This is a genomic window from Bacillus altaicus (assembly GCF_042136375.2).
Taxonomy (GTDB): Bacteria; Bacillota; Bacilli; order Bacillales; family Bacillaceae_G; genus Bacillus_A; species Bacillus_A cereus_U.
This window is the reverse complement of record NZ_CM143394.1, coordinates 4605125-4835810: the sequence shown is the minus strand read 5'-3', so window position 1 is coordinate 4835810 and position 230686 is coordinate 4605125. Positions and strand designations below refer to the sequence as shown.

The following is a 230686-nucleotide window of genomic DNA, read 5'->3' as shown; positions in this document are numbered from 1 at the left end:
ACAGGCGAATTGTTAAAAAATCAATTGATGATACGTTCGTATGTTGAAATAGCCACTGAATCATGGGACCAGATAATCCCCATAGGGTAGCTCCTGTAATAATCATCATAAGCCCGATGCGTCTACCATTGTTCATTATCATGCATCCCCTCTCTAGTATTTGATTATTAATGTGTTACATGATAAAAGGAATTATATAGAACTTTTGGTACTGTAAAAAGTATCAGTTATGTGTTTTTGGGAGGGGTCAGACGTTGTGTTAGAATTAACGCCTAATTTGAATACAAATAGTAAGACAGCATTGTATGTACAATTGTATGAGTATATAAAAAAAGAGATTAAAGATGGAACGATTCCGGCCTTTACGAAATTACCGGCTAAGAGGAAGCTGGCGACATATTTGCAAGTGAGTAAAAATACAGTTGAAGCTGCTTATGAGCAACTTCTTGCCGAAGGATATATTGAGTCGATTTCTAGAAAAGGTTATTTTGTATGTGAAATCGAACAAATGATTCATGTGGAAGGCAGCGAAGAGGTAATAGGAGAAGCGCCTTTTCAAGATAAGGAGTATAAATTTGATTTCACTCAAACGGGTGTGGATACTAATACTTTTCCGTTTCATGTATATCGAAAAATTACGAACGAGGTATGGCAATTTGAAAATAAAGATTTACTTCTTATTGGACATCCGCAAGGGGAGGTAAGTTTACGAGAAGCAATCGCGAGCTATTTGTATGAATCTAGAGGTGTACGATGCGTAGCTAGTCAAATTGTAATAGGAGCGGGTACGCAAATATTAGTAAAAATGTTATTTCAGTTGTTAAAGGGAAGTCGTTATGCGGTTGAGAACCCTGGGTACCATCGGAAAATGGTTGTTTTTGAGCAAGGGGAACAAAATGTACAAATGTTATCTTTAGATAGAGATGGAATTCGTATGTCACAGTTAGCTGATAGCCATGCAAATGTTGTATTTGTTACACCTTCGCATCAGTTTCCTTGCGGGATGATTATGCCAATTACGAGAAGAATGCAGCTTTTGCAATGGGCGAAAAAAGAAGAAGGAAGATATATTATTGAAGATGATTATGATAGTGAATTCCGCTATTCAGGAAAGCCAATTCCAGCGCTGCAAGGGTTAGATAGAGATGGGAAAGTAATTTATATGGGGACGCTGTCTAAAGCGCTATTGCCATCATTACGGATGAGTTATATGGTGTTACCAAAATCCCTTATTAAGCAGTATCAAGAGCAATATTTATTTTACACACAAAGCGTTTCAAGAATGGATCAAGAGATCATTAGGAAATTTTTAAATGACGGGCATTGGGAAAAGCATATTCATAAAATGCGTGTTGTGTACCGGAAGAAGAGGGATCGTCTTGTTGCGGTAATAGAAAAATATTTTTCTAATCGCATTGAAGTAATAGGGGAAGATTCTGGCTTACATATTTTATTAAAAGTGCATAATGGGATGGAAGAGAAAGAATTAATGGAAGCTGCAGCTGAACGGAGTATTAAAGTGTATCCTGTTTCGATGTATTATAGGGAAGGGACTTCTCTCAAAAGTACAGTATTGCTTGGATTTGCGACTTTATTAGAGGAAGAAATTGAAGAGGCCATTCAATTATTATATAAAGCATGGTTTACAAGAAAGTAAAAAACATCCTCATAAATGGAGGATGTTTTTTTATTATTTTCCTTCATCTAGGAAAAGAACCATATGCTCTTCATCCCAATATTGTCCGTTATATTTTAATGAGCGTTCTTGCACACCAAATGTTTTAAATCCTAATGACTCATAAAGTTTTTTTGCACCATCGTTTCCGACAACAACATCAAGCATAACTTGCTCTACTTCTAAAGATTTAGCAAGCTCAAGACATTCTTTAATAAGTGCTTTTCCCGCTCCAAGTCCGCGTGCTTTTGGAGACACGTATACTGAACCAATTTTCGCTTTATGTTCTTGTTTTACATATGATTTCGTTTCCAGTGTTGCAACTCCGATTAATTCCCCATCTTTAAATGCACCTAGTGTATAGTTCTCATCTTGTGCTAATTTTTGGGCTTTATATTCAATAGCACATTCTTTATTAATAATATCTTCATAAGAAGAGCTGAAAGCTTCCGGATTTTGTTTTAATCCTTCTACTCGAAGTTCTAAGTAAATTTCTGCTTCGTCTTTTGTTAATACATGGATATCCAATTGTATCACCCTCCAAATCTTTGACAGTTATACCTATATTTTATATTGAAATAAGAATAATTTCAAAACCTTAGCTTATATGAGCTGGTTTTATAAATAAAATAGCACCAGTAGTGTTGACTACTACTGGTGATTTCACGCATATATTATTCAAATGGTAATTCAATTATAAATTCTGTTCCGACTTCTACTTCGCTTTTAACTTCGATAGAACCATTATGAAGTTCTACAATTTCCTTTGCAACAGCTAGTCCGATACCTTTTCCTCCTGTAGCTCGTGTTCTAGATTTATCGACACGGTAAAAGCGATCGAAAATGTGTGGGATATCTTCTTTTGGAATACCTTCACCTTCATCTTTTATACTTATTGTAAAAGTATTCGCATTGGTTAGTACACGTATTGTTATAGAAGTGTTTTCTGGCGAATGTTGATAAGCATTATGCAATAAATTTAACATCACTTGTTCCATACGCCTTTCATCTATACGAACTTTTAAATCATTTTTACAGTACACATGAATTTCTATTTGTTTGTTGGTTAATGTTGTTTTTGTTTTTTCAACCATGCGTTCTAAAAATGGCCTAAGGAGCATTTTTTGTTTTTTAATAACGAATTGATGTTGCTCTAATTGTACGAGCATAAATAAATCTTGTACGAGATCAGTTACACTATCGGTTTCATCCTCGATGATTTGTAAATACTCTTCACGTTCTTCCTTCGTTAAAGAATCTCTCTTTGCCACTTTCGCATAACCTTTCATATAAGTTAGTGGCGTTAGTAACTCGTGCGCTACACTGGCAAGAAATTCATTTCGCTCTTTTTTCATATACGTCAGTTCGCTAGACAGTTCCTCAATGGTTGTGGCTAAACTTCCAAGTTCATCATTTCGTTTAATCCCTAATTGAATTGGTTTGTTTAATTTTGACATTTTTTCTGTTGCTCTCTTCATCTTTATAAGAGGATCTGTAATAACTCGAGAAAAAACAAAGACAGAAATAGTTGTTAAAATAAGTGTTAAAATACTCACGATAATGAATTGATCCATGAGTCTAAGTAGCATATTTTCTAAGAAGGATGTTTTTAAGAACATGTGTAACTTTCCTTGAAAGTCTTTTGTGTCAATTGGTGTTACTGTTGAGATAAATTTTGATTTTTTCCAATTCTTTTCTACTATTAATCCACCCCTTTTAACGGGGGCGATTTTACAATGAAGTTGTTTTTGCATATCTTGTGTTACTGTTTCTGAGGTCGAAGTGATTTTTCCATTACTGTCAGTTATAACAATGGCTATATCAGAATTAGTAAGTGCTTCTGTTTCCATTAAATCTTCAGCGGCATCTTCAATAGAGAAGCCAGAAGAGGCAGGGCGGTTGAGATGTTCAGCATGTTTTTTTTGCTCAGCGTATTTGCCGTATTTGCTCCATTTTGCACGCCGTTCAATCGTATCACGATAGCGGTTGCCCTTCTCTAAAAGGGCAACGGTTTCCTCTTCAACACGCATTTTTGAAAGACTTTTATAAAAAGATACGAAAGCGATTGCCTCAATACATAAAGCTAATATTAAAAAATATGTCCCAACTTTAAGGGAAAGTCTGCTCATTTTCTCACCATACCTTATTTCATATAAAGTGAAGGCTAATAATCAGTGGGGAGTTCCATCCCCCACTGATTATTAGCCTTCACCAATCGGGCGTTTACGGGCAGTTGATCTCCCATCTAACTTCTTCGCACCCACTGAATTTTGAGATTGGAGTCTTACTGCCCGTTAATGCGGGATAAAGTGAAACTTTAATCAGTGGGGTTTTATCCATCCCCACTGACCGAAGTAATTATTCATTTTTCCATTTATATCCGACTTTATAGACAGTTTCTAAGTAGTCTTCAACTGGAAATCCTTTTTTGCGTAACTTATCCCGTATATTACGAATATGTGAATCGATAGTTCTGTATTCGATGTCTGTTTGATAGCCCCAAATCTTTTCGATTAAATCGTCTCGGCTGTAGGCACGGTTTGTATTTTGTAAAAATAGTCCGAGTAACGAAAATTCAATAGGAGTTAGTGAGATTTTTTCATTATAAACTGTAACAGTATGTTTCGTTTTATCCCACTCAATACCATTGAAGCTAACAAAGCTATCTTTCTTTGTACGACGTAATATAGCTTCGATTCGCGCGACTAATACATGTTCATCGAATGGTTTTGTAATATAGTCATCTGCTCCCATGGTCAGGCCTTTGACCATATCATAATTTTGGTTGCGAGCTGTTAGCATAATAATTGGAACGTTGGAAATTTGACGGATTTGATAGCAAGTATCCCACCCATCCATATTCGGCATCATAACATCTAATAAAATAATATCGAAGTCCTTTTGTTCGATTACTTCTAGCGCTTCAAGGCCAGAAGTAGCTTTCATACAAAAATAGCCACGAGGGCTTAAGAACAGATCTAATAACCGTAACATACGTTCTTCATCGTCTACTAATAAAATTTTCACCATAATCTTGTGCACCCCAAACTATTCATTCTACTTGTATAGTTTACATGAAAATAATAAAAAACTCTTTTTATGTGATTGAATGGATGGCTGATTTTTTCAATCAGGGCAATTGACATAAAAAATGCACTAGTTTTGCACAACTATTTTTTATAATAGAAAACGTAGCGACACAAATACCCTATGTTGCGACATAACGTCATGTCATTTTATTTATAAAATGACAATTCCATTCTATTGTGTATGTGAGATAGAGAGGGTTTTCGTATTCACCTCGCATCGGATAAGAAAAATTTCCTATCTCACACTTTTTTTAATATAAAGGGGATTGTACACATGAGTAAAAAAGTAGAATTTTCACAAAAAGAAAAGCAAGATCGTAATGCGATTGTAATGTGTGTTGCAGTATCTATGCTTATTATGATAAGTTGTGTAAATAAATTTTTCGGGATTTTATAATAGAAAAAAAGCGTATTGCTTCTTAAGAAGCAATACGCTTTTTTAATGTGTTCTATATAATAAACCAAGGTAGAATTGCCAGTCCAGAAGTTACAATTGCTGTAGCAAATATTAAAAAGATAGCTTGTTTGTTTTGTTTCATGTTACATTCTCCTCTACATATCAATTGCATGCTATACGTTCATGAAATAATCAGCGGGAGATGGATCATCCTCGCTGAGTAAAGTTTCACTTTACCCCGCTATTTGCGGGCAGTAAGACTCCCATCTCAAAAATCAGAGGGTGCGAAGAAGCTAGATCAACTGCCCATAAAAGCCCGATTGGTGAGGGCTAATAATCGGTGGGGGATGGAGCTCCCCACTGATTAAAGTTTCACTTTATATTTTTAGTATAACGAATGGAAAGGATTGGAACGATCGATAAAGGTGACATGAAGATTACATTGTTGTAATGAAAAAAGCATCTTAATTAATAAGAAGATGCTTTTGAAAAATTATATTAAAATGTTAATTATTTAAGAATAAAACCATATGCTCTTCGTCCCAATATTGGCCATTATGTTTTAAGGACCGTTCTTGCACACCGTAAGTTTGGAAGCCGAGGGACTCATATAATTTTTTTGCAGCAGTGTTATCAGCAACAACATCAAGCATAAGTTGTTCTACATGTAATTTATCGGCATTTTCAATAATCGCTTTAATTAAAGCTCGTCCTGCACCGAGGCCACGCGCTTTTGGAGAAACAAAAACTGAGCCGATTTTTGCCTTATGCTCTTGCTTAATAAATGGCTTTGTTTCTAGAGTAGCAATACCGATTAAATCATTATCTTTGAAGACACCTAGAGTATACTTATCCGGATTGCTTAATCGCTTTGCCATAGCAGCGACAGGGTTTTCCTGTTTAAGAACATCTTCATAAGAAGAGCTAAAAGCCTCAGGGTTTTTCATTAAACCTTCCATACACACTTTCAAATAAATTTCTGCGTCCTCTGTTGTTAATAAGCGAATTTCCATAGTTGTAACCTCCTAGATTGATTCAAATTTAATTCATTAACTTTGTAAGATTAAGTTTAGTTAAATGTATTCTGTGACTATTCTTTCTTAATTTGTAAAAGAATGAAAAGATTATGCTACTATGTTTTCATTTTATTTATGTAATGAAATTATATATTAACTTTATTAACTATTCAAGTGATATATATATTACATTTTTATAACTAAAATAACTCCTCAATTGAGGAGTTATTTTTTAATTGTTCGATTGATAACCATCGATTCGTTCTGGATGTGTATAAATATTGCAAGATCCATTTCGAATAAACCCTACTACGGTAATACCTAAATCATGGGCGAGTTGCAGAGCTAGTTTAGTTGGAGCAGATTTAGATAGAACAATTTCGCAACCTATTTTTGAAACCTTTAACAAAATTTCAGATGAGATGCGTCCGCTAAACGCAATGATTTTCCCTTGAACAGAGATATTGTTTCGTAAACAATGACCGTATATTTTATCTAGCGCATTATGTCTTCCGATATCCATTCTTGATAAAAGAATGTTATTTCGATCACATAGAGCGGTATTATGCACACCACCCGTTTGGCGAAATGTAGTTGAAGATTGTTGTAAGGAAGTCATTAGGTGAAAACATTCTTCCGGAGTAATAGTTATATGTATATCATGTAACTTTTTTGCTTTTGCTGCATCGTTGACGAAAACAAAACCTTGTCTACTTTTTCCGCAACAAGAAGTTACGTACCGTTTATTATATAAAGTTTGATAGAGCGGATTAATTTTTGATGATTTTACATGGACAATTCCGTTTTCTTTTTGGATCCATAATTCTTCAATATCTTTATAAGAAGAAATAATTCCTTCAGAAATTAAAAAACCGATTACCATATCTTCAATGTAATTAGGAGTGCATACAACTGTTACGTATTCTTCGCTATTTAATTTAATTGTAATAGGAGATTCCGTAACAACCTCATCGGTTTGTTTTGAAAATGTACCAGATTGATAGCGTACAATTGTATATGTTTCTTGAATAGGCCCCATATTAAATTCCCCTTTATATGTATTTCTCTCCATATTTATCATAAAACATCGCAAAACCAAAAGCATCTACTAACAAGAAGATGGCAGATTATTTTGGTTATTATTGTATATGTACGATATAATAGATTTGTAGAATAGCGACATTTTCAAGCTTTCGTAGTTATACCTTATAACATCTAGAATCGACTTCCAAAGGAAAGTATTTCAACAGGGCGCTTCAAAATATGTACAGCAACGCAGTTTTGAAAACGGATTCACAATTGTGTTGTACAGTTAGTTGTAAGGAGAGGGGAAACTATGACAGAACAGACAGTCCGTGTAACCGTTGATGGTAAAGAATTTTTCGCATCAGGTGAAAAGACGATACTCCAATTATTTAACGAAAGTAATTTAGAACATCCTCAAATTTGTCATGTACCAGAGGTAGATCCTATTCAAACTTGTGATACATGTATTGTAGAAGTAGATGGAAAGTTAATGCGTGCTTGTTCAACAAAGTTAGAAGAGGGCATGCATATTGAAAGACAATCACAGCGTGCTAAAGAGGCACAGACCGAGGCAATGGATCGAATATTAGAGAATCATTTATTGTACTGTACGGTATGTGATAACAATAATGGTAACTGTAAAGTCCATAATACAGTACATATGATGGAAATTGAGGAACAGAAATATCCATATGAACCGAAAGTAAGCGCGTGTGAAGTAGATACGTCTCATCCTTTTTATCGTTATGATCCGAATCAATGTATTGCTTGTGGACAATGTGTAGAAGTATGTCAAAATTTACAAGTGAATGAAACTTTATCGATTGATTGGAGTTTAGACCGCCCGCGTGTTATTTGGGACAATGGTGTGAATATAAATGACTCGTCTTGTGTTAGCTGTGGGCAATGTGTAACAGTTTGTCCTTGTAATGCATTAATGGAAAAAACGATGCTAGGAGAAGCTGGATTTATGACTGGTTTAAAATCAGATGTGCTAAATCCAATGATTGATTTTGTAAAAGATGTAGAGCCTGGATATAGCAGTATTTTAGCAGTTTCAGAAGTAGAGTCCGCGATGCGTAAGACGAAAATTAATAAGACAAAAACAGTTTGTACATTTTGTGGTGTAGGTTGTTCATTTGAAGTATGGACGAAAGATCGTCAAATTTTAAAAGTGCAACCTATTTCAGATGCACCGGTTAATGGTATTTCCACATGTGTAAAAGGCAAATTTGGATGGGACTTTGTGAACAGTGAAGAGCGTATTACAAAGCCGTTAATTCGCCAAGGGGATATGTTTGTTGAGGCTTCATGGGAAGAGGCTCTTGAAGTTGTTGCATCTAATATGCAACATATTAAATCAGAATATGGTAGCGATGCGTTTGGGTTTATTTCTTCTTCGAAAGTAACAAATGAAGAAAACTATCTTATGCAAAAACTAGCTCGTCAAATATATGGAACAAATAATATAGATAACTGTTCCCGTTATTGCCAATCTCCAGCAACAGACGGTTTATTTAAAACTGTCGGTATGGGCGGAGATGCTGGAACAGTGAAAGATATTGCTGAGGCAGGTCTTGTTATTATTGTTGGTGCAAATCCAACAGAAGGACATCCTGTACTTGCAACTAGAGTGAAACGTGCTCATAAATTACATGAACAAAAACTAATTGTCGCAGACCTTCGTAAACATGAAATGGCGGAGCGTGCTGATATATTTGTTCACCCGAGTCAAGGGACGGATTATGTATGGCTTGCTGGGATAACGAAATACATTATCGATCAAGATTGGCACGATAAAAAGTTCATAGCTGAAAATGTAAAGAATTTTGATGAATATAGCAAAATGCTAGAGAAATATACGCTTGATTATACTGAGGGAATTACAGGGATTTCTAAAGCTCAGTTAAAAGAAATGGCTCGTATGTTATATGAAGCAGATGGTACTTGTGTACTTTGGGGAATGGGTGTAACTCAAAATACAGGAGGAAGTACAACGTCGGCAGCAATTTCAAATTTACTTCTCGTTACAGGTAACTACCGTCGTCCTGGTGCCGGTGCGTATCCGTTACGCGGGCATAATAACGTACAAGGTGCTTGTGATATGGCGACATTACCGAACTGGCTTCCGGGTTACCAAGCGGTTTCAGATGATGTGCATCGTGCGAAATTTGAAAAAGCATACGGTACTACCATTCCGAAAGAACCGGGATTAAATAATATCGCAATGTTACTTGCGGCCGAAGAAGGAAAACTGCGTGGTATGTATGTTATGGGAGAAGAAATGGCTTTAGTAGATTCAAATGCCAACCATGTACAACATATTTTAGCGAATTTAGACTTCCTTGTTGTTCAAGATATGTTCTTATCGAAAACAGCTCGTTTTGCCGATGTTATTTTACCGGCAGCACCAAGCTTAGAAAAAGAAGGAACATTTACAAATACAGAGCGCCGTATTCAAAGATTGTATGAAGTATTGAAGCCACTTGGTGATTCTAAACCAGATTGGTGGATTTTACAAAAAGTAGCTCGTGCACTGGGCGGAGACTGGAATTATGGAAGTCCAAGTGAAATTATGGATGAAATTGCATCGCTTGCCCCGTTATACTCACAAGCAACGTATGACCGTTTAGAAGGCTGGAATAGTTTATGTTGGGGTAGCCATGATGGTAGTGATACACCGTTATTATATGTAGATGGATTTAACTTCCCAGACAAATTAGCACGATTATCACTAGATGAATGGGTTCCGCCAGTTGTAGCACCAGATGAGTATGATTTACTATTAAATAATGGCCGTATGCTAGAGCATTTCCATGAAGGAAATATGACAAATAAGTCGGCTGGAATTTTATCTAAAGTGTCTGAAGTATTTGTTGAAATTTCACCTGAACTTGCTAAAGAACGAAATGTGAAAGATGGTGGTCTTGTAGAGTTAGCATCACCATTTGGAAAGATTAAAGTACAAGCGCTTGTTACAGATCGTGTAACTGGAAATGAGTTATATTTGCCGATGCATGCGACAGTAAATGAAGAGGCAATCAATATTTTAACAGGAACAGCAACAGACATTTATACGTGTACACCAGCTTATAAACAAACAATGGTGAAACTGCGCGTATTACGTGAAAAAGGAAATCGTCCGTTACCATCTTCAAACCCGAGAGATAAAAAACGTCATCCACAAAATGGTGTTGAAATCGAGCAAAAGTGGCAAAGAAAACAATACGTATCACTTGTGGACCAGAATTAGGGGGCGGAGATAATGGCAAAAGAGATTACTTTAATTAAAAAGAAGATTGTAACAGAAGAAGAAAAAAAACAGCAAGTAACAGATGAGTTGTTAAATGATCTAGCTGAAAATAGAGAAGCAGTAGAAGAGACGATGCAGCTATTAGCGCAGTTGCAAAAAGCTGGAATTTTAGATGCAGCAATTAGTTTACTTGCTGCAAAAGAAGATGTTTCCAAAATAGCTGTTGAACAATTGAATCGTGAACCAGTAAAAAACGCATTAAACAATATGATGGGGGCAGGAGAGGCATTGTCTTCAGTGGACCCAGAAATAACGAAACAAATAACATCTAGTTTAGTCACTGGATTACAATTTGCAACGGATGAGCTGAAAAACGGAAAGAAAACAAAAGTGATGGATTTCTTTAAGGTATTAAAAGATCCAGATATCAACAGGGCGATTACATTCGGTTTTAGTTTCTTAAAAGCATTTGGACAAGGACTAGAGAAAAAATAGAGTGAGTGAAAAAAGTGATGGGATTAGCCATCACTTTTTTCATTATATGTATAAGAGTGTTCATGTTAAGCGGAATATATTATTATTAAAAAGATGGATTGGAACTGGAAATGTGGAATCCATCTCAAATATAGTTTTAGAATGTGGAGGAATATATGCAACACCGTAAAAGACTATCTATACCAGGAGTAATGAGACATTCCTTTCAAACAGTACAATTTGCTTTTTGGAATGTGTTAACATTTCAGCTCGTCTATAAATTGTTAGCTGCAATTGTGTTTATCCCCCTCTTAGGTATTGTTTTCAATAAGTTATTGTACTTTGCTGGTTATGCAAATGCGACAAATGATGAATTAGTAGCATTTGTGAAAACACCATATGGGATTTTGGCGATTGTAATTTTATCGATACTAGCATTGTTTCTTATTTTTACAGAATTTGCAGTGCTTATTATTATTTCGTATTTCGCTCATAAAAGGCAAAAGGTGAGATTACGTCCGATTTTGTATAAAACAGTAACGTATTTACCTTCTCTTTTTACATATTGCTTACCAGGATTTGTGTTGTATGCAGTTGTGCTATTACCGCTATTAAGTATGGGATACAAATCTGCATTAATTCCTGAAATTCAAATTCCTAATTTTATTACAGGTGAACTATTTAAGACGACAATGGGTCAGGTTGGTTATTATGCTTTCTTTGCTGTAGTTGCTTATTTAAATCTTCGCTGGATTTTTGTTTTACCTATTATTGTTTTAGAAGAAAAACCATTCCGCATAGCAGCACGTAAAAGTGCGAACTTAGTAAAAGAAAGCTTTTTTAAAGTGTTGTTCTTTTTAGTAGGAGTTTTCATCTCTGTAGGAATGGTCTTTCTTTTGTTTATAGGAGTGTATTTACTCTGTTTATGGGGAGTATACGAATTTACGAATCCAGAAGGGACATTTGCGCTGTTAGCGGAGTCAACGATTTCGGTCTTCTTAACGAGTACATTGTATTTATTTAGCTTCATTATGACGCCGTTTTATATTATGGCGTTAACAAGATTATACTTACAGAAAGTTTCGGTTGAAGATGTTTTATTAGAAGAGGGATTAGATTATTCAAAAACAAAAGCAGATAAATGTTTCTTTAAAAAACACCGATGGAAATTTATTGGTGTATATATCGTGGGGATTATTACTGCTGGAATGGTCGTTGCCTTCATTGTGACCTTTATTTCAAACACATATAAAGAACCAATTATTATGGCGCACCGTGGATATATATCAAAAGGTGTAGAGAATACGAAAGAAGCAGTGCAAGGTGCCATTGATGCAAAAGCAGACTATGCTGAAATAGATGTCTTGCAAACGAAAGATGGCGAACTAGCGGTCATACATGATTTGAAGTTGAAACGTCTTGCGAATGCGAATGTGCATGTATCAGATTTGACGATGGATGAGCTAAGGGAGCTTACTCTTAGTCAAGATGGATTCTCGGGACAAATAAGTACACTTGATGAGATCATTAAGCTTGCAAAAGGCAAAATAAAACTTAATATAGAAGTGAAACTTCACGGTAATGAGAAGGATTTCGTAAAGAAAGTACTAAAAATAATTAAACAGAACGATTTTGAGAAACAATGTGTAATTCAAACGTTACATTACCCGCTTATTAAAGAGTTTAAGCGTGCAAATCCGGATATAAAAGTAGGGTATGTATTGTTTGCAAGCAGGGCTAATTTAAAGAATGTACAGGCGGATTTCTATGTAGCAGAAGAATATATGTTAAATAAACGCCTAGTAAAAGAAGCGCGAAAGCTAAATAAACCAATTTACGTATGGACAGTAAATGATATGGAAAGTTTAAAGGCATATTATAAGTTAAACGTGGATGGTATCATTACCGATTACCCTGAAGACGCACGTGAAACAATTAAGATGTTAAAAGAGCAAGAAGATCGTGAAAGTGATATGTTTGATAAAATTACTGAAACGACAGAAGATTTATTTTCAAAGTTATTTATGATCTATCCAGCTGCTGGCTAAATGCTAGTAGCTGTTTTTTTATGAAAAGAATATATTTCTAAAGTATTGTACAAAGTAATAAGTGTATATGTATACGTCAGTGCTTAGTTTTTTGTATTGTTACATTATTGTCGAATAATAAATAATCACTATGTATTTTGAATGGATATAATGGAAATAGAGTGATAGATGATGAAATAGTACGAAGAACCCAACAGAATCAATGTTTAGTATATTTACACTATTCTAAATATATAAACTTTAAAAAAATAGTATGTTAGCGTTTTCATAACTTTTAAGTTATGCTAGAATAAGGACATAAGTTATTAATTATTTAAAAAAGAAAAAAGAATTCCTTTTTTCTGTTAATTATAAGGGGGCATTTCATTATGCGTATTGGGGTACCAGCAGAAATTAAAAACAACGAAAACCGTGTGGCAATGACACCAGCAGGTGTTGTACATTTAATTCGTAACAATCACGAAGTATTCATTCAAAAGGATGCAGGTGTAGGATCTGGTTTCACAGATGCTCAGTATGTTGAAGCGGGAGCAAAAATTGTTGATACAGCTGAAGAAGCTTGGAACATGGAAATGGTTATGAAAGTTAAGGAGCCAGTTGAAAGCGAATACAAACACTTCAGTGAAGGTTTAATCTTATTCACATACTTACACTTAGCTCCAGAGCCAGAATTAACAAAAGCGTTAATTGAAAAGAAAGTTGTTGCTATCGCATATGAAACAGTACAATTAGAAAACCGTTCATTACCATTACTTGCACCTATGAGTGAAGTAGCTGGTCGTATGGCTGCACAAATCGGTGCACAATTCCTTGAGAAAAACAAAGGCGGTAAAGGTATCTTACTTGCAGGTGTTCCAGGAGTTAAACGTGGTAAAGTAACAATTATCGGTGGTGGACAAGCTGGTACAAATGCTGCTAAAATTGCAGTTGGACTAGGTGCGGATGTAACAATCATCGACTTAAGTGCAGAACGTCTTCGTCAATTAGATGACATTTTCGGAAACCAAGTAAAAACTTTAATGTCTAACCCGTACAACATTGCAGAAGCTGTAAAAGAATCTGATCTTGTAATCGGTGCAGTATTAATCCCAGGTGCAAAAGCGCCAAAACTTGTAACAGAAGAAATGATTAAATCAATGGAACAAGGTTCTGTTGTTGTAGATATCGCGATTGACCAAGGTGGTATTTTCGAAACAACTGACCGTATTACAACTCATGATAACCCAACTTATGAAAAACACGGCGTTGTGCATTATGCAGTTGCAAACATGCCAGGTGCGGTTCCACGTACATCAACTCTTGCATTAACAAACGTAACAGTACCATATGCAGTACAAATTGCTAACAAAGGCTACAAAGAAGCTTGCCTAGGCAACACTGCATTATTAAAAGGTATTAATACATTAGAAGGCTATGTAACATTCGAAGCAGTTGCAGAAGCTCACGGTGTAGAGTACAAAGGTGCAAAAGAATTATTAGAAGCAGAAACAGTATCTTGCTAATAGCAGCATTATACAAAAAAAATCGAACAATATATAATACAACATGATAAGAGCTAAGAGATAATACCTCTTAGCTCTTCTTAGTAAAAGGGGGCATTCATCGTGGCCAACCTATTCAAAAAGAAATCCGTTACGCAATTGTTAGGGGAAAGTAAAAGTAAAACTTTGACGAAAACGCTAGGGGCATTTGACCTAACAATGCTAGGGATTGGTGCGATAATTGGTACAGGAGTTCTAGTATTAACCGGATTAGTAGCAGCAAGAGATGCTGGTCCAGCAGTTATTTTTTCATTCATGATTGCAGCAATTGTTTGTGGATTTGCAGCTTTATGTTATGCAGAGGTTGCATCTGCACTTCCTGTTTCAGGTAGTGTGTACACATATTCATATGCAACAATTGGTGAGTTTGTTGCCCATTTAATGGGATGGACATTGCTATCCGTATATGTCGTAACGACTGCCGCAGTAGCTGGCGGATGGACAGGTTATTTCAATAATTTAGTGAGTGGATTGGGACTTGAAATTCCAAAAGCGTTGTTAACGATTCCATCGCAAGGTGGTATGGTGAACTTACCCGCAGTTATCGTTACGTTGGTGATAACTTGGTTATTATCACGAGGTACGAAAGAAAGTAAGCGTGTGAATAACATAATGGTATTAATTAAAATTGGTATTGTTGTTTTATTCATTGCAGTTGGTGTATTCTACGTGAAACCAGAAAACTGGATACCATTTGCACCGTACGGCTTAAGTGGAGTCTTTGCCGGAGGAGCAGCAGTATTCTTCGCTTTCTTAGGATTTGATGCATTAGCAACTTCTGCTGAAGAAGTAAAAAATCCGCAACGTGATCTACCGATTGGTATTATTGCTTCATTAGTCATTTGTACAATCATTTATGTTGTAGTTTGTCTCGTTATGACAGGTATGGTTTCTTACAAGGAATTAGATGTACCTGAAGCGATGGCCTATGTACTAGAAGTTGTAGGACAAGATAAAGTGGCTGGTGTAATTGCTATTGGAGCTGTAATTGGTATTATGGCTGTAATTTTCGCATACATCTATGCTACGACACGTGTATTCTTCGCGATGAGCCGTGACGGTTTATTGCCAAAATCTTTTGCGAAAATTAACAAGAAGACAGAAGCACCAACATTTTCAGTTTGGTTAACAGGAATTGGTAGTGCTGTAATTGCTGGATTTATCGATTTAAAAGAATTGTCAAATTTAGCGAATATTGGAGCGTTATTAACATTCGCGATGGTTGGTGTAACTGTCATCATTCTTCGTAAAACGCATCCGAAATTACAACGCGGATTTATGGTACCACTTGTACCAATCTTACCGATTATTTCAGTTGCATGCTGTCTATTCTTAATGGTAAATCTACCGTTAAAAACATGGATATACTTCGGTGTTTGGTTGGCAATTGGAGTAGTTGTATACTTTGTATATTCGAAAAAGCACAGTCATCTAAAAGAAGATGGAAGTTCGCAAGATAGTTTAGAAAAAGCTAATTAAAGGGATATAAGATAGTAAGCCTTGTGCGTCTAGGGAGCGCGCAAGGCTTTTTCTTTTGGGGAAATAAAGGGGGGCAATGTTATTTTGTCGAACTTTGATGTCGGAATATGAAAAAGGGGTGGAAAGATGGAGACGAAAGTTGTCGTTGGAGCAGAGGGATATAATAATAACCCAGGTTGGTTACATACAAATGAAGAACAATTAAATTTATTAAAAAGAGAAACGTGGATTAATAAATTTCAGACTAATTCTTTATCAGTAATTTTGGCTGAGCACGTATGGGAGCATTTATCGTATGAAGAAGGTATAGAAGCAGCTAAAATATGCTATGAGTTTTTACAAGATGATGGTTATATTCGGTGTGCAGTGCCGGATGCATGTTTCCCCAATGAAGAATATCAGCGTGGTGTGCAAGTGGGAGGACCTGGCCCGTTAGATCATCCGGCTGCAAGTCATAAAATTGTACATAACTATAAAACGATTGTATCTATGTTTGAAGCAGCGGGTTTTCAAGTAAAGTTGCTAGAGTATTGCGATGAAAATGGAGAATTTCATTATAATGATTGGAATGAGCAAGGAGGTTTTATTTATCGCTCGAAGCGCTTTGACCATAGAAATGAAGATGGTAAATTAGGATTTGCTTCATTAATTGTGGATGCAGTGAAAATTAATAAATAAGAAGGGATGCACGATAGCTTTCGTGCATCCTTTTTGTATGAAGAGCATGATAGATGCTGAGAATATTTATATGTTTATTTTGAAGTGTGAACGAAATGTTCAAAAAAATGTATGGAAATTCATTGACACATATGAATGGACGCTCATATAATAAAGGTATAAGACATATGAATAATTGTTCATATGTTCAAATGAAGAGGTGAGCTGTGATGGCTGAAAATAAAGTAGAAACGCAACAGGAAGCATGTTCTCAAACGGTAATTCACGAGGAAATCGTGGATCAAGTAAAACAAACAATTCCGACTGATGAAAGTTTAAGTAAAGTAGCAGAATTATTTAAAGTATTAGGTGACCGTACACGTACGAGAATATTGCATGCATTATTTGAAGCTGAAATGTGTGTTTGTGATTTAGCTTATTTATTAGGAATGACGCAATCTTCAATCTCACATCAGCTTCGTGTATTAAAGCAAGCAAAGCTTGTAAAGAACCGTAAAGAAGGAAAGGTAGTTTATTATTCATTAGCTGATCAACACGTAATTCATATCTTCGAGCAAGCATTTGAACACGTAAATGAGGAAGAATAAAAAAGCGAGGAGGGAGAACGATGGCAGAAGCATTAGTGAAAAAGAAACTTATGCTAGAAGGTTTAGATTGTGCAAATTGTGCAATGAAAATTGAAAAAGGTGTTGGGAATATAGAAGGAGTAACGTCTTGTTCCGTAAACTTTGCAACAAAAACGATGCTTTTAGAAACACCGCAAAATAAAGAAAATCAAGTTGTTACGGAAGCGAAGCAACTTGTTACAAAATTAGAGCCGCATATTAAAGTGCAAGAAGAACAAAAAACAAAATCAATAAAAGAAGTATTTGTATTAGAAGGCTTAGATTGTGCAAATTGTGCAATGAAGATTGAAAATAAGGTAAAAGAAATGCCAACCGTTTCAGAAGCGACTGTTGATTTCGTATCAAAGAAATTACGAGTAGAAGTTGCGAATAAAAGAGAACTTGAATCGACTGTGCAAAATATAAAAAATATTGTTCAAAAGTTAGAGCCGGATGTAAAAGTTGTTCGTGAAGAGGAAAAGGGACACGACCACGGCCATGATCATGGTGATGGAAATGTGAAAAAGATGATAGGACGATTAGTAGTCGGTGGAATTTTGACAGGAATTGCTGCATTAGCCGGATTACCGCAAATGATAACAATTCCATTATTCGTCCTTGCGTATTTATTAATAGGTGGAGATATCGTTTGGAGAGCGGTAAGAAACATAACTCGCGGCCAAGTATTCGATGAAAACTTTTTAATGGCAATTGCAACTTTAGGAGCTTTCGCGATTCAACAATATCCAGAAGCGGTAGCAGTTATGCTATTTTATCAAGTGGGGGAACTGTTCCAAAGTATTGCAGTAAATCGTTCTCGAAAATCAATTACGTCATTAATGGATATTCGTCCTGACTATGCGAATGTGAAAGTTGGAAACGAAACGAAACAAGTATCACCAGAAGATGTGCAAATTGGTGAGTATATTATCGTAAAACCAGGTGAAAAAGTACCGTTAGACGGGAAAGTAATTGAGGGAACATCAATGATGGATACTTCAGCGTTAACAGGTGAGTCTGTACCGCGAGAAGTAGAAGTTGGTAATGACGTATTAAGTGGTTTTGTAAACCAAAATGGTGTATTAACTGTTGAAGTTACAAAAGAGTTCGGTGAATCGACTGTATCGAAAATTTTAGACTTAGTACAAAATGCAAGTAGCAAAAAAGCGCCAACAGAAAACTTTATTACGAAGTTTGCACGTTATTATACTCCTGTTGTAGTTATAACAGCAGCAATAATGGCATTTATTCCACCACTTATTTTAGAGGGTGCTACATTCTCCGATTGGATTTATAGAGCTTTAGTGTTCTTAGTAATCTCTTGTCCATGTGCGCTCGTTGTATCGATTCCTCTTGGATTCTTTGGCGGTATTGGTGGGGCATCTAAAAGTGGTATTTTAGTAAAAGGAAGTAACTATTTAGAAGCATTGAATGATGTGAAATATATCGTTTTTGATAAAACAGGAACATTAACAAAAGGTGTCTTTAAAGTTACGAAGATGGAGCCTAGTGAAGGTATTACAGCAGAAGAGCTATTAGAATATGCAGCGTTTGCAGAAGTATATTCAAATCATCCGATTGCACAATCTATTCGAAATGCATATGGAAAATCAATCGATGAAAATACTATTGAAGACTATAGTGAAATTTCTGGTCATGGTACGGTTGTAAAAGTACAAGGAAAAGAAATTTTCGCAGGTAATGCTAAATTAATGAGAAAAGAAAACATTACATTTAAGCAACCAAATACAGTAGGTACACTAGTTCATGTTGCTGTAGATGGTAAATATGCAGGTTATATTGTTATCTCTGATGAGGTAAAAGAGGATTCAAAACAAGCAATTCAAAAGTTAAAAGAACTGGGTATTAAGAAAACAGTCATGTTAACTGGTGATGCAAAATCAGTTGGTGAAGCTGTTGGTAAAGAATTAGGTTTAGATGAAGTTCATGCCGAATTATTACCACACCAAAAAGTAGAAGAAATCGAAAAAATTGATGCAGCAAAACGCGGTAAAGAAAAGATTGCATTTGTCGGTGATGGTATTAATGATACGCCAGTACTAGCAAGGGCGGACGTTGGTATTGCGATGGGCGGTTTAGGGTCAGATGCAGCAATTGAAGCTGCTGACATCGTTATTATGACTGATGAGCCTTCAAAAATTGTGACAGCAGTAAAAATTGCAAAACGTACACGTAGCATCGTATGGCAAAATATTATATTTGCATTAGGGGTAAAAGGGTTAGTGTTATTACTCGGCGCCTTTGGTATTGCAACAATGTGGGAAGCAGTCTTCTCAGATGTTGGTGTGACGCTACTTGCAGTTTTAAATGCAATGCGTGTACTGAGAGTGAAAGATTTATAAAAATAAGAGAGGGCGCGATTACGCCCTCTCTTATTTTTATTATTTTACTGTGTTATTGAGGATGACTGTTGGTAACGTAATATTGAAAAAAACAGAGAAGGAGAAACTTCTCTGTTTATTTTTGTATATTTTTCGCAACCTTTTCTCGAACAGTTTGAATATAATTCATTTTATGATCCCAACATTCTTGGCTTAAATCGACAGGGTACTCTTCAGGGTTTAAAGTTCGCATATACTCTTCCCAAAATAGTGAGAGGCTGCGTTCGTTATATTTTTGGATATCTAATATATTGGGTAATTCATACGTTCTTTTACCGTTAACGAAAATATCTTGATGCAGTTCGCGTGCTTCAAAGTTTGTTACGAATTTACTTATATATGTGTGAACAGGATGGAACATTTTTAAACGTTCTTCTTTTCCAGGTTCTTCTGACTCTAACGCAATATAATCGCCTTCTGTATGATCGTTAACACGGTTAATAATACGATAAATTCGTTTAAGTCCTGGAGTGGTAATTTTTTCAGGGTTAGATGAAATTTTAATTGTATCATTTAATTTTCCGTCAGTATCTTCAATAGCGACTAGTTTGTAAACAGCCCCTAATGCTGGTTGCTCAAAGGCTGTAATCAGCTTTGTGCCAACACCCCATACATCAATCTTTGCCCCTTGAGATTTCAAATGCATAATCGTATATTCATCTAAATCGCTAGAAGCGATAATTTTTGTGTTTGTAAATCCAGCTTCATCAAGTTGTTTTCTTGCTTCCTTTGATAAATATGCCATATCACCACTATCCAGGCGAATGCCATAAAAATTGATACGATCCCCGAATTCTTTTGCGACACGAATCGCATTTGGAACACCAGATTTCAAAGTGTCGTATGTATCGACGAGAAATACGCATTTTTTATGTGTTTCAGCATATTTTTTAAACGCAACATATTCATCACGATATGCTTGAACGAAAGAGTGGGCATGTGTGCCGGCTACAGGGATGCCAAAGCGTTTCCCTGCCCGAACGTTACTTGTAGAAGAGAAACCGCCAATGAAAGCAGCTCGTGTTCCCCAAAGGGCAGCATCAAACTCATGAGCACGTCTTGTACCAAACTCTAAAAGTTCATCATTATTTGCAGCGTGCTTCATACGTGCAGCTTTTGTAGCAATTAATGTTTGGTAATTTACAATATTTAAGAGGGCGGTTTCAATTATTTGTGCCTCGCCAAGTGGTGCATCGACACGTAATAAAGGCTCATTATTAAAAACAACTTCGCCTTCTTGCATACTACGAATTATTCCAGTGAACTTCATATTTTGTAAATAATGAAGGAAGTCTTCTTCAAATTGCAGCTCGGCTAAATAAGCGAGATCACTTTCGGTAAAGCTGAAATTTTCTATGTACTCTACAATTTTTTCAAGCCCAGCAAAAACAGCATAGCCGTTTTCAAACGGAAGCTTTCGAAAGTATAGATCAAAAACAGAACGGCGAGTATGAATACCATCTTTCCAATATGTATAAGCCATGTTGATTTGATATAAATCTGTATGTAAGGCGTAACTATCGTCTTTATAATGATTCATTGCGAAAACACCTCCGTAATTTGGTTATAGTATACCAATTTTTCCCCTTTCGTAGCAAAGAAGTAATAGGGGATTGAAGTCAAGAGAGAAAAAAATGAAATAATGCATATTTTTTAGAAAATTTACATTTATCAATTTATATTTCTTTAGATTTTATGTATTATTAGAGTAATGGGGGTAATGAGAATGGAGGAGGACAATGCAACAAACATTAGAAAAAATAGGCAAGCAAGTCTTTTATAAACGGCTACAGCAAAAAATGACACAAGAAGAATTATGTCAGGGCATTTGTTCTGTCTCATACTTAAGTAAGATCGAAAATGGAAAGATTGAAGCATCAGAAGAAATTCTACAATTGCTCTGCACAAGACTAGAAATTGCTGTGACGGATTTGAGAGATGTAGAAGAAGATGTGAAGGTGAAGTTGGACGAGTGGTTGAATGCATTAATCCGTTTGGACAAGGCACAGGTTGAACGTATATATAATGAATTACAAGAAGATATGCAACATGTTTTAGATTTTGAAATTATAAATTATTATAAACTACTTAATATACGTTATTTAATGATAAAAAGGGACTTGCTGACGATTGCAGAAGAGTTGGAGAAACTTAAGAAGGCATATAAGAAATTCTCACCTTTTCAGAAGTTGTTGTATACGTATAGTAAAGGATTATTATGCTGTTTACAATATAAGTGGAAAAAGGGATTAAGTTATTTGTTAGAGACAGAAATCATGGCAAAAGAGCTAGGATATCATGAGACAGGAATTTATTATAATATCGCTCTTACTTATAGTCATTTGGAAATCCAACATCTTACGTTGCATTTTGCAAATATTGCACTAGAGGCATTTAGAAATGAGTATAAATTTAGGAACGTGATAAACTGTCAAATTCTTATTGCATTAAGTTATGCGGAACAAGGGCAATATGAAGAAGCTTTAGAAATGTATGAGAGTATACTGAGGGAATCAGGGGCTTTTGCAGATAAAGACGTTCTAATGGCTATTACTTTAAGTAATATTGGGAATATATACTATAAAAAGAAAACATATAATCAAGCGAAAGATTATTATTTAGAGAGTTTACAACTTCAAAAACAAATAGATTTAAATTATATAGACACATTATATGAAATGGCATTAGCGTGTATTAAATTAGAGCAGTTTGAAGAAGCAAGAGAATGGATTGAGAAAGGTATTGGCGCTGCTAAACGTGAAGAGAGATTTAATACAAAATTGTATTTACTGCTTATGCTTCGAAATAAGTATTTTGAAGAGGCGCGAGAGTATAAACAATTTCTAGAATTAGAAGCTATTCCGTTTTATAAATCAGCAGGTAATAAAATAGAACTGAAGAAAGTATATGTGGAGCTTGCGGAATATTTTTCGAAGTTACTAAACTTTGAGCAAAGTAATCACTATTATAAGCTAGTTATTGAAATGTTAGAAAAGCATAAGGAGGATGAAAAATGAAAAAAGCATTAGCTGGAATTTTAGCAGTTGTAGTAGTACTTACAATTGTCGGCGGAGTACAGTATACGAGTAAGCCGGATACTTATGGATTAGATGCTAGTGTATCACAAACTGTAAATGTATGATAATGAAAAACCCCTTTCCAAACGGAAAGGGGTTTCTCATTATTTGTTCCCTAAAATTCTACAAAACTTGAGAAAAAAATTATTTGAATTTTTAGTATATTAATAGTGGAAACATAATGCTAATATGAAATTACTCTTTTTCAAAAATTTTTTATTAGGGGGAAGGTTATATGAAAAGGAAGAGTTTAGCGTTAGTGTTAGCGACAGGAATGGCAGTTACTACATTTGGAGGGACAGGCTCTGCATTTGCGGATTCTAAAAATGTGCTCTCTACAAAGAAGTACAATGAGACGGTACAGTCACCTGAGTTTATTTCTGGTGATCTAACTGGAGCGACTGGTAAGAAAGCGGAATCTGTTGTGTTTGATTACTTAAACGCGGCAAAAGGTGATTATAAGTTAGGAGAAAAGAGTGCCCAAGATTCTTTCAAAGTGAAACAAGTGAAAAAAGATGCTGTAACTGATTCAACAGTAGTACGTATGCAACAAGTTTACGAGGGAGTACCTGTATGGGGGTCTACTCAAGTAGCTCACGTAAGTAAAGATGGTTCTTTAAAAGTACTGTCTGGAACAGTTGCGCCTGATTTAGACAAGAAGGAAAAGTTGAAAAACAAAAATAAGATTGAAGGCGCAAAAGCAATTGAAATCGCGCAACAAGATTTAGGGGTAACACCTAAATATGAGGTGGATCCAAAAGCGGATTTATATGTATATCAAAATGGTGAAGAAACAACATATGCATATGTTGTGAATTTAAACTTCTTAGAGCCAAATCCAGGAAACTATTACTATTTCATTGAAGCGGAAAGCGGTAAAGTGTTAAATAAATATAATAAACTTGATCATGTAACGAATGATGATAAGTCACCAGTTAAGCAAGATGCTCCTAAACAGGAAGCGAAAGCGGTTGTAAAGCCTGTAACAGGAACGAATAAAGTGGGAACTGGTAAAGGTGTATTAGGAGATACGAAATCGCTTAATACAACGTTATCTGGATCATCTTACTACTTACAGGATAATACGCGCGGAGCAACGATTTTCACATATGATGCGAAAAATCGTTCGACGTTACCAGGAACATTATGGGCAGATGCAGATAATGTTTTCAATGCAGCATATGATGCAGCGGCAGTTGATGCTCATTACTATGCAGGCAGAACATATGATTACTATAAAGCTACATTTAACCGAAATTCTATTAATGATGCGGGAGCACCATTAAAATCAACAGTTCATTATGGAAGTAAATATAATAATGCGTTCTGGAACGGCTCACAAATGGTCTACGGAGATGGTGATGGTGTAACATTTACTTCGTTATCTGGTGGCATTGATGTAATTGGCCATGAATTAACACATGCTGTTACGGAAAACAGTTCAGATTTAATTTATCAAAATGAATCAGGAGCGTTAAATGAAGCAGTTTCTGATATTTTTGGTACGTTAGTAGAGTATTATGATAACCGTAACCCAGATTGGGAGATTGGTGAAGATATTTATACACCTGGTAAAGCGGGAGATGCACTTCGTTCTATGAGTGATCCTGCAAAGTATGGTGACCCAGACCATTATTCTAAGCGTTACACTGGTTCAAGTGATAACGGTGGAGTTCATACAAACAGCGGAATTATTAACAAACAAGCTTATTTATTAGCAAATGGCGGTACGCATTCTGGTGTAACTGTAAATGGTATCGGCAAAGATAAATTAGGTGCAATTTACTACCGTGCAAATACACAGTATTTCACGCAATCTACTACATTTAGCCAAGCGCGTGCTGGCTTAGTGCAAGCAGCAGCTGATTTATATGGTGCTAGCTCTGCAGAAGTAGCAGCAGTTAAGCAATCATTTAGTGCTGTTGGTGTAAACTAAGATATTTCTATTCGTAAGAGATATATATTAATAGAATATACTTCAAAAAATAAAGAAGGAGCCTATGCTCCTTCTTTATTTTTTTCTCCATTTTTTCCACAAATAAAATAATCCAACACAACCTGCGATTGTAATAATCCATTTCGCTTCATTTGTTCCGTTAATGACATGATATGCAGAATATACTTCAATCAATAAGGCTGGTACTTTCCCTATTGTACTGGCAATACTGAAAGAGAGTAATGACATTTTGCCGAGAGCTGCAAATAAAGTAACGATACTGGACGGAATGAAAGGAATAAAACGAAAAGATAGGACGAGTAGAAATGCCTCTCTGCCTTCTACGTAAAGAAGACGTTCTACCTTTGGATACTTATTTACTTTATCGTGAGTGAACTTTTGAAGGCCTATGCGATAAATATAAAACGAGATAATAGCCCCTAATGCCTCACCTGAGATCGAAATGATTGTGCCATTTGTTACACCGAAGAGCTGTATATTAATGGCGGTCAAAAAAATACTAGGGATAAAACCTAAAAGACTGATGATGATGTTGATTAAGATACTAAGTGGAATTGCGATTGAATAATAGTCTGTTAAGAAGTTTTGAATTGTTTCAGCCATTTTATAAAATCCTTTATCTTTTTTTGCATTACACCATATTTCCATTGTATAGGCAAGTGCAAATTTACATAATGTAGAAAACAGTTGATAGAAAGGGATTTGTATACCTTATATAGGTATCGGGTATATAAAAGTAGGGGTATATTTATTCTATTTAAAAAACACTCCATAAATCCTATATTTAAAGGGTTTATGGAGTGTTATGATTGGTGTTTTCATCCGGGAAATAATAATAAAAACAGGGGGGTATATTTTAAGGTAGGTGGAAAACAGTGATTTGATGAAAAAGATTGGAAAATATAGCAAAATGAAGGGGGATTTTAAAATTGTATGCATTTTTCCTTTGTGAAATTGACTTTTAGTGGAGTTACGATAATAATCATGGAAGAGGTGATACGATGAAACGACTAAGTAGTCTTTTCCTAAGTAGTTTATTAGCACTAATGCTGATTTTAAGTGGATGTGCAGGAAAAGAACAAAAAACAGAAAAAACAAAAGAGGATCATTCTACATCAGTAGAAAAAATTAGTGATAATATTTTAGATGAAATGGAAGGGCCACCTAAAAATGGTCATACGATTGAAAGGCATGTAGGCAAATCAGAAGAGGATTTGAAGAATCGTTTGAAGACAGATAAAGTTTCAGCGGCAAGTACATACTATGATAAGGAAACAGCGACAAAGGCTGTGAAAGATAGTTTAAAACAACATGATAAAGAAATTCAGGATTGGTTGAAAAACTCTAAAGAGGCTCGCCTTGTATTGAATACAACTCATTCATTCCCAGTTGGAAAAACAGTAATAAAGAAAAATATGAATGTAAAAGACAAACTAGTAAAGACTGTTACTGTTTTAGCGAGAGATAAATCAGGAGATCTAGGATTTAAGATTATTACTTCTTATCCATCAGATAAATAAAGGGGGAGTATATATGTATCCAACATTACAATACTTTCTTAAATCGTACTGTACGTTAAGTATTCATGAGGATGAAATAGTAAGTGTGATGGAAGAGTTTATAGAGCAAGAAGACGAAGAAATTGTTTTGAAATTACGCGATGAATTAGTAAATATGAAGAAAAAGAACGCGTGGGAAGAAGCGTGCGTATTAGCTGCGAAGCAAGGGAATCGTATGTGGTCTTTAGAAGAAACGAAAGACCATCTTGAAACTTTTTTACTATTATTGCAAAAGAAAAAGGCGTGAGTAGATCACGCCTTTTTCTTTACGCTTTTTGAAATTTGTCCGTTTGATATTATCTCATTGTTTTGGGGCACTTTTATATACGCTTTTTGAAATTTGTCCATTTGATATTACTTCACCGTTTTGTGTTACTTTTTTATACGTAACCGCTGTTATTTTATCACCAGTATTACTAATTACTTGAGAAGAAACTTCAACATTTTTACCAGTATTTGTACCGAAAATACGTGTAGTAATACTGCCACCATTTGAAAATGCTTGAATGTAAATATGCTTACCTGTATTGTTTTTAAATTTTAAATCCGGACCATAATCTGCCACTGCTGCATCTTGCCCAAGTGGTAAATAATTTACAGGCAGAGAATGATTGCTTCGAGAAACAATTCCTAAATCTGCCCTTAAAGCTGCGCTATATAAAGTACTACTTACTTGGCAAACACCTCCGCCTGCACTTTGTATAACTTTACCTTGTGAATATACTGCTGCGGATTTATAGCCATTTGCAGCATCAGTTACGCCAACACGGCCATTAAAACTAAACGTTTCATCAGGTGCTACAATAACTCCACTTAAAGTATTAGCTGACTTATTTACGTTATAGGACTGATTTCCATTACGGCCAGCCATTGGGGTAGAGTATTCAGCAATCACTTCTTTAATCCCCATTTGTTGTATATCTTCTGTAGAACGTTCAGGTTTTATTGGTGTAACTGGTAATGCGACATCGGATGTGCCAGAAGTAATAGCCTGATTTGTTAAAGGGGTTAATTGTCCTTTATCAATTTTTTCCCCATTTTGACTTTGGCTAATATTCACTGTAGAGCCTTCAACACTTAATTCGGCGTTGACAGGATTTTTTAATGTTTCATTATATTTATCCTTTATAAAGGTTTCATAAGTTGTTGTATTTAATTGTGGTGTTAATTTATAGTCACGTTTTACTTCACCTTTTTCAGCTTGCTTACGCATGTTGTAACGATTCATTACGTTTCCTTCTTGTTCTTTAAAGATATTGTCGACAATATCCTTCTCTTTATAATCTACTCCTAAATCTTTCCATGTGTAATTTTGTTTATCATTTTGGAATACGTAGTTAAGAGATTTTTGATTTAATTCATTCACCTTTTGATTAACAATGGCTTGAATATCTGCTTTATTTTTTCCATCAAGAGAAATACCTTCAAATGTAGTGTTTGGTAGTGCAGTTGTATTTAGTTGATTATTTAATTTGGATACATATTGATATCCACCAACACCACCAACACAAAGTAATATGCCACCAGCAATAGCGGAACCAATCAGTATTTTGCTTAGCTTCATTTATTTCCCCCCAGAAAAATTTGTATAAATATATGTATTACATTTTTTGTATAAAAATGATGAAAATAACATTATGTACGTACTAGTATACTATTATTTTCACTACGCGTGTAATGTTTTTATAAAAAATGTTACACCGTTGTAATAATTGTCTCTTTTTGTCACAATATGCATGAGAAATATGTTGAAAATTATAATAAAAAGGCTGCTTAGAAAAATCTAGCAGCCTTTTTATTATAATTTTTTATGCTCATTTTTATTCGTAACACCGAGATGTTCTTGAAGTGTTGTCGATATATCATTAACACTTTTTTCGTTTGGAACGTAATAATAAATACCACCTATATATTTATCAGTACCTTCCACTTGCAATTTATCCATTTTTAAATTTGAACCCATTGAATTTTTTGCAATAGTCATCATATCATCAAAAGTTAAATTTGTTTTTAAGTCTGTATCGACAGCATCTAATAGGCTTCCGATTTTATTAATGGAATTGAGAGATAGTGCTTTTTCAGCAATAGCTTCTAAAACAAGTTGTTGTCGTTGACCGCGCATATAATCACTGTCAATATGGCGAGTTCTAGCTAGTGCAAGTGCTTCTTCTCCATTTAAATGTTGACGCCCTTTTTTTAGGTGAATTGCATCTGCTTCGTCGCTACTGTTTTGTTCTGTGAACTCAACTGGAACGTCGACAGTTATACCACCTAGAGAATCAACGATCTTGATAAAGGATTTGAAATTAAATTTTACGTAGTAATCAACTGGGACATCTAAAAATTTTTCTACTGTATCAATTGTGCTGTCTACACCACCGAATACGTGTGCATGTGTAATTTTATCATATTTATCACGTGATTTAATGTAGACGCGTGAATCACGTGGAATGCTGACTAGTTTAACAGATTTATCATTTTTATTAATTGTTGCAAGTAGTAATGCATCTGTACGAGTCGCTTTTCCGTAACCTTTTTCCCTAATATCACTTTCATCAACACCCATGATCAGGACAGAAATATTATCAGTCATAGGTTTAACAGCTTTTTCACGTTTGCTGGATTTATCTCCTCGGCCGAGTTCAGAATAGGCGTTGCTTAAGACGGATTTTGCTTTACTGTATATATGGAAGGAATAGCCTCCTGCTCCCATTGCTACAATAAGTAAGGGAATAAGAAGGAACCAAAGTAGGCGCTTTTTCTTTGAACGTCCTTTTTTGGCTCGAGTTTCGTTGTTAATGTCGGATTTCATCATTTTTTCTCCTTTAAAACAATCAAAGTGTATACATCTAAAAGTGTATTAAAACACATAAAAAATATTTTACGCTAAATAAAAGGTATTGTACATGTATAAAAAATAGATGTCTTGATTATTTATCCCGCATTAACGGGCAGTAAAACTCCCACCTCAAAGTCCAGCGAATGCAAGGAAGTTAGGTGGGAGATAACTGCCCGATTGGTTCAACTAATAATCAGTGGGGGATAGCCCCCTCTGATTAAAGTTTCACTTTATAAGACATCTATTCGTTAGTGTATACAAAAGACAGGGATAAGAAAATGATAAAATTTTACCTAATTAAAGCATAATACTTACAATAATCGCAGATAAAATACTAACAAGAGTAGCTCCGTATAGTAATTTTAGGCCGAAGCGGGCAACAACATTTCCTTGTTCTTCGTTTAACCCTTTTACCGCACCGGAAATAATTCCAATGGAAGAAAAGTTGGCAAAAGAAACGAGGAAGACAGAAATAATACCAACTGTACGGATAGAGAGAGTGTTGGAAATTTTACTAAGATCCATCATTGCTACAAATTCATTTGTTACAAGCTTTGTTGCCATAATGCTACCAGCTGTGACAATTTCAGAACTTGGTACGCCGATCAGAAATGCAATAGGAGCGAATACATAGCCTATTAGTTGTTGGAAAGTAATGCCGAATATAATGAGGAATAGGTCATTAATGCAACTCATTAATGCGACGAATCCAATGAGCATAGCACCGACGACAATTGCTACGCGAAAACCATCAAGAATGTATTCTCCAAGCATTTCAAAGAAACTTTGTTTTTCCCCTTTGATTTCCAAAATGTCTTCATCATCGTTAACGTCGTAAGGATTAATAATGAGTACGATAATAAAACCACTAAATAAATTGAGAACGAGTGCGGTTACTACATATTTTGGTTCAATCATCGTCATATAGGCACCGACAATGGACATAGATACTGTTGACATAGCAGAGGCGCAAAGTGTATATAGTCTATGTTTTGGAATTTGGGCTAATTGTTTTTTTACCGTAATAAAAACTTCTGATTGGCCGACAATAGCGGAAGCAATGGCGTTGTAAGATTCTAATTTCCCAAGACCGTTTATTTTACTGAGAAAGAAACCAATCCAATGAATGAAGAATGGTAGTATTTTGAAATGTTGTAATATACCAATTAAGACGGAGATAAAGACAATCGGTAATAATACGTTAAGGAAAAATGGCATTTCCCCTTTATTTGCAAGACCGCCAAATACAAAGTTTATACCACTGGCAGCATATTCAAGTAGCCTCGTAAACAGGTTGGAAATTATCGTAATAAGTATGAGGCCAACTTCTGTATTTAATAATAAATAGGTTAAAATTAACTGTATAATAAGCATGATGAAAATTGGTTTGAATTTAATATGTTTTTTATTGTTACTAGCAATGTAGGCAAGGAAAAAAACAACGATAAGTCCAACGAAAAAAGTGATAAATTTCATAATAAGCCCCCTAAAAAGAGATATTCTGATATATATATGTTTTTCATTTAAAGTGAGAATATACATGTTTGGTAAAGAGAGGAATAGAGGAATCATGAATATATGTAGAATACATCACGTTGCAATTATTTGTTCAAATTATGAAGTGTCAAAGGATTTTTATACACGAATATTAGGTTTCAAAGTGAAGAATGAAGTATATAGAAAGGAACGAAATTCGTATAAGTTAGATTTATGTGTAGGAGGAGAGTATCAAATTGAATTATTTTCATTTCCAAGTCCGCCTGACCGCGCAAGCTTTCCAGAGGCTACTGGCCTTAGACATTTAGCTTTTGCGGTTACTGATATAGAAGATGCTGTTAAACATTTAAACCGATGCGATGTTGAGACGGAATTGATACGTGTTGACGAGATAACGGGAAAAAAATTCGTCTTTTTCCAAGATCCTGACGGTTTGCCATTAGAATTGTATGAGGGCTGAAAATTGGTGAATTTTATATAGGGTTGCTTTCAAGTAAATGAAGAAACTAAAGTGAAACTTCTTTATTTAAAGGAGGTGTAACTTTAGCTAAGAAAAGCTAAAGGACATATGTGGATATTTTAAAATTATTGATGGTAGCAGTTCTTATTGCGCTAACAGGTTTCTTTGTAGCTGTAGAGTTTGCAATTATAAAGGTACGTAGCAGTCGTATCGATCAACTCGTTAGTGAAAAAAGACGAGGCGCATTGGCAGCTAAAAAAGTAACTTCAAATTTAGATGAGTATTTATCGGCATGTCAGTTAGGAATTACGATTACTGCTTTAGGGCTCGGGTGGTTAGGAGAACCGACGATTAAACATTTACTCGAACCGCTGTTTTTAAAATTGGATTTATCTCCTGCAATTGCAAGTACAGTTTCATTTATTATTGCATTTGCAGTTATTACGTTTTTACATGTTGTAATTGGTGAACTTGCTCCAAAGACTTTTGCAATCCAAAAAGCAGAGCAAGTTAGCTTATTATTATCAAAGCCCATTATTTATTTTTACCGAGTTATGTATCCATTTATTTGGGCTTTAAATGGCTCTGCACGATTTGTGACAGGCTTATTTGGTTTACATCCGGCTTCTGAACATGAAGTTGCGCATTCTGAGGAGGAACTAAGATTAATCTTGTCTGAGAGTTATGAGAGTGGCGAGATTAATCAAACTGAATTTAAATATGTAAATAACATCTTTGAATTTGATAACAGGGTAGCAAAGGAAATTATGGTACCTCGTACTGAAGTTGTTGGCTTATATGAAGATGAGCCGTTTGAGACACATATTAAAGTAATCGCACAAGAAAAATATACGAGATATCCAGTATTTGGTGAAGATAAAGATGAAATTATTGGGATGGTTAATGTAAAGGACCTATTTATTCGTTATATGGATGGTAATCGAGATGAAGAGTGTTCGATTACACCATATACACGTCCAGTTATTGAAGTGTTAGAAAATATCCCAATCCATGATTTACTATTGCAAATGCAAAGAAGGCGCATTCCATTAGCTGTATTATATGATGAATATGGTGGCACAGCAGGGATTGTTACATTGGAAGATATTTTAGAAGAAATTGTTGGAGAAATCCGAGATGAATACGATGAAGATGAGAATCCACCTATAGAACATATAAGTGAAGTGTGTAAAATTGTAGAGGGGAAAGTGCTTATTAGCGAAGTAAATGATTTATTTGGCATACATTTGGTCGCTGATGATGTTGATACAATTGGTGGTTGGATTATGGTACAAAAACAGATCGTTGCTGAGGGGGATATTATTGAGGAACACGGCTTTTCTTTTAAAGTTCTTGAAAAGGATATGCATCAAATTAAGCGAGTTGAAATAAAGAAAGTAGAAGAATGAATGGATTTTCTATTATATAAACTTTAATAAAAAGTATATATAGAAAAATAAATGTTTGCGCTTTCAAAAAAGGTGCTATATAGTGAAAGTGGATACTGAAGAATTCATTTAATGATACTCGTATTTTATAGGGCGAATTCTTTAGATAAGGATTTAGAATGAAAAGTATAGGTGATGAAAAATGATAGCAGCGAAGGATATACGTATAGAAAAAGATTTTTTAGGTGAAAAGGAAGTACCGAGTGTAGCTTATTATGGTGTACAAACATTACGCGCCGTAGAAAACTTTCCTATTACAGGATACCGCATTCATCCGTCACTCATTACGGCAATGGCAATTGTAAAAAAAGCGGCAGCGCTTGCGAATATAGATACAGGTTACTTAGCTAAAGATATCGGACAAGAAATTGCAGAAGCTGCACAAGAGATTATGGATGGAAAGTTCCATGATCAATTTATTGTAGACCCAATTCAGGGCGGGGCAGGTACTTCAATTAATATGAATACTAATGAAGTAATTGCTAATAGAGCGTTAGAACGTATGGGATACGAAAAAGGTGAATATGCGAAAATTAGCCCAAACACTCATGTGAACATGGCCCAATCAACAAATGATGCGTTCCCAACTGGGATTCATATTGCAACTCTTATGATGCTAGAAGAACTTCTTGTTACAATGGAAGAACTTCACTCTGCTTTTCATGATAAAGCAAAAGAGTTTGATCACGTTATTAAAATGGGGCGTACACATTTGCAAGATGCAGTTCCAATTCGCCTGGGGCAAGAATTCGAAGCATATAGCAGAGTGCTAGAGCGTGATATAAAAAGAATTAAACAGTCTCGTCAACATTTATACGAAGTTAATATGGGTGCGACAGCTGTCGGTACGGGATTAAATGCAAACCCTATGTACATTGAACAAGTGGTTAAACATTTACGAACATTTAGCGGATTCCCTCTTGTTGGTGCAGAGCACTTAGTTGATGCGACGCAAAATACAGATGCGTATACAGAAGTATCTGCAGCACTAAAAGTATGTATGATGAATATGTCTAAAATTGCAAATGACCTTCGTATTATGGCGTCTGGTCCACGTGTTGGGTTGGCGGAAATTCAATTACCAGCTCGTCAACCAGGTTCATCTATTATGCCGGGTAAAGTAAATCCAGTTATGGCAGAAGTAATTAACCAAGTTGCTTTCCAAGTAATTGGAAATGACCATACAATTTGCTTAGCGTCAGAAGCTGGACAATTAGAGTTAAATGTAATGGAGCCGGTATTAGTATTTAATTTAATTCAATCCATCAGTATTATGAACAATGGATTCCGTGTATTCCGTGAATATTGTATTAAAGGAATTACAGCGAATGAAGAGTTGCTTAAGCAATATGTTGAAAAAAGTGTTGGAGTTATTACAGCAGTGAATCCTCATATTGGTTATGAAGCAGCTTCTCGCATTGCACGTGAAGCAATCGCGACAGGAAAGTCTGTTAGGGAGCTATGCTTAGAACATGGTGTACTTACAGCAGAAGAGCTTGATATTATTTTGGACCCATACGAAATGACGCATCCTGAAATTGCTGGTGCATCTTTATTAAAAAATAAAAAAGTATAAAATAAAACACCGATCCCCCTTATATAGGGATCGGTGTTTTATTTTAAAAGATATTAAATACAGAGTTAAGTTGAAGTAAGCTAATAATAGCTAAGAAGATTAAACTATATTTCATCACTGTTTTAAATAAGGCAGATTCTTGACCAACTAGTCCAACTGCTGCACAAGCAACTGCTACAGATTGTGGTGAAACCATTTTTGCGATTGTACCACCAACTACGTTTAATGAAACGAGAGTAGATGGAACGAGGTTTAACTGATCGGCAGTTACTGCTTGAAGTGGTGCGAATAATGAACCACTTGATACGACTGAACCTGTAATGAATACGCCAATCCATCCTAAAATTGGAGAAAGAACTGGGAATGCATTTCCTGTAGAAGAGAATGCAAGTCCAAGTGTAGATGACATACCAGAGTAGTTCTCTACGTAAGCTAAAGCGATAACGCTACAAATTGTATATACTGGAACTTTTAATTCTTTTATTGTTTCGATCATTAATTCTTTAATCATTTTGCCGTTTACGCGGTAGACGATAAGTGAAACGATAATTGCTAATACAATCGCAGTAGTTGTAGAAGAGAATACATCTAGTTTGAAAATAGCTGCGAAAGGTGTATCAGCCTTTGTAATTGGTGCAGTTTTTATAACCGCATTATGAAGACCAGGGAATTGAATGTTAAATACTAAGTTTGCCAATGGACCATCCGGAGCAAATAAAGCTTTAATTGGTTTTAAATTAAAGATTGTTACAAATGCAGTTAAGAATACGAATGGAGACCAAGCATATAAAATTTGATTGAATGTATGAGATTCTTTTTCTTCTTGTTTTTCTTCTTTAGCAGAAGATTTTGGTTGCCACACACGTAAGAATAATGCAAGAGAGACCATACTTACAACGGCTGCGAAAATATTAGTAAGTTCTGCACCTAAGAAATAAGTTACAAGGAACTGAGTAATTGCGAAAGAAACACCACTTACAAGAATACCTTGCCAAGTTTCTTTAATACCTTTAATTCCATCTACCATTGAAACAAGTAAGAAAGGTAAAACAATGCTAATGAATGGTAAAATGTAAACAGTTTGACGACCGACAGTTAATGCATCAAGCTGAGTTAATTGTGCAGGTACTGTAACTGGAATACCCATAGCACCCATAGCACCACCAGCGATATTAGCTACTAAGCAAATACCGGCTGCCTTTAATGGATTAAAGCCCATACCTACAAGTAATGCTGCTGTAATAGCAACTGGAACACCGAAACCAGCCGCGCCTTCTAAGAAAGCACCGAAAGAATAAGCAATTAATAATACTTGTAAACGTTGATCATTTGTAATGCTTGAAATACTATCACGAATGACATTGAATTGTTCTGTTTTAACAGTTAATTTGTAAAGGAAAATGGCTGCGATAACAATAGTACAAATTGGATAAAATCCAGATAAAACACCAAATCCCGCAGATGCTACGGCCATAGTTGCTGGCATTTTATAAACAAATATTGCAAGAATAATAGCTACAATTACACTATAGAGACCAGCAATATAACCTTTCATTTTGAATCCCACTAAACAAATAATGAAGCAAAAAATTGGGAGTGCAGCGATTAGTGCAGATAACCAAATGTTGTTTAATGGGTCATAAATTTGTGTCCAAGTACTCATAATAATGACAACTCCTATCTATTATATGTGAAGAAATTCACATTATTTGTGAAATAATTCACAATCAACTTACATGCTTAGTATATTCTCCTTCAACACTATTGTCAACGTAAAAAAGTATAATTATTCCATAATAGTGTTAAAAGAAAAGCTTTGTTCATAAAGTAGACAAAAAGCGCATTCAGATGAATTTGAGTGCGCTGTATAATTTATTTGCATATTCTTTTACTTGTTTATATGTCATTGTCCCCACATGCTTATATTAGATGAGGTCTTTTGTATCGAGTATAAAGGATATTTGATGCAAAGTACTTTGATCTAGTGGGGGAGGAAAGGTGTATTTATTTAATAGGAAGTTTTGAATAACAGTCCGGTCGATTGCAATACAAATAAAAAATAAGAAGCAAATTTTTAATACAACGTCATCTCTTTTTACTGAAAATTCCTTTTAACGTAACAAAGAGGTTAAGTATGCTCCAACTACTTTACGAAAGTTTATCAATTATGGACGGTATTTTACAATATCATTACTGTACATTTCAGTAAGGTGAAAATATAACAAAAAGGCTGATAAATCAACATTTGTAAGCAAAGTATTACTATCCCTTTGTTTTGCTTTTTCTTTATATCATATAGTATAATATTCAAAATCAGCAGGGATTTTTTCCTGAACTGTGTGCTGATAAAAGGAGGAAAAATTTTTCAGCATTATAGGTTGATAAAGTTATGTCGTAACAGGAAATATAAGAACAGATATATAAATAAATAATAAAGAAAATAAAAACGAAAATGAGGGGAACTTTATGAACCAAAACCAATTTGACTGTCGTATTTCAGAAGAAGACGTACAGATGTTAAGAGCATTAGCTCATCCATTGCGTCTACGTTTAGTAATGGAACTGATGCAGCGTGGAACATGTAATGTAACACAATTACAAGAGGTATTAGAAATTCCGCAATCAACTGTTTCGCAGCATTTAACGAAATTAAAACAAAATAAAGTAGTACGCTTTGAGAGACGCGGGTTAGAAGTGTACTATCAAATTCATAACGATAAAGTAAGTGAAGTAGTAAAAACATTATTTTCTTAATTTTTGAATATTATGGAAAGAAGACGTGTGAAATATACGTCTTTTTTTATTTGGAAAGGATCTAATAATAGGAAGATTTGAGAGCGTATATATTAGCGCGTTAGAAAGAAACAAACTATCGGTTGAAGTGCTAAATTGACGGAATATATTCTGAAGGGATATGAAAAGATAGAAAGGAGTGTTGTAAGCCAAAGGAGGAATAATATAATGGATGTAAAACGTGTGAAACAGATATTATCTTCTTCAAGTAGAATTGATGTTACATACGAGGGAGTCCCCGTATGGATTGAGAGCTGTGATGAGCAGAAGGGTAGTGCTCAAGTGTATGACGTATCCAACCCAGGAGAGAGCGTTCACGTGGATGTCACGGCTTTAGAAGAGATGTAATAGAAAAGACGCTTCTAATTGTAGAAGCGTCTTTTTTATTTACTATTCCATCATATGTGCAATTTTCTTAGAGAACATAAGAAGTACTAATCCTAGCACGATTACGATAACACCGATGCTTGCGAATACTTCTAAATATCCTAAAGATTGAGTGAAAGCAGCTAATTGTCCTGCTAATAAGTTTGCAAAGCCAGTACCAGCTAACCATACACCCATTAATAAAGATGCTAATTTAAGAGGTGCGATTGCACTTACCATAGATAATCCGATTGGTGATAAGAATAATTCACCGATTGTGTGGAACATGTAAGTGAATACAATGAATAGTAAGTTTGCTTTCATTGTAATGTTACCTTCATCGCTACCAGTTTTTAGAACAGCTAAAGTTAAAACTAAGTACCCGATTCCTAGTAAAATCATACCAAAAGCCATTTTTGTAGGAATTTTTAAATCACCATTTTTTGTTTTTGAAAGTTTAATCCATAATGCAGAAACTGGTAATGCTAGTAAGATAATGAATAGTGGGTTTACAGATTGGAACCAAGGTGTTGGAATTGTAAATCCACCAATTGTACGATCCACGAACTTATCTGTGTAAAGTGTTAAAGAACTACCAGCTTGTTCAAATCCTGCCCAGAAGAATACAACGAAACAAGTTAAAATTAAAATTGCAGTTGTACGCTTTTTCTCTTGTGTTGTTAAAGGTTTTTTCTCAATAGGTTTTGCATTTTGTTCTTTAGATTTTTTACCGACAACAGTTGTTCCAGCTGATCCTAAGTAACGAGGTGCTAATAAGTTAAATGCAATCTGTCCAATGATCATACCGATACAAGCTGTTAAGAAACCGTATTTATAATCTGTGAAATAACCGCAAATGAATGGAGCGATAAGAGCTCCTAAGTTAATTCCCATATAGAAGATAGTGAAGGCACTATCACGACGAGAATCGTTGTCGCTATATAATTGACCTAATAAAGTCGAAATATTTGGTTTGAAGAATCCGTTACCGATAACTAATAATCCTAATCCTAAAAATAGTCCAGTTTTCGTGTTCATTGAAAATAGTACGAAGTTACCAATCGCCATAATGATACCGCCAATAGTAATGGCGTGTCGTTTCGTAATGAAATGGTCAGTTAGCCAACCACCAATAATCGGTGTGAAATATACAAACATTGTGAAAAGACCGTAAATCTGTACAGCAACTGCTTTATCAAAGCCTAAACCGCCACTTACTAAGCTCGTTGTTAAATAAAGAACTAATAAGCCACGCATTCCGTAATAACTAAATCTTTCCCATGCCTCTGTAAAGAACAACAAATATAATCCTGGTGGATGTTTTTTTGGTGACTGTTGCTCTCCAGCTTTGTCTAATTTTAAAGCTGCATCCATGTTTGTTTCCCCCTAATCCTGTATAACGGATATTTATGTAATTATTTTAATTCACAAAATATTTAGAAGTCAATAGAATTATATGGAAATAGCAAGAAAATTTCTAAAAAAATCTATTTTCCTTCAACCGTTATTGTATTTTTCCCTGAAAACAAGATAATAAGCGTTTTCAAATGTAGTAATTGAATTCTAAAAGAAAGTAAAATAGTGATAAATCAGAAAATTTAGATTAGAATATTTATTCTGATATAGAGAAAATAAACTATATTTACTTTTATAATATAACATATCGGTAATAAAAATACAAAATGAAATAATGTGACACTTCAGTGAAATGAAAAAACCAGCTCCATAAAAGAGGGAGCTGGTTAGAATAAAATTATTTAACAAAGCGTTTTTCAATATCATCTAGTAGTAAGTTAGCGGCCATTACACCACCAGCTGTATTCCAAATAATGTCGTCAACTTTGTATGCTTTTCCATTCTTTACTGCATTTAAATTTTTAAATAGAGGATCGTTTATATATTCTTTTTCTAGTTCAGAGCCTTTTTTCTCGTTGCCTTTATCGAATGTGAAGTAGAATAATACATCACCATCCATTGCAGAAATACGCTCTTTAGATACGTTGCGTTCTGCGAAATCATCTTTGTTTTGATCTCCAGGACGTTTAAATCCAAGTTCTTTTAAAATAACACCAGAGAATGTATCGCCATGATAAATACGAACATCACCAGGCATAAAACGTACCATAGAAATTTCTTGATTTACTTTATCGCCAAGTTTGCCTTTTAAATCTTTCATACGTGATTCGTAATCAGCTAAAACCTTTTGACCTTCTTTTTCTTTATTTAATGCTTTCGCATAAAATTTGAAGTTATCTTTCCATTCACCGCGTAATGTTTCAGAGAACACAGTAGGTGCGATTGCTTTTAGTTGCTCGTACACTTTTTCGTGACGCATTTTGTTACCGATAATTAAATCTGGTTTTAAAGAAGCAATCGTTTCAACGTTAACTTGTCCTTCGTCGCCAACAACTTTTACATCTTTCATTTTGTCCTTAATATGTGGATACCACGGATCACCAGTCCAAGACTTTACAGCACCAACTGGTTTCACACCTAATTCAAGTACAGCTTCAGTTCCTTCATTAGTTAAAATAACTACACGTTTTGGATTGGCCGGAACTTCCGTTTTACCCATTGCGTGTTCAACCGTAATCATTTCTTTTTTATTATCTTCTTTTGTTGATTCTTCTTTGTTATTTGATTTTCCACAAGCACTTAAAAGAAGTGAAAATGCTAGTAAAAATACAAATGTTGTAAACGATTTCTTTTTCATGAAATTCATTATGTACCCCCTACATGTTGAGAATATTTTTCAATAGCAAGCATGATATTAAGCCTTTATCTTTTGATTGTCAATATATATTACTGAAAATAGTTCTCATTATCGTTGACAATGCGAATTAAGTTGAAATAAACTAACAACGTATCATTATACATTGAAGGGGAAACGCTGCATGTTATTAAAAACAAATCAAGCAAAATGGATTGGATTATTTGTTGGAATCATTGCAGTCGTTATTTGTATTTGGGGAAGTATTATTTTCGGATATACAAATACGAGTTGGAAATTAGCTTTAGATGCTTTTTTCCATTTTAATGGTTCAAATGAGCATATTATTATTCAAAATGTGCGTCTACCAAGGGCGTTAATTGCAGCAAGTGTTGGTGCTAGTTTAGCCATTGCGGGTTGTTTGATGCAAACTTTAACAAAGAATCCGCTTGCTTCTCCAGATTTTATTGGATTAAATTCAGGCGCTGCGTTCTTTATAGTTGTAGCAATTGTACTCTTTTCCGTGACATCATTATCAGCTTTCACATGGATTGCCTTTTTAGGAGCAGCAGTTGCTGCAGTACTTGTATTTGCCTCTAGTTCTTTAGGAAAAGAAGGGACAACGCCTCTTAAGTTAACGTTAGCAGGTGTCGCGATAAGTGCTTTGTTTTCATCATTAACACAAGGGTTACTTGTTTTAAATGAAAAAGCATTTGAAGAAGTGTTATTTTGGCTTGCCGGATCTGTGCAAGGAAGAAAGTTAGAGATTTTACAATCTGTATTCCCGTATTTATTAATAGGCTGGATTGCATCTCTCATGATGGCAGGGAAAGTAAATACATTAATGATGGGGGAAGACGTTGCAAAAGGACTTGGACAACGAATAATTTTAATGAAATCATTCGTACTACTTATTATTGTACTGCTGTCTGGTGGTTCAGTTGCGGTCGCTGGTCCAATTGGATTTATCGGTATCGTTACTCCGCATTTTGCAAGATCTCTTGTTGGAGTAGATCACAGGTGGAGAGTACCCTATAGCGGATTGTTAGGTGCAATACTACTAATCTTGGCTGATATAGCAGCAAGATATGTCATTATGCCGCAAGAAGTACCAGTAGGGGTTATGACAGCATTTATTGGTGCACCGTTCTTTATTTATATTGCACGTAAGAGAGGGCTTAGCAAATGAAGAAGTATATTCCGTTTCGTATAGGAAAAGAGGGGCTCTCGTTTTTGATGTATAAACGAGCTGTTCTAGTCTTATTAAGTTTACTAGCTATTTTAATAGGATTATTTTTTGCCAGTGCAGGTATGGGAGATATGAAAATTGCTCCTTATGATGTATGGCAAGCGATTACCGGAAATGGCGATGCGATGTCAAATATGGTTGTAAATAAGTTTCGTATGCCGCGTATTTTAATTGCAATCCTTGTAGGAATCGCACTTGCTGTAGCGGGTTGTATTTTACAAGGGCTCGTTCGAAATCCACTTGCTTCTCCGGATATCATCGGAATTACGGGCGGGGCAAGTGTAGCAGTTGTACTCTTTTTAGCTATATTTAGTGATAAAAACAATGCGCTAACAGTAAGCATTCATTATATGCCGCTAGCAGCTTTTGCTGGGGCAACAATTGTAGCGTTTTTTGTATATTTATTTGCCTGGAAAAATGATGGATTATCACCGATTAGTCTCGTTTTAATTGGTGTTGGATTTTGGGCATTAACGAAAGCAGCAACAACTTTATTTATGTTGTTAGCACCAATTTATCAAGCAAGTCAAGCGAATGTATGGATCACAGGTACTGTTTACGGTTCTTCATGGCAAAATGTTATGGTACTTGCGCCGTGGGTTCTCATTTTAACGACAATATCATTTATCGCTGCGAGACATTTAAATGCACAAGAGCTAGGGGATGATATAGCAGTGGGACTTGGTGTTCCTTTAACGAAGTCGCGTGTATTTATGTTGTTACTTAGTACAGCTTTAATTGGCGGGGCAGTTGCCTTTGCAGGAGGAATTGGATTTGTTGGTTTAATGGCACCTCATATTTCGCGAAGATTAGTTGGCTCTTTCTACGGTGCATTGCTCCCAGTTGCGGCGATTATTGGTGCAATTCTAGTACTTGCTGCAGATTTAATTGGGCGCACAATTTTCACACCACTTGAAATTCCAGCAGGGGTATTTACATCAGCAATTGGTGCACCTTATTTTATTTATTTACTTTATAAAAGTCGGAATTCATAAAGGGAGATGAATATGCAAAAAGCATTGGAGACGAAACGCTTGACGCTGTCGTATGGTGAAACGATTATTATTGATGAGCTGAATTTAGAAATTCCAAAAGGGGAAATTACAATCTTCATCGGTTCTAACGGTTGTGGGAAATCAACTTTATTACGTTCACTAGCTAGATTATTAAAGCCAACAACCGGTGACATTTTGTTAGATAATCAAGCGATTCAAAGTATGCAAACGAAGCAAATCGCTCGTCAAATGGCGATTTTACCGCAAGGGCCACAAGCACCGGAAGGACTTACGGTATTACAACTTGTTAAGCAAGGACGTTATCCATATCAAACATGGCTGAAGCAATGGTCAGAAAAAGATGAGGAAATGGTACAAAAAGCGCTTGCGGCAACGGGTATGACAGAATTTGCTGAGCGTGATGTTCATGCTCTTTCAGGTGGACAACGTCAACGTGCTTGGATTGCAATGACCCTTGCACAAGATACCGATATTATTTTACTGGATGAGCCAACTACATATTTAGATATGACTCACCAAATTGAAGTGTTAGATTTATTATTCGAATTAAATGAAACAGAGAAAAGAACGATTGTTATGGTATTGCATGATTTGAACTTGGCATGCCGTTATGCAGACAACATTGTAGCTATTCAGGATAAACAAATATATGCGCAAGGTAAACCAGAAGAAGTTGTTGATCAAAAGTTAGTTCGTGATGTATTCCGTATGGAGTGTCAAATAAGCGCTGATCCGTTATTTGGAACACCGCTCTGTATCCCGCATGGAAGAGGAAGAAGTGTACGTAAAGAAGCTGTTCAGGCGATGAGATAACAAAAAAACGATGAGTAATTCATCGTTTTTTTGTTATTTTTTGCAAGAAAATAGTAGGAAAAGGGGAATACGTAAGCGACGTTCATATTCTACTTTATCCTGAAAACAGTTTCGATTTGGTGTGGCTTCTTTTAAGTTTGTAATTGTAAATCCGGCTTGTTGTAATAATGTAAAATATTCTTCCGTTGTCCGATGATATTTAATAACCTCTTGATCAATCCACGGCTCAACTCGTTTTCCCGTTTTGAAATAATCATCGACGAGCCAGCTAGTTCTTTTACCACTTGTTTGTAAGCTTTCAAACGAAGAGGTAATAACGGGATGTTGAACGCTAAAGGTAAAAGTTCCGTTTGTTTTTAACGTTTGGTATACATTTTGAAAAATAATATGAAGATGTTCAATATAATGTAAGGCGAGTCTAGATGTTACTAAATCAAAAGTAGAAGGAGGATAGGCATAGTCTTTGATGTTTATAAAATGAACGGTGCCATTTTTATTTTCTAGTTGTTTTGTAGCCTTTTCATACATAAGTTGAGAGCCTTCAATGCCAGTGTAAGAGTGGCAACCATTTGCTAATAATTCCACACCAAACTTAGCGTCACCACAACCTAAATCGAGAATTTGCTTTCCTTGCACATTACCAATGAGCTGAAAGAATGTTGGCTTTTCAATGGATTCATTGGGGCTATTTTCGCGGTATCTTCGTTTCATATATTGCTCAAAAAATGCCTCGTTATTATATACATCAGATTCTGTAAATGCCATGTTTGAAGCCTCCCTAAATATTTTTTTTATTCTATCAAATATGAAAAGTAAATGATAGATTTCTTGTAATGAATCGTATATAATCTAAAATTGTAAGCGGTTTCTTTAAACTATTTTTCTATAATAAATTCTGAAAACGTGTTAAGCTAGTAGAGGGATTATTAGAACTATTAAGACAATAATCCGTTTACATGAACGATGGGAGGCTTCACAATGTCTAGTAAAACACTTGCAAACTTTTTAGAAGAAAATTTAGAGGATTTAAAATCAAAGGGGCTTTATAACGTAATTGATCCGCTTGAAAGTCCAAATGGACCGATTATTACAATTAGTGGAAAAGAATATATTAACTTATCTTCAAACAACTATCTTGGATTAGCGACTGATAATCGCTTACAAGAAGCAGCAATTGGTGCAATTCATAAGTACGGCGTTGGAGCAGGAGCTGTTCGTACAATTAACGGTACTTTAGATTTGCATATTAAATTAGAAGAAACAATTGCAAAGTTTAAACATACAGAAGCAGCAATTGCTTATCAATCAGGATTTAACTGTAATATGGCAGCGATTTCAGCTGTTATGGATAAAAATGATGCGATTCTTTCAGATGAATTAAACCATGCATCTATTATTGATGGTAGTCGTCTATCAAGAGCGAAAATCATCGTTTATAAGCATTCTGATATGGAAGATTTACGTAAAAAAGCAATCGAGGCAAAAGAATCAGGTCTTTATAATAAATTAATGGTTATTACAGACGGTGTTTTCTCAATGGATGGAGATATTGCAAAATTACCAGAGATTGTTGAAATTGCAGAAGAGCTGGATTTAATGACATATGTAGATGATGCACACGGTTCAGGTGTACTTGGCAAAGGTGCAGGTACTGTAAAACATTTCGGCCTTTCTGATAAAGTTGATTTCCAAATTGGTACATTATCAAAAGCAATTGGGGTAATTGGTGGATATGTAGCTGGGAAACAAAACTTAATCGATTGGTTAAAAGTGCGTTCACGTCCATTCTTATTCTCAACAGCTTTAACACCAGCTGATGCAGCTGCTTGTATGAGATCAATTGAAATTTTAATGGAAAGCACAGAGTTACACGATCGTTTATGGGAAAATGGTCGCTATTTAAAACAAGGGTTAAAAGAACTTGGCTTTAACATTGGAGAAAGTGAAACACCAATTACACCTTGTATTATTGGTGATGAAGTATTAACGCAAGAATTTAGTAAACGTCTAAATGAAGAAGGCGTATACGCAAAATCTATCGTATTCCCAACCGTAGCAAAAGGAATGGGACGTGTTCGTAATATGCCTACAGCAGCTCATACGAAAGAAATGCTAGATGAAGCAATTCGTAAGTATGAAAAAGTAGGGAAAGAAATGGGTATCATTTAATTAACGACATCTTGTGAATAGCTTGCAAATGAGGAGTGGGAAAAATGAAAAAAATTCTAGTAACCGGTTCTTTAGGGCAAATTGGTTCTGAACTAGTAATGAAACTTCGTGATGTATACGGCGCATCAAATGTTATTGCAACAGATATTCGTGAAACAGATAGTGAAGTGGTAACGTCTGGTCCATTTGAAACGTTAGATGTAACAGATGGACAAAAATTACATGATATTGCAAAGCGTAATGAAGTAGATACAATTATTCATTTAGCGGCTTTACTTTCAGCAACTGCAGAAAAAAATCCGTTATTTGCTTGGAATTTAAATATGGGCGGACTTGTAAATGCATTAGAAGCAGCACGTGAATTAAACTGTAAGTTTTTCACGCCAAGTTCTATCGGTGCATTTGGTCCATCAACGCCAAAAGATAATACACCACAAGATACAATTCAGCGTCCTACTACAATGTATGGGGTAAACAAAGTAGCAGGAGAATTACTATGTGATTATTATCATCAAAAGTTTGGCGTTGATACGCGCGGCGTACGTTTCCCAGGCTTAATTTCTTACGTAGCTCCTCCAGGAGGCGGAACAACTGACTATGCAGTTGAAATTTATTATGAGGCGATTAAAAAAGGCGCATACACCTCATACATTGCAGAAGGAACATACATGGATATGATGTATATGCCAGATGCTTTACAAGCGATCATTTCATTAATGGAAGCTGATCCAAATAAACTAGTTCATAGAAATGCATTTAACATTACAGCAATGAGCTTTGAACCAGAGCAAATTGCAGCATCAATTCGTAAACACATCCCGAACTTTACAATGGATTACGCAGTAGACCCAGCTCGTCAAACAATCGCTGATAGCTGGCCAAACTCTATTGATGCAACTGCAGCAATGAAAGAGTGGGGCTTTAAAGCAGAATATGATTTAGACAAAATGACAACTGACATGCTTGCTAAGTTAAAAAAAAAGCTTGCAGCTGAGTTAGTGACGAATTAATAGGAAGAGCCGATTCTTAGGAATTGGCTCTTTTATTTTATGAAGGGAGAAAAGCAACATGCAAAGAGTTGATGTTGTATATGCACTAATATACGATAGCGAAAAAGATAAAATATTAATGGTACATAATGTAGAACAAAACGTTTGGTCACTGCCGGGCGGGGCTGTTGAAAAAGTTGAAATATTAGAGCAAGCACTAGTAAGAGAAGTGAAAGAAGAGACAGGTTTAACTGCCGCACTCAGTGGACTTGTCGCATTAAATGAGAAGTTTTTTGAAGAGAAAGGGCATCATGCATTATTTTTTACATTCCGAGCAAATGTAGTAACAGGTGAACTTCGTGCAGAAGATGAAGGAGAAATTTCCGCAATCGAGTGGGTAGATAGAAAAATCGCGAATGAGCGATTCCCATACTACGATGGAGGGTTCGAATTATTATTAGAAGTTTCCATTCCATACAAGTTTCAACCAGAAACAAAGTAAGTTAACGAAGAAAAACAGGAGCCTTGTGGCTCCTGTTTTTCTATTCAATCGTCTTCAGTAATAGTTTCTTCAACAATGGTTTAATCTTCAGGCGTAAATCTTCAGCATGATTTGCAACTAAGAAGTGATGGTTATAAATGTTTTTCATTAGTTGATACGTCGCTTCTTTCGCTTCGCCTTCTTCGATAAAGATGCCGATTACTTCCATACCACTTTTACGAGCAAGTTTGACTGCTTCGTGCGTATCTAAAATTCCGTCTTGTTGATAGTCTAGTGCAGAAGGTTCACCGTCTGTAAAGACAAGTAAGAACTTATGTTTTTCTGGTCTTTTCGCAAGCTTTTCAGAAACGATACGAATAATATACCCGTCGCGGTTATCTTCTTCTTCGCGAAGTTGCATAATCTCTGGACCGACGTTTGGTAACGTTGAGTTTTTATACGTAACAACTTCATGGATAACATTCGGTTTATCTTCAGGTTTAGCACTAGAAGCATCTTCCCAAAATCCGCTAATAGCGTGCGGGATTTTTAAAGATTTTAAAGCTTCATGGAATAGGACCACACTCTTCTTCGTTTCTTCCATTTTGTTATACATAGAACCAGAGCAGTCCACTAATAGTTGGAATGCAACGTCTAATTCTTGAGATTCTTGTCCTTTTTTATAAAACATACGCGGCTGCTTTTCAGTATAAATACGAAGGAATTTCTTACGAAGTCTTCCGTAGTATTTATCACTGTTTGCATTCGTTTTATTTTCAATTGTTTTTTCGATAATTTTCTTTAATTCTTTTACATCTTTATTAACGACTGATTTGATGGCTTGATAATCTTTTTTCTCATCAGGATTTGATTTGCGAGCTTCTTTAAATGTATGAGAGGCACCGACATTATACTTACCGTATGCACCTTCGTTTTGACTAGAAGCGTGAGACGCTCTTGCTTCTTCTGTATCAGCACCATCAAAGTTGGATTGTGTACTTTTTTGAGAAGTACCTTGTACAGAACCAAGTGCTTGATCGCCATCTTCTGATTCGCGAGCAGTATCACCCATCATATTTGTTTTTGTTCCGCTTTCTAATTCAAAGCGTAAAAAGTTCTCGTTTTCATTGTTTTTATTTTCACGGTGCCATGTCGAGAAGCTTTCATCCATTTTGTTTTTGTTATCATCGTCATCTATGAGTTGCGTATCATCATTTGCTAATTTTTCAGCGCGACTGTCTTTCTCATCTGCAATAACAGATAAGTAAAGCGGAGCATGTCCGAAATAATTATTAAGCATATCACTTTCAAGAAGTCCTTCTAAGCGATAGCGAATTTTCTCAACGATATACATAATATCTTCCGTATTACGAGCTTGGAATGTTTCATGCAAAATTGATTCAATTTGCTCGAAATATTCATTATTAAACATTTCATATTTATCACTCGTTAATGAAAGATAGCATAGACAAAATAGACGGTCACCGTGATAGTTACGAACACGATTTATTTCATTTTGTGAGCCAAAGTAATTGCGATACATTTCTTTTCGGCGTTTAAAAATATGTTTTGTGCCAGGACGTAAATTTTTGACGATTTCCTCAACACGTAAATCTTCTAATAGAACAAATAATTGTGTTAAAAACTTTTTTAGAGGCGATTCTTGTAATTCAATCGCATAAGAACGAATTAAAGTCATGTCCGAGTAATGTTTATTACCAAGTGCCTTTAAGAACACTTCGCTTTTTAATCCGATTACTGTATCCTCTTCTTTTCGATCATCCCAAAAGTGACTAATGACAACCTTTTTTTCAATTTCGTCGTAGTATGCTTTATAGCCATACTCAAGATAGGCATCGTCTTCTTTTAGAAGAGCATACATTAAGTTTTCCATTTGTAGAAACAGCGACGCATCAATTTTTTTGTCACTAAAAATTTGTCTCATGAATTATCCCTCAAAGAAATAACTTTCTGCTAATTCACGGACAGTCATTTGTTCTGTTTCATCGTTTAATTTTGCGATAATACTACGTTCAATTGCACGCATAACAGGAATATATACACCTAAATCACATGCATCGATAATGCCACGAATACTAGCTGCTTCTTCACTTACGCGTCCATCACGAGCTAAAGGCATAAGATCGCTTGCGAATGCAACGAACTTTTCAATTGTTGCAACATCATTTAATTTTGATTCAGATAGTAATAGCTCTTTTAAGGTATCACCTTGAATGTAAGGAACTTCAATAATAACGAAACGGTTTTTTAACGCTTCGTTTAGTTCACTTGTCCCAACATAACCTTCATTAATCGCAGCAATTACGCGATATTCGTCATCACCGTATACAACTTCTTGTGTAAATGGGTTTGTAATCATTTTACGATAATCTAACGCACCATGAAGAAGTGGTAATGTTTCCGGTTTTGCCATATTGATTTCATCAATATATAAGAAATGACCGTTCTTCATTGCCTTCATAAGAGGACCGTTAACGAATGTAACTTCAGATGCACCCTCTTTTGTTTGTAATGTGTTGTATCCTAAAATACCTTCTACATCTAAGTCGACAGAACAGTTAATGCTATGCATTGGTTTTTGGAATAAAGAAGAAAGAGTTTCCGCTAGTACTGTTTTACCACTACCAGTTGGCCCTTTTAATAGAATGTTTTTACCAAGTAAAAGTGCTGTAATGGCATCTTCAATAATGCTGTTATCAGATGCTTTATATATTTTCTTTCCAATTAAATGTGCATTTTCGCCAGCTTCTTGTGTATTCTTTTCGTGAATGGCTGAGAGCTGTTGTTTTAAATCAGCGTGTATATGAAATTGTTCTAACATGTATTTCCCACCTAACATTATTTTCATAAAGTAATACATCTTATGATAACTTGTTTTAATATGGTATGCAAAGAAAAGGAGAGAGGGGAAATGTAAAAGAAAAAGCAATCAATATTATATTGATTGCTTATAGCAAAGGAGAAATGAGTCGCATGAAAGACTCTAATATTCGTTTTTTGATACTTCTTTTTTGGAACGAGTTCCATTTAATTTCAGTGGAATGCTTAAAGTCTTCTTCAAAATCATGTTTAATATCATGAACGGTTTCTGATTCATAAAGTACACTAATAATTTCATAATTTAACTCAAAGCTACGTACATCCATATTTGCTGTTCCAATTGTTGCGATCTTATCATCAACGAGTACAATTTTCGCATGCATAAAACCATCTTTATAACTGTAAATGGAAGCACCAGCTTTTAAAAGTGGAGTGAAATAGGATTGAGATGCTTGATCACTAATAATACTATCACTTTTACCTGGATATAAAATGCGTACATCTATGCCGGATATTGCACTTAAGCGCAATAATGTTAAAGTTTCTTGATCTGGAATAAAGTATGGCGTAGCGATCCAAATAGATTTTTTTGCAGAGCCCATAACAGCTAGTAACGTATTACGAATACTTTTATCATCTGAGCTTGGTCCACTTGCTACAATTTGAACAGCACCTTCTGCATTCGAAATTTCTTTACCAGGGAAGTATTGTACATTCATAAATTGATCCCAAGAATAGTTACTTAAACCACTAGAGGCATAGAGCCAATCTTCTAGAAAGATTGCTTGTAATTTATATAATGCTTTTCCTTCTATTTTTAAATGACTATCACGCCAAACGGGAAATTTCTTTGAACGACCGAGATATTCGTCACCTACGTTGAGTCCTCCAGTAAATCCAATTTCTCCATCTACAATAACAATTTTACGATGGTTACGATAATTGACTGTTTCAAGTAACCAAGCTGAAAAAATAGGATCAAATTCCACAATTTCAATTCCAGCTTCTTTCATAGGCTGTAAAAATCGTCTTCTTAACGTGTTACTTCCGAGTCCATCATAAAGGAAGCGTACAATAACCCCGGATTTTGCCTTCTTTATTAAAGCATCCCGAACTTTTGTACCAATCTCATCGGCTTTATAAATATAGTATTGAATATGTATATGGTGTTCTGCATGCTCAATAGCGTGCAGAATTTCTGAAAATGTTTGATCTCCGTTTGTTAAAAGTGTTGTAGTTGTTCTATCTGCGGCAGGGCCGCCTCCAAATCTTTGTACTACGTCTGTTAAATGTATAGAACGCTCATGTAATGGAACTGTAAGAGACAGTTCTAGTCGTCTTCCTTCTAATATTTCACGGAATAATTTTCTTTGTTCTTCTGAACGATGAAGATGTTTTTTTCTTCTCCAACGGCTACGCCCGAAAATAGAGTATAAAAGCACACCTACAACAGGAAGAAGTGCTAATACTAAAAACCACGCTAAGGTGCTTTGAGGAGACCGGTTTTCGATAAAAATAACGAATGAAATTCCTACGATTGTGATGGACCATAGAGCACCAACAAACGTATATAACGAAATAACCGATGTATTTAATAGGAAAAGAACGATAGATACGATTGTAAATATTAATAATAATTGAACGATAGGCTTCTTCATTTCTATAAAATTCCTCTAATCTTTCTTAAATATAGACTTCTTATATAAAAGGTGTAATCTGACATTCTTATTATAAAGTGTTTTGTTTTTTTTACAAAATATAGACATTTTCCCCATGCTTTCCGCATTTGTCCTACATACAGTATATTATTACATTTTTATATAGAAAAGGGGATGAATAAAATGTATGGTCGTCCAGTTGGAGGCTTCGGACATGGCGGATTTCATGGGAGTTTTGGACATTCTCCATTTTTTGGCGGAGGATTCTTTCCTGGATTTGTAGCAGGGGCTTTACTTAGTCCTGCGTTTGGTTATGGCGGATATGGTTATCCATATTATTCAGATACTCTATACTATACGGATTATGAACAGTATCCTTACTATTCATACAACACATATTAAAGTAGGGAAATTGAAAAGGAGAGGAAGAGAAATGAACTATATGCTAAATCACGGAGGATATTATCGTAATCATCATGGTGGGGGAGGACATCATCACCATGGTGGACACAATCATTATGATCATCATCACCACCATCACGGCGGCGGCTCGTGGGGCGGAGGATTCTTTCCAGGAAGTTTTGCTGGTGGAGTATTAGGAGGACTTACAGCTGGAGCGTTAACAGGTGCAGCTAGTGGTGGGGGATATTACCCAGCGCCGTATCCAGTAACTTACCCAGCACCATATCCGGCACCATACCCAGGTTATCAGCAAATACCGTATCCAAATTATTAAACTAAAAAAAGAGGATATCCTCTTTTTTTAGTTTAATAATTTATTTATAAAATACTTCCAAAATTAAGGTGAAAATATGTTAATATTTTGTTATTGTAATACAGTATATTAAATGCAAATTTTGATTTTATCCCGCTATTTGTGGGCAGTAAAACTCTCACCTCAAAATTCAGGTGGAAGCCCTGCTACCCGTAAAATCCTGATTGGTGAAGGATAATAATCAGTGGGGGATGAACAAAACTCCCACTGATTAAAGTTTCACTTTATATTATTATTCGTGAATCGTTGCATTTTGTATTTTAATCTCTATTTCATTATGTATCGGCAGTTAGATTTACATCTTAACATTTCATGAAATAAAAGAGATTAGGTGTGAGGCAATGTTAGTAGGGAGCAGAGGCTAATAGTGATGAAATTGTCACTTAAAAAAGTCAAAAAATGTAAGGGGATACTGTATAATAAGCTTAAATAAGCAGAGAGATGAGAAGCTTCTACTATAATTAAAACAGCACTATATTGCTTTTTTTTATAAATAATATTATGTTATTTTAATCGGCCTATTTAGAAAAAATTTGTGATTTATCCCGCTATTTGTGGGCAGTAAGATTCCCACCTCAAAATTCGGTGAATGCGAGGAAGTTAGGTGGGAGATAACTGCCCGTAAAAGCCCGATTGGTGAAGGCTAATAATCAGTGGGGGATGGACAAAACCCCACTGATTAAAGTTTCACTTTATGTGAAGGCATATTGTTAGAAAATGAAATATCTCTATTTCTATGAAGAGAAACGAATTGTGTTTTAGTCAGATAGGAAGCAAGGAGAGGTGCGCATGCTAGAACAAAGAGGTCATGCATTATATGACTCTTCATTGCAAGATTTAAAATTAGCATTAGATGAGTCTTCAATTGTTGCTATTACAGACCGAAATGGTCTTATTACATATGTGAATGATAAATTTTGTGAAATCTCAAAATATAAAAGAGAAGAGTTAATAGGAAAAGATCACCGTATTTTAAATTCCGGATATCATCCGAAAGCATTTTTTCAAATCCTATGGAAGCGTATTTTGAGTGGAAAAGTCTGGACGGGGGAAATTCGAAATCAAGCAAAAGATGGTACGTATTATTGGGTTAAAACAACAATTGTTCCATTTTTAAATGAAAAGGGAGAACCCTATCAATTTATTGCAATTCGAAATGATATAAGTAGTAGGAAAGAAGCAGAGCAAAGATTACGATTAAGCGAAAGTCGTTATAGGGAACTTGCTTATCACGATGCGTTAACAAGTTTACCAAACCGTTTACAGTTAATTACGACTGTAAATAAGATGATTGCAGAGAAACTAGAGTTTGGTATGATTTACTTTGATTTAGATCGGTTTAAATTAGTGAATGATACGTTAGGTCATATGATAGGAGATTTACTTTTAAGTGAAGTCGCTTCACGATTGCATTACGTACTAGGAGATAAAGATGTTCTGGCTAGGCTTGGTGGAGATGAATTTGTACTATTAACAAATAAACATACACAAGATGGGATGAGGCAGTTAGCGACATCTGTGTTGTCATGCTTTCAAGCACCATTTATGCTTGAAGGTCATGAAGTATACATTTCAGCCAGTCTAGGGCTTTGTTCTTATCCGCAAGATGGAAAAGACGTCGAAACGTTATTGAAAAATTCAGATTTAGCCATGTATAGTGCGAAAGAGCAAGGAAGAAATGGGGCGTGCTTCTTTACAGATGAATTACGTGCGAAAATAAATCGTAGAATGAAAATAGAGTTTGCTTTGCAAAAAGCAATTCATGACGAAGAATTAAAAGTGGCATTACAGCCCATTATTGATTTAAAAACAAAGAAATGTACTGGTATTGAGGCTTTAGTACGCTGTAATACAGAAGAAGGTCCTATTTCACCAAGTGAATTTATACCTGTAGCTGAAGAGTGTGGACTTATTATAAAACTAGGAGACTGGGTACTAGAAAAGTCATGTCGATTGTTTAAAACTTTGCCAGATTATCAAGAGGGACTGAAGTTATCTGTTAATTTATCAATACAACAATTGATGCAAAAACGATTTATTTTATCTGTTCGTAGTATATTGAAGCGAACAGGGTTTCCGCCAAATCGTTTAATATTAGAAATAACAGAAAGTATAGCTGTACGTCATTTTGATTATATTATTGCTACATTACAAGAATTAAGAAGTATGGGGATTTTAATCGCTTTAGACGATTTCGGAACAGGGTATTCCTCATTATATTATTTGAAAAAACTACCACTGGATATTGTGAAAATTGATCGTAATTTTATTCGTGAGTTTCATTATGATCACGCACAGCCAGAGCGAACGATTGTAAAATCGGTTATTGAAATTGCCCATAGTTTAAATTTATTAGTGGTTGCTGAAGGGGTAGAAACGGTAGAACAAGAAAGTTTATTAAAATCAATGGGTTGCGACTTTGTACAAGGTTTTTATTATGCGAAACCGTTAGATGTAGGTGAACTAAAAGAAGAGTTATTAACTGACTTTTAATAAAAAAAAGAGAAGCGGAAAGCTTCTCTTTTTTATTATTTTTTTTGTGAATCTTTCATTAAAATTGGATAAAGAATAAGGCCTAATACAAACAACCCAATTCCTAAGAAGAACGTTTTTAAATCAGCAGTTCCTGTTTTAATAACCCAAATGGAATATAAAAACGCTAGTGCAGTAATGATCCCATCTTTTATTCGAGATCCAGGCATTATATCATACGTTTCTCCCGTAATAACTAATTTTAACTGGTACAAGGTAGAAACAAGGTACGGGATTAAATATGCTAATGTCGCTACAACAATAGCGAAATTATATGCTTCGGAAACAGTACCAGAAATCGTTGAAAATAAGAAAATTTGTGTCATCACATTTGTAATAAATAATGATTTTGAAGGACTTCCTTTTTTATTTGTTTTTCCGAAAAACTTAGGGAAAATCCCATTTTTTGCTGCTTGGTAAGGTACTTCTGAGCTAACAACGATCCATCCTACAGTAGAGCCGAATAAAGATACGAGTGCAAGTAAGGCCATTATATAAGCACCCTTAGTACCAATTGCTAAATTTAATGCATCTACTAATGGCTTTTGAGACTCTTTTAAAACGTCTTGTGGAAGAGCACCCATTGTTAATAGAGTAATTGCCATGTAAATAAGAAGAGCGATGATTAATCCGAAAATCGTAGCTTTCTTAACATCGTGCTGAGATTTTGCGCGGTTAGAGAGCATAACTGCTGACTCAATACCGATAAACGCCCAAAGTGTTGCAATAGCAGCTGAATTTATTTGTCCACCCAACGAAATAGGTTGTCCAGCTTCATTCATAAATGTTTGACCGTCCCCGAAATTAGAGGCATTGAAAATGAATAATGTGATTACAATAAACATTGTAAATCCGATGATTTTTGCGATTGTTGCAAGAAGGTTCATATTTCCTGCTCTATCAATATTTTGAGAAAGAATATATTGAATTCCCCATAGCATCATACTACATACTATGAAGGTTAAAGCTTTTCCAAGTTCTAATGAAAATCCGTTTGCTGAAAAGAGAATTTGCTTACTTTGTAAAACTGGGAAGAATGTTGATAAATATCCTGCAAAGGAAATAATTACAGATGCTGTAGCAGCCCAGTTAGCAGCCCAGTACCCCCAAGCCATACTATATCCTGCAACTTTACCTGCCTTTTGGGAGGTAAACATTGCTTGGGCGTAACTTTGTGGTCCTGCTTTTAATTCTGGTTTACGAATTGCTAAATTTCCAAATACGAGTGCAATCATAAATACACCAAGTCCTGTAATACTCCATGCAAGTGTAGATCCCATTGGACCTGATACGTGTGCTAAATTTGCTGGGAGCATAAATACGCCACCGCCAACCATATTCCCGATAACAAAAGCTGTTAAAATCCATAATCCCCATTTTTTCGTTTCCATTTTTGTTAACTCCTTTGTAGTAAGTTTTGCTTAAACATCATTTTTTACTAGCATTTTTTGCAATAAAAAAAGAGCCATGTAGATAAAAAATACCTACATGGCTCTTTGCCAAAGCGTAGGTACAATGGGAATAACCCTTGTACCTACGCGTAATTTTTCCGCTAGGTTTCAAGGGTTAAGTATGATGATGATGTTTTTGTGCAAATGTAACTACAGTTGTATAAGTAAGCATAGTTTTTTGCTCCCTTTCTCCTCTGATTTTGAAGTTAGTATACTACATGTTTTTTTGAATGAAAAGAGAAATATAAAAAAATTTATAAAAATACGTTTTAGAGACTAAATATTTACCTATAGTTTTCTTGTACTGGAAAATAAGTGAGAGATTGGCAGAAGAGTATAGCGTGGTATAATACATATAGAACTAGAAGGTGACAAGGGGCTATTGTAGATGATGAGTAAGTATGAACAAATTTATACAGAAATCAGCAAGTCTATTGATAATAAACAATTAAAAGAAGGATGCAAAATTCCATCAGAAACGGAATTAATGAAGCAGTACGAGGCAAGCCGGGGTACTGTAAGAAAAGCCGTAGATTTATTGCAAGAGCGTGGATATGTTCAAAAAATACACGGAAAAGGTGTTTTTGTATTAAAGCGCAAAAACATTGAATTTAACTTTGGTGGTATTGTAAGTTTTCAAGAAGAAAATGAACGTTTAGGACGTTACTGTATTACGGAAGTCGTGGAAATAGAGAAAATGATAGCTACGAAAGATGTAGCAAAGTTATTAAACGTGAAAGAAAAAACGGAAATAGATCATATTAAACGTGTACGAAATATTGATGGAGAAAAAGTAATTTTAGATATAAACCATTTTGTATCGGAGTATATTCCAGGATTAACGAGAGAAATTGCAACTGCATCGATTTATAAATACATTGAGAAAGAATTAGGGCTACATATTAGCTATTCACAGCGGGTAATTGAAGTACAACCATGTACAGATGATGACCGAAAGTATTTAGATTTAAATGGAACAGACTATGTTGTCGTTGTAAAAAACTTTACTCATTTATACGATGGGAGTCAGTTCGAATATACGGAATCACGTCACCGTTTAGATATTTTTCACTTTTCGGATGTGGCGCGAAGAAAATAAAGAGATGGAGCGAAATAATCGTTCCATCTCTTTATTTATAAAAAAAAATCGTCAACTTATATATACGAGTGTTGACTAACTTGTATATACGAGTTAATATGTAAGTGTAAACGGTATCAAAAAAAGAAAAGAGGGACGGGAATATGGGGAAAGACTATCGTAAAACAGCAGAAGAAGTGTTGCAGTATATTGGTGGGAAAGACAATATTGAACAAGCTGCGCACTGTGTAACGAGGCTACGTATCGCTTTAAAAGATGAAAATAAAATAGATAATGATAAATTACAGTCTGTTTCATTAGTAAAGGGAGCGTTTCATAACGCTGGGGTATTTCAAATTGTAATTGGTCCAGGTGATGTCGATCGAGTATACGCTGAATTGATAACGCTTGCAGGTATGGAAGAATCGACGGTAGCTGACGTAAAAGGTTCAGGAGATAAAAAATTAAATCCAGTTCAAAAGTTTGTAAAAGTATTTTCAGATGTATTTATGCCGATATTACCAGCGATTGTAACAGCTGGTTTACTGATGGGGATTAACAATTTATTAGGGGCAAAGGACTTATTTTTTGATGGTAAAAATTTATTAGATGTTTATCCGAACTTAGGCGGGCTTTGGGACTTAATTAATATGATGGCCAATACAGCATTCGTATTCTTACCGGCACTTGTTGGTTGGTCAGCGACGAAACGTTTTGGTGGTAGTCCAATACTAGGTATTGTTATGGGATTAATGCTTGTGCATCCGGCCTTATTAAACGCGTGGGATTATGGAAAAGCAGCGACTGGTTTAGAGGGACAAAAGATTGAGTACTTCGATATTTTAGGGTTATTCCAAATTGAAAAGGTAGGATATCAAGGTCAAATCCTACCGGTTTTAGTAGCGGCATTCGTATTAAGTAAAGTGGAAATCTTTTTAAAGAAACATGTGCCAAACGCAATTCAATTATTAGTTGTGCCAATTACAACAATCGTTGTAACGGGTGTATTAGCATTAGGGATTATCGGTCCAGTTACACGTCATATTGGAGATTTATTAACAGCCGGATTAGTAGGAGTATATGAAACGGTACCAGCACTTGGGGCAATATTATTTGGAGCATTATATGCACCGCTTGTAATTACAGGAATGCATCATATGTTTATTGCAATCGACTTACAATTAATCGCGCAGCACGGCGGTACATTTATTTGGCCAATGATTGCTCTTTCTAACATTGCACAAGGTAGTGCGGCACTAGCGATGTTCTGGATTTCTAAAAGTCAAAATGATAAAAGTATGGCATCAACATCAGCAATTTCAGCGTACTTCGGTATTACGGAGCCAGCGATGTTCGGTGTAAACTTACGAAATAAATTCCCGTTCTATGCAGCGATCATTGGATCTGCTATTGCGGCGATATTCATTACTTTAAATGGTGTATTAGCACCTGCTATCGGGATTGGCGGATTACCAGCATTTATTTCTATCATTCCGAAATCGATTCCAATATTTATTGTCGGGATGATTATCGCGGTTGTAATTCCATTTACGTTAACATGGTTATTTGCAAAACGAGTAAAACAGAAGTAGGAGGAAGTTAAACATGAAGGATTGGCATAAAAGTGTAGTCTATCAAATTTATCCGAAGAGCTTTAATAGTTACTACAATAAAGAAACCGGTGATATAAAAGGAGTTACAGAGAAACTAGATTATTTAAAGGAACTCGGAGTGGATTATATTTGGTTAACACCGATATACGAATCACCACAAAACGATAATGGATACGATGTAAGTGATTATTACAGTATTGATCCATCTTACGGAACGATGGAAGAGTTTGAAGAGCTTTTAGAAGAAGCGAAAGCACGTGATATTGAGATTATGCTCGATATTGTTGTAAACCATAGTTCGACGGAGCATAAGTGGTTTAAAGAGGCGAGCAAAGACAAAAATAGTCCGTATCGTGAGTATTATATTTGGCGTGATGAAAAAAATAACTGGCAGTCTAAGTTTGGTGGATCAGCTTGGAAGTACGATGAAAAAACTAAGCAATATTTTTTACATCTATTTGATGAGACACAAGCTGATTTAAACTGGGAAAACGAAAACCTTCGTGAAGAAGTGTACGATATGATGCGCTTTTGGTTGGAGAAAGGTGTAAAAGGATTCCGCCTTGATGTTATTAATTTAATTTCAAAAGATCAAAGATTTTTAAGTGATGAAGGCACCCTGGCTACAAGTGATGGGCGTAAATATTATACGGATGGTCCACGCGTCCATGAATATTTACAAGAGATGAACCGAAATGTTTTTGAAGGGAAAGATGTAATTACAGTTGGAGAAATGTCATCTACGACAATTGATAATTGTATTAAATATTCAAACCCAGAGCGTAATGAACTAAGTATGACGTTTAGTTTCCATCATTTAAAAGTGGATTATCCCAATGGTGATAAGTGGACGAAAGCTGATTTTGATTTTATTAAATTAAAAGAAATTATGTCTAATTGGCAAATTGAAATGCAAAAGGGCGAGGGATGGAATGCGTTATTTTGGTGTAATCATGACCAGCCCCGCATTGTGTCACGCTTTGGTGATGATGGTAAGTACCGAAATGAATCTGCTAAAATGTTAGCGACAGCTATGCATATGTTGCAAGGAACACCTTACATTTATCAAGGGGAAGAAATCGGTATGACGAATCCTAACTTCCATTCTATCGAGCAATATCGTGATGTAGAATCGTTAAATATACATGATATAAAACAAGAAGAAGGCTTATCAAAAGAAGAGATTATAGAGATTTTAAAACAAAAATCTCGTGATAATTCACGTACTCCGATGCAGTGGAATGAAGAGGTGAATAGTGGTTTTACAACAAGTACACCTTGGATTTCAGTGGCTGAAAACTTTAAAGAAATAAACGTGGAGAAGGCATTGGAAGATAAAGAGTCTGTATTTTATCATTATAGAAAGTTAATTGAACTTAGAAAAAAATACGATGTAATTACAGAAGGAAAATATGATGTTTTAGATGAAAATCATCCTAAGATTTGGGCGTATACACGTACTGTAAATAATGAAGTATTACTTGTTATCAATAACTTCTACGGAGAGGAAATAGCGTATTCGGCACCAGGAAGTCTTCAATTGGAGGGAATGAAACAAGAAGTATTATTATCAAATTACAAAGATTCAAGTAAGGATATTACTAATCTTAACTTAAGACCGTATGAGTCAATTGTATATCGATATACGAAATAAAAAGGTTGTATGCCCGCTTGGCATACAACCTTTTTATTTTAAGACGCCACTATATAAAATCTTTACTTCTACTTCCGGCTTAAATTTTACTTTCGCATAATCTTTATTCCAATTTTTTTTCTTCCATAACTCTGGATGATAAGCGATAAGATTTCTACCAATACCGAAAGCATCACAATTTGCTTTTTGTAGCTTTTTCGTTATTTGTTTTGCTTCTTTTGTGAGCTGTTTCGATAATTTTTTATTTAGCTTTTTTCTTTCTTCCATTTTATACATATTATCTCTTGGAGCCTCAAGTACTATCACTTTTAGTTGGAGCTTAATGTGAGCATAAACATTCCCGTTTTTATCTGTTGTTATTTTTAAGTCTCGTTTTAACTTTCGATTGCTCACTTCAATTGTGAGATAATCAGATGTATTAGATGAATCCCTATTTGTAAGTTTTTGGGTTATACGAGCGCTTTTTCCCATTTTTTCAGTTAGTAATACGAAGAGTACCGATTGTCTCAAAGGTAAAAGTCCAGTTAATTTATCATTGTTAAATAGCGCTATCCCATTGGTTATAACTTCTTTTCCTTTTAGCTTTATAGATGGAAGGGTGAAGTCTTTACCAGGATCTAACATTTTTGTAGCGGCTGTTTCTAAGGATTCTTTTGGGAACACGCTCATGTCCTCTAAACTGTTGACTTTTTTCTTTAAAAAGTCTCCAATTAATAAATTGCCTACCTTCTTTTTCATAAGTATTTTAGCTGTTTCACCATCTACTGAAATGAGCTTTACTAATGCAGTTGGATTTGTTGGGTCTCTGAATCCAACGTCTAAATAGGGAAGTATTCCTTTCTTTTGAATTTTAGTTCCTAATAGTTGTACACCATATTTAAAATAACGAATATTACCTGTTACGTTTTTTTTCAAAGAATCACTCGTATCACGTACGTTATAGCCAGTTGCTGAATGAACTTCATTTTCAAATGAGGATTGTTCACCACTCGAGCTTTTTACGAGCTCAATTGTTTGTTGTAATTTATTATCTTCTGTAATGTCATATCCGAGACTATAAGCTAATCTCGCTTCCCTTAAGGGTTCTTGATCCCAACAACCAGAAAGGAATATGCTAAAGCATAACACTGTACATAGTTTAATTGTTCTTTTGTACATACTGTTCTCCTTTCTTATTTCTTAATAAGGAATAGAGAAGAAATAAAAAAGGAAGGACGACAATGAAAATATAAGTGAATTTATCTGTAAAATTCGCAAGCATTTTTAGTTGTTCTGGTGTGTCTATAAATATTGCAACAAAAAAAGAGATAAGGCCAACAATTGGGACAGCTTTCTTATGATTAGCAAACTTGAATATATAGCCAATCCCAATTGAAGCTGAACAGTAATAGCTGGCGATAGAAGCTACAACGGTTATCATCCATATCGGAATGAAAATTAAGTCGGTCCGGTCCACAATTCCGATATGAAGTGAGCGTAATAAATAGGCAACTGGTTCAGGTATTAGTTCAATCTGTTTTGGGCTAAATACGATAAAACAAATCCAAACTGTAAAAGTATAAAATAGTGTTACTAAACCGTTTGCAATAGAGATTGCTTTCAGTCTTGCTGCTGGTTTGCCTTTTACATATGGATAAGCAATAAGAATAATTTCAAAGCCATACATTGCTGTAATGGTTTCTTTTGATGCTTGGATAATGTTCCACCATCCGGCTTCTGCAATTGGAAAGATATAAGAGAAATCAGCGCGAGTTAGTCCAAGAGCAATTAAAAGGGCCATAGGGATAATTAAGATGGAGGCCATGACGTAAAATCGGACGATAACTTTAAAGGTGTTATAAGCTAAATAAACGCAAGTGATTGTAAATAAAATAAGAATTGCAGACCAAGGAGTTGCTTGTAAAATCCACACTTTAATGACGTTACAAGCATTTAACATAACAGTCATCCCGATGATGATAAAGTAGACAATATAAGAAAAACCTAGTAGTTTCCCAAACTTATTTCCGAACATTGTACAAACAATTTCGTATATATTTTTGTCAGGAAATCTTTTGAGTAAAAGCCACATAAGTAAAATAATTAATTGAATTGCAAGACCAGCTATGAGTGCAGAAATCCAGCCGCCACCTTTAGCAATTGGATGGAGACGATTTGGAAGAGACAGTATACCGACACCAATTTGACACTGAACAACGAAGAAGGTGAACTGGGGAAGCGTAATTTTACTTTGCGTGTTTGTCACCGTTCTCATCCTCTCTCGTTACATGCTGTCTTTGCATTTTTTTTGGCTTTGGATCATGGGGGCGCTCCCAAAATGACCAAATGGGAAGCCTTACAAAAGAATCTTTCATATCCTTTATTCGCAGGGGAGCGATAGGAGAAAGATAAGGTGTATGAAAAGAATGCAACTGACATAAATGAACGAAAGTAATAATTAAACCGAAAGAAATTCCAACATAGCCAAATAGAGCAGCTAAAATCATTAACGGAAAACGAAGGATCCGAACTGCTGAACTCATATCGTTTGATGGAACGAGAAAAGACGCAATTGCAGTTAAAGCTACAACGATAATCATTGTGTAAGAAACGAGTCCGGCTTTTACAATAGCATCACCAATTACTAAGCCTCCTACAATACCGATTGTTTGTCCAACTCGGCTCGGTAGACGAATACCAGCTTCTCGTAACAATTCGAAAATCAATTCCATTAAGAGTGCCTCAAAAATCGGAGGGAGTGGTACCTTTTCTAATGAAGCTTTAATTGTATAAACGAGTTCGAGTGGTAATACATCAGGATGAAAGGCGACGGTTGCGATATATATAGCTGGTAGGAGAAAAGCGATTAAGAAACTTACTAAGCGAATCATTCGCACGAAAGAACCGACAATCCAACGGTTATTATAATCATCTGGTGATTGATAAAAAGCAAATAATGTAACGGGAACGATAAGTGCTGTTGGATCTCCATCTGATAAAATGGCAACGCGCCCTTCCATTAAATTAGCCGCAGTTCGGTCGGGACGCTCTGTATTTAATTGTTGCGGAAATGGTGAGAAAGAAGTGTCTTCTATAAATTCTTGTATGTAACCTGGTGGCATTAGCGCATCGGTCTTAATCGTTTCTAATCTTCTTTTTACTTCTGTGACGAGATCATCATTAGCTATATTTTGCATATAAACAATTGCTACTTTCGTGTGCATCTCTTCACCAAGGATAAAATATTTAACGACTAAATTTGGACTCTTAATTAGTTTCCGTACGGAAGCTAAATTCGTAACTAAATCTTCAACAAAACCAGAATGTGGTCCACGTACAACCCCTTCATTATCAGGCTCTGTTATATCTCTTTTTAAAGATAAAGCCGTTTCAAAAATACAAAAGTTCTCGACATGCTCATGGAAATATAAAGATTTACCTTGTAATAAAAGTTGCACACCATAATTTAAATTTGTTTCTTTTTTCATATTCAATGTAGAAAAAGCTTTTTCTAAAGACAAATCAGATCGAGTTAATAGTGGTTCAAGAGCTAATTGGTGAATTAAATTTGGATCTGCTAAAGATTCGATATATAAGATTGTTCCTTTTCCATTTTGAAAAGGAACATCTAATTTTTTTATATCATCAGAATGGCAGAGCTTATTTTCAATGTAATTAACATTTTCTGGAAGTGATAGAAACATATGCTTCGTTTTATTTTTTTGTTGGTTATTGCTTTGCTCTGTCATAAGGCCCACCCTTTTAGAATTGAATTATCACTGTTAATTTTTGCTTTTTATGAAAAAATTATGCTTATGTTATTTGGAAAAGGTAGCTTGAAAGTTGCGTTAAATCATCTTTTATAATAAAGAAAGTGAGAAGTAGGGGATGGAAAGAAAGCGTATATTAGATTAGCAATATTAATATATATCTTTTGTACTATAGAGGATAAGCCTAGCGGTATGCATAATTACATCGTTTGATGAATAGGAAATTTATGAGAATCGATTTATACTAGTATTGTGTCTTGCCTTTTTAGGTGTAGTACACAGCCGGTGATTGGCTAGTGGAGGTTTTTCCATTTTGCCAGTGCCGGTTTTTTGTTGGATAATAGAGAAAATATATAAGAAGGAAGGGATCGCTTTGAAAGATGTAGATTCTATTTCTATGAGAGAAAAAGTTGCTAGCTTTTATCTTTATTTCATTTCTTTTTTTGGTTTAATTACTATAACTATCTCTTTACTTGAAATTAAAATCCCTTCTCATCTAACAATACTAGTATTGTTAGTACTGTTTATGGGGATCACAGAGTATTTTCCTGTACGATTTTGGAGGGGAGTAAGTTCACTTAGCTTTCCGATTATTTATTCTATGCTTTTGTTGTTTGGGACACATATAACCGCGCTCGCTCTTGTATTTGTTACTTTAATTATTCATTTGCTTCGGCGTTCTCCAATGGAAAGGATGCTTTTTAATAGTACACAGCATGCTCTTAGCCTTGTGTTAGCAGAATGGTTTTCTAACAAATGTATGGTGTGGTTTGCCAGTGTAATAAATATGGTAGCTTTATATGAGAACTTGTTATTTTTACTATTGTTTAGTATATTTTTCTGTTTTTTCAACAATCTCTTTTATGATTTATTAATGGTACTTCTTCCTCAGACATATTCGATACATCGATGGAATCAAAAAAATATATCAGTCTTTTTTTGTGAAAGTTTTTGTCTATTCTATGCCGTTCTTATACACATATTAGATAGCCAATATTCTTTAGAGCTAAAAGGAATTATTGTTTTGTTCTTTTTCTTCCCACTTGTGGCAATCTCTATCATTAGTTCATTTTCTGCACGAATACGGATGGAAAAAGAAAGATTGTACGAATTTTTTCTTATTACGACAGAAATAAGCCGTGGATTATCTGGAGGGAATCTTCAGCACATAAAAAAATCACTTAAAGGGTTTCTGGGGATACAAGCATATGTATTATGGACAAAAGACGAGGGAGAATGGAATATACAGTTGAGGGATGGAAAATTGAAAAATAATATAACTGATTATTCTGACGGAGAAGGAGAGTTCTATGAAATAACTGAAAATACTGTTTTTAATAATTGGAAGGTTGGTACAGCACCAGGAGATGGGGTGTTTGAGGATGTTATACGTTCTTTAGTTTATTTCCCTCTTATTGTAAATAATGAGTTGATCGGGATGTTTGTTGCAGGTAAAAGTAGAGGTGCTGGTTTTTTCCCGGAAGATGTGCAGTTGTTAGCGACATTTTCCAATCAATTAGCTAACATAGTTAAAACAAGAATACTTATTTCTGAACAAGAAAAAAGGATGATTTTAGAAGAAAGAAATCGAATTGCACGCGAGATTCATGATGGTATTGCACAAGCTTTGGCTGGGGTGATATTTCAACTAGAGTCCGCTCAGAAAAAATACCATGATAAACCTATTGATATGCAGCAAGTAGTCGAGAAAAGTATAAAGGATTTAAGGGAAAGCTTAGGAGAAGTTCGCTATTCTATTTACGCTTTAAAGCCGTATCCCACACAACAATTAGGGCTTAAACAGGCGATAGCAAGTAAAATAAAATCCTTAAAACAAGAATATGAATTAGACATTACATATCATGAAAGAGGTCATTCACGTGCGCTCAGCTTTTCAAAAGAAAGAGTTATTTTTGATACATTACAAGAGAGTTTACAAAACATTGTTAAACATGCACAAGCAGAAGAAATTGATGTTTTGCTAAGTTATCAAAGTGAGCACGTGCTTTTAAAGGTTAAGGATAATGGAGTTGGCTTTTCACTATTTGAGTCTATGGTTAAAACGAAGCATGAGCCACATTATGGTATATTACATATGAATGAACAAGCTGAACAACTAGGGGCTACTTTACAGATTGATAGTTCTGTAGGTAAAGGGACAGAAATTACACTGTTAATTCCAGATTCACAAACAAGGGGTGCGTAAAATGATTAAAATATTAGTAGTGGATGATCATGCTTTTTTACGAGACGCAATTCGGAGCATACTAGAGGTTGAATCTGATATGAAAGTGGTTGGAGAGGCGAGCTCTGGGGACGAGGTATTGGGAAAAGTAGAGGAATGTAGACCAGACTGTATTTTGATGGATATTAATCTTCCGGGGAAAAATGGAATTGAAGCTACGGGATTAGTGAAAAAAAAATATCCTAATTGCCGAGTACTTGTTTTTACAATGTATGAGCATGATGAGTATTTAATGGATGCGCTTCAGTCTGGCGCTGATGGTTATTTATTGAAGGATTCATCATCGGAGCAGGTAGTGGCAGCAATTCGAATGTTATATCGAGGCGATTCAGTTATTCATCCGCGTATGACTAAAAAATTAATTACATATCATCAGCAAAAAATGAAATTAGAATCAAATGAAAATGAACTGACGGAACGTGAAAAGGAAATTCTTTTTGAATTAGTAAAAGGACTTAGTAATAAAGAAATTGCTGAAGCTCTATATATTAGTGATAAAACAGTTAAAATTCACATCAATAAAATTTTTAAAAAACTAAATGTAAAAAGTCGATCGCAAGCGGTGATTTATGCTGTTCGAAATCAATTGGTTCCGTTGGATTAAATAAGAGATGTTTAAAAGAACTATCGTGTTTCTTTATTCTATATTACAAAGAATAAAGGGCAAGGTAGTTCTTTTGTACTATTTGGGCATAGAATCATTAGAAAAAAATTACTCCTTTTGTTCAATATTCAGAAAAATCAAAATGTGAAATAATAAAAATAGAATTATTGCTTAACGCTACTAATAATTCATGTTGTAAATCATTGTAGGTGGAAACAATTTATGGGGGCTTTTATAGAAAGAAGATTAGAAGTGTGGGGATGGCGGTAGTAGTGTTGGAGATTCTCGATTATTTTAAATAGATTCAAGGTTGATAGAATTACCAATGCTAAATAGGAGCTCAGAGGATTTATTTTAGAAAAATAATTTTAATAATAAGGAGATGCGCTATGAAGAAGGGGAAATTCGGAAAAATACTTATCGGAACGCTAACTGTTGGTATGTTAATGTCTCAAGGAATTCCATATAACGTATTAGCAGAAGAGGTAAATACAAATACTTTAACTGGGATTGATGATGCAAACGCTATATTGAAAGGTCTTACAAAGGAACAACGTAATGCCTTAAAAACGTTAGATACAAAACAAGGTTTTGTTATTTCACCAGGCATCAATACAGCAAGTCCTGATAATGTGAATGTGATTGTAGAGTTTAAGCAAGCACCTAGCAAAATCGAGATGTTAAAACAAGCAGCTAAAGGGAAAAAAATAGCTCTTTCAACTGCGGAACAAAAGGTAGAAGCATCTCATAAAGAATTTAAATCAGAGTTTGAACAGCTTCAAAAGAATAAAGATAAAGGGACGAATTTTAAATCTGCCAAAATAACAAGAGAATATAAAAATGCTTTTAATGGTGTAGCAATTTCGTTACCTGCGAATATGATTGAAGACTTAGTTCGCACTGGTATTGTTAAGCGCGTATGGGAAGATAGTGAGGTCAAAATTGATTTACCGAAAGAAACAGCTAAAACGGCTGTCGAACCAAAAATGGCTGATAGTGTACCACAAATTGGTGTGGACAAGCTGCATGATGAAAAAATAACAGGTAAAGAAATTAAGGTAGGTGTACTGGACACAGGTATTGATTACAACCACCCGGATTTGAAAGATGCATATAAAGGATATCGTGCAAAGCAAGGTGAAGATCCAAGCAAAATAGATCCGAACTCAATAAAAGGATGGGACTTTGTTAATAATGATGCTGATCCAATGGAGACAACTTATAAGGATTGGCAGAATTCTGGAGGTTATCCTGAAGTTTATGAGGGAAGTGCATATTATACATCCCATGGTACTCATGTAGCTGGGACAATTGCTGCAGACAAAAAGAATAATGTAGATTATGCGGTTAAGGGAGTCGCTCCAGATGTAGATTTATATTCATATCGTGTATTAGGACCATATGGAAGTGGTCAAACAAGCGGTATTCTTGCTGCGATTGATAAAGCAGTGAAAGACGATATGGATGTTATCAATTTATCATTAGGTGCGTCTATTAATGATCCTTTATATCCAACTTCTGTGGCAGTGAACAATGCCATGTTAGCTGGTGTTGTTACAGTAGTAGCGGCAGGTAATAGTGGTCCTGGAGAGGGTACTATTGGATCACCTAGTGCGGCGGCACTTCCAATTACAGTTGGAGCAAGTGACGCTGCGATGTCTATCCCGACATTTTCTGCCGATGCAGGTGATTTACATGTGGATAAGATGATGCTACTTGGAAAGAGCTTTACTGATAAGCTTGAAGACTTAAAAGGTCAATCCTTATCGGTTGTATATGCAGGACTTGGGAAATCAGATGATTTTAAGGGGAAAGACGTAAAAGGAAAATTAGCGCTCATCCAACGCGGTGAGATTACATTTGATGAAAAGATTAAGAATGCGAAAGAAGCAGGTGCAAAGGCCGTAATTGTATATAACAATGTTGATGGTGAAATCACAAGTTATCTTGGAGAAAGTACGTCATCTATTCCATCGTTCCGCTTAGCGAAAGTAGATGGTGAGAAATTACAAGTAAAAGCTGCACAAGGAGATGTGTCTTTAGCGTTTGGAGAAATTAGTAATATAAAAACAGAGGGAGATCATTTAGCCGATTTTAGCTCTCGTGGTCCTGCAACTAAAACAGATGATATTAAGCCGGATATTGTAGCGCCAGGTGTGTCTATTTTCTCTACTGTTCCTGAATATATTAACGATCCAAAGGATGGAGAAAATTATCCGGTAGCGTATGGACGTATGTCAGGTACATCTATGGCAACTCCTCATACAGCAGGGGTGGCAGCACTTATTTTGCAAGAACATCCAAACTATAGTCCGTTTGAAGTAAAAGAAGCGCTTATGAATACTGCAGTTGACTTAAAAGAAGAGCGCTCTGTATTTGAGGTGGGATCAGGCCGAATTGATGCGTATCGTGCAGTTCATGCAGACGCATCTATCGAGGTTATCGATAAAACATCAAACGTTGTAAATGATGAAGAAGTAGAAATCGAAGAAAAAACAGGTTCAATTGCATTCGGATATAAAAATCAATTGGGAAATGGACCAATTAAAGATAGTCGAAAAGTCCTAATTAAGAACAACAGTAAAACAGACGGAAAAGAGTTCAAATTAGAAGTAGAGTTTTCAACAACAAGTGTAGGTGTGCAGGATGCAGTGAAGAATGGTGTGAAGCTGGACGTACAAGATTCTATTAAAGTGGCTTCTGGTACATCAGGGGAAATTAGCCCTGAAATTATCATCCCAGAAAACGCAGAATTCGGTAGATATGAGGGGTATATTCATATTTCAAATAAAAACAATGAAAAAGAAGTATATCAAGTACCGTTTGCAGTTAAATTCACAGAAAAAGGGATTGAGTCTGTAGATTTGGATAGAGATGCAATGGCAACAGATGGATCTAACTTCCATCCGTTTATGGAAAGACCAAGTTCGCCGTTGACATTTAAATTGAATAGTCCTCTTGAAACCATTGATGCGGTTGTGAAGGATCGAAAAACAGGAAAGGCATTAGGAATCGTTGGCACACTTAATGCAAGTAGTCTAACACCGAATGTTGAATATATGATGTTTTCTGGTATGGGAGGGTATGTATTTCCGTTCACAGGAGATCCTGCCCATCCAATTGGAGATAAACCTGTTGTGTTGCCTGATGGAGATTACGAATTGAACTTCGTTGGATATGATAAAGAAGGGAAATCTTATACAAAAGGCGATAGCATTATCATTGATAATGTCATACCTGAAATGAAATTTACGGATGTACAACCTGGTATTCATGAAGTAAATGATTCTATGTTCAAAGAAGAAGACGGCCAGCGGGCATTATGGGTGCATGGTAATATTTATGATTCTACAGTGGATGCATTAAAGGCAAAAGGCCTGCAGTATGACCAAAAAGCTAATCAAATTGTATATTATCAGAACTCGGCCTTTCCATCAGGTTGGCTGAATACAATTCAGGCCAATGGTGAATTTAAATTTGGAGTACTTCCAGAAGAAATAAATGAACCGTTAAATTTAAAATTATTTGGATATGACCTCGCAACTGCAGGAAATATGGCAACTGGATTTAAGGATTACGTCTTTGTAAAAGAAGGGACAGAATACGCTGTCCCAAGCTATGACAAAGATAAAATAAAATTAGGCGAAAAAATTACGTTAACTTTAAATCTCAATAATGTGAAACAACTTATGTCAGGTGCATTCGACATTCCTTATAGCAAACAGTTGTTTAAATTTACAGATGTGAAACCAAATCCAGCGCTTGCGGAATATGCAAAACAACATGGATTAAATATTAAATTAGAAGATCCGGTGATAAATGAAGAAGGAAACTGGGAAAACAAGGTGAAAGTTGGTGCATCGTTAGAAGGAAAAGAATTTAAAGGACTAGATGGAGATACACCATTTTTAGATGTTACATTCGAACTGATGAGCGATGAATATTTTTATGATTTAACTGCATTTGGAGCAGATAAATTCTCTTATACAAAAGCCGGTACATCAGAAGGCATTGAAATTCCTGTGTTTAAAGATAAATCTTTTGCTATTGTTTCGAAACATTCAACAGTTACAGGGTATATTGGACCAGAAGCATTCTTGAATGAAGAGGGATATTTAGGTAAGAATGATTACACAAAACTAGGAGCAAAAGTGTACGCAGTTGGCAAGGATGGAAAGAAATATACAGGAACGGTTAATGATAATGGGCAATTTGAAATTCATAGTGTTCTTGTAAGCGATAAAGAATATGATATTTTCGTAGAAATGCCGGGTCATTTAAATAGTAAATTAACTACAAAAATAGGGAAAATGCAAGATGGAGAATTAGTGGGACAAAACTTTAGAGCCGATATGGATGACAACCTTGCAGGTGATGTAAACGGCGATAAAATGGTGGATATTCAAGATGCTAGAATAGCAGCTCTGTCATATGAAAAAGGAAAAGTGGCTGTTAAAGATGGTGACGTGAATCAAGACGGTGTTGTGAACGAAACTGATATTCGTTTTATTGAGAAGAACTTCTTGAAAAAGGGTTCAGATGCTAAAGAGAATCAAAAACCAAAAGAAAATGTGGGTCCAGTGACGTTAGATAAAATCTTACGCTCTATTGGTTTAGAGCCAAAAAAATAAGTGGACACACTTCTAGAGTAAACTAAGTGATAAAACAATGAATACAGAAGAAAATGGGGTTTACTAACAATGGACCGGTAATGATCACTGTAACATTACCGGTTATTCTTAAAATAATAGCTATTTGGATACATGAAGTAAATAGTTTAAAGTTAGTTCGCTTTCGTTATGGGACAAGGTAGTTGCTTAATTAGTATTGTTTGTGGGATGGAAATAAGGTTTGGAGTTTGAACTTTAAAAATAGGGGGAAGTGTGAAATGAGTATTAAGAAAAAACTTGGTATGGGTGTTGTAACTGCAGCTCTTGGTCTATCTTTAATTGGCGGGGGAACATATGCGTATTTTAGTGATAAGGAAGTATCACAAAACACGTTTGCAGCGGGTACTTTAGATTTGAGCGTTAATCCTGAAGTTGTTATTAATGTCGACAATATTAAACCGGGCGATGAAATGGAGCGCGGTTTTCAATTAGTTAACAAAGGAACCTTAGCAATAGGAGACGTGAAACTTCTTACAGATTACAGTGTAATCGACGCTAAAGGAGATAATAGAAATGCTGATTTTGGTGATCATATCCGTGTTGATTTCTTGTGGAATTTGGATAAAAATGAGGTTCCAATATGGTCTACTACATTGTCAGAATTAAAGGTAGCTACGCAAAATGGAAGTATTCCTGATCTTGTGCAAAAAGGTGTTGTAGACCGAGAAGGAAATGGACTTGCTCCTGGTGATGATGATATTTTCTACGTAATGTTCACATTTGTAGATAACGATGAAGAGCAAAATGTATTTCAAGGAGATTCATTAAAATTAAATTGGACCTTCAATTCAATGCAGACAAAAGGTGAAGAGAAATAAAGATAAATGTTATATATGAGAATGAATTGATGAAGAATTGAGGGATAGAATTTTTAATAGTGTAAAGGTTGATTGAGTGAATCAACCTTTTTTTATTTTGTGAGAAAATTACGCTTGAATTATTTGAAAAAGTAGCTTGAAAGTTACGTTACGTCATCTTTTATACTAAAGAAAATAGGATATAGGGGGATGGTGTAGATGACTTTAAAATGTATGTGGGGATGGAAAGAAATTTTATATTTATTTGTTTTTGTATTTCTGATTGTACCAGTAATGGTTGAATCTCTTTTTTATGATTATGCTTTAAAAATAATAGGGAACTCATTATATGCTGGAGTATTAATGGGACTTATAATGGCAGTGATATTTACATTTTTAGTTTATCTTTTTTGCATAAAGAGATATAAACTGTCGTGGAAAGATATTGGAATTCGGAAGCTTTCATGGAAAGATTTATTGTGGACATTTGTAGCGGTTATTTCTTTGATTGTAGTGAGTGTTGGAGTATTAATGATAATGGAGAAACTGGGGATTTCTTTCGAAAATAGTAAAACGGAGACGATCCAAAATGATAAATCAGTATATGCGTTTTGTATCGCGGTAATTGGAGCGGCGGTTATATCACCAATATATGAAGAGATTTTATATCGAGGTGTTTTTTATACGTTTTTTCGTGATAGATATGGCATATGGGGCGGCGTACTTATAAGTTCAATAATATTTACCGTTGTTCATATTCCAACATATAATACATTACCGGTGAATTTTTTAAGCGGAGTAGTATTTGCGTGGTTATATGAGAAAACAAATTCTATTTTATCAGCTATGGTTGCTCACGCGTTATTCAATTTCATAGCAGTACTTCTCACATTCATGTCGAATTAAAATAAAGGATATATAGGAGGGATACATATGGAGATAGCAGTAGAACGTGTTTTTACGAATGAAATTTTAGCAAGAGCTGCAAGGGTGTTTCATGTAACAGTGGAAGAAAAACCACTTGGTGATTTTGAGAATTATATTTTTAAGGCGAAGGGTAAAAATAATGAAGATTACGTATTACGCTTAACTCATTCTTCTCATCGTTCTAAAAAAGAGGTAGAGGCCGAACTAGATTTTTTACGGTATATTGCGGAGCATGGGGCGAAAGTGGCGGGACCTCTTAATTCAATATCTCAAAATCTTGTAGAAGAAATCGGAGCGGAAGATGGTACTTTCTTTTTTGCATCTTTATTTACATATGCAAAAGGTGAGCAAGTAAAAGGAGAAGAATCGTTTTATTGGGGAGATGCTTTCTTTGAAGCTTGGGGAAAAGCGATTGGACAACTGCATCGCCTTACAATGGATTATCCTAAAACAGACTACCGTGATACGTGGGAAGAGGATGAGAGTGCAATTGTTAGCGGATTAGAAGATGCGAAGGTGAAAGAGATTGCTACGGTATTAATGGATGAAATAAAGGCTCTTCCAATTGAAAGAGAAACATTCGGTCTTATGCATGGTGATATTCATCCAGGTAACTTTCATTATGACGGCAAAGAGCTAACAATCTTTGATTTTGATGATGCAGCTTATAATTACTTTATACATGATTTAGCAATGGTTCTCTATTACTCTGTTCTATTTACACAGTGGACTACAGAAGAGAAGACAGAATTTGCTTGTAAACAGTTACAAGTGTTACGAAAAGGGTATGAATATGAGCACAGACTAGCGGATAGTTGGTATGAATCGTTACCGTTATTTTTACGTCTACGTGATATTGGTTTATACGGTACGCTTCAAAAGAAGTTTAAAGGGAAAGATATGCCAGATCATTTTCGAGAATTAGCAGAACAACTCTATGAAAGAATTATAAAGAAGGAAGCAATTATGAATATATAATACATCCAGATCGAGACAAAGTATACAAAATAAATGTATACTTTGTTTTTTTATACAAAAATATGTTTACTTTATTAAAATAATATTGTTATAGATTCGGTATACACTTATAATTTTATATATATTCTGAATATTCTTTATAAAAGAGGAGGGGGAAAATTGGAAGCTATCGTAAGTTGGATAAATAATATTGTTTGGAGTCCCGCACTTGTCTATTTATGTTTAGGAGTAGGCTTATATTTTTCCATTCGAACGAGGTTTTTACAAGTAAGACATGTAGGAGAAATGGTGAAGCTTACATTTCAAGGGGAAAAGTCTGATGCGGGTGTTTCTTCATTCCAAGCGTTAGCACTTTCGTTGTCAGGGCGCGTTGGAACGGGAAATATTGCCGGTGTTGCAACGGCTGTTGCCTTTGGTGGTCCAGGGGCTGTATTTTGGATGTGGGCGGTAGCCTTTCTAGGAGCTGGTTCTGCATATGTAGAATCGACGCTTGCACAAATATATAAGACGAAGCATCAAGGGCAATTCCGCGGTGGACCTGCTTATTACATTGAAAAAGGACTAGGTGTTAAATGGTACGCATTAGTGTTCGTTGCAGCGACAATTCTTGCGACGGGGATGCTGCTTCCAGGTGTTCAAGCGAATAGTATTGCTGTAAGTTTAGAAACAGCTTTTGGTATTAATACTTCCGTATCAGGAGCGGTATTAGTAGCGGCATTAGCACTTATTATATTTGGTGGAGTTAAGCGAATTGTTAACGTAGCGCAAGTTGTAGTGCCGTTTATGGCACTTGGTTATATTTTAGTAGCTTGTGTAATTGTAGCTATGAATATTGAAAAATTACCAGACGCTTTCATGTTAATTTTAAAAAGTGCATTTGCATTAGAAGCAGCTTTTGGCGGGATTATTGGTTTAGCAATTTCTTGGGGTGTAAAACGTGGTATTTATTCAAATGAAGCAGGGCAAGGAACTGGGGCTCATGCAGCGGCAGCTGCTGAAGTATCGCATCCAGCTAAACAAGGGTTAGTACAAGCATTTTCCGTTTACATTGATACATTATTTGTTTGTTCAGCAACAGCATTTATGATGATTATTACAGGCATGTATAACGTATTTGATGCAAGCGGAAAAAACTTTATCGTCAATAAATTAAATGGTGCACAGCCAGGTCCTGGTTATACACAGGCAGCGGTAGAATCTGTTTTCCCTGGATTTGGAAACGGTTTCGTCGCAATCTCTCTACTATTTTTCGCATTTACAACAATTATGGCTTATTACTACATTGCAGAAACGAATATAGCTTACTTAAACCGTGATAAAGACCGCCCTTGGATGTCTATCGTACTAAAGTTTGTATTCTTAGGAGTTGTATTCTACGGTTGTGTAAAAACAGCAGAAACAGCATGGGCTTTAGGAGATATTGGTGTAGGAATTATGGCATGGGTTAACATTATTGCGATTTTATTATTACAAAAACCGGCATTGATCGCATTAAAGGATTATGAAAAGCAGAAAAAAGAAGGAAAAGATCCAGTATTCGATCCGCAGTCGTTAGGAATTAAAAATGCAGATTTCTGGGAGCATGAATACGGGAAAGATAAAAAAGAAGAAGTATCTTAATAGAATAGGAATGAGAGAGCAAAGGGAAATCCCTTTGCTTTTTTTATGGACAAAATGTAGATGAAAGTTATTTTTTCGCCTATTTTTGAATATAAAAAGAATGTACATGCTTTGTTAGGGGAAGGAGGGAGTATGTTGATTGAGTTTCGTAAAGTTAATAAATATTACGGTAACTTTCAAGTTTTGAAAAATATTAATGTACAAGTGAAAAAAGGTGAAGTGGTAGTAGTAGTTGGCCCTTCGGGATCAGGAAAAAGCACGTTGCTTCGGTGTATAAATCAATTGGAGGTAATTACCGATGGAGAATTAATTGTACAAAATACAGAAGTACACAATGCGAAAACAAATATGAATGAATTGCGCCGAAATATTGGGATGGTCTTTCAACACTTTTATTTATACCCGCATAAAACAGTGCTTCAAAATATTACACTAGCACCGATTAAAGTAAATAAAGTTTCCAAAGAAAAAGCGGAGCAAACAGCGATGTTTTATTTAGAGAAAGTGGGAATCCCGGAGAAAGCAGGTGTATATCCACATCAACTATCTGGTGGACAACAGCAAAGGGTGGCGATTGCTAGGGGGCTCGCGATGCAACCGGAAATTATGCTATTTGATGAGCCTACGTCTGCTCTTGATCCAGAGATGATTGGAGAAGTGCTTGATGTTATGAAAGCGCTGGCTAAAGAAGGAATGACGATGGTTGTCGTCACACACGAGATGGGATTTGCACGTGAGGTAGCAGATAGGATTTTATTTATGGATGACGGTCAAATTATCGAAGATACAACACCAGCACAATTTTTTGCAAATCCTGAACAAGAAAGAGCTCGTCTATTTTTAAGCCGAGTGTTAAATCATTAAAGGAGGAATTTCATGCTTAAAATGAAAAAGTTGTTTACTCTAATCGTATTCTCATGTTTATTCGTGCTTATTGTTGCTGGATGCGGGGGTAAAAAAGACGAGGCGAAAGAAACAAATACGAAACAAGGCGGAGTTGTTGAACAAATTAAGAAGCGCGGGAAATTAGTAGTCGGAGTGAAAAATGATACGAATTTATTTGGATTGAAAAACCCTTCAACAGGGCAGGTAGAAGGATTCGATATTGATATCGCGAAGGCGCTTGCGAAAAAAATTCTTGGTGATGAAAAGAAACTAGAGCTGAAAGAAGTAACGTCTAAAACACGTATTCCAATGCTGAAAAATGGTGATATTGATGCCATTATTGCGACAATGACAATTACGGAAGAGCGTAAAAAAGAAGTAGATTTTTCAGATGTATATTTTAAAGCGGGACAATCGTTACTTGTGAAAAAAGGAAGCAATATTAAAAGTATTGATGATGTGAAACAAGGCGTTAAAGTATTGGCTGTAAAAGGCTCAACGTCAACAAATAACATCCGTCAAAAATCACCAGAAGCAACAGTATTAGAGTTTGAGAATTATAGTGAGGCATTTACAGCGTTAAAAGCGGGTAAAGGCGATGTTTTAACGACAGATAATGCGATTCTTTATGGAATGGCAAAACAAGATTCTAATTATGAAGTTGTAGGGAAAATTTTCACGGATGAACCGTATGGAATTGCAGTGCGAAAAGGTGCAAACGATTTAACGAAAGAGATTAATAGTTTATTAAAAGATATGAAAGCGAATGGGGAATACGATAAATTGTATGGAAAATGGATCGGTCAAAAGCAAGAAAAATAGAGTGAAACTTTAATAAGTGGGGAAGGGTTATCTCCTACTGATGATTAGCAGCCTATACCAATTGGGACAAATAGTAAGAGTGAGAGGATGAGGTATGCTCATCCTCTTCTTATAAAGAAAGAGGGGAGAATATGTGCCTGATTTTTCTATTTTGACGAATAATATTGATATGTATTTAGAAGGATTTAAATATACGGTAATGTCTAGTGTAGTTGCGCTAATAGGAAGTTTTGTTTTAGGAATTGTTATGGCAGTGATGCGAATTTCACCTATTCGTATTTTGAATTGGATTGGCTCTGCCTATGTAGAGTTTGTTAGAAATATTCCACTCGTATTAATTGCATTCATTTTCTATTTTGCTTTTCCTGTAATAGGAATTACTTTCAACGGTTTTGTAGCAGGGACAGTTGCGCTTACAGTTTATACAGCGGCTTTTATTGCGGAAGTAATTCGTGCTGGTATTTTATCAGTCGCGAAAGGTCAAATGGAAGCAGCACGTTCTTCAGGATTAACTTATACGCAAGCGATGTATCATGTCGTCTTACCTCAAGCGATGAAAATCGTCATTCCTCCTCTAGGAAATCAATTTCTCAATTTAGTAAAAAACTCTTCAATACTCGGAATTATTGCTGGAACGGATTTAATGTATCAAGGAGACTTAATTTCGACGAAGACATTCGTTACGTTTGATGTATATATATTTGTCGGGATGTTTTATTTAGTATTAACAATTCCGCTAAGTATGCTAGTGCGTTATTTGGAAAGACGCTTGGCAAAGGAGGGGGTGTAAATGGATTTTCAAGGTGCTATTACAGGAGATCATATACTCTTTTTATTAAAAGGATTGCTTATCACGCTAGAAGTCGCTCTTGTAGCGATTGTCCTTAGTTTTATTATCGGTAGTATAATAGGAACTTTGCGCTATACAAAAATACCCGTCATCTCACCAATACTAGGCTTTATCGTTGAAGTTATTCGAAATTTACCACTTCTTTTAATTATATTTTTTACGTATTTTGCACTTCCAGAGGCAGGTTTGAAGTTAGAAATTATAACAGCCGCAATTGTTGCTTTAACGATATTTGAAGCAGCAATGATATCTGAAATTGTTAGAAGTGGCTTATTATCTATCGACAAAGGACAAATTGAAGCGGCGCGCTCTTCAGGATTAACATATGTCCAAACGCTTTGGCACATTATTTTACCGCAAGCACTTAGAAGAATGGTTCCGCCGCTTGTTAGTCAATTTATTTCATTGTTAAAGGATACGTCATTAGCGGTTGTTATATCATTGCCAGAGCTTATGCATAATGCTCAAATTATTAGCGGGCAGAATGTAAATTATATGATTCCGACATTTATACTAGCAGCCTGTATGTATTTTGTTGTAAACTACGGTTTATCAATTTTATCTAGAAGATTAGAAATACGTTAACTCTTACAAAAAATGTAAGAGTTTTTTCCTTATAAATCCTTTTTTACCTCAAATTAGTATTGTAAGCTCTTAATAGTTGAATTTTTATATTGTTTTATCAGAAAAGTTTTAATTTTATATAGAAATTGTAACCGCTTTCGTGTATATTTTTATTATCAGAAAATTTTAACAAGATATAGGGGTACTTGTAGGGGAGGATTAAGATGCAGCAAACAACGAATGAGCAATTACATCGTACGATGAAGAGTAGACATTTATTTATGATCGCACTAGGTGGTGTAATCGGAACTGGTTTTTTTCTAGGTTCAGGTTATACCATTAATCAGGCTGGGCCAGGGGGAGCCATCCTTTCATATTTAGTGGGCGGATTTATTATGTATTTAACAATGCTTTGTCTTGGAGAGCTAACGGTAGCAATGCCAGTTTCAGGGTCTTTCCAAAAGTATGCGACGAAGTTTATTGGACCAGGAACTGGGTTTATGATCGGTTGGCTATACTGGATTGGATGGGCAGTAACAGTAGGATTAGAATTAACATCGATCGGTTTAATGATGAAAAGATGGTTTCCGAATGTGGATGTTTGGGTATGGTGTCTCGTATTCGGAGTTATTTTATATGCTTCAAATGCAATATCAGCGAAGAGTTATGCTGAATTAGAGTTTTGGTTCTCTAGTATTAAAGTAGTTACAATTATTGCATTCATTCTACTTGGTGGTAGCGCATTATTAGGATTTTTACCATACGACGGAAAAGAAGCAGCGCCTCTTTTCTCTAACTTTGTAAGTGATGGCGGACTATTCCCAAATGGACTAGCTGCAGTGCTTCTTACGATGATTACAGTTAACTTTTCCTTCCAAGGAACAGAGTTAATCGGGATTGCAGCAGGAGAGAGTCAGAATCCTGAAAAAACAATTCCACGCGCAATTCGTAATACAGTATGGCGCATTATGTTATTCTTCATTTTAACAATGACAATTTTAGTAGGGTTAATTTCTTGGAAAGAAGCAGGGATAATTGAAAGCCCATTTGTAGTTGTATTTGATAAAATCGGTATTCCATATGCAGCTGATATTATGAACTTCGTTATTATTACCGCTTTATTATCTGTAGCGAACTCAGGATTATATGCAGCAACGCGTATACTATGGTCACTTGCAAATGAAGGAATGGCACCAAATTCTTTCAAGAAAGTAAATAAACGTGGTATTCCGATTACAGCGCTAGTCGTAACGATTGCTGTTGCGGCGTTATCTTTATTAACAAGTTTCCTTGCAGAAGATACAGTATATATGTACTTATTATCTATAGCTGGTTTATCTGCTGTTTCAAGTTGGATCATTATTGCTTTATCACAACTTCGCTTTAGAAGTCAGTATTTAAAAGGCGGAGGAAAATTAGAGGACTTAAAGTATAGAACACCACTATACCCGCTTGTTCCAATTTTAGCTTTAATTACAAATAGTATCGTTGTTATTAGTTTAGCGTTTATTCCAGAACAACGAATGGCGTTATATTGTGGTATTCCATTTATCATTTTCTGCTACATATATTATTATATGAGTAAGAAGCGGAAGAAACCGATGAAAGTGGAGATGGAAGCAAAGTATGAAAATAAAAATTAAGCATGATGATATAGAGGCAGATTTATCGTATGGTTCATTGGCGATAGGGAAAGAAAACGGGTATTCACCGTTACAATTACTCGTTTCTTCTATTGCAGGGTGTAGTGCAATTGTTTTTCGAACGATTTTAGAAAAGAAACGCATTACATACGATACGTTTACAATTGAAACTGAAATTGGTAGAAGTGAAGCTCTATCAAAACCAGTTGAAAGTGTTCATTTGCACTATAAAATTAAAGCGCAAAACATTACAGAAGAGCAATTAGACAAGGCACTGCAACTTGCAGTAAAGAATTGTACGATTGTTCAATCTGTAAAAGATAGTATAAAAGTTACGGAAACAATTGAATTAATAAAGTGAAACATAAAAACGTGAGAATAGGGCGCTCACGTTTTTATGTTTTTAGCAGAGGGGGAAGCATGATGGAATGTTTAGGTTGTAAATTAGCAAATGAAGAAGAAAAAATATATAGAGTATATGAAGATGAGTATGTAACGTGTTTTTTAGATCATGTGCCCTTCTACCCAGGACATACTTTAATTGTGCCGAAGCAGCATGTTTTAGAAGTAGATGAATTAGATGATGTTGTAGCAAAATCAATTATGGATGCTTCTAAGCTTATTGCAAAAGCGATTAAGGCATTATATCAACCTGATGGAATTACAATTTGTCAAAATGGTGGAATCTTTAACGAGTTAACGCATTACCATATGCATGTCGTACCGAGATATAAAGAGCGTTCGTTTGCTGAGTTTTATACGGTACAACCGGGAGAGAAGCAGAATCATAACTTTGAAGAAACAAAGAGTTTGTTAAAAGAAGCGATAGAGCAAATACTGCATACTGAAAAGGCGTAAGAGGGTTGTTCTTAATGGGGCAGTCAGGAAAATTCTAATATTAAAAAGCTCAATTTCTCAGTTAAAATAGAGAAACTGGGCTTTTTTTATTCTATTATTCGATTTTATCTATTAAAGTCTGCTACATTCATGTCTTCAGTGTCACAAAATATATCGTTCATTCGTTATATAGAGTGAGAGGAGGAATTATATGAAATTTACAAACAAAGATTATGAAAAGATGGAAGAGCTATACGAGTTGTATGAACAAAAAACTTATTATGTAGCTTATTCTATTTTAAATAATATTCAACAGGCTGAAGATGCAGTTCAAGAGACGTTCATTACTCTTTATCAGAATTTGGAAAAGCTCCATAACTTGAATAATCAAGAGCTTAAACGCTACATTTTGCGAATTGCGAAAAACAAAGCGATTGATAGCTACCGGAAAAATAAACGCCATGAAATATTTTTAGAAGAATATCAAAGAGAATCAACAGAAGTAGCAGATGAAAACATTGAAGAGTGGGAACAGCGTTTAATGTCTGAGGTTCAAATTGATACATTGCTAGAAGCGTTAAATGAATCTAACAGACAAATTTTTAAGTACAAGGTCTTCTATAACTTAACGTATCAAGAAATTTCAAATGTAATGGGGATAACTGAGGCTAATGTCCGCAAGCAATTTGAGCGTGCTCGAAAACGAGTGCAAAATATTATAGGAGGTATACAAGATGACGAATTCAAAGAACTCCAAAGAAATGTATGACCTTGCTGAAAAAATTGCTTTAGACGATTTTGATAAACTGGATGACCAACATGAATTTTCAGATACATATACGCGCAAAAAGAAATTGTTTATGGAGGAAATGAAGCTGAAGGGTGGACAACCACAGAAAAAGCGTAAAAGACATCGTATGTTAATCGCTGCTACCTGCTTATTGATTGGCATGCCGACAACCGTTTTTGGTGCAGTGAAAGTCTATAATATGATTGTCCAAAAACAAAATTACGAAGTAAATGTTTCAGTAACAAATAAGGAATCGAAAAATATTGATAAGTGGTATAAGTTGAAAGTTGGTAAATTACCAGAAAATATGGAAGCAATTGATGACTCGGCTATGAAATATTCCTTTAAAGATAACTATGCAAAGGGGGGATTTTCATTCGCTCTTCGGAGAGTAGGGGAAAATACAGATTTTCAAACTCTGTACTCGAAAAGTTACGAAGAAAAAGAGATAAATGGTAGGAAGGCAGTAATTGTCCATAAAGAAACGGGAAACAACAATGTAATGTTTGACAGGAAGGTCTTTCTCTTTTTTGAGAAAGAAGGGATTATGTTAGAAAGTTATATTGGATCCGATGTAAACGAAGAACAAATGATGGATGTGTTAGGGAACATTTCACTTGAGCCTACGTCAAAAGAAAACGCATCACATATAGTAGATTATGATGAAAATCGTTCTAGCAAAGCAGATGAACCTAAAAAAACTAGCGTTATTCCTTTGAAAAAAGATAGTAAACGACTATTTAATATAGGGCAAAAGGTTCCAGTAACCATAATCATGGATAACAGCCAAATTGAATATGTTATAGAAAAAGTTGAAGTCTTCGATTCAATCAAAGATTTTAAACAAGAAAACTTTAATGAACTTGGATTAGAAATACTAAGCAAGAATAAGGCTTTAAATCAGATAGGAGAATTGCTACCATACAGACGGGATGAATATAAAGTTGGAAATGGTAAAGATTCAATTGATAAATTAGTAGAATCAAAATTAGTTAATCCTAAATTTGTTTACTTAACAACAACAGTGAAAAATATAGGTAAAAAGTCGACAGAAGAAATCTATATGCATCCATCCATAAAGTTGCTTAAATCTGAAGGTAATGCATGGAATTACGCTGAAAGAGATGGAATTGCGGAAAAAAATATTATGACGGGCGAAGTTGATTATTTAGAACCTCACGGAGATGGAAAAGGCTTTTACAATATTGGCAGTATCTCACCAGGACAAACGATGAAAGTTAACTTAGGTTATTTTGTAGATGAGGATAAACTAGATTCAATCTTCCTTGATGCTTTCCATTACAGTGGGTTTGGTGGCACTGAGAATATGAATGCGAAAAATCGTTGGTGGTTCGATATTCGACAATAGTAAACATAATAGGAACAACTAGACTAAAAAGCTGCTTATATTTAGCAGCTTTTTTCGTCTCCATACATATGTAAAACTTCTTTCGCACGTATACGTAAACCATCTATTAATTCTTTCGGTTCTAAAACTCGTGCCTCTTTTCCAAGCCTATAAAATAAAGGCGTAATAAAATTAATTTCTCCTTTATCAATTGTTGAATGTATATATCCTGTCCCATCTTCGTTTATTACCACAAATTCCTCAAGGTAAGGAACGCTTTTACATTGGCGCACGCCTTCTGCCGTTAATAACACATGTAACTGAGTAGGAATGTTTACTACGTGAGAGTTAGAGGCAAACCATTCCTCTAAATTCATGAATGTATCTTCATTTTCTTCCGTGGATAATATAGAAATAATACGATCGATACGATATAGTAATACTTTTTTAATACTAAAGTCATAGGATGGCAAATACCATAAACCGTCGTGAGCATATACACCGATAGGATGAACATGTTTTGTTTTTATTCCAGATTTAGATTCGTATTGAAAGTGTAAATTTTTATTTTCAATAGCCGCGGTTAACACTTCTTTTAAAAATGGTGTCTCAATTGCTCTCTTCGGATTCCAAAAAGCGATATAAGAACGTATTTTATCAACTTTAGCTTTCGCATCATTTTGTAGAGAGCCATATAGTTTATGAGTAACGGACTTGATTTCTGTATTAAAAGGTAAATTACGGTAGTAGCTTAAAGATTGAAATGCAAAAAAGATAGATACTGCTTCTTCCTCGGTAAATAAAATAGGGGGAATTACTTTATTCGTTAATACTTTATATCCTCCGTTACGACCTTGTTCAGCGTAAATGGGTAATCCCATATCACTTAAATCTAAAATATATCTATGGACAGTACGAACGGATATATTGAACTCATCAGATATTTCTTGAGCTGTAAATTTTCTTTTCGCAGAAGCAAATATAAGAATGTCTAGTAAACGTTTTGCTTTTGACAAGGATATCACCTTTTTCTTTTTTAACATGACATAAGTTGTCATGTTTTATGGTTAGTATAGTGCTTATAAGATGGTTTTATCAATAGAAGCTGTAAGGAGGAAAAGATATGTCACGTGAAGTTGTTTTATTTATTGCAGCTAGTTTGGATGGATTTATCGCGAAAGAAGACGATGATTTAGAGTGGTTAATCGAAACAGAAGGAGAAGACGACAACGGTTATACAGAGATGTATGAATCAATTGATACGATAATCATGGGAAAGAGAACGTATGATTATGTGATAGAGAATATGGAACCATTCCCGTACTTAGATAAGAAATGTTATGTTTTTTCTAATTCTGAAAAAGGTTCAAATGAACATGTAGAGTTTGTAAATGAAGATGTAGTGGAGTTTATAAAAACGTTAAAAGAGCAGGAAGGATCTAAAATATGGATGGTCGGTGGAGGGAGTCTACTGAGAGGGTTTTTTAGGAATAATCTAATTGATGAATATGTTGTTACGATTACACCTCACATATTAGGTTCTGGTATTCCGTTATTTAAAGCAAAGAATCCGGAAATTAATTTAACTTTAACGGATACAAAACGTTTTGGGCAATTTGTAAATCTATATTATAAAGTAAAGTCCTAAAGGATAAGAAAACACGACTATTGATGTATAGTCGTGTTTTTACCCCACTATTTGTGGGTAGTAAAACTCCCACCTCAAAATTCAGGTGGAGCAAAGAAGTTAGGTGGGAGATCAACTGCCCGTAAACGCCCGATTGGTGCGGGCTGATTAAAGCTTCTCACTTTATATAGACGGCAATGAAATTGTAAAGCAAGATCCGTGATCAATTTCACTTGTGACAGTAATATTTCCGCCGTGTAGTTCTACAATTTCTTTTACGATGGAGAGCCCTAAACCAGTACCTCCTGTAGCTCTAGAGCGCGCTTTATCAACTCGATAAAAGCGGTCGAAAATGTGAGGGAGGTCTTCAGGCGGAATACCTTCGCCTTCATCTTCAATTGTAATGGAAATACGTTTATGTTCTTCTGTAACAGAAATATTTATATAAGAATGTTCCTTTGAGTGCCTATAAGCGTTATTTAAAATGTTCACTACAACTTGTTCGAATCGCTGTTCATCCAAGTTTACTAACAGTGAAGGAGGACAAGTGAAAGAAACTTTAATGTGTCTTTCCTTATACATCGCGTTTACTTTTTCGGTCATGCGAGTAAGGAAGGTGTGTAAATGCACTTCCTTTACTTGAATGAAAAAGTTATGCTTTTCCATTTGAGCGAGTGAAAATAAATCTTGAACTAAGTTTGTAATATAATCAGACTCGTCTTTTATAATGGATAAGTATTGTAAACGTTGCTCAGGAGGTGTGCTTTCTTTTAATGCAATGTCAGCATAACCTCTTACGTACGTTAATGGTGTTCGTAATTCGTGAGCAACACTTGCTAGAAATTCACTTCGCTCTGTTTTCATATAATGTAAATCATTTGCGAGCGTTTGAATAGATGATGCTAGTTCACCAATTTCGTCATTTCGAGTAGTTGTTAATGAAACGGATAAATCGCCCTTACTCATTTTTTCAGTCGCTTGTTTCATGTGTAACAATGGCTTTGTTAACAAACGTGATAATAGAAAAATGGTGATGGCTGTTAATAGAAAAGTAATGACTCCGGCGATAATGAATTGTCTTGTTAGCCCGTTAACCATTTCTTCGATTGATTCCGTTCCGAGAAACATATATACATAGCCTTCCGTTTTTCCTGCTACTACAATTGGACTCACTGTACATATATAATTAGATGTTTTCCAATGATTCTCTATAATCGCTCCATCATGATCTGTTCGTGTTTGCATTCCTTCAATATGGTTTTTTATAGTAGTATTTATTTCATTGGATTTAGCTAGTACTTCCTTATTTGCATTTGTAATAATAACAGTTGTTTCAGCTTCGGATTCCATTAAAGCAACATGGGAGATTGTTTGCTTATCAAAATATTTTTCAAGGACATCTCGGTGACTATTTCCGCGCTTTAATAAAGCAGTCATTTCTTCATTTACTCTATTGTTTACAAGGCTATAATAGAGCAAGACAAATAGAACACTTTCGATTAAAAGTGTAACAATTAGAAAATAAAATCCGAGTTGAATAGAAATTCGCTTCATCGCTTTGCTCCTTAGTTTTCAATATCAATCCATCGATACCCTACTCCGTAAACAGTTTTTAAATGGTGATCAATAGGGAAATTTACTTTTCGTAATTTATCACGTAAATTACGAATATGTGAATCGACTGTTCTATCTTCTGTATTTGTATTCAATCCCCAAATTCGTTCAATGAGCTGATCGCGGCTTAATACGTAGTTCACATGACGTAAAAATAATCCGAGTAAAGAGAATTCGATTGGTGTGAGAAGAAGTTCTTCATTATAGACAGAAATGAAATGCTTGGCCTCATCCCATAAAATACCGTGATATTGGATTTGCGCGTGTTGATTTGTTCGCCTTAAAACAGCTTCAATTCTGGCGAAAAGCTCCTTTTCATGGAAAGGTTTCGTCACGTAATCATCTGCTCCAAGTTTTAATCCCTGAACGACATCTACCGTTTGATCACGAGCAGTTACCATAATGATAGGAACGTTACTAAATGATCGAATTTTTTTGCACGTTTCCCACCCGTCCATCTTTGGCATCATAATATCGAGTAAAACAAATTTGAAGTTTCGATTTTCTATATGTGAAATAGCTTCTTCTCCGGATACTGCACATACGCAGTTATATCCGATTGGAGTAAGATAAAGCGTTAATAATTCAAGCATTCTCGGTTCATCATCTACGAGTAGTATATTGATCATAGAGAGCCCTCCGTATTTGTAGTCGTTACTTAAAGTGTAATGCAAAATCATGAAGAAATGGTGCAGATTATAATGCATCTGCATAATTTCTTCAGAATTGCTTGTTATTGTAAAGTTGAAATTCCATTTTAGGTAATAATATTGGCTCGAAAACGATTAATACGGAGGCGATATAGTGAAAAAGATGACCCGAATTCTTGGGATAACAATAATTACGGTAGCTGGTCTTGCGGCGTGTGGACAAACGAACACAGATCATAAAAATCATGAATCTACAAAAGAGAAGAAAACAGAGCAAAAGGAAATGAAAATGAATCAGGAGGTAACTGCGCCGAAAGAAATGAATGCCGGGGCATCAGATGATTTATTAACGACAAGTTTAAAAAATGTAACGAGATTAAACACAAATGATCCTCTGCAAATGGCAGTATTAACTTCGCAAACAATATGGCCAGCAACGCATAAAGAGAATCAGCCAGGTGCTGTTATTTTAGTGCCAGTAAGCGAGTGGCAATTAGGTATTGCAAGTGCAGAACTTATTCATCATCCGAATAACGGACCAATTTTATTTATAGAAAAAGAAGCGGTACCCGAAATGACATTAAAAGAAATAAAAAGATTAAATCCGCCCGGAACGAAAGATGGAACGCAAATTATGGTGATGGGGGATGTAGGTGCATCTACCCTTGAGCAATTAAAAGAATATAAAGTAAAGCAAATAAAAGAAACGGACCCAGCTAAATTTGCTAAAGATGTCGATAAAGAATATGCCACTATAGCAGGAGATTATCCAAATAGCGTTATTATCGGTTCGTCTGAAGAAGAAGGACGTTTATATACAACACCAGCTGTAAATTGGATTTCTCATATGCCAGAACCACTTTTATATGTAGAAAAGGATAAGGTGCCAGAAGCGACAATAGAGGCATTAAAGGTAAGAAAAAATAAAGCGAATATATATGTGTTAGGACCAGAGAAAATCATTTCAAAAGAAGTAGAAAAAGAGTTAAATAAATACGGAAAAGTAACACGGATTAGTGGAGAGACCCCAACAGAAAATTCGATTGCGTTTGCGAAATTTAAAGATGAAAAAACGAAATTTGGCTGGGGGTTCACAAAACCTGGTCACGGTTTGTCGTTTGTTTCGAGTAAAACACCAGACTTAGCAATTGCGGGAGCACCGTTTTCACATATGGGTAAACATGCCCCTGTTGTTTTGCTTGAGGAAGGAAGAGCTTCACAACCAGTTTATGACTTCCTTGCTACTATTCAGCCGAAGTTTAAAGATGATCCAACACTTGGACCGTATAACCATGGTTTCCTATTAGGAAGTACTAGTGATATTTCATTTGAAACACAAGGTATATTGGATGAGAGGTTAGAAATTGTTCAGGAAAGTGGTCAAGGTCATGGTGGACATTAATGAAATGAGAAAAGACGCTGCTAAGGTAGCGTCTTTTCTTTAGGAAACTTTTACGTAGCACAAAATCTTCTACTCGTTATATAATAGCCTTCGTGCAGTCGGCCCTGATTTTCTTACGGAGAAAATCAAATGATAAAAGAGTAGAGGAGTGTTACTTTGTTTCAAACTATAAAAAATGAATGGTTCTCAAATGTGAGAGGGGACGTGCTATCGGGGATTGTTGTTGCTTTAGCATTAATTCCTGAAGCGATAGCTTTTTCTGTTATTGCAGGTGTAGATCCGACGGTTGGATTGTACGCGGCCTTTTGTATTGCGGTTACAATCTCATTTGTTGGCGGAAGACCTGGGATGATCTCGGCGGCAACGGGTGCGATGGCATTATTAATGGTGACACTCGTTAAAGATCATGGTTTGCAATATTTATTTGCTGTGACAATAGTAACAGGTATTGTTCAAATTATTTTTGGCTTGTTCAAACTGAGTTCATTTATGAAGTTTGTTCCTAAATCCGTTATGAGTGGTTTTTTAAATTCACTTGGAATTTTAGTTTTTACAGCACAATTGCCGCATTTTAAAAATGCAACTTGGCAAATGTATGCACTTGTCGCATTAGGACTTGCAATTATATATTTATTTCCACGTATTACGAAGGCTGTACCGTCTACACTGATTTCAATTATTATTGTGACAAGTATTGCACTTATGAGCGGATTACAGTTGAAAACAGTAGGGGATATGGGAAGCTTACCGAAAGAATTACCGTTCTTTAGTATTCCTGATGTACCGTTTACACTTGAGACATTACGTATTATTTTACCGTACTCAGTTATGCTTGCAATTATCGGGTTACTAGAGTCATTATTAACAGCTTCGGTTTTAGACGATATGACACATACGGAAAGTAATAAACATAAGGAAGCACGTGGGCAAGGTATTGCAAATATTGTCGCTGGTTTCTTCGGAGGAATGGCAGGATGTGCAATGATTGGACAATCTGTTATTAATATTAAATCAGGTGGTCGCGGGAGATTATCGACGTTTGTAGCCGGTGGCTTTTTAATCGTATTGCTATTTGTTTTAGGGGATTACGTTGTTCATATTCCGATGGCTGCTTTAGTTGCTGTTATGATTATGGTTTCGATTGGGACGTTTGATTGGAACTCTGTAGCAACAATTCATAAAGTACCAAAAGGAAACGCATTTGTTATGATCGTAACAGTTGTGATTGTCCTAATCACACATAATTTAGGATTAGGTGTAATTATCGGAACGATAATTAGTGCGGTTTTATTTGCATTCAATATGGCAAAGATTCACGTGAAACATTTGTATATTGAAAATAAGAAAATATATGAAATTCACGGCCAACTATTCTTCGCATCTACGGCAGAGTATATAAATGCTTTTTCATACAATGAAGATGTGAAAGAAATTGAGATGAACTTTACTCATGCACACGTATGGGATGATTCAGCAGTAGCGGCAATTGATAAAGTTATCATGAAGTATGAACAGAATGGTGTGAAAGTAAGGATCACAGGGTTAAATGAACGTAGCTCGAAGATTGTTTCAAATCTAGCTACTTATAATAAGAGAATTGCTAGTTAGAAGCCTCCTTTTTAGGGGGCTTTATTATATAATACGAGTAGGATAACGAAAAGGGGATTCAGCATATGTACAAACAAATTTTATTAGCATGTGATGGTTCTGAACATGCACTTCGAGCAGCCGAGCATGCAACATATATTGCGAAATTTAACGAAGAAACACATGTTGAAGTTGTGTACGTAGTAGATAATAGAACGGCAAAATCAGATATTATACAAGGACAAACGGATTTAGAAACAATATCAGCTAGTCGAAAAGATAAATTAAAAGAGATTGAGGGTTTATTAAAGAAAGAGAACATTTCCTACAAAATTACGATTCTACATGGCGATCCAGGAGATACGATTGTTCAATATGTAAATACAGGAGATATAGATCTTGTTATTGCTGGGAGTAGAGGGCTAAATACACTGCAAGAGATGGTGCTTGGTAGTGTAAGTCATAAAATAGCAAAGCGTGTGAAATGCCCGATTATGATTATAAAATAAATTGAGTGAGATAGTCTGTATTGTAAGCGAGACCTTGATATAATTCGAGGTCTTTTTTGATGTATAGAGGGGGAGATTATGGCCATACTAGATATAAGTTTAGAGGGAAATTGTTAACTTACAAATTTGTAAGTTAGTTGTCAGTGAAATCGATGTTATGAAATTTTTTCCATTGATAAAATAAGAATATCAAAGGGGATATAGGGAGGATGGAAGGTATGAAATCATTTCAAAATTTGTCTTATAGCCAAGGAGTAAGTTTAATTTGTTTAGGTGGATTTGCTGGATCTGTTATGTTAGCTGTTTTAATAAAGATGTTTCAGTAAATGTTTTAATCGTATTGTATAAGTAGAAGGGAAATGGTCATTATAAACTACAAAATTTGTACTTTAGAGATAAATAAAAAATAGCTCCTAGCGAAAGAAAGTATAGGCTAGGAGCTATTTTTATTTTATTTTTCTGTTTCTGCTTTATCGCTTGTTACGCTAACGTTACCCCACTTATATTGATCTTCTGGTGTGAATTTATAATCTTTTACGCGATTGTTTACACCTCTTAAGTCGAATTTATAATGAAGTGGAATTAATGGTACTTCATCATGAATTAGTTTTTGCCATTTATCGTATACGTCTTTACGGTACTTTTCATCAGCAGCTGCTGGAGAAATACCCTGTTTTAATAATTCATTATTTTTGTCATTAGACCAACGTGTGTAATTGAACGGTGCATTTTTAGCCCAAATACCAGAAGGATCTGGATCAGAGGCAGTTCCCCAAGCCCCAGAGAAAATATCAACTTTTGGATCATCCTTTTTAATCATATCGTAGAATGAGTTAAATTCATGTAAGCGACCATCAAGAAGCTCTACTTTTAGGCCGATGTCTTTCCAAGATTGAATAAAGAATTTTGCGAGTGGTTCACTTACATCGCTACCACTCATTGATAAGAAATTAGCTTTAAATTCTTTACCATTCGGATCTTCACGGAATCCATCCCCGTTCGTATCTTTATAGCCAGCTTCATCTAATAATTTTTTAGCTTTCTCTATATCTTTATCATAAGAACCAACTTTATTGTTATGATATTTTGGTAGAGATGGTGGGATTGGTGAGTTAGCCGGATAACGTAGGCCATGATATAATTTTTCACCAATTTCTTTTCGATCAATAGCATAAGCCATTGCTTGACGTACACGAACATCTTTAAATTTATCCTTATCCATGACTACTTCTTCTTTTTCTTTATCCATATGGCCTAATTTAAAGCCGATATAACTATAGTATAGATCGGTTTTTCCGACTAATTGTGCATTTTTTAATTTACTTACATTTGGATATTGATCTGCACTTACTTCAGCAATGTCAATATCGCCGTTTTTTAAGGACGCGTTAACAACGGAAGGATTGACAACTTTTAAAACCATGCTTTTCAGTTTTGGCTTTCCACCATAATAGTCATCAAAACGTTCAAATTCAACGGATTCTCCTGGCGTAATTTTCTTCACTTTAAAAGGCCCAAAGCCAATTGGATTTTTACGGATTTTATCAGATTCTGCTAATTTATCGATTGGTACATCTCCTAAGTATTTCTTATGAAGAGGGTATGTCCAAAGTCCAGTTTTCACTGAAGGATTAGGTTCTTTAAATGTAATAGAAATTGTTTTTGGATCCGTTACCTTTATACCTGAAATTTTTTCGGATTTTCCATTATGATAATCTTCCATACCTTCAATCATTTGCATTTGAGAGTCATAGCGAGAACCAGCATATAGTTTGCTACCAATCACCAGGTAAGAATATTCTAAATCCTCAGCAGTAACAGGGTTCCTATCATGCCATTTCACATTATCTTTAATTTTTAATGTAATTGTCTTTTTATCTTCAGAAAGTTCATATGTAGCAGCTCCATCATTAGTATATTCCCAGTTTTTATCATTTGATAATAAAGATTCATCGAAAATTGTAAGGACTTGATTATCAGGTTCTCCCTCATATACAGCGAAGTTTAAAAGGCCTTCAAATGGTGTGTTAGAAACAAGACCATATGTTAATGAACCATCTTTAATTTCTTTTTTGTCATTTTTAACAGTTGTACTAAATTTATTTGTATCTACTTTTTTTGTGCTGCTAGTTTTTTCACTACCACCACTGCCCCCACATGCTGAAAGTAGTAATGTTGAAACTGCAAGTGTACTTAATACTTTGAAAAATTTTGGTTTATTCGTCATTTTCTCCACCCCTTATCCTTTTCTCTGTCTTGCATCAGCCGAGCGGCGTAGCGCTTGACCAATAAAATTTATACACAGCATCAATGTTAAAATCATGATTGACGCGGGTAACCAAATCCACCATTTCTCTTGTAATACATCTGGGTTTCTAGCATAACTAACAAGTGTACCAAGGCTTGGTGTACTTTCTGGTAGACCGAATCCTAAGAAAGTTAGACCAGATTCAATACCGATGTTTCCAGCAAGATTTAATGTAACACTGACAATGATAATTGAGCTTAAGTTAGGTAGTACTTGAAAAAGAATGATTTTCCAGTTTGGTGTTCCTAATGTTTTTGATGCAGAGACATAATCGAGTTCTTTTTCAGTTAATACTTTTGAGCGAATTAATCTTGCCTTTCCTGTCCATAAGAAAACGGTCATAATTAAAATGAAAGTAAAAATATTGAATGTAGGAACAAGTGTAATAAAAACAATTACAAGCATTAAAAATGGTAAAACTATGACAAAATCGATAACGCGCATAATGATATTATCAATAGTTCCTCCAAAATAACCGGCAATTAATCCAATTGAAAGACCAATCAAACAAGAAAGAATAGTAATAGCTAATCCAATTGTAAATGAGTTACGTGTACCAATGATAAGTTGGCCGAAAATGTCGCGTCCTCCGTAATCTGTTCCTAACCAATGTTCAGCAGAGGGAGGAGCATAAATAGCGAATAAATCAACTCGTACAATCTCTTCTTGTTTCATAATAAAAGATGTTGCGTAGACTGCTAATAATAAGATTGCTAGGAAAAAAAGTGAAAACATTGCTAATTTATCTTTACGAAGTTCTCGCCACATAATAGTGAACCCAGAAGGACTTTTTTCGTAATGAATAACTTCAGTTTGTTTTTCAGGGTTTGCTAACATTAAAAACCCTCCTTTCTTTAATCAATACGAATACGTGGATCAACGATGCTTAGAATAATATCTGAAAGGAGAGTTCCAAGTAACGTTGCAAATCCAGTAAACATAACGAGTGCAGTTATTACACTAAAATCGCGTTGAGAGATAGATTGTATAAATAGTTGTCCAATCCCTGGATAACTAAAGATACTTTCCAAGAAGATGGCACCACCAACTAATCCTGTAATTTCATAACCTAAGAAAGCTGCAATTGGTAAGAATGAATTTCGTAAAATATGTCTAGAATAGACTTTTGATTCTGGAACACCCTTTGCTCTTACTGTACGTACAAAATCTTTATGTTTCGTATCGATAATTTCGCTTCGTAAATATTGAACAGTACCAACTGTCGCAATTAATGCGCCGGATAAAGCTGGTAATAGCATGTGATTGAATTTGCTTAAATAGTAAGCAAATGTACCTGTTGCAACTTGAGGATCTACGCTACCGCCAGTCGGAAACAGAGCAAACTTAAATCCGAAAAGGAAGAGCATAATTAGTGCAAATATAAATAGCGGTGTAGCAAAACCTAGATAGTTGTAAATGGTAATGAGTCGATCAGCCCAGGTGTCATTCCAACGCCCACTTATAACTCCCAGTGGAATGGCAATTAAGTAAGTAAGAATAAGAATAACAAGTGCTAAAGATACTGTATTTCCAAGTCGCTCACCAATTAAGTCGGTTACTTTCATTTTATGTGCATAGGAAATACCGAAGTCACCTTGGACGGCATTTTTAATCCAGCGTACATATTGTGTTGTAACCGGGTCATTTAATCCTAGCTTTTCACGTTGTTCTTCAATGACTTTTGGATCCGCTTTTGGGTTATTCATTGCTCTACCGGTTAAGGCATCGCCTGGCATTGCTTTAGCTAGTAGAAAGACAAGGATACTTAATACGAATAATTGCGGAATCATCACTAAGAATCTCCGTAGTATAAACTTCCACATGTTTTATCACTCCCTTATGGTAATGCCACCCGGTGAGTTGGCGAGATTGGTTTTAAATCGTAAGCACGACCGTTTTCATTGAAATACTTTTCGTATGATTTCTCGTACTCAGAACTCACTTGCTGACGTAATTTACGTTGCTGTTCTCGGTTTTCAGGACGAATATCAGGAATAGCTGATATTAAGCGTTTCGTATAAATATGTTGTGGATTATTATAAATTTCTGTACTAGTCGCTTCTTCGACAATGCGCCCGCGATACATTACACCGATGCGGTCACACATATGGCGAATTACTCCTAAATCGTGACTTATGAATAGGTACGTCAATCCAAGTTCAGATTGTAAATCTTGTAAGAAGTTTAAAACTTGCGCTTGTACCGACACGTCAAGTGCAGATACTGGTTCATCCGCGATAATAAGCTTTGGTTTTAATGTAAGAGCGCGTGCAATACCAATCCGCTGTCTTTGTCCACCGGAAAATTCATGTGGATATTTATAAATAGACTCTGGATTTAACCCAACTTTATCAAGGTATTCTTGAACTGCTCGACGCTCTTCATCGGGTGAGAGCTTTTCAAAATTCCGAAGTGGTTCGGCAATAATATCGATAACACGTTTTTTGGGATTTAATGATGAATACGGATCTTGGAAAATCATTTGGATATCTTTTCGTTGTTCTCTTAACTCAGAGCGACTTAATTTCGTTAAATCCCTATTATTAAAATGAATGCTACCGCCTGTAGCTTTCGTTAAGTGCATAATTGCTTTACCCGTTGTTGATTTACCGCTACCTGACTCACCAACGATTCCATACGTTTCACCAGGCTGCAATTCAAAACTTACGCCATCAACTGCTCGTACGTAATCTAATGTACGTCCGAAGAAACCACCTTTAATTGGAAAGTGTACTTTTAAATCTTCTACTTTAAGCAGTGCCATGAGTTACGTCATCTCCTTTCTTATGTTGGAAGTTGAAGTGCTTATAGCAAGTACAACGTACCCAATGGTCTGGTTTTACTTCATGTAAAACAGGATTTTCCTCATGCTGATCTGGTCTAATCCACGGGATTCGGGCTTGGAATCGGCATCCAGTGCGAGGAAGCTTCGCTAACGAAGGAACCACGCCTTGAATTACATGCAATTTTTCTTTTTCAGCATATGCAGATGGAATTGAGTTTAATAGAGAACGAGTATATGGGTGAAGCGGGTTATTAAAAATCTCTTCTACTGTTCCTGTTTCTACAACTTGTCCTGCATACATAACGACAATACGATCAGCTGTTTCGGCAACAACGCTTAAATCATGTGTAATTAAAATGATGCCCATTTTCGTTTGTTCTTGAATAGATTTTAGTAAGTCTAAAATTTGTGCTTGGATGGTTACGTCAAGAGCCGTTGTTGGCTCATCCGCAATAATGAGTGCTGGGTTACAAGCAATCGCAATAGCGATAACAATTCTTTGTCTCATTCCGCCAGATAATTCGTGAGGGTATTGTTTATATGTAAGTTCTGGTTTTGGAATACCAACTTGATGGAGTAGTTCTAAGGTGCGTTCTTTCTTTTCTGCTTTCGAAAGGTTTGTGTGGTAGTCTAAGTTTTCTTCGATTTGTTTTCCAACTGTCATAAGAGGATCGAGTGCTGTAAGAGGTTCCTGGAAAATCATACCGATGTTTGATCCGCGTACTTTATTCATTTCTGCGGTCGACATAGTAAGTAAATCCTTATCCCTATAGTAAAGTTGCCCTTGTAATTTTGTATTTGCTTCATTATGCAGTCGCATAATGGAAAGGGCAAGTGCACTTTTTCCGCAACCTGATTCACCAACTATCGCGACAATTTCATTTTCATGGACAGTTAACGAAATGTTATCAACTGCTGCATGATATTGATCTTGTATACGAAAGGAAGTCTGTAAGTTTTCAATGCGAAGAAGTGGATTCTTCATGGCTATCCCTCCATCTTTTCTGAAAAAACTAAATATTTAGTATGTTGTTGCTATTTTAATATAAAATGACAATGTTTGACAAGAGTAAATATTCAAAAATCTTTTTATATAGAGATGAGACGCAGTAATATAAGGATAAAAACCTTTTTAAAACGCTAACAATTATGGATTGGATTGATAAATTATTTGTAATAAAAAAGTACTATATGTAGAAAAAAGAGAGGTGTTCTGGAAAGAACTGTCTCTCTTTTTTTTGTAAGTATAATATTAGTGTTTAAGCTTGTTTTTGTTTTGCAGATCCTGTATTTAAAGTAAGAGCAAGGAAGAACATTGCAAGCACACAAGAAGCAAGGAGCAAAATGAATCCGCCGTCCCATCCGAATCCATCTACAATAAAGCCCATGGCTGCGCTAGCAAAAGTAGCTCCACCTAGGTAACCGAAGAACCCAGTTAAACCAGCGGCAGTTCCAGCAGCTTTTTTTGGTGCTAAGTCTAGCGCGTGTAGACCGATTAACATAACAGGTCCATAAATTAAAAATCCAATGGAAACAAGTGCGATACTATCAATGATTGGGTGACCAGCAGGATTTAGCCAGTAAACAAGAACGGCAATGAATACACCGACCATAAATAAAATACCAGCAGGTGCGCGGCGCCCTTTAAATAGTTTATCACTCATCCATCCGCAAAGAAGTGTACCTGGAATACCAGCCCATTCGTATAGAGCATAAGCTGTACGTGAGCTACTATGAGTAAAGCTTTTTTCTTCTACTAAATAAGTAGGAGCCCAGTCTACAACGCCGTAACGAACGAAATAAACAAAAACGTTAGCGATAGCGATGTACCATAAAAACTTATTGTTTAATATGTATGTAAATAAAATTTCCTTTACCGAAAGCTCGCGTTCACGGTCCGCTACTTTTTCATCTGATGGATATTCCCCAGTGTGTTCTTCAATAGAAGGTAATCCGCAAGATTGAGGTGTATCTCTCATCGTAATTAATACATAAATACCCACTAAAATTGAAAGAATACCTGGGAAGTAAAATATACTTTTCCAGTCATTTGCAAAGAAATATAAGCCTAATGTAACGAGAGAAGGCATAAGCGCGCCGCCGACATTATGAGCGACGTTCCAAATAGACATTTTTGTACCACGTTCACTAACGGAGAACCAGTGAACCATCGTACGGCCACAAGGAGGCCATCCCATACCTTGTACCCATCCATTTAAAAACTGAAGTACAAACATAAGTATAATGCTCGTTGTAATGAAAGAAAATGAGCCGAAAATAATATTAATGATACCGGATAAAAATAGCCCAGCTGCTAAAAAGTAGCGAGGATTACAACGATCGGATACGATACCCATAAGAAATTTACTTAATCCGTAAGCGATAGATACTGCTGAAAGGATAACCCCAAGTTCCCCTTTACTAAAGCCTTGTTCGATTAAATATGGCATTGCGAGTGAAAAGTTTTTTCGAACAAAGTAGTAACCTGCATAACCGATGAAGATACCTAAGAATACTTGTAAACGCAATTTACGGTATTCGCTATCAGTGCGATCAGTAGGTAAGCGTTCTGCGTGGGGCGCAGGTTTAAATAATTGTGTGAAAAACATAAAATGAAAATCCTCCCCTAATTAATTCGAAGCGTTTTAAGACAGAGAGAACACAAAAAGGCTATGAAATATAAAAAAGTTCCCTTTTTTATGATTCATAGCCGTATACTCCGATTCTCCGTGACTGTCAATATTAACTTCGACGAAAATTATACAACTTTGTGACAGAAATGTAAACGTTTTTATAAAGAAAGTTGTTGACGTATTTTGTTTGTGGGATTAATATTTAAATACGTTAAATATTTTATTGCTTAAATAAGAGGTGGATAACATGCCAAATGATATGACTCATATTGATAAGATTCAAGCTCTTACATTCGCTATAGGAAAGAAAATGCAAACAGAGCTATTAGAACAAATGCAAGCATCAGGACTTACACCACCGCAGTTTTATATTTTAAAGATTTTAGATCATTACGGAGCTTCAAGAGCGACACAATTGGCGGAGAAAATGTACGTGAAACCGAGCGCGATTACAGTAATGATTGATCGTTTAATTGATCATGGATTAGTAGAGCGCTATCACGACGATAATGATCGCCGCGTTGTTATCATTGAGCTAACGAAAAAGGGGAAAGCTACAGTAGAAGAAGCGATGGCGGCTCGTAATGAGCATATTGCAAAATACTTCTCACACTTAGAATTACAAGAGAGGGAAGATTTGTTACGCCTCTTTGAAAAGCTAGAAACAATTATTTGCGGGACACAAGAGAAAAAAGAGAAAAACTAAGAGGAATTGAGGAGATTACATGGAGCAACAAGAAAATCAGAATAGAAAGTTGTTGTTAATCGGTTTAGTAATCGCGATGCTATTTGCTGCATTGGACGGAACAATCGTTGGCACAGCAATGCCGCGTATCGTCGGTGAACTAGGTGGATTAAGTTTAATGACATGGTTAACAACAGCTTATATGTTAACATCAACAACGGTTGTACCGATTGCAGGTAAATTAGCGGATTTACTTGGGCGTCGTAACGTATATATAGCAGGATTAATTATCTTTATGGCTGGTTCAGCGTTATGTGGTATGGCAAACGGTATGACAGAATTAATTATTTTCCGTGGTATTCAAGGTCTTGGTGGCGGTATTATGATGCCAATGGCTATGATTATTATCGGAGATATGTTCACGGGAAAAGAACGTGCTAAATGGCAAGGTATTTTTGGAGCTCTATATGGTCTTGCCTCTGTAATTGGACCACAAGTTGGTGGTTGGATTGTAGACGCAGTGGACTGGAGATGGGTATTCTATATTAACTTACCAGTTGGTATTTTAGCGACAATCTTTATTGCAATGGGATTAAAAGCACATAAACAAACAGGACCAATTAAAATTGATATCGCTGGAATCTTTACGATGATTCTCGGTGTTGTAAGTTTATTACTTGCGTTAACGTTTGGTGGAAAAGATTATGCATGGGGTTCTTGGCAAATTATCGGGTTATTTGCACTAGCTGCCATTGGTATTGTTAGCTTTGTTATTGTTGAAACGAAGGCTGAAGAACCAATTTTACCGATGCACTTCTTTAAAAACCGCACATTTACACTACTGAATGCGATCGGTTTCTTTATGAGTATCGGAATGTTTGGAGCAATTATGTTCGTACCGTTCTTTATGCAAGGAATTGTAGGCGTAAGTGCTGCTGAATCAGGAACGATTATGACACCGATGATGATCACAATGATCGTTATGAGTATTATCGGTGGTCAACTTGTATTAAAAGTTGGTGTGAAACTACAAATTATTACAGGGATGCTTATTATGGCTAGTGGTTTCTGGTTATTAACAACGATGGATATGCACACAACTAAGCTTACCGCTACTTCTTATATGATGGTTATCGGTTTAGGAATGGGTCTTGTTATGCCGATATTAACATTAGCATTACAAGAAAGCTTCCCGAAAAAAGATCTTGGTGTTGTAACATCATCAAGTCAATTCTTCCGTCAAATCGGTGGAACGTTTGGGATTACAATTTTAGGATCAATTATGAATAACACTTCAGGTACAACGTTAACAAATAAATTAGTACCTGTATTAGACACATTCCCAAAAGAAGCGGGAGAAATGGTAACAAAATTAAAAGATATGATTCATACAGATCCACAAAGTTTATATTCTATGCTATTTAGTCCTGAGGCATTAAAACAAATGCCAGAAGCATTTTCTAATAGCATCGTACCAATTTTAAAAAGTTCTTTAGTGGATTCACTTCATACTGTATTCTTAACAGGATTGGTATTTATCGTAGTAGGTGCCATCTTCACGATTTTCTTACAGAAGATTAAACTATCTGATCGTAAAAAAGTTGCTGAAGAGCCTGCTGTAGAAGAGGAAGAAAAAACTGTATCATATTCATAATGAAAAAGCATCGCCTTATGGCGGTGCTTTTTTTGAGTATAACCTTAAAAGCTTTTTAGTGAGAAATGATTGACGTATTTTTATAAATGCGTTATATTATTTTCTGTAAACGGTTACATGAAATGAGGAGAAAAGAGAATGAGTACGATTAAAGACGTTGCAAAATTAGCAGGGGTATCTGTTGCGACCGTTTCCAGAGTGTTAAATAAAAATGGATATGTTCATGAGGATACATTAAAAAAAGTAGAGCGAGCAATTGAAATGCTAGATTATAAGCCTAGTACAGTAGCACGATCTTTATATAATAAAAAATCTCGTTTAATTGGCTTAGTTGTTCCAAATATCGTGAATCCATTCTTTCCAGAAGTTGCACGTGCCGTAGAAGATGTAGCACATAAGCAAGGTTACACAGTTGTCCTTTGTAACTCTGATGAAAATTTAGAAAAAGAGAAACAATACATTGATGTGCTTAGACAAAATAATGTGGATGGGTTTATTGTGGCAACGAATCCACAAAATAGTGTTAATTACATGAATTTGTCTATTCCAGTTGTTGCGATTGACCGTATGTTTAATGAGCGCATTCCTACTGTATATGCAGATAACTATGCAGGGAGTCAGGCGGCGACAAAGTTATTAATAGACAAAGGGTGTAAACATATTGCACATATTCGCGGACCACGTGATGTGAGCACAGCAAATGAACGTTTTGAAGGTTTTGTAGACGTTATTACGCAAAATAATCTTTCTTATATGATTGCAGAGAGTACATTCGATCCAGCTAATAGTGAACAGGTCGCGGTGGAATTATTGGAAGAATATCCGCATATTGATGGAATTGTTGCTGGGAATGATTTAATTGCAATCGGCGTCGTAAAGGCTGCACTTCAAAAGGGGATTTCTATTCCAGACGATTTACAAATTATCGGATTCGATGGAATTTCTTTAACAGAAATGATGTATCCATCTATTACAACTGTTGCACAGCCAATTTATGAAATGGGGAAAATTGCAACAGAATTGTTGTTAGAGCAGATGGAAGGAAATCCATTAGAAGAGAAACACTATCGTTTACCGATTGAAATTATAGAACGAAATACAACGAAGTAAGGAGATGAGACAGATGCCAAATATTGCAGTAGTGGGTAGTATTTCAATGGACTTAGTGGCTGTTTCAAAAATACGGCCGAAAGCAGGAGAAACGGTAATTGGTGAAGCATTTCATACGATTCCAGGAGGAAAAGGGGCCAACCAAGCAGTTGCTGCAGCTAGATTAGGAGCAAATGTAGCGATGGTTGGTGCAGTAGGAAATGATGATTACGGAACAGTAGTTAGAAAAAATTTAGAGAACGAACGCGTTTTTATCGACTATGTGGTACCGGTTACAGATAGAACGACAGGAATCGCTCATATCGTTTTAGCAGAAGAGGATAACAGCATTGTTGTCGTACAAGGAGCAAATGCTCTTGTAAATGAGTCCATTGTAGATCGTTCAAAAGACCTTCTTGTAAAAGCAGATATGGTTGTTCTTCAACTAGAGATTCCGCTTGAAACAGTAAAATACGTTCTGTCTATTTGTGAGGAGCATAAAATTCCAGTTATGTTGAATCCAGCTCCAGCACAAATCTTATCAGAAGATATTTTAGAAAAAGCGACTTATATTACACCGAATGAACATGAATGTCGCATCGTATTAAATGATTTCACATCACCAATTGAAGAGTTACTTGCGAAATATCCAAATAAGCTATTGATGACAGAAGGGTCTAATGGTGTTCGTTTCCATAACGGAACGGAAGTTGTTCAAGTTCCAAGTATTGCCGTAGATGTAGTAGATACGACTGGAGCAGGTGATACATTTAATGGCGCGTTAGCAGTTGCACTTTCTGAAGGAGAAACACTTCAAAAGGCTATTCGTTTCGCAAATATTGCTGGTGGTCTTTCTGTAACGAAACTTGGAGCACAGGGCGGTATGCCAACGAGAGATAGAGTACGTGAAGTGCAGGTGATTGTTGGATGAAAAAGCACGGTGTATTAAATAGTGAAATTGCGGCAGTCCTTGCTTCACTTGGACATACAGATACGATTGTAATTGCTGATTGCGGGTTACCTATTCCTGATGGAGTAAAACGAATTGATTTAGCAGTTGAAATCGGAAAGCCTAGCTTTTTAGACGTAGTACAAGTAGTTGCTGATGATATGGCAATTGAGAAAGTGACGTTAGCAGAAGAAGTTATTATGAATAATGCAGAGGTAAATAAAGAAGTTGAGATGCGATTAATAGAGCCAGCATTTGAATATGTGTCTCATGAGGAATTTAAAGAGTATACAAAGAGAGCGAAGGCGATTATTCGTACCGGAGAAGCAACGCCTTATGCGAATGTTATTTTACATGCAGGCGTGATTTTTTAATAAAGGGATGTGATGAGAATGCATATTGAAATGAAGAACATTTCAAAAGCGTTCAGTGGTAATCCTGTTCTAAAAAACGCACAGTTTATGATTGAAACAGGAGAAGTCCATGCATTGATGGGGGAAAATGGAGCGGGGAAATCGACGCTCATGAAGATTCTAACAGGTGTATATAAAAAAGACAGTGGAACAGTCACAATTGATGGACAAGAACGAACTTTTAAAAATGCGAAAGAAGCGGAAGAGTACGGTATTGCATTTATCCATCAAGAGTTGAACATATTACCGAATTTAACGGTAGCTGAAAATATGTTTCTTGGAAAAGAGTTAATGTATGGGAAAACGGGCATTTTACGTACGCGTCAAATGAATGCGATTGCCCAGCATCAATTGGCAGATCTTGGTCTACATGTGAGAGGCGCTATGCTAGCAGGTGAATTATCAGTTGGACAACAGCAAATTATTGAAATTGCTAAAGCATTAATGACAAATGCGAGCGTTATCATTATGGATGAACCTACAGCAGCATTAACAGATCGCGAAATTGAAACGCTGTTTATTGTTATTAATAAATTGCGTAAAGAGGGCGTTTCGTTCGTTTATATTTCACACCGGATGGAAGAAATTTTTTCAATATGTGATGCCATTACGATTTTGCGTGATGGAGAATATGTAGGGAAGAGATTAATTCCAGAAACGTCATTTGATGAAGTAGTTAGCATGATGGTGGGCCGCAGTATTGGTGAACGTTATCCAGAACGAAATAGTCAAATTGGCGAAGTGATTTTTGAAATGCGTAACGGAACGAAAAAGGGAAAATTTGAAAAGGTTTCGTTTCAAGTTAGAAAAGGTGAAATCCTTGGTGTTGCCGGCTTGATGGGAGCTGGTCGCACGGATATTATGAAAGCGATATTTGGATATGAACCGCTTGATTCAGGACAAATTTTTATGAATGGACAAGAAGTGAAAATTGATAGTCCAATTGATGCGATTAGACAACGAATTGCCTTTATTACAGAGGATAGAAAATCTGAAGGGCTTGTGTTAGATTTTTCGATTCGTGAAAATTTAGCTTTACCAAATTTAGAAAATCTTTCAAAGGGAAGCGTTGTTAATAAAGGTTTAGAACGTCAATTTACAGAGGATATGATGAAGCTTCTTAATGTGAAAGCAGCAAACGGAGAGCAAGCGGTAAAATCTCTTTCTGGTGGAAATCAGCAAAAGATTGTAATTGCAAAATGGCTAGGTATTCATCCACAGTTACTCATTTTAGATGAGCCAACAAGAGGTGTAGACGTTGGAGCTAAAAAAGAAATTTACTCTATTATGAATAAACTTACCGAACAAGGAGATGCCGTTATTATGGTATCGTCTGAGCTTCCAGAAGTTTTAGGAATGAGTGATCGTGTGCTCGTCATTCATGAAGGTGAAATCGGTGGTATTTTAGAGAAAGAACAGGCATCGCAAGAGTCTATTATGGCACTAGCAACAGGGGGAGAGTAAGATATGGCTAAGAAGGGGAATGTATTACAACAACTTGGTTCTTTAATTGGGTTAGTATTAATTATCGTAGTAATTACAGCTTTAAATCCAGCATTTATTGAAATTCCAAATTTATTTAATATACTGCGCCAAGTATCGATTAATGCACTCATTGCATTTGGAATGACCTTCGTTATTTTAACAGGGGGTATTGACTTATCGGTAGGTTCTATTTTAGCATTATCAAGTGCACTTGTTGCCGGAATGATGGCAAGTGGTATGGATCCGTTCCTTGCAATGGCAGTTGGATTATTAGCAGGTCTTGCAATGGGGATTGTAAACGGTATCATTATTGCGAAGGGAAAAGTAGCTCCTTTTATTGCGACTTTAGCAACAATGACTATTTTTCGCGGGTTGACGCTTGTTTATATGGACGGACGTCCGATCACTGGTCTTGGTGATCATTTAATGTTCCAAATGTTTGGCCGTGGTTATTTCCTTGGTATTCCTGTGCCAGCCGTTACAATGATGATCGCTTTTGCAGTACTGTACTTTATTTTAAAGAAAACAACGTTTGGTCGCCGTACGTTTGCGATTGGTGGAAATGAAGAAGCGGCAGCTTTATCAGGTATTAATGTTACGAGAATTAAAGTAATGATTTACGGTCTTTCCGGAACTTTGGCAGCGCTTGCAGGTATTGTCTTAACATCAAGATTAGATTCTGCACAGCCGACTGCTGGTACTTCTTACGAATTAGATGCAATTGCTGCAGTTGTGTTAGGAGGAACGAGTCTTTCAGGTGGAAGAGGATGGATTGTTGGTACATTCATCGGTGTGCTTATTATTGGTGTACTAAATAACGGTTTAAATTTATTAGGTGTATCTTCTTTCTTCCAACAAGTTGTAAAAGGACTTGTAATCTTACTAGCTGTACTAATTGATCGTCGAAAAGAAGCGTAATGGAGGGGCAATTCATGAAAAAATGGTTACTGATACTCGTTGCATGCATCATGGTAGTTACTGCTGGTTGTTCAATGGAACCACCAGATTGGGCAAAGGATTCTGGCGATAAAGGTCGAAATAAAACTATTAAAGTTGGATTTTCTGTTTCAACTTTAAATAATCCATTTTTCGTCACGTTGAAAAAAGGTGCAGAAAAGAAAGCAAAAGATAGCGGCATTGAATTAATTGCTGTTGATGCACAAAATGATGCAGCGAAGCAAACAAACGATGTTGAAGATTTAATTCAAAAAGGTGTCGATGTAGTTGTTATTAATCCAACTGACTCAGATGCCGTTGCTTCAGCGGTAAGTGCAGCTAATGCAGCCAATGTTCCTGTTATTACAGTAGACCGAGTTGCGAATTCAGGTAAAGTTGTTTCTCACATTGCTTCTAACAATGTCGAAGGTGGTCAAATGGCTAGTGATTACATTCGGGAATTAGTTGGTGAAGGAACAAATGTCGCTGAGTTAGAAGGAATCCCTGGATCGTCTGCTGCTCGTGAGCGTGGGAAAGGATTCCATAACGTAGCTGATAAGTCTTTAAAAGTAGTAGCAAAACAAGCAGCTGATTTCGATCGTGCAAAAGGGTTATCCGTTATGGAAAATATTTTGCAAGCAAATAGCGATATAAAAGCAGTGTTTGCTCATAACGATGAAATGGCATTAGGCGCACTTGAGGCGTTGAAATCTGCTGGTAAAACGGATGTAGTCGTTGTTGGATTTGATGCAACGGATGATGCTGTAAAAGCGGTTAAAGATGGACGCATGGCAGCAACAGTCGCTCAAAAACCGGAATTAATTGGAGAGAAGGCGATGGAAACAGCGAAAGAAATAACACAAGGTAAAAAAGTGGACAAATTTATTCCGATTGAATTAGAGCTTATTAAGAAAAAATAAATATAAAATGAAAATTAGGAAGGAAGAATAACAAATGAAATTTTTTATTGATACAGCAAACATTAACGAAATTAAAGAGGCAAATGCATTAGGTGTAGTAGCTGGAGTAACGACAAATCCATCACTTGTAGCAAAAGAAGGCGTAGATTTCCATGAGCGTATTCGTGAAATTTGCAGCTTTATTGAAGGACCTGTAAGCGCAGAAGTAATTAGCTTAGAAGCTGATAAAATGATTGAAGAAGGAAAAGAGTTAGCAAAAATCGCTCCAAACGTTGTTGTAAAAGTTCCAATGACAACAGAAGGCTTAAAAGCAGTAAAAGCATTCTCAGATTTAGGAATTCGTACAAACGTTACATTAGTATTCTCAGCAGTGCAAGCATTACTTGCAGCTCGCGCTGGTGCGACATACGTTTCACCGTTCTTAGGTCGCCTAGATGATATCGGTCATAACGGTATGGACTTAATTCGCCAAATCGCAGAAATCTTTGCAATTCACGGCATTGAAACAGAAATCATTGCAGCATCTGTACGTCACAGTGTTCACGTAACAGAAGCAGCATTAAACGGTTCACATATTGCAACAATCCCAGCAAACGTAATCGCTTCATTAGTGAAGCACCCATTAACAGATCAAGGAATTGAGAAATTCTTAGCTGATTGGGAAAAAACACAAGAGAAATAATACGAAATGGAGAACCCAAGTTTAATTAACTTGGGTTCTTTTTTTTGTTTGAAAGAATTTTCATGCAATTGTGCATATTGTCTTTTAAATTTTTAATATAAGCTATTTAATATATAACAAATCACTCTTTATTTTTCAAATTTCGACATAAAAAGATAGAGGGTCTGACCAGAAAACTGGAGGGCATGATTCTATAACAGAAAGCTTATTGCTTATAGAATCATGTCTTTTATTATACAAGGGAGGATAGATTACATATTTTTATCTGAAGTTTAAGATTGATACAAGGGGATGATTAAAATGAGAAAAAAAGCTCCATTTAAAGTGTTGTCATCATTAACGATCGCGACACTCATCGGATGCTCAGCTGTAATGAGTGCTCCGTTAGCATACGCAGAAACGCCCGCAAAAGAAAGTGTGTCTACAACACCGATTGATCATAATTTAATTCAAGAAGATCGTTTAGCGGAAGCGCTGAAAGAAAGAGGAACAATTAATCCAGCATCGTCTAAAGAAGAGACAAAAAAGGCTGTAGAGCAATATATTGAAAAGAAACAAGGGGATCAGGCAAATAAAGAAATTCTTCCAGATGATGCTGCCCAAGAAGCATCTGATTTCGTGAAAAAGATAAAAGAGAAGAAGATGGAAGAAAAGGAAAAAGTAAAGAAAGCTGAAAAAAATGTTAGCCCTGATCAAAAGCCAGAGCCAAATAAAAAGCAATTAGATGGGAAAGTTCCGACTTCTAAGGCGAAACAAGCTCCATATAGTGGACCTGTTCGCAATGATAAAGTGTTAGTGTTACTCGTTGAATTTAGTGATTATAAACATAATAATATTGAACAAATACCAGGTTATATGTATTCGAAAGACTTTAGTAGAGAACATTATCAAAAGATGTTATTCGGTAAGGAACCATACGCGTTATTCGATGGTTCGAAAGTAAAAACATTTAAACAATATTATGAAGAGCAGTCTGGTGGTAGTTATACGACAGATGGATATGTAACGGAATGGCTAACTGTTCCAGGAAAAGCGTCTGACTACGGTGCTGATGGTAGTAGTGGTCACGATAATAAAGGACCAAAAGGAGCACGTGATTTAGTGAAGGAAGCTTTAAATGCGGCAGCTGAAAAGGGATTAGATTTATCTCAATTTGATCAATTCGATAGATATGATACAAATGGTGACGGTAATCAAAATGAATCTGACGGTGTAATTGATCATTTAATGGTAATCCATGCTGGTGTTGGTCAAGAAGCTGGTGGCGGTAAATTAGGCGATGATGCAATTTGGTCACATCGTTCAAAATTAGCTACAGATCCAGTAGCGATTGAAGGTACAAAATCAAAGGTAGATTACTTTGGTGGAAAAGTAGCAGCGCATGATTACACAATTGAACCAGAAGACGGTGCAGTAGGTGTGTTTGCACATGAATTTGGGCATGACCTTGGTTTACCAGATGAATATGATACGAAATATACTGGAAATGGATCTCCTGTTGAAGCTTGGTCGTTAATGAGTGGAGGTAGCTGGACTGGGAAAATTGCAGGAACAGAGCCGACTAGTTTTTCACCACAAAATAAAGATTTCTTACAAAAGAATATGGGCGGCAACTGGGCAAAAATTTTAGAAGTAGATTACGATAAAATTAAGCTTGGTGCAGGAATTCCTACATATATTGATCAAAGTGTTACAAAATCAAATCGTCCAGGTGTAGTACGTGTCAATTTACCAGATAAGAGTGTTGAAACGATTAAGCCTGGGTTTGGAAAACAGGCATACTATAGTACAAGAGGCGATGATATTCATACGAAATTAGAAACACCGTTCTTGGATTTAACGAAGGGAACAAATGTAAAGTTTGATTATAAAGCGAATTATGAATTAGAAGCTGAGTGTGATTTCATCGAAGTACATGCTGTAACTGAAGATGGAACGAAAACATTGATTGATAGATTAGGAGAAAAGATAGTACAAGATGATAAAGATACAACAGATGGGAAATGGATTGATAAATCATACGATTTAAGTCAGTTCAAAGGGAAGAAAGTTAAACTACAATTCGACTATATTACAGATCCAGCTTTAACATATAAAGGTTTTGCAATGGATAATGTAAATGTAACAGTTGATGGGCAAGTAGTATTTTCAGATGATGCAGAAGGACAGTCTAAAATGAAGTTAAATGGATTCGTCGTTTCTGATGGGACAGAAAAGAAACCCCATTATTATTATCTAGAGTGGAGAAACTATGCTGGGTCAGATAATGGATTAAAAGCGGGAAGAGGTCCGGTGTATAATACAGGTCTTGTCGTTTGGTATGCAGATGATAGCTTCAAAGATAACTGGGTTGGGGTGCATCCAGGTGAAGGATTCCTTGGCGTTGTAGACTCTCATCCAGAAGCGCTTGTTGGTAATTTGAATGGGAAACCAGCGTACGGTAATACTGGAATGCAAATTGCAGATGCTGCATTTTCATTTGATCAAACGCCAGCATGGAGTGTAAATTCATTAACACGCGGACAGTTTAACTATTCTGGATTACAAGGTGTTACAACATTTGATGATTCAAAAGTATACAGCAACAAACAAATTGCTGACGCAGGACGCAAAGTTCCAAACCTTGGTCTTAAATTCCAAGTTGTTGGACAAGCAGATGATAAGTCTGCAGGTGCTGTTTGGATTAGACGTTAATAAAGTGAAACTTTAATCAGTGGGGGGTGTCCATCTCCCACTGATTATTAGCCCTCATCAATCGGGTAAATAAAAAGCACATTCTTTATATGAAGAATGTGCTTTTTTATTTGTACAGTAAGTTATTATTTTAGCTCATGTAATACAACAGTTGATTCATGTATAGTGTATCAAATTATGTGGGGAAAGGAAATATTTCCGAGGAAATTGTCGAAGTATCGTTAGTATTTATTCAAGTTCTTTTTCAAAGGAAGAAAGTAGTATTGCTTTTATACATAAGTTTATTTACAGTATTACTTGGTTATATGCGAAAGTAATATATATTAGGCGAAAAAAAGACAATGATGGAATTAACCCATCATTGTCTTTTTTACTTTGCTTCTTACATAAATCATTCCAGCAAATGTTAATAAGAATGCAGTTCCGATAACAAAGCTAGCGCTAGGTGATGCCCCGATTGCTCCGACTGTAAAGGAGCCAGCAACAACACCTAACGAGAAGAATGCATAAAACAATCCGAATGCTTTCCCTCGGTTGCTATCTGTTGTATTTTCAACAAGTAAAGCATTAATTGCTGGGAAGAGGATAGCGAATCCAATTCCATAAATCATCATAACGATAAAGAGCATGCCTTTTGTTGCAAATAATCCGAGTAAAGATAACGCTAGTGCCATTACTGCAATCCCGATTAGCATTAGTTTTGAACGATTAAATCGATCGTAAATGCGATTTGTTGGCAGTAAGAAGAAGAGGATAGCGGTAATTCCGAATACACTTAACATCATGCCTGTTGTAGATGCTTTAAGTGCTAACGCCTCAACTTTTACTGGTAACATATAAGTGACAATCCCTTGTGAAAACATGAGTGTGAAAGCACCAATATATGCTTGTAATAACGGTTCAGATCTCAATAGTTCAATCATCTCTTCTTTGTTCATCATTTGTGTTCTTGATGTATCTTTCCTCGATACGTTATTTGGTAAGAAGAATAGAGATACGATTGTACCAAGGACCATTAAAATAGAAATGGTAATGAACACCCACTCTATACCAGCTGTTGCTTTCATAATGCCGCTAAAAGCAGGTCCTACAATTGCCGCAGTTCCAACAGCAGCACCAGATAGAGCCATTGCCTTACCTTGCCTTGCTGAATTTGTTTGTTTTGATAAAAACGTAAAGGCAGCAGGAATTAAAAATCCATCACTAAAACCGTGCATAAAGCGCACAACTAATAGTTGTTCACCACTTTGAACAACGGTGTATAACAAGACTATGAAACTAGTAATTCCCATGCTTATATAAAGGATTTTTTTTGCACCAAATTTATCAACAGCAGCTCCAGCAATAATATTACCGATCATATTAGCGAATGAGTACATACCGACAACTAGCCCGATAACAAGAGGGGTTCCTCCAAGGCTTTGAGCGAAAGTACTCATAATAGGTAATTGTGAAAATGTATCTAAAAACGCTACGATAACAATAAAGTAAATAAAATATTTCAAGCGATATTCACCTCTCCTATGCTATTATGGCATAATGCTAATTTCAACCGCAATGAAATTAGCATTAACAGATGTGGAAAAAAGTACAAAGTGACAAAATATTGAACGTTATTTGTTGAAAATTAGTGAAAATGAGATTGTTTTTTGAAATATATGGATAAAAGTATTATAATAGATTTGTAAACTTCACCAGGTTAAGTATATACATAGAGAGGGATGTATAAAATGAAAGCATTACTTTGGCATAATCAACATGATGTACGAGTAGAAGAAGTACCAGAACCAACTGTAAGACCAGGAGCAGTGAAAATTAAAGTTAAATGGTGTGGTATCTGCGGGACAGACCTGCATGAATATTTAGCAGGTCCTATTTTTATTCCAACAGAAGAACATCCATTAACACACGTAAAAGCACCAGTTATTTTAGGTCATGAGTTTAGTGGTGAGGTAGTAGAAATCGGTGAAGGCGTTACATCTCATAAAGTGGGAGACCGCGTTGTTGTAGAACCAATTTATTCTTGTGGTAAATGTGAAGCTTGTAAACATGGACATTACAATGTTTGTGAACAACTTGTTTTCCACGGTCTTGGTGGAGATGGCGGTGGTTTCTCTGAATATACAGTAGTACCAGAAGATATGGTTCATCATATTCCAGATGAAATGACGTATGAACAAGGTGCGCTTGTAGAACCAGCAGCAGTAGCAGTTCATGCAGTACGTCAAAGTAAATTAAAAGAGGGTGAAGCTGTAGCTGTATTTGGTTGTGGTCCGATTGGGCTTCTTGTAATCCAAGCAGCAAAAGCAGCAGGAGCAACTCCTGTTATCGCAGTGGAACTTTCTAAAGAACGTCAAGAGCTAGCTAAATTAGCAGGTGCTGATTACGTATTAAATCCAGCAACTCAAGATGTACTAGCAGAAATTCGCAACTTAACAAATGGTTTAGGTGTAAATGTTAGCTTTGAAGTAACAGGTGTTGAAGTTGTACTTCGTCAAGCAATTGAAAGTACAAGCTTTGAAGGCCAAACTGTAATTGTTAGTGTGTGGGAAAAAGATGCGACAATTACTCCGAACAACCTTGTATTAAAAGAAAAAGAAGTTATCGGTATTCTTGGATATCGTCATATATTCCCAGCTGTTATTAAATTAATTAGCTCTGGCCAAATTCAAGCAGAGAAATTAATTACGAAAAAAATTACAGTGGACCAAGTTGTTGAAGAAGGCTTTGAAGCACTTGTAAAAGATAAAAAACAAGTGAAAATTCTTGTTTCACCTAAATAATATATAATAGAAAAGGGCTACTTTTTTTCTATACTGAAAAGTGATAGACTTTCCTTTAACTAAAGGTATTTTTGTTTGGAAGGGGAAGTCCAATGCTTTCATTTATGTTGACATTGAAACGGATGTTAAGAGCCTGTTTACGAGCATGGAAAGATAAAGAGTTTCAAGTGTTATTCGTATTAACAATTTTGACATTAACATCGGGGACGATTTTTTATAGTACAGTTGAAGGATTACGTCCTCTTGACGCTTTATATTTTAGTGTGGTCACGTTGACGACTGTCGGTGATGGGAATTTTAGTCCGCAAACTGATTTTGGAAAGGTATTTACGATCTTATACATATTTATCGGGATTGGATTAGTGTTTGGGTTTATTCATAAATTGGCAGTTAATGTACAACTGCCAAGTATATTATCGAAAAGAAAAAAAGAGTAAAGCGGTTAATCGCTTTACTCTTTTTTTACATTAATTTAGACAAGTATTTGCAGTAGCTTAACAATACTTTATTAAAATGTAAGTGTATTCATTCATTACGTTCACTATGTATAAAGTTATAGTGATATGAACATTTGCATATTTTAATTTATTGATAGAAATTTTGTGAAAGGTGGGATATTCTAATCATAGGTTAACCGGAAGACATCATAGGATCCTAACAAAATATGAACAATAATTCAATTATAAAATGGAGGATTTCAGATGAAAAAGAAAGTTCTTGCTTTAGCAGCAGCTATTACGTTAGTAGCGCCATTACAAAGCGTTGCATTTGCTCATGAAAACGATGGAGGACAGAGAGTTGGAGTTATTCCGCGCTGGTCTGCTGAAGATAAGCATAAAGAAGGCGTAAACTCTCATTTATGGATTGTAAACCGTGCAATGGATATTATGTCTCGTAATACAACACTTGTAAAACAAGATCAAGTTGCACTATTAAATGAATGGCGTACGGAGTTAGAGAACGGTATTTATGCTGCTGACTATGAAAATCCTTATTATGATAATAGCACATTTGCTTCACACTTCTATGACCCAGACAATGGAAAAACTTATATTCCATTTGCAAAGCAGGCAAAGGAAACTGGAGCTAAATATTTCAAATTAGCAGGTGAGTCATACAAAAATAAAGATATGAAACAAGCATTCTTCTATTTGGGATTATCTCTTCATTACTTAGGGGATGTAAATCAACCGATGCATGCGGCAAACTTTACAAATCTTTCGTATCCACAAGGGTTCCATTCTAAATATGAAAACTTTGTAGATACGATAAAAGATAATTATAAAGTAACGGATGGAAATGGATATTGGAACTGGAAAGGTACAAATCCAGAAGATTGGATTCATGGAGCGGCAGTAGCTGCGAAACAAGATTACTCTGGCATTGTAAATGATAATACGAAAGATTGGTTCGTGAAAGCAGCTGTATCACAAGAATATGCAGATAAATGGCGCGCTGAAGTTACACCAATGACAGGTACGCGATTAATGGATGCACAACGTGTTACTGCTGGGTACATCCAGCTTTGGTTTGATACGTACGGAAATCGTTAAGTATTTGAAAAAGGTCAAATCTCAGAATAGAGTATTTGGCCTTTTTATCACTACACAGTACATGGAGGTATGAAGCGTGAAAGGTAAATTGCTAAAAGGTGTACTTAGCTTTGGTATTGGTTTAGGAGCTTTATATAGTGGATCTTCAGCTCAAGCAGAAATGTCTACAAATCAAAATGATACGTTAAAAGTAATGACCCATAATGTGTATATGTTATCAACGAATTTATATCCAAACTGGGGACAAAATGAGCGTACGGATTTAATTGGGGCAGCGGATTATATGAAAAATCAAGATGTTGTTATATTAAATGAAGTATTTGATAATAGTGCTTCAAATCGCTTATTAGGAAATTTGAAGAAAGAATATCCAAATCAAACGGCAGTATTAGGTCGTAGTAGTGGAAGCGAGTGGGATAAGACGTTAGGCAACTATTCATCTTCGACTCCTGAAGATGGAGGGGTAGCGATTGTGAGTAAATGGCCAATTGTTGAAAAGATTCAATATGTATTCGAAAAAGGCTGCGGGCCAGATAACTTATCAAATAAAGGATTTGTATACACAAAAGTTAAGAAAAATGATCGTTTTGTGCATGTAATTGGGACTCATTTACAAGCTGAAGATAATATGTGTGGACAAACTTCGCCAGCATCTGTACGTACAAAACAGCTACAAGAAATTCAAGAGTTTATTAAAAATAAAAATATACCAAATAACGAGTATGTGTTAATTGGTGGTGATATGAATGTGAATAAAATAAATGCTGAGAACAATAGTGACTCAGAGTACGCATCCATGTTCAAAACATTGCACGCTTCTATTCCATCTTATACTGGACATACTGCAACTTGGGATGCGACGACAAACAGTATTGCGAAATATAACTTCCCCGATAGCCCTGCCGAGTATTTAGATTATATTATTACAAGTAAGGACCATGCTAATCCATCGTATATAGAGAATAAGGTGTTACAGTCGAAATCGCCACAATGGACTGTTACGTCATGGCTCAAAAAATATACATATAATGATTACTCGGATCATTATCCAGTAGAGGCGACTATTTCTATGAAGTAGAGTAGCCTTAAAAAAGTTTCTTCGTAAAGAAGAAACTTTTTTTATTTGAAAACAGGAAAATCATTCTTTCTTTCCAATATGTATAAGACATATATAGAAGAGGAGAGAAAAATGTGGATAGAGGAATTTTTAAAGAAGTTCCATTACCGTGTGCATTTTTAGATGAAGTGGCTTTAGATAGAAATATTCAATCGATTATAGAGTTAAGTGGAAATAAGAAGATCCGTATAGCGAGTAAATCGTTACGATCTGTTCCAATTATGAAACGGATTTTAGCTGCAAGTGGTCGATTTCAAGGGATTATGTGTTTTTCACCTAGAGAGGTTTTGTTTTTAATTGAACAAGGGTTTAATGATTTATTGCTCGGATATCCTGTTTATGATGAAAGAGCTTTACATGAAATTAGTTTGCTGACAAAGCAAGGGCACATTATAACTTGTATGGTGGATTGTGAAGAACATATTACTTATTTAGAAAAAATTGCTGAGAAGTCTAAAGGGTGTTTTCGCGTTTGTTTGGATATTGATATGAGTAGTCGTTTTTTGAAATTTCATTTTGGTGTAAAAAGATCCCCGGTAAAAGATGTGCAGAGCGCTTTGAAAATAGTAGAAAAGGTGAAGGGCTCATCATATTTAATACTAGATGGTGTAATGGGATATGAAGCTCAAATTGCCGGGGTGGGGGATCATATACCGAATCAATGGATGAAAAGTAAAGTGGTTTCGTATTTAAAGAAGAAATCAGTGTTAGAGGTTAAGGAAAGAAGAGGACGTATCGTAAAAGAACTACAAAACCTTGGTATTGAACTAAGATTTGTAAATGGGGGAGGAACAGGAAGTATAAAAACAACTGAGCAAGATAACTCAGTTACGGAGATTACTGTAGGATCCGCTTTTTACTCTCCTAAACTGTTTGACTATTATAAAGAAGTGAAATTTCAGCCAGCTGCCGGATTTGCTTTACCAGTTGTACGCAAACCGGCCCCTTTTATTTATACTTGCCTAGGTGGCGGATATATTGCCTCAGGTGCAGTTGGTAAAGATAAAGAGCCTGAGGTTTGGCGACCGGGTGGTGCAAAACTATTAGCTTTAGAAGGTGCTGGTGAAGTGCAAACACCAATTTTTTATAACGGTGAGGAACGAGTAGCGATAGGAGATTCTATCTTGTTTCGTCATAGTAAAGCTGGAGAGTTATGTGAGCGTTTTCCTGTTTTGTATCGCATTAAACAAGGGGAAATTGTTGGAGAGTATTCAACATATCGGGGGGATGGACAATGCTTTCTATAAAGGGACAAAAATGGAGAAATTGGACAGGGAATGTAGAAGGAACGCCGCATTATACGATGTATCCAAAAAGTATAAAAGATGTAGTAGAAGTTGTGGAGCTTGCACAAAAAAAAGGAAAGAAAATTCGTGTTGTCGGTTCAGGGCATTCTTTTACACCTCTTGTGCAAACGGAAGAAATTTTAGTTTCTTTAGATGAATTGAAGGGCATTGCAAATATTGATGCAGAGAAGATGACTGTTGAAGTGTGGGCGGGAACAAAGTTACATGATTTAGGGAAGTTACTTCAGGAAAAAGGTTATGCGCAAGAAAATTTAGGGGATATTGATTCACAATCTATTGCAGGAGCGATTAGTACGGGGACTCATGGGACGGGTGTTACATTTGGGAGTTTATCAACACAAGTTATAGAGATCACGGCAGTTTTATCAACAGGTGAGAGTATAGTTTGTTCAGAAACCGAGAACGCCGAATATTGGAAAGCATTTCAGTTATCGCTTGGAATGCTAGGTATCATTGTAAAGATAAAATTGAAGGTTATCCCAGCGTATTCTCTCGTTTATGAAAGCGAAAAACAGTCATTAACTACTGTAATGAACAAGCTAGAAGAATATAAGAAGAATCGTCATTTTGAATTTTTCGTTTTTCCTTATTCAGATGAAGTGCAAGTGAAATTTACAAATGAAACAATGAGTAAAGAAAGTGATTTGAAATGGCATAAACTAAAGGTGGAGCTACTTGAAAATAGGATGTTCTCTTTGTTATCTAAAGGGTGTAAATGGTTTCCTTCTATAAGTAAAGGAGTAAGCCGATTATCAGCTAAGGCTGTACCAAACACGAAAATAATTGGCGCAAGCTATGAAGTGTTCGCTACATCACGTACAGTTCCATTTTATGAAATGGAGTACAGTGTTCCTTCAAAGTATATGAGGACTGTTGTAGAAGAGATTTCAAATCTTATTGAAAAGAAAAAGTATAAGGTGCACTTCCCTATTGAATGCCGTTATGTGAAAGGTGATGATATATGGCTCAGTCCAGCGTACGGAAGAGATGCAGCGTATATTGCTGTTCATATGTATAAAGGTATGACGTATGCTGCTTATTTTGGTGAAGTGGAGAAAATTTTTCTAAAGTATGAAGGGCGCCCACATTGGGGGAAAATGCATACGTTAACGTACGAAAAATTACAAAATATATATCCAGAATTGCATGCGTTTCTAAAAATGAGGAAGTCACTAGATGAAACAGGAATGTTTTTAAGCCCTTATACAGAAAAGTTATTTACGATTATGAAAAAAAGCTGACAAATTATTATTTGTCAGCTTTTTTAAGTGTAATTGCATTTCTTGTATGACTAACACGCTCGTAAAATAGTAATTTATCACGGCTAAATACATGTAATAAAACGTGAATAATAAATAGGCCGTTAATTACGAATTGGAATAACAATATAACCAGTAATACTAAAGGCTCTGTATGATTTAAAATAGAGCTACTAGAAAGGATATAATTGATTCCACCTAAAATAAAGTAGAATATACCGTAACGAATGAATAATTCCTTCATTGTAATACGATCTGACTTTCCTTTCACGTAAATACGAAGCAATGCTTTCCCAATTGTTTTTCCGTTTGTAAAGTATGGAATGATAATAAAGTAAATAAAGATCGAACATGTAATGAAGATGAGTTCGTATACATTTGTGTAAGATTGGATATTAGAAATGAAGAAAGAATTTCCTTTGTTTTTAATGAAAGGTACAACGATAGATAAGAAAATCCAATCAATTTGCATCGCGATAAGGCGACGAACGAATCCGACTGGTTTCGTTTCCAAATCAATACGACTATCTAACTCGCTCGCTTTCGGAAGGAAGTACGTAAATATTGGTGCAATGATAAAACCAATTACGCCACCTAGTGTATTTAAAAACAAATCATCGATATCAAATAAGCGATATGCACAATTATAAATACCATATAGTCCAGTCACTTGTGTTAGCTCGAAAAATAGTGAAAGACAAAAAGAAATACAAATAGTCTGTAAGAAACTACGTCGGAAATAATAACGTAAGTAAATACCAAATGGAACGGTTAATAGAACGTTAAATGCAACTTGTAAAAATGCAGATTCTTTTAATAAGTAGAAATAAGTAGCTGGTTTCGTTAAAATTGCTGATGTATGATTACCAATCTCTTGTATGAAATAAAATGGTGAGAGTTGCATGTGCTGTGTATTAGCCGGTTGTAGGCTACAAGTATCATACGTTTGTGGTAATGGCAAAATAACAAGAAAATAGGCATTTAATAAGTAGAGTAATAATGAGTATAAAATAAATGAGCGCCATTTATTTAAATAACCGTATTTTCGATAATTAAATATTAAAAAAGGAATTAAGAGAAACATTGCTAAAATAGGAAATAAAATAAATGCTGTTTTTACTGGAAATAAATATGCAGTCAAAATGAAGCTCCTTTCAATGAAAATTCGTTTATCATTATAGCGCTTAAAAGAATTTAAAACAAAGTTGAAATAGCTCGAAATAGAAAAAATTACAAATTTTAAATAGATTAAGTTATAATAAGTTTAATATAAAGATATTATGATTATACAAGTTGAAAGAGGGTACATGATATGCAATATGAGCTTTTTTCGGTAAGCGGGGATCATATTACAACTTTTGAAAGCACATGGCGTTTTCAAGAGGGGGAACAGATTTTTGTTCATGATGATAATACAAAACGAAATTTTATTATTATTCGCTTAACACATGATTTATTTCAAAAAAATACACATGTTATTCGCTTGTATTGTCAGGAAAAGAAAGTTTATGCATAAGGAAAAACCTCTTACTGTATGAGGGTAGTAAGAGGTTTTTTATCCCGCTATTTGTGGGCAGTAAAACTCCCACCTCAAAATTCAGTTGGAGATGAACAAAACCCCCACTGATTAAAGTTTCACTTTATAAGAAAATGATAGTTAGCACACCTACGATAATACAGTAGAAAGAGAAATATTTTAAATTTCCTTTCGCCATAATGTTCATAAACCATTTTAATGAAATATATGTCATGACAAATGTTGCGATGAAAGCAACAATATAAGGTACAAATAATGTATCTAAATTTGGATCGTTTGCAATGTCTGTAATACTTAACAATAAACCACCTAAGCTAACAGGGATGTATAGTAAGAATGAGAAACGAAGAGCTGTTTCTTGCTTCATACCAAGTAACATTGCTGCTACGATTGTAGCACCTGACCTGCTTATTCCAGGAATTAGTGCGCAAGCTTGTGCTAATCCGATGATGATTGCATCTTTCATAGAAAGATCGCCATCATTTTTACGTCCACGTAAGTTTCTAATAATCCAAAGGCCGATAGCAGTAATGAGAAGGGAAATCCCAACCATCTTCACACCTTTTAAGTACTGATCGATATAATCTTTAAATAAAATACCAATAACACCTGCTGGAATGGTTGCAATAACAAGGTAAATAATAAAGAAGAAATCTGATTTTGCGTCTTCTGCTCTTGTAAATATATAAGATAGACCATTCTTCGTTAGACGAATTAAATCATTTCTATAAATAAGTAATACAGCTAATAATGAAGCTGAATTAACAAGTAGCTCAAAGCTAAACCCTTCTATTTTTAGTCCTAGCAAATGCTGTGCTAAAACGAGGTGACCGCTTGAAGAAATCGGAATTGGCTCTGTTAGCCCTTGGAACAGACCAAGAATTAAATATTTTAAAATGTAGTAAAATTGTTCCATAATAACCTCCTTGTTTATTAGTCGAAAGAAACAACTTTTCCATTATAGCAAAAGAGAGGATGAATATTGAGAAGAAATAAATATTCGAAATATAATAAAAATCCCTTATACCGGTATAAGGGATTTTTATTATTAATGAGAAGCTACTGTTTCTTGAAGACTTTTAGTTAATTGAACATCGACTTTTTCAGCATCATGAATGTGATTCATAATAGTAGTATTTAATTTTTGGAACATTTGCTGTGTATTTGCAAATTCTCGTAATATATCATCATTACAAGATTTTTGGTTTTCGATAGCTTTAATAACATTTGTAGCGCCACTTTGTAATGTTTGAATCATTATTAAAATATTTTCAATTCTAGCGTTAGTATCGGCGCTCATTTCTACACCTTCATCAACTAAATGTAAATTATCTTTTGTATTTTCGTACGCTTTTTCAATTTCCTCTTGGATTTTTTTCGTTAAATTGCCAATGTTTTTTGTACTCTCCGCTGTGCTTTCTGCTAGTTTTCTTACTTCATTGGCAACAACAGCGAATCCTTTTCCATGCTCTCCAGCACGTGCAGCTTCAATACTTGCATTTAACGCTAATAAATTTGTTTGCGCAGCAATGTTTTGAATTACTTCTACAATTTGCTCGATTTCTTTTGAGCGTTCACTTAAATGATTCATACTATTAGACGTGCGCTGAGATTGTTCACCTAATTTATTAATTACAATGAGTAAACGGTGAACAGATTCTTTTCCTTCATTAGAGCAATCGATAATTTCTTCAATAGACTGAATTAAGCTTTGTTCTTTTTGTAACATTTCACTATTTAATTCATTGGAATGTGTCGTACGTGTTGAAACATTTTCAAAACATGAGTTTAATTGTTGAATTAAATTTTGGAGTGTATGGTGCTGGTTATTTACAAGTTGATGCTCTTGAACAACGCTTTGTACACGGTCGTGGATAGAAGAAATAGTCTCTTGGCTTTCAATATCTTTTTGTTTTAATTCTGTTTCTAGCTCTTGTATACGATTTTCTAATTGATCAATTTTATGTTGGAGTGCTTTCTTTTGAGTAAACATGTATTTATCTCAACCGCCTTTAGAAGTTATATTTTCTCTATATTTGGATTTTAGCATCTTTTATAATTTTTAAATATAGGAATTGTTAAATATTTAAGAATCTATAACATTTTATTCGTAATTCCCTTTTTTTGTCATGAAAAATAAACTGTATTTAATGGTTCTGTAAACAAACTGTAAAATAAATCATGTATAACTGTATAAGAAGGGAGTCGGATTATGAACTATTTTAAGCGAATCAGTAGTCTAGTATTAGCAGGAATGATTGTTCTTTCTAGTACAGTCGCTGTAAAAGCAGAGTCAAACGACGAGAAACTTAACAACATGCAACAGCAATTGCAGCAAAACGATGCAGATATGCAGAAGAAAGAGCAAGAGAAGCAAGCTGTTAGTAAAGAAATTCAAGGTATCGAAAATGAACTACATAATTTAAATAATACAATTGCAAAAAATAAAGAGGATCAATCTGCTATTCAACGTAAAATCGATGAAACACATAAGCAGATTGAACAAAAAAAAGCAGATATTATCGTTTTAGAAGATAAAGTCCTTGCTCGTAAGGATATTATGAAAAAACGTATGGTTTCTGTTCAAAATAGCTCAAATACGAGTTTAGTAGTAGAAGTTGTTGTAGAATCAAAAAACTTTGCAGATTTCATACAACGTATGAACGCAGTTACTACTATTCTAGAAGCAGATAAAGAAATTTTACGTCTACAAGAACAAGATCTTCGTCAAATTGAAGAAGATAAAAAAGAGATTGACGAAAAAGAAGCATCTTTAGTAGTAGATAAACAAAAACTAGCAAAAGCACAAGCTGATTTGCAAGATAACTTGAAAAAACGTCAAGATAACTTACAAACAGTTCAAGCTAAATATAATCAGGTTGCAAGCCAACTTAATTTAGCAGCAGAAGAAAAAGCTAAAATTGAATCAAATATGAAGGCAGTACAAGAAACAATCGCTCGTGAACAAGAAGCAGCAAGAATTGCAGCGGAAGAGCGTGCAAAAGCGGAAGCAGCTGCAAAGGCTGAGCAAGAAGCTTTAGCGAAAGCGCAAGCGGAAGTTGCTGAAAAGCAAAAGCAAGAAAAAGCTAATAAACCAGCTGAACCAGTTGCTAATAAACCAGCTGAACCAGTTGCTAATAATAGTTCGAAAGTAGAGCCTGAACAGCCTAAAGTAACTGCTGGCGGAAAAGAAATGTATGTACACGCAACAGCTTATACAGCAGATCCATCTGAAAATGGTTATGCAGCAGGTCAACAAGTATATTCTGCATGGGGACCGGGCGGTAAGCCTTATAACTTAACTGCAAATCCAGGAATGAAATTAATTGCGGTGGATCCATCTGTTATTCCATTAGGATCTACTGTAAATGTTGAAGGTTATGGAATTGCAATTGCAGCAGATACTGGTGGTGCGATTAAAGGCCATAAAATTGATGTTTTAATGCCGGATAAAGCTTCATCTAGTAATTGGGGCAGAAAAAATGTTAAAGTTACAATTTTAAACTAAAACGTAATCCAACTTTACAATACGTAAAGTTGGATTTTTTTGTAAAAATAATGTTAAGTTGAGTATACATTTTGTTAAGAATAGCATACAATAATGGTAAGAGGTGGTAAAGTTGACCATTTTAAACAGGGTGAAGGAATTAAGAGCTCGCTTTAATTTTTCGCAAAGTGTATTAGCAGAAAAGGTTGGGGTGACGAGACAAACGATCGCTGCAATTGAAAAAGGGGATTATGTTCCTTCATTGTTACTAGCATTGACGATTTGTGATGTGTTCGAGTTAAAGATGGAAGATGTGTTTGTTTTAAATAAGGAGGGGGAAGAGGATGAATAGAATCGGGGTTTCCTATATCTTAAATGTGCTGAGATTTGTGATAGCTTTTTGGGCGTTTATTGAGCTCTATTATGCTTGGATAGAGCTGGCAAATATTATTGAAACTGAGAAATTACCGTTTGAAGTAACAATCAATATGATGCCATTAGGATTGTTAACAATTGTAGCTATTATAACGACGATTTTTTATAAAGTTCAAAAGAAGAAACATAAAGCTCTTTCTTATTGGATGTACCCGTTATTATTTCCACAAGAAGACGAGCGGGAAAAAGCAATTACACAAAAGGCATGCCGAACAACATTTATTTCATTCTGGTATGGAATAGCTATTGCTATTGGATTTTTAACACTTTCTCCTGTAGCTAATTTATATATTCCTGGATATCCATTATATATTTTATTTTTCATGCTTTTTATTCAAATGACAGTCTTTTACGTATCCCTGTACAGAAATAAATTAGTCTAAAAAAGAAACCTTCTTGCAACAGCAAGAAGGTTTCTTTTTAGCTTACACTTGTACATATAGCAATATTGTCTTATCATTTTATATAGAGTAAGATTTTGTAACGGAAAGGAATTGTATATGAATAAGCAAAGAATTTATAGTATAGTAGCAATCCTTCTATTTGTTGTAGGTGGTGTATTAATCGGAAAGCCATTTTATGATGGATATAAGGCAGAGAAGAAACAGACAGCGAATGTACAGGCTGTTCAAAAGATGGATTATGAAAAGCATGAGACGGAATTTGTAGATGCTTCAAAAATTAATCAACCAGACTTGGCAGAAGTAGCGAGTGCATCGTTAGATAAAAAACAAGTAATCGGTCGTATTTCAATTCCGAGCATCTCATTAGAACTTCCTGTTTTAAAAGCGTCGACTGAAAAGAATTTATTATCAGGTGCGGCAACTGTAAGAGAAAATCAAGTAATGGGACAGGGGAATTATGCGCTTGCAGGGCATAATATGTCAAAAAACGGTGTTTTATTTAGTGATGTATCAACTTTAAAGAAGAACGATAAAATTTATTTGTATGACAATGCAAATGAGTATGAGTATACTGTTACTGGTGTATCTGAAGTGACTCCTGATAAATGGGAAGTTGTAGAGGATCATGGGAAAGACGAGATAACACTTATTACGTGTGTATCTGTTAAGGATAATTCTAAGCGTTTTGTTATTACGGGTGATCTAGTAGGAACAAAGGCTAAGAAATAAAGAAAAAAGAAGGTTCACTCTTTAAAGAGTGAACCTTCTTTTTTTTATCCAAAATTGAGAAATAAAAGAATATTTTAGTTGGTATTTAAGTATTTTTCTATTTTTGTATAATAAAGTAATGAATCTAGATTTTGGGAGGAACAAAAGTGAAACAGCAAGTAAAAAAACTTCTTTTAACAACAAGTGTAGCGTTATTGGTAGCGCCAATTTCTGCTTATGCACATCCAGGGCGTACAGATGCTAATGGTGGACATACGTGCCGTACAAATTGTGAGAAATGGGGATTACAGTACGGGGAATATCATTATCACAATAAACCAGCTTCTAGTAGTGGTGCAACGAGTCCAGCTCCTAGCCAAAATAATAATGGTGCTGTAGAAGCTGAAAGACAAGCAGAAGCGCAGCGCAATGCGGAGGCAGAAAAACAACGTGCTGCAGAAGCACAGCGTAAAGCAGAGGAAGAGAGACAGCGCGCTGCAGAAGAACAGCGCAAAGTAGAGGAAGAGAGACAGCGTGTTGCAGAAGAACAACGCAAAGCAGAAGAAGCACGTAAGGCAGAGGAAGCGCAGCGTAAAGCTGAGGCTGAAAAGGGACAAGCTGAAGGGCAAACAAGCGGAGAGACAGATTTTAAAGCAGGAAAGAATAATGCAGAAGGACATTTAGCTGGAAAACCAGATGCATATAAACAAGCATTTACAACTACTTATGCTGCGGCATGGTCTTTAGAAGAACAGAAAAAAGCGCATTTTGAAAAAGGTAAAGAGCAAGGGTTAGCACAAGAAGCAATGGACGATAGTCAAATTACTCCTGAGTTTAAGGTGAACTTTGCAGATGGTTTCCAAGTAGGTAATAAAGAGAGAACCGAAAAGATTGAAAAAGAACAAGCGGAACTTGGTGAAAAGGCTGGTAAAGAATTAGCTGAAAAGAAACCTGGGAATACTGAAAAGGATGTATATGTGAAAGCATATGAAACCGCGTATGAAAAGGGATATAAGTCTGCTAAAAAGGCAGCGGAAAAAGCTGGATATACATATGCATTTGAAAACTACGACTTAAAAGTTCCTGCTAAGTATGAAAAGAATGAAACATTAAAGAAATGGTTTACTGAAGGATTTAAATCAAATAAAAAGGCAGCGGAAATTCGAGAAGAAGGATATAAAAAAGGAGATAGCTGGCTTTCGTTCTTCTATAAGAGTTTCGTGCCAAGTGAATATAAAGAACATAAAGGCTTGTATGAACAAGCAATAGAAAAGGGAAAGAAAGCGTAAAAAAAGATGAGGAAAATTCCTCATCTTTTTTTAATCCATCCATTTCACTAATTTCTTAGAAATTGATAATAAAACACAACCTAAAACGATCGCCACAGCCCCAATAACTGTGAATACTTCAGCATATCCAAGTGAAGTTGTGAAGCTTGCAAGCTGTCCGCCTAAAATATTAGCAATACCTGAGCTTGCTAACCATACGCCCATTAATAAAGAAGCAAGTTTTACTGGAGCGAGAGCACTAACCATTGATAGCCCGACAGGTGATAAGAATAGCTCACCTAACGTATGGAAAAGATACGTAAAGACGATAAATAGTAAGTTTGCTTTTTCTGTAATGTTATGTTCGTCACTGCCTGTTTTTAATGTAGCGATAACAAGAACAATATAACCGATACCGAGTAAGATCATACCAAGTCCCATTTTTGTTGGGATTTTCATGTCACCATTTTTTCTAGTTGCCAGTTTCGCCCATAATGCTGAAATGGCTGGTGCAAGTAAAATAATAAATAACGGATTGACCGATTGGAACCAAGACGTTGGTACTTCCCATCCGAATACGGAGCGGTCAACGAATTTATTTGTATATAATGTTAACGAACTACCAGCTTGTTCAAAGCCAGCCCAGAAGAAGACAACGAAGCACGTTAAAATGACGATAACTGCTGTATGTTGTTTTTCTTTTTTTGTTAATGGTGTATTTCCTACTGTTGGTTGTCCATCTGTTGTTTGTAAATCGCGGGTTGGTTTTTTACCAATATCACCAAGGAAGCGATTAGATAGTGTTGTAAATAAAATTTGTCCAATGATCATTCCGATTGAAGCGGCTAAGAAGCCGTAACGGAATCCGAAATGAACAACGCCATCTACTGTTGTTTTGAATAAATTTTCTGATAAAAACCCACAAACGAGTGGAGCTAAAAATGAACCGACGTTAATACCCATATAGAAAATTGTAAATGCACTATCACGCTTTGGATCATTTTCTTCGTATAATTCTCCAACAAGTGTAGAGATATTCGGTTTGAAGAATCCATTACCGATAATAATAAGCGCTAATCCGAGGTATAGACCGACTTGGTTTTGCAAGGCAAATAGTGTAAGGTTACCAATTGCCATCGTTATACCACCAATTGTGATGGCTTTTCGTTTACCTAGAAAACGGTCTGTTAAGTATCCACCGATTAATGGTGTGAAATAACAAGCACCAGTATAAAATCCGTAAATAGAGAGTGCCCACGCTGGACTAAACCCAAGACCACCGCTTACTAAAGCTGTCGTTAAATATAATGTTAATAATCCTCGTAATCCATAGTAACTAAATCTTTCCCACATTTCTGTAAAGAAGAGTAAGTATAAACCTGGAGGATGTTTCTTTTTTCTTTGTTGTTCTCTTTCTAGTTGTATCGCTGATTCCATAATATTTTCCTCCTGACACAAGCAAAAAACAAAGTTAATAGTTTTGTATGATTAATATTTTACTTTATTAACTATTATAAGTCAATAAAGGTTGATTTTTCAGAAGAAATTTGAAAAGGGAAATAGCTATAGAATGGGTGTTTCTTTTGTGATAGACTATGGACTATGTTTTCTTTGTAAGGAAGCGGATTACCGCATTTTTTTATGTATGGAATTGATTTCATGTAAGGTGAAATTGAAGAAGGAGAAAGAAATGAAATTGTTACAGAAAAAAGAAATTTTACTTATTAGTCTTATGTTATTCTCTATGTTCTTTGGGGCCGGAAATCTTATATTTCCACCTTTCCTTGGATACGAAGCGGGAGAGCATGTGTGGATTTCATTGCTAGGTTTTATTATGTCAGCAACAGGGCTTCCGATATTAGGGGTTATCGCTATTGCGAAAGCAGGGAGTTTTCAAACGTTAGCGGGCAGGGTTCATTCCTCATTTGCAATTATATTTCCATGTATTGTGTACTTATTTATTGGACCAGGTCTTGGTATACCACGTGCAGGAAGTTTAGCTTTTGAAATGGGACCAGGTCAGTTGTTCCCACAAGCAGGTAGCTTAGTTTTGTTATGTTACACGGCTATTTTTTTTAGTATTGTTTACTGGTTAAGTTTATCCCCGTCTAAATTAATGGGCTTGTTCGGAAAAGTTTTGACGCCGTTATTATTATGTATGATTGCACTTATTTTTATAAAGAGTATGTTTACAACGGTAGGAGATGTGAAAGAGCCAATAGGGAACTATGGACAAGCTCCGATGTTCCAAGGGTTTTTAGACGGATATTTAACGATGGATGCGTTAGCAGCTTTAATATTTGGGATTGTTATTGCAAATGCTTTGCGTGCAAAAGGTATTGAAGATGATAAAGGTTTAGCTAAATATATGAGTATTGCTGGTATTGGAGCAGGGCTTTTATTATCTATTATTTATGTCATTCTTGGATATGTTGGCTCAATTAGCGGTTCATTGGGTACATTTGATAACGGTGCGGAAGTGTTAGCGCAAGTTATGACGGCATTATTTGGACAAGGTGGGTTAGTTTTATTAGGTCTTATTTTTACTGTCGCTTGTCTATGTGTTTCAATCGGACTTGTTACATCTTGTAGTCAATTTTTCGCAAGTGTATTTCCGAAAGTGTCGTATAAAGTTTGGGCGTTTATATTGAGCTTTATTAGTATGGTTTTAGCTAATTTAGGGTTAACACAAATATTAAAAGTTTCAGTACCGATTCTTGGATTTATTTATCCAATTGCATTAACGCTTATTATTTTAGGGTTATTCCATAAGTATATTGGAAAGTATGTATACGTATATTCGGTAACGATTGGAATCGTAGCGTTATTTAGTGCGGTTGATATTTTAAACAAAAGTGTACTGATGAATAAATGGACACCACTACTAAAAATTCTTCCGTTTTATTCAGAAGGTGTAGGTTGGATTGTTCCGGCATTTGTAGGTGTCTGCCTCGGTGTAATTGTTAGTATTGCTATAAATAAGAAGAAATAAGTAAGAGGTGTTTTTCCTATTTGGGAAAACACCTTTCTTTTTTTGGAAAAATAGTATTGAAAATGAATAGACTAAGAGTATGATAAAGGTAATTGGTAATATATAGGTCAAGTGAAAAATCGATGATGAGGGGGGATTGTATGAAGGAGGATTTAAATAAGAAAATAGAAGCGCTCGAAACGGCAATTGAAACGATGCAAGAGACACTTTATGAATTGAAAGCGAAACAAAGAAAAATAGAAGTAGATAAAGTTCAACAAAATGTTAATAAGGAAAAGAAAGAATATATTGAAGCAGTAAGTAATGAAAAGTTACAAGAAGATGTAGTTAAGACGAGGAAGTCCATGCAAGAGCCAGAGGTGAAACAAGTAGATATATCTGCATTTAAACCAGAACCATTTAATATTATAAAGTTTTGTCAAACGTGGTTACCACGCATATTTGTCGGTATTATGCTACTTGGCGTTATTTGGTTATTCAAAGCAGGGGTAGATGCCGGATTGTTAACACCAGCGATACGGGTTGTGTTTGGTATAGTACTATCTGCCGGTTTGTATTATGTAGGAGATATACAAATTAAAAGAGAGCGGCAAGCGTTAGGGTTAGTATTAGCTGGAGGAAGTATTACGGGAATTGTTTTAACAACGTTTGCGGCACATTATTTATATGAATTTATTCCTGCAAGTATTGCGTTTATTTGCAACATTATATGGGTTATTTTAGGGATTTATTTAGCGAAAAGATATAGATCGGAATACCTCGCTATTTTCGTGGCGGTGGGAGCATTTTTTGTTCCTTTCTTGTTAAATAGTACGACTCCTAATACGTATATTTTCTTTAGTTATGAGACGATATTAACAATTAGTCTATTATGGTATGCATTGAGAAACCGTTATAAGTACTTGTATATGATTTCTTATGTTGTGGCGGCAATTGTCCTATTTGTCTTCTTTGCTGTTATGTCAATATTAGTAGAAAATGTGCAAGTACAGTTAACAGTTGTATACGGTGCAATTCATCTACTATTATTTTGGCACATGTTTTCGGAGAGAAGTTTTATACAAGAAGCACGATTGGCGATATTTAGTGCGAATGCAGTTTTCTTTATTTTAGCCATTTCTCAAATTCCTGAATTTACAACGTGGGGATTAGTTATAAGTGCATTTGTGCATGTTGTTATGTTCGCACTTGAATATAGGAAGAATAAACATTCTGTATTTACAAATCTAATATTTGGCTTTGCAATGGGGTCATTTAGTTTAGCGATTTTATACGAGTACAGTTTGGTGAATGCAGCAATCGTATTATTGTTACAAGGTTTCCTTGGTATGGTTACTGCTATTAAAGTAAAGCAAAATATTAAATTGTATGTAAGTGCAACGATTTATGCTATTGGAATGGTGCAGACGATTTTTAGTCCGTTTGATGAGTTCATTTCAGCAGGCTTTGTCGCTCATATTATTTTGATAGGGACGTTCTATTATTGCATGAGACAAGCGAAAGAAGTGTTAGCGAGTTTTGGTAAATATGTGTACTCTATAGCGCTCTACTCGTTAATGGTCATTGTATTTATTACAATTACTAGAATCGGTGAAGTTCTTTCTACAGATGGAAGTATAATTAGCGTATCTGTATCGTTATTATGGATGGTATATGCGTTATTTGCAGTTTGGTTTGGCCGTTATAGACAGATGAACGAAATATTATATGCTGGCTTAGTCGTATTAGTAGTAACAGTAGGGAAGTTATTCCTTCTCGACCTACCAGAGGTGTCGATGATGATCAGGGCGGTGTTATTCTTAATCGTTGGTAGTATAGGTATCGTTATTTCAAGAATGTTTTTCTCAAAAGAAGAGAAGTGAAAAGAAGGCAATCCATATTCGGATTGCCTTTTTCATTATTTTTTATTAATCGTTACAGTTTCACTATATTTCGCTGTCGTATTTTGACGTAGACGAAGTGTTGCTTGTCCAGTTGTATTTGGATCAAGTTGTACATTCACAATTTTTTCAGCAGATCCTTGGCTATTTGTGATGAAAGAGAATGCACTGCTATATCCGAAAGAAGATGGCCAAGTGCCATTTGTATTTTGAACTTTTGCCACCTGTGTTCCGCCAGTTGTGAAGATACCTAAAGAATAATTATTGTACGTTGTATTTGGTAATAAGTTATTTACTTGAATCTTCATTTGGAACACTTCATTGTTTGGTAGAATGCTAGGGTGCGTAATTACGTAATCACTCGTTGTCACTGCGCCGTTATAGCCGTATGAACCTGGTTTGAAAGTATTTGTATTGAACCACTGGTAACCTTGACTTGGTGCGCTCCAAGGTTCTGGTTGTGGTTCTGTTGATAAACTTGGTTGTTCAAATGTTTGTAGAGCTGTAGGTGCATCAAGCTGTAAACCACTCACTTGATCTAAGCTTGTAAATGTTTCTTGCTTCGCTAACCAATTCACGATGTTTTCTAATAGAACAGCATCGTTTTCTTCTTTATAACCATCATAAGTTTTCTTTGATTGACCTGAATCTTCACGAACATATTTTGGCGTAGCATCTTCAACAGGAGAAGAATCACCAATAAAGGCTGCTTTTCCAAGACCAACTTTCGAAATAGCAGCATAAGGCCCCTCTGCAACGCCACCACCGTTATAAACGCCGCTATCAACAGCGTTATTCCATTTTGATGGATTTTCTGGAAGATATACAAGACCTTTCGCTAGTTTTGGATTTGTAATCGCAAGAGTAGAGCCGGCATGCATTGCTACAGATGAAACGCCAGTTGTAATTCCGAATGATTGCGCAGGTGAGACAATATTTTTAGCTGAAACATCACCAAGTGCATTGTAACGGAAGCGAATACCGAAATTATCGGATAGCCAATCAGAGCTTTCTACTCCTTGCATAGCTTGTGAAGTTGTTTCTTCATTAGACATTCCCTTTGCTGGATTATCCCATGCCCCGCGTCTATATCCATTGAACACTTCTGAGGAGTCCCAGCGGTTTTTATTACGATCTGCATTATAATGATCGGCAATGAAGAAAATACTGCCGCCATTTTTCACGTATTGTAACATTGCGTCTTGTTCAGATTTTTTATAAGGAATATTGGCTTCGGGAACGATAAATACATTGTGATTTTTTAAATCGTCATATGTAATAGGTGTTGATTTACGCAGTTCTTTTACATGATATCCGTTTTGGGCAATGCCGTTTCCGAAATCAGAAAAACCGCCATCAATAACCCAATCAGCTGTCCCGGCCGTTTGACCGTGTGTATTATCGAATAATACTTTCTTACCATTGTTTTGATTTACAACTTTTGCAGCAATTTCAGGAGCTGGGTCTACAGAGCTTTCGGCATAAGTAGACGGTATGAACGAACTCCCCATACTAAGTGTAATTGCTGTTGCTAAAGAAAATGTAATCCATTTTTTATTCTTCATAGAAGAATCCCCCTAATAATAAATATATGTGCTTTAATAATGTAATTTATTTTTCTGAAAAAATAAAGACAGAAAACGTAAAAAATATTAAAAAATTGTAAAAATACCGTGAATTTTGTTGAGAAATATTTATATAGACAATAAAAAATCCCTTCCAATTAATAAGGAAGGGATAGCTTGTTTAACTAATCTTTGAATTAGGTGTTTCATCAATCTTATGAAATCCTTTCATGTAATACACGATAGCTAAGCCAATAAGCCAAATTGGGCCAACGATTAATGCAATTCGTGTATCTTCTGAATACGCCATTATACATAGTACAAGTGCAAGGAAGCCAAGTGAGAAGTAAGAGCTTACTGGATGTAAAGGCATTTTATACGTGAGCTTGTCTTTTTTCTCAGTTGATAATCCTTTACGGAATTTAATTTGAGCGACTAATATAATACCCCAAGTCCAAATTGCCCCGAAAGTTGAAATACTAGTTAACCATGTAAATACTTTTGCAGGCACAAGGTAGTTTAATATAACACCAACAAGTAAAACGATAGCCGTTGCTACAATTCCTTGACTCGGAATACCGTTTTTATTTAAACGACCGAATCTTTCAGGAGCTTTCTTTTGTTGTGCCAAAGTAAATAGCATACGCCCTGTACTAAATAAACCACCGTTACAAGAAGAAAGTGCAGCTGTTAATACAACAAAGTTAATAATACCTGCTGCTTTTGCAATGCCGATTTGTTGGAATGTTAATACGAATGGACTTCCTTTCTCGCCAAGTTCGTTCCATGGATAAATTGCCATCATAACGAATAATGCCCCGACGTAAAAGATTAGGATTCTCCAAAATACGTTATCGATAGCTTTTGCGAGTGTTTTCTTCGGGTTTTGAGCTTCACCAGCTGTAACACCAATTAGTTCAACGCCTAAATAAGCGAATAATACCATTTGTAAGGAAAGCAATAATCCAGAGAAGCCATTTGGGAACCAGCCCCCATGTTCCCAAAGATTTGAAATACCAGTTGCAACGCCGCCATTTCCAAATCCGAATAGAATAATACCAAAGCCAATCACTATCATACAGATAATTGTGACAATTTTAATGAGAGCAAACCAAAACTCAAGTTCTCCAAATACTTTTACTGATAAGAAGTTGAAAGCGCTCATTAATAATAGAGCGAGTAGTGCCCAAGTCCAGCGCGGGATATCTGGGAACCAGTACTGCATGTAAATTCCAGCCGCCGTAATTTCAGCCATACAAGTAACAACCCATAAGAACCAGTAGTTCCAACCAGTAATATAGCCAGCAAGTGGGCCGATATAATCATTAGCATATTTACTAAAAGAACCGGCAACCGGTTGTTCAATTGCCATTTCTCCGAGCGCTCGCATAATGAAAAAAATAACGAGTCCAGCGATCATATAACCTAGTAAGATGGAAGGACCAGCTAGTTTAATAGCAGAAGCAGATCCTAAAAATAGCCCAACGCCAATAGCCGAACCGAGTGACATTAAAGTAATATGTCGTTCTTTTAAACCTCGATTTAAAGTTCCAGATTTGTTTGTGTGCTGCATAAGAAGAATCCCCCTTGTAGAATGAGCTACCTAAATATTTAACTATTTCAAATTATAAAACATTTCTATCTGTTATGCTACAAAAATAATCAAAATGAACTGTACTACATCTGAACTTGTCAGACTTAAACTTAAAATTCTCACTATTAGAGAATATATTGACTCTTCTTTTTATTGATTGTTAAGATTAAGTATTATATTTTCTCACATACTAGTAAGAAAAGAATGTGTGATAATAATTCAGGTGTAGGAAGGGTACATAGCCATGTTTCAATTACAAAAATATAACACTTCTGTGAAGCAAGAGCTTTTAGCGGGCATCACAACTTTTTTTACATTTGCGTATATTCTTGTCATCAATCCGAAAATATTATCTGATGCAGGTGTACCATTTGATCAAGCGTTTACGGCAACTATTATTGCGACAGTTATTGGGACGCTATGTATGGCGTTTTTAGCTAACTATCCAATTGTTATTGCTCCAGCTATGGGGATGAATGCATATTTTGCTTATTCTGTCGTTCAACAGGCAGAGGGGATTACGTATGTCATTGCGTTTTCGGCAGTATTTGTAACAGGTATCATTTTTCTTTTATTATCTTTCACTTCATTTAGGCAAAAGCTAATTATCGCAATTCCTGAAAGTTTAAAACATGCAATTGCAGGTGGAATTGGACTATTTATTGCTTTTATTGGATTACGTCTATCTGGAATTATCGTGGATCATCCATCTAACTTAGTTACGATTGGTGATTTTCATTCTCCAGCCGTTATTTTAACTTTAATTGGTTTAATTTTAGCGGCGGTATTAATGGTATTACGTGTGAGTGGTGCATTATTTATTAGTATGATTGTGACAGGAATTATCGCCTTCTTTACGGGGCAACTGAAGTTTGAGGATAAAATTGTAGCGATGCCTCATTTACCAGAGGGTATTATCGTTTCAAATCCAATCAATGCTTTTTCAGATGTAATTCAGTATGGATTATATGGTGTTGTATTTTCATTTTTACTTGTACTTTTATTTGATACGACAGGTGCATTACTTGGTTTAATTAAACAAGCAGGTTTAAATACAGATAACACTGAAAAGCGCTTTGGTAAGGCGTTCATTGCAGATGCAATTGGCGGGACGACAGGTTCTATCTTTGGGACAAGCCCGACAGCAGCGACAATTGAATCGTCAGCTGGAATTGCGGCAGGTGGTAAAACTGGATTGACAGGTATTGTAGTAGTTTGTTTAACGATTATAACGGCATTCTTTAGCCCTGTTATTGCTTCTTTATCCAGTGTAGCAGCTATTACAGCTCCTTCTTTAATTATAGTAGGTAGCTTAATGGCACAAAGCCTTCGTGATATTAATTGGGATGAATTTGAAGATGTATTACCAGCATTTTTAATTTTCGTTGGTATTCCGTTAACATCTAGTATTGCGAATGGAATTGCAATCGGATTTTTAGTGTATCCAATCTTAAAAATCGTGAAGGGGAAAGGGATGGAAGTACATCCGTTACTTTACTTATTTACAATTTTATTTGGATGTCATTTATTCTTATAATATAGAGATAGAAAAGGGGCTTCTTATGAGAGGCTCTTTTTTTGTGTATAATAAAGTGAAACTATAAGCAGTGGGGCTTTTGTTTATCCCCACTGCTTATTAGCCTTCACCAATAGGGCGTTACGGGCAGCAGGGCTCCCACCTAACTTCTTTGCTCCAGCCGAATTTTGAGGTGGGAGTTTTACTGCCCACAAATAGCGGGATAAGGTGAAAATTAAACCGGATTTGTAAAGTATAAATTACTTAATGTAATATATATGTTACTATAAAGATAGAGGAGGAACATGAATGGCTGTAAGTAAAATAAAAGTCGCGCGTGTTCAGTTAGATTTAACACAGCAACAATTAGCAGAAAAAGTAGGCGTTACAAGGCAAACGATTAGTTTAATTGAGAAGGGGAAATACAATCCATCTTTAGATTTATGTTTGAAAATTTGTTATGCGGTAGATAAAACATTGAATGATTTGTTTTGGGAGGAAAAGGAGTGATAGGGTGAAAATTGTGAAAGATGAACGTTTAATGATAGAAGGGTTAAAACATATTAGGCTAGCTTTCATCTTACAAAATATCGTCATACTAGGCATTGTTTTTTACCGTTACGTCTTGCAAGGGGCAGGTTATGAAAGTGTTTCGGATTTATTAATGATATTTATGGGCGGGATAGTAGTTATTAACTTCTTAAATTTAAAACATTCTGTAGAGGTATATGAGCATACGGGCGGGGTATCACGTAGTTATTTCATGAAACTCTTATTAATTCCAGTAGGGATTGTTATTGGGATTTTAGCTATTTGTATCATTGTAACACCGGATATTTCGATAAAGGAAATTAGTATAACAGGACTTATTATGTTTGCTTGCTTTTTAATTCCTAGTTTGTTTATATACATATATATGAAAAAAATAAAAAGTGAAGATGAAATATAAGAAAAGCTTTCTGCAATATGCAGAAAGCTTTTCTTATATTTCTTTATATATTACTTTATGTAGTCCTATTGGATCAATCTCGAAGATTTCACCATGCTCATGGAAACCTAATCCTTTGTAATAATCCGCTACGGTAATTCGGGCATTACACCATAGAATATTTGCTTCGCGTTCTTGGAGGACTTGTTCAGCTTTACGGATTAAGGAAGTGCCAGCATGCTGGTTTCGGAAATTAGGTAATGTTGCCATTCCTCGTAGACGATAATGGGTACCATCTTGTAAGGCAGGGTATAGTTCTTTTGAAAAGGAGGCGATGCTAACAAGTTCATCATGTAGAAATGCACCTAAGTGGAAGGAGTCTATTTCGTAATCTGAATCGTATTTACAATCTTCTAATGATTGATTGGGACGCAAAATCTTTTGGCGTAATAAGTATGTTTCAGATGCATCAATATGTTTCACTGTAATCATAATATCATCCTTTCTTATAAGCCTTTTTCTATAAGTTGTAAGAAGAAATATGCGGGTGCAACGAGAAGTCCTAGTATGCTAGCGGTTCCGAGAAGGAATGAAAGTAAGAGACAAAAGTACTTAATTCCATTCGGTTTTTTCCATCCGTAGCTACAAATTTCAATGCTAATACCGATGAGAATAATGGCGACGAGTACTTCTGCTAATAATAAGAGAGCTAAAGTTGAAATAGACATAATGTTATTCATCCCCATAAGATGTGATAGTAACATTTTACCATATGAAAATGAAAAAATGCCCCTCAATTATGTGAGGGGCACTTTTCTACTCTAATATATTTTTCATTGTATCAATATGTTCTTTTGAACCCGTTACAAGTAAAGTATCGCCATGCTGTAACTTCGTATCACCATGCGGTATTAATGCTTTATTACCACGGTAAATTTGAATGACAAGTACATCACCTAAAAACGGAAGGCGACGAAGTGCTAAACCGTTATATTTATTACTTCGTAGTTCAACCTCACGTACTGTTTCATTTGCTGTTGTAATTAAGCGAACGAGACTTGGTTTATCAATAAGTGCACGTAATAAAATACGTGTAGAGTTAATAGTCGAGAATACAGCGATATGTTCTTGAGTCGCTTTTTCTTGTAGAAGGGGATCTTCTACACTTGCGATGACGTGTTCAACACCTAATTCTTTCGCGTGTTCTGCTAATAATAAGTTTTGTTCATCATCACTTGTCGCAACAACAACACGGTCTGCTTCGAAAGCTGTTTGCTCCATTAAAGATTGAATAGTAATCTCATCTAATTTTACAATAGGAAAGTCATGAGATTTCGCTTCCGCATCATTTATTTTATTTTGACGTATCATATATAGTGTTACGTCATAATCTTCACGTTTTAAATCAAGTGATAGCGGAAGGGTAATTCTGCTTGCACCAATAATAGATACTTTCGGTTTTGGTGTTTCCACTTTTGGAAACATCTTGTTAAATAATATAGGTGCAAAAATACAAGTAATAACTGCGCTTAAAATAAGAGATGCTGATAAACTTGGGCTAATGATGCCTAGCTTTTCACCGATTTGTGCAGCCGCAATAACTAAAGAAAGTGTTGATGTTAACAAAATAGCACTTCCGAGTACGATATTGCGTGGGTACCATTTTCGTAAGACGAGTGATGGCAACAGTTTTGAAATAAAGAGTCCCACAATTAGAATTGGAATCATTAGCATACTAGAAGGCTCTTTAAAAATAGACCATACTTCTAGATTTACACCAACCATTACGAAGAAAATAGGGATGAAGAAACCATATCCGATGGAATCAAGTTTTTCAACCATATCTTCATTTGGTGATAATAAAGATACGAGTACACCTGCTAAAAAGGCTCCCAAAATATTTTCTGCCCCAACAGATTCAGATAATCCAACTAATATTAAGATGAGTGCAAAAACAGCTCGTGTATCAATTTGTACACTACCGGCTTTTAGGCTTTCTAGGTATGGAATATTTTTAAAACGTCTTGCGACAAAGTAAATTACAATACCAGCACCGAATAGAAGAAGTAGAAGCCACATGCTTTGGCCACTTTCGGAATTTAATCCGACGAATACAGCGAGTAAAATCATTGTAACTAAGTCTGCAATAACAGCGACTAATAAAATGATTTGCCCGATTGCGGTTTTTCCTAAGTTATTTTCTTTCAATGTTGGTACGACAACACCTAAGGAAATAGTTGAAATAATTAAAGTCATGAACATTGCATTGTCGACGAATCCTAGCCAGACGAATAGTAATGATAGGGCATAAGATAAAATGAAAATAAATAAGAAGATAATGCTTGCTGCTTGGAATGTGTTTGGTTCGTTTGTCGTATTCTTTTTCCCTTTTTGCTTAAAGATCGAAAAGTCAATTTCTAAACCACTTAAAAACATTAGGAAGATAAACCCTAGTGTTGATAAGACTTGAAGCCACATATCTGGCTCAATGATGTTAAATCCACTTTTACCTACAAAGATTCCTGCGATAATTTCTGCAACAACGACAGGAAGTGCTTTTAATTTAAAGCGTTGTAACAAAAGGGGAACGGAAAACGTGATTGCGACAACAACCATCAGTGATAGAACAGAAGAATGATGTTCCACTGCGTTCTCTCCCTTCAAATAAATATAGTACCTATTTAGCCATATAATAGGTAGAAAAGCAACGCATATGGATTCGATTTCATAAAGAAAGAGTTTTCTTAACATTTGTCATAATAAGTATATTTCTCATGATTTTTTTGTTAATTCCGTAATGTGGATGTAATAGGGGAGAGGATAAAGTGAAACTTTAATCAGTGGGGGTCTTACTGCTCGTTAATGCGGGATAAAAAAAGACTGCTGAGATTCCTCAGCAGTCTTTTTCATGCAAATTACATTGAGAAGAAAATCCATACAGTAAGACCAACTGTTGCAGCTGCAACGAAGAAACTGTATATCATTGTAAGAATTTGAATGCTTCCTTCGCCTTCTTTTAAGTGCATGAACATAATTAATTGTAATAACGCTTGCGCAACTGCCATGATGATGATAGTTGTTAATATCGTTGAAAGTGGCAGGTTTGTGTAAAGTGCTACGTATAGCGCTAGAAACGTTAGTGCAAGCGATAAAATAAATCCGAAAACGTGTGACCATGGGAATCCGCTATGCGCATTTGTTTGATTGTTATTTTGACCCATTTACGCCACCATCCCGTTCAAGTAAACTAGTGTGTAAATAAAGACCCAAACAAGATCAAGGAAATGCCAGTATAAGCTGATAATAAATACTTTACGAGCTGTAACTGGTGTTAAACCTCGTTTTAAAATTTGGATAATAACACAAGTTGCCCAAATGATACCACCTGTTACGTGGGCACCATGCGTTCCAAGAAGAACGAAGAATGCAGATAAGAAAGCACTTGTTTGAATCGTTGCGCCTTCACCAACGTACAAAATGAATTCTTCAATTTCAAAGAATAGGAAGCCTGCACCTAAAAGTAAAGTCAGGATAAACCAAGCTAACATTCCTTTTTGATTGTGTTTACGCATTTCGTGAATTGCGATACCACATGTAAAACTACTTGTTAAAAGTAACAGTGTTTGAATTAAAAGTGTTTTAACTTCAAACAATTGCGCTGGTGTTGGGCCATCAGCCGTACGACCAGCAAGGACTAGATAAGAGGCGAAAAGTGTTGCGAACAGCATAATTTCAGCCCCAAGAAAAATCCAGAATCCTAGGATATTCAATCTGCTTTGTTCAGATTGATATTCCAAAGGTAAGCTTTTATCTAAAGCCGCCATGTTATTTCACCTCTCATGCTATATGTTCTGTTTCTTTAATTTCTTCAATGCTTACGTAGTAGCCATCATCATAATCGAATGAACGATAGATTAAGCAACCTAAAATACCAATACCACCGATTGCTGCAATCCAGAACCAGCTAAATACTAATGCAAAACCTGCAAGACCGAAGAATGCAGACATAATAATAGGCACACCAGAATTACTTGGCATGTGAATTGGTTTTAATTCATCTGCTGTTGGTGTAATTGTTTCTCCGCGTTTTTTCATGAACCAGAAAGCATCAGCTTCTTTAATTTCAGGAAGTTTCGCGAAGTTGTAATGTTGTACAGGAGAGTGAGTTGCCCATTCAAGTGTACGGCCATCCCATGGATCTCCAGTTGTGTCACGTTCACCGTGACGTGCACTCCAAATTACGTTGTAACAAAGAATTACGAATCCAATACCCATCATTACTGCGCCGACAGATGCGATTTGGTTCAACCAACCCCATCCAAGGCTTTCAGAGTAAGTGTACATACGACGAGTCATACCATCTAAACCTAGGAAGTACATTGGGAAGAAACAGATGTTAAATCCGCTCATAAAGATCCAGAATGTCCATTTACCAAGGCGTTCATTTAGCATATGACCTGTCATTTTTGGATACCAGAATGTGAATCCAGCAAGCATAGCGAATACTGTACCTGCGATTAATACGTAGTGGAAATGAGCGACTAGGAAGTAGCTGTTATGGTATTGATAATCAGCTGCTGCCATTCCAAGCATAACCCCTGTAACTCCACCAACTACGAAGTTTGGAATAAATGCCAATGACCAAAGCATTGGAACTGTAAAACGAATACGTCCTTTATACAGCGTAAACAACCAGTTAAATATTTTAACACCGGTTGGAATCGAAATCGCCATTGTCGAAATCGAGAAGAACGAGTTAACCGCTGGACCTGCACCCATCGTGAAGAAGTGATGAAGCCATACGACGAAACTTAGTAAAGAAATTGCAACCATTGAGTATACCATCGCACTGTAACCGAATAGACGTTTACGTGAGAATGTACTAATGATTTCAGAGAAAATACCGAATGCCGGTAAAATAACGATATATACTTCAGGGTGACCCCATACCCAGAACAAGTTGGCCCAGAGCATTGGCATACCGCCGCTCGCCATCGTAAAGAAGTGAGCATCGAATAGACGGTCAAATGTCATTAATGCAAGAGCTACTGTTAATACTGGGAAAGCGAAAATAATGATTACACATGTAATTAAAATAGACCATGTAAACATTGGCATTTTCATTAATTTCATGCCAGGTGTACGCATTTTTAAAATAGTAACTAGGAAGTTAATACCTGTCATTAACGTACCAAGACCTGAAATCTGTAAGGCGATTGCGTAGAAGTTATTTCCTACACCAGGAGTAAACTCTGTACCCGCCATTGGGAAGTAAGAAGTCCACCCAGCGTCTGGAGAACCACCGATTACGAAAGCGATGTTGAATAACATTGCTCCGATAAAGAATAACCAGAAACTTAAAGCATTTAAGAACGGATATGCAACGTCACGAGCACCAATTTGTAATGGTACAACGACGTTCATTAATCCTAGAACGAATGGCATCGCCATGAAAAGAATCATAACTGTACCATGTGTTGTAAAGATTCCGTTATAGTGTTCAGCGTTTAAATAGGTTGTATCTGGGAATGTTAACTGGGCACGAATCATTAAACCATCCATACCACCACGGAATAACATTATAACGGCAGAGATAATATACATGGTTCCTATTTTTTTATGGTCAACAGTTGTTAACCATTCATCCCAAAGCCATCTCCATTTTTTGTACTTTGTTAGTACGAAAAGAATCGCTAATGTCACAAGAACGATAGATGCGTCAGCTCCGTAAATAATCGGGTCACCTGTGACAAAAAATTCATCAAGCTTCACTGTGTTCACTCCAATCTGTTGGAATAATAGCTATTATTTTTTGTTTTTGTAGTAGTTGTAATCACAATATTCAAGTGACTTTGGATCTACATAACTTAAGTGGTGACTAGAGAATGTCATACGACCAACTACACCAGGTTTAACAATATCGTTGTACTTATCTTCTGTTAGTTTAGGAGCAGTTTCTTGTACTTCTTTTACCCACTTGTCATACTTTTCTTTTGTTTTTGCTTCAACTTCGAACTCCATGTGAGTGAATCCTTCACCAGAGAAGTTCGAGCTACGACCTAGGTAAGAACCAGGCTTATCAGCTTGTAAATATAAGTCCATGATCATGCCATCCATTGTATACTTCATACCACCAAGTTCTGGTACCCAGAAAGCATTCATTGGACCTACAGAAGTCAGCTTAAATTGAATTGGTACACCAGCTGGTATGTTTAAATAGTTAACGGTTTCAATTTTTTCCTCCGGATAACTAAATAACCATTTCCAGTTTGCAGATGTAACATAAATTTCAACTGGCTTAATATGTTTGGACTCTTGCGGAACCTCTTCCGAAGCATAAGTTGCTTTAACTGTTGGAATCGATAATGCGATAACGATAATAACAGGAATAATCGTCCAAATGATTTCTAATAATGTGTTACCATGTTGATCAGGTGGCTCATAGTCCATATTCTCTGGTTTTTCACGATAACGAATCAAGATGACTGTAAACAAAATGAATACAATTGCGATAATTAATGACATAAGCAAGAATGACCAAACAATTAAATCATACTGTGCCTTTGCAACGGGTCCTTGCGGATTTAATACTGCGAGTTTCTTATCACAGCCACCGAGGAACAGAAGTAATGATAACGGAAGAAGCGAAGCCAACTTCCAAAATGCTTTCTTTAGTTGCACGATTGAAAATCTCCTTTCTCCTTGGATTGAAACTATGCCAATAAAACAATATAAACCTATTAATTTATAGTTGGCAATAGTTTTTGTTATATTGTTAAAAAATAGACACAAATGCACGCTTTTTAAGGTGAATATCATTTGTAACTTGATAACATTGTAAACCATTTTCCAGATAAAAACGCTATTGTGAGAATTTTAAGATAAATAAAGTTATACCAACATATCCAATAAATAGAAAAAAATTATCTTATTATAAGAAAGATTACTGAATTTTTAGTATATTACATTTGTTGCCTAGGTTATATTTCTTTTTTGTTCAAATGTGACAACTTTCCGAATGTTTAACTTGGTATAAAATGTAGCAAATGATTGTAAATGGAATCCCGCAAGACAGAGGAATTCTCTGATCTGGAATAAAGGCTAAACTAACAAATGTAAGGAAATTGAATGAGGAAGCTACGATTGGAACTATTGGATAAAGTGGTGTACGGTATTTTAAATCTACTTGTTGATTCATATGCCCCTCCCCCCATATTTTTTTGTATATGTTAACTGGATTTCATTCTGGGCTTTTCATCATTAGTGGGAGTGAAAAACATACGGGGTTTATTTTGTTGTGAACTGAGTATGTAAAGGAAAAACTAACTATGACTAAATACCTTAGAATGTTTATTAACATAGTGAAGGAAACGCAATTCTTTCACTATGTTAATAATTTTGTTGTTAGTAAAACGTTCTGAAAAAGCATATCATTTTTTATTTTTATTGAAAAAATTAGAATTTTACGATGATATTTGTGAATAATAATTCACAGAATCTTTCTAGCAAACTAGTAAGAAGAAAGGTACAATGATAGGAGTTGCGCCTTTAAAATAATTGATATAATGGAGTTTGGTTTATGATGAAAAAGTTAAAATATATTTTTATTTTCGGTATTATATTTGCTGTCGTGTTTTTTTTCGAAAAAGATAAAATTATGAGAAAGGCACAAGAATTACGGTTAGACCTTTTCTCTGAGATGAAAGAAAGTGCAATGATTACAGAGGTTCCGTTTATTAGACAGTTACCCGAATTACCTAGAGGTTGTGAAGTGACAAGTTTAGCTATGTTACTACAACATAAAGGTGTACAAGTAGATAAGATGCAACTTGCTAGTGAAATTCATCGCGTCCCATTTGAACAAAATGGTTTGCATGGAAATCCTTATGAGGGATTCGTTGGAAATATTTATACGAAAGCTGAGCGAGGATACGGTGTATATAATCAACCAATTTTTAATTTAGCAGAAAAGTATGTTCCTGAAAAAGTAATTAATTTAACGGGTAGAGACGTGCAAGATCTATATAAAGTAATTAGTTCTGGTTCTCCGGTATGGGTAATTATTAATACAACGTTTAAACCATTAGCTGAAAGTAGTTTTGAAACATGGAATACGAGTTCAGGTGAAGTGAAAATTACATATTATGAGCATAGTGTTGTAGTAATTGGATATGATCAAAACTTTGTATACATAAATGATCCTCTTGCAAACAATCCACGAAAAGCCGTTCCTCGTGCTGAATTTGAAAAGGCATGGGAGCAAATGGGGAAACAAGCAATTACTATTTTATAAAATAAAAAGTCATCTTGAGATGGCTTTTTATTTTTAAATGTTTATTATAGAAAATTCAGAAGATTCTTTCAAAAGTTAACAATTCACGCTATAATAACATTTAACTTGGTGAAGAAGGGGAGAAGAGAAATGGATGTCGCAAAGGAACTTGTTTTATCAAAGAATCAGTTGATTGATTGGAGAAGGCATTTTCATAAGTATCCAGAGTTATCTTTTCAAGAGGAAAAAACATCTCAATTTGTATTCGACATACTTCGGGAAATCCCGTATTTAGAAGTTTCGCGACCTACTAAATATAGTGTAGTGGCAAGGTTAATTGGTAGGCAGCCTGGTAAAACTATCGCGGTTCGTGCTGATATGGATGCTCTTCCTATTCATGAAGAAAATAAGTTTGATTTTATTTCTATATATCCAGGTGTGATGCATGCGTGTGGTCACGATGGTCACATGGCAATATTGCTTGGTGTAGTACATAAGTTGGTAGAGGAAAGAGAGAAAGTTAAAGGAGAGATTCGCTTTTTATTTCAACATGCAGAAGAAAACTTTCCGGGCGGTGCAGAGGAAATGGTCGCAGCGGGAGTGATGACAGGTGTGGATTACATTATTGGTGCTCATCTTTGGGCGTCATTAGAGGTTGGAAAAGTAGGTGTAATTTATGGTCCTGCGATGGCGGCGCCGGACGTTTTTAAAATTACGATAGAGGGAAAAGGTGGGCATGCTGGAATTCCGCATGAAACAGTTGATAGTATCGCCATTGGTGCGCAAGTAGTTTCGCAAATTCAGCAAATTGTATCTCGCCTCACGAATCCGTTAGATTCTCTCGTAGTATCTGTTACGCAATTTCATTCTGGGACAACTCATAATGTTATCCCGGAACAAGCGGAGATTGAAGGGACAGTGAGAAGTTTAAGGCATGAATTAAGAGAAGAAACAAAGAAGAAGCTTGAAAGGATTGTAAAACATATTACAGAATCCTACGGTGCTAAGTATACATTTTCTTATGAATATGGATATCGCCCAGTTGTGAACGATTATGAAGTTACAGAGCTTATTGAACATACAGCATTACAGCTGTATGGAAGAGAAAGAGTTGTTCGTTTACAGCCAACGATGGCAGGGGAAGATTTTTCAGCATTTTTACAAAAGGCACCAGGGACGTTCTTTTTTATAGGGGCAGGAAATGAAGAGAAGGGAATTATATATCCGCATCATCACCCTCGTTTTACAATTGACGAAGACGCATTACCAATTGGAGTGGAAGTCTTTGTATCATCCATTATGAATTTTATAAGTAAAGGAGAATGAGATGAAGAAAATACACGTGCTAGCACTTATTCCAGTTCTTTGTTTAGTAGTTGGACCAGTATTTGCAAATTCGGTCACTCCTTACGTATGGGGGATGCCATTTCTATTATTTTGGATACTATTATCAGTACTCATTACGTCTCTTTGTATGGGGCTTGTATACGCATTCGATCCTGCTAATAAGGGGGACGTAAAATGACTGCATTATTTATCATTATTATATTTTTGTTTCTCGCACTATTTTTAGGAATTCGGGCACAACATGGAAAAGATATGAATTTAGAACAATGGTCAGTTGGAGGAAGAGGATTTGGAACTATTTTCGTTTTTCTCCTTATGGCAGGGGAAATTTATACGACATTCACATTTTTAGGAGGAAGTGGCTGGGCTTATAGTAAAGGAGCTCCTACATTTTATATTTTAGGGTATGGTGCATTAGCTTATATTTTATCGTATTTTTTATTGCCTCCAATTTGGAAGTATGCAAAAGAACATAACCTCATTTCACAATCAGATTTCTTTGCGAAGAAATACAGGAGTAAGACGCTTGGGATAATTGTTTCAATTATTGGTGTTATTTCGATTATCCCTTATCTTGTTTTGCAATTAAAGGGATTAGGAATTATCGTTTCGGAAGCTTCCTATGGAAGAGTGACACCTGTTATTGCGGTATGGATTGGTGCTATTGTTATAACTATATATGTAATGGTTTCAGGTATACATGGATCGGCTTGGACAGCCGCTTTGAAGGATATTATGATACTGTTTATCGTTATGTTTTTAGGTATATATTTACCGTATCATTATTACGGAGGATTTCAACCGATGTTCGAAGCTGTAGAAGCAGCGAAACCAGGTTTTTTATCTTTACCTGAAGAAGGAATGAGTATTTCTTGGTTTGTTTCTACTATTATATTAACAGCCCTTGGTTTCTATATGTGGCCCCATACATTCGCTTCGGCGTTCTCTGCAAAAAATGAAAAAGTATTTAGGAAAAACGCGGCGATTATGCCTCTTTATTCTTTAGTGTTGCTTTTCGTATTCTTTGCAGGGTTTGCTGCTATATTGCAAGTTCCAGGGTTAAAGGGAGCGGATGTAGATCTTTCGTTATTCCGTCTCGCGCTTCAAACATTTGATCCATGGTTTATTGGTATTATTGGTAGCGCGGGAGTACTAACTGCATTAGTTCCAGCGTCTATGCTTGTTATGGCGGCATCTACGTTGTTAGCAAAAAATATTTACCGAACGATGGTGCCATCTGCTTCAGATAGACAAGTTGCTAAAGCTGCAAAATTATTTGTGCCTGTAGTAACGCTCGTAGCAGTATTGTTTACATTTAAAGGAGGAGAAACGATAGGGGCTCTTCTTTTAATGGGGTACAGTATAGTTACGCAACTTTTCCCTGCACTTGTATGTAGTTTGTTTCCTCGGCAAATTATTACGAAGCAAGGAGCGATTGCAGGGATGGGGATTGGGTTGTTAATTGTCGCATATATTACCTTATCTGGTTCAACTATAGCTACGATGTTTCCTAGTTTTCCGCAATATATAAAAGATTTAAATGTAGGTATAGTCGCATTGTTAATGAATATGATTGTGATGTTTATCGTTAGCGGATTCACGAAAAGTGTGTCTATAAAGACAGACAGTATAATAGTAGAAAAGTAATCCGCGTGTTAGAGCTATCTTCGAAAAGAGATAGCTCTTTTTTGTATATATTTTCTTCTATTAGCGGAATCTAACTAAAAACTTGTTGAAAAGGAAGTTAGGTGGGGAAATTGTTAGAGCTAAAAGGTAACTTGTTTGAAGTTATGAAGGAAATTAGAGATGAGTTAGGTTCACCTAATGATTTAACAATTAGAGAAGTTGCTCTTGCTGGTAGTTTTACACGTTGCGCTGTCGTTTTTTTGTGTGGGTTAACAGATAAGGATAATGTTTATAAATATGTAGTTCGTACACTTCAATATGAAGAAGTACCAAAAGAAGCAGCTGTTGTTCAAACGTTATTAGATCGGTTTATTTCTATTGCAGAAGTCGGTATGAAGACGACTTTTCCAGATATTATAAATGCGGTTTTAGCAGGAGATACAGTCATATTAATTGATAATATTCAAACGGCTATTGTTGTTAACAGTAGGGCTTGGGAGAAAAGAAGTCTGGAACCGCCAGTGACAGAAGATTTAATTCGTGGACCGAGGGTTGGGTTAAATGAAGATATTAATGTGAATAAAATGTTAATTCGCCGTGGTTTACGTGATCCGAAGTTACGGTTTCAATCTTATATTATGGGGAAGCGATCGCAGAAAGAAGTAACCCTAGTATATATAGAGGATATTATTAACCCTTACATCGTAAAAGAGCTAGATCGGCGTCTTCAATCAATAGTGACAGATGTCATTTTTGAGACAGGAACGATTGAGCAATTAATTCAAGATAATAATTTGTCGCCGTTTCCGCAGTTTTTAAATACAGAAAGACCAGATAATATAGTGGCTGCATTGGCGAAAGGGAAAGCGGCCATTTTAGTGGACGGATCACCATTTGCTCTTATAGCTCCACTAGTGTTTGTTGATATTTTTCAATCTGTAGAAGATCATTATGAGCGTTGGGTAATTGGAACGTTATTAAGAATTTTACGTATGGGATCAGGTATCGCTGCTGTTTTATTACCTGCCATGTACGTAGCGCTTGTATCGTATCATCAAGGGCTTATCCCATCTAAACTAGCTTATTCTATTGCGGGAGCGAGAGAAGGCGTGCCATTTCCTGCTTATATTGAAACCCTAATGATGGCATTAACGATGGAATTAATACGAGAAGCCGGGATTAGGCTTCCGAAACCGATGGGGCAAACAATTGGTATCGTAGGTGGTCTTGTAATTGGAGAAGCGGCAGTAAATGCGGGGATTGTAAATCCGTTTTTAGTAATTATTATTGCGGTTACCGCAATTGCTACATTTTCACTTCCTGTATATAGCATTACGATTACATTTCGAATTTTACTTTTCGTCTTCGTGTTAGCTGCAACTGCTTTTGGGTTGTACGGAATCATTTTAGCTCTTATTGCACTTGCGGTTCATATTACAAATTTAAAGAGTGTTGGGGTTCCGTATACAACACCTATTGCTCCTGCTTTTTATAAAGATTGGGAAGAAGAATTGGTTCGCTTACCAAAATCAATGTTAAAAGAGAGACCAGAATATTTACAAACGAAAGACTCTACATTACGTCCAAAGGAGCGAGAGTAATTGAAGCCATTTGAATATGGGGATGAAGAAATTGGATCTCGGGAACTTGGTTTTGCGGTATCGTCAACAATTATCGGTATAGGTGCATTATCTATGCCACGAGATATTGCTACGCAAACTTTATTTTCGGACGGTTGGATTATCTTGCTTTTGGGTGGATTGATATGTGCGGTTTTAGGTTGGTTTGTAACGAGGGTAGCTATTTTATTCCCAAAACAAAACTTTGTTCAATATACGAGTGAGCACTTGACGAAGCCTGTTTCATACACGATTAGTATCATTTTAGTGTTAACATTCGTTGCTTTGACAGCATATGAGGCCCGGAAAATTTCAATTATTTCACAAACTTATTTATTTAGTGATACACCAATACAATTGTTATCCTTCTTTTTTTTGTTAGTTGTTATTTATGGGATTGCTGGATCTAGGGCTGCTTTATTAAGGTTAAATGTTTTATTTTTACCAATCGTTTTAATTGCGATCGTGCTGCTTTCTTTATTGAATGTGAACTTAATGGAAATAGATAATTTACTACCTGCTTTTCAAACAGACGTAAGTCAATATGCTGTTGGAGTTAAAAATTCTATTTTTACGTTTATTGGATTTGAGGTAGCGCTATTTTATGCAGTGATGTTAAACGAGACAGCAAAAAAGGCGCCGATGGCAGTTGCAAAAGCTGTGATGGTAAACGTATTGTCTTACATTTTAATTTATTTAACTTGTATTAGTGTTTTTACATATATGACAACCCGGGGATTAACATATCCAACGATTGAATTGGGGAAGGAGATTGAAATTGGTGGGGGGTTTTTAGAAAGATTCGATGCGATCTTTTTTACTACTTGGATTATTACTATTTATAACACCACAGCAATGTATTATGACGTTGCATCTCTATTGTTTTGTGCTATGTTTCCAAAAGTTAAGAAACATATTTTTATTTTCGTAAGTGCTCCTATGATTTTTATGCTGAATATGATCCCTGGTAATTTAGATACTTTATCAAATTACGGAACGTATTTAGCTTGGATAGATATGGGCTTTGTTGTGTTAGCGCCTTTGTTAGTTTTTATTGTATATAAAATAAAAAGAAGGAATGGTAGAAATGAAACACCTTCTTAAAATTATAATGCTTATGGTTTTAGCTGGATCTATAAGTGGGTGCTCTGAGCTAGAAGAAATAGAAGAAAGAGGATTTGTAGTAGGTGCAGCCTATGATATTGTGAAAAAAAAGAAATCGAATCCAATTATAAAAGGGACGTATCAGATGGTACTTCCCAGTAAGCTAGCACAGCAAGGTGGACAAGGTGGTGGAGATAGCGAAAATTATATTAATGTTAGTGCGAAAGCAGATAGTGTCTTTGAGCAAATACGAATTATCGCTAAAAAAATTAGTCGCTCATTATTCTTTCCGCATATACAAGTGATAATTTTTTCTAAAGATTTATTAGCGAATCCATATGTTTTACAAAATACGTTAGATGTATATATTCGTGATCATGAGATGAGACGAAATATTCGTTTGTTCGTTTCTGAGAAAGATGCAGAAGCTATTTTGAAGCAGAGTGCTAAGCCTGAAAATTTACCGGCGCAGTATATTGATATGTTAGCTGAACATCCTCCAAAAAATGCCCAAATGATTGAGGCTGCAAGAATTGGTGAGGTGCAGCAAAAAATGATTGCTAACCGAAGTTTCGTATTACCTATTCTTGAACTAACAAAACAAGGGGTGCAAATGAACGGGGCGGCGTTATTTCGTGGGAAGGATAATAAGTGTGTAGGTAGTTTGAATGGAGAGGAAACATTAGGGATGAATTATGTAATAGGTAAGAAAATTGGAGGGTTCTTTACCATTCGCAAAAAAGACCAGCTTATTACATATGAAATTCATAAGATGCATCGGAAGATTAAAGTATCTACGGAAAATGCCACAAAACCGAAGTTTGATATTTATTTATCTTTGGAAGGGACTTTAGCTGAGTTGCATTTTAGTGATCATAAACAAATTATGAATGAAAATCGATTGAAGAAAAACATCGCGGAGGAAATGGAGAAGCGTATCCAAAAATCGATTAAGCTTGTTCAAAAAAAATATAAGGTAGATGTATTAGCATTAGGGGAAGTATATAAGCGGCATAATTATAAAGAATGGAAGAAGATAGATAAGAATTGGGATCAAGGTGAAAATTATTTTAGTAATGCTGAGGTTACTGTTCATGTTCATCCGACAATTGAACATTCGGGTTCGGCTTTACCGAAGAGAGTGAAATAAGGGTGATTAAATTTGTTTACTGGATTAGGAATTAGTTGCACGATATTAATGGCGGTTCTTCCAGGGACCATATATTTTATTCATAAAAAAATCACAACGTATGGAGCTCAGCCGTGGAAAGATAAAAAGAAACCTGAATGAGTTTCAGGTTTCTTTTATGCACAAAGCATATGGTGAAGGGGGATACCTTCTATGTATGCTTTGCTTTATACAAGCCCTAACCAATGTACCAATTGTGTAGAGAAGAATGTAACAACAATGGCAATAACAGTAGGGATTGCAAACGATAAGAATGTCCATTTTGCACTTTTTGTTTCTTTATATATGTTAACCAGTGTTGTTCCACACGGGAAATGAAGGAGTGAGAACAACATTGTGTTTAACGCTGTTAACCAAGTCCAACCATTTTCTAAGAATAGATTTTTAATTTGATTAAAATCATCTATTTCAGTTAAAGCGCCAGTTGATAAGTAAGACATTAATAAAATTGGAATAACAATTTCATTAGCTGGTAGCCCAAGAATGAATGCAGCTAGAATAAAGCCGTCAAGTCCTAACGTTTTAGCGAATGGATCTAGAAAGTTTACAAAATACATAAGTAGGCTTGTGTCACCGATGAAAATATTAGCAAGTAACCAAGTTAATGCAGCCGCAGGGGCAGCTACAACTACAGCTCGTTTTAAAACATATATTGATTTATCGAGTGTTGCACGTACAATTGTATTCCAAATTTTTGGTTTGCGGTATGGCGGTAACTCTAGTGTGTAGTGAGTTGGAACGCCTTTTAAAGCTGTTTTCGATAGTACCCAAGAAACAGTTAATGTCATAATAACACCAATTACAACCATTCCAACTACGACACCTGCAGTAACAAATGTTTGCATACTTCCTGTATAGCCAGCAGCCATAAATAGTGAAGCCATTAAAATTAACATAGGCCAGCGTCCATTACATGGAACGAAGTTGTTTGTTAAAATGGCAAGCATACGTTCACGTGGTGATTCAATAATACGTGTTGACATAATGGCAGCTGCATTACAACCGAATCCCATTGCCATTGTTAAAGATTGTTTGCCGTGTGCACCAGATCGTTTGAATAAGCGGTCCATGTTAAATGCGACACGTGGTAAATATCCGTAGTTTTCTAATAGTGCGAACATAGGGAAAAAGATTGCCATAGGTGGTAACATAACACTTATAACAGCACTGGTACCACGGAATAAACCAAGTATTAAAATGCCGTGTAACCATTCAGGTGCATGCATTGCTTGGAACCAAGATGTTAAGTATCCTTCTACCCAGCCGAAAAATTCAGCAATCATCTCGGATGGTACGTTAGCGCCTGCAATTGTAAGATAAAAAATAATAGATAAAATACCGAGCATAATTGGGAATCCCCAGATTGGAGATGTGAAAATTTTATCTAGTTTTTCAGAACGATACAATTTATCGGTATTTGTATATTGGACAGCTTCTTTACATATACTTGCGGAGGTTCGATAAATATCTCCGACAATATCATCTCGTATATCTTCTTTTGAAAGTGTTTGTGCATGTTGAACAATATAGTCCAGCGGAAGAGCTTTACTGGCTGAGTGAGATTCCATTGATTACGACCTCCCTTACAAGTGGTTCGTTATGGTGTTTTTGAAGTGCAGTTAAGAAATTCTTATCTCCATCTAATATACGTAATGCAATCCAACGTGCTGGATACGTATCACCGAATACTTTATAAATTTGTGGTTCTAATTCTTGAATCATATTTTCAATTTTTTCGTTATAAGTAATTTTAATTGGTGTTGGAATTAGTTTTTTATTTGCTACTTTAGCGATGACGCTTAGTAAAAGTCCGATACCAACTCGGTTTCGGGCTGAAATTTTAACTACCGGTACACCAAGTGATTTTGCTAATTTTTTTTCGTCAATAATGATTCCTTTTTTCTCCGCTTCATCAATTAAGTTAATACAAATGACCACATCGTTTGTCATTTCCATCACTTGGAGTGCTAAATTTAAATTTCTTTCCATTGCAGTTGCATCTATAACAACTACAGTTACTTCTGGTTTTTCAAATATAATATAATCTCGTGCGACTTCTTCATCTGCCGAATTTGAATACAGTGAGTAAGTTCCAGGTAAATCTATTATTGTATATATATTTCCGCCATGCTTATATTCCCCTTCAGCCTTTAAAACAGTTTTCCCCGTCCAGTTTCCAGTATGTTGTTTTAAGCCTGTTAAAGTATTAAATAATGTACTTTTCCCGGTATTCGGGTTACCAGCTAACGCAATGCGATGGTTACTCATCTGAAATCATCTCCTATTAATACCCCGAAAATAAGGGAGCTTTCTTCACTACGCAGTGCAATAGTTGTGTTGCTTACTTGATAAGCGACGGGGTCTCCAAGTGGGCTGCGTTGTAATACTTTAATTGTCGCTCCAGGAAAAAAGCCTAAATCTAATAAACGTCGTTTCATAGTTCCTTCTAATTGTATCTTCTCAATTTGTACAAATTCCCCTGTTCTGAATTCGGAAAGGGGTTTAGTATTAGCCGATACCATAAAAGTTACCTCATCTCTATATTTTTAGTTTTAGTTTAAAAAGTTTCCTTAGGTAAACTTTTTGATACTAATATAGTAGACTACATTTAATGATGCTGTCAATTAGTACTTTAAAAATATTCAAATATTTTTAGAATTGTTCCAATTTATTTAGTTGTACCGAAAAATATTACTGGAATCCTTCTTAATTTAAATAAAGTAAGAGTGTAAAAGCTTAAAAATATAGGGGAATTGTAAATGTAGTTTTAACCTAAAGGGAAAAATACAGAAAATCATTTACATTGAATTTACATTGTTAAGATTAAATTTACAATACTGCGTGTTTATTGTGGGTTTTGTTGGCTTTTTCGACTATAAATGTTGGAATGTCTAGCTTTTATGGGATGCTATCTCTATTTACTTAAACTTAAAAATTGCTTAACACTCACATAATATTGTTGTCCTACAATGAATTTGTGTTCGAAAGAAGATGAATTCGAAAAGTGATAATCCAAATGGGGGTACAAGACATGATTATGAAAAAGGGTATTAAATTTTCTTTAGCGGCTTTAGTTGTTGCAGGTGCATTAGTTGGATGTGGAAAAGCAGAAAGTACGGATAATAAGGAAGCTGCTAAAGGTAGCGATGCAAAACAAGAATTATCAGGTACGATTGCAGCGGCGGGCTCTACAGCTCTTCAACCTCTTGCGGAGGAAGCTGGAAAGAAATTCATGGAGAAAAATTCAAAAGTTTCTATTCAAGTTCAAGGTGGCGGTAGTGGAACTGGGATTAACCAAGTAGCATCTGGTGCAGTACAAATTGGTAATTCGGATGTTCCGGCTTCAGATAAAATAAAAGATGCTGAAAAAGCGAAAGAATTAGTAGATAACAAGGTAGCGGGTATCGCATTCGCGCTTGTCGTAAATAAAGATGTAAAAGTTGATAACTTAACAGCAAAACAAGTACAAGATATCTTCACTGGAAAAGTGACGAACTGGAAAGAGTTAGGCGGAAAAGATGAGAAAATCAATGTAATTAATCGTCCAGCTTCATCTGGTACACGTGCTACATTTGAAAAAACAGTTATGAAAGAAGCTAAAATTAATGATGGAACTGGTACAACACAAGATTCTAACGGTGCAGTAGAGCAAGCAATTAACTCTACTCCAGGTTCAATCAGCTATTTAGCAATGTCTTACATGGTTGGCGATAAAAAAGGTGCATTGCAAACTGTGAAAATTGATGGTGCTGAACCGAAAGTTGAAAACATCTCTGCTGGTAAATATCCATTCTGGTCTTACGAGTACATGGTAACTAAAGGTGAGGCAAAAGAAGCGACAAAAGCTTACATTGACTATGTAAAAGGTAAAGATTTCGAAAAACAAGTAGAAGATATGGGTTACATCCCAATGTCTAAATTAAATAAGTAATAAAATTTTATGGGGCTGGCTGCAAGGCCAGTCCTGTTCATTTCAATCTATGAAGTGGGGTCTGTCCTGTGATGAAGGGGAAAAAACAAATTAATTACGTAAAGAGTGAATATATAGGTAGATCACTTGTTACGTTTTGCGGTATCTTTATTGTTTTTATTACATTAGCTATTATTGCGTTTATTTGCGGCAAAGGAATTCAATCTTTCACGCAAAGTGGTATCTCATTTTCTGAGGTGTTAACTTCGACAAAATGGAATCCAAATGCTGATCAAGGTACGTATGGTGCTGTAATCTTTATTGTCGGTTCGACGCTTGTGTCGTTAGGTGCTGTTGTCATTAGTGCACCAATTGCTATAGCTCTTGCTATATTCATGAATTTAATTTCGCCGAAGTTTGGGAATAAAGTATTAAAGCCTGTTTTAGAATTATTAGTTGGTATTCCATCAGTTGTATACGGATTATTAGGGGTTACGATCTTGGTTCCTCTATTACGTGATTCGTTCGGTGGAGTGGGCTTTAGTTTAATTGCGGGTATTATTGTCCTGAGTATTATGATTTTACCTACTATTGCTAGTATTGCCTCTGATGCAATACGCTCTGTTCCATTTGATTACTTGGAAGCTTCTTACGGTCTAGGATCGACGAAATGGCAAGCGATTAGCCGAGTTATTGTTCCTGCTGCAAAACAAGGGATTTTAACAGGTATAGTTTTAGGATTAGCGCGTGCTTTTGGTGAAGCGTTAGCGGTTCAAATGGTAATCGGGAACACGATTAAATTACCAGAAGGAATATATAGCCCAACAGCAACGTTAACTGGTATTCTGACAATGGATATGACGAATACATTGAACGGAACAGCTTGGAACAATGCGCTATGGACGTTAGCAATGATTTTACTTGTTATTTCATTCCTGTTTATTTTAGTAATTCGAGCGATTGGTCAAAGAGGTGAGCGATAATAATGAATGCAAGAACGGTAAATAAAGTTTGGACAGGTATCTTTTATGCGGTTGCAGCTTTAGTTGTAGCTTTGCTGGCTTTTTTAATGTACGAAATTCTGCAAAAGGGATGGGGATTTTGGGATCCTAGTTTCTTATTCGGAGAACCAAGCAATACAAGAGCTGGGGGGGGGATTGGTCCACAGTTATTCAATTCTTTCTACATGCTTGTTATAACACTTATTATATCTATTCCTCTTGGATTAGGGGCTGGAATATATTTAGCGGAGTATGCAAAAAAAGGTCGTTTTTTAAGTTTTGTTCGTTTATGTATTGAAACAATGGCGTCTTTACCTTCTATTGTTGTTGGACTATTTGGCTTATTAGTATTTGTTACAATGACAGGCTGGGGATATACAGTAATGGGTGGAGCTCTTGCTTTAACTATTTTGAATTTACCTGGTTTAACACGTGTTTGTGAAAATGCGATTTCTGAAGTTCCTCATAATGTAAAAGAGGCGAGTCTTGGACTAGGTGCAACGAAATGGCAAACAATTGCCCGTATCATTATTCCGTCGTCGTTACCACAAATCATTACAGGTATTATTTTAGCGGCAGGCCGTATATTCGGTGAAGCTGCGGCGTTAATTTATACAGCGGGTTTAACATCACCTATTTTAAATTCAGCAGCGGACTTCTCGAGCCCCTCGCATCCTTTAAATCCATTTAGACCAGCTGAAACGTTAGCTGTTCACATTTGGAAATTAAACTCTGAAGGGATTATCCCGGATGCGAAGTTAATTGCAACGAAATCTGCAGCTGTATTAATTATTATGGTATTACTCTTTAATATCATTTCTCGTTTCGTAGCATCTGTATTACACAAGCGTTTTACAGGAACGAAAAGAAAAAGTAAAACGACGAAGAAGGTAAAAGCGGCATAAATTGAAGATAAGAACTCTCTGTTTATAAACAGGGAGTTTTTTTACGGCCATTTTGATGTTAGCAGGAAAAGAAGGTGAGTTGGTGAATAGGTAACTTGATATACGGATGTTGGGATGAAAGTGTTCTTTCTGCAAATGTCGGGATTTCCTGGATCAGGTAAATCGACACTTTCTAAGTATATCGCTAAGTTAACAGGTGCAGTTATTGTAAGTCATGACGTCGTGAAATCAGCATTATTAAAATCATTAACGGCAAAAGGAAGTGAATCAACAGTTGTTGGGGGAGTCTCCTATTATATTGAATGGGAACTGATAGGTTTTTTGTTAGAACAAGAACATAGTGTTATATTAGATAGTCCATGTCTCTATGATGGGATGGTTGAAAAGGGAATAGGTTTATATCGGAAGTATGGTGCTACATATAAAAATATTGAATGTTATCTTAATAATATAGAAGAAATTAATTGTAGGTTACAAACACGTGAATATAAGATAAGTCAGTAGAATCAGAAGTAGCGTTTGAAAAAAGTGGCTATATGGCAGTAAGAGACCCTCGAATGATGAATATCTTCTTGTAGATTCTGGTAAGCTACTAGAGCAATATGCCCCAAAAATAATGAGTTATATCGGTAGATAAATAAAAAGGCGTTATCTTCATTCGAGAAGATAACGCCTTTTCGTTTAAATATCAGGTGTTTCTGTAGAGGTACTTATTTTTCTACGGGAGCGTCTTTTTCTCCCGATTTTATCTAATAGTTCATACATAACGGGAACGACTACTAATGTAAGAACGGTTGAGACTGCCAAACCACCGATTACAACGACGGCCAGACTTTTGGATACCATACTTCCTGCTTGAGATTGACCGAATAGGAGTGGTAGCATAGCGACGATCGTTGTTATAGCTGTCATAATAATTGGACGTAATCTAGTAGATCCGGCTTCTAGTAAGGCTTCTCTTGTTTCCATACCGTTTTCCCGATTTTGTTGCACTCTTTCTATTAATACAATAGCATTTGTAACGACAATCCCGATTAACATTAATGCGCCGATTAATGAATTTACGTCAACAGGTGTTCTTGAAATGATTAATCCTAAAATACCGCCGACAGCAGCTAATGGTAAAGAGAATAAAATCGCGAAAGGAGCACGTGCTTGCCCGAAGGTGATAACCATAATTAAATATACAATCCCAATTGCAATCCCCATAATTTTGAATAAATCTGTGAAGTTCTCTTGCATAGACTCGGTAGCGCCTGCGATATTTACTTTTGCTCCGTTAGGTAAATCTAAGTCGGTTATAGCCTTATTTACTTCTGCGCTTACTTTACTTAAATCTTCACTTGAAGCTTCTGCGGTAATTTGTATCGTTTCTTTCCCATCTTTATGGAAGATTTCTGTTTGAAGTTGCTTTTCTGAAATAGTTGCAATGTCTTTTAAAGGAATAGGTCCGTTAATAGGTGAAAGTATATTTGTGTTTAAAATATCTTCTTGTTTGTTAATGGATGCCTTTTTATGTTCTATCATAATAGTTGTTTTTTCATTATTGATTGAAATTTCCCCAATAGGAGATTTCTTCATAAGGAATGATACTTGTTGTGCTACTAATTCTGGTGTTAAACCGAGTTGTTCCGCCTTTGTTTGATCGATATAAATTTGCCATTCTTTTTTAGAGTCTTCTATATTTGTTTTTACTTTAGAGAGAGCATCCATACTTTTTAGTTTTGTTTCGACGATGTTAGCGGCCTTTTTTAAATTTGTCTCGTTAGTAGCGGTTACGTTAAATTGTAAGTTGTTTCCGCCTCCGGAGTCAGAGTAACTAGTTTTTATATAATCAAGTTCAGCTGGTTCAAAAGTATTATGCTCTTTTTTTAATTCTTTAATATATTGGTCGATATCAGATCCCTTTTTAAAGACTACAAATATAGTTGCAAGATTGTTTTTAGTTGTCTGTCCCCATTGTGCATCTTCTGCGCTAGATCCCATTCGTAAAATAACATCTGTTACATCAGAATTAGAGAGTAGTTTCTTTTCGAAATCAAAGGCTTTTTGTTTTTTAGCTTCAGAATCATAATCGGTTGGAAATGTCATGTTAACGGATAGCATTGTATCGTCCTCAGACTTTATGTTCGCTTTAGGTAGTAATATGTAGGCTGCAATGGATCCTGCAAACAATAAAAAAGAAGTGAGTAGAATGATAAACTTATGAGAAAGAGCCCACTTTAATGTAGCGACATATCGCGGTGAAGAATGAGAATTGCGACGTTTTGTTTTTTTGAGTAGTAAAAAAGCCATAAGTGGAACAACTGTTAACGCAACGATTAAAGAAGAAAGGATAGAATATACAACTGCTAATACCATAGGTAACATTAGTTTTCCAATTACTCCCGATACGAGACCGATAGGTAAAAAAACGGCGACTGTTGTTAAAGTAGAAGAGGTAATTGCGACTGCGACCTCTTTCGTTGCTTCAAGAATAATATTTTTAGAGAAGGTTTCTTTTTGTAAACGACGGAAAATGTTCTCGATGACAACGATACTATCATCGACGAGACGACCCACAGCAACAGCTAAGCCACCAAGAGTTAGAATGTTAAGTGTGATGTTGGATTGATGGAGTAAAAATAGTGTTAATAAAATAGATAGCGGAATACTAATGACAGCGATGAGTGTTGTTCGGAAGCTGCGTAAAAAGATTAAGATAATGAGAGTTGCAGCAATTGCCCCAAGGATTACTTCTTTGCCCATACTAGTAACAGCATTTTCAACTTGCTCATGAGTTGAAGCTAGAAGTTTAATAGAAAACTGATCTTTATATTGCTTGCTTATATCTTTAATCTTTTTATCGATCTCTTTTCCGATTGCAACCGCGTTTTTACTTGGCTCTTTCATGATGATTAATCCTGTTCCTTCTTCTCCGTTTATGTGAGAGATTGTATCATGATGTTGTTTTAGTTCAATTTGAGCGACATCTTGTAACTTTACTTGAGGTGTAACGGTAATGTTTTTAATGTCATTTACATTTTTTATATCTCCGATGACACGAAGGTTGTATTCCTCCTTATTAACGGTAATTGCTCCGGCTGGAGTGGAAGTTTCTTTTCCTTGTAAAACTGCTAATACTTGCTCTGATGTTACGCTTTTATCTTTTAGTTGGTTAGGATCAAGTACGATGGATAATTCGGAAGTTGATTTTCCGAAAAACATAACATTGGCAACACCGTCAATGCTTTCGAGTTGTGGTACGATTTCTTTCTCGATTTGTTTTTCGTCAGCTTTTGAAAATCCGTTCTGCTTCTGGATGGTAATTTGAGCGAGTGGAATCATTGAAGTATTTAATTGGCTAACTACAGGCTTAGTTACATCTTTAGGTAATTTAATTGTATTAATTGTTTTTTCGACTTCGCGTGCCGCATCTTTCATATTTGCCTTGGATGTATATGCAATGTCGATGCGTGATAATCCCTCGTTTGTGGAAGAAGTGATGCCATCGATATGTTCTAAATTACGAAATTGTTTTTCAAGGGGATCAGTTACGTCCTTGGCCATCGTTTCAGCATCGAGCCCTTGAGATAATGTCGTGACAGTTATTGCGGGGTTATCGATGCTTGGTAAAAATTCCATAGGTAATTTAGAGCCGGAATAAACGCCAAGTATGGAAATGAGAAAAACCATGATAATAATAGCGGCTCGGTTTTTTAATGAAAATTTTGTTAACCTATCCATAAGATAATTCCTCCATTAGTTTATTTATAGTTTTGTGGGCACTTTCTTACTATATAACAAAAATTGGATATCTTTCATTAATTAAATGTAAAAAAATTCTAACAATAATCTTAAGTTAATATTTCGAGGGGAAGTTCGTTATTTGTGGAAGTAAAATTCCTGATTGGAGAGAAAAATCAGGAATTAAAGTTTTGCTCTAGTATAGTGGCCTCGTTTTTTGTTACTCTACATTTAAATGGTTATTTGTCTTTCTTAAGTAGAACTGTGGTAATTGTAAAATTTAAAAAGGAGAGGACTACAGGTTAGGAAGTTGCCTGGTGGATGATAGTGTATAGTAACTTGTATACAATCAAAATGAATGTTTTCAGTAGAAAGGATAAGGGTTCTTTCTATAGAAGAAAGTAGAGTAGATAACTTTTTGTGTTTTTTTATAAAAAATACTTGTTATTTAAAAACCATGATGGTATATTAATAAACGTCGCTGATGCGGAAACGTAGAAAACGACAAAAAAGAAATTTAAAAACATAGTTGACATCGAAAAATGAAGATGTTAATATGATGAAGTCGCTTCTGAAGCGGCGGACAAGTTCTTTGAAAACTGAACGAAACAAACAACGTGAACGTCAATTTTTATTTTTAGATGCTAGACAAACTAACTTTATTGGAGAGTTTGATCCTGGCTCAGGATGAACGCTGGCGGCGTGCCTAATACATGCAAGTCGAGCGAATGGATTAAGAGCTTGCTCTTATGAAGTTAGCGGCGGACGGGTGAGTAACACGTGGGTAACCTACCCATAAGACTGGGATAACTCCGGGAAACCGGGGCTAATACCGGATAATATTTTGAACTGCATAGTTCGAAATTGAAAGGCGGCTTCGGCTGTCACTTATGGATGGACCCGCGTCGCATTAGCTAGTTGGTGAGGTAACGGCTCACCAAGGCAACGATGCGTAGCCGACCTGAGAGGGTGATCGGCCACACTGGGACTGAGACACGGCCCAGACTCCTACGGGAGGCAGCAGTAGGGAATCTTCCGCAATGGACGAAAGTCTGACGGAGCAACGCCGCGTGAGTGATGAAGGCTTTCGGGTCGTAAAACTCTGTTGTTAGGGAAGAACAAGTGCTAGTTGAATAAGCTGGCACCTTGACGGTACCTAACCAGAAAGCCACGGCTAACTACGTGCCAGCAGCCGCGGTAATACGTAGGTGGCAAGCGTTATCCGGAATTATTGGGCGTAAAGCGCGCGCAGGTGGTTTCTTAAGTCTGATGTGAAAGCCCACGGCTCAACCGTGGAGGGTCATTGGAAACTGGGAGACTTGAGTGCAGAAGAGGAAAGTGGAATTCCATGTGTAGCGGTGAAATGCGTAGAGATATGGAGGAACACCAGTGGCGAAGGCGACTTTCTGGTCTGTAACTGACACTGAGGCGCGAAAGCGTGGGGAGCAAACAGGATTAGATACCCTGGTAGTCCACGCCGTAAACGATGAGTGCTAAGTGTTAGAGGGTTTCCGCCCTTTAGTGCTGAAGTTAACACATTAAGCACTCCGCCTGGGGAGTACGGCCGCAAGGCTGAAACTCAAAGGAATTGACGGGGGCCCGCACAAGCGGTGGAGCATGTGGTTTAATTCGAAGCAACGCGAAGAACCTTACCAGGTCTTGACATCCTCTGAAAACTCTAGAGATAGAGCTTCTCCTTCGGGAGCAGAGTGACAGGTGGTGCATGGTTGTCGTCAGCTCGTGTCGTGAGATGTTGGGTTAAGTCCCGCAACGAGCGCAACCCTTGATCTTAGTTGCCATCATTAAGTTGGGCACTCTAAGGTGACTGCCGGTGACAAACCGGAGGAAGGTGGGGATGACGTCAAATCATCATGCCCCTTATGACCTGGGCTACACACGTGCTACAATGGACGGTACAAAGAGCTGCAAGACCGCGAGGTGGAGCTAATCTCATAAAACCGTTCTCAGTTCGGATTGTAGGCTGCAACTCGCCTACATGAAGCTGGAATCGCTAGTAATCGCGGATCAGCATGCCGCGGTGAATACGTTCCCGGGCCTTGTACACACCGCCCGTCACACCACGAGAGTTTGTAACACCCGAAGTCGGTGGGGTAACCTTTATGGAGCCAGCCGCCTAAGGTGGGACAGATGATTGGGGTGAAGTCGTAACAAGGTAGCCGTATCGGAAGGTGCGGCTGGATTACCTCCTTTCTATGGAGAATTGATGAACGCAGTTCATCAATAAACGTTGACTTGTTTTGTTTCGTTCAGTTTTGAGAGAACTATCTCTCAAGTTTAAATGTATGTTCTTTGAAAACTAGATAACAGTGTAGCTCATATTTTTTTAATTTTAGTTTGGTTAAGTTAGAAAGGGCGCACGGTGGATGCCTTGACACTAGGAGTCGATGAAGGACGGGACTAACGCCGATATGCTTCGGGGAGCTGTAAGTAAGCTTTGATCCGAAGATTTCCGAATGGGGAAACCCACTATACGTAATGGTATGGTATCCTTACCTGAATACATAGGGTATGGAAGACAGACCCAGGGAACTGAAACATCTAAGTACCTGGAGGAAGAGAAAGCAAATGCGATTTCCTGAGTAGCGGCGAGCGAAACGGAATCTAGCCCAAACCAAGAGGCTTGCCTCTTGGGGTTGTAGGACATTCTATACGGAGTTACAAAGGAACGAGGTAGACGAAGCGACCTGGAAAGGTCCGTCACAGAGGGTAATAACCCCGTAGTCGAAACTTCGTTCTCTCTTGAATGTATCCTGAGTACGGCGGAACACGTGAAATTCCGTCGGAATCTGGGAGGACCATCTCCCAAGGCTAAATACTCCCTAGTGATCGATAGTGAACCAGTACCGTGAGGGAAAGGTGAAAAGCACCCCGGAAGGGGAGTGAAAGAGATCCTGAAACCGTGTGCCTACAAATAGTCAGAGCCCGTTAATGGGTGATGGCGTGCCTTTTGTAGAATGAACCGGCGAGTTACGATCCCGTGCAAGGTTAAGCTGAAGAGGCGGAGCCGCAGCGAAAGCGAGTCTGAATAGGGCGTTTAGTACGTGGTCGTAGACCCGAAACCAGGTGATTTACCCATGTCCAGGGTGAAGTTCAGGTAACACTGAATGGAGGCCCGAACCCACGCACGTTGAAAAGTGCGGGGATGAGGTGTGGGTAGCGGAGAAATTCCAATCGAACCTGGAGATAGCTGGTTCTCCCCGAAATAGCTTTAGGGCTAGCCTTAAGTGTAAGAGTCTTGGAGGTAGAGCACTGATTGAACTAGGGGTCCTCATCGGATTACCGAATTCAGTCAAACTCCGAATGCCAATGACTTATCCTTAGGAGTCAGACTGCGAGTGATAAGACCGTAGTCAAGAGGGAAACAGCCCAGATTGCCAGCTAAGGTTCCAAAGTGTGTATTAAGTGGAAAAGGATGTGGAGTTGCTTAGACAACTAGGATGTTGGCTCAGAAGCAGCCACCATTTAAAGAGTGCGTAATAGCTCACTAGTCGAGTGACTCTGCGCCGAAAATGTACCGGGGCTAAATACACCACCGAAGCTGCGAATTGATACCAATGGTATCAGTGGTAGGGGAGCGTTCTAAGTGCAGTGAAGTCAGACCGGAAGGACTGGTGGAGCGCTTAGAAGTGAGAATGCCGGTATGAGTAGCGAAAGACGGGTGAGAATCCCGTCCACCGAATGCCTAAGGTTTCCTGAGGAAGGCTCGTCCGCTCAGGGTTAGTCAGGACCTAAGCCGAGGCCGACAGGCGTAGGCGATGGACAACAGGTTGATATTCCTGTACCACCTCTTTATCGTTTGAGCAATGGAGGGACGCAGAAGGATAGAAGAAGCGTGCGATTGGTTGTGCACGTCCAAGCAGTTAGGCTGATAAGTAGGCAAATCCGCTTATCGTGAAGGCTGAGCTGTGATGGGGAAGCTCCTTATGGAGCGAAGTCTTTGATTCCCCGCTGCCAAGAAAAGCTTCTAGCGAGATAAAAGGTGCCTGTACCGCAAACCGACACAGGTAGGCGAGGAGAGAATCCTAAGGTGTGCGAGAGAACTCTGGTTAAGGAACTCGGCAAAATGACCCCGTAACTTCGGGAGAAGGGGTGCTTTCTTAACGGAAAGCCGCAGTGAATAGGCCCAAGCGACTGTTTAGCAAAAACACAGGTCTCTGCGAAGCCGTAAGGCGAAGTATAGGGGCTGACACCTGCCCGGTGCTGGAAGGTTAAGGAGAGGGGTTAGCGTAAGCGAAGCTCTGAACTGAAGCCCCAGTAAACGGCGGCCGTAACTATAACGGTCCTAAGGTAGCGAAATTCCTTGTCGGGTAAGTTCCGACCCGCACGAAAGGTGTAACGATTTGGGCACTGTCTCAACCAGAGACTCGGTGAAATTATAGTACCTGTGAAGATGCAGGTTACCCGCGACAGGACGGAAAGACCCCGTGGAGCTTTACTGTAGCCTGATATTGAATTTTGGTACAGTTTGTACAGGATAGGCGGGAGCCATTGAAACCGGAGCGCTAGCTTCGGTGGAGGCGCTGGTGGGATACCGCCCTGACTGTATTGAAATTCTAACCTACGGGTCTTATCGACCCGGGAGACAGTGTCAGGTGGGCAGTTTGACTGGGGCGGTCGCCTCCTAAAGTGTAACGGAGGCGCCCAAAGGTTCCCTCAGAATGGTTGGAAATCATTCGTAGAGTGCAAAGGCATAAGGGAGCTTGACTGCGAGACCTACAAGTCGAGCAGGGACGAAAGTCGGGCTTAGTGATCCGGTGGTTCCGCATGGAAGGGCCATCGCTCAACGGATAAAAGCTACCCCGGGGATAACAGGCTTATCTCCCCCAAGAGTCCACATCGACGGGGAGGTTTGGCACCTCGATGTCGGCTCATCGCATCCTGGGGCTGTAGTCGGTCCCAAGGGTTGGGCTGTTCGCCCATTAAAGCGGTACGCGAGCTGGGTTCAGAACGTCGTGAGACAGTTCGGTCCCTATCCGTCGTGGGCGCAGGAAATTTGAGAGGAGCTGTCCTTAGTACGAGAGGACCGGGATGGACGCACCGCTGGTGTACCAGTTGTTCTGCCAAGGGCATAGCTGGGTAGCTATGTGCGGAAGGGATAAGTGCTGAAAGCATCTAAGCATGAAGCCCCCCTCAAGATGAGATTTCCCATAGCGTAAGCTAGTAAGATCCCTGAAAGATGATCAGGTTGATAGGTTCGAGGTGGAAGCATGGTGACATGTGGAGCTGACGAATACTAATAGATCGAGGACTTAACCATATAATATGAAGCAATGTTATCTAGTATTGAAGGAATATGCCTTCAATAGTTTGGTGACGATGGCAGAGAGGTCACACCCGTTCCCATACCGAACACGGAAGTTAAGCTCTCTAGCGCCGATGGTAGTTGGGACCTTGTCCCTGTGAGAGTAGGACGTCGCCAAGCAAAAACGAGAGAATATAAAAAACTTATTGACTTTATAAGTGAATCAAGTATAACAATGTTTGTCTCAAATGAATATAGTCTGGTAATGATGGCAGAGAGGCCACACCCGTTCCCATACCGAACACGGAAGTTAAGCTCTCTAGCGCCGATGGTAGTTGGGACCTTGTCCCTGTGAGAGTAGGACGTTGCCAGGCAAAATGGAGGATTAGCTCAGCTGGGAGAGCACCTGCCTTACAAGCAGGGGGTCGGCGGTTCGATCCCGTCATCCTCCACCATATATGTCGGAGGGGTAGCGAAGTGGCTAAACGCGGCGGACTGTAAATCCGCTCCTTTGGGTTCGGCAGTTCGAATCTGCCCCCCTCCACCATTTCTTAATTATTGGGCTATAGCCAAGCGGTAAGGCAACGGACTTTGACTCCGTCATGCGCTGGTTCGAATCCAGCTAGCCCAGCCATTAAGAGCCATTAGCTCAGTTGGTAGAGCATCTGACTTTTAATCAGAGGGTCGAAGGTTCGAATCCTTCATGGCTCACCATTTTCTTAAAAAAATATGCGGGTGTGGCGGAATTGGCAGACGCACCAGACTTAGGATCTGGCGCCTTTGGCGTGGGGGTTCGACTCCCTTCACCCGCACTTTTAATAAAATATCTCATACATGTCTTGCGGAAGTAGTTCAGTGGTAGAATACAACCTTGCCAAGGTTGGGGTCGCGGGTTCGAATCCCGTCTTCCGCTCCAATTTTCAATATGACATGCCGGGGTGGCGGAACAGGCAGACGCACAGGACTTAAAATCCTGCGGTGGGTGACCACCGTGCGGGTTCGACCCCCGCCCTCGGCACCATATGCGCCCGTAGCTCAATTGGATAGAGCGTTTGACTACGGATCAAGAGGTTAGGGGTTCGACTCCTCTCGGGCGCGCTTTTATTAACGGGAAGTGGCTCAGCTTGGTAGAGCACCTGGTTTGGGACCAGGGGGTCGCAGGTTCAAATCCTGTCTTCCCGATTTTCCCAAAAACATGGGGCCTTAGCTCAGCTGGGAGAGCGCCTGCCTTGCACGCAGGAGGTCAGCGGTTCGATCCCGCTAGGCTCCACTTTATTTTTTATATGTCGGAGGTATACCCAAGTTCGGCTGAAGGGATCGGTCTTGAAAACCGACAGGCGGCGAGAGTCGCGCGGGGGTTCGAATCCCTCTACCTCCTCCATTTTTTTAAAAAGTGGTTTAGTTACATATAAAAATGAATAAGATATTAATTTTTTCCTTCATGGAGGTATACCCAAGTTCGGCTGAAGGGATCGGTCTTGAAAACCGACAGGCGGCGAGAGTCGCGCGGGGGTTCGAATCCCTCTACCTCCTCCATTTATTTTTAAAACATAATATCGTCGCGGGGTGGAGCAGTACGGTAGCTCGTCGGGCTCATAACCCGAAGGTCGCAGGTTCAAATCCTGTCCCCGCAACCAATGGTCCCGTGGTGTAGTGGTTAACATGCCTGCCTGTCACGCAGGAGATCGCCGGTTCGACCCCGGTCGGGACCGCCATTTTATGTTGGCTCGGTAGCTCAGTCGGTAGAGCAGAGGACTGAAAATCCTCGTGTCGGCGGTTCGATTCCGTCCCGAGCCACCATTTTTTTTATTTTTTTTTATTTATGCCGGCTTAGCTCAATTGGTAGAGCAACTGACTTGTAATCAGTAGGTTGGGGGTTCAAGTCCTCTAGCCGGCACCATTTAGGGGCATAGTTTAAAGGTAGAACTGAGGTCTCCAAAACCTCCAGTGTGGGTTCAATTCCTACTGCCCCTGTAAATTATATGGGCCTATAGCTCAGCTGGTTAGAGCGCACGCCTGATAAGCGTGAGGTCGATGGTTCGAGTCCATTTAGGCCCACCATATATTCCGCAGTAGCTCAGTGGTAGAGCTATCGGCTGTTAACCGATCGGTCGTAGGTTCGAGTCCTACCTGCGGAGCCATGGCCCGTTGGTCAAGTGGTTAAGACACCGCCCTTTCACGGCGGTAACACGGGTTCGAATCCCGTACGGGTCATAAAAAAAGAGTCAGCATATTGCTGACTCTTTTTTATTATGTATAAGCCTCTTTTTATTACCTTATTTTCCTCAAATAAATAAAGGGATTTAGGAAAAGCTATGGTATGTATTAAAAGGAGGAGAGGAAAAATGACACAAGTTAGAGAACTTATGAGTACTCATATCGTACATTGTACCCCATTAGACAATGTATATGAGGCGGCTGTAAAAATGAAGGAAGAATCGGTTGGATTGATTCCTGTTATTGAAAATCAACAAGTAGTTGGGCTTGTTACTGATCGAGACTTAGTTGTTCGTGGGATTGCTGAAAAACATCCTGGATCTAATCAAATTACAAATGTAATGACAACAAACATTGTTTCAGTTTCTCCAGATGATCCTATTGAAAAAGCTACAGAATTAATGGCACAATATCAAATTAGACGGTTACCAGTAGTTGAGAGCGGTCAATTTGTTGGGATGCTAGCACTAGGTGATTTAGCTATAAGAAAATCAGCAGATGATCAAGCAGGGTTTGCTTTAAGTGAAATCTCGGTGCATACGGAATAAATTATGTATAAAGATCAGATACATTATTCTAGCATATATGGATTAAACTAATATGTTAGCGTGATGTATCTGAGACATTATATAATAAGTATAGAGTCAATATTTTTGACAGTTTTTTTAAATTTGTCATTCCTAATTTTTAATAAGAGAAAAAATGATATACTGAGAGATATAAGTATTATGAGAGATTTTGAATATAACAATATTTATTGTTAATGATGTAATAATGAATTAATATTTCCTACATAGATACAAAGGGAAGGGGAATTATATGAGGGCTGTACAGGGCGATCCAAATTGGAATTTGGTTACAGATACATATATAGAACCAAATAATTTCGCTGAGTTATTTTCTTTGCTTGTACCTTGTCATCCAAAAGGTGAAGGGAAAGAGCGAACTATATTAGTATGGAAAGAAAAAGAATTTTATAAAGAAGAAAATTTAGCTGCGTGTATCGTATATGGCATGAATAAAGTAAAAAATTTACCGCAGTTTCATAAAGATGAAATTCCAACTCTAGTACGTATTCTTCGTTTATGTCAAGAGATTGGTTGGTATGAAGAGGCGAATGCTTTTATGATAACCCAAGGGCTAGCTGAATTTGTCCAAACTTCATTGGAGTATGAAACATGGGATCTTTTGACGAAAGCAGTTGCTTTAAACTATTTAATTATTAAATATCGTATTGGTGAATTAACAGATGAGGATGTAGAAATTTGGGATCGAGTTAAATTTAATGAGAAATGTATAACAGATTGCAAACATCTATTATCTCATAAAGAAGTATTGGAATTTACATTTTTTTATATGTGTAAGCGAGCGAAAACACTATCAAAAGAGCAATTAAATAGTGATATGATGAGTCTGGCAATGTATTGTAATACTTTTGTGTATGATTTATATACACATGACTTATTACGAAAGTATCGTAAGTGTACAGACTTCCTATCATATTATGGACCTAGTCAAGCAGTTTTAGCTTGTCAAAGAGCTGTACTTTCTCAAATTTCCGATCGATTAGATCCTTTAAAGACAACTCATGTAGATGATTATTTATATGTGATGAAAGAAATGATGGAGCATATGACGATAGGGGTAATGGATCGGTATGGTCATTTTATTGGAAAGTTACTATCATATGTACCATTTTTCGAAATGATCCAAGTGCCACAGCATGCATATTATTGTGAAGAATTACTGTATATTTGTAAGGGGATTGAATACAAAGAAGAAATACTACGCAATTATATATTTATACAATTACATGATTGTTTACCATCATTCTTTAAACTATTTCTTAAAAATAAGCGTTATGCAACGATTCATGATATTCTTTTCTATTGGTGCGACGATGAACAAAGAATGAGCTTAGAGAAAAAATATAATCTTAGTTTTATTTATGAAAAATATGCTTGTGGATAAACCATATTTTACATATTAAAAATTAATATAAATTAAAAAGGATCTCAATTTTATGTGAGATCCTTTTTTGTTAGTAAAGCAAGGAGAAAGTAACTAAGATAAGAAATAACATTCCATAAAGGAGAAGTTGTGCAGTATAACTTCCTTGTATACCAAAAAAAGTATTCATTTTTTCATATAAATTCAATATATATTTCATTGGATTATCTTTGAAAGATGGGTACACAGTGTCTTCTCTTTCTAAGCTTCTTGTTCATGTTTTTGGTTATTAGAAACATGAACGTATCTAGCTATGAATAATAAAACACCTATAAAGAATACAGGAAGTACGGTAGATAAATAAAAACCATTACTAATTATATTTGTTATAAGAGCACTCAAAAGAAAAATTGCATTATAAATATGGGCAATTTTTTGTTTTAGCCGCATTTGTAATGCTTCCATAATGATTTCTAAAGCAACAAAAGCAATAATAATAGATAAGAATGCAGTGTTCGTATTATAAATGATTAAACAACAGATTAAACCTAAAAAGGCCAGGTATTCAATAAAGAGAGGTATATTGCGTGGCATATAATTTACCTAACTAAATATGGCAGTGGGTTCACTGCATTTGTTTTTTCCAAATTCCATTCCCCATTATGTAATTCAAAATGAAGATGTTGCCCGTATGAATGACCTGTGTTTCCCATATGACCTACTAATTGTCCAGTTTGTATTTGATCACCAGCTTGTACAGTGCGATCCTTCATATGAGCATAAACTGTTGTATATAATTTCCCATTTATTTGGTGGGCGATGAACACGACATTGCCGTAGCTAGCTGAATAATAAGATTTCACAACTTTACCTGCAGCAGCAGCTTGAATAGAGACATTTCCTTGTGCTGCTATATCTATACCATAATGCATTTGCTCCCAGCGCATATCAAAAGTGGAGCTGATTTTCCCTTGAGTAGGGAATTTGAAAACTGCTGGAATTGATGCAGGTTGAGCTGTTTTAGCTTGTGCTTGATTTTGATTTTGCACTACATAGTGTTTTGCTACATATCCGTATCCTGTGCCAAAACGAATTTTATACCAAGTACCTACCGTTTCTACTACTTGTACTTGTGTACCATTTTGTAATGATCCAAGTAGAGTGCTACTTGTACTAGCGTTGCTGCGTACATTTAATTTTGGTGTTGCAACAGTATAAGAAGGAGAACCTTGTACTGTGACACCTTTTACTAGAGGTGTGGATCCATTAGATACAAATGTTTTTTGGACGTAACCAATTTGCCCATTATGTAATATTTTGTACCAATCCCCTTGTTCACCTTGAATGGTAATGAATTGACCATTTGGTAATATATCTAGAATAGAAGACTGTGTATTAGGTTCAGAACGAACATTTAATGCGTTTGCATTTACGATATATTGAGACTTTGGATGAACATTTTTTTTGAATAGAATTGCATCTTTTTTCATATAGCCTGTTTTGTTGTTAACAGATACTTTATACCAATCTTGAACTGTTTCAAGAATAGTAACGGGGCTATTAAATCGAATGTTATCAATTATTGCACTGTCTGCATGGTTATTTTGATGTAGTGCCACGTTATCAATTTTTACATATCCAGTTTTTACTGTAGATGGTTGTTTAGCAGCCGCTGCTTGTATATCGGATTCTCCCATAGAAGGAAGTAAAGAAGCAATTGCGATAGTAGTTGCTGTTAAAGCTGTAGCTTTCATATTCATGTAATAAAGACCTCCTCTAGTTGTATAGTTGTAATTTTATTATAGTATAAAGATATAATATATTGGTCGTATTCACATAAATGTAATATGAAATCAATAAAAATAATGCTAGAAGAGAGATTCGTATATAAATATTGTATATATCATTTGTGGGGTCGCATTTATATTTGTTTAACACGTTAAAATTTAATTCATAATTGAGAAAATTAAAACAGTTGATGATGTCTTATGGCGGTGTTATACTGACAGTGATAATTTTATAGTTTGCTAGGAGGGCTGGTGTTGCCAGCTGAGAGTAAGACCTTGAGTCTTTGATCCTTTTTATTACCTGATCTAGATTATGCTAGCGTAGGGAAGCAATTCGGACACTAACAATGAGTCCCCGTTTCTTTGCGTATAGAAACGGGGCTTTTTTATTTGAAAATTTCATATTAACACCACTAGGGGTGCTTTTCGTGCTGAGAGAGGAATAATCCTTAACCCTTACAACACCTGATCTAGATAATACTAGCGAAGGGAAGTGGAACAACGAATAAATTATAATTTTATTTGCTGTAACCACTTCTTATATACAGAAGTGGTTTTTTTATTGAGATAAATAGACATATAGGAAGGGGAATTATTAATGAAATTTTGTGAAAGATTATTTGATACGGTGCAGCCTGTTTGGGAGAAAAGTCATAATCATCCGTTTGTAGTAGGTATGGGGGATGGTACGTTGGAAAAAGACAAATTCCAGTACTATATTATTCAAGATTATTTATATTTGTTAGATTATGCAAAGCTATATGCAATTGGGGTTGTAAAGGCAACGAATCCACAAGTTATGGCAAAATTTGCAGAGCAAATTGATGGGATTTTAAATGGTGAAATGACGATTCATAAACAGTATGCAAAAAGACTTGGTATTTCTGCACAAGAGATGGAATCTGCGAAACCATCTGCTAAAAATTTAGCCTATACAAATTACATGATGTCTGTATCTCAAAATGGCACACTTGCAGAATTAATATCAGCTTTACTTCCATGTATGTGGAGCTATTGGGAGATTGGAAAGCGTTTAAATGATATTCCTGGAGCAAGAGATCATGAGTTCTTTGGAGAGTGGATTCAAGGATATAGTTCTGAAGAATACGGTAACCTTTGTATTTGGTTAATAGATTTATTAAATGAAATGGCAGTTGGAAAGTCAGAGGAAGAGCTAGATCGATTAGAGGAGATTTTCTTATATTCCAGCCGATTTGAATATTTATTCTGGGATATGGCTTATCGTAAGGAGATGTGGGGTTTTGAGGAGCAAGAACATACTACAGTTTCATAATGTTTCCTTTCATTATGATGAGAAACCAATCATCGATGAATTAAATGCTTCTATACAAGATAAAGAGTTTGTAAGTATTATCGGACCGAGTGGATGCGGGAAAAGTACTTTATTTCGCCTTATTACAGGCTTAGAAGAGGCAAGTACTGGACAGATAGAGCTGACAGAAACAAAGAGTCATTCTGTAGGGTATATGCCCCAAAAAGATATGCTCTTGCCGTGGAGGACGATTATTGAGAATGCGGCCCTGCCGCTAGAGTGCCAAGGTGTGCAGAAGAAAGAAGCGCAAGTAAAAGCGAAAGAACTGTTACATAAATTTGGTTTACAAGGGTACGAGAAAAAATATCCGAAAGATTTATCTGGTGGTATGAGGCAACGCGTATCTTTTATCCGAACTTTATTAACAGGCGGGGAGATATTATTGTTAGATGAACCGTTTAGCGCATTGGACGCTTTAACGAAGGCATCTTTGCAAGAATGGTTGTTTGAACAATGGAAAGAGTGGAAAAAAACAATTTTATTTATCACTCATGATGTTGAAGAAGCCTTGTTTCTTTCTAATCGAATTTTGGTTGTAGAAAATCAACCGATAGCAACTTTAACTGAGCGAATTGTGCCGCTTGATCGTAACCGAACAAGAAAAGATTTATATAAGCCTGAAGTATTAGCGCTTAAAGAAGAGATCCTTAGTATGTTACAAAAGCAGGTACTCGTATGATGAATCGCTTGAAGGAGTTATTACCTGCCCTCATATTAAGTGGGATTTTACTTGCTCTATGGGAAGTAGGCGCAAGAATTGTAGATGAGATGTACATTTTGCCATCACCTTCTGCAATTGTAATGAAGATATGGGCGCTGAAAGATATATTATTTACGGTTCATTTACCTGCAACGTTGTACGTTGTTTTAATAGGTGTTGTTATTTCTATCGTACTGGGCGTAGGGCTAGCAATGTTAATGAATGCGAGTACGTGGATGGAAAGAGCATTTTATCCATTATTAGTAGCTTCTCAAACAATCCCGATTACAGCACTTGCGCCACTATTTGTTTTATGGTTTGGATATACCATTTGGAGCAAGGTTGTTGTCACTGTCTTAATTACATTTTTCCCAATTGCGGTAAATACGTATGATGGGCTGCGTAGTACGAAGAAAGAATGGGAGGAGCTCTTAGTTACGTATGGTGCAACGAAAAAAGATATTTTTCTAAAGCTAAAGTTGCCATCTGCTCTTCCTTACTTTTTCTCAGCGTTAAAAATTGCCGTTCCGCTTAGTGTTATCGGAGCAGCAATTGGAGAATGGCTCGGTGCACAAGCTGGGCTTGGATATTTCAGTAAAAGAATGATGACGCAGTTAGACGGAGCTGGTGTGTTTGCACCAATTGTATTGTTATCATTATTAGCTATTTTCTTCGTCATACTTGTTTCGATATTAGAAAAGAAATTTATTAGTTGGAGGAAACATTCATGAAATTATTAAAACGCATCTTTGTGTTTACATTATTAGTTGCAATGATTGCAGGATGTTCGAGTAATTCAGCATCAGATAAGAATAAAACAGAAAAAGAAATAACAGTAATGCTCGATTGGTATCCAAATGCGGTACATAGCTTTATTTATACGGCAATTGAAAAAGGGTACTTTAAAGAAGAAGGAGTAAAGGTGAATATTAAATTCCCTTCTAATCCGACTGATCCATTAACGCTAGCGGCAGCAGGGAAAGTGACAGTTGGTTTGTATTATCAACCGGATGTTGTCATGGCAAAAGCAAATGAACAAATTCCAGTGAAATCAATTGGAGCTGTCGTACGTTCGCCGTTAAATCATGTTGTATCGCTGAAATCAGCAGGTATTAAGTCACCTAAAGACTTAGAAGGAAAAACAGTTGGATATTCTGGAACCCCTTTAAGTGAAGCATATTTAAAAACGATGATAAAAGAAGATGGTGGTAATCCAGATACAGTAAAAGTAGTTGATGTTGGATTCGATTTAGTACCAGCGCTAATTACGAAAAAAGTAGATGCTGTAACAGGAGCATATATTAACCATGAAGTACCTGTTATGCGTCATGAGGGTCATGAGCCGGCGTACTTTAATCCAGCTGATTACGGTGTACCGAATTATCATGAACTTGTATTTGTAACAGGTGATAAAACTTTGAAAAAGGATAAAGAAGCATTACAGGCCTTTTTACGTGGTGCGAAAAAAGGATATGATTTCATGAAGAAAAATCCGGATGAATCATTAAATATTTTATTAAATCATCAAGAAAAAGAAAATTTCCCGCTTGTACCAGAAGTTGAAAAAGAAAGTATGAAAATTTTATTAGAGAAGATGGAAACGAAAGATGAGCCATTCTTATCAGATTCAAAAGAGTCATGGGAGAAACAAAATAAATGGCTGAAAGAAAAAGGAATGACGAAAGAAATCGTTCCAGCCGATGAATTATTCGAAAACATTTTAAAGTAGGCGAATGAATATGAAAAATGAGCTCCATGTAATCTCAAATGGTCACATGCCATTCGAAGAGTTAGTGAATGTAGCGATGCAAATTGAGAGTGAGATTGATTATTTGCATATTCGTGAGCGTGAGAAAAGTACGAAGGAATTGTATGAAGGTGTGGAAAGTTTTTTGGAGAAAGGCTTTCCGGCATCGAAGATAGTGATAAATGATCGAATTGATATTGCTATTCTATTAAATATTCCGCGTGTGCAGCTAGGATATCGAAGCGCAGATGTAAGGTCGGTGAAAGAAAAGTTTTCTTATTTGCATGTTGGCTATTCAGTACATTCTTTAGATGAAGCGATAGTGGCATTTAAAGATGGAGCGGATTCACTCGTTTACGGTCATGTATTTCCAACTGCTTGTAAAAAGGATGTGCCAGCAAGAGGATTAGAAGAAATTGCTCATATGGCAAGATGTTTATCCATACCAATAACTGCAATTGGTGGAATCACTCCTGAAAATACAGGTGATGTTCTTGCAAATGGTGTAAGTGGCATTGCTGTTATGTCCGGGATTATAAGCAGTAGTAATCCGTATAGCAGAGCGAAATCTTATAAGGAATCAATAAGAAAGTGGGCGGAAAAACATGTGTAAGAAGTATGATGTAGCGATTATTGGCGGAGGTGTAATTGGTAGTTCAGTTGCACACTTTCTAGCAGAAAGAGGACATAAAGTAGCGATTATAGAGAAGCAAAGAATCGCATCTGAAGCTTCGAAAGCAGCTGCTGGTTTGCTCGGTGTTCAGGCAGAATGGGATGAATATGATCCGTTGTTTGAGCTTGCTAGAGAAAGCCGTGCTATATTTCCACAACTTGCAGAAGTTTTACGTGAAAAGACAGGCATCGATATTGGGTATGAGGAAAAAGGCATTTATCGCATTGCCCAAAATGAAGATGAGAAGGAAAGAATTCTTCATATTATGGATTGGCAACAGAAAACAGGTGAAGATTCCTGTTTTCTAACGGGGGATCGTTTACGGGAAAAAGAGCCATTTCTTTCCGAGTCAATTATAGGAGCTGTATATTACCCAAAAGACGGTCACGTTATTGCACCAGAGCTTACGAAAGCATTCGCACACTCCGCATCATTTTCTGGAGCTGACATATATGAACAAACAGAAGTGTTTGATATTCGTATTGAGAATAATAAAGTGACTGGGATTGTTACGAGTGAAGGTGTAATCACATGCGAAAAAGTCGTTATCGCTGGAGGGTCATGGAGTACGAAATTACTACATTATTTCCATAGTGATTGGGGTACATATCCTGTTAAGGGAGAGGTTGTTGCATTAAGAAGCAGGAAACCTCTCTTGAAAGCTCCTATTTTCCAAGAGCGGTTTTATATTACGCCGAAGCGCGGTGGCCGTTATGTGATTGGGGCAACGATGAAGCCTCATACGTTCAATAAATCTGTACAACCAGAAAGTATTACTTCCATATTAGAGCGTGCTTATACGATATTACCTGCTTTAAAAGAAGCAGAGTGGGAAAGTACATGGGCAGGATTAAGACCACAATCGAATCATGAAGCTCCTTATATGGGAGAGCATGAAGAAATAAAAGGTTTATATGCTTGTACTGGACATTATCGAAACGGTATTTTATTAAGTCCTGTTTCTGGTCAGTATATGGCTGATTTAATAGAAGGAAAGCAGGAGAATCACTTGCTAGATTCATTGCTTTCTAAATCGGTTTAGAAAGGGGATGGAAGTTTGAATTTAAAAATTAATGGTAATCAAATTGAAGTTCCAGTGAGTGTGAAAACAGTAGCTGAGCTACTTACACATTTAGAATTAGATAACAGAATTGTTGTAGTGGAGCGTAATAAAGATATTTTACAAAAGGATGATCATAAAGATACATCAGTTTTTGATGGAGACCAAATTGAGATTGTAACTTTCGTAGGAGGCGGTTGATTATGTTAAACATTGGACCATTTTCATTTCATTCTAGACTTTTATTAGGAACAGGGAAATTCTCTGATTTTGATGTACAGCAAAAAGCAATTGACGTTTCTGAGGCTGAAATTTTAACGTTTGCAGTACGTCGTATGGATATATTTGATGCGAAGCAACCTAATTTATTAGAGAAACTTGATGTGAAAAAATATACGTTATTACCAAATACAGCAGGAGCAAAAAATGCTGAAGAAGCTGTTCGAATTGCGAAATTAGCAAAAGCTTCTGGACTTTGTGACATGATAAAAGTAGAAGTTATTGGTGATGATAGAACGTTATTACCTGATCCGGTAGAAACGTTAAAAGCATCTGAAATGTTACTGGAAGAAGGATTTATCGTTCTACCGTACACATCTGATGATGTTGTATTAGCGCGTAAATTACAAGAACTTGGCGTGCATGCCATTATGCCAGGTGCATCACCGATTGGTTCAGGACTTGGTATTGTAAATCCATTAAATTTAAGTTTCATTATTGAACAAGCGACAGTACCAGTTATCGTGGATGCTGGTATTGGTAGCCCAGCTGATGCGGCATTTGCGATGGAATTAGGAGCAGATGGTGTGTTATTAAATACGGCTGTGTCGGGGGCAAAAGATCCTATTAAAATGGCATACGCTATGAAATTAGGTATTGAGGCAGGACGATTAGGGTTTGAAGCGGGCCGTATTGCACGTAAACGTTGTGCAACGGCAAGTAGTCCTTTAGAAGGAATGAGCGTAGTTGAATAATCGATATTCTCGCCAAGAACTATTTTCTCCAATTGGAGGAGAAGGACAACAAAAGATAAGAGAAAAGCATGTACTTATTATCGGTGCAGGTGCATTAGGTAGTGCAAATGCAGAGATGTTTGTAAGAGCTGGCGTTGGCACAGTAACAATTGTTGACCGCGATTATGTGGATTGGAGTAATTTACAAAGACAGCAATTGTATGCAGAGAGTGATGTAGAGAATAACCTTCCGAAGGCTGTGGCGGCAAAAAAACGTCTAGAAGAGATTAATAGTGAAGTAAGAGTAGAAGCTCTCGTTCAAGATGTAACAGCTGAAGAGCTAGAAGAACTCGTTACAAATGTTGATGTAATTATCGATGCGACTGATAATTTCGAAACGCGTTTCATTGTGAATGATATATCGCAAAAATATTCTATTCCATGGGTTTACGGGGCATGTGTAGGAAGTTACGGTCTTTCTTATACTATTATGCCAGGCAAAACGCCATGTTTATCTTGTTTATTACAATCGATTCCGCTTGGCGGAGCGACATGTGATACAGCGGGGATTATATCACCTGCTGTATCTCTTGTCGTTTCTCATCAAGTAACGGAAACACTTAAACTGTTAGTAGAAGATTATGACTCGCTTCGAGATGGGCTTGTATCATTTGATGTATGGAAAAATGAGTATTCATGTATGAATGTGCAAAAGCTTCGTAAACATAATTGTCTATCATGTGGTGAGCAAGCATTATATCCGTATTTAAATAAAGAAAACACTTCAAAAACAGCAGTGTTATGCGGGAGAAATACAGTTCAAATTAGACCACCTCATAAAGAAGAAATGAATTTTGAGCAATATAAAGAATTGCTAAATAATCGCGTGAATGATTTGAATGTAAATCCATATTTATTATCATTTTCTGTTGAAGAAAAGAGATTAGTTGCTTTCAAAGATGGTCGTGTACTTGTGCATGGAACGAAAGATATAAGTGAAGCGAAAACAATTTATCATCGCTATTTTGGATAGAAAAGGATGAGTGGGATGAAAGTGAATAAAGCTTTAACGATTGCAGGATCTGATAGCGGAGGCGGCGCTGGAATTCAAGCAGATTTAAAAACTTTCCAAGAGCTGGGTGTGTATGGAATGACGGCTATTACAGCAATTACTGCTCAAAATACGCTTGGCGTTCAAGGGGTATATCCTGTTTCTTTAGAAGGAATTACGGAACAGCTGAATTCAATTGGTACGGATTTAACACCAGATGCTGTGAAACTAGGGATGCTATTTAGTAGTGAAATTATTCGAATTGTTGCAGAACATATTAAGAAATTTGGCTGGAATAATATTGTACTAGATCCTGTTATGATTGCTAAAGGCGGAGCATCATTATTACAACAAGAAGCAGTACAAGCATTAAAAGAATATTTATTGCCACTAGCAACTGTTGTAACACCGAATGTTCCTGAAGCAGAAGTGTTAACTGGGATGGAGATTCAAAATATAGAAGATAGTAAAGAAGCTGCGAAAGTATTGCACGAATTAGGGGCTAAATATGTGCTTATGAAGGGCGGACATGCAGAATATCAAGGTAATGAAGTAATCGATTTACTCTTTGATGGTGAGCAGTTTATCGAATTTAGAAGTGAACGAATTCCTTCAAAGCAAACGCACGGAAGCGGATGTACATTCGCGTCTGCAGTTACAGCAGGACTTGCGAAAGGATATTCAATTGAAGAGGCAGTTCAAGAAGCAAAACGATTTATTAGTATAGCGATTGAAGAGCCATTGAATATTGGTAGTGGTCATGGGCCGACGAATCATTTTGCTTATAAGATGAATAATACACGTGTATAAAGACATGAGAAGCCAGTTTGTTAACTGGCTTTTTTATGTTTGATTTTTCCAAATACAGGAGTGATATATTAGCCAGAATACATTTTTTGTAATACGCTGAGTCCAAATGTATGGAGCGGGGGAATCTTTCAATGTTGAAAGTAGGGCTACTCTCAAGGCCCGAATCCGACAGCTAACTTCGTAAGCGTCTTGAGAGAGGGCGGTGCCATGATGGATATATCACTTCGTCGGTCTGATTAGTATAGGAGAATATCAATCTATGTTTGAGTTCTTTTATGCTAAGGAGGATGAGGTACATGGAATTAACGCTTATTTGTGTTGGAGAAGAAAATAAGGTAAAGAGTTTAAGAGAGCGAATACTGAGTGCAACAAGCTATGCACTTCATGTAATTCGCTCTTTCTATTTCACATTTAAAGGGTCATATTTATGAAAAAGAAAGAAAAGACAAGGAAACAGATGAAAGAATATTAATAATACGTAATGTAAGCGCTTAAATGATAAAATATTTTCTTATTTTCAGTAATTTGCCTCTTTACAAGTTAAATATAGAGGAGTATATTTACTCTCATGAATCATTCATGAAATTTCCAAAAAAAACCTAAAATCGCTGAGTTCCAGAAATGGAGCGGGGGAACCAATTTTGTGCATCGTCACTTGGGGTGAATCTTTCAATTTTGAAAGTAGGGCTACTCTTTAGGCCCGAATCCGACAGCTAACCTCGTAAGCGTTTAGAGAGGAGGTTTACTTTGTGTTGTTCGTTTCGAACACTAAGTAGAGCTTAGTGTTCTTTTTTTGATAACTATATGGTAAATTTTAACAAAAAGTGAGGGGTAGTTATGTTAGATGTTGTAATGATCGGGATTTTTGTTGGGTTAGTCGCATCGATGGTAAGTCTTGCAAGTTGGTCAGATAAAGTTGTGAAAGAAGGGAAGCAATCATGATGATTGCCTTATCGGTTATTGTTGCAGCGATTACGGTGTACTTAGTGTACGCATTATTAAATCCAGAAAAGTTTTAATTAGGGGGAATCATTCATTATGATTTGGGTTGCAGTCGTTATTACAATGCTCTTGTTTATTTTAGTAGCAAAGCCAATGGGGATTTATTTAGAGAAAGCCTTTCAAGGTAGCAAAAAGCTAGATAAAGTATTCGGGCCTTTTGAAAAACTTATTTTTAAAATTACGGGTGTAAAAGCATACAATCAAACGTGGAAACAGTACGCATTATCATTAGTTTTACTCAATGGATTTATGATTGTCGTCGTATATTTCATTTTCAGATTACAAGGTGTATTGCCATTAAATCCAGCGCATATTGAAGGGATGGAGCCTACGCTCGCTTTTAATACAGCGATTAGTTTTATGGCTGATACAAACTTACAGCATTACAGCGGTGAAAATGGTTTATCTTATTTATCACAATTAATCGGGATTACATTTTTAATGTTTGCGGCACCAGCAACGACGTTAGCCATCGTTATGGCATTTATAAGAGGGCTCGCTGGAAAAGAACTTGGTAACTTTTTCGTTGATTTTACGAGAGCGTTAACGAGAGTTTTTCTTCCTATCGCATTTATTGCGGCGTTAGTCTTCGTCGCACTTGGTGTACCACAAACGTTAGATGGGGCGGTTACAGCACAAACAATTGATGGTGCGAAGCAAAGTATTTTACGTGGTCCAGTTGCATCATTCGTTTCCATTAAGGAACTTGGAAATAACGGCGGAGGATTTTTCGGAGCAAACTCTACACATCCTTTCGAAAATCCAGGGCAAATGAGTAATATTTTGCAAATGATGCTTATGATGTTATTGCCAACAGCACTTCCATTTACGTACGGAAGAATGGTAGGAAATAAAAAACAAGGACGTATCCTTTTCGTTTCACTATTTATGGTGTTTTTACTCGGATTTATAACGATTACTACATCTGAATTAAATGGTAATCCGGCATTAAATGGAATGGGTATCGAACATGTACAAGGAAGTACAGAAGGAAAAGAAGTGCGATTTGGAACAGTATTTTCTTCACTATACGCAACAGTAACGACAGCCGCTGAAACAGGGGCCGTTAATACGATGCATGATACGTTAACACCAATTGGAGGATTAGTACCACTCGTAAATATGATGTTGAATACAGTATACGGTGGTGTTGGAGCGGGCTTTATTAATATTATTATGTATGCAATTATTGCAGTCTTTATATCTGGATTAATGGTCGGAAGGACACCAGAGTTTTTAGGTAAAAAGATTGAAGGTAAGGAAATGAAATTAATTGCAGTAACGATTCTATTTCATCCATTACTTATCTTAGGATTTTCAGCATTAGCTCTTTCAACAAGTTTAGGGACGGATGCAATTTCTCATTCAGGTTTCCACGGTTTAACGCAAGTTGTATATGAGTATACATCATCAGCTGCGAATAACGGATCTGGATTTGAAGGATTAGCAGATAATACACCGTTTTGGAATATTACGACTGGTTTAGTTATGTTTTTAGGACGCTATTTCAGTTTAATTACGATGCTAGCTGTGGCAGCTTCGTTGAAAGAGAAGACGGTAGTACCAGAAACAGTCGGAACGTTCCGTACGGATAATGGTTTATTTGGAGGAATCTTTATTGGAACGATTGTAATTGTTGGTGCGTTAACATTTTTCCCGATGTTAGTACTCGGCCCAATTGCAGAATTTCTTACATTGAAGTAATGGAGGGTAAATGATGAGACCGGTAGTAGTAAAAGAAAAACAAGTAAATCAGTCACAAATACATGCTGTAGAAGATGAGGTTAGACAAGCGAAAACGTTGGATCGTGATATCGTGACGCATGCGATGAAACAATCCTTTGCGAAATTGAATCCAAAAGTAATGATAAAGAATCCTATTATGTTCATTGTGGAAATTGGATTTATAATAACGCTACTTTTGTCCTTTCTTCCAAGTAGTTCGAGTAGCATACCAGGATGGTTTAATATAACAGTTTCTCTCATTCTATTATTCACAGTTTTATTTGCTAACTTTGCAGAAGCGTTAGCTGAAGGTCGTGGTAAAGCACAAGCAGATTCTTTAAAACAATCGAAAAAAGATGTATTTGCAAATGTTGTAAAAGAAAATGGAGACATTGTTCAAGTTTCAGCAACTGATCTGAGAAAAGGTGACGTTGTTATTGTAAAACAAGGAGAAATGATTCCGAATGATGGTGAAGTAATTAAAGGATTAGCGTCTGTAGATGAATCTGCAATTACAGGGGAATCAGCTCCTGTAATAAAAGAGGCGGGCGGTGACTTTTGTTCAGTAACAGGCGGAACGATGGTCGTAAGTGATGAGATTACAATTGTAATTACGAGTAATCCTGGTGAATCATTTATTGATAAAATGATTTCTTTAGTAGAAGGAGCTGCTCGTCAAAAAACGCCGAATGAGATTGCTTTAAATACAGTATTAACGAGTTTAACGCTTATTTTCTTAATCGTTGTTGTGACGTTGCCGATTTTCACAAATTATTTAGGGTTTCAAATTGATACAGCTGTACTTGTAGCGTTGTTAGTTTGTTTAATTCCAACGACAATTGGCGGGTTATTATCAGCGATTGGTATTGCCGGGATGGACCGTGTGACAAAGTTTAATGTGCTAGCAATGTCAGGGAAAGCAGTAGAAGCTGCGGGTGATATTAATACAATTATTTTAGACAAAACGGGTACGATTACTTTCGGGAACCGGATGGCACATACACTGCTTCCTGTAGGAAATGAAACGATTGAGCAAGTAGGAAAATGGGCTGCCATTAGCTCAGTTTTAGATGAAACACCAGAAGGTCGATCTGTTATTGAGTATGTGAAAGGGAAATCAATATCATATAATAGAGAACTTGCAGAACAAGGTGAATTTGTTCCATTTAAAGCAGAAACGAGAATGAGTGGTGTTGATTTACAGGACGGAACGAAAGTGAGAAAAGGAGCTGTCGGTGCCGTTATTGAATGGGTTCAATCGCAAGGTGGAACAATTCCGAAAGATGTGAATCAAAAAGCAGATTTAATTTCAAAAGAGGGCGGGACACCGCTTGTAGTTGCAGTAGACGATCGTATTTACGGTTTAATTTATTTAAAGGATACAGTAAAACCTGGTATGCGTGAACGTTTTGAACAATTACGTCAAATGGGAATTAAAACAGTTATGTGTACAGGTGATAATCCTTTAACAGCAGCAACGATTGCCAAAGAAGCAGGGGTAGATGAATTCGTTGCCGAGTGTAAACCAGAAGATAAAATCGCGGTTATTAAAGCTGAGCAAGATAAAGGAAAACTTGTAGCGATGACAGGTGATGGTACAAATGATGCTCCGGCATTAGCACAGGCAGACGTTGGATTAGCGATGAATAGTGGTACGACAGCTGCAAAAGAAGCAGCGAATATGATTGATTTAGATTCGAATCCAACGAAAATTATTGAGGTTGTAGGAATCGGTAAGCAATTGTTAATGACGCGTGGGGCGTTAACGACGTTTAGTATTGCGAATGATATCGCGAAATATTTCGCCATCATTCCAGCGATGTTTACACTTGCGATTCCGCAAATGGAAGCTTTAAACATTATGAAATTAACATCACCGCTTTCAGCAATCTTATCAGCATTAATATTTAATGCAGTTATTATTCCATTACTCATTCCGTTGGCGATGAAGGGGATTGCATATAAGCCGATGAGCTCGAATGCATTGCTTAGCCGAAACTTACTCATTTACGGGCTTGGCGGAGTTATCGTTCCGTTCATTGGAATTAAAGTAATTGATATGATTGTGGGCTTGTTCATATAAGGAAGAGGGGAAAAAAGATGGCGAAAAAACAAAGTATACTTTCACCAATTATTCGTATTACTTTTACGTTCTTAGTGTTGTGTGGACTTGTATATCCGCTTATTGTAACCGGTATTGCGCAAGCGGTAATGAAGGATAATGCGGATGGAAGTCTTATATATAATGATAAAGATGAAGTAGTTGGTTCAAAATTAATCGGTCAAAATTTTACAGATCCACGTTATTTTCATGGACGTGTCTCTAGTATAGAATATAAAGCAGAAGCATCTGGTTCAAATAACTATGCACCGTCTAATCCAGATTTAGAGAAACGAGTAGAGAAAAGTATTGAAGGCTGGAAGAAACAAAATCCAACCGTTCCAGTTACAGAAGTACCGATAGATTTAGTGACGAATTCAGGTTCAGGGCTTGATCCTGACATTAGTCCAAAGGCGGCGTCTGTGCAGGTAGATCGCATCTCTAAATTAACGAATATTCCGAAAGAAAAGTTAAATCAATTGATTAAGGAACAAACAGAAGGTGCTGCACTCGGTTTGTTTGGAGAAGATCGCGTGAACGTCTTAAAGTTAAATTTAGAATTACAGAAACTAATGAAATAGTAACAGTGCTACCTCAATCTAACGGATTGAGGTAGTGTTGTTTCGCAAGAAAGGTTGTGAGTGTTTTGTATGCGGATGATTATAAACCGACGTTTCAAAGGCGAACGCCAGAAGAGTATTTAGAATATATTCGTCAGCAAAATCGCGGGAAGTTAAAGTTGTACGTAGGTGCTGCTCCAGGGGTAGGGAAAAGTTATAAGATGCTCTATGATGCTAGAGAAATGAAAAAAGATGGTATTGATATTGTAATTGGTTTAATTGAAACACATGGGAGAATAGAGACGGAAGAAGCAATTGCTGATTTAGAAAAAGTTCCGTTAAAAGAAATTTCCTATAAAGGAAAGGTATTTTATGAGCTTGATGTGGAAGGAATTATAAAGCGTGCGCCGCAAGTAGTTGTAGTAGATGAACTTGCCCATAGTAATATACCAGGTTCCAAACATAAAAAACGTTACATGGATGTTCAAGAATTGCTAGAGGCTGGCATATCGGTATTATCAGCATTTAATATTCAACATTTAGAGAGTGTTCATGACATTGTAGCTCAAATTACGAATGTAAAAGTAAGAGAGCGTATCCCGGATTTTATTTTGCAAAAAGCAAATGAAATTCAACTCGTTGATGCAACGCCGGAAATGCTAAGGAAGAGATTAATAGATGGAAAGATATATAAGGAAGAAAAAATTCAACAAAGCTTACAAAACTTCTTTACGCTTAATAATTTAGGGGCACTAAGGGAATTATCGCTTCGCGAAGTTGCAGATGATATGGATGAGAAAATCAGCCAAACAGTTATAGAACCGATTGGTGTAAAGGAAAAAATTCTCGTTTGTGTGCAATATAGTTCGACAGCGGAGAAATTGATAAGACGGGGATGGCGCATGGCTGATCGGTTAAACGCTGAATTGTATGTCTTAAATGTAGAAAGGGAAAATATAGATTCCCTTTCAGCAGGGAAAAAGCAAATAATTGAAGAATGGAAATCGCTAACGAATCAATTTGAGGCGAGCTTTGTATTAGAAGAAGCGAAAGGAAGAAAGCCAGCTGATGTTATTATCGAAGTTGCAAAAAGACTACAGGTGACACAAGTTTTACTCGGGCAATCGGCGAGAACACGGTGGGAAGAAATACGAAAAGGTTCTATTGTAAATGAAATTATGAGACAAACGAAGTATATTGATATTCATATCGTTGCTGATCAAAGAGCTTAAAATAGAGACTGGATTGTTGAGGAGTCTCTATTTTTCTTTTTTTCAAGCCTTTTGAATATAATTTCTAAAAGAACTCATATATAATAGAAAAAGATACTTAACATAGTGAATAATTAAAGAGTCAATATATATAAAGAGGAGAGAGTAACATGCTTGAAAATACGGGATTAGTATTAGAAGGCGGCGGTATGCGTGGTGTATATACGGGCGGGATACTAGAATATTTTATGGAACAAGACTTATATTTTCCATATGTAATCGGTGTATCAGCTGGTGCTTGTCATGCAGCGTCGTATCTTTCCAGACAAAGAAATAGAAATAAAACAGTAAATATTGATTATGCATCACATCCGAAGTATTTATCATATAAAAACTTATGGAAAAAGCGTCAATTATTTGATATGGATTTCATTTTTCATGAAATTCCAGAAAAGCATGTCCCATTTGATTTTGACACATACTTTAATAGTCCAGAGCGTTTTCTTGTAGGAACAACGGATTGTGAAACGGGACAACCCATTTATTTTGAAAAAGAGGGAACAAATGATGATGCGCTAAATTTATTGCAAGCGTCTAGTTCATTGCCATTTATTGCACCGGCAGTAAATTACCGGGGTAAGCAATTGTTAGATGGCGGGATTTCTGATCCGATTCCGGTTCGTAAAGCACAATCGGACGGGTTTAAAAAATCAGTCGTTATCTTGACGAGAAACCATGGTTATGCGAAGAAAAAATCAAAATTTGGATGGATTGCAACGAAAGCTTATAAAAAATACCCGAACCTTGTTAACACGATGCTAGCTCGTTATGAAGTGTATAATGAAACACTTCACTACATTGAAAAAGAAGAACAAGCTGGTAATTTATTTGTTATTCGCCCAGAAGTACAGCTTCAAGTAGATCGTATGGAAAAGGATACGGCTAAATTACAAAATCTATATGAGCAAGGCTATGAAGATGCGAAGAGACAGTTTGCAGATTTACAGGCGTTTTTGCAAAAATAAGTATTAGGCTGTGGAGAAGAAGTTCTCCGCAGTCTTTTTTATTATTGATCTATAACTGAATGCCATTTTAGAAGCAGATATATATTTTTTAGTTATGGTATAATATGGATAAAATTTTGTGGAGAGGTGATACATATGGAAAATGTATATAAGGGGCTTAGACATACTGGATTTACTATGATACTTATTTTTGGTGGTGTATTTTTACTTCGCTGGTTCATCCATGATGAGATGCTACTGGACCAGCTTATTAGGTTTAGTGTAGGAATGATGATGGTTATTTCATCAGTTTTCATTCAAAAGTATAGTACAGAATTACAGGTAGATGAGAGGTATTAGAAATTGTGAGCGCCCTTTATATTTGGAGGGGGGCTTTTTTATTTGTAAAAAAATCCCTCTTTATGAGGGATTTTAATGTGGTAAGAAAACTAATTGATAAGCGAACAAGATTCCGAATAAATACACAAGCGGGTGAACAGCACGGAATTGTCCTTTTGCCACTTTCATAAGTGGGTATGAAATAAATCCAAGTGCAATTCCTGTTGAGATACTTGATGTCAGTGGCATGCTTAAGATTACTAAAAATGCTGGGAATGCTTCATCGAACGTATCCCAATCGATGTGGCGAACTGAGCCCATCATAAGACTACCAACGATAATTAATGATGGTGCTGTAATAGCTGAAACGCCAGAAACAGCGCTCACTAACGGTCCGAAGAATGCTGCTAATGCAAATAGAACAGCTACTGTAATTGTTGTTAAACCAGTACGGCCACCAGCTGCAACACCAGCAGATGATTCAATGTAAGCCGTTGATGGTGTTGTTCCGAACATAGCTCCAATTGTTGCTGAGAATGAGTCAGATAGAAGAGCTCGTCCTGCTTTTGGAAGCTTTCCATCTTTCATAAATCCACCTTGTTGTGCTACACCAAGTAATGTTCCGGTTGTATCAAATAGTGTAACAAGGAAGAATGAGAACACAACGCCGTATAATCCGTAATTAATTACATCAGATACAGCAGTAATTGGATTTGAAACGATAATTCCTTCTGGTAATCCAGGCATTGATGTAACGCCGTTTGAGAATGTTAATTGACCTGTGAAGTAAGCGATAATACCAGTTAATAACATTCCGATAAATAGTGCCCCGTTTATATTTAAAGACATAAGGACAATTGTAATTCCAAGGCCAGCTAATGCTAGTAGAACTGGAGCAGAGTGAAGATCGCCAAGCCCAACTAAGTTTGCATCATTTTTTGTAACAATTCCCGTTAAGCGCAAACCGATAAAAGCAATAAAAAGACCGATACCAGCAGTAAGTGCATGTTTTAAGTTTTCAGGAATTACTTCCATTAATTTCGTACGGAAAGATGTGAATGATAACAAAATTAAAATCATACCTGCTACGAATACAGCAGAGAATGCAATTGCGAAAGTCATGCCTTCATGAGCTTTTACAACAGAATAAGAGAAGTAAGCATTTAATCCCATACCTGGTGCAATTGCGATTGGTAAGTTTGTAAAGATTGCCATAAATAATGTTCCGACAACAGCGGCGATAATTGTAGCTGTAAATGCTTGTTCAAATGGAACGCCTGCATCCCCAAGGATGACAGGGTTTACGACAATGATATATGCCATTGTTAAAAAGGTAATAATACCTGCCATAATTTCAGTTTTAATAGAAGTTTTATGTTTTGAAAGGTTAAACATATAAACATCCTTTCTTTTTACGAATAATTTTCACAACAGTTATATATAATATTCGTTTTTTAACTATTTTGCAATAGTTTTGCATAAAAACTTTAGAACAATTCATATTTTATGTCTTAAATTCGAATATTAACCGTGCAAATGAGCATGAATTGCGGTTTTTTATGTGTAAGTAGTTTTTAATATTGTGCACATTATAAGGGAAAAGGAGTTGAAGGAAGTTATGCCACAGCAAAAAAACTTTTTAACGATGCCAGCGCAACATCAAAATAAACAGCCTGGCATTGAATCGTTAATGAATCCTCGTCCAAAGTTTGAAGATCCTAATTATAAAGGAAGCGAAAAGTTAAAAGGAAAGAATGTATTAATTACAGGGGGAGATAGTGGGATTGGGAGAGCTGTGTCCATCGCTTTTGCAAAAGAGGGAGCAAATATTGCGATTGCTTATTTAGATGAGGACGAAGATGCAAATGAGACGAAACAATTCGTTGAGAAAGAAGGCGTGAATTGTGTATTGCTGCCGGGGGATTTAAGTAATGAGCAACATTGTAAAGATATTGTAGAAGAGACCGCCCGGCAGCTGGGGAGTTTAAATGTTCTTGTGAATAACGTCGCACAGCAATATCCGCAGCAAGGGCTAGAGTATATTACAGCGGAACAGTTAGAAAAAACGTTCCGTATTAATATTTTTTCTTATTTTCATGTTACAAAAGCAGCGCTCTCTCATTTAAAGCAAGGGGATGTAATTATAAACACGGCATCTATCGTTGCGTATGAAGGAAATGAAACGTTAATTGATTATTCTGCAACGAAAGGAGCAATTGTCGCTTTTACAAGATCGCTATCTCAGTCGTTAGTACAAAGAGGAATTCGTGTAAATGGTGTTGCACCAGGCCCAATTTGGACACCACTTATTCCATCCAGTTTTGATGAGAAAAAAGTATCACAGTTTGGGAGTAATGTTCCTATGAAAAGGCCTGGTCAGCCGTATGAAGTAGCGCCTGCATATGTATATTTGGCGTCTAGTGATTCGGCATATGTAACGGGACAGATGATGCATGTAAATGGTGGAGTAATTGTGAATGGATAGTTTTCATTTATAAGAGCAAAGTAAAGTTAATTGCATTTATCCCGCTATTTGCGGGCAGTAAGACTCCTACCTCGAAATTCGGCGAATGCAAGGAAGTTAGGTGGGAGATAACAGCCCGCAAATAGCGGGAGTGGTGAAGGCTAATACTTAGTGGGGGATGGACAAACCCCCCACCGAGTAAAGTTTCACTTTATTATGATGTTAGTGCTAGGGAGGATTTAGATGAAGAAAGTATGGTTTATCGTAATCCTATTTTTCTGCCTGCCAGCTAGCGTTTTTGCTAATACAGATCATTTAATATTAGTTAACCTAACGACGAATCAGCTGTCTTTTTTTGAAGATGGAAACTATACTAGAACATTTCCGATAACGACAGGAAGAGATAGCACCCCGACGCCTGAAGGGGATTTTTGTATTATAACTAAATATAAAAATAAAGAATACCATCGTAAAAAAATACCTGGGGGTGCACCGAATAATCCTCTCGGTACGAGATGGCTAGGTCTGGATAAAAAGGAATATGCCATTCACGGGACAAATCGTGAAGGAACGATTGGAAGCCGGGAGTCGAATGGTTGTATTCGCATGCACGATCGGGACATACAATGGTTATACGACCGGGTACAATTACAGACAAAAGTAATTATTTCTCGTTTTCATACGAGTCCCGAATATGAAGCTTATAAGCTTGGTTATCGTGTTGTGAGCTGGAATGGTCGTAAAGTAGAAGAAGAACAAATTGGAATGCTTACGTTAGTAGATCGTGTAAATATATATTGGCAAGAACCAAATGGACAATTAACGAAAGTGAAAACGGTATTGCCAACTGAAAAATACGCAGTGTATTCCAAACGAAAAGATGGAACCTATTATATAGGAAACAATTTGTATATTGTAGAGGAAACGGCAGAAAAAATTCGTTATGAGCAATTACCTTATTCGATTTTAAGTAACATATATAAAAGGAAATATAATGTTCCATAATAGCTACCGTGTATAGGCGGTAGCTTATTTGTGATGAAGTTTAGTTGGTTTTAATGATTTCATACCAATCGTGTGCCTGCAAATAGTGAAATGAAAAAATTGAAACAGCAACTATTATGTTTTGCTGAATATAATACAGTACAGACTGGGGGGCGGTCACATTATGAAAAGTGAATTTGCATTTAAAATTTTCTTAATCACGACTTGTTTATTTATCGTGTATGTATATGCGTTACTCGTCTTCTCCTTTTATGTTCCATATGTTGATTTAATATTGTTCGTCGGATTTATTTGGGCATTTGTTAAAGCGAGGGAAGGGGAGAAGAGTGTATATCGACGCATTACTTTATGCGGGACGGTCCTTCTCGTTATTTTGTACTTTTTTATGATGCATGATTTTTGGAGGGGAATGTAAAAAAGCATACGACTAATCGTATGCTTTTACGTTTAATATTTCGGTTTAAATGTATGACAACACGTTTCTACACTCGTTGTTACAGAACTTTCAAGCGTCCCGTTTGTTAAAGCAGCGCTTATATACGAACTGTTTTCAATTTGACCTGCTTCTTGTGCATCAGGTTGAACAACGATTGCACTTGCTTGACAAAGGTTACCTTGTCCCCAAAATGAGCAATTGGAAACAGAGCATTTCACTTCTGGCATAAAACCCCCTCCTTATACATTAGTGTGGGATTTTACACGCATTTCATGTATAGAAGGAGTTTCCTTTTCTCATTATTTTTTCGTTTGCTCAAGCCACTCTTTTAATTTGTCTTCCGGTTGTTCGCCGCTAATACGGCTCACTTCTTTACCATCTTTAAAATGAATGATTGTTGGAGTACCTTTAATTTTATATTCATCCCAAGGAGCATCTAATTTTTCAATATCCATAACTTTCATATCAACTTTCAAGTCTTTAGCCATTGGTACTACGATAGGAGATAATTTTTGGCAATGAACGCAAGATGTTTGATAAAAGTATACTGTTTCTTCTTTTTTATCTTCTATATTTTTATTGAGATTCTCAAGAGAAATTTTGTTTGTGTAGTAATCTTTTTCAGTTGTTGATACGTTTTTCTTTTCCATTTGTGTTACAGCGAAAATTGCTGCAAATAAGACGATAATAATACCGCCAAATATAAGCATTTTTTTCATTCTTTCATCTCCTTATTTGTTTTTAATTACAATAAAGCTGCAAATAGCGATTGTGATAAAGCCAATAAGAGCTAAAAACGGGATTGTCACAAAGCCGAACCAGTTTATGTATTCTCCCGTACAAGGTACGCGTCCGCAAGCTGCTCCTGCAGCTGATAGTGCTGAAACTTTTTGAATTGCATAATGATATAAAGAAATACAAGCACCAATACTTGCAATTGGTAAGGAATAACTTGCAATACGATAATCTTTTTTTACTACAGCAATGCCGAGCCATAAAACGAATGGATACATAAAGATACGTTGATACCAGCAAAGGACACAAGGCTCAAATTTCATGATTTCGGAAAAGTATAGGCTACCTAGCGTAGCAATAAAAGAAGCTCCCCATGCAGTAAATAAAGCATACTCTTGCTTTTTTTCTCGTCCCATATTTTATACCTCACTTATAATAGTTACATACTAAATTATAGTATGAAGTAGTACAGAAAAGAAAGAGAAAATATGTTTATCAATAAAAGTTTTGTAAAAGGAAACTTTTATTGATATAAAAATGTTCAAAAAAGCGCCATTCTCTAAGAGAGAATAGCGCTATATTTTACATTTGAATTTGCTCTACTACTTCTTCTACATGTGACTTTTGGGATGCATGGTCAATATATTGAAATAGGAGCTGCAATTGTTTGTCAACTTCTGGCAATTCTTTACTGTATTGATAAGCGTGTAAAAAGTGTTCAATACGCTTAGAAAATAGTTGATCATTCGTTTGAACCATTAAAACGAGTAGTTTATCCCAATTACAGCAATACGTGTAATAGAGAGCTTTGTCATAGTCGTTATATGTTTGCACTGTGTTACCCTCCTTACCGAAGAGTTATATATAGTGTGTGATAAGCGAGGAGAAATACACTTGAAAGAATTTGTTAAGAAAAAAAGTGAATGAAAAGAAAAAAAACGAGGAGTCTCCTCGTTTTTTAAGCTTTTGGCATTGGCGTAGGTGTTGGTTTCCCATATCCTTCTTTGTATTTATTATCAATATAATTACGAATTTCAAGCGTTGATTTTCCTTTTTGTTTCATCGAAGCAGATTCAACTGCGATTTCTAAGCAATTTACACAAGTTGTTGCATGGGAATCCCAAACAACTTCACCATTCTTTTTGATTTCACGAATAAAGCAATTTTTATTATTTTTATGTCCTACACTTTCACCACAACCGCAGTAACAAGGAATCCAATCCAATAATTCAGCATTTTGTCCAGCGACAGTATAGATGTCTTTCATTTGTGGATCAAGTTTGTCTAGGAAGGCCGGAAGTGTGTCGACTCCTTTTGTCTTTTCTTGAATGTCAGCTTGCTGAGTATGTGATGCGTGGTCATGATCTTCTTTTGATTCAGAAGATTTTTTTTCATCTGTACCAGTACTCCCGCATCCAGTAAGAATTAAGCTCAGTACTACGAGTAAAGAAAATACATACTTTTTCATTCGCTTGTCCCCTTTACAAATGTATTAATAAAATTGTATCAAATATCATGGGGTGTCGGGAGAAGATTTTTTCGACTTATTTTTGAAGCGCCATCGTAGTGAATGGAATAGAAATAAGATTGGGATATAAGCGTATACAATATATAACCCAGCTTGAGACAGTACTGTATTTAATGTGTTGATACTTTCACGGTTTGTGAAAAACAAGGATGAAATAAATATAGCTGCGATAAAAAATGGCAGTGTAATGTTAAATGGTATGTGAAAAGATTTCTTAGAAATGCAACAAGAAGACCAAATTGTTAAACAAAGGTTAGGTAAAATAATAAGATACCATAAAAAAATAATAATGTACTCAAACCTTTGGATAAAAGGAACCTTAATAATTTTTAGCATCGTTAATGTTGGCCAAATTGTATGATGTAGTTGTCCTTGACTATAGTACATAAGGGAAACAAGCGCTAATATTACGTATAGAATGGTTGTAAAAGCAATACCGCTATGTGCCCATTTATTTAAGGATTTTCCTTTTTTAATAAATGGATAAAAGATAAGGATTGCTTCAAAGCCAAGAAATTCTAATGCAGATGCTTTCGCTGAAGTTAGAATGTCTAAAGGTGAATGAGTGAGAATTGGGAAAATGTTACGGACATGTGCATATTTCATTGGGAAAACTAAGAAAAATAGTACGAAAATCGGTATTATGACGCCCCAAAAACAGATTCCTGTTACAGAGCGGAATCCACCTTTTATTACGTAATATGTTACGAGTAAAAATAATAACGTTAATTTCCACGGTTTAATTGTAGGAAAGACCCAAACTTGAATGACTTCAATATATGTACGAAGAACAGTAAGGCAAAATAATAGAAGATATGCAGCAAAGCACACGGAAAAAAATGTTCCAATCCACCTTCCGAAACATGTCGTATGAATATTCATTAAATCATTATCTTTTTCTAACATTTTAAGCATGCAAAATAACACGATATGAGTTGCAATACCAGCGACAATAAGGGAAATCCAAGAATCATAACCGGCATATTGCGCAATAATTCTTTGGTATCCTAACACACCTACTCCGATTTGAAGGGAGTGTAATAGAAGGAATGTGAAATAAGGGGAAACAGTATGTGTTTTATCTTGTTCAGTCACTATAGCACCTCACTATTCTCCAATACCAGATTGCACGACATTGATTTGCACATGAACAGCAACGTCTACATTAGGGTACATTTCTTGAATTTGTTGTATAGTCCATTTTCTTGAATGACTACGAATTTCTTCTCGTATACCTATTGGATCGATTTCTTTTTCTTGGAATTGTTTTATTAATTCGTTTAAATGCTTCTCAAGCGTTTTTTCTACATGTTTTTTTACGTAAGTTATATTTTCGTTCTTTGCTAAATCGAGCCAATCGGGAGCATTTTTTATAAGTCCATTTAACTTTAAGTAGATGTTAACTTTCGGAATGTCACCGTTTTGGGAAAGAGAACAAAAACTTTTTCCAGATAAGTTTTGAGTAGCGATCAATCCTTTATGTTTACCTTGACGTATCGGAACTTCGTAACGCCCATTTTTAGTTGGATTAATGAGTAATTTTAATAAAAAAGATCCTTTTTTATCTGTGTACATAACCACTTTATCCTTTTTTAAAAAAGCAAGTCCTTTAATGGAAGCGGATTGATCTTCATCAACTTTAATATAAGGAAGAAATGGATCGCATCCAGATGAATAAAAGTTATATAAAAAAATATTTAAAGCTGTCCGAGGGATTGTCTCGGTTTCTATATTTTGCTCCAGTAAATCAGATAGATATAGCGATCCATTCGTTTTGACATGTTTAAGTAATTCTTCTGTTGAACCATCTACAAGCGCTAGTTGCACATCTCGGCCAATATTAGGATCACGTTGTAAGTTGTTAATAACATCCCCAATTCCACGTTCACCAAATGATTTTCCAAATAGGACAACACGCATTTGACCTACAGCGATCGTATGTGGTGATTTGGCGTTTAGAAGTGAAGATATTGTTTCAATGGTACCTGCAGTTGTTGATTGAGTTTGAGGCTTTGATTGCACGCCTCTTGTGTAATCGGGATAGAGAATCGTCCCGCGAAATTTTTTATCTTTCGTTATATCAAATCCACCTACATGAATAATTCGCTGTGTGTCTACTATATTTGGTTGTGTACAGCCGGATTGGAAAATTAAAATGATAATGGAAAAGCATAATAAAGTATTTTTCATTTCTCTTCACCATCATGTTTTTCTTTCGCTTTGTTTGGATCATAGCGCCATTTCTTTTTTGGTCTTAGAAAAGAGGCACGTCCTGCAGTTTGACTAAATGGCAAGCGAAAGAGGCCTTCGGCTGTCCCTAAACCGCGAAATGGATATAAAGGTAATAAATAAGGTGATCCAAGTGATTTTAAGCGAATTAAATGAGCTAATATGAATACGAATCCTACAATGAGACCTAAGCCTCCAAATGCACCAGCTAAAAGAATAAGTGGAAATCGTAGTATCCGGATAGTAGAAGACATTTTTACAGTTGGTGTTGTAAAAGAAGCGAGTGCTGATAAAGCAACTGCAATTAATAAAATGGTACTCGTTAAAGCAGCCTGAACAGATGCTTGGCCAATTACAATCCCGCCAACGATGCCGATTGTTTGTCCAACTTTTGTAGGTAATCGTGCTCCAGCTTCACGGAGCAATTCGATTGTGATTTCTAAAAAAAGTGCTTCTAAAATGGGCGGAAACGGTACATTAGCTCTTGAAAAAATAATCGGACCTAGTAAATCCGCAGGAATCATTTGATAGTGATACGTTAATACAGCTGTATAAATAGCTGATGAAAATAGCGAGAATGCTGCTCCGAAAAAGCGAACCATTCGAAGAAATGAGCCTGCTATCCATGGTAAATAATAATCTTCTGGAGAGACGAAGAAATCGAGTAATGTCGCTGGTCCAGCTAATGCGTAAGGTGAACCGTCTGTTAAAATGACAACGCCTCCATTCAGTAATGCGTACACGGATCGATCTAACCGCTCTGTAGGTAGTAAAACAGGGAAGGGAGAGTTACTATTATCGCTAATAAACTGTTCAATCATAGTTGCATCGAAAGGAACATCAAAGTCAATGTCTTGTAGGCGCTGCATCGCAGTATTAACGTGCTGCTCATTCGTAATACCTTCGATATAAGCAACTACGACTTTTGTTTTTGATATAGAACCAACTATAACTTCTTTGAAAACTAATTGTTCTGTGACAATATTTCGGCGAAGTAAGTGTATATTTGTATCAATATTTTCAACAAATCCAACTTTTGGACCGATTACACTATATTCATTTTCTGTATCGTTATATAACCGTGTACCTAAAACTGAACTTTCAGCACGAATAAGTGCATATTCTGCTGAGGGAGAATCATTTTTTAGTTGTATAAGTACATACCCGCTTAATAATTTTTCACGAATGTCATCAATAGTAGGGCCAGTGATAATCTCCTCAAGTGTGACGATATTTGCTATATCACTTATATTTTCAATGTGATCTAATTCTCTTTTAATAGGTGTTAAAATGAATCGATTAATGAGGAGTGATTCGGCTGTAGATTTATAATAAAACAAACACAATGTTCCATCGTCTACTACGTTATAAGACACGAAATCACTGGATTCTTTCATAGTGTGGATAAACTCCGGAATAGAACAGATTGTTTTTGTATTCTTTTTAGACGAAAGAAACATTTTCTCACCCCTTACCTACATTATTTATTTATGTTAGTTTTTGGGAAAGGCGGGAATTTATACTTGAAAATTGAAAGTTCATAAAGAAAAGGAAGAGTATTGAATATCTCTTCCTTTTTGGCAGGCTAATTTGTTTTCTTTTCTTTAATAGACTTCACTAATTTAATCATTTCTGTCCGTATATCTTCTTTTTTAACATTTAATTTTTCCGCAATTTGTTTAATATCCATCCCATCTTTTTTCATTTTCAGTACATCATCGAGAGAAGTATTACTTTTTTGAGCGATGATTGTTAATACTGTGAGCTGACGTAAGCCTATGTTATACTCTTTCATTTTTTGTTTTAGTCCATCTGGTGTGGACTTTTGCATATTTGCTAATTTTTGCAGTAGTGCTTTTTTCGTTTCCTTATTCATATGATGCTTTTTCAATTTACTTGGATCTACACCGAAATGCTCGGCTGTTTTCTCCCAAGATTTATTTTGCTTATAGTAAGCTAAAACGTCCTTAATTTCTTTTTTACTTATTCTTGCAATGTGGGCAGCTTTCCAAATTTCATGTTTGTTATAGCCGAGTTTTTCGAGAGAATGCATTTCTTCCTCTGAGATTGGTTTATGATGATGCATTGTTACTTCTTTTGGCGGGGCAGCGGAAGCAGGGAAAACAGACACTCCGCATAATAATGCTGCCATAGTCATACTTACTGCGATTTTCTTATACATGTAAACTCCTCCTAGATGGGTAATGTGGAAAACTTACACATATCATTTCCATAAAATGTGAAAAACTTGTGAACACACCAAGTTTTTTTATTCACAACGAGAAATTAATTTTTTAACTGTTTTCCAACATAAAACATTGATTAATAGTGAAAAACTAGGTTATAATCGAAATTGAAAATCAATATCAATAACGGAATTATACATATAGATGAAAATAAGGGAGAGAAAAATATGACTACATATACTTCCATCGCAAACGTTATTAAAGAAAGACGTTCTGTGCGTACATTTACAGATAAAGCAGTAGAAAAAGAGCTATTAATTGAACTATTAAACGACGCAACATGGGCACCGAATCATAAAAACCGTGAACCATGGAATTGTAAATTATACATTGGAGAAGGCCGTCAGAAATTAGTAGACGCAGTATTAAACTCTTTCACAGAAGAAGAAAGAGCAAAACGCGGCAAAATTTTATCTGACCGTTTCTTAAGCACACCTGCACAAATCGTTGTTTACATTAATGAAGATCCGCGTCAAATTCAACGTGACGAAGATTACGCTGCAACATGTGCATTTATGCAAAACTTCCAATTACTTGCTTGGGAGCGCGGCTTAGGATGTGTTTGGAAATCAGGTGGATTAAACTATAATCCACTATTTATAGAAGGAATCGGTTTAACAAGAGGTCAACGCATCATTGGAATTCTTCACATCGGCTATTTCGATAAAGCACCAGAAGGAAAAGCTCGTACGCCGATTACGGAGAAGATGGAGATTATTGAGGGTTAATTGGAAAGAGGCATTCTCGTTTTTGCGGGGGTGTCTTTTTATTATGCAATCAATCCTCATGAAAGCTTGTTCCCCATCATACACTTTCTTAAGGGAAAGTGTAAGGAGGGAAAATAATGAGAACAAGTGACGATAAAGCACTGCAATATGCGATTGCGGAAATTACGGAAATTGCGACTGGATTTGGGCTTGATTTTTATCCGATGCGTTATGAAGTATGTCCAGCGGAAATTATTTATACATTTGGTGCATATGGGATGCCGACGAGGTTTTCACATTGGAGTTTTGGAAAGCAATTTTTCAGAATGAAATTACAATACGATTTGGGACTTAGTAAAATTTATGAACTCGTTATTAACTCTGATCCATGTTACGCCTTTTTATTAGATACGAATTCTTTAATTCAAAATAAACTAATCGTAGCGCACGTTTTAGCGCACTGTGATTTCTTTAAAAATAATATTCGTTTTTCGAATACGAAGCGAGACATGGTAGAAAGTATGGCTGCGACAGCGGATCGTGTGAAAGCATATGAGCATAAGTACGGAAAGGCAGAGGTAGAAACATTTTTAGATGCCGTACTTGCCATTCAAGAACATATTGACCCGTCACTTATGCGCCCGAAACTTGCATGGAGTATTGAAGATTTAGAAGAGGATGTAGAAAAGAAAAAGATATCACAGTACGATGATTTATGGAATTTAGATGATCGAAATAAAACACGAGAACGACCTAATATGCATAAAAAGAAGAAAATCCCTCCGCAACCAGAAAAAGATTTACTCCTCTTTATTGAAGAATACAGCCGTGAGCTAGAAGAGTGGCAGCGCGACATATTAACGATGATGCGCGAGGAAATGTTATATTTCTGGCCACAGCTTGAAACGAAGATCATGAATGAAGGCTGGGCTTCCTACTGGCATCAACGCATACTTCGTGAAATGGACTTAACATCTGGTGAAGCAATTGAATTTGCGAAATTAAATGCAGGTGTCGTACAGCCATCAAAAACAAGTATTAATCCGTACTACCTCGGTATTAAAATGTTTGAAGATATTGAAGAACGCTACAACAATCCGACAGAAGAAATGAAAAGGCGTGGTGTGAAGCCTGGTTCTGGTCGCGAGAAAATCTTTGAAGTACGGGAAATTGAATGGGATGTATCGTTCCTAAGAAACTATTTAAATAAAAAACTTGTAATGAGAGAAGATATGTACTTATTCCAGCGCCAAGGAAAAGAATATAAAGTAATTGATAAAGAGTGGGAACATGTACGCGATCAACTCGTAAATATGCGCACAAATGGAGGTTTCCCGTACTTAGTAGTAGAAGATGGAGACTACTTAAAGAATGGGGAATTGTACATTAAACATAGCTATGAAGGAATCGAGCTCGATTTAAAATACTTAGAAAAAGTATTACCGTATCTTCATCAGCTATGGGGAAGAACGGTGCATATGGAGTCCATTGTGGAGAGTAAGGGCGTTGTGTTTTCTTATGATGGGAAGATGGTGCATCGGAAGTATGTGTGATGGAAAGAACGGACATAGAATACTGTGTCCGTTTTTTTTATTTGGAACAAAGTTAAATATGCTATTCTTGAAGAAAGGGAGTTATATATAGAAATGGAGCAATTCAAATGAGCAAAATAGGGGTATGCAAGGTGGATATTACGCCGCCTTTAGGTATTGATTTTATCGGATATCATAGAGATACAGGAATTAATAATATTGAAGAGCGTATTTACGGGACGGTCTTTGTGTTTGAAAAAGATGAAATGAAGACTGCGTTTATAAGCATTGATAATATCGGGATGTTAGTAGAAGATACGAATATTATTCGTGAACGAGTAGCGAGTGAGCTTCATGTGCCAGTTGAGCGAATAACAGTTGTTTATACACATACACACTCTGGTCCGGAAACAGTCGGTGATCATTATTTAGTAAAGTCGTATAAAACGATTTTACTAAATAATGTAGTGCAGGGTGCTGTTGCTGCAAATAACAACATGAGGTCATGTGAAGTTGGATGGGGTGTTACGACAGGTGATATTGGAGTAAACCGAAGAGAACGGACGCCTGATGGAAAAGCAAAGATGGGCATAAATATAGAGGGTATTGTAGATAAACGAATTGGTGTTTTAGCGATGAGAAATGCTGAATCAAAGGAGTTAGCTGGGATCGTTGTATTTTGCACTGCTCATCCAAATGTTTTAAAAGGAGATAGCGATGTATTATCAGCGGATTATCCTGGAATGACGAGAGAGATTCTGGAGAAAATATTAAACTGTCCTGTTATTATTGTTCAAGGTGCCACTGGAAATGTGAATGCGAAGTATCGTGGTTCACAGGAGGCATTAAAACAAATGGCTTACGTACTCAGTGGACATGTATTAACGATATTACCAACAGTTACATATAGCACGATTGTAAATCTAAGAACTATTTCGACGATGATGCAAATGAAGTTAAAGGATATTCCAGAAATTGAAGAGCTAAAAAGAATGGCCCAATTAGCTGAGAAGCAGTGGGGTGTGAATACTGAAGAATGGCTTACTATCGTTTTAGATAAGCATAGGAAAAACATTCAGCAGTTAAGTATTGGTTTAGAAATTCAATTGTTTCAAATTAATGACGGGATATTCTCTGGAATACCGATGGAACCTTTTTCAGAAACTGCTTTAGAAATGAAAGAGAGTCTTCAAAATGAACTAGCTTTCTTTGGTGGCTATACGAATGGATATATTGGTTACTTACCGACAAAAGAAGAGTTTGCATATGGTGGGTATGAAGTGGAATTAAACCCTGTCGTGTATGGGCCGGTTACAAATTTGTTGATGCCGCCAGCAGAGAATACGGCAGAGTTGATCGTGCAGAGAGTTATGGAATTATATAATATATAAAATATGGGTATCTCATATATTTAAAACAAAATTTAAAGGAATCAATGATTTTAATCAACTGTAAAAAACGAATCCATTTTGATTAGTCTTTTTCAAAATAGATTCGTTTTTTATATGGAGTTTTTGGTTACCAAACAGGTCGTATGCTCGATGATAATTTTCCTGTATTTTCTTTAGTAACGAATGTTGTTAAATCCTCTTTAAGCATTTGCATTCGTTCTGCACCTATATTTGCAATCCATCGTTGTTCTATTTCAGCTACTATTTCTTCTTTTGCTTTCATTACTGCTAAACCACGCTCGGTTAAAACAATGATTTTACCTCTTTTATCAGTAGGGTGCGTTTGGCGTGTGACATAACCACTGTTCTCAAGAGAATCTACCATTTTACTTATGGCTTGTTTTGAAACCCCTAAATATTCAGCTAGTTCTATACCGGTTGCTCCATTAGGAAGGATGCGTTTGAACATAAAACCATGCGCTGGCCTAATATCTTCAAATCCCAATTCACTTAATTTGTCATGTAGTTCAGTAATTAATGTGCTGAAGGATAATGATAAAAGTGAAGTGAGATCTAATTCGTTAAATGTTTGATGATCCATATAAATAACCTCCTTACCTATAGTCAATTAAATTGACTATAGGTAAAATCTATTGTACTATACGAGATATAGTCAATCAAATTGACTATATCGTAGTGGTAGAACAAATAATGATTTATATAAATAGAATCAATGGAGGTTTCACATGGTTAATATCGTTAAAATTAGAGGGAGTGTATTTGCACCGTATGCTTCGCTGAAACCTATTAAGGATCCTGCAACAGGAAGAGTGTTCGAATATGCCGGAGATGCACGTGAATTTACACCATACGCTGTAAATACAAAGCGTTCAAGATTAGAACAAGAAGTGAATATTGATTTTTATAAAAGAGAAATTTTCACATATGCAGATGCTTGTATCGTTACTGTGAAAATTACAAATCCAGATGGCTCAATTGAGTATCAAAAAGGAGAAACAAGTACAGAAAACATTGCATGTACAAATATTGTATGGAGTGAAGATGAAGTTTCATTTGAAATGAGAGCAAGTGCAAGTAATCCGTTAAACGCGGCAGCACCTGCAGCTGATTATTTTTTGACTATACGAGTTAATGAAAGTGGTACTGTGCATGTTGAAGGTGTACATGATGGTTTCCCTTGCTATGAATTTTATAAACAAATAGACTTTGGTTCATTTGAATTAATATATACACATGATTTCAGAGAAACGGGTGATACCCCAGCAGCACTAGCTGGAGAAATGGAATATAGCTTTAAAACGACAATCTAGATATAAATATAGCGCTATTTTTAAGAAGGAAGTAGCTAAAGCAAAAGAGAACGCTATTGATTATGGGAGCGAAATTGTGGTCTGTTTTACTCAATATTATGCAGTATCTAAAATAAAATTATAGAGGTGTTTCTTATGACTAATATCGTTAAAATTAGAGCCAGTGTATTTATTCCAATGTCTTGGACTGAAGCTAAGAAGGATATGGAAACAGGAAAAGTAATCCAATTCGAAGGTGATTCACGTGAATTTACACCACATGCGGTAAATACTATGCGCTCTAGAGTTGAGCAAGAGGTAGTAGTGGACTTTTATAAAGAAGAAGTGTTTTCATATGCAAACACGGGTATTACGACAGAGAAGATTACAAATCCAGATGGTTCTGTGAATAAAAGAACAGGAAAAGCGAGTACTGAAAATATTGTGTGTACTCATATTGCATGGAATTCTGATGGTGTCCAATTCAAAATGAGTGCCAGTGCAAGTAATCCATTAAATATATATGCACCTCCTGTGGATTATTTATTAACTGTATGTGTTAAAAAGGATGGTAGTATCGATATTCAAGGAGAGCATGATGGATTCCCTTGTTATGAATTTTATAAACAAGTAGATTTTGGTTCATTTGAACAAATTTATACACATGATTTTAGAGAAACTGGTGATACAGCTGAAGCTTTAGGTGGAGGGATGGATTATAGTTTTACAAAGAGATTATAGGAAGTATGATAATAAAACGGTTGATTCTTTCGTTCGTAAATGAAATGAATTTTTTGTAGTAGATATATTGTATTAGTCATAGTATCCCCATGTTTGAAGCTCGTATAGTTACAAATATGGGATAAAAAGAAATGTGAGGAATGTATATGACAGTGAAAATTAGAGTTTATTCTGATTTTATTTGTCCATTTTGTTTTTTAGCTACTGCCCCTTTAGATGGGGTTGCAAAGGAAAAAGATGTAGAAATAGAATGGATGCCACTTGAATTACGCCCTATCCCGCATCCTAAAGTTAATCCATGGACATTGCCTTATGTGATAGAAGCTTGGAGCTCGTTCATTCATTCTACTGCTAAAAAATTAGGAATAGAAATGAAATCACCTCGTTTATCGCGTCCGTATACGCACTTTGCATTTGAAGGTTATTAATTTGCAAAGGAACAGGGAAAAGGAAATGAATTTCATCATAGAGTATTTGTTGCATTTTTTCAAGAAGAAAAAATATTGAAGTGTGAACAAAACTGGCGGAGGAAGTAGGCCTTTCGCATGATGTATTTAAAGAGGCATTACTATCACGAAAATACCGAGAAATACATCAAGAAGCTATAAAACATGCTATGAAAGAAGTAGAAATTCAGGCTGTTCCAACGTTCGTTATTGGTGACGAAGTTATTCAAGGGTTTGTTAACAAAGAGAGGTTAGTAAATGTTTGGTCATAATAAAATCGTTTAAAAATTAATAAAGTTATTCAATTTCTTCTGATGGCAATAATAAAGTAATTTAAAAGTGAAAATATTTGTTTGAAAAATACGGTTACTCATTTGCGATAGTTACGTACCATGAAACAACTAATTACACTGTCTACAACTGAAATTCTCTTTGATTTCGAATGCCTTACAAACAAAATATTAGCACAAATGTTCGTGTGACGTTATAATTATAAGTATCTTAAAATTAAAGGAGGTCTTGCCTTATGAGTCAAAGAATTTCCTACTATGGTGTTGCACCTGATGGCATGAAAATTATGATGGATATGGAGAAGTACACTAAGAAGTCTACAATTAATCGAATTACTAGAGAACTTATAAAGATTAGAGTCTCTCAAATTAACGGTTGTGCTTTCTGCATAGATATGCATACATCCGATGCTCGTAAGATGGGTGAAACCGAACAACGAATTTATTGTTTGAATGCTTGGAATGAATGTGATTTTTATACACCTGAAGAGAAAGTTGCTCTTGAACTATCTGAGCATATTACTCTAATTCCTACTAAAAGAGTTCCTGAAGACCTATATAAGCGAGTACGTGAACACTATGACGAGAAACAATATGTTGACCTTGTTTTGGTAATCAATCAAATCAACAGTTGGAATAGAATTTCTATTGCAATGGGAAATACAGCAACTAAAAAATAATTGCTCTCAACGAACGGAAAATAAGAATAAAATTAAAGATGTTTAAAAAATCACAATACGGTCGTTTCATTTTTCTTTATTACGCAGTTATCATAAACTGTGACATAACCAAAGTTATAAAAGTTATTGTTTCATCCTTTATAACTTTTATAATAATATTATCTTGAAACACGAAGGGACTGAACTATGCGCAGATATCAATATCTTGACCCCAAAATAAAAACATAATGGAGGTAAAAATATTGATTACAGAACTACAAACCGAAAGATTAGTTTTAAGAAAAATGAAAGCATCAGACTCAGCTAGCATGTTTACAATTTGGTCTGATCCAGAAGTTACAAAATTTATGAATATCAATAGTTTTACTGATGAAAGCCAAGCGGTAGATATGATTGAAATGCTTGATAAGCTATCTCGGGAAAACAGAGCTATTCGTTATTCGATAATTGAATTAGAATCAAATGAAATTATCGGTTCTTGTGGTTATAATTCATTTGATTTCAAAAACGCCAAAGCAGAAATTGGTTACGATATTAGTAAAGCTTTTTGGGGTAAGGGATATGCGCCAGAAGCCATTCTCTCTTTAATGGATTATGCGTTTAGTACTTTAGAATTCAATAGAATAGAAGCAAAAGTTGAATCTGAAAACATTAATTCAATAAAAGTCTTACAAAAGTTAAACTTTACATTCGAAGGGACAATGAGAAAGTGTGAAAAATCTAATGAAAAGTTTATTGATCTAAGTATTTATTCAAAATTAATAACAGATTAACTTATATTGCTTAGCCTATATTCCTTAAAATGTAGGCTATTTTTATATCTTCTATTTCAAAGTTTAAATAATTTAATAAGTCGAACAGTATTTGTCTACACTTCATTATAAACTATACACTACCGTATTTTTAAACAACTTTGTTATTGAAATGGAACAGTTTAACAGCGTAGCAATGCGGATTCACACCCTTAAAATTAAACAACTTTATTATTATTAGTCAGTAAAGGCTGTCGATCAAGAGTTAGAAAAGGGTAAAGAGAATAAATTAGATGGACTACAATGTAGTGCATTTTTACTATACCCTAGAAGGTTTTACAAAAAACAAACCGCTTTACAATATACCCTTAAGGGTATATGATATTATACAAAGTTACAAAGTAATGTATAATATAGTTATAATTACGGAGGTGGTTTACAGTGGAATATAATCAAGATATGAAAAATAGATTGAAACGTATTGAAGGTCAAGTTCGTGGTGTGCTTCGCATGATGGAAGAGGGAAAAGATTGCCGAGATGTTATTACACAGTTAACTGCATCCCGTTCTGCGCTAGATCGTACAATTGGACTCGTTGTGGGAACAAATTTAGAGCAATGTTTGCGCGAGCAGTTTGAAAAAGGTAATGGCTCAAATGAAGAGTTAATTAAAGAAGCTGTTCAATTACTTGTAAAAAGCCGATAATCTGTCAAACATATGTGTTGACAGATTTTCAAAAACATTTTAATATACCCCTGCAGGTATAAGTGTAATGATTAGGGAGGAAATGATTATGAGTATAAAAGTGGATACGAGTTTAGACTGTAAAGGATTGGCTTGTCCGATGCCAATTGTGAAGACGAAAAAGGCGATGGAAGGGTTGGCAGCAGGGAAAGTTATTGAAATAGAGGCGACGGATAAAGGTTCTACGCTAGATATACAAAGTTGGTCAAGTAAAGTAGGGCATCAATATATTGGAACGAAACAAGAGGGAGATATATTAAAGCATTATGTACGAAAAGCCCACGAAAATGAAGTAAATGAAGTTGTGAAGTATCCTCATACAATTACGAATGGGGAATTGCAAAATATATTATTAAATGGTGAAGAGTGCACTGTATTAGATGTTCGTGAAGAAGCAGAATTCGTCTTTGGTCATATTCCATCCGCAATTTCGGTGCCGTTAGGTGAATTAGATAGTGCTATGTTAGAGCGTGCGAAACCTATTTATGTTGTTTGCCGAACTGGTAATCGTAGTGATATAGCGTGTCAAACGTTGAAAGAAAAAGGTTTTTCAAACGTGAAAAATGTCATTCCAGGTATGTTAGAGTGGCAAGGGAACATGGAAAAATAAATTTTTTTAAACGAAAATATACCTATGGGGGTAATTGAATGGTCGCTAAGATGTTACAAGCAAAAGATGTCGCAGAGAAAGTTTTATTCGGAGAGTTATTTATTTTAGATGTTCGTAATGAAGCGGATTATGAAGAGTGGAAAATTGAAGGGAAACAAATCTCTTCTATAAATAAACCGTATTTTGATTTATTAGATGGTGTAGAACATATTGTAGATGAATTACCGCGGGAGAAAGAGATTTTAGTTGTATGTGCGAAAGAGGGCTCTTCTCAGTTTGTCGCAGAGCAATTGTTAGATGCTGGTTTCAATAATGTTCTTTATTTAGCTGGTGGGATGAAAGCTTGGAGTGAGTATGTGAAGCCGGTAAAGGTAGGGGATGTACAGGGCGGGGGAAGTATATATCAATTTAATCGTCTTGGAAAAGGCTGCTTATCTTATATGGTCGTTTCAAATGGTGAAGCAGCAGTCATTGATGCGGTGAGAACGATTGAGGCGTACGAAGATTTTGCAAAAGAACACGGAGTTACTATTACGAATGTAATGGATACACATCTACATGCAGATCATATTTCAGGTGGGCGTAAGTTGGCTGAAAAAGTTGGTGGTAAGTATTGGTTACCTCCAAAAGATGCGGAGGAAGTTGTTTTCTCGTACGAACCGCTAGTAGAAGGAACTGTTATTACGGTAGGGGGTACCCAAATTAATATTGGCGCGTTATACTCACCGGGGCATACGATTGGAAGTACATCATTTATTGTAGATGAGACGTATTTATTATCAGGTGACATTTTATTTGTAGATTCAATTGGTCGTCCCGATCTTGCCGGGAAGGCGGAAGACTGGGTGAGTGATTTACGAAATACATTATATAAGCGCTATAAGGAATTATCTCAAGAGTTAATTGTTTTACCAGCTCATTACTCAAAAATAAGTGAAATGGATGAAAATGGGATCGTGAGTGCTAATTTAAAACAATTGTTTGAAGTGAATGCAGGATTAAATATTAAAGATGAGAATGAATTCCGCAAAATTGTAACGGAGAATCTACCACCTCAGCCGAATGCTTATCAAGAAATTCGTCAAACGAATATGGGGAAAATCCATCCGAGTGTGGAAGAAGAGCGTGAAATGGAGATTGGTCCAAATCGTTGTGCAGTTCATGATTCATTATAAAATAACAAACTGGAGGAATAGATGATGAATATAAAACAAGTATTAGATGCGAAAGATTTAGCATGTCCGATGCCGATTGTAAGAACGAAGAGAGCGATGGATACTTTACAATCTGGAGAAGTGCTAGAAGTACATGTAACAGATAAAGGGTCGGTAAAGGATATTCCAGCATGGTCAAAAACAGGCGGTCATGAAATAGTAAAGCATAATATAGAAGACGATGTGCTGAAGTTTTGGATTAAGAAGGCGTAGTGAAGAACTAGTTTTGTAAATGCGGAGAGGGTGGTTATATGAATACAATATTAAGTACGCTTTTCATTGTACTTGCTGCATGGTTTGTTATTTCGCGTTTGTTACCGGTGAAAGATGTTCAAAATATAAATGGAAAAGAATTAAAGGGTATAGTGGGAAAAAAGGGAAAACAATTTATCGATGTTCGTACAGTAGGTGAATATAGAGGAAATCATATGAAGGGGTTTCAGAATATCCCGCTAAATGAGTTAGCTAGTAAAGTAAATCAGTTAGATAAAAATAAGGAAGTAATTGTTATTTGTCAGAGCGGGATGAGAAGTAAGCAAGCAGCAAAAGTATTAAAAAAATTGGGGTTTCAGCGCATTATAAATGTTTCAGGCGGTATGAACGCTTTGTAAGGGGGAAAGTAGTATCGGGTGTAGCTAGATAATTTGAGCCTTTTAATAATTTTTTAAATACCCCTATAGGTAATTAGGAGGAGAATATCATGGAACAACAGAAGAAAACGACGATTGTTTTATTTAGTGGAGATTATGATAAGGAGATGGCAGCTTATATTATTGCAAATGGTGCAGCGGCGTACGATCAAGAGGTGACTATTTTTCATACTTTCTGGGGTTTAAATGCCCTTAGGAAAGATGAGCATGTGAAAGTGAAGAAAACGTTTATAGAGAAAGTGTTTGGAAAAATGATGCCGCGCGGCGCTGATAAGATGGGATTATCAAAAATGAATTTTGCTGGTATGGGGCCAAAGATGATTAAAGGCATTATGAAGAAGCATAATGCGATGCCTTTACCAGATTTAATTGATATGGCGAAAGAACAAGGGGTTAAGCTTGTAGCTTGTCAAATGACAGTAGATTTATTAGGGTTAAAAGAGGAAGAGATTATGGAAGGGGTAGAGTTTGCAGGAGTAGGTGCATATTTAGCAGATGCTTCGGATGGGAATGTGAATTTATTTATTTAAATCACCTTCTTTTTAGAAGGCGGGGGATACAATATGAGTTTAACAGTACTACTTTTTATTATTGGGTTTATAGGCTCGTTTATTTCAGGAATGGTTGGGATTGGCGGGGCAATTATTAATTATCCGATGATCTTATACATTCCGGTATTGTTAGGGTTTGCTGGATATACATCACATGAAGTGAGTGGTATTACAGCGATTCAAGTATTCTTTGCAACTTTTGCAGGCGCGTGGGCGTACCGGAAAAGTAACGATATGGATAAAACGTTAGTTGTGTATATGGGAGCTAGTATATTAATAGGAAGCTTTGTAGGAAGCTTTAGTGCAAATCTATTAAATGAGCATGCTGTAAATGTTGTTTATACAATATTAGCTACTATTGCGGCTGTTATGATGTTTATACCGAAGCGAAACGACTGTAAAGATTCAGAAGGACCTATGTATAATAAATGGCTAGCTAGTATGTTAGCGTTGATTGTAGGAAGTGTTTCCGGCATTATTGGGGCTGGTGGTGCATTTCTTTTAGTCCCGATTATGCTAGTTGTTTTAAAACTACCGATACGTACGACAATAGCAACCTCTATTGCTATTACTTTTATTTCCTCGATAGGAATTACTACTGGGAAAGTGATTACTGGACAAATAGTTGTTATTCCGGCTCTTATCGTTGCGATAGCAAGTTTATTTGCCGCTCCGCTTGGGGTGAGAGTAGGGAAGAGAGTGAATCAAAAAGTTTTGCAATACGTATTGTCTACTTTAATTGTAGGAACTGCGATAAAGATGTGGGTTGATATGATATCGAAATAAAAAGATGGTGCTCTTGTAGCACCATCTTTTTATTTACGCCCAAATAACTTTCATTAAGTTCTTATATTCATCGTTTGCCAGTTTATATAGCATTCTCGTATGTTCAAAGACAAGTGCGGGATTAAAATTTGGTTCTGAGAATGCAAGAGATGTTGAAATATCAATTGCATTTTGTTTGTTTAGCGTGAATTTTGCAAATCGATAAGATGTGTTTAATTCATTGATGACATGTAAAATGTCATTTTTTGATGTTGAATCAGGTACAAGAGCAACATTGAAGCAGTATATATCCACAGCAGGATGTTCGCTTTGGAAAGCAGCGATAAGTTGAATTTTTGCGCCAGCTTCTGTTTCTAATCCTACTGAAAAATGTACCGAACCATCATTTTCATCTATATTTTCTTCCATGTATATATCGTTTGATTTTAAGTACTCTTTAAAATCTGAAATGTTATGTTTTACTGCAGCTTTCATATGTATGAGCCCCCTGATAATTGGAATAGATTACTACTATTTATTATAATTTAAAAATATTAAAAAAGATAGTTGGAAAGTTCTGATTTTTTTATTTTGAAAGCATTAAAAAGAAGCAGTGCTCTACCTCCATAGAGCACTGCTTCACTTTATTCATTGTCATTAGACGATGTTTCTGTATCTTCACTGTTATTCTTATTTTGAGTTTCATCGTTACTTGATTCGCGTTCACTCGTATTTTCAGACTTAGATTCTTTTGTTTTCTCTGGGCTTGTTTTTTTCGAATCAGAATCAGATTTTGTATAGGCAGGTAGTCCAAGGTGACTACGAAGTTCGTTTGTAACATTAGCTAATTCTTTTTTATCTGGATTGTAGTAGTAAGTTCGGCCACCACCAGATGACTTACTACAAGTATCATCACCTTTTGCCATGTAACAATCTTCACCTTCAATTTGTAATTTCTCAATTGAAGAATCTGCACCATATTTATAGAATGAAAGCATATCGTCGAATGTTAAGTTTGTAACGAATTGTCCGTTAATATCATCAATGATGTTACCAACTTTTGTTACGGATCCAACGCTTGTTAGTTTCTTTAAAATGGCTTCGATAACGAGTTGCTGACGTTGACCACGCATCGCATCACTATCAACGTGTCGTGTTCTAGCAAGAGCAAGAGCTTCTTCACTATTTAACTTTTGAACACCTTTTTTCAGGTGAATTGCATCGGCGTTATCATTACTATCTTGTTCAGTAAATTCAACTGGTACATCAACTTCAATGCCACCTAAATCATCAACGATTTTCATGAATGATTTAAAGTTGAATTTTACAAAGTAATCGACAGGAACATTCATTAATTTTTCAACTGCATCAATACTTGCTTGTGGTCCACCATCTTTTCCGTTTTTGGTAGCACCGAATGCATGAGCGTGTGTAATTTTATCTTTTTTCTTTTCTACTGGAATATAAGTATACGTGTCTCGTGGAATACTTAATAGTTTTACAGTTTTGCTATCTTTATTAAACGTTGCAAGTAATAGTGCATCCGTTCTTATAGCTTCACCATATTCTTTCCCACGGACATCGCTTTCATCAACACCCATAATTAAGACAGATACATTATTCGTAATAGGTTTTACAGCTTTATCACGCAAATCAGATTTATCACCGCGCGCTAAATCGTGAGCGGCATTTCGAATAGCAGAAGATGCTTTATTTACTAAAAACCAAGTATAACCGCCACCTATTATTAAAAATAATAAAATAACGCTTATAATAATTTTTGTTTTTTTCTTACTATTTCTCGGTTTAGTTCGTGTATTTTCTTGCAAAGATGGGTTTTGCTCCATTTCTTGTACTCCTTCATTTGAATTGAAATACGACACTCATATCCACTTATTATAATGAAATTTAGCGAAAAAAAACATTACAAATCATTTACATTTCGTAAAAATTCAATTTATTTATAAAAAGTTAGATTTTCTATATTTTATTTTTAAGATGTAGAACAAGTATAATGTGTTTTAGTAGAAATGAAAATACGTATTGTGAGAAAGTGATAGAGAAGTAAGATTTGTTGAAATATAGCCAAGAAGAAGCGGTTAGCTTTAAAAGCATTTCTTATATAATAAAGAAGGATTTTACGGATGAAGGAGAGAGCGTAATGAATCATACACCATTCCGAGCAATTGTCGTGAAAGAAAAGGAAAATAATCAATTTGAAAGAAAGCTTGTTGAGAGAGAAGTAAATAGTTTACCTGAAGGAGACGTATTAATACGTGTTCATTATTCTTCATTAAATTATAAAGATGCCCTTTCAGCTACTGGTAATAAAGGTGTAACGAGAACATATCCTCATACACCTGGCATAGATGCAGCGGGAGAGGTAGTTAGTAGTGAAAATAACGCCTTTCAGGAAGGCGATCAAGTTATTGTAACTGGGTATGATTTAGGTATGAATACTTCTGGTGGTTTCGGAGAATATATTCGCGTGCCATCATCTTGGGTTGTTCCTTTACCCAAAGAAATGTCTTTGAAGGAAAGTATGATGTACGGGACAGCCGGTTTTACAGCTGCCTTATCGGTATATAAGCTCATTAGAGCGGGAATTACACCTAGTATGGGAGATGTTTTAGTAACGGGTGCTACGGGCGGAGTAGGCAGTGTAGCAGTTAGTATTTTAGGGAAGCTAGGATATAGCGTAGTAGGGGCAACAGGGAAAATGGAAGAGAAAGAGATGCTGCTACGTTTAGGTGCAAAAAAGATGATTCGCCGTGCGGAGTTGAGTGATGAATCAGGAAGACCGATGCTTAAAGGAATATATGCTGGGGTTGTCGATACTGTAGGCGGGAACATGTTAGAAAGTTCTTTAAAGGTAGTGAAGTATGGAGGCTGTGTAACAACGTGTGGTAACGTAGCAGGGCATGAATTAAATACAACTGTATACCCATTCATATTACGAGGGATTAGCCTTTTAGGAATAGATTCAGTTCAATGTCCAGTAGATGTGAGAAGAGAAGTGTGGGCATTGCTAGCCGGTGAGTGGAAAAACTCAGAGCTATTATCTTATACAGAAGAATGTACATTAAAAGAATTAGATGAGAAATTTACACTTATACTGCAAGGAAAGTTAAAAGGAAGAACGGTTGTAAAGGTGAAATAAAAAAAGAGACGCTCAAATTAGCGTCTCTTTTCTATTATAATGATTGTTTTAAATTTACTTTTCCTTGTTCACCTAAAACGCCATCAGCAATATTTACAGCGTGATCACCGATACGCTCTAAGTTACTTACCATATCAACGAAAATGATGCTTGCATCACCTGAACAGCTACGTTCGTTCAGACGTAATACATGACGTTTACGAAGAACACGTTCCATTTGGTCAATTTTACGTTCTTTCGCAATAACCGTTTGAGCTAGTTCAGTGTCGAAGTTTGTTAAAGCATTGATTGCATCTTGTAATGTTGAAATTGTTAATTCAAGCATTTCATTTAATTCAGCTAGTGCCTCATCTGATAGTGAAACGCGGTTTGAAATTTGGAAATCTACAAGTTCTACTAAGTTTTCTACATGATCACCGACACGTTCAATATCTCCAACAACACCTGCTAGAACTGAATGCTTTTCAGAGTCTGTATGTGAAAGTGGTTTTTCTGATAGTAAAACTAAATACTCGGTAATTTTTTTATCTAAATTGTTAATAGCTGCTTCTAATTGCGTAGCCATATCAGCGTGTTTCTTTTCTTGTGTATTTAAAAATTGGTTTGCTTCTTTTAATCCTTGTAAAGAAAACTCAGCCATGCGAACAATTTCTTTTTGCGCTTCTGTTAGTGCGATAGCAGGAGATTGTTCAATAAAGATTGTATTTAAATGTTGCGGTTTGAAATCAATAGCAGAATCTTCGCCGCGAATAAGTTTTGTTACAATCCATGCTAATACAGCGATGAATGGGAATTGAATAAGTGCATTTGTTACGTTAAATGTTCCGTGGGCAAATGCGATTGTCATTTCTGGATTTAAGTTTAATGATGTTTGGAAATATTGAATTAAACTTGTAAATGGTACTAATAAAATCGTAAAGATTATTGTACCGACGATATTAAAGATAACGTGAACTAATGCTGCACGTCTTGCTGCAATAGAAGTACCAATTGCTGCTAATACAGCTGTAATTGTTGTACCGATGTTATCACCGAATAATACAGGAAGGGAAGCTTGTAAATCGATTGCACCCTGGCCAAATAGTTCTTGCAAAATACCGATTGTCGCACTTGAACTTTGTACGATTAAAGTGAAGACTGTACCAACAACGATTCCTAAGATCGGGTTATCACTCATACTAACCATTAATTCTTGGAATGACTCTAAAGAACGAAGAGGTTTCATACCTGCGCTCATTAATTCTAAACCGAAGAATAACATACCAAATCCGAATACGACTTGACCTAAAGACTGTACTTTTTTATTTTTAAAGAAGAATAATAAGATTGCTCCAACTGCCATAATTGGAAGAGCGTATTCTCCGATTTTAATTCCGATAATAAATGCAGTAACTGTCGTTCCAATGTTCGCACCCATAATAACACCGATTGCTTGTCTTAATGTCATAAATCCGGCACTTACAAGTCCGACTGTTAAAGCGGTTGTTCCTGAACTTGATTGAATTAATACTGTAACTAACATACCTGCTAGTACACCCATAAGAGGGTTTGTTGTAAAACGATCTAGAATATCGCGAAGACGATCTCCGGCTGCTTGTTGCAGTCCATCGCCCATGTATTTAATCCCGAATAAGAAAATACCTAATCCACCAATGAACTGGAAGATCATATCTTGAATATTGTATTCCACGCATTCCACTCCTTAAATTTCATGTACGATGTAATTATTAACTAAACCTTGAGGCACTGTAAACGGTTTATTAGTAAAATTTACACTAAATTTACAAAGTGATAAAAAGTTTACAAATCTTTAAAGAAACACCTGGATTTAATTGGTTTTTTAGGTGATATATCTGATTGGTTTGTAAAAAAGTCGCATTTGTCACACTATTTTTGGATAGTAAAAATAGGAGAGATAAACTATCCAAATTGGATGTGCTAAGTAAAGGTTCACCTTATTTATAATAATAGTTCTTTGCATATTTTTTGATTAAAGTTAGAAAAATATGTGGGGGAAATGGGGAGGTTTGAAATGAATGTATTAAATGAAAGTAAAAAACGATTAAATTATTTTAAACTGTTTTCTTTTGAGATGCCCGCAACAATAAAAAAGAGCAATTCGCATATGAATTTGCTCTGCTTTTTTATGTTAAAAACTTTCGGTGCTTTGCATTTTAACAATTATGCAAAGTGTTTTTTCTTTATTTAGAATCGTCATTATGCTCCATAGTTATGACGACATTTCCCTTCTTATGTCCTTTTTCAACATATATGTGAGCTTCAATAATTTCCTCAAAAGTGTATCGCCTATCAATGACCACTTTTATTTTACCGTTCTCAACAAGTTCTTTAAGGAAATTTAATGCTTCGGAAGTTTCAGGTGCGTTTTGACTTAATATGAGTTTCACGCGACTTGTCAATTTAGTCCAGAGCATTTGAGCACTTGGTAACGGTTCAACGATATTTATATAGGTACCATCTTCCTTTAACATTTTAATGCACTCTGAAAAGGGACTCCTGTTTACCGCTTCAAAGATAACATCATAAGTTTCGTCTGTAGTAGAAAATTTTTTTGTGGTGTAATCAATTACTTCGTCAGCTCCTAGAGATTTGACCAATTCTAAATTGGAGCTACTGCACACACCTGTAACTGTTGCGCCGAAATACTTGGAAATTTGTACTGCATAACTTCCGACACTTCCAGAAGCTCCGTAAATAAGAATGTTTTGACCGCTTTGAACGTTAGCTTTCCTAAGGAAAAACAAAGCTGTACGTGCTCCAATTGGGATGGCTGCGGCTTCTTCATAGGATATATTGGAGGGCTTCATGCACACTGCTCCACCTTCAGGTAGACAAATATACTCAGCATAAGAACCAAAATTCACTTGGGTAGCTGCAAAAACTTGGTCTCCTTTTTTAAATCGTGTGACGTCTTTTCCTATCGATTCAACTTCACCAGCTAATTCCATTCCGAGTATTTGTTTTTTCGGTTGCTTAAAGCCAAGTGCGATTCGAGCGGGTAGCCAAACAGAAGAGGGAACCGTAAAACTTCGTGAGCGAATATCTCCTGCCGTTACGGTTGTCGCTTTTATTTTTACTAGTATTTCATTGTCCTTAGGAGCAGGTTTTTCTATCTCTTTCAGTTGAAGAACGTCGGGGAGACCGTATTTTGTGTACACTATTGCTTTCATTAATATTTCCTCCAATTCGTTCTATATATTAATATCATACGAACAACATGAATAAATAGAACAGCGGTTCACTCTTCAATACAATGCAAAAAGCAGTGTGATTTTTTTAGGAATCCACTGCTTTTTACGAATGTGTATACATGATTTTTTGGTCCAAGTACTTCGAAAAAGAACCAATTAGCATTACCCAACGGCTTTTTCTTTTGTTTTATCCCCCTGTTTTTGCTTCCGTAAGCTTGTAATATAAATGAAAAGAAAAGCAATAAGTAACAGAGAGGAATAGCGATATACAGTTGCATAGTTGGTAAAGTGTGCAATGAATCCAAAAATAATCGCTCCAGCACCAATTCCAAGGTCAAATGCTGAGAAGAATGTTGCTGTTGCTACTCCTCGTCGGTGCGGTGCTACTCGGTCAATCATCCATGCTTGTAGTGCCGGTTGAATTGCTCCGAAACCACTGCCGTAGCATGCTGCGGCAATAATTAAACTCGGAATTGTAGTTGTATACGACAGCAAGATAATACCTGTAAACGTAATAATAACTCCTGGAATGATGACAAATGTATGGCCTTTCGTATCATATAATCTTCCAGAAAACGGACGAGTTACAGCGATTGCAAGTGCGTTAAATAAAAAGAAGAGACTGATATCAGCAATCCCGACTTCCGTAGCAAATATTGTGATAAAGCTCCCAATTCCCCCGTACATTAACGTAATACATAATATTAATAATGAAGGAAGTAAAGCTTTACGCTCAATAAATCCATCAAGAAAGGTACCAGATGTTTGCTGTGGTGGTTGCGGCGATTTTTTGATTTGAAGTAGTTTCGTTAATATTAATGAAACTATTGTGCATGAAAGTGCACATAAAAAAAGAATCGTGAAGTTATATGCTTGCATAAGCCAAAGTCCAATAAGTGGACCGAGCGCCATGGCAATAGTTCCAGAAAGACCGAAATACCCCATGCCTTCACCGCGGCGAGCTTGCGGAATTAAATCTGAAACGACAGTTCCGTATGTAGTCGTTGTAATACCAAAACCAGCGCCGTGTAAAATTCGAACGGCAAGCAATAGGAAAACGGTTGAAGCGAAAAGATAACTGCCCATAGCGAGTAAACAAATAGCGGTACCGATCATTAAAATGATTTTTTTGTTGAATTTTTGCAAGGCATTTCCAGTTAGCGGCCTAATAAAAAGTGCTGCAACGGTAAACATGCCGACAACGAATCCGATATTTGAACTTGTGCCCCCAATTTCTTTCACATAAACAGGTAAAGTTGGAATTAACATTTGAAATCCTAAAAACATACATAAGTTTGCTAGAATTAGCGCAATAAACTCTTTTGTCCATAACGGTTCTCGTTTTACGAGTATTGCCTCTCCCATATATTCATCCCCTATATAAAAGTTTTCCCGCTATTTGCGGGCAGTAAAACTCCCACCTCAAAATCCGGCTGGAGCAAAGAAGTTAGGTGGGAGATCAACTGCCCGTAAACGCCCGATTGGTGAAGGCTAATAATCAGTGGGGGATGAACAAAACCCCCACTGATTAAAGTTTCACTTTATCTCTGTTCTTTCGAGTATATGTATTGGTCAACGTAACAGTCAAGGAAGGTGCCTTGAAAACGTATAACAATTTTCGAGGCAAAAAAACTGACAAATTTGTGGAAAGACTACACAATTTTGAAAAAAAGATGTAAAGTATAGATGTATAGACTAGTAGTTGTTATGAATGATAGAAATTATTTTTTCTTTAAAGAAAGCGGATTCAAATGGTAGTGGACGAGAAGGGGATACATACTTTTTCACTACATATATTTGAAAAGGTTTACAATATGATGAAGAAAGAGGCGTGTACATATGAGACGATTAGGTATTTCTATTTATCCAGAACATTCGACAGTAGAGGAAGATAAAGAGTATGTAACATTAGCAAGTAAATACGGATTTACACGTGTATTCACATGTTTATTATCTGTAGATGGCGAGAAAAAGACAATTATAGAAGAGTTTAAGGAAACGATCTCTCATGCGAATGCATTAGGGTTCCAAGTATTAGTTGATATTAGTCCAGCTGTTTTTGAACAACTAGGTATTTCGTATAATGATTTATCGTTCTTCCATGAACTAGGTGCTTATGGTATTCGTTTAGATGTTGGTTTCTCAGGTTTAGAAGAATCAATTATGACATACAATCCATACGGCTTAAAAATTGAGATTAATATGAGTAACGGTACGAAGTATGTAGATAACATTATGAGTCATAGACCAAATCGTGAAAATTTAATTGGCTGTCATAATTTCTATCCGCATCGTTATTCAGGATTATCATACGATCATTTCATTAAATGCTCGAAACAATTTAAAGATTACGGTATGAGAACAGCTGCTTTTATTTCATCATTTGATGCAACATATGGACCTTGGCCAGTAACAGAAGGGTTATGTACGTTAGAGCAGCATCGTGAATTACCAATGACAACACAAGCGAAGCATTTGTTTGCGACAGAATTAATTGATGATGTTATTATTGCGAACGCGTATGCTTCAGAGGAAGAATTACAAGCACTAGGTGCATTAAATAAAGAGAAACAAACATTTGATATAGGACTATATGATACAACAACAGAATTAGAAAGAATTATTGTGTTAGACGAACCGCATTTTTATCGCGGAGATGTATCTGAATATATGATTCGTTCTACACAGAGTCGTGTGAAATATAAAAAAGAAGAGTTCAAACCGCATAATACGCGCGAAATTAAACGCGGTGATCTTTTAATTGATAATGAACAGTATGGTCAATATAAAGGTGAATTACAAATTGCTTTAAAAGATATGGTGAATACAGGAAAAACAAATGTAGTTGGCCGAGTTATAGAGGAAGAAATCTTCTTATTAGATTATTTACAAGCTTGGGATAAGTTTGGATTCACGCTAAAGAAATAATGAACGCGGGATAAAGTGAAGCTTTAATCAGTGGGAATTTAGTTCATCCCCACTGATTATTAGCCCACACCAATCGGGATAAAAGGGAAAAAACTACTGATTTCAGTGGCTTTTTCCCTTTTATATAAAGAGCGAGAGGAAGAGCTATGACAAAAGTGCATCAGCGATTAATTTCTATTTTAGAGGAGTTTTTAGAAGAGAAATCGATGTTAAATCGAGCTTTTTTAGCGAGCCGTTTACATGTATCAACGAAGACGATTCAAAAGGATATAAAATTATTAAATGATATGTTGGAAGAACACGGAGCGAAAATTGAATCACAAAGGGGGAATGGATACGAACTAGAAATTATAAAAACTAAGAAGTTTGAAGATTTTTGCGTAAATGTATTTCAAAAACAGACGGAAAAGATTCCCACTTCTTATGAAGAAAGAGTAGCGTATATTTTACAACGTATTTTAACGACAGATGGGTATGTGAAGCTTTCGCAGCTAGCGGAAGAGATTTATGTGAGTAAATCTACTGTAAACTTAATTATGAAAGATGTTACGGATATTTGTAGTCGCTATGAGTTACAGATTGAAAAAAGACCATATTATGGTATACGTATTGTGGGAGAAGAATTTAATATTCGCTCTTGTTTATCACAATATGGTTTACCACGTTATGACCATACTCCGTTTCATGAGAACTATGAGCAGACGGACACATATTTATCGTTACCCCATATTTCTCTCATCCGCTCGGTTATACTAAAGTATATCGAGGGAGGAACGATATATTTATCAGATATAGAAATTGATAATTTATCAATTCATATTGCGATTGCTTTAAAGAGATGCAGGGATGATCATTACATTCAAGCACTGCATGTAGAGGAATCTGAACTTATCATAAAGAAAGAATATAAAATTGCGAAACTGATTTTAGGAAATTTAGGGGAAGAGTTAAAACTTCAATTTCCAGAAGAAGAAATTTTATATGTGACGATGCATTTATTAAGTACAGCTGTTACAGCAAGAGATCGCTATGAAAATGTGGAAGGACTATTAGGGAAAGACGTATATGCATTCATGCAACATATTCTTTTCAAAGTAGCGGAAGAACGGAATCTTACTTTTTATTATGATGAAGAATTATTATTTGGTTTTGGTGTTCATTTAAAAACGTTATTAAATCGTTTGAAATATAAATTAAATACGAGAAATCCTCTTTTAGCAGAAGTGAAAAAAAATTATCCATATGCTTTTGAAATTGCAGTTCTCGTTGGAGATATAATTGGTGAATATACGGGTGAATCCATTCCAGAGAGTGAAATTGGTTATATTGCCATTCACTTTGGAGGGGCGATGAGCCGTTTGCAAGAAAATAATCAAAAGAAAAGATGTTTATTAGTTTGTGCGACTGGTCAAGGGAGTGCACAGCTACTGAAATATAAAATTCTATCACAGTTTCGAGATAAATTAGAGATTGTAGGTATTACAGGCTATTATCAATTGAAAGTAGAAGACCTTTATAAAGATAAAGTAGATTGTATTATTAGTACGATTTATATACCGAGTGGTTTGCCTGTACCAGTTATAAAAGTGAACTCAATATTTGATGATAAAGAGATTAAATCGATTGGTCAGCAGTTATTTACGCATGTGGATAATAGTGTGAAGCAATATGTTAAGGAAGATTTGATCTTCTTAAATCGTAGTGCTTCTACGAAAGAAGAGGTTATCCAGTTTTTATGTGAGAAAGCTGCTGAGAAAAACTATGTACCTGCAAACTTTTATGCTTCTGTTATGGAGAGAGAGAACACATCTCCTACAGCGGTTGGGAATTTAGTTGCGATTCCACATCCGATGCAGTTATTAAGTGAACAAACATTTTTGATGTTTTGTACACTTGATAAAGCTGTTGATTGGGGAGATAAGAAAGTACAAGTTATTATTTTATTTAGTGTGAAGCGCAATAATAATGAAGATTTACAAAAGCTTTATGATTTTTTATATGATATTATGTCTAGTCAGAATACGATAGAGAAATTAACTCAGGCTGAAGTAATTGAAGATTTCCAAGAGATATTATTATCTTTATAAGAAAAGTATATAAAAACTTCCGTTACATAACGGAAGTTTTTTATGTTTAATTGTATGCGTTTTCATAATAAGATAAAAATATAGAAAAAACATAGCTTGGAGGAATTTAAAATGACTGATATGCAAACTCCATTTGCGTTAATTTTACATGGTGGTAACGCGAGAAGCGCGGCACTTGAAGCAATTGCTTTTGCAAGACAAGGAGATTTTCAGAATGCGAGTGAAAAGATGGAACTTGCTAGTGAGGAAATATCATCCGCTCATCGTATTCAAACGGATTTAATTCAAGAGGAAGCAAGGGGAAATCATGCAGAAATAAGTTTATTATTAGTGCATGCACAAGATCATTTAATGAATGCCATTACAGTGAAAGAACTTGCTGAGGAATTTATTACTCTTCATAAACGAGTGGAAGAGAAAGTGACAGTATAAGATGTATATTTTATTATGCTGTGCAGCAGGTATGTCAACGAGTATGGTTGTAAGAAAAATGCAAGAAGAGGCAAAGAAACAAGGGAAGGATTATAAAATTAAAGCAGTTGATTCAGAACTTGTGAAACTGGAAATAAAAAATGCTGATGTTGTTTTAATTGGACCACAGGTGAAGTATTTGTTTCCAGCAGTAGAGTTTCTTGCGAAGTCATACGATATACCAGTTGCAATTATAGAACAACGAGATTACGGTATGTGTGATGGTTTGAAAGTACTTAAGCAAGCTGAAAAATTAGTTTTAGCGTAATTATATTTTTTTAAACACAAACATTATAATGTTATAACTTTTGTTTTTGTTAGATTGAACATAGGGAGGGTTATCGATGAATGGTTTTATGAGTTTTATGGAACAGAAGATTATGCCAACAACGCAAAAGATTGCGGGACAACGACATTTATTAGCAATTCGGAATGGAGTTATTTCTACATTACCGTTAACGATTGTCGGGTCATTTTTCGTTATCTTTTTAAACTTACCAATTGATGCATATATGGAGTGGATTGCACCGTTTCGCCATATTTTAGATATTCCATTTCGATTTACAGTAGGTTTAATGGCTTTATACGCAGCATTTGGGGTAGGAGCCTCACTCGCGAACTTTTATCAACTCAATCAGTTAAGTGCAGGATTATTATCTGTACTCGCCTTTTTACTAGCATCAGTTGAACCTATTCAAATAACAAAAGCTGTACCAGGTGTTGTTGATGCAGGAAGATATATTTCAGTAGGGACATTAAGTGCTACGTCTTTATTTGGAGCTATTGTGACATCATTAATTGCGGTTGAAATTTATCATTTCATGATTAAGCATAATATTTCGATTAAATTACCAGATAGTGTACCACCAGCGGTTGCAAATTCATTTGCAGCATTAATTCCAACTTTAGTAGTTATTCTTTTATTCTGGGGTATTCGTTACGGTTTGAAATTTGATGTAAATACAACGATCACATATTTAATTGCACCATTAAAGTCTGTGTTAGTAGGGAATAATTTATTCGGTGGTTTATTAACAGTATTCCTAATCGTATTCTTCTGGTCGTTCGGTATACATGGTCCAGCGATTTTAGGACCAATCATTCGTCCAATGTGGGATTCAGCAATTCTTGAAAATATGGAAGTATTCACGGCTACAGGGAATGCACATCAATTACCAAACTTATTTACAGAGCAATTTATTCAATGGTTCGTATGGATTGGTGGATCAGGCTCAACGTTAGCTTTAGTAATTATGTTTATGTTCTCTAAATCTAAGTTCCTAAAAGAGTTAGGTAGATTATCATTCGTACCAGGTTTATTCAATATTAACGAGCCAATTATTTTCGGGGCACCAATTGTAATGAATCCAATTTTAATTATTCCGTTCGTTATTACACCGTTAGTTACAACGACAGTATCATATTTCGCAGTTGTTTCAGGTATGATTCCGCTCATGATGGCAAAGCTGCCATTTACGATGTTAGCGCCAATTGCAGCTATTATTAGTACGGACTGGACAATTATGGCTGGTGTACTTGTACTTGTTAACTTTGTTATCTCATTCGTTATTTACTATCCATTCTTCAAAATGTATGAGAAACAACAATTAGCAGGAGAGGAGAAAGCAGAATGCTCGGAGCAATTATCATCTTAATTACATTTGTAGCAGGGCAGTGCATTGCTCATTATTCAAAGTGGGTACAAAGTAAATCGTTATTAGTTTTACTACTTGTGTCGATATTATTTATCGGATGTTCAATGGGAGCTTATGTAGCATTTAGCTTACAATCACCATTCTTTATCATTGTACCAACGATTTTATGTGCAACATGTTTATCTGCAAAATATAGATTTACGAGTATGGCATTAATACAACGTGTGAAGGAGATGCAAAAGCATGGAGCGTAAATTAGGAATTTCACTTTATCCAGAGCATTCAACGAAAGAAAAAGATATGGCATATATTTCAGCAGCGGCACGCCACGGTTTTTCAAGAATATTTACATGTCTATTATCTGTGAATCGTCCGAAAGAAGAAATTGTAGCTGAATTTAAAGAAATTATTAATCATGCAAAAGATAACAATATGGAAGTTATTTTAGATGTAGCTCCAGCTGTATTCGATCAACTTGGTGTTAGTTATAGTGATCTATCGTTCTTTGCAGAGTTAGGCGCGGATGGAATTCGTTTAGATGTAGGGTTTGACGGGTTAACAGAAGCGAAAATGACGAATAATCCATATGGCTTAAAAATTGAGCTGAATGTAAGTAATGATATTGCCTATTTAGAAAATATCCTTTCGCATCAAGCGAATAAATCAGCTTTAATTGGTTGTCACAATTTTTATCCGCAAAAATTTACTGGTCTTCCGTATGATTATTTCATTCGCTGTAGTGAACGCTTCAAAAAGCATGGTATTCGCAGTGCAGCCTTTATTACATCGCATGCAGCTGACATCGGTCCATGGGATATTAATGACGGATTATGTACGTTAGAACAACATCGTAACTTACCAATTGAAGTACAAGCGAAACATTTATGGGCAACAGGGCTTATTGATGATGTTATTATCGGAAATGCTTATGCGAGTGAAGAAGAGTTATTCTTACTAGATTATGTAGGAGCTTGGACACAGTTTACTTGTGTGGAATAGGGAAGGTAAGAGAGGATGCTATAGCATCCTCTTTTTTCTGTTGAAATAGTAGTCTATCGTATATAGAATTCAAAGGGATAGATTTAACTTGGACGGGGGAGAAGGAGAAAGAAAGAATGTAAGAGTCATAAAAAAGAGTCAGCCTCAACGTTGAGACTGACTCTTTTTTATATAGTAATTAGTTTAAAATTTTCACTGTAACTGTTTTACGTCCCCAGTTACTTGATGTACCTTTATCTGGCATTAAAACGTCAATTTTATTTCCTTTAATAGCTCCACCAGTATCACCAGCGATTGCTACTCCGTAACCATCAACCCATACTTTTGAACCTAATGGAATTACACTTGGATCAACTGCAATTAGTTTCATGTTTGGATTAGCTGTTAAGTTATGGCCCATAGCTGATTTTACTTGATCTCCGGCTTTGTAACCATTTTCAAGTGGATCTGCTGTGTAAGCTGTTGCTTCAACTCTTAATTCACGAGAAGAAGATGGTGCACTTGTTTCAGTTTCTTTCGCAACAGGTTGTTGTGTAGCTGGTTTTTGAGCTTTAGCTGCTTCACGAGCTTCAGCTGCTTCTTGAGCTTTAGCTGCTTCTTGAGCTTTAGCCGCTTCACGAGCTTCAGCTGCTTCTTGAGCTTTAGCCGCTGCACGAGCTTCAGCTGCTTCTTGAGCTTTAGCTTCTGCTTGAGCTTCAGCTTCTGCCTGAGCTTTAGCTGCTTCACGAGCTTTAGTTGCCTCCTCGGCCTTAGCTTCTGCTTGAGCTTTAGCCGCTGCACGAGCTTCAGTTGCTTCCTCGGCTTTAGCTGCTTCACGAGCTTTAGCAGCTTCCCCGGCCTTAGCTTCTGCTTGAGCTTCAGCTGCTTCACGAGCTTTAGTTGCTTCTTGAGCCTTAGCTTTTGCTTGAGTTTCAGCTACTTCCCCGGCTTTAACTGCTTCACGAACTTTAGCAGTATCTTGAACGTTAGTTACTTTTTCAGCTTTAACTACTGGCTGAACTTTAACTGGTGCTTTCCCTGTTAAGTAAGGAACGTGTACATAAGCTGTTTTGCCGTTATATTCAAATTGGATCCAATCATTTTGTACTTGGTTTGTTGTTTCGATTACATCATCTTTTTTCAATTTACCAAGAATTTCTGAATCTGTATTTGCTCCAGCACGTACGTTTAATACGTTTGCTGTTACGTAGTAAGAATCTTTTGTGTAGTCAGCGCTTATGAAAGCCTCTTTACCACTATTTAATTTAACTTTTGACCATCCGTTTTCTGTATGTAAAACGTTAACTTTATATCCATCTAATAACTTTCCGACAACTTGTGATTCAGTAGTTGGGTTTTCTCGTACATTTAGTACATCAGTCGTTACGATTGTTTCTGCTTTAGCAGATGTTGTGAAAATCCCAAGACCAAAAACCGCTGCTGTTGCTATACCCATAAATTTTTTCATAATAGCCTCCATTGCATTTGTTTTCGTTGACCTCATTATAGCAACCATTATTTTCTTATTTGCGGAAAACACAAAACTACAAAGCATTCGTAACGAGGCATTAATATTCTGTAATAATTCCATTAATATCCTGATAGCGTTTTCTTTGCGTTTTTTAGGGGATTAGAACATACGATTCATAAAATCAACACTTTTTTAATTACTAATGGATTAATAATGTATCAGTGCTGTTACTTGAATGTTTCTGTAACGTTACAAAAAAGGGGTATTTAACTATTTGAATCGTAATGTAGTTATGAAAATATAATCTTCTTGTGTGTGAAGTCGTATATATAGGGGTGATTTTAATGAAATAGAGATATAATTGTTACAAAATAAGTTGTAGTATGGAAAAAATTACGCCTTGAATTTGTTCTTTTACATATTATTTTTGCAATAATAGGATTGCTTGATAGCTTTCGTGAGAAATGAAAGTTTAAATGATAAAAAGATAATCGCAACATGAAACATATATAATAGAAGAAACATGATTTAAAGGGATGATATCGTTATGAAGTGGTTCGCGAATTGCAGTAGAATTATCCCGCATTAACGGACAGTAAAACCCCCACCTCAAAATTCGGCTGAAGCAAAGAAATTAGGTGGGAGATTAACTGCCCGTAAAAGCCCGATTGGTGAAGGCTAATAATCAGTGGGGGATGAACAAAACCCCCACTGATTATAGTTTCACTTTATATAATAGAAGTTAGAGGTTCTTATTTTTGTCAAAACGTCGATGAAATTACATTTGCCTTCAACAAAATAAAAAACGTAGGAGTGTAAACTCCTACGTTTTTTTATTTACTCATATCGTAAACATTCAATTGGATCAAGTTTAGCAGCTTTGTTTGCTGGTAGTAAACCGAATGCAATACCGATTAGCATTGAGATACCTACTGAAAGAAGTCCAAGTTCTTTTGAGATAACGAGTGGCCATCCGGCAAAGATTGAGACGATCCAAGCGAAGAAAATACCAAGCATGAATCCGATGAAACCACCGAGTCCTGTTAAAATACAAGATTCAATTAAGAATTGTGTTAATACTTTACCGCGCGTTGCACCAAGTGCTTTACGAATACCGATCTCACGTGTACGTTCTGTTACAGATACAAGCATGATGTTCATTACACCGATACCACCAACAAGTAAGGAGATAGCGGCAATGCCACCGAATACCATTTTCATCATACCGATGGATTCGTCTAATTGCTTCGTAAATTCACCTAAGTCCTGTGCTTCGAATTTGTGCTCGAATTTAGGAGCTTTCATGTCGTTTAAAACAGAAACAGCTTGTTTTTCTACACTTTTACGTTCTGTTGGAGAGGTCATTGTTAATTTTACAGAGTCATACTCATTTACTCCTGAAATGACAGGCGCGTTTTCAAGAGATGTATAACCTTCAGGCATAGCCATTCCAAATTCGTTTTTCGTTTCGTATACACCGACTATTTTATACGGCTTTCCTTTTACATCTGTGTATAGATTTGATTCCCAACCACTAAATAATTTGTTGAAAGCTTCTTCATTTAATATAACAGCAGGAATTGCTTGGTTTAATTCGCTGTCGTTTAATTCACGACCGTGAACTAATTTTATTTTCGAATCTGTCATAAAGGCGCCTGTTCCACCTTTTAAATCAAGAGAGACATCTTTTGAACCAGAAGATGCTTTTACTTTCATACTTACATCTGGATAAACATCTTTAACGCCTGGTACAGTTTGAAGACGTTTTAGCATATCAGGTGTGATTTTGGCACTATCAGTTCCATAATCAGGGTTGTTGTAGTAAATCGTTACTTCAGTATCTTTTCCTTGGCCTAACTCTTTTTTAAACTTTGCATTTGTACCATCACCCATTGAAATGATAGTAATAATGGCGCTAATACCGATAATAATACCTAGCATTGTTAATATAGAACGCATTTTATGAGCAAAGATAGAGGAAAGGGCCATGCGTATATTTTCACTCGTGTTCAAAATTAACCTCTCCAATCTTGGACGATATTTCCGTCACGAATTACAATTTGACGTGCTGCCGCTTCCCCAATTTCACGATCGTGGGTAATCATAATGATTGTTGAGCCTTGTTTGTTTAATTCGTAAAAGAGATCCATAATTTGTGTACTTGTTTTCGTATCAAGTGCACCCGTCGGTTCATCTGCTAAGAGAAATTTCGGGTTATTTACGATTGCACGTGCGACTGCGACACGCTGCTTTTGTCCACCTGACAATTCATTTGGTAAGTGAGTAGCACGATCAGCTAAACTGACTTTTGTTAAAGCTGCTAATGAGCGCTCACGTCTTTCTTTTTTATCGACTCCAGCGTAAATAAGAGGTAGTTCTACATTTTGAAGTGCTGTAAGTCTCGGTAATAACATAAAGTTTTGGAATATGAATCCGATCTCTTTATTACGAACATGTGCAAGTTCTGTTTCAGACATGTTTGAAATGTTTTGACCAGCTAGTTCGTACGCACCTGTCGTTGGTTTATCTAAGCAACCGATAATGTTCATTAATGTTGATTTACCAGAACCAGATGGTCCCATAATAGAAGTGAATTCTCCTTGGTTTAGTTTTACATCAATTCCGTGTAATATTTGAACGGACTCTGCACCATTTTGGAAAGATTTCGTGATGCCTTTTAAGTTAATCATTGAGTGACAACCTCCATACCGTCTTTTAAGTCTTTTTCAGGTTTAGAGATAATTTCCTCTCCTTTTTTCACTCCAGAAACTTTTGCTTCGCTATCTGTCTCGAATTCAACAGTAACTGCTTGTTCTTTCGCTTTACCGTCTTTTACAACGAAGACAACATTTTTGTCACCTTTTTTCACAATGCTGCTTTTCGGAACAATCGTACCAGTTGCTTCGCCAGATTTACTTGTTACGTAAACATGGAAGCCGTTTTGT

The 230686-nt window shown here is 36.1% G+C and carries 207 protein-coding genes, 20 tRNA genes, 4 rRNA genes, 4 pseudogenes and 4 riboswitches (2 of these 239 cut by a window edge); of the genes and pseudogenes, 163 read left to right on the top strand and 72 right to left on the bottom strand.

The features are described 5' to 3' along the window. Positions 1 to 136 carry the beginning of a DMT family transporter gene (locus ACE38F_RS24985; protein WP_215555185.1) on the bottom strand. The gene continues 791 nt to the left of window position 1, outside the view, so only the first 136 of its 927 coding nucleotides appear in the window; the start codon lies at positions 134 to 136; the stop codon falls past the left edge of the window. A gap of 120 nt (positions 137 to 256) precedes the next feature. Between ACE38F_RS24985 and pdxR the strand changes: the two genes are divergently transcribed. Further along, complete coding sequence (gene pdxR, locus ACE38F_RS24980; RefSeq protein ID WP_375370767.1) at positions 257 to 1657, top strand: MocR-like pyridoxine biosynthesis transcription factor PdxR; 1401 nt, start codon at positions 257 to 259, stop codon at positions 1655 to 1657. A gap of 33 nt (positions 1658 to 1690) precedes the next feature. Here the strand turns inward: pdxR and ACE38F_RS24975 are convergent, their stop codons facing one another. The 3 genes from ACE38F_RS24975 to ACE38F_RS24965 all read right to left on the bottom strand — a co-directional run bounded on the left by ACE38F_RS24975 (position 1691) and on the right by ACE38F_RS24965 (position 4705). After that, positions 1691 to 2203: a GNAT family N-acetyltransferase gene (locus tag ACE38F_RS24975; protein ID WP_375370768.1), complete on the bottom strand. Its 513-nt coding sequence runs from the start codon at positions 2201 to 2203 to the stop codon at positions 1691 to 1693. A 146-nt stretch (positions 2204 to 2349) separates the two neighbouring features. After that, positions 2350 to 3804: a sensor histidine kinase gene (locus tag ACE38F_RS24970; protein WP_215555188.1), complete on the bottom strand. Its 1455-nt coding sequence runs from the start codon at positions 3802 to 3804 to the stop codon at positions 2350 to 2352. A gap of 229 nt (positions 3805 to 4033) precedes the next feature. Then, positions 4034 to 4705, bottom strand: coding sequence for a response regulator transcription factor (locus tag ACE38F_RS24965; RefSeq protein ID WP_375370769.1), 672 nt, complete (start codon positions 4703 to 4705; stop codon positions 4034 to 4036). A 333-nt stretch (positions 4706 to 5038) separates the two neighbouring features. On the opposite strand from ACE38F_RS24965, the gene ACE38F_RS24960 reads away from it, so the two are divergent. After that, positions 5039 to 5161, top strand: coding sequence for a hypothetical protein (locus tag ACE38F_RS24960; protein ID WP_286675783.1), 123 nt, complete (start codon positions 5039 to 5041; stop codon positions 5159 to 5161). A 506-nt stretch (positions 5162 to 5667) separates the two neighbouring features. On the opposite strand, the gene ACE38F_RS24955 is transcribed toward ACE38F_RS24960, so the two are convergent. Both ACE38F_RS24955 and fdhD read right to left on the bottom strand, forming a co-directional pair. Beyond that, a complete protein-coding gene (locus ACE38F_RS24955; RefSeq protein ID WP_002010444.1) occupies positions 5668 to 6174 on the bottom strand; it encodes a GNAT family N-acetyltransferase in 507 nt (168 codons plus the stop codon). A gap of 235 nt (positions 6175 to 6409) precedes the next feature. After that, positions 6410 to 7216 carry a formate dehydrogenase accessory sulfurtransferase FdhD gene (gene fdhD / locus ACE38F_RS24950; RefSeq protein ID WP_375370770.1) on the bottom strand — a complete coding sequence of 269 codons (807 nt, stop codon included), beginning with the start codon at positions 7214 to 7216 and terminating at the stop codon, positions 6410 to 6412. A 297-nt stretch (positions 7217 to 7513) separates the two neighbouring features. On the opposite strand from fdhD, the gene fdhF reads away from it, so the two are divergent. The 8 genes from fdhF to ACE38F_RS24910 all read left to right on the top strand — a co-directional run bounded on the left by fdhF (position 7514) and on the right by ACE38F_RS24910 (position 19644). After that, positions 7514 to 10456, top strand: coding sequence for a formate dehydrogenase subunit alpha (fdhF, locus tag ACE38F_RS24945; protein WP_375370771.1), 2943 nt, complete (start codon positions 7514 to 7516; stop codon positions 10454 to 10456). Between the two features lie 12 nt (positions 10457 to 10468). Further along, positions 10469 to 10951, top strand: a complete 483-nt coding sequence (locus ACE38F_RS24940; protein ID WP_002010449.1) for a helical membrane plugin domain-containing protein — start codon at positions 10469 to 10471, stop codon at positions 10949 to 10951. A 155-nt stretch (positions 10952 to 11106) separates the two neighbouring features. Then, a complete protein-coding gene (locus ACE38F_RS24935; RefSeq protein ID WP_375370772.1) occupies positions 11107 to 12978 on the top strand; it encodes a glycerophosphoryl diester phosphodiesterase membrane domain-containing protein in 1872 nt (623 codons plus the stop codon). 368 nt (positions 12979 to 13346) lie between these two features. Continuing rightward, the gene (ald, locus tag ACE38F_RS24930) at positions 13347 to 14480 is read left to right on the top strand and encodes an alanine dehydrogenase (RefSeq protein WP_002091029.1); all 1134 of its coding nucleotides are present in this window, start codon (positions 13347 to 13349) and stop codon (positions 14478 to 14480) included. Between the two features lie 102 nt (positions 14481 to 14582). Beyond that, positions 14583 to 15998 carry an amino acid permease gene (locus ACE38F_RS24925; protein ID WP_375370773.1) on the top strand — a complete coding sequence of 472 codons (1416 nt, stop codon included), beginning with the start codon at positions 14583 to 14585 and terminating at the stop codon, positions 15996 to 15998. 126 nt (positions 15999 to 16124) lie between these two features. After that, the gene (locus tag ACE38F_RS24920) at positions 16125 to 16676 is read left to right on the top strand and encodes a class I SAM-dependent methyltransferase (RefSeq protein ID WP_375370774.1); all 552 of its coding nucleotides are present in this window, start codon (positions 16125 to 16127) and stop codon (positions 16674 to 16676) included. Positions 16677 to 16885: 209 nt separating this feature from the next. After that, a complete protein-coding gene (locus ACE38F_RS24915) occupies positions 16886 to 17263 on the top strand; it encodes an ArsR/SmtB family transcription factor (RefSeq protein WP_002010461.1) in 378 nt (125 codons plus the stop codon). Positions 17264 to 17283: 20 nt separating this feature from the next. After that, entirely contained in the window at positions 17284 to 19644 is a 2361-nt protein-coding gene (locus ACE38F_RS24910) for a heavy metal translocating P-type ATPase (RefSeq protein ID WP_375370775.1), read from the top strand. 115 nt (positions 19645 to 19759) lie between these two features. Here the strand turns inward: ACE38F_RS24910 and ACE38F_RS24905 are convergent, their stop codons facing one another. Continuing rightward, positions 19760 to 21223, bottom strand: a complete 1464-nt coding sequence (locus tag ACE38F_RS24905) for a nicotinate phosphoribosyltransferase (protein ID WP_375370776.1) — start codon at positions 21221 to 21223, stop codon at positions 19760 to 19762. Between the two features lie 199 nt (positions 21224 to 21422). On the opposite strand from ACE38F_RS24905, the gene ACE38F_RS24900 reads away from it, so the two are divergent. The 3 genes from ACE38F_RS24900 to ACE38F_RS24890 all read left to right on the top strand — a co-directional run bounded on the left by ACE38F_RS24900 (position 21423) and on the right by ACE38F_RS24890 (position 24696). Then, positions 21423 to 22700 (top strand): tetratricopeptide repeat protein, encoded by a 1278-nt coding sequence (locus tag ACE38F_RS24900; protein ID WP_002159334.1) that lies wholly within the window; start codon positions 21423 to 21425, stop codon positions 22698 to 22700. Further along, a complete protein-coding gene (locus ACE38F_RS24895; protein WP_002159333.1) occupies positions 22697 to 22825 on the top strand; it encodes an NprX family peptide pheromone in 129 nt (42 codons plus the stop codon). Before ACE38F_RS24900 ends, ACE38F_RS24895 begins: the two co-directional genes overlap by 4 nt. A gap of 170 nt (positions 22826 to 22995) precedes the next feature. Continuing rightward, positions 22996 to 24696 carry a M4 family metallopeptidase gene (locus tag ACE38F_RS24890; protein WP_002159332.1) on the top strand — a complete coding sequence of 567 codons (1701 nt, stop codon included), beginning with the start codon at positions 22996 to 22998 and terminating at the stop codon, positions 24694 to 24696. 75 nt (positions 24697 to 24771) lie between these two features. On the opposite strand, the gene ACE38F_RS24885 is transcribed toward ACE38F_RS24890, so the two are convergent. Then, positions 24772 to 25320, bottom strand: a complete 549-nt coding sequence (locus ACE38F_RS24885; protein WP_002159331.1) for a TVP38/TMEM64 family protein — start codon at positions 25318 to 25320, stop codon at positions 24772 to 24774. 398 nt (positions 25321 to 25718) lie between these two features. Here ACE38F_RS24885 and ACE38F_RS24880 point away from each other — a divergent pair, with 398 nt between their 5' ends. Further along, positions 25719 to 26237, top strand: a complete 519-nt coding sequence (locus ACE38F_RS24880) for an RNase A-like domain-containing lipoprotein (protein WP_215555200.1) — start codon at positions 25719 to 25721, stop codon at positions 26235 to 26237. 13 nt (positions 26238 to 26250) lie between these two features. Then, entirely contained in the window at positions 26251 to 26523 is a 273-nt protein-coding gene (locus tag ACE38F_RS24875) for a hypothetical protein (protein WP_002113995.1), read from the top strand. Positions 26524 to 26577: 54 nt separating this feature from the next. On the opposite strand, the gene ACE38F_RS24870 is transcribed toward ACE38F_RS24875, so the two are convergent. The 3 genes from ACE38F_RS24870 to ACE38F_RS24860 form a co-directional block, all read right to left on the bottom strand. Further along, the gene (locus ACE38F_RS24870) at positions 26578 to 27840 is read right to left on the bottom strand and encodes a VanW family protein (RefSeq protein ID WP_375370777.1); all 1263 of its coding nucleotides are present in this window, start codon (positions 27838 to 27840) and stop codon (positions 26578 to 26580) included. Positions 27841 to 28074: 234 nt separating this feature from the next. After that, a complete protein-coding gene (locus ACE38F_RS24865; RefSeq protein ID WP_375370778.1) occupies positions 28075 to 29091 on the bottom strand; it encodes an LCP family protein in 1017 nt (338 codons plus the stop codon). Positions 29092 to 29412: 321 nt separating this feature from the next. Then, positions 29413 to 30591: a NupC/NupG family nucleoside CNT transporter gene (locus tag ACE38F_RS24860; RefSeq protein WP_375370779.1), complete on the bottom strand. Its 1179-nt coding sequence runs from the start codon at positions 30589 to 30591 to the stop codon at positions 29413 to 29415. Positions 30592 to 30685: 94 nt separating this feature from the next. On the opposite strand from ACE38F_RS24860, the gene gloA2 reads away from it, so the two are divergent. The 3 genes from gloA2 (at position 30686) to aspA (ending at position 34096) form a co-directional block, all read left to right on the top strand. Next, positions 30686 to 31072 carry an SMU1112c/YaeR family gloxylase I-like metalloprotein gene (gene gloA2, locus ACE38F_RS24855; RefSeq protein WP_215555203.1) on the top strand — a complete coding sequence of 129 codons (387 nt, stop codon included), beginning with the start codon at positions 30686 to 30688 and terminating at the stop codon, positions 31070 to 31072. 110 nt (positions 31073 to 31182) lie between these two features. Then, entirely contained in the window at positions 31183 to 32481 is a 1299-nt protein-coding gene (locus ACE38F_RS24850; protein WP_375370780.1) for a hemolysin family protein, read from the top strand. A 181-nt stretch (positions 32482 to 32662) separates the two neighbouring features. Further along, the gene (gene aspA / locus ACE38F_RS24845; RefSeq protein ID WP_215598088.1) at positions 32663 to 34096 is read left to right on the top strand and encodes an aspartate ammonia-lyase; all 1434 of its coding nucleotides are present in this window, start codon (positions 32663 to 32665) and stop codon (positions 34094 to 34096) included. 43 nt (positions 34097 to 34139) lie between these two features. Here the strand turns inward: aspA and ACE38F_RS24840 are convergent, their stop codons facing one another. Next, positions 34140 to 35759, bottom strand: a complete 1620-nt coding sequence (locus ACE38F_RS24840; RefSeq protein ID WP_375370781.1) for an L-lactate permease — start codon at positions 35757 to 35759, stop codon at positions 34140 to 34142. A gap of 803 nt (positions 35760 to 36562) precedes the next feature. On the opposite strand from ACE38F_RS24840, the gene ACE38F_RS24835 reads away from it, so the two are divergent. After that, positions 36563 to 36850 (top strand): ArsR/SmtB family transcription factor, encoded by a 288-nt coding sequence (locus ACE38F_RS24835; protein WP_001075217.1) that lies wholly within the window; start codon positions 36563 to 36565, stop codon positions 36848 to 36850. Between the two features lie 207 nt (positions 36851 to 37057). Continuing rightward, the gene (locus ACE38F_RS24830) at positions 37058 to 37237 is read left to right on the top strand and encodes an acid-soluble spore protein H (protein WP_002010492.1); all 180 of its coding nucleotides are present in this window, start codon (positions 37058 to 37060) and stop codon (positions 37235 to 37237) included. 42 nt (positions 37238 to 37279) lie between these two features. Here ACE38F_RS24830 and ACE38F_RS24825 read toward each other — a convergent pair whose 3' ends face one another. Together ACE38F_RS24825 and ACE38F_RS24820 are read right to left on the bottom strand one after the other, a co-directional pair. Then, positions 37280 to 38629 (bottom strand): peptide MFS transporter, encoded by a 1350-nt coding sequence (locus ACE38F_RS24825; protein WP_375370782.1) that lies wholly within the window; start codon positions 38627 to 38629, stop codon positions 37280 to 37282. 379 nt (positions 38630 to 39008) lie between these two features. Next, positions 39009 to 39977, bottom strand: a complete 969-nt coding sequence (locus ACE38F_RS24820) for an ABC transporter substrate-binding protein (RefSeq protein WP_375370783.1) — start codon at positions 39975 to 39977, stop codon at positions 39009 to 39011. 172 nt (positions 39978 to 40149) lie between these two features. Between ACE38F_RS24820 and ACE38F_RS24815 the strand changes: the two genes are divergently transcribed. Genes ACE38F_RS24815 through ACE38F_RS24805 form a run of 3 tightly spaced genes read left to right on the top strand, consistent with a single transcriptional unit; the run spans position 40150 to position 43043 of the window. Further along, complete coding sequence (locus ACE38F_RS24815; RefSeq protein WP_375370784.1) at positions 40150 to 41154, top strand: FecCD family ABC transporter permease; 1005 nt, start codon at positions 40150 to 40152, stop codon at positions 41152 to 41154. Beyond that, positions 41151 to 42209, top strand: coding sequence for a FecCD family ABC transporter permease (locus tag ACE38F_RS24810; RefSeq protein WP_375370785.1), 1059 nt, complete (start codon positions 41151 to 41153; stop codon positions 42207 to 42209). The genes ACE38F_RS24815 and ACE38F_RS24810 overlap by 4 nt, the downstream gene beginning before the upstream one ends. A 12-nt stretch (positions 42210 to 42221) precedes the next feature. Next, positions 42222 to 43043: an ABC transporter ATP-binding protein gene (locus ACE38F_RS24805; protein ID WP_002114020.1), complete on the top strand. Its 822-nt coding sequence runs from the start codon at positions 42222 to 42224 to the stop codon at positions 43041 to 43043. Between the two features lie 33 nt (positions 43044 to 43076). On the opposite strand, the gene ACE38F_RS24800 is transcribed toward ACE38F_RS24805, so the two are convergent. Beyond that, positions 43077 to 43808: a class I SAM-dependent methyltransferase gene (locus tag ACE38F_RS24800; RefSeq protein ID WP_375370786.1), complete on the bottom strand. Its 732-nt coding sequence runs from the start codon at positions 43806 to 43808 to the stop codon at positions 43077 to 43079. 213 nt (positions 43809 to 44021) lie between these two features. Here ACE38F_RS24800 and ACE38F_RS24795 point away from each other — a divergent pair, with 213 nt between their 5' ends. From ACE38F_RS24795 to ACE38F_RS24785, 3 genes are read left to right on the top strand one after another with little or no spacing between them, the layout of a single operon-like run. Continuing rightward, on the top strand, positions 44022 to 45212 hold the full coding sequence (locus ACE38F_RS24795; protein ID WP_078180279.1) for a glycine C-acetyltransferase: 1191 nt from the start codon (positions 44022 to 44024) through the stop codon (positions 45210 to 45212). A 44-nt stretch (positions 45213 to 45256) separates the two neighbouring features. Further along, positions 45257 to 46222, top strand: a complete 966-nt coding sequence (locus ACE38F_RS24790; RefSeq protein WP_375370787.1) for an L-threonine 3-dehydrogenase — start codon at positions 45257 to 45259, stop codon at positions 46220 to 46222. A 58-nt stretch (positions 46223 to 46280) separates the two neighbouring features. Beyond that, entirely contained in the window at positions 46281 to 46703 is a 423-nt protein-coding gene (locus ACE38F_RS24785; protein ID WP_375370788.1) for an NUDIX hydrolase, read from the top strand. A 40-nt stretch (positions 46704 to 46743) separates the two neighbouring features. Here the strand turns inward: ACE38F_RS24785 and ACE38F_RS24780 are convergent, their stop codons facing one another. The 3 genes from ACE38F_RS24780 to ACE38F_RS24770 all read right to left on the bottom strand — a co-directional run bounded on the left by ACE38F_RS24780 (position 46744) and on the right by ACE38F_RS24770 (position 51181). Further along, entirely contained in the window at positions 46744 to 48627 is a 1884-nt protein-coding gene (locus ACE38F_RS24780) for a vWA domain-containing protein (RefSeq protein ID WP_367962075.1), read from the bottom strand. A gap of 3 nt (positions 48628 to 48630) precedes the next feature. Next, positions 48631 to 49524, bottom strand: a complete 894-nt coding sequence (locus ACE38F_RS24775; RefSeq protein ID WP_215555214.1) for an ATP-binding protein — start codon at positions 49522 to 49524, stop codon at positions 48631 to 48633. Positions 49525 to 49651: 127 nt separating this feature from the next. After that, complete coding sequence (locus ACE38F_RS24770; RefSeq protein ID WP_375370789.1) at positions 49652 to 51181, bottom strand: cardiolipin synthase; 1530 nt, start codon at positions 51179 to 51181, stop codon at positions 49652 to 49654. Positions 51182 to 51364: 183 nt separating this feature from the next. Between ACE38F_RS24770 and ACE38F_RS24765 the strand changes: the two genes are divergently transcribed. The 3 genes from ACE38F_RS24765 (at position 51365) to ACE38F_RS24755 (ending at position 54449) form a co-directional block, all read left to right on the top strand. Continuing rightward, positions 51365 to 51583 (top strand): hypothetical protein, encoded by a 219-nt coding sequence (locus ACE38F_RS24765; RefSeq protein WP_215555216.1) that lies wholly within the window; start codon positions 51365 to 51367, stop codon positions 51581 to 51583. A gap of 31 nt (positions 51584 to 51614) precedes the next feature. Beyond that, the gene (locus tag ACE38F_RS24760; RefSeq protein ID WP_375370790.1) at positions 51615 to 51917 is read left to right on the top strand and encodes a hypothetical protein; all 303 of its coding nucleotides are present in this window, start codon (positions 51615 to 51617) and stop codon (positions 51915 to 51917) included. An 828-nt stretch (positions 51918 to 52745) separates the two neighbouring features. Next, entirely contained in the window at positions 52746 to 54449 is a 1704-nt protein-coding gene (locus ACE38F_RS24755; RefSeq protein WP_375370791.1) for a putative bifunctional diguanylate cyclase/phosphodiesterase, read from the top strand. A gap of 35 nt (positions 54450 to 54484) precedes the next feature. Here the strand turns inward: ACE38F_RS24755 and ACE38F_RS24750 are convergent, their stop codons facing one another. Continuing rightward, entirely contained in the window at positions 54485 to 55879 is a 1395-nt protein-coding gene (locus tag ACE38F_RS24750; RefSeq protein ID WP_375370792.1) for an amino acid permease, read from the bottom strand. A 448-nt stretch (positions 55880 to 56327) separates the two neighbouring features. Between ACE38F_RS24750 and treR the strand changes: the two genes are divergently transcribed. From treR to treC, 3 genes are all read left to right on the top strand, one after another. Continuing rightward, on the top strand, positions 56328 to 57038 hold the full coding sequence (treR, locus tag ACE38F_RS24745; protein ID WP_215555220.1) for a trehalose operon repressor: 711 nt from the start codon (positions 56328 to 56330) through the stop codon (positions 57036 to 57038). Positions 57039 to 57181: 143 nt separating this feature from the next. Beyond that, positions 57182 to 58609: a PTS system trehalose-specific EIIBC component gene (treP, locus tag ACE38F_RS24740; protein ID WP_341307702.1), complete on the top strand. Its 1428-nt coding sequence runs from the start codon at positions 57182 to 57184 to the stop codon at positions 58607 to 58609. A gap of 13 nt (positions 58610 to 58622) precedes the next feature. Further along, positions 58623 to 60284 (top strand): alpha,alpha-phosphotrehalase, encoded by a 1662-nt coding sequence (gene treC / locus ACE38F_RS24735; RefSeq protein ID WP_375370793.1) that lies wholly within the window; start codon positions 58623 to 58625, stop codon positions 60282 to 60284. A gap of 33 nt (positions 60285 to 60317) precedes the next feature. Here the strand turns inward: treC and ACE38F_RS24730 are convergent, their stop codons facing one another. The 3 genes from ACE38F_RS24730 to gerKA are packed head-to-tail and all read right to left on the bottom strand — an operon-like array spanning position 60318 to position 64012. Continuing rightward, a complete protein-coding gene (locus ACE38F_RS24730) occupies positions 60318 to 61442 on the bottom strand; it encodes a Ger(x)C family spore germination protein (RefSeq protein ID WP_375370794.1) in 1125 nt (374 codons plus the stop codon). Beyond that, positions 61423 to 62529 (bottom strand): GerAB/ArcD/ProY family transporter, encoded by a 1107-nt coding sequence (locus tag ACE38F_RS24725; RefSeq protein WP_215555224.1) that lies wholly within the window; start codon positions 62527 to 62529, stop codon positions 61423 to 61425. Before ACE38F_RS24725 ends, ACE38F_RS24730 begins: the two co-directional genes overlap by 20 nt. Further along, on the bottom strand, positions 62510 to 64012 hold the full coding sequence (gene gerKA / locus ACE38F_RS24720) for a spore germination protein GerKA (protein WP_375370795.1): 1503 nt from the start codon (positions 64010 to 64012) through the stop codon (positions 62510 to 62512). Before gerKA ends, ACE38F_RS24725 begins: the two co-directional genes overlap by 20 nt. A gap of 394 nt (positions 64013 to 64406) precedes the next feature. Between gerKA and ACE38F_RS24715 the strand changes: the two genes are divergently transcribed. The 16 genes from ACE38F_RS24715 to ACE38F_RS24640 all read left to right on the top strand — a co-directional run bounded on the left by ACE38F_RS24715 (position 64407) and on the right by ACE38F_RS24640 (position 83634). Further along, positions 64407 to 66239 carry a GAF domain-containing sensor histidine kinase gene (locus ACE38F_RS24715; RefSeq protein WP_375370796.1) on the top strand — a complete coding sequence of 611 codons (1833 nt, stop codon included), beginning with the start codon at positions 64407 to 64409 and terminating at the stop codon, positions 66237 to 66239. 1 nt (position 66240) lies between these two features. After that, a complete protein-coding gene (locus tag ACE38F_RS24710; protein ID WP_242399597.1) occupies positions 66241 to 66882 on the top strand; it encodes a response regulator in 642 nt (213 codons plus the stop codon). Between the two features lie 389 nt (positions 66883 to 67271). Then, positions 67272 to 71513 (top strand): S8 family serine peptidase, encoded by a 4242-nt coding sequence (locus ACE38F_RS24705; RefSeq protein ID WP_375370797.1) that lies wholly within the window; start codon positions 67272 to 67274, stop codon positions 71511 to 71513. Positions 71514 to 71770: 257 nt separating this feature from the next. Continuing rightward, on the top strand, positions 71771 to 72370 hold the full coding sequence (locus tag ACE38F_RS24700) for a TasA family protein (RefSeq protein ID WP_375370798.1): 600 nt from the start codon (positions 71771 to 71773) through the stop codon (positions 72368 to 72370). A gap of 198 nt (positions 72371 to 72568) precedes the next feature. Continuing rightward, positions 72569 to 73255, top strand: a complete 687-nt coding sequence (locus tag ACE38F_RS24695) for a CPBP family intramembrane glutamic endopeptidase (protein WP_375370799.1) — start codon at positions 72569 to 72571, stop codon at positions 73253 to 73255. Between the two features lie 27 nt (positions 73256 to 73282). After that, entirely contained in the window at positions 73283 to 74254 is a 972-nt protein-coding gene (locus tag ACE38F_RS24690; protein ID WP_375370800.1) for a phosphotransferase enzyme family protein, read from the top strand. 159 nt (positions 74255 to 74413) lie between these two features. Further along, complete coding sequence (locus tag ACE38F_RS24685) at positions 74414 to 75874, top strand: alanine/glycine:cation symporter family protein (RefSeq protein WP_033714297.1); 1461 nt, start codon at positions 74414 to 74416, stop codon at positions 75872 to 75874. Between the two features lie 60 nt (positions 75875 to 75934). Continuing rightward, positions 75935 to 76738: an amino acid ABC transporter ATP-binding protein gene (locus ACE38F_RS24680; RefSeq protein WP_375370801.1), complete on the top strand. Its 804-nt coding sequence runs from the start codon at positions 75935 to 75937 to the stop codon at positions 76736 to 76738. A 12-nt stretch (positions 76739 to 76750) separates the two neighbouring features. After that, complete coding sequence (gene glnH / locus ACE38F_RS24675) at positions 76751 to 77581, top strand: glutamine ABC transporter substrate-binding protein GlnH (RefSeq protein WP_002159304.1); 831 nt, start codon at positions 76751 to 76753, stop codon at positions 77579 to 77581. Positions 77582 to 77714: 133 nt separating this feature from the next. After that, the gene (locus ACE38F_RS24670; protein ID WP_002159303.1) at positions 77715 to 78371 is read left to right on the top strand and encodes an amino acid ABC transporter permease; all 657 of its coding nucleotides are present in this window, start codon (positions 77715 to 77717) and stop codon (positions 78369 to 78371) included. Next, complete coding sequence (locus ACE38F_RS24665; protein WP_375370802.1) at positions 78372 to 79016, top strand: amino acid ABC transporter permease; 645 nt, start codon at positions 78372 to 78374, stop codon at positions 79014 to 79016. It abuts the gene before it with no gap. A gap of 203 nt (positions 79017 to 79219) precedes the next feature. Beyond that, a complete protein-coding gene (locus tag ACE38F_RS24660) occupies positions 79220 to 80638 on the top strand; it encodes an amino acid permease (RefSeq protein WP_375370803.1) in 1419 nt (472 codons plus the stop codon). Next, positions 80622 to 80999, top strand: coding sequence for an OsmC family protein (locus tag ACE38F_RS24655; RefSeq protein WP_002159300.1), 378 nt, complete (start codon positions 80622 to 80624; stop codon positions 80997 to 80999). The genes ACE38F_RS24660 and ACE38F_RS24655 overlap by 17 nt, the downstream gene beginning before the upstream one ends. Before the next feature lie 11 nt (positions 81000 to 81010). Continuing rightward, entirely contained in the window at positions 81011 to 81496 is a 486-nt protein-coding gene (locus ACE38F_RS24650) for an HIT family protein (RefSeq protein WP_375370804.1), read from the top strand. A 190-nt stretch (positions 81497 to 81686) separates the two neighbouring features. Beyond that, positions 81687 to 82244: an RNA polymerase sigma factor gene (locus ACE38F_RS24645; protein WP_375370805.1), complete on the top strand. Its 558-nt coding sequence runs from the start codon at positions 81687 to 81689 to the stop codon at positions 82242 to 82244. Further along, the gene (locus tag ACE38F_RS24640) at positions 82210 to 83634 is read left to right on the top strand and encodes a DUF4367 domain-containing protein (protein WP_375370806.1); all 1425 of its coding nucleotides are present in this window, start codon (positions 82210 to 82212) and stop codon (positions 83632 to 83634) included. The genes ACE38F_RS24645 and ACE38F_RS24640 overlap by 35 nt, the downstream gene beginning before the upstream one ends. Positions 83635 to 83675: 41 nt before the next feature. On the opposite strand, the gene ACE38F_RS24635 is transcribed toward ACE38F_RS24640, so the two are convergent. Then, complete coding sequence (locus ACE38F_RS24635) at positions 83676 to 84671, bottom strand: helix-turn-helix transcriptional regulator (RefSeq protein ID WP_375370807.1); 996 nt, start codon at positions 84669 to 84671, stop codon at positions 83676 to 83678. A gap of 65 nt (positions 84672 to 84736) precedes the next feature. Here ACE38F_RS24635 and ACE38F_RS24630 point away from each other — a divergent pair, with 65 nt between their 5' ends. Further along, complete coding sequence (locus ACE38F_RS24630) at positions 84737 to 85261, top strand: dihydrofolate reductase family protein (protein WP_375370808.1); 525 nt, start codon at positions 84737 to 84739, stop codon at positions 85259 to 85261. Between the two features lie 162 nt (positions 85262 to 85423). Here ACE38F_RS24630 and ACE38F_RS24625 read toward each other — a convergent pair whose 3' ends face one another. Next, positions 85424 to 86794 (bottom strand): sensor histidine kinase, encoded by a 1371-nt coding sequence (locus ACE38F_RS24625; protein WP_375370809.1) that lies wholly within the window; start codon positions 86792 to 86794, stop codon positions 85424 to 85426. Positions 86795 to 86805: 11 nt separating this feature from the next. Continuing rightward, entirely contained in the window at positions 86806 to 87483 is a 678-nt protein-coding gene (locus tag ACE38F_RS24620) for a response regulator transcription factor (protein ID WP_215555237.1), read from the bottom strand. Positions 87484 to 87658: 175 nt separating this feature from the next. Between ACE38F_RS24620 and ACE38F_RS24615 the strand changes: the two genes are divergently transcribed. From ACE38F_RS24615 to ACE38F_RS24600, 4 genes are all read left to right on the top strand, one after another. Continuing rightward, complete coding sequence (locus ACE38F_RS24615; RefSeq protein ID WP_375370810.1) at positions 87659 to 88906, top strand: cell wall-binding repeat-containing protein; 1248 nt, start codon at positions 87659 to 87661, stop codon at positions 88904 to 88906. Positions 88907 to 89062: 156 nt separating this feature from the next. Further along, positions 89063 to 90514 carry a SulP family inorganic anion transporter gene (locus ACE38F_RS24610; RefSeq protein ID WP_375370811.1) on the top strand — a complete coding sequence of 484 codons (1452 nt, stop codon included), beginning with the start codon at positions 89063 to 89065 and terminating at the stop codon, positions 90512 to 90514. Between the two features lie 65 nt (positions 90515 to 90579). Then, positions 90580 to 91002: a universal stress protein gene (locus ACE38F_RS24605; protein WP_002114109.1), complete on the top strand. Its 423-nt coding sequence runs from the start codon at positions 90580 to 90582 to the stop codon at positions 91000 to 91002. Between the two features lie 218 nt (positions 91003 to 91220). Then, positions 91221 to 91328 carry a DUF4027 family protein gene (locus ACE38F_RS24600; protein ID WP_131231982.1) on the top strand — a complete coding sequence of 36 codons (108 nt, stop codon included), beginning with the start codon at positions 91221 to 91223 and terminating at the stop codon, positions 91326 to 91328. Positions 91329 to 91453: 125 nt separating this feature from the next. On the opposite strand, the gene opp4A is transcribed toward ACE38F_RS24600, so the two are convergent. The 6 genes from opp4A to glpT all read right to left on the bottom strand — a co-directional run bounded on the left by opp4A (position 91454) and on the right by glpT (position 98704). Further along, entirely contained in the window at positions 91454 to 93229 is a 1776-nt protein-coding gene (gene opp4A / locus ACE38F_RS24595) for an oligopeptide ABC transporter substrate-binding protein (protein ID WP_375370812.1), read from the bottom strand. 12 nt (positions 93230 to 93241) lie between these two features. Then, complete coding sequence (locus ACE38F_RS24590; protein WP_088077493.1) at positions 93242 to 94147, bottom strand: ABC transporter permease; 906 nt, start codon at positions 94145 to 94147, stop codon at positions 93242 to 93244. Between the two features lie 17 nt (positions 94148 to 94164). Next, positions 94165 to 95133 (bottom strand): oligopeptide ABC transporter permease, encoded by a 969-nt coding sequence (opp4B, locus tag ACE38F_RS24585; protein WP_012260312.1) that lies wholly within the window; start codon positions 95131 to 95133, stop codon positions 94165 to 94167. 14 nt (positions 95134 to 95147) lie between these two features. Further along, positions 95148 to 96074: an ABC transporter ATP-binding protein gene (locus ACE38F_RS24580; protein ID WP_088077495.1), complete on the bottom strand. Its 927-nt coding sequence runs from the start codon at positions 96072 to 96074 to the stop codon at positions 95148 to 95150. Beyond that, the gene (locus tag ACE38F_RS24575) at positions 96061 to 97080 is read right to left on the bottom strand and encodes an ABC transporter ATP-binding protein (protein ID WP_375370813.1); all 1020 of its coding nucleotides are present in this window, start codon (positions 97078 to 97080) and stop codon (positions 96061 to 96063) included. Before ACE38F_RS24575 ends, ACE38F_RS24580 begins: the two co-directional genes overlap by 14 nt. A 274-nt stretch (positions 97081 to 97354) precedes the next feature. Further along, complete coding sequence (gene glpT, locus ACE38F_RS24570; protein ID WP_204208758.1) at positions 97355 to 98704, bottom strand: glycerol-3-phosphate transporter; 1350 nt, start codon at positions 98702 to 98704, stop codon at positions 97355 to 97357. Between the two features lie 271 nt (positions 98705 to 98975). Between glpT and ACE38F_RS24565 the strand changes: the two genes are divergently transcribed. The 10 genes from ACE38F_RS24565 (at position 98976) to inhA2 (ending at position 110235) form a co-directional block, all read left to right on the top strand. After that, positions 98976 to 99434 (top strand): MarR family winged helix-turn-helix transcriptional regulator, encoded by a 459-nt coding sequence (locus ACE38F_RS24565; protein ID WP_002114114.1) that lies wholly within the window; start codon positions 98976 to 98978, stop codon positions 99432 to 99434. Positions 99435 to 99453: 19 nt separating this feature from the next. Beyond that, on the top strand, positions 99454 to 101067 hold the full coding sequence (locus ACE38F_RS24560; RefSeq protein ID WP_375370814.1) for an MDR family MFS transporter: 1614 nt from the start codon (positions 99454 to 99456) through the stop codon (positions 101065 to 101067). Between the two features lie 138 nt (positions 101068 to 101205). After that, positions 101206 to 102177: a ribose operon transcriptional repressor RbsR gene (gene rbsR / locus ACE38F_RS24555; RefSeq protein ID WP_113937912.1), complete on the top strand. Its 972-nt coding sequence runs from the start codon at positions 101206 to 101208 to the stop codon at positions 102175 to 102177. Positions 102178 to 102190: 13 nt separating this feature from the next. Beyond that, entirely contained in the window at positions 102191 to 103087 is an 897-nt protein-coding gene (gene rbsK / locus ACE38F_RS24550; protein WP_375370815.1) for a ribokinase, read from the top strand. After that, positions 103084 to 103479, top strand: a complete 396-nt coding sequence (gene rbsD, locus ACE38F_RS24545; protein ID WP_215555243.1) for a D-ribose pyranase — start codon at positions 103084 to 103086, stop codon at positions 103477 to 103479. Before rbsK ends, rbsD begins: the two co-directional genes overlap by 4 nt. Before the next feature lie 18 nt (positions 103480 to 103497). Then, positions 103498 to 104982: a ribose ABC transporter ATP-binding protein RbsA gene (gene rbsA, locus ACE38F_RS24540; protein ID WP_375370816.1), complete on the top strand. Its 1485-nt coding sequence runs from the start codon at positions 103498 to 103500 to the stop codon at positions 104980 to 104982. Between the two features lie 3 nt (positions 104983 to 104985). After that, positions 104986 to 105921: an ABC transporter permease subunit gene (locus ACE38F_RS24535; RefSeq protein WP_341307683.1), complete on the top strand. Its 936-nt coding sequence runs from the start codon at positions 104986 to 104988 to the stop codon at positions 105919 to 105921. Between the two features lie 14 nt (positions 105922 to 105935). Continuing rightward, a complete protein-coding gene (rbsB, locus tag ACE38F_RS24530) occupies positions 105936 to 106859 on the top strand; it encodes a ribose ABC transporter substrate-binding protein RbsB (protein ID WP_002204435.1) in 924 nt (307 codons plus the stop codon). Between the two features lie 34 nt (positions 106860 to 106893). Next, the gene (gene fsa, locus ACE38F_RS24525) at positions 106894 to 107541 is read left to right on the top strand and encodes a fructose-6-phosphate aldolase (protein ID WP_000667669.1); all 648 of its coding nucleotides are present in this window, start codon (positions 106894 to 106896) and stop codon (positions 107539 to 107541) included. A 300-nt stretch (positions 107542 to 107841) separates the two neighbouring features. Continuing rightward, on the top strand, positions 107842 to 110235 hold the full coding sequence (inhA2, locus tag ACE38F_RS24520; protein WP_375370817.1) for a M6 family metalloprotease immune inhibitor InhA2: 2394 nt from the start codon (positions 107842 to 107844) through the stop codon (positions 110233 to 110235). Between the two features lie 350 nt (positions 110236 to 110585). On the opposite strand, the gene ACE38F_RS24515 is transcribed toward inhA2, so the two are convergent. Continuing rightward, entirely contained in the window at positions 110586 to 111740 is a 1155-nt protein-coding gene (locus ACE38F_RS24515; RefSeq protein ID WP_215555248.1) for an MFS transporter, read from the bottom strand. Between the two features lie 225 nt (positions 111741 to 111965). Here ACE38F_RS24515 and bdhA point away from each other — a divergent pair, with 225 nt between their 5' ends. The 6 genes from bdhA to ACE38F_RS24485 all read left to right on the top strand — a co-directional run bounded on the left by bdhA (position 111966) and on the right by ACE38F_RS24485 (position 118236). Then, a complete protein-coding gene (gene bdhA / locus ACE38F_RS24510) occupies positions 111966 to 113018 on the top strand; it encodes a (R,R)-butanediol dehydrogenase (RefSeq protein ID WP_002114142.1) in 1053 nt (350 codons plus the stop codon). Between the two features lie 92 nt (positions 113019 to 113110). Further along, entirely contained in the window at positions 113111 to 113455 is a 345-nt protein-coding gene (locus tag ACE38F_RS24505; RefSeq protein ID WP_002114144.1) for a potassium channel family protein, read from the top strand. A 264-nt stretch (positions 113456 to 113719) separates the two neighbouring features. Continuing rightward, on the top strand, positions 113720 to 114571 hold the full coding sequence (gene cerA, locus ACE38F_RS24500) for a phospholipase CerA (RefSeq protein WP_193656167.1): 852 nt from the start codon (positions 113720 to 113722) through the stop codon (positions 114569 to 114571). 76 nt (positions 114572 to 114647) lie between these two features. Next, positions 114648 to 115649 carry a sphingomyelinase C gene (sph, locus tag ACE38F_RS24495; protein ID WP_375370818.1) on the top strand — a complete coding sequence of 334 codons (1002 nt, stop codon included), beginning with the start codon at positions 114648 to 114650 and terminating at the stop codon, positions 115647 to 115649. A 113-nt stretch (positions 115650 to 115762) separates the two neighbouring features. Then, positions 115763 to 116935, top strand: coding sequence for an amino acid deaminase/aldolase (locus ACE38F_RS24490; RefSeq protein ID WP_215555251.1), 1173 nt, complete (start codon positions 115763 to 115765; stop codon positions 116933 to 116935). After that, on the top strand, positions 116923 to 118236 hold the full coding sequence (locus ACE38F_RS24485; RefSeq protein ID WP_375370819.1) for a D-arabinono-1,4-lactone oxidase: 1314 nt from the start codon (positions 116923 to 116925) through the stop codon (positions 118234 to 118236). The genes ACE38F_RS24490 and ACE38F_RS24485 overlap by 13 nt, the downstream gene beginning before the upstream one ends. Positions 118237 to 118243: 7 nt before the next feature. Here ACE38F_RS24485 and ACE38F_RS24480 read toward each other — a convergent pair whose 3' ends face one another. Continuing rightward, on the bottom strand, positions 118244 to 119395 hold the full coding sequence (locus tag ACE38F_RS24480) for a VanZ family protein (protein ID WP_375370820.1): 1152 nt from the start codon (positions 119393 to 119395) through the stop codon (positions 118244 to 118246). 171 nt (positions 119396 to 119566) lie between these two features. On the opposite strand from ACE38F_RS24480, the gene ACE38F_RS24475 reads away from it, so the two are divergent. Further along, positions 119567 to 119770 carry a hypothetical protein gene (locus tag ACE38F_RS24475; RefSeq protein WP_002010557.1) on the top strand — a complete coding sequence of 68 codons (204 nt, stop codon included), beginning with the start codon at positions 119567 to 119569 and terminating at the stop codon, positions 119768 to 119770. Between the two features lie 124 nt (positions 119771 to 119894). Here ACE38F_RS24475 and ACE38F_RS24470 read toward each other — a convergent pair whose 3' ends face one another. After that, entirely contained in the window at positions 119895 to 120707 is an 813-nt protein-coding gene (locus tag ACE38F_RS24470) for an undecaprenyl-diphosphate phosphatase (RefSeq protein WP_078180765.1), read from the bottom strand. A gap of 132 nt (positions 120708 to 120839) precedes the next feature. After that, on the bottom strand, positions 120840 to 121520 hold the full coding sequence (locus ACE38F_RS24465) for a methyl-accepting chemotaxis protein (RefSeq protein WP_462782409.1): 681 nt from the start codon (positions 121518 to 121520) through the stop codon (positions 120840 to 120842). A gap of 483 nt (positions 121521 to 122003) precedes the next feature. Here ACE38F_RS24465 and ACE38F_RS24460 point away from each other — a divergent pair, with 483 nt between their 5' ends. The 5 genes from ACE38F_RS24460 (at position 122004) to ACE38F_RS24440 (ending at position 126114) form a co-directional block, all read left to right on the top strand. Beyond that, on the top strand, positions 122004 to 123299 hold the full coding sequence (locus ACE38F_RS24460) for a 3D domain-containing protein (protein WP_375370821.1): 1296 nt from the start codon (positions 122004 to 122006) through the stop codon (positions 123297 to 123299). Positions 123300 to 123411: 112 nt separating this feature from the next. Continuing rightward, positions 123412 to 123630 carry a helix-turn-helix transcriptional regulator gene (locus tag ACE38F_RS24455; protein ID WP_000154009.1) on the top strand — a complete coding sequence of 73 codons (219 nt, stop codon included), beginning with the start codon at positions 123412 to 123414 and terminating at the stop codon, positions 123628 to 123630. Continuing rightward, complete coding sequence (locus tag ACE38F_RS24450; protein ID WP_215555257.1) at positions 123623 to 124096, top strand: DUF2178 domain-containing protein; 474 nt, start codon at positions 123623 to 123625, stop codon at positions 124094 to 124096. Before ACE38F_RS24455 ends, ACE38F_RS24450 begins: the two co-directional genes overlap by 8 nt. Positions 124097 to 124213: 117 nt before the next feature. After that, a complete protein-coding gene (locus tag ACE38F_RS24445) occupies positions 124214 to 124846 on the top strand; it encodes a class A sortase (protein WP_215555258.1) in 633 nt (210 codons plus the stop codon). Between the two features lie 146 nt (positions 124847 to 124992). After that, on the top strand, positions 124993 to 126114 hold the full coding sequence (locus tag ACE38F_RS24440; RefSeq protein ID WP_375370822.1) for a YHYH domain-containing protein: 1122 nt from the start codon (positions 124993 to 124995) through the stop codon (positions 126112 to 126114). A 30-nt stretch (positions 126115 to 126144) separates the two neighbouring features. On the opposite strand, the gene ACE38F_RS24435 is transcribed toward ACE38F_RS24440, so the two are convergent. Further along, a complete protein-coding gene (locus ACE38F_RS24435) occupies positions 126145 to 127530 on the bottom strand; it encodes a peptide MFS transporter (RefSeq protein WP_059037682.1) in 1386 nt (461 codons plus the stop codon). Positions 127531 to 127783: 253 nt separating this feature from the next. Between ACE38F_RS24435 and brnQ1 the strand changes: the two genes are divergently transcribed. Beyond that, positions 127784 to 129085: a branched-chain amino acid transport system II carrier protein BrnQ1 gene (gene brnQ1 / locus ACE38F_RS24430; RefSeq protein ID WP_445979253.1), complete on the top strand. Its 1302-nt coding sequence runs from the start codon at positions 127784 to 127786 to the stop codon at positions 129083 to 129085. A 140-nt stretch (positions 129086 to 129225) separates the two neighbouring features. Beyond that, positions 129226 to 130947 (top strand): DUF2339 domain-containing protein, encoded by a 1722-nt coding sequence (locus ACE38F_RS24425; protein WP_215555261.1) that lies wholly within the window; start codon positions 129226 to 129228, stop codon positions 130945 to 130947. Between the two features lie 35 nt (positions 130948 to 130982). On the opposite strand, the gene ACE38F_RS24420 is transcribed toward ACE38F_RS24425, so the two are convergent. Then, complete coding sequence (locus tag ACE38F_RS24420; protein ID WP_375370824.1) at positions 130983 to 132530, bottom strand: DNA-binding protein; 1548 nt, start codon at positions 132528 to 132530, stop codon at positions 130983 to 130985. A 181-nt stretch (positions 132531 to 132711) separates the two neighbouring features. Beyond that, entirely contained in the window at positions 132712 to 134103 is a 1392-nt protein-coding gene (locus ACE38F_RS24415) for an amino acid permease (RefSeq protein WP_201032482.1), read from the bottom strand. A gap of 265 nt (positions 134104 to 134368) precedes the next feature. On the opposite strand from ACE38F_RS24415, the gene ACE38F_RS24410 reads away from it, so the two are divergent. The 3 genes from ACE38F_RS24410 (at position 134369) to ACE38F_RS24400 (ending at position 136589) form a co-directional block, all read left to right on the top strand. Continuing rightward, a complete protein-coding gene (locus tag ACE38F_RS24410; protein WP_375370825.1) occupies positions 134369 to 135661 on the top strand; it encodes an NCS2 family permease in 1293 nt (430 codons plus the stop codon). A gap of 288 nt (positions 135662 to 135949) precedes the next feature. Further along, complete coding sequence (locus ACE38F_RS24405; protein ID WP_000301182.1) at positions 135950 to 136150, top strand: helix-turn-helix transcriptional regulator; 201 nt, start codon at positions 135950 to 135952, stop codon at positions 136148 to 136150. 4 nt (positions 136151 to 136154) lie between these two features. Next, complete coding sequence (locus ACE38F_RS24400) at positions 136155 to 136589, top strand: hypothetical protein (RefSeq protein ID WP_375370826.1); 435 nt, start codon at positions 136155 to 136157, stop codon at positions 136587 to 136589. Positions 136590 to 136622: 33 nt separating this feature from the next. On the opposite strand, the gene ACE38F_RS24395 is transcribed toward ACE38F_RS24400, so the two are convergent. The 8 genes and pseudogenes from ACE38F_RS24395 to ACE38F_RS24360 all read right to left on the bottom strand — a co-directional run. Continuing rightward, positions 136623 to 137060 (bottom strand): GNAT family N-acetyltransferase, encoded by a 438-nt coding sequence (locus tag ACE38F_RS24395; RefSeq protein WP_375370827.1) that lies wholly within the window; start codon positions 137058 to 137060, stop codon positions 136623 to 136625. Positions 137061 to 137074: 14 nt separating this feature from the next. Then, positions 137075 to 137332, bottom strand: a complete 258-nt coding sequence (locus ACE38F_RS24390; protein ID WP_375370828.1) for a DUF4022 family protein — start codon at positions 137330 to 137332, stop codon at positions 137075 to 137077. A gap of 52 nt (positions 137333 to 137384) precedes the next feature. Beyond that, the gene (locus ACE38F_RS24385; protein ID WP_215555268.1) at positions 137385 to 139214 is read right to left on the bottom strand and encodes a monovalent cation:proton antiporter family protein; all 1830 of its coding nucleotides are present in this window, start codon (positions 139212 to 139214) and stop codon (positions 137385 to 137387) included. Between the two features lie 269 nt (positions 139215 to 139483). Beyond that, entirely contained in the window at positions 139484 to 139789 is a 306-nt protein-coding gene (gene qoxD, locus ACE38F_RS24380; RefSeq protein ID WP_215555269.1) for a cytochrome aa3 quinol oxidase subunit IV, read from the bottom strand. Continuing rightward, positions 139790 to 140392, bottom strand: coding sequence for a cytochrome aa3 quinol oxidase subunit III (qoxC, locus tag ACE38F_RS24375; protein ID WP_002029841.1), 603 nt, complete (start codon positions 140390 to 140392; stop codon positions 139790 to 139792). 13 nt (positions 140393 to 140405) lie between these two features. Then, on the bottom strand, positions 140406 to 142340 hold the full coding sequence (gene qoxB, locus ACE38F_RS24370; protein ID WP_002159259.1) for a cytochrome aa3 quinol oxidase subunit I: 1935 nt from the start codon (positions 142338 to 142340) through the stop codon (positions 140406 to 140408). A 33-nt stretch (positions 142341 to 142373) separates the two neighbouring features. Then, positions 142374 to 143249, bottom strand: coding sequence for a cytochrome aa3 quinol oxidase subunit II (locus tag ACE38F_RS24365; protein ID WP_215555270.1), 876 nt, complete (start codon positions 143247 to 143249; stop codon positions 142374 to 142376). Positions 143250 to 143543: 294 nt separating this feature from the next. Beyond that, positions 143544 to 143751: pseudogene (locus tag ACE38F_RS24360) on the bottom strand (amino acid permease); the annotation flags it as partial. A 399-nt stretch (positions 143752 to 144150) separates the two neighbouring features. On the opposite strand from ACE38F_RS24360, the gene ACE38F_RS24355 reads away from it, so the two are divergent. From ACE38F_RS24355 to ACE38F_RS24320, 8 genes are all read left to right on the top strand, one after another. Beyond that, complete coding sequence (locus ACE38F_RS24355; protein ID WP_375370835.1) at positions 144151 to 144861, top strand: C39 family peptidase; 711 nt, start codon at positions 144151 to 144153, stop codon at positions 144859 to 144861. Positions 144862 to 144990: 129 nt separating this feature from the next. Then, a complete protein-coding gene (locus tag ACE38F_RS24350) occupies positions 144991 to 146166 on the top strand; it encodes an amidohydrolase (RefSeq protein WP_375370829.1) in 1176 nt (391 codons plus the stop codon). A gap of 1 nt (position 146167) precedes the next feature. After that, positions 146168 to 146365, top strand: coding sequence for a DUF3311 domain-containing protein (locus tag ACE38F_RS24345; protein ID WP_375370830.1), 198 nt, complete (start codon positions 146168 to 146170; stop codon positions 146363 to 146365). Beyond that, positions 146362 to 147834 (top strand): sodium:solute symporter family protein, encoded by a 1473-nt coding sequence (locus ACE38F_RS24340; protein ID WP_375370831.1) that lies wholly within the window; start codon positions 146362 to 146364, stop codon positions 147832 to 147834. The genes ACE38F_RS24345 and ACE38F_RS24340 overlap by 4 nt, the downstream gene beginning before the upstream one ends. 101 nt (positions 147835 to 147935) lie before the next feature. Next, the gene (gene gerLA, locus ACE38F_RS24335) at positions 147936 to 149414 is read left to right on the top strand and encodes a spore germination protein GerLA (protein WP_215555274.1); all 1479 of its coding nucleotides are present in this window, start codon (positions 147936 to 147938) and stop codon (positions 149412 to 149414) included. Further along, positions 149415 to 150536, top strand: coding sequence for an endospore germination permease (locus tag ACE38F_RS24330; RefSeq protein WP_215555275.1), 1122 nt, complete (start codon positions 149415 to 149417; stop codon positions 150534 to 150536). It abuts the gene before it with no gap. Next, positions 150520 to 151686, top strand: coding sequence for a Ger(x)C family spore germination protein (locus ACE38F_RS24325; protein ID WP_215555276.1), 1167 nt, complete (start codon positions 150520 to 150522; stop codon positions 151684 to 151686). Before ACE38F_RS24330 ends, ACE38F_RS24325 begins: the two co-directional genes overlap by 17 nt. Before the next feature lie 12 nt (positions 151687 to 151698). Continuing rightward, positions 151699 to 151827, top strand: coding sequence for a hypothetical protein (locus ACE38F_RS24320; protein WP_002010618.1), 129 nt, complete (start codon positions 151699 to 151701; stop codon positions 151825 to 151827). A 65-nt stretch (positions 151828 to 151892) separates the two neighbouring features. Here the strand turns inward: ACE38F_RS24320 and ACE38F_RS24315 are convergent, their stop codons facing one another. Genes ACE38F_RS24315 through ACE38F_RS24305 form a run of 3 tightly spaced genes read right to left on the bottom strand, consistent with a single transcriptional unit; the run spans position 151893 to position 154247 of the window. Next, positions 151893 to 153293, bottom strand: a complete 1401-nt coding sequence (locus ACE38F_RS24315; RefSeq protein ID WP_215555277.1) for a nucleoside recognition domain-containing protein — start codon at positions 153291 to 153293, stop codon at positions 151893 to 151895. Beyond that, on the bottom strand, positions 153271 to 153993 hold the full coding sequence (locus tag ACE38F_RS24310; RefSeq protein ID WP_215555278.1) for a FeoB small GTPase domain-containing protein: 723 nt from the start codon (positions 153991 to 153993) through the stop codon (positions 153271 to 153273). Before ACE38F_RS24310 ends, ACE38F_RS24315 begins: the two co-directional genes overlap by 23 nt. After that, positions 153990 to 154247 carry a FeoA family protein gene (locus tag ACE38F_RS24305; protein ID WP_002090873.1) on the bottom strand — a complete coding sequence of 86 codons (258 nt, stop codon included), beginning with the start codon at positions 154245 to 154247 and terminating at the stop codon, positions 153990 to 153992. The genes ACE38F_RS24310 and ACE38F_RS24305 overlap by 4 nt, the downstream gene beginning before the upstream one ends. A gap of 509 nt (positions 154248 to 154756) precedes the next feature. Between ACE38F_RS24305 and ACE38F_RS24300 the strand changes: the two genes are divergently transcribed. From ACE38F_RS24300 to ACE38F_RS24285, 4 genes and pseudogenes are all read left to right on the top strand, one after another. Further along, a complete protein-coding gene (locus ACE38F_RS24300; RefSeq protein WP_002114243.1) occupies positions 154757 to 155656 on the top strand; it encodes a phosphate ABC transporter substrate-binding protein PstS family protein in 900 nt (299 codons plus the stop codon). A 71-nt stretch (positions 155657 to 155727) separates the two neighbouring features. Beyond that, positions 155728 to 156618, top strand: a complete 891-nt coding sequence (pstC, locus tag ACE38F_RS24295) for a phosphate ABC transporter permease subunit PstC (RefSeq protein ID WP_002090872.1) — start codon at positions 155728 to 155730, stop codon at positions 156616 to 156618. Positions 156619 to 156620: 2 nt separating this feature from the next. Further along, on the top strand, positions 156621 to 157541 hold the full coding sequence (gene pstA, locus ACE38F_RS24290; RefSeq protein WP_215555279.1) for a phosphate ABC transporter permease PstA: 921 nt from the start codon (positions 156621 to 156623) through the stop codon (positions 157539 to 157541). Between the two features lie 120 nt (positions 157542 to 157661). Beyond that, positions 157662 to 158178 (top strand): annotated as a pseudogene (locus ACE38F_RS24285) (P-loop nucleotide/nucleoside kinase family protein). Positions 158179 to 158222: 44 nt separating this feature from the next. Here the strand turns inward: ACE38F_RS24285 and ACE38F_RS24280 are convergent. Continuing rightward, a complete protein-coding gene (locus ACE38F_RS24280) occupies positions 158223 to 161267 on the bottom strand; it encodes an efflux RND transporter permease subunit (protein WP_375370832.1) in 3045 nt (1014 codons plus the stop codon). A 659-nt stretch (positions 161268 to 161926) separates the two neighbouring features. Here ACE38F_RS24280 and ACE38F_RS24275 point away from each other — a divergent pair. The 26 genes from ACE38F_RS24275 (at position 161927) to ACE38F_RS24150 (ending at position 170718) form a co-directional block, all read left to right on the top strand. After that, positions 161927 to 163478: ribosomal RNA gene (locus tag ACE38F_RS24275) — 16S ribosomal RNA — on the top strand. 146 nt (positions 163479 to 163624) lie between these two features. After that, positions 163625 to 166545: ribosomal RNA gene (locus tag ACE38F_RS24270) — 23S ribosomal RNA — on the top strand. Between the two features lie 49 nt (positions 166546 to 166594). Further along, a 5S ribosomal RNA gene (gene rrf, locus ACE38F_RS24265) occupies positions 166595 to 166710 on the top strand. A gap of 78 nt (positions 166711 to 166788) precedes the next feature. Further along, positions 166789 to 166904, top strand: a 5S ribosomal RNA gene (gene rrf, locus ACE38F_RS24260). The 16S, 23S and 5S rRNA genes sit together here with 20 tRNA genes alongside, the layout of an rRNA operon. A 5-nt stretch (positions 166905 to 166909) precedes the next feature. Further along, positions 166910 to 166985: transfer RNA gene (locus tag ACE38F_RS24255), tRNA-Val, on the top strand. An 8-nt stretch (positions 166986 to 166993) separates the two neighbouring features. Continuing rightward, a tRNA-Tyr gene (locus tag ACE38F_RS24250) sits at positions 166994 to 167077 on the top strand. 12 nt (positions 167078 to 167089) lie between these two features. Then, positions 167090 to 167164: transfer RNA gene (locus tag ACE38F_RS24245), tRNA-Gln, on the top strand. A 4-nt stretch (positions 167165 to 167168) separates the two neighbouring features. Further along, positions 167169 to 167244, top strand: a tRNA-Lys gene (locus ACE38F_RS24240). 17 nt (positions 167245 to 167261) lie between these two features. Further along, positions 167262 to 167342 (top strand) — tRNA-Leu (locus ACE38F_RS24235). Positions 167343 to 167371: 29 nt separating this feature from the next. Then, a tRNA-Gly gene (locus ACE38F_RS24230) sits at positions 167372 to 167446 on the top strand. A 16-nt stretch (positions 167447 to 167462) separates the two neighbouring features. Beyond that, a tRNA-Leu gene (locus tag ACE38F_RS24225) sits at positions 167463 to 167551 on the top strand. Between the two features lie 3 nt (positions 167552 to 167554). Further along, positions 167555 to 167628 (top strand) — tRNA-Arg (locus tag ACE38F_RS24220). A 10-nt stretch (positions 167629 to 167638) separates the two neighbouring features. Next, positions 167639 to 167712: transfer RNA gene (locus ACE38F_RS24215), tRNA-Pro, on the top strand. A gap of 15 nt (positions 167713 to 167727) precedes the next feature. Continuing rightward, positions 167728 to 167800 (top strand) — tRNA-Ala (locus ACE38F_RS24210). A gap of 18 nt (positions 167801 to 167818) precedes the next feature. Next, positions 167819 to 167911 (top strand) — tRNA-Ser (locus ACE38F_RS24205). 62 nt (positions 167912 to 167973) lie between these two features. Then, positions 167974 to 168066 (top strand) — tRNA-Ser (locus ACE38F_RS24200). Positions 168067 to 168090: 24 nt separating this feature from the next. Then, positions 168091 to 168167: transfer RNA gene (locus tag ACE38F_RS24195), tRNA-Met, on the top strand. Between the two features lie 2 nt (positions 168168 to 168169). After that, positions 168170 to 168245 (top strand) — tRNA-Asp (locus tag ACE38F_RS24190). Positions 168246 to 168254: 9 nt separating this feature from the next. Beyond that, positions 168255 to 168330 (top strand) — tRNA-Phe (locus ACE38F_RS24185). 24 nt (positions 168331 to 168354) lie between these two features. Continuing rightward, positions 168355 to 168430 (top strand) — tRNA-Thr (locus tag ACE38F_RS24180). A gap of 3 nt (positions 168431 to 168433) precedes the next feature. Next, a tRNA-Trp gene (locus tag ACE38F_RS24175) sits at positions 168434 to 168504 on the top strand. 10 nt (positions 168505 to 168514) lie between these two features. Further along, positions 168515 to 168591 (top strand) — tRNA-Ile (locus ACE38F_RS24170). A gap of 5 nt (positions 168592 to 168596) precedes the next feature. Next, positions 168597 to 168671 (top strand) — tRNA-Asn (locus ACE38F_RS24165). A gap of 1 nt (position 168672) precedes the next feature. Beyond that, positions 168673 to 168744: transfer RNA gene (locus tag ACE38F_RS24160), tRNA-Glu, on the top strand. 131 nt (positions 168745 to 168875) lie between these two features. After that, positions 168876 to 169295, top strand: a complete 420-nt coding sequence (locus ACE38F_RS24155; RefSeq protein ID WP_215555281.1) for a CBS domain-containing protein — start codon at positions 168876 to 168878, stop codon at positions 169293 to 169295. A gap of 271 nt (positions 169296 to 169566) precedes the next feature. Continuing rightward, positions 169567 to 170718: a DUF3965 domain-containing protein gene (locus ACE38F_RS24150; protein ID WP_375371095.1), complete on the top strand. Its 1152-nt coding sequence runs from the start codon at positions 169567 to 169569 to the stop codon at positions 170716 to 170718. Positions 170719 to 170958: 240 nt separating this feature from the next. On the opposite strand, the gene ACE38F_RS24145 is transcribed toward ACE38F_RS24150, so the two are convergent. Then, positions 170959 to 171291 carry a hypothetical protein gene (locus ACE38F_RS24145; protein WP_215555283.1) on the bottom strand — a complete coding sequence of 111 codons (333 nt, stop codon included), beginning with the start codon at positions 171289 to 171291 and terminating at the stop codon, positions 170959 to 170961. A gap of 5 nt (positions 171292 to 171296) precedes the next feature. Further along, positions 171297 to 172457 (bottom strand): SH3 domain-containing protein, encoded by a 1161-nt coding sequence (locus tag ACE38F_RS24140; RefSeq protein WP_375371096.1) that lies wholly within the window; start codon positions 172455 to 172457, stop codon positions 171297 to 171299. Between the two features lie 259 nt (positions 172458 to 172716). Then, positions 172717 to 172829: riboswitch (TPP riboswitch) on the top strand. Between the two features lie 60 nt (positions 172830 to 172889). After that, positions 172890 to 172993: riboswitch (TPP riboswitch) on the top strand. Positions 172994 to 173082: 89 nt separating this feature from the next. Here ACE38F_RS24140 and tenA point away from each other — a divergent pair. From tenA to ACE38F_RS24045, 19 genes are all read left to right on the top strand, one after another. Further along, positions 173083 to 173778, top strand: a complete 696-nt coding sequence (gene tenA, locus ACE38F_RS24135) for a thiaminase II (RefSeq protein ID WP_341307656.1) — start codon at positions 173083 to 173085, stop codon at positions 173776 to 173778. Beyond that, positions 173747 to 174496 carry an ABC transporter ATP-binding protein gene (locus ACE38F_RS24130; protein ID WP_215555286.1) on the top strand — a complete coding sequence of 250 codons (750 nt, stop codon included), beginning with the start codon at positions 173747 to 173749 and terminating at the stop codon, positions 174494 to 174496. The genes tenA and ACE38F_RS24130 overlap by 32 nt, the downstream gene beginning before the upstream one ends. Next, positions 174496 to 175248: an ABC transporter permease gene (locus ACE38F_RS24125; protein WP_215556560.1), complete on the top strand. Its 753-nt coding sequence runs from the start codon at positions 174496 to 174498 to the stop codon at positions 175246 to 175248. Before ACE38F_RS24130 ends, ACE38F_RS24125 begins: the two co-directional genes overlap by 1 nt. Further along, the gene (locus tag ACE38F_RS24120; RefSeq protein ID WP_215555287.1) at positions 175245 to 176246 is read left to right on the top strand and encodes an ABC transporter substrate-binding protein; all 1002 of its coding nucleotides are present in this window, start codon (positions 175245 to 175247) and stop codon (positions 176244 to 176246) included. Before ACE38F_RS24125 ends, ACE38F_RS24120 begins: the two co-directional genes overlap by 4 nt. 10 nt (positions 176247 to 176256) lie before the next feature. After that, entirely contained in the window at positions 176257 to 176877 is a 621-nt protein-coding gene (gene tenI / locus ACE38F_RS24115) for a thiazole tautomerase TenI (protein ID WP_375371097.1), read from the top strand. Continuing rightward, on the top strand, positions 176870 to 177979 hold the full coding sequence (thiO, locus tag ACE38F_RS24110; RefSeq protein WP_375371098.1) for a glycine oxidase ThiO: 1110 nt from the start codon (positions 176870 to 176872) through the stop codon (positions 177977 to 177979). Before tenI ends, thiO begins: the two co-directional genes overlap by 8 nt. A gap of 15 nt (positions 177980 to 177994) precedes the next feature. Then, complete coding sequence (thiS, locus tag ACE38F_RS24105) at positions 177995 to 178198, top strand: sulfur carrier protein ThiS (protein WP_033718047.1); 204 nt, start codon at positions 177995 to 177997, stop codon at positions 178196 to 178198. Positions 178199 to 178200: 2 nt separating this feature from the next. Next, positions 178201 to 178971: a thiazole synthase gene (gene thiG, locus ACE38F_RS24100; protein ID WP_215555290.1), complete on the top strand. Its 771-nt coding sequence runs from the start codon at positions 178201 to 178203 to the stop codon at positions 178969 to 178971. Next, complete coding sequence (locus ACE38F_RS24095) at positions 178964 to 179983, top strand: thiazole biosynthesis adenylyltransferase ThiF (RefSeq protein WP_215555291.1); 1020 nt, start codon at positions 178964 to 178966, stop codon at positions 179981 to 179983. Before thiG ends, ACE38F_RS24095 begins: the two co-directional genes overlap by 8 nt. 6 nt (positions 179984 to 179989) lie before the next feature. After that, positions 179990 to 180811 (top strand): bifunctional hydroxymethylpyrimidine kinase/phosphomethylpyrimidine kinase, encoded by an 822-nt coding sequence (gene thiD, locus ACE38F_RS24090; RefSeq protein WP_375371099.1) that lies wholly within the window; start codon positions 179990 to 179992, stop codon positions 180809 to 180811. A gap of 84 nt (positions 180812 to 180895) precedes the next feature. Next, positions 180896 to 181014, top strand: a riboswitch (cyclic di-AMP (ydaO/yuaA leader). 93 nt (positions 181015 to 181107) lie between these two features. Next, positions 181108 to 181242, top strand: coding sequence for a hypothetical protein (locus tag ACE38F_RS24085; RefSeq protein ID WP_375371100.1), 135 nt, complete (start codon positions 181108 to 181110; stop codon positions 181240 to 181242). A 165-nt stretch (positions 181243 to 181407) separates the two neighbouring features. Further along, a riboswitch (cyclic di-AMP (ydaO/yuaA leader) is annotated at positions 181408 to 181553 on the top strand. Positions 181554 to 181648: 95 nt separating this feature from the next. Beyond that, positions 181649 to 181753 carry a SipW-dependent-type signal peptide-containing protein gene (locus tag ACE38F_RS24080; RefSeq protein WP_127814081.1) on the top strand — a complete coding sequence of 35 codons (105 nt, stop codon included), beginning with the start codon at positions 181649 to 181651 and terminating at the stop codon, positions 181751 to 181753. Continuing rightward, positions 181750 to 181830, top strand: coding sequence for a K(+)-transporting ATPase subunit F (gene kdpF, locus ACE38F_RS24075; RefSeq protein WP_000972378.1), 81 nt, complete (start codon positions 181750 to 181752; stop codon positions 181828 to 181830). Before ACE38F_RS24080 ends, kdpF begins: the two co-directional genes overlap by 4 nt. Before the next feature lie 19 nt (positions 181831 to 181849). After that, positions 181850 to 183517, top strand: a complete 1668-nt coding sequence (gene kdpA / locus ACE38F_RS24070) for a potassium-transporting ATPase subunit KdpA (RefSeq protein ID WP_375371101.1) — start codon at positions 181850 to 181852, stop codon at positions 183515 to 183517. A 13-nt stretch (positions 183518 to 183530) separates the two neighbouring features. Beyond that, positions 183531 to 185621, top strand: a complete 2091-nt coding sequence (gene kdpB, locus ACE38F_RS24065) for a potassium-transporting ATPase subunit KdpB (protein WP_199673164.1) — start codon at positions 183531 to 183533, stop codon at positions 185619 to 185621. 17 nt (positions 185622 to 185638) lie between these two features. Next, positions 185639 to 186220, top strand: coding sequence for a K(+)-transporting ATPase subunit C (gene kdpC, locus ACE38F_RS24060; RefSeq protein WP_375371102.1), 582 nt, complete (start codon positions 185639 to 185641; stop codon positions 186218 to 186220). Between the two features lie 56 nt (positions 186221 to 186276). Beyond that, positions 186277 to 187431 carry a KdpD-like non-kinase potassium sensor gene (gene kdpDN / locus ACE38F_RS24055; RefSeq protein ID WP_375371103.1) on the top strand — a complete coding sequence of 385 codons (1155 nt, stop codon included), beginning with the start codon at positions 186277 to 186279 and terminating at the stop codon, positions 187429 to 187431. A 149-nt stretch (positions 187432 to 187580) separates the two neighbouring features. Further along, positions 187581 to 188435 carry a patatin-like phospholipase family protein gene (locus ACE38F_RS24050; RefSeq protein WP_375371104.1) on the top strand — a complete coding sequence of 285 codons (855 nt, stop codon included), beginning with the start codon at positions 187581 to 187583 and terminating at the stop codon, positions 188433 to 188435. A 135-nt stretch (positions 188436 to 188570) separates the two neighbouring features. Beyond that, positions 188571 to 188774, top strand: coding sequence for a hypothetical protein (locus tag ACE38F_RS24045; RefSeq protein ID WP_375371106.1), 204 nt, complete (start codon positions 188571 to 188573; stop codon positions 188772 to 188774). Positions 188775 to 188846: 72 nt separating this feature from the next. Here ACE38F_RS24045 and ACE38F_RS24040 read toward each other — a convergent pair whose 3' ends face one another. Continuing rightward, a complete protein-coding gene (locus tag ACE38F_RS24040; protein WP_375371107.1) occupies positions 188847 to 190148 on the bottom strand; it encodes an NCS2 family permease in 1302 nt (433 codons plus the stop codon). A gap of 223 nt (positions 190149 to 190371) precedes the next feature. On the opposite strand from ACE38F_RS24040, the gene ACE38F_RS24035 reads away from it, so the two are divergent. The 3 genes from ACE38F_RS24035 to ACE38F_RS24025 all read left to right on the top strand — a co-directional run bounded on the left by ACE38F_RS24035 (position 190372) and on the right by ACE38F_RS24025 (position 192637). Continuing rightward, on the top strand, positions 190372 to 191238 hold the full coding sequence (locus ACE38F_RS24035) for an SDR family oxidoreductase (RefSeq protein ID WP_375371108.1): 867 nt from the start codon (positions 190372 to 190374) through the stop codon (positions 191236 to 191238). Between the two features lie 222 nt (positions 191239 to 191460). Next, positions 191461 to 192222: a L,D-transpeptidase gene (locus ACE38F_RS24030; protein WP_375371109.1), complete on the top strand. Its 762-nt coding sequence runs from the start codon at positions 191461 to 191463 to the stop codon at positions 192220 to 192222. Positions 192223 to 192385: 163 nt separating this feature from the next. After that, entirely contained in the window at positions 192386 to 192637 is a 252-nt protein-coding gene (locus ACE38F_RS24025) for a hypothetical protein (protein ID WP_078174067.1), read from the top strand. Between the two features lie 32 nt (positions 192638 to 192669). On the opposite strand, the gene ACE38F_RS24020 is transcribed toward ACE38F_RS24025, so the two are convergent. The 9 genes from ACE38F_RS24020 to ACE38F_RS23980 all read right to left on the bottom strand — a co-directional run bounded on the left by ACE38F_RS24020 (position 192670) and on the right by ACE38F_RS23980 (position 199332). Next, positions 192670 to 192885, bottom strand: a complete 216-nt coding sequence (locus ACE38F_RS24020) for a DUF1540 domain-containing protein (RefSeq protein ID WP_375371110.1) — start codon at positions 192883 to 192885, stop codon at positions 192670 to 192672. A 72-nt stretch (positions 192886 to 192957) separates the two neighbouring features. Then, positions 192958 to 193377: a thioredoxin family protein gene (locus tag ACE38F_RS24015; RefSeq protein ID WP_375371111.1), complete on the bottom strand. Its 420-nt coding sequence runs from the start codon at positions 193375 to 193377 to the stop codon at positions 192958 to 192960. A gap of 12 nt (positions 193378 to 193389) precedes the next feature. After that, a complete protein-coding gene (locus ACE38F_RS24010) occupies positions 193390 to 193809 on the bottom strand; it encodes a disulfide formation protein C (protein WP_002116351.1) in 420 nt (139 codons plus the stop codon). Between the two features lie 166 nt (positions 193810 to 193975). After that, positions 193976 to 194227 (bottom strand): YhdB family protein, encoded by a 252-nt coding sequence (locus tag ACE38F_RS24005; RefSeq protein WP_002150460.1) that lies wholly within the window; start codon positions 194225 to 194227, stop codon positions 193976 to 193978. 124 nt (positions 194228 to 194351) lie between these two features. After that, positions 194352 to 194861, bottom strand: a complete 510-nt coding sequence (locus tag ACE38F_RS24000) for a PCYCGC domain-containing protein (protein WP_215555303.1) — start codon at positions 194859 to 194861, stop codon at positions 194352 to 194354. Positions 194862 to 194906: 45 nt separating this feature from the next. Then, a complete protein-coding gene (locus ACE38F_RS23995) occupies positions 194907 to 196016 on the bottom strand; it encodes a GerAB/ArcD/ProY family transporter (RefSeq protein WP_375371112.1) in 1110 nt (369 codons plus the stop codon). A gap of 12 nt (positions 196017 to 196028) precedes the next feature. Beyond that, positions 196029 to 197111 carry a spore germination protein GerYC gene (gene gerYC / locus ACE38F_RS23990; protein WP_215555305.1) on the bottom strand — a complete coding sequence of 361 codons (1083 nt, stop codon included), beginning with the start codon at positions 197109 to 197111 and terminating at the stop codon, positions 196029 to 196031. Beyond that, a complete protein-coding gene (locus tag ACE38F_RS23985; protein WP_215555306.1) occupies positions 197108 to 198610 on the bottom strand; it encodes a spore germination protein in 1503 nt (500 codons plus the stop codon). The genes gerYC and ACE38F_RS23985 overlap by 4 nt, the downstream gene beginning before the upstream one ends. Positions 198611 to 198735: 125 nt before the next feature. Beyond that, positions 198736 to 199332 (bottom strand): hypothetical protein, encoded by a 597-nt coding sequence (locus ACE38F_RS23980; protein ID WP_215555307.1) that lies wholly within the window; start codon positions 199330 to 199332, stop codon positions 198736 to 198738. 231 nt (positions 199333 to 199563) lie between these two features. Here ACE38F_RS23980 and ACE38F_RS23975 point away from each other — a divergent pair, with 231 nt between their 5' ends. From ACE38F_RS23975 to ACE38F_RS23965, 3 genes are all read left to right on the top strand, one after another. Beyond that, entirely contained in the window at positions 199564 to 200124 is a 561-nt protein-coding gene (locus ACE38F_RS23975) for a nitroreductase family protein (protein WP_341307635.1), read from the top strand. A gap of 116 nt (positions 200125 to 200240) precedes the next feature. Continuing rightward, complete coding sequence (gene spoVR, locus ACE38F_RS23970) at positions 200241 to 201656, top strand: stage V sporulation protein SpoVR (protein WP_375371113.1); 1416 nt, start codon at positions 200241 to 200243, stop codon at positions 201654 to 201656. A gap of 107 nt (positions 201657 to 201763) precedes the next feature. Further along, positions 201764 to 203026 (top strand): neutral/alkaline non-lysosomal ceramidase N-terminal domain-containing protein, encoded by a 1263-nt coding sequence (locus tag ACE38F_RS23965; protein WP_375371114.1) that lies wholly within the window; start codon positions 201764 to 201766, stop codon positions 203024 to 203026. A gap of 127 nt (positions 203027 to 203153) precedes the next feature. Here the strand turns inward: ACE38F_RS23965 and ACE38F_RS23960 are convergent, their stop codons facing one another. After that, the gene (locus tag ACE38F_RS23960) at positions 203154 to 203627 is read right to left on the bottom strand and encodes a MarR family winged helix-turn-helix transcriptional regulator (RefSeq protein WP_078179826.1); all 474 of its coding nucleotides are present in this window, start codon (positions 203625 to 203627) and stop codon (positions 203154 to 203156) included. Positions 203628 to 203772: 145 nt separating this feature from the next. On the opposite strand from ACE38F_RS23960, the gene ACE38F_RS23955 reads away from it, so the two are divergent. From ACE38F_RS23955 to ACE38F_RS23900, 12 genes and pseudogenes are all read left to right on the top strand, one after another. After that, positions 203773 to 204357: a DUF3238 domain-containing protein gene (locus ACE38F_RS23955; RefSeq protein WP_375371115.1), complete on the top strand. Its 585-nt coding sequence runs from the start codon at positions 203773 to 203775 to the stop codon at positions 204355 to 204357. Between the two features lie 135 nt (positions 204358 to 204492). Next, positions 204493 to 205077, top strand: a complete 585-nt coding sequence (locus ACE38F_RS23950; protein WP_375371116.1) for a DUF3238 domain-containing protein — start codon at positions 204493 to 204495, stop codon at positions 205075 to 205077. Between the two features lie 146 nt (positions 205078 to 205223). After that, positions 205224 to 205795: pseudogene (locus ACE38F_RS23945) on the top strand (DsbA family oxidoreductase). A gap of 254 nt (positions 205796 to 206049) precedes the next feature. Beyond that, entirely contained in the window at positions 206050 to 206493 is a 444-nt protein-coding gene (locus ACE38F_RS23940; RefSeq protein ID WP_375371117.1) for a carboxymuconolactone decarboxylase family protein, read from the top strand. 242 nt (positions 206494 to 206735) lie between these two features. Further along, a complete protein-coding gene (locus tag ACE38F_RS23935) occupies positions 206736 to 207266 on the top strand; it encodes a GNAT family N-acetyltransferase (protein WP_002159200.1) in 531 nt (176 codons plus the stop codon). 420 nt (positions 207267 to 207686) lie between these two features. Next, positions 207687 to 207950, top strand: coding sequence for a metal-sensitive transcriptional regulator (locus tag ACE38F_RS23930; RefSeq protein WP_002159198.1), 264 nt, complete (start codon positions 207687 to 207689; stop codon positions 207948 to 207950). An 88-nt stretch (positions 207951 to 208038) separates the two neighbouring features. Next, positions 208039 to 208599, top strand: a complete 561-nt coding sequence (locus tag ACE38F_RS23925; protein ID WP_341307629.1) for a sulfurtransferase TusA family protein — start codon at positions 208039 to 208041, stop codon at positions 208597 to 208599. A gap of 38 nt (positions 208600 to 208637) precedes the next feature. Next, on the top strand, positions 208638 to 209774 hold the full coding sequence (locus ACE38F_RS23920) for an MBL fold metallo-hydrolase (RefSeq protein ID WP_375371118.1): 1137 nt from the start codon (positions 208638 to 208640) through the stop codon (positions 209772 to 209774). Between the two features lie 21 nt (positions 209775 to 209795). After that, positions 209796 to 210026 carry a sulfurtransferase TusA family protein gene (locus ACE38F_RS23915; protein ID WP_341307627.1) on the top strand — a complete coding sequence of 77 codons (231 nt, stop codon included), beginning with the start codon at positions 209796 to 209798 and terminating at the stop codon, positions 210024 to 210026. A gap of 38 nt (positions 210027 to 210064) precedes the next feature. Then, positions 210065 to 210424, top strand: a complete 360-nt coding sequence (locus ACE38F_RS23910; RefSeq protein WP_215555317.1) for a rhodanese-like domain-containing protein — start codon at positions 210065 to 210067, stop codon at positions 210422 to 210424. 89 nt (positions 210425 to 210513) lie between these two features. Then, positions 210514 to 210993, top strand: a complete 480-nt coding sequence (locus tag ACE38F_RS23905) for a DsrE/DsrF/DrsH-like family protein (RefSeq protein WP_375371119.1) — start codon at positions 210514 to 210516, stop codon at positions 210991 to 210993. A 33-nt stretch (positions 210994 to 211026) separates the two neighbouring features. Further along, entirely contained in the window at positions 211027 to 211800 is a 774-nt protein-coding gene (locus ACE38F_RS23900) for a sulfite exporter TauE/SafE family protein (protein WP_215555319.1), read from the top strand. Positions 211801 to 211833: 33 nt separating this feature from the next. Here ACE38F_RS23900 and ACE38F_RS23895 read toward each other — a convergent pair whose 3' ends face one another. Both ACE38F_RS23895 and ACE38F_RS23890 read right to left on the bottom strand, forming a co-directional pair. After that, complete coding sequence (locus tag ACE38F_RS23895; RefSeq protein WP_002010734.1) at positions 211834 to 212274, bottom strand: hypothetical protein; 441 nt, start codon at positions 212272 to 212274, stop codon at positions 211834 to 211836. 149 nt (positions 212275 to 212423) lie between these two features. Then, on the bottom strand, positions 212424 to 213626 hold the full coding sequence (locus ACE38F_RS23890; protein ID WP_215555320.1) for an LCP family protein: 1203 nt from the start codon (positions 213624 to 213626) through the stop codon (positions 212424 to 212426). A 314-nt stretch (positions 213627 to 213940) separates the two neighbouring features. Here ACE38F_RS23890 and ACE38F_RS23885 point away from each other — a divergent pair, with 314 nt between their 5' ends. Beyond that, on the top strand, positions 213941 to 214939 hold the full coding sequence (locus ACE38F_RS23885; RefSeq protein WP_215555321.1) for a YhdH/YhfP family quinone oxidoreductase: 999 nt from the start codon (positions 213941 to 213943) through the stop codon (positions 214937 to 214939). A 34-nt stretch (positions 214940 to 214973) separates the two neighbouring features. Here the strand turns inward: ACE38F_RS23885 and ACE38F_RS23880 are convergent, their stop codons facing one another. The 3 genes from ACE38F_RS23880 to ACE38F_RS23870 form a co-directional block, all read right to left on the bottom strand. Beyond that, complete coding sequence (locus ACE38F_RS23880) at positions 214974 to 216629, bottom strand: Na/Pi cotransporter family protein (protein ID WP_341307625.1); 1656 nt, start codon at positions 216627 to 216629, stop codon at positions 214974 to 214976. A gap of 511 nt (positions 216630 to 217140) precedes the next feature. Beyond that, complete coding sequence (locus ACE38F_RS23875) at positions 217141 to 218130, bottom strand: NAD(P)-dependent alcohol dehydrogenase (RefSeq protein WP_215555323.1); 990 nt, start codon at positions 218128 to 218130, stop codon at positions 217141 to 217143. 183 nt (positions 218131 to 218313) lie between these two features. After that, entirely contained in the window at positions 218314 to 219516 is a 1203-nt protein-coding gene (locus ACE38F_RS23870) for an MFS transporter (protein ID WP_375371120.1), read from the bottom strand. A gap of 474 nt (positions 219517 to 219990) precedes the next feature. Between ACE38F_RS23870 and ACE38F_RS23865 the strand changes: the two genes are divergently transcribed. From ACE38F_RS23865 to ACE38F_RS23835, 7 genes and pseudogenes are all read left to right on the top strand, one after another. After that, positions 219991 to 221079: a DUF871 domain-containing protein gene (locus ACE38F_RS23865; RefSeq protein WP_375371121.1), complete on the top strand. Its 1089-nt coding sequence runs from the start codon at positions 219991 to 219993 to the stop codon at positions 221077 to 221079. 146 nt (positions 221080 to 221225) lie between these two features. Next, positions 221226 to 223166 (top strand): BglG family transcription antiterminator, encoded by a 1941-nt coding sequence (locus ACE38F_RS23860; RefSeq protein WP_375371122.1) that lies wholly within the window; start codon positions 221226 to 221228, stop codon positions 223164 to 223166. A gap of 111 nt (positions 223167 to 223277) precedes the next feature. Beyond that, positions 223278 to 223598 (top strand): PTS lactose/cellobiose transporter subunit IIA, encoded by a 321-nt coding sequence (locus ACE38F_RS23855; protein ID WP_002125414.1) that lies wholly within the window; start codon positions 223278 to 223280, stop codon positions 223596 to 223598. Between the two features lies 1 nt (position 223599). Then, the gene (locus ACE38F_RS23850; RefSeq protein ID WP_105585804.1) at positions 223600 to 223905 is read left to right on the top strand and encodes a PTS sugar transporter subunit IIB; all 306 of its coding nucleotides are present in this window, start codon (positions 223600 to 223602) and stop codon (positions 223903 to 223905) included. Between the two features lie 76 nt (positions 223906 to 223981). Next, positions 223982 to 225292 carry a PTS sugar transporter subunit IIC gene (locus tag ACE38F_RS23845; RefSeq protein ID WP_375371123.1) on the top strand — a complete coding sequence of 437 codons (1311 nt, stop codon included), beginning with the start codon at positions 223982 to 223984 and terminating at the stop codon, positions 225290 to 225292. Beyond that, a complete protein-coding gene (locus ACE38F_RS23840) occupies positions 225268 to 225546 on the top strand; it encodes a hypothetical protein (RefSeq protein WP_002150399.1) in 279 nt (92 codons plus the stop codon). Before ACE38F_RS23845 ends, ACE38F_RS23840 begins: the two co-directional genes overlap by 25 nt. Then, positions 225536 to 226240, top strand: a pseudogene (locus ACE38F_RS23835) (DUF871 domain-containing protein); the annotation flags it as partial. The gene ACE38F_RS23840 and the pseudogene ACE38F_RS23835, both read left to right, overlap by 11 nt. 229 nt (positions 226241 to 226469) lie before the next feature. On the opposite strand, the gene entC reads toward ACE38F_RS23835, so the two are convergent. The 4 genes from entC to ACE38F_RS23815 form a co-directional block, all read right to left on the bottom strand. Next, on the bottom strand, positions 226470 to 227861 hold the full coding sequence (gene entC, locus ACE38F_RS23830) for a cell wall-binding protein EntC (protein WP_375371124.1): 1392 nt from the start codon (positions 227859 to 227861) through the stop codon (positions 226470 to 226472). Between the two features lie 717 nt (positions 227862 to 228578). Beyond that, positions 228579 to 229730, bottom strand: coding sequence for an ABC transporter permease (locus ACE38F_RS23825; protein ID WP_002029935.1), 1152 nt, complete (start codon positions 229728 to 229730; stop codon positions 228579 to 228581). Between the two features lie 26 nt (positions 229731 to 229756). After that, positions 229757 to 230431, bottom strand: a complete 675-nt coding sequence (locus tag ACE38F_RS23820; protein WP_002188403.1) for an ABC transporter ATP-binding protein — start codon at positions 230429 to 230431, stop codon at positions 229757 to 229759. Beyond that, on the bottom strand, positions 230428 to 230686 hold the 3' portion of the coding sequence (locus ACE38F_RS23815; protein WP_375371125.1) for an efflux RND transporter periplasmic adaptor subunit. 845 nt of this gene lie beyond the right edge of the window; the window shows 259 of its 1104 coding nt (coding positions 846-1104); its start codon lies off the right edge, out of view — the gene reads right to left on this strand; the stop codon is at positions 230428 to 230430. The genes ACE38F_RS23820 and ACE38F_RS23815 overlap by 4 nt, the downstream gene beginning before the upstream one ends.

Bases quoted from the DNA above. Each gene is read 5' to 3' on its own strand.
- ACE38F_RS24970 (WP_215555188.1), bottom strand. From the start codon at position 3,804: ATGAGCAGACTTTCCCTTAAAGTTGGGACATATTTTTTAATATTAGCT.
- ACE38F_RS24965 (WP_375370769.1), bottom strand. From the start codon at position 4,705: ATGGTGAAAATTTTATTAGTAGACGATGAAGAACGTATGTTACGGTTA.
- ACE38F_RS24960 (WP_286675783.1), top strand. From the start codon at position 5,039: ATGAGTAAAAAAGTAGAATTTTCACAAAAAGAAAAGCAAGATCGTAAT.
- ACE38F_RS24955 (WP_002010444.1), bottom strand. From the start codon at position 6,174: ATGGAAATTCGCTTATTAACAACAGAGGACGCAGAAATTTATTTGAAA.
- fdhD (WP_375370770.1), bottom strand. From the start codon at position 7,216: ATGGGGCCTATTCAAGAAACATATACAATTGTACGCTATCAATCTGGT.
- fdhF (WP_375370771.1), top strand. From the start codon at position 7,514: ATGACAGAACAGACAGTCCGTGTAACCGTTGATGGTAAAGAATTTTTC.
- ACE38F_RS24940 (WP_002010449.1), top strand. From the start codon at position 10,469: ATGGCAAAAGAGATTACTTTAATTAAAAAGAAGATTGTAACAGAAGAA.
- ACE38F_RS24935 (WP_375370772.1), top strand. From the start codon at position 11,107: ATGCAACACCGTAAAAGACTATCTATACCAGGAGTAATGAGACATTCC.
- ald (WP_002091029.1), top strand. From the start codon at position 13,347: ATGCGTATTGGGGTACCAGCAGAAATTAAAAACAACGAAAACCGTGTG.
- ACE38F_RS24920 (WP_375370774.1), top strand. From the start codon at position 16,125: ATGGAGACGAAAGTTGTCGTTGGAGCAGAGGGATATAATAATAACCCA.
- ACE38F_RS24915 (WP_002010461.1), top strand. From the start codon at position 16,886: ATGGCTGAAAATAAAGTAGAAACGCAACAGGAAGCATGTTCTCAAACG.
- ACE38F_RS24910 (WP_375370775.1), top strand. From the start codon at position 17,284: ATGGCAGAAGCATTAGTGAAAAAGAAACTTATGCTAGAAGGTTTAGAT.
- ACE38F_RS24905 (WP_375370776.1), bottom strand. From the start codon at position 21,223: ATGAATCATTATAAAGACGATAGTTACGCCTTACATACAGATTTATAT.
- ACE38F_RS24900 (WP_002159334.1), top strand. From the start codon at position 21,423: ATGCAACAAACATTAGAAAAAATAGGCAAGCAAGTCTTTTATAAACGG.
- ACE38F_RS24895 (WP_002159333.1), top strand. From the start codon at position 22,697: ATGAAAAAAGCATTAGCTGGAATTTTAGCAGTTGTAGTAGTACTTACA.
- ACE38F_RS24890 (WP_002159332.1), top strand. From the start codon at position 22,996: ATGAAAAGGAAGAGTTTAGCGTTAGTGTTAGCGACAGGAATGGCAGTT.
- ACE38F_RS24885 (WP_002159331.1), bottom strand. From the start codon at position 25,320: ATGGCTGAAACAATTCAAAACTTCTTAACAGACTATTATTCAATCGCA.
- ACE38F_RS24880 (WP_215555200.1), top strand. From the start codon at position 25,719: ATGAAACGACTAAGTAGTCTTTTCCTAAGTAGTTTATTAGCACTAATG.
- ACE38F_RS24875 (WP_002113995.1), top strand. From the start codon at position 26,251: ATGTATCCAACATTACAATACTTTCTTAAATCGTACTGTACGTTAAGT.
- ACE38F_RS24870 (WP_375370777.1), bottom strand. From the start codon at position 27,840: ATGAAGCTAAGCAAAATACTGATTGGTTCCGCTATTGCTGGTGGCATA.
- ACE38F_RS24865 (WP_375370778.1), bottom strand. From the start codon at position 29,091: ATGATGAAATCCGACATTAACAACGAAACTCGAGCCAAAAAAGGACGT.
- ACE38F_RS24860 (WP_375370779.1), bottom strand. From the start codon at position 30,591: ATGAAATTTATCACTTTTTTCGTTGGACTTATCGTTGTTTTTTTCCTT.
- gloA2 (WP_215555203.1), top strand. From the start codon at position 30,686: ATGAATATATGTAGAATACATCACGTTGCAATTATTTGTTCAAATTAT.
- aspA (WP_215598088.1), top strand. From the start codon at position 32,663: ATGATAGCAGCGAAGGATATACGTATAGAAAAAGATTTTTTAGGTGAA.
- ACE38F_RS24840 (WP_375370781.1), bottom strand. From the start codon at position 35,759: ATGAGTACTTGGACACAAATTTATGACCCATTAAACAACATTTGGTTA.
- ACE38F_RS24835 (WP_001075217.1), top strand. From the start codon at position 36,563: ATGAACCAAAACCAATTTGACTGTCGTATTTCAGAAGAAGACGTACAG.
- ACE38F_RS24830 (WP_002010492.1), top strand. From the start codon at position 37,058: ATGGATGTAAAACGTGTGAAACAGATATTATCTTCTTCAAGTAGAATT.
- ACE38F_RS24825 (WP_375370782.1), bottom strand. From the start codon at position 38,629: ATGGATGCAGCTTTAAAATTAGACAAAGCTGGAGAGCAACAGTCACCA.
- ACE38F_RS24820 (WP_375370783.1), bottom strand. From the start codon at position 39,977: ATGAATTTCATGAAAAAGAAATCGTTTACAACATTTGTATTTTTACTA.
- ACE38F_RS24815 (WP_375370784.1), top strand. From the start codon at position 40,150: ATGTTATTAAAAACAAATCAAGCAAAATGGATTGGATTATTTGTTGGA.
- ACE38F_RS24810 (WP_375370785.1), top strand. From the start codon at position 41,151: ATGAAGAAGTATATTCCGTTTCGTATAGGAAAAGAGGGGCTCTCGTTT.
- ACE38F_RS24805 (WP_002114020.1), top strand. From the start codon at position 42,222: ATGCAAAAAGCATTGGAGACGAAACGCTTGACGCTGTCGTATGGTGAA.
- ACE38F_RS24800 (WP_375370786.1), bottom strand. From the start codon at position 43,808: ATGGCATTTACAGAATCTGATGTATATAATAACGAGGCATTTTTTGAG.
- ACE38F_RS24795 (WP_078180279.1), top strand. From the start codon at position 44,022: ATGTCTAGTAAAACACTTGCAAACTTTTTAGAAGAAAATTTAGAGGAT.
- ACE38F_RS24790 (WP_375370787.1), top strand. From the start codon at position 45,257: ATGAAAAAAATTCTAGTAACCGGTTCTTTAGGGCAAATTGGTTCTGAA.
- ACE38F_RS24785 (WP_375370788.1), top strand. From the start codon at position 46,281: ATGCAAAGAGTTGATGTTGTATATGCACTAATATACGATAGCGAAAAA.
- ACE38F_RS24780 (WP_367962075.1), bottom strand. From the start codon at position 48,627: ATGAGACAAATTTTTAGTGACAAAAAAATTGATGCGTCGCTGTTTCTA.
- ACE38F_RS24775 (WP_215555214.1), bottom strand. From the start codon at position 49,524: ATGTTAGAACAATTTCATATACACGCTGATTTAAAACAACAGCTCTCA.
- ACE38F_RS24770 (WP_375370789.1), bottom strand. From the start codon at position 51,181: ATGAAGAAGCCTATCGTTCAATTATTATTAATATTTACAATCGTATCT.
- ACE38F_RS24765 (WP_215555216.1), top strand. From the start codon at position 51,365: ATGTATGGTCGTCCAGTTGGAGGCTTCGGACATGGCGGATTTCATGGG.
- ACE38F_RS24760 (WP_375370790.1), top strand. From the start codon at position 51,615: ATGAACTATATGCTAAATCACGGAGGATATTATCGTAATCATCATGGT.
- ACE38F_RS24755 (WP_375370791.1), top strand. From the start codon at position 52,746: ATGCTAGAACAAAGAGGTCATGCATTATATGACTCTTCATTGCAAGAT.
- ACE38F_RS24750 (WP_375370792.1), bottom strand. From the start codon at position 55,879: ATGGAAACGAAAAAATGGGGATTATGGATTTTAACAGCTTTTGTTATC.
- treR (WP_215555220.1), top strand. From the start codon at position 56,328: ATGATGAGTAAGTATGAACAAATTTATACAGAAATCAGCAAGTCTATT.
- treP (WP_341307702.1), top strand. From the start codon at position 57,182: ATGGGGAAAGACTATCGTAAAACAGCAGAAGAAGTGTTGCAGTATATT.
- treC (WP_375370793.1), top strand. From the start codon at position 58,623: ATGAAGGATTGGCATAAAAGTGTAGTCTATCAAATTTATCCGAAGAGC.
- ACE38F_RS24730 (WP_375370794.1), bottom strand. From the start codon at position 61,442: ATGTACAAAAGAACAATTAAACTATGTACAGTGTTATGCTTTAGCATA.
- gerKA (WP_375370795.1), bottom strand. From the start codon at position 64,012: ATGACAGAGCAAAGCAATAACCAACAAAAAAATAAAACGAAGCATATG.
- ACE38F_RS24710 (WP_242399597.1), top strand. From the start codon at position 66,241: ATGATTAAAATATTAGTAGTGGATGATCATGCTTTTTTACGAGACGCA.
- ACE38F_RS24705 (WP_375370797.1), top strand. From the start codon at position 67,272: ATGAAGAAGGGGAAATTCGGAAAAATACTTATCGGAACGCTAACTGTT.
- ACE38F_RS24700 (WP_375370798.1), top strand. From the start codon at position 71,771: ATGAGTATTAAGAAAAAACTTGGTATGGGTGTTGTAACTGCAGCTCTT.
- ACE38F_RS24695 (WP_375370799.1), top strand. From the start codon at position 72,569: ATGACTTTAAAATGTATGTGGGGATGGAAAGAAATTTTATATTTATTT.
- ACE38F_RS24690 (WP_375370800.1), top strand. From the start codon at position 73,283: ATGGAGATAGCAGTAGAACGTGTTTTTACGAATGAAATTTTAGCAAGA.
- ACE38F_RS24680 (WP_375370801.1), top strand. From the start codon at position 75,935: ATGAAAGTTATTTTTTCGCCTATTTTTGAATATAAAAAGAATGTACAT.
- glnH (WP_002159304.1), top strand. From the start codon at position 76,751: ATGCTTAAAATGAAAAAGTTGTTTACTCTAATCGTATTCTCATGTTTA.
- ACE38F_RS24665 (WP_375370802.1), top strand. From the start codon at position 78,372: ATGGATTTTCAAGGTGCTATTACAGGAGATCATATACTCTTTTTATTA.
- ACE38F_RS24660 (WP_375370803.1), top strand. From the start codon at position 79,220: ATGCAGCAAACAACGAATGAGCAATTACATCGTACGATGAAGAGTAGA.
- ACE38F_RS24655 (WP_002159300.1), top strand. From the start codon at position 80,622: ATGAAAATAAAAATTAAGCATGATGATATAGAGGCAGATTTATCGTAT.
- ACE38F_RS24645 (WP_375370805.1), top strand. From the start codon at position 81,687: ATGAAATTTACAAACAAAGATTATGAAAAGATGGAAGAGCTATACGAG.
- ACE38F_RS24640 (WP_375370806.1), top strand. From the start codon at position 82,210: ATGACGAATTCAAAGAACTCCAAAGAAATGTATGACCTTGCTGAAAAA.
- ACE38F_RS24635 (WP_375370807.1), bottom strand. From the start codon at position 84,671: ATGACAACTTATGTCATGTTAAAAAAGAAAAAGGTGATATCCTTGTCA.
- ACE38F_RS24630 (WP_375370808.1), top strand. From the start codon at position 84,737: ATGTCACGTGAAGTTGTTTTATTTATTGCAGCTAGTTTGGATGGATTT.
- ACE38F_RS24625 (WP_375370809.1), bottom strand. From the start codon at position 86,794: ATGAAGCGAATTTCTATTCAACTCGGATTTTATTTTCTAATTGTTACA.
- ACE38F_RS24620 (WP_215555237.1), bottom strand. From the start codon at position 87,483: ATGATCAATATACTACTCGTAGATGATGAACCGAGAATGCTTGAATTA.
- ACE38F_RS24605 (WP_002114109.1), top strand. From the start codon at position 90,580: ATGTACAAACAAATTTTATTAGCATGTGATGGTTCTGAACATGCACTT.
- ACE38F_RS24600 (WP_131231982.1), top strand. From the start codon at position 91,221: ATGAAATCATTTCAAAATTTGTCTTATAGCCAAGGAGTAAGTTTAATT.
- opp4A (WP_375370812.1), bottom strand. From the start codon at position 93,229: ATGACGAATAAACCAAAATTTTTCAAAGTATTAAGTACACTTGCAGTT.
- ACE38F_RS24590 (WP_088077493.1), bottom strand. From the start codon at position 94,147: ATGTTAGCAAACCCTGAAAAACAAACTGAAGTTATTCATTACGAAAAA.
- opp4B (WP_012260312.1), bottom strand. From the start codon at position 95,133: ATGTGGAAGTTTATACTACGGAGATTCTTAGTGATGATTCCGCAATTA.
- ACE38F_RS24580 (WP_088077495.1), bottom strand. From the start codon at position 96,074: ATGGCACTGCTTAAAGTAGAAGATTTAAAAGTACACTTTCCAATTAAA.
- ACE38F_RS24575 (WP_375370813.1), bottom strand. From the start codon at position 97,080: ATGAAGAATCCACTTCTTCGCATTGAAAACTTACAGACTTCCTTTCGT.
- glpT (WP_204208758.1), bottom strand. From the start codon at position 98,704: ATGTTTTTCACACAATTATTTAAACCTGCGCCCCACGCAGAACGCTTA.
- ACE38F_RS24565 (WP_002114114.1), top strand. From the start codon at position 98,976: ATGCCAAATGATATGACTCATATTGATAAGATTCAAGCTCTTACATTC.
- ACE38F_RS24560 (WP_375370814.1), top strand. From the start codon at position 99,454: ATGGAGCAACAAGAAAATCAGAATAGAAAGTTGTTGTTAATCGGTTTA.
- rbsR (WP_113937912.1), top strand. From the start codon at position 101,206: ATGAGTACGATTAAAGACGTTGCAAAATTAGCAGGGGTATCTGTTGCG.
- rbsK (WP_375370815.1), top strand. From the start codon at position 102,191: ATGCCAAATATTGCAGTAGTGGGTAGTATTTCAATGGACTTAGTGGCT.
- rbsD (WP_215555243.1), top strand. From the start codon at position 103,084: ATGAAAAAGCACGGTGTATTAAATAGTGAAATTGCGGCAGTCCTTGCT.
- rbsA (WP_375370816.1), top strand. From the start codon at position 103,498: ATGCATATTGAAATGAAGAACATTTCAAAAGCGTTCAGTGGTAATCCT.
- ACE38F_RS24535 (WP_341307683.1), top strand. From the start codon at position 104,986: ATGGCTAAGAAGGGGAATGTATTACAACAACTTGGTTCTTTAATTGGG.
- rbsB (WP_002204435.1), top strand. From the start codon at position 105,936: ATGAAAAAATGGTTACTGATACTCGTTGCATGCATCATGGTAGTTACT.
- fsa (WP_000667669.1), top strand. From the start codon at position 106,894: ATGAAATTTTTTATTGATACAGCAAACATTAACGAAATTAAAGAGGCA.
- inhA2 (WP_375370817.1), top strand. From the start codon at position 107,842: ATGAGAAAAAAAGCTCCATTTAAAGTGTTGTCATCATTAACGATCGCG.
- bdhA (WP_002114142.1), top strand. From the start codon at position 111,966: ATGAAAGCATTACTTTGGCATAATCAACATGATGTACGAGTAGAAGAA.
- ACE38F_RS24505 (WP_002114144.1), top strand. From the start codon at position 113,111: ATGCTTTCATTTATGTTGACATTGAAACGGATGTTAAGAGCCTGTTTA.
- cerA (WP_193656167.1), top strand. From the start codon at position 113,720: ATGAAAAAGAAAGTTCTTGCTTTAGCAGCAGCTATTACGTTAGTAGCG.
- ACE38F_RS24485 (WP_375370819.1), top strand. From the start codon at position 116,923: ATGCTTTCTATAAAGGGACAAAAATGGAGAAATTGGACAGGGAATGTA.
- ACE38F_RS24475 (WP_002010557.1), top strand. From the start codon at position 119,567: ATGCAATATGAGCTTTTTTCGGTAAGCGGGGATCATATTACAACTTTT.
- ACE38F_RS24470 (WP_078180765.1), bottom strand. From the start codon at position 120,707: ATGGAACAATTTTACTACATTTTAAAATATTTAATTCTTGGTCTGTTC.
- ACE38F_RS24465 (WP_462782409.1), bottom strand. From the start codon at position 121,520: ATGTTACAAAAAGAACAAAGCTTAATTCAGTCTATTGAAGAAATTATC.
- ACE38F_RS24460 (WP_375370821.1), top strand. From the start codon at position 122,004: ATGAACTATTTTAAGCGAATCAGTAGTCTAGTATTAGCAGGAATGATT.
- ACE38F_RS24450 (WP_215555257.1), top strand. From the start codon at position 123,623: ATGAATAGAATCGGGGTTTCCTATATCTTAAATGTGCTGAGATTTGTG.
- ACE38F_RS24445 (WP_215555258.1), top strand. From the start codon at position 124,214: ATGAATAAGCAAAGAATTTATAGTATAGTAGCAATCCTTCTATTTGTT.
- ACE38F_RS24435 (WP_059037682.1), bottom strand. From the start codon at position 127,530: ATGGAATCAGCGATACAACTAGAAAGAGAACAACAAAGAAAAAAGAAA.
- brnQ1 (WP_445979253.1), top strand. From the start codon at position 127,784: ATGAAATTGTTACAGAAAAAAGAAATTTTACTTATTAGTCTTATGTTA.
- ACE38F_RS24425 (WP_215555261.1), top strand. From the start codon at position 129,226: ATGAAGGAGGATTTAAATAAGAAAATAGAAGCGCTCGAAACGGCAATT.
- ACE38F_RS24420 (WP_375370824.1), bottom strand. From the start codon at position 132,530: ATGAAGAATAAAAAATGGATTACATTTTCTTTAGCAACAGCAATTACA.
- ACE38F_RS24415 (WP_201032482.1), bottom strand. From the start codon at position 134,103: ATGCAGCACACAAACAAATCTGGAACTTTAAATCGAGGTTTAAAAGAA.
- ACE38F_RS24410 (WP_375370825.1), top strand. From the start codon at position 134,369: ATGTTTCAATTACAAAAATATAACACTTCTGTGAAGCAAGAGCTTTTA.
- ACE38F_RS24405 (WP_000301182.1), top strand. From the start codon at position 135,950: ATGGCTGTAAGTAAAATAAAAGTCGCGCGTGTTCAGTTAGATTTAACA.
- ACE38F_RS24395 (WP_375370827.1), bottom strand. From the start codon at position 137,060: ATGATTACAGTGAAACATATTGATGCATCTGAAACATACTTATTACGC.
- ACE38F_RS24390 (WP_375370828.1), bottom strand. From the start codon at position 137,332: ATGTTACTATCACATCTTATGGGGATGAATAACATTATGTCTATTTCA.
- qoxD (WP_215555269.1), bottom strand. From the start codon at position 139,789: ATGGGTCAAAATAACAATCAAACAAATGCGCATAGCGGATTCCCATGG.
- qoxC (WP_002029841.1), bottom strand. From the start codon at position 140,392: ATGGCGGCTTTAGATAAAAGCTTACCTTTGGAATATCAATCTGAACAA.
- ACE38F_RS24355 (WP_375370835.1), top strand. From the start codon at position 144,151: ATGAAAAAGTTAAAATATATTTTTATTTTCGGTATTATATTTGCTGTC.
- ACE38F_RS24350 (WP_375370829.1), top strand. From the start codon at position 144,991: ATGGATGTCGCAAAGGAACTTGTTTTATCAAAGAATCAGTTGATTGAT.
- ACE38F_RS24345 (WP_375370830.1), top strand. From the start codon at position 146,168: ATGAAGAAAATACACGTGCTAGCACTTATTCCAGTTCTTTGTTTAGTA.
- ACE38F_RS24340 (WP_375370831.1), top strand. From the start codon at position 146,362: ATGACTGCATTATTTATCATTATTATATTTTTGTTTCTCGCACTATTT.
- ACE38F_RS24325 (WP_215555276.1), top strand. From the start codon at position 150,520: ATGAAACACCTTCTTAAAATTATAATGCTTATGGTTTTAGCTGGATCT.
- ACE38F_RS24315 (WP_215555277.1), bottom strand. From the start codon at position 153,293: ATGGAATCTCACTCAGCCAGTAAAGCTCTTCCGCTGGACTATATTGTT.
- ACE38F_RS24310 (WP_215555278.1), bottom strand. From the start codon at position 153,993: ATGAGTAACCATCGCATTGCGTTAGCTGGTAACCCGAATACCGGGAAA.
- ACE38F_RS24305 (WP_002090873.1), bottom strand. From the start codon at position 154,247: ATGGTATCGGCTAATACTAAACCCCTTTCCGAATTCAGAACAGGGGAA.
- ACE38F_RS24300 (WP_002114243.1), top strand. From the start codon at position 154,757: ATGATTATGAAAAAGGGTATTAAATTTTCTTTAGCGGCTTTAGTTGTT.
- pstC (WP_002090872.1), top strand. From the start codon at position 155,728: ATGAAGGGGAAAAAACAAATTAATTACGTAAAGAGTGAATATATAGGT.
- pstA (WP_215555279.1), top strand. From the start codon at position 156,621: ATGAATGCAAGAACGGTAAATAAAGTTTGGACAGGTATCTTTTATGCG.
- ACE38F_RS24280 (WP_375370832.1), bottom strand. From the start codon at position 161,267: ATGGATAGGTTAACAAAATTTTCATTAAAAAACCGAGCCGCTATTATT.
- ACE38F_RS24155 (WP_215555281.1), top strand. From the start codon at position 168,876: ATGACACAAGTTAGAGAACTTATGAGTACTCATATCGTACATTGTACC.
- ACE38F_RS24150 (WP_375371095.1), top strand. From the start codon at position 169,567: ATGAGGGCTGTACAGGGCGATCCAAATTGGAATTTGGTTACAGATACA.
- ACE38F_RS24145 (WP_215555283.1), bottom strand. From the start codon at position 171,291: ATGCCACGCAATATACCTCTCTTTATTGAATACCTGGCCTTTTTAGGT.
- ACE38F_RS24140 (WP_375371096.1), bottom strand. From the start codon at position 172,457: ATGAATATGAAAGCTACAGCTTTAACAGCAACTACTATCGCAATTGCT.
- tenA (WP_341307656.1), top strand. From the start codon at position 173,083: ATGAAATTTTGTGAAAGATTATTTGATACGGTGCAGCCTGTTTGGGAG.
- ACE38F_RS24125 (WP_215556560.1), top strand. From the start codon at position 174,496: ATGAATCGCTTGAAGGAGTTATTACCTGCCCTCATATTAAGTGGGATT.
- ACE38F_RS24120 (WP_215555287.1), top strand. From the start codon at position 175,245: ATGAAATTATTAAAACGCATCTTTGTGTTTACATTATTAGTTGCAATG.
- tenI (WP_375371097.1), top strand. From the start codon at position 176,257: ATGAAAAATGAGCTCCATGTAATCTCAAATGGTCACATGCCATTCGAA.
- thiO (WP_375371098.1), top strand. From the start codon at position 176,870: ATGTGTAAGAAGTATGATGTAGCGATTATTGGCGGAGGTGTAATTGGT.
- thiG (WP_215555290.1), top strand. From the start codon at position 178,201: ATGTTAAACATTGGACCATTTTCATTTCATTCTAGACTTTTATTAGGA.
- thiD (WP_375371099.1), top strand. From the start codon at position 179,990: ATGAGTGGGATGAAAGTGAATAAAGCTTTAACGATTGCAGGATCTGAT.
- ACE38F_RS24085 (WP_375371100.1), top strand. From the start codon at position 181,108: ATGGAATTAACGCTTATTTGTGTTGGAGAAGAAAATAAGGTAAAGAGT.
- ACE38F_RS24080 (WP_127814081.1), top strand. From the start codon at position 181,649: ATGTTAGATGTTGTAATGATCGGGATTTTTGTTGGGTTAGTCGCATCG.
- kdpF (WP_000972378.1), top strand. From the start codon at position 181,750: ATGATGATTGCCTTATCGGTTATTGTTGCAGCGATTACGGTGTACTTA.
- kdpA (WP_375371101.1), top strand. From the start codon at position 181,850: ATGATTTGGGTTGCAGTCGTTATTACAATGCTCTTGTTTATTTTAGTA.
- kdpB (WP_199673164.1), top strand. From the start codon at position 183,531: ATGAGACCGGTAGTAGTAAAAGAAAAACAAGTAAATCAGTCACAAATA.
- kdpC (WP_375371102.1), top strand. From the start codon at position 185,639: ATGGCGAAAAAACAAAGTATACTTTCACCAATTATTCGTATTACTTTT.
- ACE38F_RS24050 (WP_375371104.1), top strand. From the start codon at position 187,581: ATGCTTGAAAATACGGGATTAGTATTAGAAGGCGGCGGTATGCGTGGT.
- ACE38F_RS24045 (WP_375371106.1), top strand. From the start codon at position 188,571: ATGGAAAATGTATATAAGGGGCTTAGACATACTGGATTTACTATGATA.
- ACE38F_RS24040 (WP_375371107.1), bottom strand. From the start codon at position 190,148: ATGTTTAACCTTTCAAAACATAAAACTTCTATTAAAACTGAAATTATG.
- ACE38F_RS24035 (WP_375371108.1), top strand. From the start codon at position 190,372: ATGCCACAGCAAAAAAACTTTTTAACGATGCCAGCGCAACATCAAAAT.
- ACE38F_RS24030 (WP_375371109.1), top strand. From the start codon at position 191,461: ATGAAGAAAGTATGGTTTATCGTAATCCTATTTTTCTGCCTGCCAGCT.
- ACE38F_RS24025 (WP_078174067.1), top strand. From the start codon at position 192,386: ATGAAAAGTGAATTTGCATTTAAAATTTTCTTAATCACGACTTGTTTA.
- ACE38F_RS24020 (WP_375371110.1), bottom strand. From the start codon at position 192,885: ATGCCAGAAGTGAAATGCTCTGTTTCCAATTGCTCATTTTGGGGACAA.
- ACE38F_RS24015 (WP_375371111.1), bottom strand. From the start codon at position 193,377: ATGAAAAAAATGCTTATATTTGGCGGTATTATTATCGTCTTATTTGCA.
- ACE38F_RS24010 (WP_002116351.1), bottom strand. From the start codon at position 193,809: ATGGGACGAGAAAAAAAGCAAGAGTATGCTTTATTTACTGCATGGGGA.
- ACE38F_RS24000 (WP_215555303.1), bottom strand. From the start codon at position 194,861: ATGAAAAAGTATGTATTTTCTTTACTCGTAGTACTGAGCTTAATTCTT.
- gerYC (WP_215555305.1), bottom strand. From the start codon at position 197,111: ATGAAAAATACTTTATTATGCTTTTCCATTATCATTTTAATTTTCCAA.
- ACE38F_RS23985 (WP_215555306.1), bottom strand. From the start codon at position 198,610: ATGTTTCTTTCGTCTAAAAAGAATACAAAAACAATCTGTTCTATTCCG.
- ACE38F_RS23980 (WP_215555307.1), bottom strand. From the start codon at position 199,332: ATGTATAAGAAAATCGCAGTAAGTATGACTATGGCAGCATTATTATGC.
- ACE38F_RS23975 (WP_341307635.1), top strand. From the start codon at position 199,564: ATGACTACATATACTTCCATCGCAAACGTTATTAAAGAAAGACGTTCT.
- spoVR (WP_375371113.1), top strand. From the start codon at position 200,241: ATGAGAACAAGTGACGATAAAGCACTGCAATATGCGATTGCGGAAATT.
- ACE38F_RS23965 (WP_375371114.1), top strand. From the start codon at position 201,764: ATGAGCAAAATAGGGGTATGCAAGGTGGATATTACGCCGCCTTTAGGT.
- ACE38F_RS23960 (WP_078179826.1), bottom strand. From the start codon at position 203,627: ATGGATCATCAAACATTTAACGAATTAGATCTCACTTCACTTTTATCA.
- ACE38F_RS23955 (WP_375371115.1), top strand. From the start codon at position 203,773: ATGGTTAATATCGTTAAAATTAGAGGGAGTGTATTTGCACCGTATGCT.
- ACE38F_RS23950 (WP_375371116.1), top strand. From the start codon at position 204,493: ATGACTAATATCGTTAAAATTAGAGCCAGTGTATTTATTCCAATGTCT.
- ACE38F_RS23940 (WP_375371117.1), top strand. From the start codon at position 206,050: ATGAGTCAAAGAATTTCCTACTATGGTGTTGCACCTGATGGCATGAAA.
- ACE38F_RS23925 (WP_341307629.1), top strand. From the start codon at position 208,039: ATGAGTATAAAAGTGGATACGAGTTTAGACTGTAAAGGATTGGCTTGT.
- ACE38F_RS23920 (WP_375371118.1), top strand. From the start codon at position 208,638: ATGGTCGCTAAGATGTTACAAGCAAAAGATGTCGCAGAGAAAGTTTTA.
- ACE38F_RS23915 (WP_341307627.1), top strand. From the start codon at position 209,796: ATGATGAATATAAAACAAGTATTAGATGCGAAAGATTTAGCATGTCCG.
- ACE38F_RS23910 (WP_215555317.1), top strand. From the start codon at position 210,065: ATGAATACAATATTAAGTACGCTTTTCATTGTACTTGCTGCATGGTTT.
- ACE38F_RS23905 (WP_375371119.1), top strand. From the start codon at position 210,514: ATGGAACAACAGAAGAAAACGACGATTGTTTTATTTAGTGGAGATTAT.
- ACE38F_RS23900 (WP_215555319.1), top strand. From the start codon at position 211,027: ATGAGTTTAACAGTACTACTTTTTATTATTGGGTTTATAGGCTCGTTT.
- ACE38F_RS23895 (WP_002010734.1), bottom strand. From the start codon at position 212,274: ATGAAAGCTGCAGTAAAACATAACATTTCAGATTTTAAAGAGTACTTA.
- ACE38F_RS23890 (WP_215555320.1), bottom strand. From the start codon at position 213,626: ATGGAGCAAAACCCATCTTTGCAAGAAAATACACGAACTAAACCGAGA.
- ACE38F_RS23885 (WP_215555321.1), top strand. From the start codon at position 213,941: ATGAATCATACACCATTCCGAGCAATTGTCGTGAAAGAAAAGGAAAAT.
- ACE38F_RS23875 (WP_215555323.1), bottom strand. From the start codon at position 218,130: ATGAAAGCAATAGTGTACACAAAATACGGTCTCCCCGACGTTCTTCAA.
- ACE38F_RS23870 (WP_375371120.1), bottom strand. From the start codon at position 219,516: ATGGGAGAGGCAATACTCGTAAAACGAGAACCGTTATGGACAAAAGAG.
- ACE38F_RS23865 (WP_375371121.1), top strand. From the start codon at position 219,991: ATGAGACGATTAGGTATTTCTATTTATCCAGAACATTCGACAGTAGAG.
- ACE38F_RS23860 (WP_375371122.1), top strand. From the start codon at position 221,226: ATGACAAAAGTGCATCAGCGATTAATTTCTATTTTAGAGGAGTTTTTA.
- ACE38F_RS23855 (WP_002125414.1), top strand. From the start codon at position 223,278: ATGACTGATATGCAAACTCCATTTGCGTTAATTTTACATGGTGGTAAC.
- ACE38F_RS23850 (WP_105585804.1), top strand. From the start codon at position 223,600: ATGTATATTTTATTATGCTGTGCAGCAGGTATGTCAACGAGTATGGTT.
- ACE38F_RS23845 (WP_375371123.1), top strand. From the start codon at position 223,982: ATGAATGGTTTTATGAGTTTTATGGAACAGAAGATTATGCCAACAACG.
- ACE38F_RS23840 (WP_002150399.1), top strand. From the start codon at position 225,268: ATGCTCGGAGCAATTATCATCTTAATTACATTTGTAGCAGGGCAGTGC.
- entC (WP_375371124.1), bottom strand. From the start codon at position 227,861: ATGGAATTATTACAGAATATTAATGCCTCGTTACGAATGCTTTGTAGT.
- ACE38F_RS23825 (WP_002029935.1), bottom strand. From the start codon at position 229,730: ATGGCCCTTTCCTCTATCTTTGCTCATAAAATGCGTTCTATATTAACA.
- ACE38F_RS23820 (WP_002188403.1), bottom strand. From the start codon at position 230,431: ATGATTAACTTAAAAGGCATCACGAAATCTTTCCAAAATGGTGCAGAG.